Raw genomic sequence first — 230686 nt, forward strand, 5'->3', positions numbered from 1 at the left:
GAGATACCGAGATACCTACGTTAATTGCTGGACGAACCCCAGAGTTAAACAAATCTCCATCAAGGAAAATTTGACCATCTGTAATCGAAATTACGTTTGTTGGGATATATGCAGAAACGTCACCAGCTTGTGTTTCGATAATTGGTAGCGCAGTTAATGAACCACCACCTTTAACGATACCTTTTAATGAATCTGGTAAGTCGTTCATGTTTTTTGCAATTCCATCATCAGCGATTACTTTACAAGCGCGCTCTAATAAACGAGAGTGCAAGAAGAAAACGTCACCTGGATATGCCTCACGTCCTGGAGGTCTTCTTAACAAAAGAGATACCTCACGGTAAGCAACAGCTTGTTTAGATAAATCATCATAAACAATCAAAGCTGGACGACCAGAATCTCTAAAGTACTCACCAATTGCAGCACCTGCAAAAGGAGCATAAACTTGCATTGGAGCAGGATCAGATGCATTTGCTGCAACGATCACTGTATACGCCATAGCACCTTTTTCTTCCAACATTTTAGCAATTCCTGCTACAGTAGAAGCTTTTTGTCCGATAGCTACGTAGATACAAAATACAGGTTTTCCTGCTTCGTAAAATTCTTTTTGATTTAAGATAGTGTCAATACAAACAGTTGATTTACCTGTTTGACGGTCACCAATAACCAACTCACGTTGACCTCTACCTACTGGGATCATAGCATCAACTGCTTTTACACCTGTTTGTAATGGCTCAGTAACTGGTTGACGGAAGATAACTCCAGGAGCTTTTCTTTCCAAAGGCATTTCGTATAAGTCTCCACCGATTGGTCCTTTTCCATCAATAGGAAAACCAAGTGTGTTTACTACACGTCCTACCATTTGTTCTCCTACTTTAAGAGAAGCGATACGTTGTGTTCTTTTTGCTACTGAACCTTCTTTGATACCAGTTGATGGTCCTAAAAGTACCACACCAACGTTATCTTCTTCAAGATTCAATACAATAGCCTCAAGGCCATTTTCAAATTCAACTAACTCACCGTATTGAACATTTGAAAGCCCGTAAATACGAGCAATACCATCTCCAACTTGAAGTACGGTTCCTACTTCCTCTAGCGTTGCGCCAGATTCAAAACCTTCTACTTGCTTTCTTAATATTGCTGAAATTTCAGCAGGTTTGATTTCCGCCATCTTAATTTATAATTTAGACACTTAAATGTGCAATAAAACTAGTTACTTAATTCTCTTTTTAATACTTGTAATCTGTTTGCAACCGAAGCATTATACTGTTGGTCACCTATTCTCAAAATAAATCCTCCAAGAATAGCAGGATCTACAATACTCTTAATTGTAATTTTTTTGTTCGAAAGCGTTGCAATCTTAGCCAAAACTGTAGCCTCTAATGCTGCGTCCATAGGAATTGCAGTAGTAACATGTGCTACCTCAACTCCAGATTCTTCATCAAACAAAAGACTATATTGTTGTGCAATGCCTTCCAATATTTCAAACCTTTTGTTTTCGAATAACAAATGAAACAAACCTTTGGTTACTCCATTTGCAGTTGCAAAAACTTCCAAAAGTACTGATTCTTTAACCTCAACATTGATAGTAGGGTTTTGAATAAATGAATTCAATTCTGCATTTCCACCAACTGTTGTTGCTATCGTTTGCATGTCTTGATTCACAACATTGGCTCTACCTTTTGAGTTTGCTAAGTCTAGAATTGCTTTTGCATAACGAATTGCTGCTCTTGTACTTGCCATAATGATTAGTTTATCTTAACGTCACCTAACATTTTCTCAATCAATTTTGTTTGAGCGTCTTTGTTAGACAATTCTTCTTTCAATAATTTTTCAGCGATACTCAATGATAAGGTTGAAACTTGTAATTTCAATTCTGCCATAGCTGCATTTTTTTCACTGTTGATAGCTGCTTTAGCTTGCTCGATCATTTTTTGACCTTGCTCTTGTGCTTCAGTTTTTGCATCTGCTACCATTTTTTCTTTCATTTCGCGAGCTTCTTTTAGCATGTTGTCACGCTCAGCTCTTGCTTCTTGCAATATACGTTGGTTATCAGCCTGTAAATTTTGCATTTCTTGTCTTGCATTCTCAGCAGAAAGTAAAGCATTTTTAATTCCTTCTTCTCTATCATTAACTGCATCAAGAATTGGTTTCCACGCGAATTTTTTTAACAAAAGTATTAATCCAACAAATATTAGTATTTGCCAAAAAAACAAACCAAACTCAAACTGATTTATTAACTTTTCCATTGTATATAAGTATAAATTTTATCTTTTTATTTTGTAACAAATTGCAAACTGCAATGTATAATGTTTTAATTTTAAAAACAATAGTTACAACCAACCGTTGCAACTATTGTTTTTTCTGTTTTAATTATGATGCGAACAACGCAGCAAAACCAATACCCTCAATAAGTGCAGCTGCGATAAGCATAGCTGTTTGGATCTTTCCTGAAGCTTCTGGTTGACGAGCAATAGCGTCCATTGCTGAACTACCAATTTTACCAATACCTAAACCTGCTCCAATAACGATTAACCCAGCTCCAATAATTTGTGGAATTTCCATGATATATATATTAAAAATTAAACATTCAAATTGATTAACGATTTAAGACAAACGATTTTTGATTTTTGAATACAACTGCACTCCAAATCTAGAATCACAAATCTGCAATCTAGTGCGCTTCTTCATGGTGATGCTCTTCTACCGCTGAACCGAAGTAAAGTGCAGATAACATCGTGAAGATATATGCTTGTAAAAAGGCAACTAAAATTTCAAGAATAGAAAGTAAGAATGACAATCCGAATGACAAACTACTTCCGATCCAACTTTTGAAAATAAACATCAAACCAATGATACTCATCAATACAATATGTCCAGCAAAAATGTTGGCATACAAACGTATCATTAAAGAGAATGGTTTAATAAATATCCCTAACAACTCAATTGGCGCTAAGATGATACGCATTAATTTTGGTACACCTGGCATCCAGAAAATGTGACCCCAATAGTTTTTGTTAGCTGTTAAGTTGGTAATCAAGAACGTTAAAAACGCTAATGAAAATGTAATTGTTAAGTTACCCGTTGCATTGATCCCTAGTGGTGTCAATCCAAAAATATTTAAGAACAATACAAAGAAAAATATGGTCAATAAATAACTCATGTAGTTTTTGTATTTTTTCTCTCCAATGTTTGGTATCGCGATCTCATCACGTACATACAATACAATTGGCTCAAAAATACGTCCTGGTCCAGAAGCAATTCCTTTATTTTTAGCATACGATCTAGCCAAACTTGTAAACAAGAAAAACATCAATAATGCTGCTCCAATGATTGAAACTACTGTTTTTGTGATCGAAAAGTCGATTGGACGAAAGTTTGAAGGAAAACCAGTTTCTTCATTTTCAGTAATAGTTCCCGCAGCGTCTGTTCTGTAGATTTTACCATCATGATGATTGACAACATAATATTTTCCATCAGATTCTGCTACTTCTTTACCGTGGTGAAATTTTGCAGAAGAAAATACGTGTAAACCTTCATCCAATAAAATTACTGGCAAAGGCAAACTCCAATGTTCTCCAGTTTCATCATCTTGTGTGAACGAAAAATCGTGAGAATCTAAAACGTGGTGACCCACAAAAGCTTTAATTTTAGACTTTACATCCGTCGGTTCAGCGTGACCGCCCTCATGATGTGCTTCAGCTACTACCGCATGAGCGTTCTCTACATTAACTTTTGCAGAATCAATCTCTTGATTTGCGAAACTCACTAAGGGAAGACATGCTAGAAATGTTGTTACTACTAATCTAAGCGGCCTGTTTAAAATCACCATAATTACAAAAATATGTTATATTTACGTTTCTAAAATTTGGTGCAAAGGTACATTTTTTATTAATACTCAAAAGCATAACAAAAATATTTTTTAAAATACCTTTAACAATTATTCATTTTTAATCCTTTTTATTTAATAATCTAATAGTTAGCACCGTCTCTATGACTAGAAAAACAACAAAGAGACCAAAAAAATTAATCCTCTCTGTTGTGTTACTGCATGAAGCACAATTTATAATCGGCTTTGCGAGCAGGTAACACGGAAGAATTTTGATACTTGTACCCAAAAGAAAACTCATACCTACGTTGTCAAAACTTTCTACTTTTACTCTTAATAAAATCATAAAAAGCAGGACTGAATATCCCACAAAAAACAAGTATAAAACCGTTAAACTGTACTGAAATGTTCCTTGATTAATTTTTAAAATAAAAAAAAGGAATTGATGTAAAATATAAACCAATCCCGAAATTTTAAGCAAATCGATGACCGATTTGTATTTTTGTAGCATCATAAAATAAATATTGTTCTTTACCTGAAAATTACCTTGGCAATTATTTCTCTTTATTTATTTCGTTGACTTGTCTAATGACATTGTACAAGGCCAAAACTACGCCTACCATTACCAATATCTTGCTGTAATATACCTTAGAGCTCGGGTAATTATCGTCTAACCAAGACCCCAAATAGGAGAACAAAAAAATAATCACTCCCATTTGAATCGGAATGTTTATGAGCGCCAACCACTTGGTCGAATTACTTTTTTGAGGTTTCTTTTCCATCTGTAATCATACTTATTGCAGCTTGATCTTTCATGACGCAAGTTGCACTGAAATCTGCGCCTGGCTCCACCGCTAGTTTTCCAACACTTACTTCACCATGAATACTTGCTTTGGATTTGACATTCAGAATTTCTATCACTTCAATTTTTCCATGAAACGATCCTTCGATATCGGCACTATTGCAAATTACATCTCCTATAACTTTTCCGGTTGGACCAATTACGAGCTTTCCTGTAGATTCAAAATTGCCTTCAAGCGAACCATCTAACCGAAAATCGGCCTCAGAGATAATGTCTCCTTTGATGATCGTTCCTTCGACAATTCTGTTGGTTTTCCCTAAAGCATCCGAAAAGGATTTTGATTTTTTATCAAACATATATTATTGTTTTTTTAGTGCTTCGTATGCCTCCAAATTCTTTTTAATTTGAATAACACTATAATTTTCAGTAGACACAATTAGCGGACTGTCTTCAATTTTATAACTCTTATTTTGTTTCAATAGCGTTGTGATACTATTGGCGTATACCTCTGAAGTTGCTCCTTGAACTACAAAAAAGCGTTGATTTGTTTTATAATTTTCGATTCGAAAACTCAATTGATGCTGCTGTTCTTCATCAATAAACTTCTTCATTTTGGCTTCCATGCTTTTTACTTTGGCATCGTCAAAATTTTCAATTTTATAAATAATTTTCCAACTTTTTGAAGGTGCCGCACTAAAGTTCATATTCTCCAATGCCGGTATTTGAGTCTTCAAAATACTCATTGCTTTTTTGCCTTCCTCTGTATTTGGATAATTATCCGCAACATACTGAATTGCTTTTTTGTACGGCACCAAACCTTGCGCTTTTCCAATTGCATTGGCGCGTAGTAACTCAAATTTTGATACAATTTCGTCTCCAGCATATTGGTTAATCAACAAATCGGTTTTGGTGAGTACCTCATCAAATTTTTCTTCATCATACAAGGCATACGTTTGGTCGTACACACCCTCAGGAGAATCTTTGGCTTCTTGAATTTTTGAATTGCTAATGATTTGTGCATACCTAGAATCCGGAAACTGAGACACAATGGCTTTTTTCACTTCTAAAGCTCTAGAACTGTCTGTTATTTGATAAATTTTGTACAAATTATACAGCGCCGGCAATACTATTTTCTCTTCTGGTTGCTGACGTAGCAATTGCTCCAGTTTATTCGAAGCCAAATTGTATTCTTTAAATTTTTCTTTATAAATCACACCCAATTGATAGTAAGCAAAGTTGCGTTCTTTGTTGAGACTGTCTCTTTCTTTTGGGTCTGTGGGAATCTGGTTGATATAAAAATCGGTAGCATACGCTGGATTTTCGTCTGCTTCTGCCTTAGCTTTTGCAGCATCATCCTGTTGATCATTTGCATTTGAGTTGGCTACAGCAGCAGAAGCTCCAGAAACCATCCTCCAGTTGACACCTGGAGTTCGAGCGCCCCAATTTTTTTTGAACTGAACTTTTCCAAAGGCCACGGTAGTGGGATTATAAAAATAAAACAAAGGCGATTGCGAACTACTTGCTCCAATTGAAGGTGGCAAAATAGCCATGTTGGGCTTTGCAATTCCGGTATTTGGGTTTGCAACAGCGTCATCATTATTGGTTGCTTTGCTGTTATTTTCAATGTTCTTTTGAATTTGCAACTGCTTTTCGAGTAAAATTCTTTTTTTCTCGTCTTGCTTTTTTAGCTCTGTGATATAGTTCTCATAATAGGCAATACGCTCTGGACCCGACATATCGATCACCTTAATAATACTATCGTTTTTGACTGCCACAGCTTCGTTCAAGATCACTTCATCAAGATTTTTACGCACTTTGGACAGGTGAATAAATTCTCGAGTTTTGTCATTTAACTTCGTTAACGTACTATCATAATACTTAGCTGCTATAGGATATTTGGCATCTCTAAAGTATCTGTTGGCAATGTTTCTATAATTTGAAGCCACCAAATACTCATCACCTTTCGTGCTTTTTAATGAGGCATTGTAATATTTCTTTGCCTTAGCATCATTATTTTGCTTGTCGTAAAAAAGTCCGAATTGATGATTTAACACATCTAGAAAAGGACGGTTTTCGCGATCTTTTAGTAATTTATTAAATGTTTCAACAAATTGTAGGGTATCACCGTTTTTAAAATCAAAAAGTTGTGCTTTTTTTGCTTGCGCCTGAATCACGTACTTGCGTTCTGCTTTACGGTTCATTTCGATTATTGATTCATAACTTTCTAAGGCTTTCTCAGGGCTATTTAATTCTTCATAAAGTTGCCCAAGAATAAAACGGTAGCGCGCTTTTTGTTTGTTTTTTGTCGAAAATTTCTCTGCCAAAACCAATTTTGTTACCGCACTATCTTTTTCTTCCAAGTTCAAATAGGCTTCAGACAGTAAAGCATTCGCGTCTGATTTAATTTGTTTTTTGAGTTTTTCTCCTCCCAACAATCGTTTCATATTGTCTACCACCACAGCATCATTGCCTAAGCGCATGTTGGTTTTTTCACGCCAAATTTTAGCTTCGTAAATACGACTACTACTTGGATATTTGTACAAAATGTAATTGAAGGCATCCAGGGCAGGAATAAAACGCTGATCGTAGTAGCGCGCTTTCCCTAGAAGTAAATAAGCTTCATCGGTTTGAAAATTTCTTTCGGTACCGTCAATATTCATCGAATGTTTTTGAATTGCCTTTGTAGCTTTGGTTTCGGCAACATCAAAATCGGTATTTTTTTGTTTTTTGTCACCTACCAGATCTTCATTGAACTGCATTTTTTCGATAGGCAAAAGTTTCCAAAAGTTATCTTGATCATTTGCATTGATTCCTGCTACGCCTTTGTCAAGACCAATTTGTCCGTTGTACAAAATATTGTATTTGGTACTCAAGGCATGTGAATTTCTAGACAAAAAGCTATCTCTTTTGGTAGAACATGCTCCCAAAAAAATAACAAGTCCTAGCGAAATAGAAGAATTAACTATATTGGTTTTCAATTGAATGTATTTTTTATCATTTAACTTCTAAAATACTTTTTTAGTATAATGACTGGTAAAAATACGCTTCTTTTTGATATATAGAAATTTAAAGCGCTAAAATCACTTTTTGTGCTAGTAAGAATTTTGGGGTTTTCAGAATATTGATGATTATAAAAATTTTAGGATACGGCAGGATTGTCTTTATAATATTGATATTCTGGATAGGTTTTTATTAAATATTTTTCTGTTCTCGAAGGGATAAAAAACAGACTGCAATAACCTAAAAAGCAATAGGCAACTAAAATGGACTTAATCCAAATAAGTAAAAATCATTTTCGATTAAGAAATCAAAATGATTGTTTATTGAAATTATTACATTGATTGAGAGAATATGAACAGAATTTATATAACCATTTTGGATGAAAATTTCTTCCAGAAGCCATCTTCTTTTTCCACTTTCTTTGGTTCGTTTTAACATTATACTATTCGAAAACAATACATACATCCATGAGCAAGTAACTGTTAAATACAAAAGCAAAAAAAACCAAGATCCAAACCAGACCTTCTTAGCAATCGTAAATAACAATATAATGAGAATAATCGCCAGCAATATTCTTCGGCCAAAGAAAACCTCCTTAAAACTAGTCCACAGCATGTGATAGTATTTTTGAATCATCACTTTCTTTCTACTTTCTATCACGTCAGAAAAGCCGAAAACGCCAAATTTTTTAAATTCTATTTCGAGTACTTCGTCAAAACTTAGTGTAGCATTTACTTCCCAATTTTTTTCAATAGCGTGTGCAAGATGATCTACTAATTCTATTTGCAAATCATGCCACTCTACATAATGTGTACGAGTAAACAAAAACAATTTTTCAATTTGTTGTTTGGATAATGTCATTGTAAAATAGTTAATGAAGTTAAAACAGAACTTTATTGATGAGAATTAAAACTGTAAAGGTTTATTTTAAATTCATCTGAGACAATTCGCGTGTTTGCTTCACAAACTTTAGGTGTTGAAAACCCATATTTATGTACAAACAGGTCATAGTAAAAAATGTAACTGGATAAAAATAGAATAGAATTTGAGCATCAGCAATTGAACTTACTTTTTTAAAACTATAAATCCCGATAATCATAAGGGTCAAATTTATGATCTGATAAAAACTCGTTAAATTAAAAATAAAGCTGTAGGTCGAAACTGTTTTAGTTTTTTTAATTTGAAATTTAATGTAGAAAAGCAGTAGTAAAATTACTGCACAAAAACTTTGCAAAACTAAGTTCATGGTCGAAAGCATTGCTATTGAATCACCAATTTTAATTTTCACAGCAAATAGAGCCATGATTAAGCCGCAACTTATAGCTATTAAAAACAGTCTTTTGTTTAAACGAACACACTTTTGCAAAGCTATTTTGGGTATCGAAAGGTTTAGCTTTAACAACCACGAGCTTTTTGGTCGTAACATATCTTCCCATCTTGAGAATACATTTTTCAGATTTTCATCGAATGATTGTCAATTTTCGTCCATTTCTATTTCGATCTCCGTCGCTATATGGTCTGTTAGCTCCATTTTTAAATCCTCAAAAGGAAGACCGTTTAAAACTAAAATCGCATCAATTTGCTCAATTTGTTGTTTGGATAATGTCATTGTAAAGTATTTTAAAATTCTAAATTGGGCTTTAGGTTTACAAGTGATTGCATATTTCGAATAAAATCTTCTAATTCGGCCAATCGGTTTACGGTTTCTTGGGTTCCAACTTCGGTAAGTTTATAATATTTACGCATTCGATTATCCACTTTTTTAATTTCGACCTCCAATATTCCCTCTCCTTCCAACTTATGAAGCGCAGGATACAAGGCACCTTCGGTGATATTGAGTTCGCCGGCAGTAATTGCTTTTACCTTTTGCGTAATCTCATATCCATACATCTTTCCGTTTTCCTCTAGCAACTTCATTATGATGGTAGTAAGACTGCCTTTGTATAATTGTGAATTCTTCATAACTACTTTTTCTGTTCGTACAAATATACATAAGATTCTTATACATAACATTCTTATGTGTGTAAAGTTTCAAAAACTTTGATTTAAGAAAACTATTCACTTTACTATATTTGTAAAAAATTAAAATCTATGTCTTCATTTTTAAAATTAATTATAAAAGAAGTAAAGCGTGAAACGGCCAATGCAGTTTCGATTCTTTTTAATGTACCCGAAGAATTAAAAGCAGAATACCGTTTTGTGGCTGGTCAATATGTGAACCTAAAATTAACGCTAGACGGAAAAGAAATTCGTAGAGCCTACTCAATTTGTTCTTCACCAGAAAGTGGTGAGTTACGCATTGCAGTAAAAGCAGTAAAAGAAGGTGTGTTTTCGCAATTTGCAAACAATCAACTTAAAGCCGGTGACGTGATCGAAGTAGGCAAACCAGAAGGTAAATTTATATTGGAACCTAGCGCTGATGCTCAAAAAAATTACATCGCTTTTGCATCTGGTAGTGGAATAACACCTGTGATTTCGATCATAAAATCGGTATTGAAAAGCGAGCCAAAAAGCTCATTTGTATTGGTTTACGGAAATAAATCACCTGAAGAAACTATATTTCAGCAAGAATTACACGATTTGCATTTGCAATACGTAAGCCGTTTTATAGTAGACAATGTATATAGTCAAATAAATGTGGACAACGCACAGTTTGGGCGTGTAGACAAATCGGTGATTAATTATGTATTGAATACCAAACACAAAGAAATTGAATTTGATCAATTCTTTTTGTGCGGACCAGAGGAGATGATAAACACTGCTTGTGCGGTTTTGAAAGAGAAAAACGTAAGTGAATCGGCTATACATTTTGAACTTTTCACCTCATCATCACAAGAGATCGAAATTAAAGAATCACTTAGCGGTCATTCTAAAATTACCGTTTTGGTAGATGATGAAGAAACTAGTTTTGAAATGTCACAAAAGCAAACCATTTTGGAAGCGGCATTGAAAAAAGGAATCGATGCTCCCTATTCTTGCCAAGGTGGAATATGCAGTAGTTGCCTTGCGAGAGTAACAGTTGGAACTGCCGAAATGTCTAAAAACTCTATTTTATCTGATAAAGAAATCGCAGATGGTTTGATCTTAACTTGTCAAGCGCACCCAACATCACAGACGATTTATATTGATTATGATGACGTATAGTCCCCCTAACCCCAAAAGGGTGAATTTGGAATAATGATAAATAAAACCGAAATATTTAAAAATGCTACTGAACTTCTGGATGAACCAGAAGTTCGAGCACTTTTGGAGTATTGCGAAAGTCTTGAGGATGAATTGGTTGATTTTAAATTCGAAAAATCAAATAACAAAGAATTGATCTTACTCGACATGATCAAAGAAGTGGTAAAAGGCTGCTCTGCTCTGGAAAAAGAACAAATGGAGCACGATCGTTTTGGTTATGATTCTCCTAATTACCAAGACACCATTACCCACCTAAAAAGATACATACACGAAATTTGTCGCATTAATAAAATTTGGCTTTAATGAGGCAAAGTCACCAATTTCGATTACTTAAATCGCCTCAAATAATTTGCCTGGCAAAGGTCTAATCACCCCTTTGAGTTCCATATTGAGCAACAAACCGGAAATTCTATAAATCGGAAATTCACATTCTAAGGCTATAATGTCCATTAATTCTTTACCGGTTTTTAGAAGATAATCGTATATTTTTTGTTCGTCAGGCTCTAATTCTACAAAAAGCTGTTTTTGAACCGGTTTTGCCATGGCCTGAATATCCCAATTTAGAATATAAATCAAATCGGCTGCAGAGGTGAGCACGTGAGCTTTTTGAGATTTGATCAAATTATTACAGCCCTGACTGTACTTATCGGTTACACGACCTGGTACAGCAAAAACATCTCTGTTATAATCGTTTGCCATGTTGGCGGTAATCAATGATCCGCCGCGATCTGCAGATTCTATTACAATGGTCGCTTCGGTCATACCTGCGACAATACGGTTGCGACGTACAAAATTCTCTTTATCAGGATTGGTGGTACTCCAAAATTCACTCATAAAACCACCGTTTTCTTCCATCCTTGCAACATACTTTTTATGCGGTTTAGGATAAATTTGGTTGAGTCCATGGGCAACAACACCAATAGTTTGCAAATTGTACTCCATTGCCAATTGGTGGGCTACAATATCAACACCATAAGCAAAACCACTCACAATTACAGGGTTAAGCGGCGCTAAATCTTCGATCAATTTTCTGCAAAATTCGGTTCCATACGAGGTAATTTGTCTCGTACCTACAATACTAATTAATTTGCGGTTGTTCCAATCAATGTTTCCAGAACTAAAAAGCAGTACAGGACCATCAAAACAATGTTTCAATCGGTCTGGGTAATTAGCATCCTGAAAATAATGTGTTTTGATGCCATTGGTTTCAATAAACTGCATTTCTTTGGTGGCTTTTTCAAAAACCGTTTTATCTTGCATATTTTTGAGCAACGCAGTCCCTACTCCATCAATTGAAGCAAGTTGTTGGGGCTTAGTTTTGAAAACTTCTTCGGCAGTGCCGTAGTTGGCAAGGAGCTTTTTGGCCATAATATCGCCAACACCGTCTACTCTTTGCAGTGCCAATAGGTAAAATAATTCTTGTTCTGTCATGCTAATGAATTGTGGCTGAAAAGTATAAAAATTTTATGGTATTTGTTAATAAAAATTGTGAATAAAATTTTGATAACTATTTTCATTACTTAACTTTGCCAATATGAATATCGAACTTTACATCGCCCAGCTTTTATACCGTTACCAGTGCGTTACCGTTCCTGGTTTTGGTGCTTTTTTGACCGAAATTCAATCTGCTCAGTGGATTGAGGAAAGTCATTCGTTTTCTCCACCAAAAAAATCAGTTTCTTTTAATACCAACATTCGAACAAATGATGGCTTACTAGCAAACCATATTGCCAATGCAGAGAAAACATCGTATAGCTACGCGGTGAGTGCGATTCAGCATGCTGTTTTGAATTGGAAAAACAATTTGGAGCAAAATGGAAAAATCATTCTTGACGAAATTGGTTCAATCCAATTGAACAGTGAAGGTAGTCTAGTTTTCAAACCTTTGGAGCAAAACAACTTCTTGACAAGTGCTTTTGGACTTTCTTCATTCATTTCTCCAGCAATTACGAGAGAAATTGAAGCGCATATTGAACCTGTTGAAGAAAAAGAAGTAATCGTTTTTGAGCCAGAAACAACAAATAGTCGTTCGTACTTGAAGTATGCCGCTATCTTTGTTCTTGGATTGGGATTGGCCGGTACAATTGCTTATCCTATGTATCAAAATGAGATGAATACGCAACAAACTTTGGTTGAAAAAGCGGTTCAAAAACAAGTAGAATCAAAAATTCAAGAAGCTACATTTTTTATCAAAAACCCGCTGCCTGCAGTAACTCTTTCGATAAAAGAAAATAAACCCGAAGTAGTAAAAATGTCCTACCATGTTATGGCAGGAGCGTTTAGAGACGAAAACAATGCCAACAAAATTCTGAAAAAATTACTAAACGCAGGTTTTGATGCGAAAAGGATTCCGTTGAACAAAAGCAATTTGTATCCAGTAATTTACGGTAGCTACAAAACTTTTTCGGAAGCAGAAAAAGCGAAAAAAGTAATTAATGATAAAGACAATCCAGATGCCTGGATTTTGATTGAATCACTATAAATCAATCGTCTACCCTATATAAAAAAACCTCCAAAGTATGTTTGGAGGTTTTTTTTGTGCCTTATTTAGTAAAGTCTGCTTTGGATAGTTGATTACCAAATTTAATATTTGTCCAATTGACCAAAATCCATGGATCATTAGTTTCTATAGCCTCCCAATTCGAACCTTTGTATTTTCGTTTGGTCGGAATCAATATACCGTCCACCTCTTCGTATTCCAATTTCATTAGTAAAGGATCTGTTTTACCAAAATCGACAACCGTAAACAAAAATTGATCTACTAAATTTGTAGACCTATTGATGTACAATTGGTAAATATCTTTTGGCTTATTGTCTTTTGAATCGAAAGTAATTTTGACCACACTATAATCGTTGCCATTGATTGCTTTATCACCTAGGTATTCATAATTGATTCCTGGATCTAATACTTTTTGCATCATAGCAAACCAATAAAAATTGGTGGCACGACTGAAAATAGCTCTTTTTACAATAGCAGGATCGGTCAAAACAACACCATTGTGCTTGATCCAATAGTCTGATCCATCGTACCCTTGCTCAATGGTACCTGCAAGATCAGGCAATGTGCGCTCGTGTTGTTGCATGTGTCCGTATGATAATTCGCCGTTAAAAATATATTTCTCTGTTGAAACATCTTTTTTACCGTCTGCTGTTTGATACGTATAAGTGTACACAACATCCTTTTTTTGTTGCAACTTATTGTAGTTACCCACTTTTTGCACCATATTGTAAACCAACTCATGGCCTCTGTTTTGAAAATTGGGAACCTTAACGGCTGCGACATTTACTTGTTGCTTATCGGCAACGGATTTCAGGTTGTTGCACCCACTCAAAACAACCAAACAAAACATACTAATACCTAACGTATTCTTCATAATAAATATAATTGAAACTATTTAAAGTCGAAAACCGACCTTCTTCCTATTGAGAATTCTGCAATGTTTAGCATTCGAATTCTCAAAAAACAGCATTTTTGCTAACCTAATCAATATTTTACTTTCGATAAAGCCCTTTAACAGAAAATTATATTTCAACAATTTATTCGCAAATTTCATCAAAATGGGCCTTTAAACCTTTTAGCAGGCTGTGTTATTTTCGAACAAAAACATTTAATCTATGTAATCCTCCTGTTTGTAGATACAAAAAGCGACATCGTCTATTTGAGTTTTTTAAACACTGCTTTGCTTATACCTTTACCTCAATGATTACAAATACTAACATTAAAAACATAAACAATATGAAAACTATTTATAAAACATTTGCAATACTTGCCATTTGTACCTTAACCGGAATTACTACAGTAAACGCACAGAACAAAAATTCAAAAAAGGTAGTGTCTAAAAAAGTGTCTATCCAACGTGTACCAGCCTCAAAAGTAACGTACAAAACACCTAAAAGTAAAGTAGCTACTGTGCGCACCCTATCCAACAAATCAACTATTAAATATAACGGTCAAAATTACTATTATTCCAATAACAAATACTACTCCTACTCACAGGGTCACTACGTAAACATTATGCCCAAAGTAGGTTTTAGAATAGCTGTTTTGCCACAAAACTATAACCGAATCCAATTTCAAAACCGCATTTATTTTCAATCTCAAGGAATGTTTTATATTCAAAGCGGATCTGATTATGAAGTGGTTAATCCAGAAATAGGGACGGTAATTTATGAACTTCCATCCGATTATGAGAAAGTTACAATCGACGGTCAAAGCTATTATGAATACGGAAATATATTATACGAAAAAATCCAAGATAACGGTACAAGAGCGTATGAAGTAGTAGGCTTTATCGACGCAAATTAAAATATACTACGTATTTTATTTTATTAATTCAGAGTGCAAAAATCCCCCTTATTGATGGTCAATAAGGGGGATTTTTATTTTCTGATTTCAAATAGTTTCTACTGTTTTAGTACGAGCCAAGAATTAGCACTGTTTTTAAAGGCGTGAAGAGACAAAACTGTTCAAGACAACAATAGTGTTGCTAAAATGCTTTTTTGATCGAATGACGCTTGTTTTTTTGGTGTTCTTTGATGTTGTTTTTCTCAAATTTTTGATTGAACAAGTCTAAGGTTTCTTCCCCGCCAAGTCCAACGCTTTCAAGGTAGAACGTACTTTTTCTGGATCAACCGAAATAGACCTTTGCTCTATAGCCTTCAAGAAAGCAATGCCTTACTTTTTTACTTTTTCCAGCAAATCTGGTAGTGCATCCCAGTCGTTTGTAATTCTTGGTTCTTCTTTTTTTTAATATAAAACAAATATTGATAAAATTCTAGTTTCGTTTTAACCCAACATCCACTTGATAAGCTTCAATTTAAAATCGGTATAAGGTGCATATTTGACATTTGGCTCCAACCAAGTGGGCTTGTCCAAAATACTTTTATAATGCGAAAAGGCATCAAAGCCATACTTGCCATGATAACTACCCATGCCGCTGAAACCCACACCTCCAAAAGGCATATTGCTGTTGGACAAATGCATGATACTATCGTTTACGGCCCCACCTCCAAACGAAACTTCGCTTAAAATTTTGTCAATCTGGGTTCGGTCTTTGCCATAAATATAGCAAGATAACGGCTTCGGACGGTCTTTGACAGCTGCAATGGCTTGATCGAGATTTGTAAAAGAAAGCACTGGCAAAATTGGCCCAAAAATTTCATCTTCCATCACTGGGTCTTCGAAATTGACGTTTTGTAGAATTGTTGGATGAATAAGTCGTTTGGCTGCATCCATTTCGCCACCAAAATACAATTTTTCACGATCGATTAATTTGGCTAAACGATCAAAGTTTTTGTCGTTTACAATCTGCACATAATTTTCGGTGAGACCATTCTTTAAGTCATAGAATTCGGTTATCGTGGCGGCAAGGGTTTTTAAAAATTCCTCTTCGATTTTCTTTTCAACCAAAATGTAATCGGGTGCTACACAGGTTTGACCTGCGTTAAAGAACTTGGCCCAAACGATCCTTTTTGCGGTCGTTTTCAAATCAGCATCCGCCAGAACAAAAGTCGGACTCTTCCCTCCTAGCTCAAGTGTTACGGGTGTGAGCAGTTTTGCAGCCGCTTGGTATATAATGCGTCCTACGGGAATACTACCCGTAAAAAATATTTTATCAAATCGGTGGTTTAACAATTCTGTGGTGGTTTCGACGCCACCTTCGACTACGTATAAAAATTTCGAAGGAAAATTTTCGTTTATTATTTTAGCCATCACTGCAGCCGTGCGCGACGGGAGTTCGCTAGGCTTGATCATGACCGTATTCCCAGCTGCAATGGCCGTGATTGCCGGTAACAGCGATAATTGGTACGGATAATTCCAAGCACCGATCACCAAGGTAACGCCAAGCGGTTCGGGAATGATATAGGATTTGGCCGGAAAATTTGCCATTCCTGTGGCTACTCGCCTGCGCTTGCTCCAACTTTTGATATTTTTAATAAAGATGTTAATTTCATGGTACAACAACGAAAACTCAGCCGAATAGGTATCAAATTTTGATTTCCCAAAGTCTTCGTAGATGGCGGTGTACATTTCGTCTTCGTGCGCTATGAGGACAGATTTTATTTTTTGCAATTGCTCAATTCGGAAGCTGACTTCTTTGGTTTGGTTCGAATTGAAAAACTCAAGTTGTTGGGTATAAATATTTTTGATTTCCATAGTACTGTAATTCAAATTTTATAATGATATGCGTTGCAAATACTGCAATTGATGGTTTAATTATTGATCCAGAAGAATAACTACTCGCCTAACCTACTTGGCTTTCGAACCAGCGTTTTGATTCTATTTTAACAAAGTAAAACCTTTTGCAGGATCAATGCGCAACCCTTAACACAACTTTAAAGCCATTTGCAAAGCAAAACAGATCAAAACATCTACAAATATCCCGAAAATAATTTTGACTTCTAAAAACGCTTGCTTTTTAGGCATTCGCTTCGGGCGGGCTCCCGAAAAGCGCCGGCACTGCACATTAAGAGCTCAAACAATTGCTCTTATCCCTAATGCTGGTTTTGGGGAATTATTGGGCGTTTTCGTTTAAAATTTTGGATTGCATTGTGAGGATTGAGATTCCATTTCCCTAAAGAAATAAATGCCGTAAATAAACGTGTTACAGAAATTAAGACTTGTGGTAAAATAAAATAGGTGCTTTCTGCAAACAAGCAGAAGGTGTAGTACAGTTAATCGTAATGGTGTCTACATTTCAAAATTTGAATTTCATCATTGATAAATCTATAAATTAATCTATGTTCATCATCAATTCTTCTCGACCAAAATCCAGCATATTTGTGTTTCAAAGTTTCTGGTTTTCCAATTCCCTCAAAAGGATTTCTGGAAATATCTTTGAGCAGATCATTTATTTTTTTTACTTTCTTCTTGTCTATTTTTTGCCAATACAAATAATCTTCCCAAGATTCATCAACAAATACATATTTCATTTAGTCTTCAATTAAGTCTTTAGAAATTGTGTTTCCATTCTTAAATTTATCAATTGCAGCATCTAACCTTCGTTCGTTCATTCTGCTTGATAACTCATAATTTGTTGCCATAAGCGAGTTATATTCTTCAAGTGAAATAACAACAATCCCCGAATCTTTCCCACGATTTATAATTAGAGTTTCAAAGTTTATTGCTACTCTATCAAAGTAAGATTTGATATCCTTTCTGAAATCTGAAATATTTGTGACTACCATAATTTACGTATATTGTACAAAGTTATGTACAATATTTTTATTTTACACCCTTTTTGTCAAAATATTGAAACGAAGGTCTCAACTGGCGCTTGACTGCGTCGAGTGTCAATTTTAATTTTGAAAAAAAATTTTAGCGTTTTTAACGCAATACCTTCTCACACAAAAATATTTTCAGATGAAGTACAAATTAGTACTGACTAATAATATAAACTTCTTCTTTTTACAATATCCGCGCTGTAAACGCTAGGATTGTTGGTTTATTGAAAGTAGGTATTCGTTGCAAACGAGCAGCAGCTGGGGGGTCGCAGTAATAGTAACTAAATATCTTTGCTATGCAGATAATTTTAACCAATCCAACAGCTCAAGCAGGAAAACAATTGTATAAGCTTGTGATGACATTTTATAGTCGATAAGTTAGTCTGCAAAATTATATGTCTGCATTTAATCATAACTATTATTATAATCTAAAACAGCCTCTTTAATTGATAACTCTATTTCTCTAATATTATCAGCTTTCAAAGAAAAATCTCCTCCATCAAATGCTCTTAATTTTTTATAATACATTTCCATTTTGCTTCGAAATGAATCATTAGTTTTTTTGCTTCTTAATTCAAATACCCAATCAATTAGGTCATCTACTTTCTTTTTATTACTGTCATATAAAGCTTGTCTTCTATTTATAGCTGCTCTCATCATGTTTAAATCATTGGTAGATAGTGGCACAAAGTTAGACTGAACATTAGCTGGAATAGGTTTTTCATAACGACTAGTTTGTGCGTTAATACTATTACTTAGCGGGAAAAATATAAAAATTGCAATTATATGAGGTATTTTCATTTTTATTGGAGTTATTTGATTTGTTGAAATTTATATTTAGTTAAATTTTTTTTTAACGTCTTAAAACCTTTTTATTTTCATATGTTTTAAATTCAGGAATTAAAACGTCTAAATTCATATTTTTTAATAATAGAAGCATTTGAAAAATATTGTCTTTAGAGCTAAAGTCTATTAATTTCAATGTTTTCGTTTGCGTAGAAGTTAAATTAAATTCTGTTCTAATATTTTTTCCAGAAGCATTAATACCTAAATTAATTGCAATTTTTTTTGAGTCAGTAAAAAAAAGTTTGCTTTATTCTTGTGTCCGTGTTGTTCAGTTATGTATTCGATATTTAAGAAATTTGTATCCCAATCTGTTGGTGGTTTTTGTAGGTCGTATCGTTATAAAGTAATCTCTAATTCTTTAGTCATTTCTTGTAATTTTTTCACTTTTTTTTTAAGCTAGCCACTAACGTTGTTGTATAAGCTTTGTTGAGTTGTTTAAGCAGTGAATTTAATAAATAAAACATGAACGGCGAAATTCCGGAGGAATTTCCCAAGTGAGCTAAAACCAGCAATAAAGTTTATATGGTGTTGGCTGTAGTTTTTTTTATGTCGAATGTAATATTAAATAATCAATTATTTTGACTGAAAAAGAATCTAACTGAGTGAAACCAGAATTTTCTAAAAACCAATGATTTTTATTCCAAATTCCTAACTTTAAATTTAATCTGTAGTTTATATATTGACTTTTCGCTACAATACTAGTATCTCCAGAAATGAAAACCTCGATAGTTGTTTTATCTCTAAAAATTAAGAATCGTTCTTTATCAAGTTCCTTGAGCTTAATGTTTTTTTCTGTTTCTAAATGTAAATTTATTTTCGTAATATTTTTATTTAATTCAAATATTATTTTTTGAAAATCTTTTTCAGTCCTAGGTCTTAATTCAGGAGAACCAATTTTTATTTTAAATGGTCTTTTGTTTTTAACATATTTAAGAATTAATGGTATTTTGATATAATTATCATTTATTCTGTTTGCAAACATTATTAAATAGTATGGTATAAATATGATTAAATCTCTTAAAATGTTTATAGGAGTTAAAACATAATTTAATTTGTGTTTTTTTAAAATATCTACAAGATGTTTTCTAGTTGCACTTTTATATAAAGTTGTACTTGGAGTCAATAAATTATTTTCAATACTTTCCCTTGATTTGTCGTAATTTATTGCTGTGAATAATGTGTATTTATCTTTTTTTGGAATTATTTCATCACGTTTGTTATATAGATAAAGCTTATCTATAAATATCCATTTTGATTTAGGATTTAACTGATAGTAAAATTCAAGATAGTACGTGTTTGCGTCATAAAAATCAAATTTTGATTGTAATATTTGGTCAGATAGTATTAATGTTACTGATTTATTAGAGTTAGGAAGAATGTTGATAGAGTTGAAAATTATTCTTTCTTGATTGTCTATACTTTGGATTTTTTGAGGTATTGTATCTATAAATTCTGAGGAATAAAAAATTGTTTTTTTAGAATTAATTTGGTCATTTCTATATATTCTTACTGCAAAATCATTAATTATTCCATACCTTTTTCGATGATTAGCTATTTCAATATTACATATTATAGAACTTAAGAAAGTTTCTCCCTTTTCGGTGTTTTCTGTTTCTGAAACGACTTTTGTTCCAACAAAAATTGTAGGTTTAAATCGAATTAAGTAATTATCCATAAATGACACGATACCTAAAAATCCACCAATAATTGATAGTGTTTTAATGATATTGTCGGCTGTAAACAGTGCATTTATAAATACTATTTCGGTCATCTTTTAGTTTGAGTGGTAAATTACAGCTAACGTCAGTCTGTGAAAAAACTTCCGTTTATTTCCCCAAATATAAGTAAACAATTAATGTAAGCGAAAGAAAAGTTGTATATTTAAGTCAACTGATAAAAAATAGCAAATAAGGAAACCATACCCCCCTCCTAGCCCCGATTAAAGTGAAAATCCTTTTGTGGTGACGAAAGGAACCATAAAAGATTGTAACGGAAAGCGGGAACCATACTTCCTGAAAAAGCTATTATTTCCGCTCCAAAAAAAGCAGCTAATTCCAACTTGCATTGAACATTGTCAATTCTTCCGAACTGAAATTGTTACCTACTTAAATTTAATGGGAAAAATATCTAAAAATTGCAACGGATGCACATCTGATCGCTTTATAACCAATCAACAATACTCTTTAAAAAAGCTTCCTGCTGATCAACAAACAAATAATGTGAGCAATTATCTAACAATACAAATTGTTTGCTACCAACGATTCTGCTCATTTTCTTCATTTGTGCCTGGCCAAAAATGCTATCCTGCTTTCCGTAAATGCCGCACACTTTGATTTGAGTTCTTAATTTTTTTAATATCGCTTTTGTTTTGATGTTTTTGAGAGCTTCGTTTTGATAAAATAGGATTGGAGCATTTTGATTTCTTATATTATTATCCAACACTTCATTTTGATAGGTTTGTCGCAAATCTTCAGCCTTTTTAGTGGGATTAGGCATCTCAAAGAAGTCGTTTTCATACGCTAGGTCAAAGCATTTTTTTCTGTATGCTGCCGAATTTTTGTCTGTGTTTTTTAAAACTGCTATTTCTTCTAATTTTAAAGTATCTCTATTACTCTGATAGATTTTGCTAACCGATTTAATAATGTTATCGTAAGTTGCTTGTTGATCAAACAAACCTCCTGCGAGAATTAAACAGCTTACCATTTTGGGTTGCTTTTCGGCGAAAAGTGTAGCTACCAAACCACCAAAACTGTGTGCAATAAGGGCGGCTTTTTCAATTTTGTGCTTTTTGTAGATGGAAACTAAATCTTTTCTGCTCTCCTCATACGTATAGGTGGCCGTAGGATCACCCGACCGACCTTCTCCTCTTCTATCATAAACTATGACGTAAAATCCTTTTTCGGCAAGGTTTTGGGCCGTGGTAAACTCAAAAAGCGTTGCGTTTCCGCTTGGTCCTCCGTGAATAAAAATAACTGCTTTGTCTTCTCTGCTTCCAAATGCTTTGGAATAAAGGGTTTCTGGTTGGCCCTTTGCTATAAACGAAAGTAAAAAGCAAAACATCAGTACTGTGTTTTTCATCTATAACTACTATTTAAATTTTATATAACTTGGTTACCTTATTTTTGAAATAATATTCAACTGCATCAACATTACCGTTTTCTATTATTTCTCTTTTTTTATGATCAATAATAAAACTTACTTTGGTTATCCAGGTACTGGAGATATTTGAAAAATTAGATACTATTTCTTTATCATCCGACTCTATTTCTATTTCATATTCTGCTGTTAGCAACAGTAATTTGATTCCGTCAAAAGTTTTTAAATCGGAATGCCCCAAAATTATTGCATTCAGGAGCAAAAAGCCATTCAATTCTTGAAAACTGACCCAAAACTGACCTTCTGTTGATTCTGCAATTTTAGTTCCCGAAATGTTTTTGATTTTTTCTTCGGTATTGGTATCAATATGCAGGCGCTCCATTGCTCTCATGTTCCCGAATGCTGCCAAAATTTCGTCCTTAACTTTAAATAAATCCATGATTCTTAGTCTTTATTTTTTTTATAAACCCTAATTCGTAATGGTAATTGATATTTTAGCCCCTTATAAGTTCAGAGTGATATTCTAAATTTCAAATAGTACATTTGAGATATGAAATACAAGAAATGGAGTTTAGAAGAGAAGTTGGAAATTTTATCTTCTTGCGAAGATTTAGGCGTTGTAGAAACCTGTCGTAAATACAGTGTTAGTACAGGAAGTTTGTATAGTTGGAAGAAGAAGCATGAAAAACAAGGAGAGGCAGGCTTAAAAGTTACTTATGACGATCGTAGCAAAGAGTTAAAGCAAGCAGAGGAAGAGAACAGAATTCTACGTAAATTATTAGCTAATAAAGAAATTGAACTAGAAATTGGACGTGAACTTTTAAAAAAAAAGTTTGGGACGTCCGATCCAAGAAAGATTTAGTTGATAGTATCTGTAGCAAACATAAAATCAGTAAAAGCAAAGTCATTTGTATGTTAGGTATGAATCAAAGCAGCTATTACCGAAGGCCAAGTCTTGGCAAAAAAGGTAATAAGCCTAGTGTCTTTACTTATAATAAGTTCAAGGGAATGGTGAGTCAAGAAACTGTTATAGCATCGGTTAAAGAGATTTTAAGCCATGAGTTTATAGACTGCGGATACCGCTTAATGACTTCTTACTTACATCGAGATGGATATAAGATTAATCACAAAAAGCTTTACCGAATTATGAAAGAAGAAGGCTTGTTAAAACTCGAAAATAGGATAAACAGGAGTGGTTCTGGGCGTAAGTTTGTAAAATATAGAAAGGTTATTACTGTTAGGCCGTTTCAGTGTATAGAAATGGATATTAAGATGGTTTGGATTCCTAGTGTAGGTAAAAATGCCTACTTACTATCAATCATAGACGTTCATACCCGTAGAATTTTAAAAGATTACTTCTCTTTTTCAATAAAACAGAACAAAGTAATAACATTCCTTTCTGATTTATTTTTAGAATACCAATACCCTGAAAACGTTGTTATTAGAAGTGATAATGGTAGTCAATTTATTGCCAAAAGTGTTCGTGAATACCTAGGTATAATAGGTGTTCAGCAGGAATTTACACATGTAGCCACACCTGAAGAAAATGCACATATTGAAGCTTATCATGGAATCCTAAAAAAAGAAGTGTTCCAAAGGGTTGATTATAGAACTTTTGGAGAAATTGAACAGATATTAAAAAGGTATGTGATTTTCTATAACAATAATAGGCTGCATGGGCTATTAGGACGTATTACACCAATGGAAAAATGGAACCAAGATAAAGATCTAATTTTATTGGAAAAATTAACCGCATAATTAATAATCGAAATTTAGAATAATACTCTTGTTTTATAGGGGTCAAAACAATTGATTTATATCATTAAAAAATGATCCATTCTATTTTGATAAATATACAAACTATTACATATAAAAATTCCGCAAAGTCAGGAGACATTTGCGGAGCTTTTCGTAGGAACTATTTTTATTATTGAGGCAATAGTAGCTATAGTTCTCAGCGGTGGGTGTTATAGTTGAATTAAAACAGAAAATAGCAGAACAGTACCAAACTTTATAGTTTGCACTGAACTGCTATTTTTTTGTCTACATTGTTTACAAAGGTTATTTTTTCTTTATGCCTTTATAAATTTAATAGTATTTCCGTTTTTGAATTTTAAGAAATATATTCCACTAGTAAGATTATGAATCTCAATTTTATTATTTTCGAGAACAATTCCACTTTTTACTACTTGACCTAAAGTATTGTATATTTCGTAATTCTCTATTTCGTTTAATCCAATTATTTCAATAAAATCATTAGATGGGTTAGGGAAAACTTTAATTCCAGCTTGAGTTAAATTATATTCATTGGTTGATAATGTATATGATTGCAACCCTATGATTGTATTTAATGCTGGTTCCGTCCAACATACACCTTTGAAAAGCAATGTGTTTTTAGGTTTTATTGTCCATTCAGATTCAATGAAAGTAGAATTAGGGCTAACGTTATTGTTTCTTTTGACATATGAATTTTTAAAATTCCAAGTTTTTAACTCTCCATTTTGTCCATCAATACCATAAATATCTATAACTTGGTCACTTTTTGAAGAATCAACTAATCTTATTTTTTCGCCACCTTCTACACTAGATATTAATGAACCAAAAGTTGTATTTGAAGCTGTTCTAATCCCTGGAAAATTATTATCAAAAGCTGTAATATCGTTAACTAAATAAAGAAATGTATCTGTATATTCTCCAACTCCAATATTGTTGTTAATAACCCAAAAATCTGCAGATGCAAATTGATATTGTATTTTTAAGTTTGTTACATCAACGGTACCGTCAACATATAACTCAATTACTTGTGGTGCTGTTGATCCCGTTGGACAATTACCTACAACTAGTCCTGTTATTCTAACACTCTGAGAATAAGAACTTATACTACATAATAAAATAATTAAACTGCTAAGTAATGTTTTTTTCATAATTATAAATTTTAATTTTATTTTAAATAGTTTACAAATATAGTTATAAATCTTACTTAAACGGTCAACTACTTCCTTTTTTTAAGAAGTTACTTATGTAGCGAAATATCATTTTAAGCTTTTGCTTACTTATCACTTTAGATGGATACAAGATTGTAATCACTAAGTTTCCAGGTTAACGAAAACGTGATGCGCAACAGTAATTCCCTAAACTCCGACTATACCAAAACAGCTGGTAAGCATTCGTGATTATCTATTGCTGGTATCTAATTTTTTCAGCTACTATTTTGTGGTTACAAAGTGGTTTAAAACGTTGAAATTTTGATCGAATGTAAATAGTTACACTTGATTATGAATATATAAGCAAGGAACTTATGCATTGATGTTCAAGAAAACGTGCAAAAACCAGCCTAATTTAAGGCTCAAAAAAAAAGAGGACGCTTTGTCCTCTTAATCCCGAAGCGTCGGGGACTAAACTTGTTTATCGATATCCCCATAGTGGCGGAAGTAGAGCGGTGAGCGTATCCTTAGCGATAGCCGCATGGCTCAACCGCGGTTTCATTAGTACGTATGTTCGCTATAGCTCGAATATTGGCTTTTCAAAACCGACGAAATTTTAGCTGTTATGGGCTACCTTTGTTATATAACTAAGTTTGATCTGTAAATTGTTTTAAAGCAAATAATTTTTAAATAACTTGTTTATTTCTATAACTGTAAAATTTGACTCATTTAATTCTATACCATATTCAAATTTTTTAAAATTTTCTAACTGTGAATAAATACTACATTTCCACGCTTCAGGATTTATTGCAATTATTTTTCTTTCTAATTCCTTTCCGCCACCTTGTTTGTGATATTCACTTAAATTTTTCGGTAAATTAAGTTTTCTTCTTTCATCATCTTCCCTAAAAGATATATTAATATTATCTATAGTTTTGTGTTTTTCTTCATTGTGTGAACATTCTAAATAAAATGCGCCTTTCTCTGAAAAATCATTTTTTTTATATTTTATTGAATTTTCCGAAATAAATTTCTTGAATTCATTTCTTGCTATTTCAAATGCAGATTCTAATGTTATTATTTCCATTTAATTATATTATTGACTTTAGCATTTTTTTTTTAGGGTTGCCACTACCGTGTATATAGACGAAACAAACCTTCATCTATACACCCAAAATTAGGTAGCTTTACGAATGTATCATTTCGTTTTGTTACTTTCTCCAAATATATTATTTTTTTCTTACAAAAATCTAACACATACTGGCCTTAGACCTTTTCAATACTTCTCAACTGATAAAAAATAGCAAATAAGGAAACCATACTCCCTTCCTAGCCCCGATTGCCCCGAAGTGTCGGGATGAATCCTTTTATGGTGACGAAAGGAACCATAAAAGATTGTAGCGGAAAGCGGGAACTATACTTCCTGAAAAAGCTATTATTTCCGCTCCAAAAAAAGCAGTTAATTCAAACTCGCCTTGAACATTTTCAATTCTTCCCAACTGAATTTGTCACCCATTTTTTCTTTCATTGGATTCAGGGATTCTTCTTGGTAGAATTGGAAAGCGGCTGTTAATTCTGTGATTTTATTGGCGGGTAGTATGTCTGTGATGGCGACTCTTTTGGCTTGAATTAATTTGACCAAATGGCTCTCAATAGTTTGATCGGTTAATTTTCGCAAAATAGCGATTTCGGCAATTGAATTTTTGGCTTGCCAGAGTTCGAAAGTTTCGTCTACGGTGGATTTTTTAGGTCCTTTTTTGTCGGTTTTTTGTTTGGCGGCATAACGATCTACATCGGCTTCGTCTTCAATCAAAGTTACATGGGTTTCTTTGAACTGGTTTTGAATGGCGTTGGTTTTTCGAGACAAATAATTCCTGATGTCGCTGGAAGTTAGTTTTTCTTTGGAGATGCTCTCGCCGGCAACTACGGTTTCGATTAACAACTTGGCTTTCATCAATAGCAATACCGATTTGGACTGAAAATCTTCTAGCACTTTGAGTTCTTCGTAGCGGGTTTTGGCTTTTTGCAAGCGTTTTACTTCTTCGATTTTCCAAAGGATTTCGAAAACCAATTCGTCCAGAGCGGGCAGGAAATAATTAAAAGCGGCTTCGATACGTTGTGAAACGTGAAGTAAGTCGACGGTTTCTTGCCTGAAAATGTTGTTGAGCTGTACAATGAACTTCTGAGCTGATACATACAGCCCGTCCATCATTACAAAATATTTGTTGGCCCATACCGCATGCGCCGATTTGGCTGGCGCTTCGGGATCTTCATTGTAACTGTATTTGTGAGTGCGCCATTCTTGCGCCAATTCTTGCCAATCAAAACTGTTTATGAGGTAGTTATGAATGAAATTTTTGGTTTCGAAATGGAGCGAATTTTTTAAAGTCTCGTCTGTGGCTTTGTTTTGGGCGTATTCCATGACTTCTTCGTCATTGGAAATGCCGTTCATACGCAGCGGAGAAAGCAAAATAAGCCCTTCTAACGAGCGCAAACGCGATAATGCCACATAGGCTTGCCCAGGCATAAAAACTTGTGAAACATCGATCGCAGCTTTATCAAATGTTAGTCCTTGGCTTTTGTGTACCGTAATCGCCCAAGCCAACTTGAGTGGATATTGTACAAAAGTCCCCAAAATCTCTTCTTGAATCTCTTTGGTCAACGGATCAACAGTGTATCGAATGTTTTGCCACTCGTATTTGTCTACTTCGATGGTTTTATTTTCTTCGGGAAAATGTACTCGCACTTCTTTGGTCGAAAGGGATTTGATTACTCCCATTTTTCCGTTGAAATAATGTTTGTCTGCAGATAAATCATTTTTGACAAACATGACTTGTGCGCCCAATTTTAGACCCAATTCTTTTTCAAGCGGATACATTTTTTCTGGAAAGTCATCGGCAATATCAGGTTTGTAGCTAACCAAACTTCCCTCCAAATCAGCCAAGGCTTGGGCATTCATCGTATCGGCTTTGGCATTGTGGGTGGTCAGCGTGATATACCCTTTGTTTGCTTTTAGATCAAAATTGGGTTGCACGTATTGGTTTAACGCCTGCACATCTGCAGCGGTAATGGTATTGTTTCGTAAATTGTTGAGTACGGATATAAATTTGTCATCGCTTTGACGGAAAATCTTGGATAACTCAATATACAAGGGCGGACTTTGCTGTACGGCATGGGAATGGAAAAAGAATTTGCCTCGGTAATATTGACGCAAAGTACTCCACTCCTCGTCACGAATCACGGGTGGCAATTGCAGCAAATCTCCAATATATAAGACTTGTACTCCGCCAAAAGGTGTCGATTTTTTGCGTACGGTTTGCATCATAAAATCTATAGCATCCAATAAATCGGCACGCAACATACTCACCTCGTCTATCACGAGCAATTCCATGTTGTGAATCACGGCTTTTTTGGTTGCGTTCATCTTGAAATGACGTCGCAAGGTATCTTTTGACTCAAATTTGGTACGTTCATTGAACTGCGAAGGCACATTGAACGCCGGAATAAAACCACCAAATGGCAATTGAAACATGGAGTGAATGGTTACCCCACCCGCATTAAGCGCCGCAATACCCGTAGGTGCGACCACAACGGTATTTTTGTGGGTAGATTCAATGATTTGACGCAGTAGTGTCGTTTTCCCTGTCCCTGCTTTTCCGGTCAAGAAAATAGACCGTTGGGTTTGGTTAATAAATTGCAAGGTATAAGTTGCGGCTTCGGTTAGGGTTTGCATGGCGTATAGATAAAATTGAGGTAGTAAATTTACGTTTTTTTGGGTATAAAAAACATGTAGAAAAGAATTGAAAAAAGAATCTTGACTGCATCCAATTTTAATGTCATTAAGTTACAATGTATAGTGTCTTCTTTTCACGCAGATTTAGCAGATTTTTTCACTTTACTATCGGCTAAAATCTGTGAAATCTGCGTGCCATAATTTTTATATTTATAATCATAATTACAAAATCAAAAAAAAAAGAATCTCGACTGCATCCAATTTTAATGTCATTAACTTAAGATGTATACCGCCCCCTTTTCACGCAGATTTAACACATTTAGCAGATTTTTTCAGTTTTTGATTAGCTACAATCTGTGAAATCTGCATGCTAAAACTTTAATATTTACAACCTTAATAACTTTCTGCACAACTTGACATAAAAAAACCTCCATTCTGGCTCAGAATGAAGGTCTTTTATATTGTTTTCGAAAAGAATTACTTTTTAGTTTCTTCTTCTACTTTTTCTTCTTTTTTGTCTTTAGAAGCATATTTGTCATTCAATTCTTTGATGATCGTTTTTGTGATATCAAATTTATCTTCTGCGTACAATACAGATGCTACATCACCTGTACCGTAGATGTATGCGTAACCGTTCTTTTTACCATAGTCTTTGATGAATTTTTTCACACCCGTAACAAGTGTATCCATCTCTGCACCACTAGCCTGTTGCAATTGTTGAGACAAAGCTTGTTGCGCATAACCCAACTGTTGTTCTCTTTTTTGCAATTCAGCTGCTTTTTTCTGTGCCCACTCTTGACCGTTTGCTTGTGCTTGTTTTTGAAAGTTGGCAGCATCTTGTTTGAAACGATTAATTTCAGCTTCCAACTGTCTTCCTTTTTCTTCTGACTGTGCTTTGTATTTTGCTTCAAGGTCTTTTGCCTCTGTGTATTCTTTCATCAATTCTGAAGTATCAACATAAGCAGTTTTCACTTCTTTCACTTCAGCTTGCTTTTGACATGATATAATCGAAATTGCCATTGCAGCAATTATTAAAACTTTTTTATTCATTTTTTTTGTATTACTATTTTTTAATTCTTGAGTTGATACTTTCATTTTGGTTTTTTGTAATTGTTGTGATTGGAACAAAAATATAAAAAATTTGTTTGAAACCTAAAAATGTTTGAAAATAGTCTCCTTTTCGCACTATTAGATTTCTTTATCATTGTTAATAAAAACATCATTTAAAGCTATAAAAAATGACTTTTATAGCTTCGATTTAAGCGATTTTCGAAAAATTCGATACATAATGCACCTTTCCGCAATAAATCGAGCCGTAAAACCTACTTAAAATGATTTTTACTTGTTTTTCAGCACATAAGTATGTGATGAGTACTCCATATCGCGCTTTGCCTTGGCATTGGATTGCAAACCGATAAAAAATGCTTTAACGAAATTCATTTTCCCTGTTTTGTATTTTTCAGAAAGTAAACTAACGTAAAAAGAATCAAATTTCATGGGTAGTACTTTTTTAAGTTCCATCCCCTCTTTTTCGAAAAGTTTCTGAATTGCTTTTTTAGAAAAATGCCAAAAGTGAATCGGCACATCATAAGCAGCCCAAAATTCTTTGTAATGTCTTGCATCGAATGATTTAAAATTCGGAACTGCAATAATCAAAGAGCCCGAAGGTTTTAATAAACGTTTCAATTCCTTAACCTGAAAATCCAAATCAGGAACGTGTTCCAAAACATGCCACATCGTAATCACGTCAAAAGAATGATCTTGCAGTTCTAAAGTTGCATTTACAAATTCAATTCCTTTTGATAATGCTATGTTCTTGGCTCTATCACTTGGCTCTACTCCTATTGCTTTCCATCCGTTCTCTTTGGTCACGTTCAAGAAATCACCAGTACCTGAACCAATATCAAGAATACTCCCTTTTGAAGGCTGCAACTCATTAATTAGATTCAGTTTGTTTTTTAAAGCAATTCCTTTTACAAAATGATATGCTTTCTCGAATAGTGATCTTTTGTTATCAGTATGCGAAATATAATCTTCACTCTCATAATATTTACCAAGAACCTCTAAACTCGGTTGCGGATGAGTAACGAGCATATCCAAAGACTCGTCGTGATAAAGATCAAAAACCTCTTTGGAAACCGAATGGTCTTTTACAGTAAGAAAATGTTTTTTATTTGAAATATTCATTTTTTAGTTTAGTATTCAGTCTCGGTTTTCAGTCTTCATTATATTTAGATTGAAAATCGAACTTCACAGTTTAATTAATTTATAAAAACTCTTTTGGTAGTGATAGCAGGACTTACGGCCGTAGTTTCACGTGGAACAATGTTTGGTATTCTTTTGCAGTATTCTTTTGCAGTATTCAGTATTCAGTCGCAGTTGTCAGTCGCAGTTGTCAGTCGCAGTTGTCAGTCGCAGTATTCAGTTACAGTTGCAGTTGTCAGGCACAGTATCCAGTATCAGTATATCATCTGAGTGTAATATTAAAACCCTCTGCTTCCAGCATAAGCTTACACATTCGAAACATTTAAACTAATTACAAAGTAAACTCAATAATTGAAGCCTAATACTCAAAACTGAGACTGAGACCGAAGACTGAGACCGAAGACTGAGACCGAAGACTGAGACTGAAGACTGAGACTGAAGACTGAGACTGAAGACTGAAACCGAAGACTGAAACCGAAGACTGAGACTAAAGGAGACTGAGATTCAAAACTGAGACTGAGACCGAAGACTGAGACTGAAATCACCTTCCCATATACACTAACAAAACAGAAATATCACTTGGCGATACTCCACTTATACGTGAGGCTTGCGAAATGGTTACTGGCTTTATTTTACCCAATTTTTGTTTAGCTTCGATAGACATTGATTTAATTTTGGTATAATCAAAGTCTTCCGGAATTTTGACATCTTCCAAACGAGTTAGCTTATCGGCATTGTTTCGTTCCTTTTCAATATAACCTGAATACTTTACTTGAATCTTTGCTTGCTCCAAAATTTCTTGGTCGACATCATTATTTTCAATGTACTCTTTCACTTTATCAAACTTCTTCATATCTGATAAATCAATTTGAGGTCGTGAGAAAATCTTAAACATTTTATCTCCTTGCGAAATCGTAGCAGTTTCTTTTTCGATTAAAATTGGATTGGCCTCTCCTACCGATACACTTGTATCTTTGAAAAAATTAACCATTTTTTCCGATTCGTTGAACTTATGTTCCATGCGACGCAAACGAGCTTCGGATGCTAAACCAATTGCATTTGACATTGGTGTCAATCTGAAATCGGCATTATCTTGTCGCAAAAGTGTTCTGTATTCCGCACGTGAAGTAAACATTCTGTATGGCTCTTCCGTTCCTTTGGTAATCAAATCATCGATCAAAACACCGATATAAGCTTCATCACGTTTCAAAATCAACGGCGCTTTTTCATGCACTTTTAAATGCGCATTGATACCCGCCATCAATCCTTGAGAAGCTGCTTCTTCATATCCTGTTGTTCCATTAATTTGTCCAGCAAAATACAAACCAGAAACCAATTTAGTTTCGAGTGTATGCTTTAATTGTGTTGGAGGAAAGTAATCGTATTCGATTGCGTATCCTGGACGAAAGAACTTCACATTCTCAAAACCGACAACAGAGCGCAATGCTTTGAACTGAATATCTTCTGGCAAGGAAGTTGAAAAACCATTTACATAATACTCACAAGTTTTCCACCCTTCCGGTTCGATAAACAATTGGTGACGTTCTTTATCAGCAAAACGATTTATTTTATCTTCAATCGAAGGACAATATCTTGGTCCTAAACTTTTGATTCGACCGTTGAACATTGGCGAACGATCAAAACCTTCTCTCAATATGTCGTGCACCTCCAAAGAAGTGTACGTCATATGACAAGACCTTTGATGAATCAAAGGTGAGGTTTCATCGGAATACGAAAATTTATCTGGTTTCGCATCTCCTTTTTCTTCGTTCATTTTCGAAAAATCCAACGAGCGACCATCCACACGCGGAGGCGTTCCTGTCTTCATTCGGCCAGCTTCAAAACCAGCATTCACCAAATCTTCGGTAATTCCGTAAGCTGCACTCTCCCCTGCTCGACCTCCTCCAAATTGTTTTTCTCCAATATGAATCAAACCATTCAAAAAAGTACCATTGGTCAAAACCACCGATTTGGATCGAATCTCGACTCCAAGCGAAGTTTTGATTCCTTTGATTTGACCATTTTCGATAATCAAACCTTTTACCATTTCCTGGTAAAAATCTAAATTTGGTGTTCCTTCCAACATCATTCTCCACTCTTCTGCAAAACGCATTCGGTCTGATTGAACTCTCGGAGACCACATTGCTGGACCTTTTGATTTGTTCAACATCTTGAACTGAATAGCAGTCTTGTCAGACACGATTCCAGAATACCCACCCAACGCATCGATCTCCCGAACGATCTGTCCTTTGGCAATTCCACCCATCGCAGGGTTGCAAGACATCTGTGCGATGTTCTGCAAACTCATGGTCACAAGCAAGGTTTTCGAACCCAAATTTGCAGCTGCCGCTGCCGCCTCTGAACCAGCGTGACCGGCACCAACTACAATTACATCATATTCTTCTTGAAACATTTTTTTTATTTTTGATTTAGGATTCAGGAATAAGGATTACATCCATATTCTTAAATCTATTTATATTGTTCCACGTGAAACACTGGATTAGGGATTAATGATTTTTTGATTTAGGATTAAAAATATATATAAACGTTCCACGTGGAACATCGCAACAAATATCCTTCTACGAATTTTAAATCAAGAAATCTCTATTCCTTAATGACTAATGTTTCACGTGGAACATCTTCATTTTTTCTTCTTCCTTTGAACGCATTAAAGCCTCGTCTTTCTCACCTTTGTCTTTGTACCCGCAGTAATGTAAAATACCATGAACCAACACACGCTTCAATTCTTCATCAAAAGAAACCTCAAAGTCTTTAGCATTATCAATTACACGTTCAATCGATACATATACATCTCCATGTAATTCATTACCCATCGAATAATCAAAGCTAATAATATCTGTAAGCGTATCGTGATTGAGGTACTCCAAGTTTATCTTGTGCAAGTACTCGTCATCACAAAATATATAATTGATTTCACCTTCTTTTTTACTTTCAGAAACTATAACAGCAGACAACCAAGTCTCATATGCTTCTTCGTTTTCTAAAACAAATTCCTTTTCGTAATTAAAACTAATCATCTTTTATTAAAATATTCTTGAACTTTCTGTTCAAAATTAGAGCGCAAAGGTAACGATTGTCTGTTTAAAATTTCAATACTGTTCAAATATTCTAGTAGCTCATTTGGTAGCGCATTAGAACGATTTTGAAACTCCTTTTTACCTGATTCAGACTGACGTTTATTATCTTGGTTTTGCTCTTGAATAGCCGTCTCCAATTTCAATAATTCTTGCTTAACATTTAAGATCCTTTGCAATACTTCATTATTAAATCCCTTGTTTAATAATTGTTTTTCGATTTGCTTCATTTGATCAAGAGCACTGTTACCACGATTGCCTAAACCCTTTTTATTTAATTCGTTTTCTAACGATTCACGCAGTTCTCGTTGTTCTTTATAAATCTCCATTATCTCTTTTGCATTTCCTTCGCCGTCTTCACCAGATTGTCCATCTTTCCCACTGCCAGCTTCACCCGCTTTTCCTTCCTTTCCGTCTTTACCTTTACCAGATTCACTACCCGATTTCATACCATCTTTCATCTTGTCCCCTAAACCTTTTTGCTTTTTAATTATATCGGCTAACTGCATCCCCATCCCTTCACCTTGACCTGGTTTGGGTTTACCTCCAGCTTTACCAGATAGTGACATTTGCATATTAGATAGAATTTCGCTTAGAAAATCACCCAACACATTGGCGGAAGTGATAGCGTAGTGTTGATATGAAACTCCCTTAGAAATTTGAGAGTTAGTAAAACTATCCAGCGATTTATCCATATTGTACTGCACAGCTCCTACTTCCTTAGTGATTTGCTCTGCTATTTTTGGATTACGTAAGGACATAGCAAACAAACTATCATCAACATGTTTAAACTGCACCTTCAAATTTTGCTGTAACTTAATATTACGATTTAATGATGGAGCACCTGAATTCACAGTTCGAAATTGGCGCATTAAATCTTCCTCAGAATTGGAGAAGGCAAGCAAATTATCCAACACTTGACGTAGCATTTTCACATCTTCCTCCAACTGTTCTTTCTCACTATCTCCTACACTTTGTTTCCTTTTTTGAGAAAGTGATTTAATTTTCTGAGCAGCCGATTTTTGTTTTGGCTTAGCCTTAGCAGTATTGTTATTATCCAATTCCTCCTTGGCTTTGTCCATATCATCAGCAATACTCTTTTCTAACTCCTCCTCTTTTGGGAGGTCCAAACTAGATTTTAATTCTTTATTTTCTTTATCCAAGGATTTTAAATCCTCTTTAATTTTGTTGAATTCCTCTTTGATTTTATCTTGCTTAGTCGATGCATCCTTACTAGCATCTTCCGCCAACTTATCTTGTTTGTCCGCAAGTGAATTTAATTTTTCAGCTAGTTGTTCCGCTTTTTTCTCTACATAATACTTCTTAGTTAGCTCCACCAATTGCTCTAAACTCTTGGTTTGATTTTTACTGTTTTGTTTGAACTTATCTAACTTCTGTAATAAGTCATCATTTTTTATTTTCTCATTTAATTCTTTTAGTTCTTTCAAAAGCTTTTCGTTTTTATCTAAATCTTTTTTAGTTTCTTCTAAACGTTTTTGCAATTCCTCCTTAAATTCATCTTTTTGTTTAGGATTAGTTTGATCTAGATTCTCCTTCATCTTATCAGTAAATTGTTTCATCAACTTATCTTGCTTCTTTTGACGTTGAATAAAATCATTTACGTTTTGCTGTTCTTTAAAATCAAAATTATTTTTCTCTTTACCCAATTGTTGCAACTTATCCATTACGGAAAATTGTTTCGTCTGCTCTTTCAATGACTTTTGCAAACCATCAATATTTTGAGATTGCTCTAGTAAATCTTGATCTGCTTTTTCTACATCAGTTGCTATTCGATTAGAAAAAACTGTAGATTTAGAACTTTTAAAATGATGTAAAATATCATTGTCATACACTTCAAAATAGTAATCATAGTCCACCCCTTTTTGTACAGGCAGGTTTGCCGGAAAAGCAAATACAAATTGATCTACTGTTTTTCCTTTCAATGCAATTGTTCCACGTTTGGCAGTGCGTTCTTGCCCGTGTACATAATACACGACTTCTAATTTATGCAAACCAATATCATCTGCAATTTGACCCAAAACATATTGCTGCTTCATCTTCAAACTATCAGGAGCAACGCCTACATTGATAGAAGGAAACTGATCTTTGACGGTTTGAAGTTGATAATGCAAATTTTCAAAGTTTTTAATCGCATTATTAGAAGTAATAATTTGATATTCTGTACTTTGACTGATTATTTTGCTAAAATTAAAGGAATTATCCGTTTTATTGAAAACAGAAGCTTTATTATCTTCTACGAAATCTACTTTTTGGGTGGCTATAGTACTTAACTTCCAACTTACACGTGTACCTTCAGGCAGGATAGCATTACCTGAACCCTCAATAATTTCGGGTTGCCTGTTAAGATAAGAGGGGAAATTTAATTGCATAACAAAATTAGAGATGGCCGGTACTTGAACAACTTTCACAACATAATCAGGAGAACTGATCCCGTTGGCCTCCACGTGAAACAAAACAGAGTTGGTAGGTTTGCTCAAAGTATATTGAAAAATACCTGACTTAATGGATTCTAAAAAATAACTTTCGTCACCGATATGAATACTCGCATTCTCGGGAACTACATTACCAACTGTTTTAACTTGAAATACAAAATCTTTTGATTGTTCCGTAACCATGTTCTTATTCAAAACGACAAATTCGAAAGGTGCCGGTGGACTGAATTTTTGATTGTAGTGCACTACCCTATTTAGACTTTGAGAAAAGATTTCATTATTTCCAGAAAAATAAAAGACTCCAAATATTACCACTGGAACCAATGCTAGAGGTAAAAACTTCTTATTCGAATTAAAATTAATAGCATTACCAAACGGAATTGGTTGCAATACATTTGCTTTTTGCTGAATAGATGCTACCACTAACTCTGAATCAGAATTGGACATTGCACCATCAGCAAGTTGCAAAAAATTTGTCAATTGATCTTTTACCTCTGCAAAATGATCACCAATAATTACTGAGGCTGTTTTATAATCTATTCCTTTTTGCAATTTAAAAAGTTTGAAAAGCGGAAATAAAATGAAACGTAACAATAAAAACCCTTCTACAAAAACAAATATCCAAAACAATAGCGTTCTAGCAGCCGGACCCAACCACAAGAAGTACTCCACAAAAAGCGTAAATATCAAGTATAGCAACCCTAAGCCTACAAAAAGTAAACTACCACGAATGAGTTCATTGGTGTAGAATTTTCGAATAAAAGCTTCTAACTTTTGATATATGAAATGTGATGCCTCCAAGATAATAAGGGTCTAAAGTTTGTAACCAATAAAAGTAATAATTTAAACGGTATTAGAAATGTTAAGAAACAGCTATTTTTCAAAGCAATAGCGATAAACAAAAATTGAATTAATCCGTTTAACTAATTGAAATCGTATCTTTGCACAAAATTTAAACAAATGTCAAAGCAAGTTAGAGTGCGATTTGCACCAAGTCCAACAGGACCATTACATATTGGCGGCGTAAGAACCGCACTATTTAATTATTTATTTGCAAAGAAAAACGGTGGTACTTTCTTTTTAAGAATTGAAGATACCGATCAAAACCGTTTTGTACCAGGTGCCGAAGAATATATCATGGAAGCACTTGAATGGTTAGGAATTACACCTGATGAAACTATTGGGAAAAATGAAAAGTTTGGACCTTATAAACAAAGCGAAAGAAAGCATTTGTACCAACAATACGCAGATCAGTTAATTCAATCAGGATGGGCTTATTACGCTTTTGATACTGCAGAATCACTTGACGCACATAGAAAACAACATGAAGAGCAAGGCAAAACCTTTATCTACAACCACCATAATAGAGAAAAATTAGATACATCATTGGTTTTATCAACAGAAGAAACTAAGGCACGTATAGCAGCAGGTGCTGCTTATGTTATTCGTTTTAAAACTCCGGTAAACGAAACCTTGCATTTAGAGGACATCATTCGTGGTGAAGTAAAATTTGATACAAACTTACTTGATGATAAAGTTTTATTTAAGAGTGACGGTATGCCAACCTATCATTTGGCAAACATTGTTGATGACCACTTGATGGAAACATCACATGTAATACGCGGTGAGGAATGGTTACCGTCTATGCCACTTCACGTGTTATTGTACAGAGCTTTTGGTTGGGATGCACCAGAATTTGCCCATTTACCATTAATTCTAAAACCAGTTGGTAACGGAAAATTATCAAAAAGAGATGGCGATAAACTAGGATTTCCTGTTTTCCCATTGGAATGGACAGACGCTTCAAGCATGACACAATCGTCAGGATATAGAGAAAAAGGATTTTTCCCAGAAGCTGTTGTTAACTTCTTGGCGCTATTGGGATGGAATGATGGTACAGATAAAGAACTATATTCACTTGAAGAATTGGTTGCAGCATTTGATTTGAAACGTGTACATAAAGCAGGTGCAAAATTTGATCCTGAAAAAAATAAATGGTTCAACCACCAATATTTAGTACAAGCGGATGATGAAAAACTTGCAGCCGACTACGCTCCTATTTTGGCAGAAAATGGATTTACTCCTTCGATCGAAAAAATAACGAAAATTGTTTCTTTGATCAAAGAGCGTGCACATTTTGTATCTGAGTTTTGGGAAATGAGTGATTTCTTTTTTGTGGCACCGTCTGAATACGATGCTAAAGCTAGCAAAAACTGGAAAGAAGAAACACCAGCCTTGATGCAACAATTGATTACTATTTTGGCAGCTATCGAAGATTTTACATCTGTGAATATTGAAACCATCGTAAAAGAATGGATGACCACTAATGAAATTGGAATGGGTAAAGTTATGCAACCTTTCCGATTAAGTTTGGTTGGTGCTCTCAAAGGTCCTCACCTATTTGATATCGTAGAAGTAATTGGAAAAGAAGAAACGATTGCAAGAATCAATACAGCGATTACTAAAGTGTAATATTGCCATACTATAAAAAAAGGGATCCTATCACATTACGATAGGATCCCTTTTTTTATTACACGTAAATGAATGCTTTAAAAATATATAATCATATTTCCGTTCCACATACTCACGTTGCCTTTGAAGTTACTAACAGTTGTATTCGAATTAAGATTACTAAAAATATTTGTTAATCCATATTGATAGGCAGCTCTAAAACGGATGTGCTTCCCTCCTGCTGTTACACCAATTGTGGGATAAAAATTGATTTTTGAAATGTCAACAATATCTTTTGCTAACAAGGTCGTACCCGTTATTAGATTATTTTCTTGATTGGCATTGAGGCTTAATTTTCCATTGGCTTGTATAATCGGTCCAAACTCAACACTTAGATGATTTTCTAGAATGACATAGCTAGCTTGCAAAGACAATTGCGCACCTGGCATTTTGTATTTAACATTTTCGTCAATAATTCCGATCTTTTTAGTGGCCACAGAAAAGGCGCTTTCGCTAAACTGAATACTGTATACCATATCCCAATTGTTGTAGAAATTGCCACGGATAGACAAACCCCCATTCCAACCTAACTCAGGCATGGTTTTGAAATTGTTTGTGTTCACCGTAGATTGGTTCACACCCACCGTTATCCCAATTCGATTTGAATCTCTATAACCATATTGTGCATAACTACCAATAGTAATCATTAGTAGGAAAGCATTAAAAATTGATTTTTTCATACCTAATTGGAATTATAATAATCTAACAACGCAAACCTAAAGTATTTTTAGTAATTTAGAAGAATTATCAACCATAAAAAACAAAAAATGGGCACTACATTAGTTATATTATTAGTTATTGCATTATTTGTACTCTTCTCCTCCTTCTTCACTGTGAGGCAACAAACAGCCGTAATTATCGAACGATTCGGTAAATTTCAAAGCATTAGACAATCAGGACTACAATTAAAAATTCCGGTTATTGATCGCGTTGCAGGACGAGTGAATTTAAAAATCCAACAATTGGATGTTATTATCGAAACCAAAACAAAAGACAACGTATTTGTGAAACTAAAAGTGTCTGTTCAATTTATGGTTGTCAAAGAAACAGTTTATGATGCTTTTTATAAATTAGAATATCCACACGATCAAATTACCTCCTACGTTTTTGACGTTGTGCGCGCCGAGGTTCCTAAATTAAAATTGGATGATGTCTTTGAACGAAAAGACGATATCGCAATTGCTGTAAAAAGAGAATTAAACGAAGCTATGACCACTTATGGTTATACTATCATAAATACATTGGTTACGGATATTGATCCAGACATTCAAGTTAAAAATGCAATGAACAGAATCAATGCTGCCGATAGAGAAAAAACAGTAGCAGAATTTGAAGCAGAAGCATCACGAATTAGAATCGTTGCCAAAGCCAAAGCAGAAGCAGAAAGTAAAAGATTGCAAGGACAAGGTATTGCTGACCAAAGGAGAGAAATTGCTAGAGGTTTAGTCGAAAGTGTTGATGTGTTGAACAGAGTTGGTATCAATTCTCAAGAAGCATCAGCTTTGATAGTTGTAACACAACACTATGACACATTACAAGCAATTGGTGCCGATAGCAACTCAAACTTGATCTTATTGCCTAACTCGCCTCAAGCAGGAAGCGAAATGCTCAACAACATGGTAGCCTCTTTTAGCGCTTCAAACCAAGTTGGTGAAATGATGAAAAAGGGTAACAAGAAAAAAAGAAAAGAAGAAGATGATTATAAAACTCCAGAATATCTTGAACCACCAACGGATGAAGAACAAGAAGATTAATGATTAGCGCACCCTACTCCATAAAAAAAGAAGCCTATTGGCTTCTTTTTTTGTTCATCATCCATTTTATAATCAATGGAACTGCTAACTTGTAATAATTGCTATATGAGCCCGTAAACGCTCCCGTAAAGCCATCAAAAATATTTCTTGTGATTCCTGATGGTGTAAACTGTTGTTTCGTCTTCTGAACTCCTAAAATAATCTTTTGATAATTAATTTGCTTCTCAATATCTAGAATTTCAAGATCTGCTTCTATTTGTTCGAATGAACTATATATTTTCTTCTCCATAATTTAACTATTAAAAAACAACGAAGAACATTTTCTTAACAATGGTCCTTCGATTAATCTTCTTTTAAATGCAAACAATAGCAATGTAACCAATACATACAATCCAGCTACAGCCGTAAAACCTAAGGCATAGCTATCAAGATACGTACTCAATACAAAGGCTAGACCTAAAGATCCAAAAAACATAAACATCAAAAATGAAATGGCCACCAAAGTAAATTTCATAATAGAAATACTTGATCTCATAATTATCTTGAAAACCTTAAGCTTATAAAAAGCTACACTGTGATCCGCGTAATTTTTGGCCTGCCCTTTTATATATTCTGCATTATCTTTTAACTCTTCAAAAGCCATATAATGTTTTTTTAATTTTTTAAAACTTCAATTTATTTTTGAAGCTTTGCATTTTTATCCTTCAATTCTGATAATTTAATTTCAAGAAATGAAATTACATCTTCAGTTTTGTAGCTCATGTTCGAAAGTAAATCTTCGTAACTTCCTTCTAGGTCTACTTTTTTACTTGAAATTTTTGTTTTAACTTCCTCAGAAAGTTTATCAAATTTTTTCTTTAGATCTTTTTCTGCATCCTTGTAACCATCTTTGATTTTAACTCTTGTTTTTGATCCTTTGTCTGGAGCAAATAAGATTCCTACTCCTGCTCCTATGGCAGCACCTGCAGCTAGTGCTAAAATTGTTTTTCCTGAATTATTAGACATAATGTTGTTATTTTTTAGATTTGACATAAAGATAGCATTTAAAAGCCTTCAAAGCAAGTATATGCCATAGAATAAACAATGATTTAACAAATAAAACCTGAACCTAAGTATTTCCGTTTGGCTTGTAAAGCCTTTCTCAAATATAAATGGAACAATTCATTGTTGTAAAACGTTTTTTAAATAAAACCATAACATAGAAAATAAAACAATTCTTAAACGATTCAATATTTTTTAATTCGAAAAATAGAAAGTACTTACTATTTATATTTTCGAAAAAATTTAAAAATGACAATCTTATTATTCGAAAAAAAAATGTCCGTCAATTTGCCTCAATCTTAACGACCAATTGACCATTATTTGCAAAAAGTCAAAAACAGATATTTCAATTCAAAAAATGAAGTCGAAAATGGAAAAATGGAGTCGAAAATAAAAATAAAGCCTTTTAAAGAATTAAAAATAAAAAAACATACAAGTAGCTCGGATAATTTTTAAATTAAATTAAAATTAAGCTATTAAAGTTATTTTTAATAATAATTATCTATTGAAAAATAAATAATTATCGAAAAATTAAATCATAAAAAAAAGCACTTAAAAAAGTGCTTTCTATAATTATAATTTATTCAATAATTTTTCCATATATTCTTTTTCCCGCTCGGTGGTACTTTTTGATGGATTGGCTTCCAACTTCAAAATTTCGTCTTTAAAGCTATTTACAAAATTAGGATCAAAGTCCAAATCGTATACATTCAAAATAGCTCTTAAACGAACAAACGAAGATTCACTACGGAGCGACATCGTAATTAATTTTGAAAGATCTTCAGTATCATAATCAGAAATCTTCAAAGAAGAATATTTCAAAATCAAATTGGCAAACAATAAAGAACTCTTATTATTGTTTATATTTTTTCGAAAAGAATTCTGCAACAAGCTGTAATTTGAAATTCCGCTTAAGGTCTCCCCTATTGCTTTTCTTATCACGATTCGCTCTTCTCTACTTCCAACTTTGAAAAATTTATTAATATCCTTCAAAGAATTGTTGATACTATTGGTTTCTTTTTTACCTTTTTCTTCCCAAGCATCTTTTAATCCAACGGTCTTATTGATTACTATTTTTTCAGGAGTTGAGTCCTTATCTACAGCAAAATAACCTAAACGTTGAAACTGAAACTGATCACCAACTTGCGCTGTAGCCAAACTTGGCTCTAGGAAAGCAGTTGAAACAGTCAAGGAACTCTCGTTCATAAAATCAAGAAAGTTTTTCTCCTTGTGACTATCCGGAGCTTCATCAATAAACAAACGATCGTACAAACGTACCTCTGCCTCAATAGCATGCGCTATAGAAACCCAGTGCAAAGTACCTGCTACCTTGCGTTGTGAAGCTTCACTACCGCTTCCGCTACGGCTATCTTCATCATAACTTACTTGAATTTCTGTTATATTTCCGTCTGCATCTTTGGTAACCGATTCTCCTTTAATAATATAACCGTTCTTCAAACGGACTTCATTTCCTAAACTTAATCTGAAATATTTAGGTGGCGCTACCTCTAAGAAATCTTCTCTTTCGATATAGATTTCTCTAGAAAAAGGTACTTTTCTAAAACCTGCACTTTCATCTTCTTGGTTATTTTCAGCATCCAACAACTCTTCTTTTCCTTCAGGATAATTGGTAATAACTACTTTTACAGGATCTAAAACCGCCATCACACGAGGTGCAACTTTATTTAAATCATCTCGCAAACAAAACTCAAGTAAAGAATAATCAATTATATTTTCACGTTTTGCAACACCTATAGTTTCACAAAACTTACGTATTGCATTTGGGGTATACCCTCTTCTACGTAACCCAGAAATGGTAGGCATTCTAGGATCATCCCAACCATTAACAATTTTATCTTGAACCAATTGCAAAAGTTTCCTTTTACTCATTACAGTATAATTCAGGTTCAAACGTGCAAACTCATATTGATGTGGACGCACTTTGTTATCATCATAAATTTGATCCAAAAACCAATTGTATAGTTCTCTATGCATCACAAATTCAAGTGTACAAATCGAATGTGATACTTGCTCGATATAATCACTTTCACCATGAGCAAAATCATACATTGGATAAATCTTCCAATTATCACCTGTACGGTGATGATGACGATGTAACACTCTATAAATTAAAGGATCACGCATCAACATATTGGTAGATGTCATATCAATTTTGGCACGTAAAACATGACTTCCTTCTGGATAATCACCGTTTTTCATTCCTTCAAACAAACTTAAATTTTCTTCAACAGACCTATTTCTATACGGTCCATCAACTCCTGGTTGGGTTGGCGTTCCTTTTTGAGCGGCCATATCTTCAGAGGATTGACTATCAATATAAGCCTTTCCATCCTTAATCATTTTGACTGCCCAGTCATACAAATGCTGAAAATAATCGGAAGCATAACGCTCCTCGGCCCACTGAAATCCTAACCATTGCAAATCTTCTTTGATAGCATCTACATACTCTTGCTCTTCTTTGGCAGGATTGGTATCATCAAATCTTAAATTTACTGGTGCATTGTACTTTAACCCTAAACCAAATTGCAAACAAATAGATTTTGCGTGACCTATATGCAAGTATCCATTAGGTTCTGGAGGGAAACGGAAGCGTAATTTGTCTTGTGGAAAACCATTTTCTAGGTTTTCTTCAATGATTTGTTCTATAAAATGCAGTGATTTATCTTCGGTAGCCATTATTTTGTTTTATTTTTGTAAAGATAAAAAAAGCTACTTCAAAATGGTTTAAAGTTCAAAATTTGTCACCACTAATTTTTAGGAAAAACTATAAATTCAATACAACAATGGGTATCATTAAATTAAAAAATATAAGAACATTCTCTTTTCACGGTTGTTTGGTCGAAGAATCAAAAATAGGCTCAGATTATAGTGTTGATCTAGAAATTAAAACAGATTTAACTACCTCTTGCCTATCAGATGATTTGAAAGATACTGTTGATTATGTGCATTTGAACAAAATTGTGGAAGAAGAAATGGCGATTCGTTCGGAATTGTTGGAACATGTAGCACAAAGAATCATCGTTAGAACTTTTGCTGAATTACCACAAGTTTCGAAAGTTATCGTGGGTGTATCCAAACTAAATCCTCCTATTGGTGGTGATGTTGAGTCGGTTACGATTCAATTAAAAGAATATAGAAAAAAATAAGATTGACATTTACAAAAAGTAGTTTTAAAAATAGTAGTAAATTATAAATTTTATAAAGAGTTTATCTTTAAACAGTTATAATACAAAAAGTAAATTATATTGATAAAACTTCAATTTTATTTTAAATTTTTAAACTTTTTGAGTACTTTTGTCACCCGCTTAACAACGGCGTCGTGGCCGAGCGGCTAGGCTGGGCTCTGCAAAAGCTCCTACTCCGGTTCGAATCCGGACGATGCCTCAAAAACCTTCAAGGAAACTTGAAGGTTTTTTTTTTGCTTATACTTCCCAAAAACTTCTATAACCGGTTCTCCCGAAGCGTCGGGACGGACGATGCCTCAAAAACCTTCAAGGAAAGAGGAGGTTTTTTTGTTTAAATTCCAAAAAGCTACTAATAACGGTTCTCCCGAAGCATCGGGAAAGACGATGCCTCAAAAACCTTCAAGGAGACTTAGAGGTTTTTTTTTTGATTTTAATTCCCAAAAACTTCTATAACCGGTTCTCTCGATGCGTTGGAACGGACGATGCCTCAAAAGAGATACAGAAATGTATCTCTTTTTTTTTACTTTTATTTGAAAAAACATCTATAAACGGTTCTCCCGAAGCCTCGGGACGGACGATGCCTCAAAAACCTTCAAGGAAACTTGAAGGTTTTTGAGGCTACTGATTTTTATAAATAAGTTATAATTCTGGATCAACTAAGTATCGGGACGCACAATAACTCACTAACCTTACACTAATCTTCCAGGTTTTTTATTATCCATTTAGAAATCTTCAAATCTAGACTCGATATAAGCGTAACATGACAACTGAAGACCTAAGTTTCATTACTTTTTTTATCATAGTAATTGCCAGCAAAACAACATTAAACCATAATTATTAATGGTACTGCATTATAGTCGTTTTTAAAAAAAGGTTTTGGTAAACATTGTATTGTGTGAGGGATAGAAATAAAAAGCCCACAAACAAGTGCAGCGTTAGCGTAACTTGTTGAGGACTTGTAATGTATAGCCCGACCGGCTTTTTTTGCCGGGCACGCCCAAAATGTTATTTTAAACGAAAATGAGACTGTATAACCAATTTTTGATAGCCACATACAGGCATAAAAAAACGCCCTAGTTAGGACGTTTAGTTGTATTCTTATTTTCTATCTTCTGGAAGGCTTTTTTGACCATCTCCTTCTCATTTGGAAAGAAACCTTGTGACATGAGCACTAATCCAAAAATCATTAGTACAATACTAATACCTTGTTTTATCTTCAAGATATTACTTGGTATCATCTTGGATTTTAATTGCTTAGCGAGAACAATCTTTATAGAATCGATAATCAAATAGGTGACGATTACCGTTATAAAAAAAGTCATCATTCTTGATGGTTGCATTTCTAATTTTGGTCCAACAGAAATGATAATTGCCAACCAAAAACCTAAAACACCAATGTTAATTATATTTAGAATAAAACCTTTAAAAAACAGACTTAGATAATTTTTTCGAATAATTTCATTGTCAATTTCTTTGGTATTTACTCGTTTTTCTTTGCGTAAATTTAGTAACGAAATGATACCGTAAGCAAACATAATAATTCCACCAAAAATAAAAAGGGAGGGTTTATCTTCTAAGCTTTTGATCATTCTATAACTCCCTAAATAGGCAATTGTTATAAAAATAATGTCTGCTAGAACTACTCCTAAATCAAACACTAGAGCTGCTCTAAAACCTTTTACAATACTAGTTTCTAGTAAAATAAAGAAAACAGGCCCAATCATAAAACTTAAAAAAATACCCCAAGGAATACCTGCTAGAATATCGTTAATCATCAAAATTTATACTTTAATATTACCTCAAAAAAGATGCAATTTAATTTTTTTCTTCAATTTTACCACCAAGAACAGTCGCTTTATTTACTTGCTTTGGTTTCCCGTAGATGTAAATGTTTCCACCAGCTCTTACTTTGGCATCTACCAATGTAGTCGCATACACCTCGGCAGTACCTCCTGCAGAGACAGTTACCGTTGTTTGCGACGTACGCAAATCTATCGCACTAAGATTACCACCTGTTCCAATAGCAACATCTTGATTGTTGGCCTCACCAGATAAGTTAACAATACCACCTGTAACGGCTTTTACATTTACTTTTTCAGCATCCAACTCTACTTCGATCTGTGCTCCTTCACGAGCACTTACGTTCATGATTGTAGCTTTAAAAACAGCATCGCTGGACACAAATGATCCTTCGCTTGCGCTAATGTCATCTATGTTTTTGTAATACAACTGAATCATGATATCATTACCTGACATCAATTTTGGAAACGGCATTCTTACTTTCAAAACACCATTGTTATTCACTGTTTCCACTTCTGAAGCGCGCGTTCCTTTGATCACAATCTTATTTTCAGATCCTGGAATAAGCTTCACATTCAGTTTGTCAAAAATACTTATGGCATTAAAATCGCCTAAATTTTTTGTTACCTGTGCCATAGTGATTTGCGAACAAATCACTAGAGCAATCATCAATACTTTTTTCATCTTGTTATTTTTTAGTTGTTTTCATTTCTACGCACATAATTAAAGTCCAATTGTTTTTTAACCAAATCGGCATTTTTAACTGTAACATAGATCTCGTCACCTAATTGCAATAACTGTTCCGAAGTCGCGCCAACCATGGCATATTGTTTTTCATCAAAGGTATAATAATCGTCTTTAAGATCTCTTATTCGAACCATACCTTCGCATTTATTTTCAATGATTTCGACATAAATCCCCCACTCTGTCACACCAGAAATAACACCCAAAAACTCTTGATCTTGATGATCTTGCATGTATTTTACCTGCATGTATTTGATCGAATCACGTTCGGCATTGGTAGCCAAACCTTCCATAGTGGAGCAATGTAAACATTTGGTTTCATACAATTCTTCGTCTGCAGATTTAGCTCCGTCTAAGTAAAATTGTAATAAACGATGTACCATTACATCAGGATAACGACGAATTGGTGAAGTAAAATGGGAGTAATAATCGAATGCTAAACCGTAATGTCCAATATTATCTGTTGAATATTTAGCTTTACTCATAGAGCGAATAGCCAAGGTATCAATTAAATTTTGCTCTTTTTTTCCGTTTACATCTGCCATCAACTGGTTCAATGCTTTGGAAACATCTCCTTGTTTGAAATCTATTTTATAACCAAATTTAGCAATCACTGCTTGCATAGCAAACAATTTATCTTCGTTTGGTTCATCGTGAATTCTATAAATAAAAGTTTTCTTTTGTTTACCAATGTATTCTGCTACTTTCTTATTGGCCAATAGCATGAACTCTTCAATCAGATGATTGGCATCTTTAGAAACTTTAAAATAAACACCTTCTGGTTCACCGTTCTCATCTAGATTGAATTTCACTTCGACCTTATCAAAGGAGATGGCTCCATCGTTCATTCTTTTTCTACGGAAGATCTTGGCTAGTTCATCCAATTTAAGCGTCGCTGCAACGATTTCTGGAGAAACTTGATAAGAAGTACCCGTGATCGAAATATCTTCGGGAATGGTATCGTCTTTGGTCTCTATGATGTACTGCGCTTCTTCGTAAGCAAAACGTTGATCAGAATATATCACGGTACGACCAAACCATTGGTTTACAACTTCGCATTTTTCACTGATTTCGAACACGGCCGAAAAAGTATATTTCTCTTCTTGCGGACGCAAAGAACAAGCAAAATTTGATAGTACTTCTGGTAACATAGGTACTACCCTATCTACCAAATACACAGAGGTTGCACGTTGATAGGCTTCGTCATCAAGAATAGTTCCTTCTTCAAGATAATACGAAACATCGGCAATGTGAATACCAATTTCATAATTACCATTTTCTAATTTTTTGAAAGATAATGCATCATCAAAATCTTTTGCATCTTTTGGATCAATGGTAAAAGTTAGCGTATCACGCATGTCTCTACGATTGGCTATTTCTTCTGGAGTAATAGAAGTATCTATTTTTTGTGCAAACGTCTCAATTTCTATCGGAAACTCAGATGGCAAACCATATTCTGCTAAAATTGCATGAATCTCTGTATCGTGTTCTCCTGGTTTCCCAAGTACTTTTGACACTACTCCAAAAGGACTATCAGCTTTTCTAGGCCAATCTTCAATATGAACCAATACTACGTCACCCTGCTCTGCTTCTCCTATTTTGTCTTTCGGGATAAAGATATCCGTGTACATTTTTGGATTGGCAGTAGAGACAAATGCAAAGTTTTTTTGAATGTCAATAACCCCAACAAAATCTGTTTTGGCTCTTTCTACTATTTCAACAACTTCACCCTCAGGACGTTTACCGCGTCTACGATTGTATACGTACACTTTTACGATGTCTTTGTCCAAGGCATGATTTAGATTGTTGGTCGGAATAAATACATCTTCGCCAAAATCTGGACAAACAAAATAAGCCGTTTTACGACTGGTCATGTCTATCTTACCTTCGTAGTATTCTTTACTTTCTGTTTTTATCAAATACTTACCAGGTTCGGTTTCCACAATTTTTTTATCTGCCGTTAATAACTTCAAATCTTTAATGATTTGGTTACGACTTTGTGTATCATCAAGTTCCAACTTAGCAGCTATTTGCTTATAAGTGAACTCTTTATTAGCACTATTGGATAGTATTTTTATAATTTTATCAGAGAAATCTAGTTGTTTCTGTGTAGGTTTCTTTAATCTTTTTCCCATAATTAATATCTTAAAGTTCGAAATTACAAAATTGTTAACAGTTAACATATGATTCAACTAAGTTTTAAATAAATAATAACGTACTACTGCTATTTTAAACCCATTCTATTTTGAACTATCTTTATATCAAACAGTAACCTATGGAATCATTTGTCACGCTAGCTGTATTTGACTATACCCATCAAATCGAGATCATTAAACATCGTTTGAATATTGAAGGTTTTCAGTATTTTTTTCAAAACGAAATCATGTCTTCGTTTGCACCAATGTATTCAACAGCTTTGGGCGGAATCAAATTGAAAGTTCATCCAAACGATTTTGAAAACATTAAATCAATTCTTCAAGAAATGAAGTATGAAAACAATTTGAGAATCGTTTAATTTTTTCAAAGTTGTCAACATATATATAATACAACAAAAAGAAAATTTAAATTTAAATAATTTATTGTTTGTTATTATAGCTTGTTAATAGTGGCAATAAAATTATGAAAAAGGAGATTGTATATTAGTTTAAGTGTGTTTTCAAGAGTTATTAACAGGTAATACAATAGGTAAAGGTTTTATTTTCAGTAGTTTTTTAATTTTAATTAACAACGGTTGATAAACTAAAAGTATTTAAAATTGTAAATAAGTATTTTAAAAATTTCTGTTGATAAATACAAAAGGAGTATTAATAACTTTTCTAAAAATTTACTAAACTTTTCTAGGTTTTTAATTTCCCATTTTGGATTACATTTTTAATTGATATGACCAAAATTTAGTTCTTATTTTCTTTCTGAACTTATTAACATTTAGTATTAACATAGCGTTAACTGAATATCAAGGAATTAAGATGGGTTATTAACAATGGATTTTAAATACTAATTTTTTGATAATTATCCATTGATAATCAGTTATTTATGAGTTATTGATAATTGTTCATAACTCATAATTCGTTGAAAATTAATAGATTGTAGTGCAGTTGGAGTAAAGTGCTATTTTTCGAAAAAGAAACAACTTAGTACAATAGGTATAATAAAGATTGTTTTGGTAAATTTGCAAAACACAACTTAATAATTAAAATAATGAAAATTTCGATAGGAAACGATCACGCTGGTCCAGAGTACAAAAAAGCAATTGTAAAAATGCTTGAAGCAAAAGGATACGAAGTAACAAATTATGGAACAGATTCTTTTGACTCTGTAGATTATCCAGATTTTGGACATCCTGTAGCTACAGATGTTGAAACAGGAAAAGCTGATTTTGGAATTGTTATTTGCGGAAGCGGAAATGGAATTGCAATGACAGTGAACAAACATGCAGGTGTAAGAGCTGGTTTGTGTTGGACTAAAGAAATTGCTTATTTAACACGTTTACATAATGATGCCAATATTGTGAGTATTCCAGCTCGATATACTTCAATTGAACAAGCTGTAGAAATTGTAGATACATTCTTGAACACTGCTTTTGAAGGTGGAAGACATCAAAATAGAGTGAATAAAATTGCTTGTTCATAATGTAGGTTTACTAGACTAAAAAATAATAATTTTCAAGTATAATAAAAAGCAGGTATTTTATAAAAATATCTGCTTTTTTTTGTTAATTTTAGATCTTTTTCTTAAGTATTAAAAGCTAACTATCTGTAAATCATGAAGGAACTAGTCAAACACTATGTAGGTAAAGGTCTTGTTGCTATATTTCCTGAAAAGGCAAAAAACCTGAGTATTAAAGGCATGACGATTCAGCTACATCTTCCAGTTGCTGATCGCTTAATGCGCAATTATATATTTGATAAGGCTAAAAAAGAAAATAATTTTGAAGCACTGTCTAATTACCATAAAGATTTTTGGAGTAATAAGGGTGAAGATTATTTTTTAAGTGGTTTCAATACAGATGTTTTAGAAAGTTTTTTTAAACCTAAGTGTTCTTTTCTAATAGATTCATTAGAAGAGCAAATATTAGAACAAAATGAAAATTATAATTTATTTATTGAAATTGGAACTGGTGATGGAACTATACTAAAATACATAAAGGATAGATCGACTGCAATTGATAAGTTTATTGGAATTGATTTAAGTAAATCTCAAACTGAAGCGAATCGTCAGAGATACCAAAATGAAGATAAATTAGAATTTCACGCTGCTGATGGAGTAGAATGGATTAAAAAGAATGGTACCAACAAAATGGTTGTTATGACTTCTAGGGGTGTTTTGGAATACTTTACCCAAGCTAAATTACAAGAACTTTTTACAATTTTAAGTCAGTTCGAAAAGGTATATTTTATCGCCATCGAGCCGACGGATGTTGATCATGATTACAGCAAAAATCCTGATTCAAAAATTTTCGGTTTCGAAAATTCCTTCTCTCACAATTATATTAAATTGTTTACTAACGCTGGATTTGAAATATGGCATCAGTCAAAATCTGTAGATTGGAATCCAAGTTCATATATGAATTTTATAGGGGCTAAAAAATAAATTAAATCTTAAAATTGAGCCGTAAATACATTTTTATACTTCATGTATTAACGGTTTTTTTATTTTCTATTGACTGAATTAACGTTAATTCAGTCAGTCAACTGACGGTATTAATGTAAATTGAGTCAGTTGACTGACGGTATTTACATTTTTTACAGTATATTTTTAATAGTGTATGCTTTAATTATAGTATTTGAGATATGCCATTAAAATTATAATTTGCAAAATGACTATTCCCCAAAACTTTAGTAAATAACTTCTCTTTGCTGTTTTATGCCTAAAAATTTGCATTGCTACTCCAGAACTAATCGTTCCACCAATCAATACAAATAAAAGAAGTGTTCGTTCAGGGAGGGCACTGAAAAAGTCTTTCTAATAAATTGACACATAAAAAGGAGTAGATATCTATGGATTTCTACTCCTTTTTTCTTATATTTAAATCTAATTATAAGTGTTTTTTAGATGTTAGTACAACAACAAACAATACAATTCAGCGAGTATTCTTCGTTGTATGATTTAATAGTTCCAAAAGAAAATCTATTAAGAAAAATTAATGATTTGATTGATTTTTCATTCATTTACGATGAGTTGTTAAATAAGTACTGTCCCAATAATGGGCGAATGGCAGAAAGTCCCGTTCGTATGTTTAAGTATTTACTACTTAAAACAATCTATACTGTTTCCGATATTGATGTCGTGGAGCGTTCTCAATACGATATGTCCTTCAAATATTTTTTGGATATGAATCCAGAAGACGATGTTATCAATCCGAGTTCGTTAACAAAATTTAGAAAACTACGTCTAAAGGATACCGACCTATTAAATCTGTTGATAAACAAAACAGTCACCATTGCTATCGAAAAAGGTATTATTCGTTCGAAGTCTATCATCGTTGATGCCACACATACTTTATCAAGATCCAATCCATTTTTAGCCATCGATGTATTGAGAGAACGTTCCAAGCTACTGCGAAAAACAGTATACAGCTTTGAGCAGGAATTCAAAGAACATATGCCTGAAAAAAATACAGACAATGACTTAGAGAAGGAACTTGCTTATTGTAAAGAGTTGGAAAAACGCATTGAAAATGAGCCGTCAATAAGTTCGATTCCAGCTGTGAAAGAGAAATTAAATCTACTCAAAGAAACTGTAGAAGACACTCAAGAAAATTTTACCTTATCAAAAGATGCAGATGCTAAAACGGGTCATAAATCTGCTGATAGTTCTTTCTTTGGATATAAGACTCACTTAGCTATGACCGAGGAGCGCATCATTACAGCGGCTGTAGTCACATCAGGTGAAAAAGGGGATGGACCAGAATTACCTAGACTTTTAGCGATTAGTCAAAAAAACGGAATTGATGTTGATACTATTATTGGGGATGGAGCTTATACAGGAAAAGAAAATCTCAAACTCACAAGGGAGCAAAATATTAAAGTGGTAGCCAGACTAAATGTTACAATAGCACAAGGAGCTAGAAAAGACGAAGATAAATTTGACTATAATAAAGATGCCGATAGATTTGTTTGCACTGCTGGTCATATGGCCATACGAAAGGCTCGCCAAGGTAAAAAAAATGTTGGAACCAATCAAATACAAACCTACTATTTTGATGTGGAAAAATGTAAGACCTGCTCTTTAAAAGAGGGTTGTTATAAAGAAGGATCCAAGACAAAAACATATTCGGTGTCGATAAAATCGGACTTACACCAAGAACAAATCAGCTTTCAAGAAACTGACTATTACAAAGAAAAAGCAAAACATCGATATAAAATAGAAGCGAAAAATAGTGAGTTGAAAAATGTACATGGTTATGATAGAGCAATATCATATGGCATTACCAATATGCAAATGCAAGGTGCAATAGCAATTTTCGCAGTCAACTTAAAAAGAATACTCAAATTAATGTAGAAAAATGAAAGCTACTGCTGCATTACTCAAAATGACTCTAGCTAAACTCAAAATAGCCTTATTGAACCAACATTAAAAATCAAGATTAAAAAGGAAAACGCTTGCAACGGATTATATAACTCCTGTTACAAGCGTTTTTTTATTGTCTAAAAAACGATGATAATCAAAATATGCGATGTTTTTCAGTGCCCTCCGTTCAGGAATACGTCTTTTTTGTTTTTTGGCTAGATTTTTATCGTAGCCAATTAATATAAAAGCAATTGCATTAATAATTAAAAATAGGTAGAATAAAAATGTCATTTAACTTAATTTAAGTTTCAAAGATATTAGATTATGTCTTATGAAAAAATCAAAGATGTAAATAATGCGAGATTTTACAAGAATCTCGTATTATTTACATAAATTAGCAAAAAATAGAGTTGTATGATAGAGTCACCACCTGAATATAAATATGATGAAAAAACTTTTTTATTGTATAATCAATTGCGTGAAAATGGGGAGTTGAAGGAAATAAATGATGCATATTTATTCTGGGATAAAATAAAATATAAAGCTAAAATTGCTAGTCCGCAAGAATATTGGAGTGCAATAAAGATGGCTAGAATTCTAAATTCACAAAATGTCACTTTCGGAAAGTACAGTTTTCAATTTAGTTCAACTGATTTTATTCTGCAATTATTACATTATTGTGATTTGAATATTGGAGGAAATTTAGGAAGTAATGTTGGTATTGCTGAGACTGACAAGAAAATGTTTATGATTAGTTCCATCATGGAAGAAGCTATTTCAAGTAGTCAAATGGAGGGGGCAAACACGACTCGAAAAAAAGCTAAAGAAATGATTCAAAAAGAGTTGAAGCCAAAAAGTAAGTCTGAACAAATGATTATGAACAATTTTGTCACCATGAAATATATTGTGCAAAATAAATCGGATGATTTAACCCCAGACAAGTTACTTTACATTCATAATTTGATTTCAAATGATACGTTAGATAACAAAGATGAAGAAGGTGTTTTTAGAGAAAATGACGAGATTTATGTGGTCAATTATTCTAATAGTGAAGTTGTTCATACACCACCCAATCATCAAGAAATAGAAGTATTAATAAACGAATTATGTGACTTTTTTAATAATGATCAAAAAATATTTATACATCCCATAATAAAAGGAATCATTATACATTTTATGATAGGATGGATTCATCCTTTTAGTGATGGTAATGGACGAACTGCTAGGGCTCTTTTTTATTGGTATATGCTTAAAAATGGTTATTGGTTAACGGAATATCTTGCTATTTCCACAATTATAAAGGATACTAAAAATCAATATGAAAAAGCTTTTATATATACTGAAATTGATCAAAATGATATGACCTATTTTATAACTTATCATTTAAAAACGATGGAAAAAGCCTTTATTAGTTTGAAAGAATACATTGGTAGAAAACAAAAAGAAGTCATACAAGCTGCAAAGTTTATTAAGATACCAAATGTAAATGACAGGCAAGCGCAAATTTTAAAAATTATAAGTGAGGATGAAGATAGAGTTTTAAGCAGTAAAGAGATAGAAAATAGATTTAGTATTTCAAATTTCACCGCTAGGGCTGATTTAAATAATCTACAAAGCTTAGGTTTTTTAGAAAAAATTCAAGTTAACAAAATAAAACATAATTTTGTTAGATCTAAAGATTTTACTAAAATTATAAAATCGTATAAGTTGTAAATAATACGATATTTTACGAGAATCTCGTATTATTTACTTAAAATTTAATTAATGACCAACATACAATACATATCTAAATCGGTTGCTACAGCAGCAATCAATATTCAAAAAACTGTTCAATTATTACAAGAAGATTGTACTATTCCGTTTATTTCTAGGTATCGAAAAGATACTACCGGAAATCTGGACGAAGTACAAATCGAAAATATTGCCAAGCTTCAAAAAGAGTACGAAGTTGTCGTGAAACGTAAAGAAGCTATCTTGAAATCCATAATGGAGCAAGGTGCAATGAACGAAACTTTGTTTGCTAAAATTGATAAAAGTTTTGATTTACAAGAGCTAGAAGATTTCTATTTACCCTATAAAAAGAAGAAAAAAACAAAAGCCGATGTCGCTCGTGAAAACGGATTAGAACCTTTGGCTAAAATTATCATGGCTCAAAATAACGATGACGTTGATTTTCTTTCGACTAAATATCTAAACGAAAATGTGATCAACGAAGACGCTGCTTTGCAAGGAGCACGCGATATTGTAGCCGAATGGATTAACGAAAATATTTATGTTCGAAAGCAATTACGTCGCTTATACGAGCGTAAAGCAACGATTACAACCAAGGTTGTCAAAAGCAAAAAAGATGACGAAGCTGCTCAAAAGTTTAACCAATATTTTGAGTGGTCAGAGCCGTTGACCAAAGCGCCTTCGCACCGATTAATGGCTATGTTGCGTGCCGAAAATGAGGGATTCATCAAGTTTAAAGTCGAAGTAGACATTGATGATGCTTATAATATTATTGATGAAGTGATTTTGAAAGGTCAAAGCGCGAGTACGCCACATGTACAATTAGCCATTGAAGACAGTTATAAACGATTACTAAATCCAGCAATATCTAACGAAGCTTTGCAAGAAGCAAAGGCCAAGGCAGATGCCAATTCGATTCAGGTTTTTGCTAATAATTTAGGGCAGTTACTTTTGGCGCCACCATTGGGAGAAAAACGTATTTTGGCTATCGATCCAGGATTTAGAAGCGGTTGTAAAGTAGTCTGTTTGGACGAAAAAGGAGATTTATTATACAACGAAAATATTTATCCGCACGCGCCACAGAATGAAACAGCCATGGCGATGAAAAAGATAAAATCGATGGTGAATGCCTATAAAATTGATGCCATCTCGATAGGAAACGGAACCGCATCTCGTGAAACCGAATTTTTCATCAAGAAAATTGCTTTTGATAAGCCGGTGCAAGTTTTTATCGTTTCTGAGGCGGGAGCATCGGTATATTCGGCATCTAAAATTGCTCGTGAAGAATTTCCAGATTATGATGTGACCGTTCGTGGTTCGGTTTCGATTGGAAGACGGCTTTCAGACCCATTGGCGGAGTTGGTAAAAATCGACCCAAAAGCCATTGGAGTAGGGCAGTACCAACATGATGTGGACCAAAATAAACTAAAAGAAGAATTGGATAACACCGTAATTCGTTGCGTGAACTCGGTTGGAATCAATATTAATACGGCAAGTAAACATTTACTAAGCTATGTGAGTGGAATAGGAGAGAAGCTGGCCGAAAATATTGTCACTTATCGTTCTGAAAATGGTCCTTTCGAAAATAGAAAACAATTGAAAAAAGTGCCTCGCTTAGGTGAAAAAGCATACCAGCAAGGAGTCGCTTTTATCCGAATTTCGAATGCCAAAAACCCGTTGGATAACTCGGCAGTGCATCCGGAAGCCTATTCGATTGTAGAAAAAATGGCCAAAGATTTGAAACTAACTGTTAATGATTTAATTGCTAATAAAGAAAAGACAGCTTTAATAAAACCAGAGAAGTACATCACTCCAGAAATTGGTTTACTTACTCTAAAAGACATTATTAAAGAATTAGAAAAACCCGGATTAGACCCAAGAAAAGCCGCAAAAGTATTCGAATTTGACCCGAATGTAAAAACCATCAAAGACGTAAAATCAGGAATGATTTTACCTGGAATTGTGAATAACATCACCAACTTTGGTTGTTTTGTTGACATCGGAGTCAAAGAAAGTGGTTTGGTACACATCTCTCAACTCAAAGCAGGCTTTGTAAGCGACGTAAATGAAGTAGTGAAGTTACACCAACATGTAACCGTAAAAGTAACCGAAGTGGATGAGGATCGAAAGAGAATTCAGTTGACGATGGTGATTTAATAATTGAGTCACCACAAGTAAAAAAAAAACCATCTTTAGCAAAGATGGTTTTTACATTTAAAATTATTGCTTTACAAAAACAACATTATCAATGTCAGTACAATACCTGCTGCTGTAAAATACATTCCTTTTTTGAAAATGGTAGTTTTTGGTGTAAACATCCAGAAGGTTGAAATCACAAAAAAGAATAAGGATACTCCAAAGAAGATGTTTAAAAAGAACAAAGGATCACCAGTTTTTGCTTTGTGCAAATGGTTCATTTTTTCGATTATAAAAGGTTGGCTTGTGGTTTTGTAATCGGCAGCTCCTGTTTTTTTATTGTAGGTTCCTTCTTTGAAAAAAACGATATCTCCTTCTTCACGTTCTGCTTTGAATTTTTTAAGATGCAATTCTTTTCCTAGATCTTCCTCATTCAAATTGAGAGCTATGGTTTTGACAATATTCTTTTCTTGTTTTAGAAAATCAGTATCTCTAAAAATTAAAATAATTCCGCTCAAGGCATAAACTGCCATTATTCCTGCAAGGAAAAACCCCAAATAACGGTGAATGATACGCATTAAATTACTTGATTTCTTCTTCTTTGTCATTACCTTTTAGTTTTTAAATTTTATATTATTGCTTTTTTTAAAGCGCAAACATACGTAATTAAGATTAATTCTAAATAAGGTTTTTAATAATTTTTATTTTTTTGTTGGTTGATGGTAATCAGTACAAACAGCTGCTTACATAGTTTATCTCGCTGAAAGCGTTTCAGCGACTATGAATAACGTATGTAGAGACTCTTTTTGAGTGACAAATAGTGTGTTGTAAATGGTATGACTTGTTAAACTATCGCTTAGTTTTCCAGATAAAGCCATCCAAAAGGTAGTGCGTGAACTGCGGCACCGTTAACAAAGGAACTATTATAAAGTACCAATTGGAAAAGTCCTGCTTTGTTCCCGAAAATTGTTCATTCCAGACCATGAATTCCCATAGGTATTCTTCGGAAAAAGCTATTATAACTAAAATGAATAGAAAAATAAAAACACCTTGAAAGTTCTTCAAAAAATGCATCCAGCCCAAATCTGAGGTTGGTTTTTTCTCAATTTCGTTAAAGTAGATCAATGCGATGTACGGAATTCCGTGAGAAACAACGTTGAGTAAAGTAAAAACCAAATCGTTGTTAAAATATACGATTCCAAAATACCAAGAGAGAATTGTACCTAAGATAATAGCGTTTTTTGGTATGTTGAACGATTTGGTTTTTAGGGTTAAATAAATTGTTCGAAGAATATAAAATAGCAGGATTCCACCATAAATGCACCCTAGAATTTGAAGTAAAAAAGGACTTTCAAATTGGAAAAATTCGTTTGCCACAAACCAGTTGAACTTTCGCGTAGGCGATAAAAACCAAAATAACATGGGATAAACCGTCGCAGTATAAATAATTAAATTATCGATCCAAGCCCACTTTTTTGGCTCGTTGCGAGCATATAATCGCATGAAACCATATTGTTGTCGAATGAAATGAAAAACGGCGATATACGCTAAAACGGACCAAAAAACGGCACTCCCAAATGAAAACAAAAGCATACCAATAACAAGGCAAACAATAGGCAATCCTATTAAAAGTTTTCTTCTTTTTTGAAATTCTGATGCTACAAAGTAGGTTTTAAACAAGGTTGCGTACACGTGCGCGACATCAATAAAAACAATTAGAAAAAGCCAAGTATAAAAAGAATATTGTTCTTCAATAACCTTTAGTTGATTTTGAAACAAAAACACCATTGCTACCACCAAAAAGGAGGGAAGCAAGATAAAAACACTATCGGTTTTGGCTTTATGAATCCATGGTTGTTCCATCAATCATTTGGTTTACGGCGTTAATTCCTTGGTGAAAAGCTTCTTCAAAAACTGAAATTCCGGCCAAGTCGGTATGAGCAAAGTAGATTTTATTGTCGATGGGTTTGGCTGCTTCTTTTTTGGCTTGTCCATAAATAAAACCAGGAACAGGACTTACCATTCCGTGACCTAAAAGGTGAATTTCGATACTTTCGGTGTCTTCTTCAATCGTAGGATGGGCAATTTTTAGATCATTAAAGACCACTTGTTTCCAATGTTCTTTTGGTTTTTTGTATAAGTATCGTCTTGTCTTTTTTAAATCAGAAGACGAAAAACTATAGTAATACGTAATCACTTTTTTATCCTGTATTTGTTGCAAGGACTGGTGCTGGTCATACACATAACCCAAGCCTTTTGAACCATAAATAACATTGTCCCAACAAAGCGGAAAACTATTATTATCAACAAGGTCAGACACAACTATAGTCGCCAACATCCAAGGCGTATAATGAAATTGTTTGGCCAAATTTTTTCTGTTTTCTAAAAGGTATTGATTGACAAATTGTGGAGTTGCAAGCACAATTTTATCGGCAGTAATGGTAGTTGAAGTTTTGGTTTTATTGTCAAAAACAGTGGCAACAGCTTTGTTTCCGTCAATTTTGATGTTGTACACCAAATGATTTTTCAACGATTTTCCAACTACATACTTCTGTAAATGCTGAGCCAATCTCGCATTTCCTTCAGGCCAAGTAAGCACGGTATCGCCTTTGTTTGGACTTGAATTTTGCTTTCGACCTGCAAAATAATGGATTCCGGCGTAGGCAGAAACATAGTCAATGCCCAATCCAAAATCATCTTTGCAACAGTAATCAATATAATCAAATAGCGGTTTTGAAGTAAAATTATTCGAAACAAACCATTGCTGCATTGTAACCGAATCCAATGCTTTCACCATTTCATTTGTCGCTGATTGTGATAACGGAATCATAAACCAAAACTTTCCGTCGGGGTCTTTTTTTATTCGAAAATCAGCCATTAATTTGAAAAAACGATTTAGTTCTTCATCTTCTACAACTGAATTCCCTTGTTTTGGAACCAATCCTTCTTGCCAAATGTTTTTGTAAAATAAGCGTTCATCTGGTGCAAAAGTGAGCTGGGTTTCGTCAAATTGTGGTAAGCCGTTGGCATCATAACCTAAGATAATTTTCTCTTCGGTAAGAAATTGCAATAATTCTTTGTCTTCCAAATTTGGCAAAGGCAAGTAATGCGCGCCCAATGGATATTTAGAGTATTTATTTTCACCATTTGATGAATTTCCACCCAGATGGTCTTCCAATTCGACTATTAAAAAATCGGTTATTCCTTTTTTTGTCAATTGTCTGGCAGCGCTTAAACCCGAAATTCCACCACCTACAATCAAATACGGAATCGAAATTTCCTTGGTTGGTTTCGGGAAATTTTGAACTCGCAATTGGTGTCCCAAAATATGATTAGTACCCGATAAACGAATCAACAAAGTGATGGCTTTTTCTTTGCAAGCATCCAAAAACGGAATAATTAGCAAAGAAGCAGCTATCGATTTGAAGAATGTTCTTCTCGAATTATTGTAATTTTCCCCATTCTTCATCAAAATAGCGTACTAGGATTTGGTTGTCTAATCGGTTGATTTCGATATTTTTCGAAAGCATATCTTCGGAAAAATAATTGAATTTTTCGAACTGATAATTGTAAAATCGAAGGCTATCTACCTTTCGATTCACAGTATTAAAGGTACTTCCAAAACCGTTGATAGCTATGGTATACCCCCATTCTCCAAACGAAGGTACGTAGGCATGATATGCATCGACTTGCGGAAAAACCTGCATTACAGTCTTGTTGATACACCAAAACGATTTAGGTGCAAAGTAAGGCGAAGTCGTTTGTATCACAACAACAGCATCTGGATTCAATGATTTTTGAACCGTTGCATAAAAGTTAAGCGAGTACAACTTTCCCAAACTATAATTGGACGGATCAGGAAAGTCAATAATCACCACATCAAATTTTTCGGTGCAATTTTTTGCCCAGATGTAGGCATCTTTGTTGTAAACGGTAACTTTTGGGTTGTTGAGGGAATTTTGATTAAAACCCGTCAAAATCGTGTTGGTTTTGAACATTTTGGTCATGCCTTCGTCAAGATCGACTAGTGTTATTTTTTTAACCTCTTTGTATTTTAAAATTTCTCTAGCAGCAAGACCGTCACCACCGCCTAGAATAAGTACATTATCTACTTTTTTGGCCATGGACATAGCAGGATGAACCAAAGCTTCGTGATAGCGGTATTCGTCAGCAGAACTAAATTGTAAATTGTTGTTCAAATACAAGCGATAATCGCTTTTATTGTGCGTCAATACAATGCGTTGATAAGCAGTTGTGTTGGTATAAATGATGTTTTCTCCATACAATTTGCCTTCAGAATAGGCCAAAATTTTATCCGAGAATATAAAAACCGTTAGTAAAATCAAGAACGAAACAATGGCTTTACTCTTTAAGAAATAAACCTTTTTCAGTTCTTTTTTTAACAAAAAACACAAGGCAATGGCAATCGAAATATTGATCATTCCGAAGAATAGCGAAGTGCCCATAATCCCTAATTTGGGAACTAAAAACAACGGAAAAAGAACTGATGCCAATAAAGCACCAATGTAATCGAAGGTAAAAACATTCGAAACCAAATCTCTAAATTCAACTTTGTCCTTTAGAATATTCATCAACAACGGAATCTCTAAACCTACCAAACAACCGGTTACAAAAACCAAGAAATAGAGCAGGAGCTGAAAAGAATACACACTTTCGAATAATAAAAATAAAACCACCGAACTTAGTCCACCAATCAAACCGACCAGTATTTCGATTTCGACAAAAGTATTGAGTAGGTTCTTGGTCAGGAATTTCGAAAAATAGGAACCCACTCCCATCGAAAACAAATAGACTCCAATGATAAATGAAAATTGTTTGACCGAATCACCCAATAAATAACTCGCCAAAGTACCCGCAACAAGTTCATACACAAGTCCGCAGGTGGCAATGGTAAATACCGCAAATAGCAGTAAATATTCGAATTTCAGAAAATTTTTACCCATGAATAGCGGCACTAATAATCATTGAAATTCCAATGATAAAGGCAGCAAAAACAATTGCTAGCGCGACATTATTGTTTTTCGAAATTTCGTTCCAAGTATTCTCTGGAGTAAGTTTTTCGATAATTAAATAGGCAATCAAAAGAATTACGATTCCTAAAAGTGAGAAAACAATAGAAGCTAGAACGGGTTTCATTGTTATTATTTCCATGATGTTGCGGTTTTAATTATTTATGATAAAAATGGTTGATAGAACTACGGTTTCCTTGAGTAGGTCTATAATTTTCGGTTGTTTCACAGTCGCATATTTGATTTCCATTTGTGTTATAGTACATGTAAACACCATAAAAGCACAAGCCAATAAGTAGCGAAAGGTAATTTGTTTTAATAAAATCGGTTATTCTTCCCATCGTTTGTTTTCAAAATTTTGGTTGAGGTAATACATTCCAATTACAAATACGATCATAAAAATAAAAGTCATGTAGACATTTCTATACGATGGTTTTGCCCATGTGGCCGTTATTTGTAGTTTTTGATTTTTTGAATCAAAGTATGCCTTCATGGGAGTAATTGCCAAATGGTATTTTCCGGCGGCTACACCACAAATATTAAATTCATTTGTTGCAGTTCCTTCGGTCCAGTTTTCGCCATCAGTATAACCATGATAGTATTCAATATCTTTGTTGGCATAGGTTTCTTCGCCAGTAATTTCATTAATCAAAGCCAGTTGAACATTGGCCCAAGAGTTATCTACATCGGCATGTACACGTATGGACATGGGAGCCGAACTACCTTGTAAAGTAAAGGCAGGAGTAGTATAGTCTCTGTTTATATATTGATCAAAAATTATTTCGGTATTGAGTACATTTTGTTCCGTACGGCCCAAGTTCATATACCAGTGGCTCAGTAAAATAATCATAGCTACTGAGGCGCAGATCAATCCCAAATTGCGAATATTGAATAGAAAAGGCTGTACTTGACCAATTCCCGTTTTTTTATCTATATCAGTTGTATTAAATGCTTTTTTGATCGCACTTCTAGAAATATGTTTTCCATAAAAGCAGGTTTGCTCTTTGCCTAATTTTTCGAAAGAAAGCATTAGGGGTGGATTTATATATTCGATAATTTCGAATTTTGAGTAAATATCAAAGTCAAAAAATCCTTGAGCGGCAACTAGTGTTGGGTAACAATAATTGTAGCGGTCGTAAATTATATCTTGATATTCCACTGTTTTCGGGTGATTGCCAACTTTTTTATCAAAATCAATTTGGTTCAAAAGTATCCAATGCCCGTTTGATTCCGATAGATATAAGTACTCTCCTTTTTTACTTTCAAGAATGTATTCTGTCCACTCGTATCCGTTGCTTGATTTTATTAGTAGGCCAGTAACTTGATATTCGATACCATCAAAATTTGCCTTTGAACCTACTTTAAATTGGTATTCATAGTAGTAAGGTTTTGATTTGTTAAAGTATTTTAATCCTTCGCCGCGGGCGTTCTTATACGTGTACACGCAATGCGGACATGCGAAAGATTCGACCTCAAAAAGAACCTCTAATGTTGTTGTGTTATTGCAATTAAAGCAAGTTACTTTCATATCTTATCTGTTAATTTCAAAATCTTTAAGTACCACTGCTTCAAAATAAGTAATATAATCTGCCGTAATATCCTTTACTTTTTGTGTGTTGTCCTGCAAGTAATTACACAAATACACATCCAAGGTCAGTTGTTGAAATTCGGGCCAAGTATGAATACAAATATGAGATTCCTTCAAGCAAATGGCAATGGTAAAACTATCATTATCAAAATCATGAACACTGATGCCTACTTTTTCCAGTTCGTATTTCAATAACAATCCTTCAGAAAAAGTGATGAAATCTTGGCTTGAAGTAAGTGTATCTAATTTTGCTACCTCAAGGGTAACCAATTTGTGTAAACCAGGCGAATACGGTATTTGATTCATTTATAAAGTTATAACAGCAAAAATATTTTGGGTACTAAAATACTGTATTTTTTGAGAATGCAAGGAGTAATTATTAAATTTTACAATCAAGTGTTGTAAACTATCAAGGACGGTAGCAAGAACTAAACACCATTTGGGTAAATTCGTGTAATTGTATTTTTTGAATATCTAAGGTTTGTGAAAATTCGTGAAATTTGTGTTCCAAAAACATATTTTTTAACTTTTAAATATCCGTCTCGCCATATTAGTCTTTGATTTTAAGCACAAAAAAAATCCCAAAACTCAATTTTTCAATTAAATTTTGGGATTCAAACAAGAAACAAAATTTCTTATTTAGTCTCTTTCTCGCTATCGTCTTTTTTTTCAGTAACGGCATCATCTTTAGAGGCGTTCTTAAATTCTTTGAGACCACTACCTAAACCTTTCATTAATTCTGGAATTTTTTTACCTCCAAAAAGTAACAATACAACCGCCAATATAACTAGGATTTCTGTAACTCCAAATCTTCCCATGATCGAATAATTTATGCCGAAGCCTATTTTTAATAAAATGTAGGGACAAAGGTATATAGAATTCTGCAATTCAAACTCACTAAATCCGAATATTTTGCAACGTTCAAAGTTAAAACTTTATTAAAACACAACATATAAAATGCTCAAAACCATTCAAATTTATAATCAGGGCATGCCAGCGGTACCGCAATGGGCTCATTTTGTTTGCGCTCATAAATCCCCTCGCGGTACTGCTGTCGGGCCCCCAACGCTTAGTGGCATGCTACTTCGGTAGCTTATTCCTATCCCTCATGCGCGCAAACTCGAGCTAAAAAACAGTTGAGATTTGAGATTGTAGATTAACGTCCCGAAGCGTCGGGATTGATTTTTTATTTTGTGCAAGTAAATAAAAACGTGCTTATTTTCAGCGTTTTAGCGAATAATAAATTGAATATTGGGATTGATTTTGTCTAAGTAAAAAATATTTCATTTGTTTTTAGCGTTCTCTCACATCTGAAATCGTTAACCAGTCCCGACGCTTCGGGACGTTAATATTTTTTCATTTCACAGCATGTTTATTCAATTATCTCTTTAATGGTTATAAAAACAACAATCATTTTCGAACCCCCGTTTGGTTTACATTAATTATTATATTTGTGAGATATAGAAAATACAATGTCCAAGAAAAGAATAAAACGCAAAAAACTTCACAAAAAACTATTCACCAAAAATCGACTGTTGATTTTGAATGAAGATACTTTTGAGGAATTATTTTCAGTTCGGTTAACCTTAATGAATGTTTTTGTTGTGGCTACCCTTGGAGCCATTGTACTTATTTCGATCACCACCGTAATCATTGCGTTCACACCATTGAGAGAATACATACCCGGTTACTCGTCCTCAAAACTAAAAAGAGACGCTACCGAATTGGCATTAAAATCAGATTCTTTGACTCTAGCCTTAAAGAAAAACGAAGCCTACATTCAATCCATTCAAAAAGTGCTCAACGGAGAATTAGAATACGCCAAGTTCAACAAAGATTCTATCATGAATATTGAAGAACCTGTGCCGCAACAAAATCTCAATGCCACAGAAGAAGAAATAGAACTAAGAAACGAAGTGGCAGAACAGGAAAAAAAAGCAGCCCAACAGTCCAAATTAAAAGGACAAAGTACCAAAAAACAAAAATAGCATGTTTATAAAATCAATTGCAGCCAAGATATTTGCCAAAAAAGTGGTCCAAAAAACGCAAGCTTGGGCAAATAATCCTGTGGCAACGCAACAAGCTGTTTTTAACTCTTTGATTAAAACAGCCCAAAATACTGAGTTTGGCAAAAACCACCATTTTGACACCATCAAAACCTATCAAGATTTTGCCACAAACGTACCTATCCGTGATTACGAAGATTTAAAACCGTATGTTGAAAAAGTAGTCAAAGGACAAGAAAATATACTGTGGCCAGGCAAACCTTTGTATTTTGCCAAAACCTCTGGAACCACTTCGGGAGCCAAATACATTCCGCTCACCAAAGAATCAATGCCGTACCATATCGAAGCAGCTCGAAATGCCATCTTGCATTACATACACGAAACAGGCAAAGCCGATTTTGTATCGGGTAAGATGATTTTCTTGCAAGGTAGCCCAATCATGGAGGAAAAGTACGGAATACAGTTTGGGAGACTTTCGGGTATTGTAGCGCATTTTGTTCCCAAATACCTCCAAAAAAACCGCATGCCGTCTTGGGAAACCAACTGCATGGAAGATTGGGAAGCTAAGATTGATGCGATCGTCGAAGAAACCTTCAATGAGAATATGACGGTGATTTCCGGAATTCCGTCTTGGGTACAAATGTATTTCGAAAAACTGCATCAAAAAGGAGGGAAGCCTGTGGGAGATATTTTCAAAAACTTCAATCTCTTTATTTACGGTGGTGTCAATTACGAACCCTACCGAGCAAAGTTCGAAAATTTGATAGGTCGAAAAGTACCAAGTATCGAATTATTCCCTGCATCAGAAGGATTTTTTGCCTACCAAGATTCTCAAACAGAAAAAGGGATGTTACTGCTCTTGAATGCAGGAATGTTTTATGAATTTATAAAAAGTGACGAATTTCATTCGGACAAACCTAAACGGTACACGATTGGCGAAGTTGAATTGGGTGTCAATTATGTATTAATCATTTCGACCAATGCCGGTCTCTGGGGGTACAATATTGGTGATACAGTCCAGTTCACTTCCTTAAAACCGTATAGAGTAATAGTTTCGGGTCGAATAAAACATTATATTTCTGCTTTTGGAGAACATGTCATTGGCAAAGAAGTAGAGTCGGCATTGCAAGAAGCGATGGAGGGAACAAGCATTCGAGTAAATGAATTTACCGTGGCACCGCAAATTAACCCTACAAATGGGTTGCCGTATCACGAATGGTTTATAGAATTTGATACAGAAGCGTCAGGAGAACCCACCAATTGGACTACCTTTGCACTCGCAATTGACAACGCCATGCGAAAACAAAATAGCTACTATGATGATTTAATAGTGGGTAATATTTTGCAAACAGCCGTAATTACCAAAGTAGCCAAAAATGGTTTCCAAGAGTATATGAAGTCAATTGGTAAATTGGGCGGACAAAATAAAGTGCCAAGATTGGCCAACGATAGAAAAATAGTTGATTTATTAACAACAATAAAATAGACCTAATAATAAGGTCATCATCATAACTGGTGATTTACAAACCATTTCTACTCTTTTCAAGATCAGAAATAATCTGTAATAGTCAGTTTGTAAAATTGAAAATATGAAAGAAACAAAAAATTTAACCATTACACGAGCGCAGGAATCATCTGCTGCCATTGAAAAATTGTATGTAACAATCCGTCACTTGTTTAACCGTGGTTTCTACAAGCCAATGGGAGTATCTGGAGACAGCCTTAGAGAGGCGTTGTTAACACTTAGACCTGAAATTTATGGTCATATTGCAGACGAAAAGGTAGAATTAAAAGGACTATTGTACGTTATTGAACGTTTACCAATTGGTCTTGAAGAATGTCGTTTTATCAATTTAACGTCTCACGAAGGCTATGATAAATCACACTTCAAAGCAATTGTTCCTCCAAAAAGAAGACGTAATTGCTACCGTATTGATGATGATTTGATGCATATCGAAATCACAAGAGGTCGATCTGATATTTATGATATCTTGACTCACCTTACTTTTATTTTTATTGAATCACATAAAATAAGTCAACGCGTAATGCTTGATGATTCTGGCGAGCTTTCTAGAGACTGGATCAAACTTGAGCAGGCTGTTACTCAAAAGAAAAAATTGACATTGATCGAAAGAGAAAAAACAATTTCTCACGTATCTAATATTTTAGGAAGAACCTTCGAAGACATCAGCGATATCTATGATGATTTTGGAAACGAAGGAACACCTGATCGTTTTTTACAAATCATTTACTGGATCGGAAAATTAGCGATTGAAGAAGTGATGGAAAACAAAAAAAGAACAATCACCTTCAGTCCGATTTTGAGAGAGCGTTTGGGGCACCACATACACGGTGACATCTGGGCTACGCACATAAAGGATGTTTTGAAAGAAAACAAACTTCTAGAAAGACCAATTCATGTCATTAGTGCCAATATGCACTCGGTGATGAACTCTATTTTTGCCACTCCTGCCTTGAAATCAAAATTCAAAGGAATGAGTGATTTTGGAATCTATGAAGAATTGAGTAAATCAGAAGCCAAAGAGTTAAGAGCCAAAGTGGAAGATATTGCCATCAAAAACGGAATGATATCCTTACCTGACACTTCAGGAACCAACATTGATGTGCAAATTTTTGACACAGCCAAGATCAATTGGGACCTTACTTCATTTCCTAAATCAAAATTAGCAGATGAAAAACCGGTATTGATCGTTATGGATTATGCGTTTGGAGAACAAGCCTATGAAACCATTGACGAATTATTGAAACCATACAACAAGGAGACTTTCTTAAATGTAGAATCGGTTTCGATCATGGGTAAAGCAGGTATTCTTGAAGGAGGAAAAGGTGATATCATGATTCCAAATGCACATATCAACGAAGGTACAGCAGATAATTATTACTTTGAAAATGAACTTACAGGTGATATGTTTGAGGGTAATGATATTCAAGTATTCTCTGGACCAATGGTAACCGTTCTTGGAACGTCATTACAAAATAGAGATTTATTAAAGTTCTTTCATGATTCTACTTGGGGTGTGATTGGTCTAGAAATGGAAGGATCTTACTATCAAAAAGCCATTCAATCGGCATCAAAAATTAGAAAGAGTATCCCAAAAGATGTAAAAGTTCGTTACGCCTACTACGCATCTGATAATCCACTAGAAACAGGAAGCACTTTGGCCTCTGGAGGACTTGGAACTACTGGGGTAAAACCAACTTATTTGATTACAATTAAAATTTTGGAACAGATCTTAGGTCTATAATTCAATTTTTAGTCTTTATTTGTAGTCGTATAATAAAATTTTGTACGATATTGTCTGTTACTATAACATTCATTTAGACCAAAAAATTGATAGCATAAAGCATGAAGTACACTCGTATAGGAAGATATTCAAAATACATTAGACCTATTAGCATTCTTATTGATTTGCTAATTATTATCACTTTGACACATCTATTGTTTCATGAAGCCTCTTTCAATACGGGTCGCTATGCTGGCTTTCTCCTTCTCAGCTGGAGCATAGTTGCCTTTATTGTAGATTTTTATCAAGTCTACCGTTTTACTACACAAATCGAAATTTTTTCTAAGATCACCAAGCAGCTAACTGTTTTTGCTCTTCTTGCAGTGGCTTATTTTCCGTTTTCAGGTGAAGATGGGTTTAATAAATGGCTTATTATTAAGTTTTTTGTCTTGTGCACACTTTCGGTCGCATTGGCCAAATTTGTACTTTTTTATCTCTTGAGAGAGTACCGCCTTATCACGGGTAGTAATTACAGGAGCACCATAATCATAGGCTATTCTGATGAAGCTTTGCAACTCAAAAAACTGTTTGAAACCAAAGTCGATTATGGCTACCATTTTCTTGGCTTTTTTTCGGATAAGAAAGAAAATGAAGAAATCATTGGTAAATATGAAGACGTGCAAGACTATGTATTAAAAAAAAATGTAGACGAAGTATATTGCTCCTTAAGTGATTTATCGAATACTAAAATTAAAAATCTTGTTGACTTCATGTATGAAAACAATAGAAACTTGAAGTTCATACCAGATACCAAAGACATTTTTAGCAAGAATCTAAAAATGGATTATTATGAACTTTTTCCGGTTTTGTCCCTTTCAAAAAGTGCTTTAAACGAACCCGAAATTCAGTTTACAAAACGTTTTTTTGATGTTCTTTTTGCACTATTAGTCATTGTATTCGTCTTATCATGGCTTGTTCCCATAATCGGACTCTTAATTAAATTAGAATCAAAAGGACCTATTTTCTTTATACAAGGAAGACCCGGAATTAATCAAGAAGAATTTTTATGCTATAAATTTCGTTCCATGGTTTTGAACCAAAGCACAGAGCATGAAACGATAAAAGACGATCCTAGAATCACCAAACTAGGTCAGTTTATGCGTAAAACAAGTATCGATGAGATGCCTCAATTTTTTAATGTGCTCTTGGGTGATATGTCAATTGTGGGACCTAGACCGCAATTGTGGGTACATAATAACGCTTACCGAGACAAAATCAAGAAATACTTTGTGCGCCATAGCGTGAAACCTGGGATTACAGGACTGGCTCAAATAAGTGGGTATAGAGGCGAAATAAATAACGAACGTGATATGGAAAACCGTGTCAAGTATGATGTTTTTTATATCGAAAATTGGTCATTCTATTTGGATTTAAAAATCATCTTCCAAACCATTATTGATATTTTTAAAGGAGACGAAAAAGCATTTTAATATGGAAAACGCGTTAGTATCCATCTTGATTCCTACCTATAATTCGGCTTTGTTTATCAAAGATGCCGTGCAATCCATTCGAGAACAAACCTACACCAATTGGGAAATCATCATTGTTGATGATGCCTCTACAGATCAAACATTGGACATACTCAAATCTATAGCCGCTATAGATACTCGAGTGCAATGGACGCAGTTAGCACAAAATTCAGGAACAGGTGTTGCTCGAAATACCGCTTTGAAACAAGCCAAGGGCAGATATATCGCTTTTCTGGATGCAGACGATTTATGGAAACCCGAAAAATTACAAACACAGCTTGATTTCATGAAGTCTCATGCGGTTCCGTTTACTTTTTCATCCTACGATTGCATGAATGAAAAGGGTAAATTATTAAACGTAAGGGTCGTTCCTCCACAAAATTTATCCTACCGTCAATTGTTTTTTTGCAATTACGTAGGCAATCTCACAGGCATATACGACAGTCATTTTTTTGGAAAAGTTTCTATTTTACCCAATAGAAAAAGACAAGATTGGATGCATTGGCTCACCATTCTTAAAAAGATAAAAAGTGCAAAGGCAGTACCAGAAAGCTTGGCGATCTATAGAATCAGGCAAAACTCTATTTCGGCATCAAAGTTAGATTTGGTCAAGCATAATTTTGGAGTTTACAAGCAATTCCATGGTTTGAGTTGGATTTCTGCTTTGGCTTGTATGAGCGTGTTTTTATGTACACAATTGTTCATAAAACCATTTTACATTAAGAAAGTGGCAAAAGTGAACTAAATTGTTTTAGCTTCCCTCTGTTGGATCGCTCCAGGATTTCTTTTCGAATAAAAACAAAATGCAGGTTCGGTTCCAAATACAAGTCAATTGCTTTTTGAATCGTCAAAATTTGAGCTGCAGTTAGTTCGGTGTTGCTTACATATTCTATTTCGAATTGGTCAATTTCAGTCTGTTTGATTACAAATTCCTTTACATTTCCGTCGTCTTCAATAATACTTTTGGTCACATAATAAAACACCAATCCGCCTGCTTTTTTACCCGTTGGAAACTGAACAATGTCGTTGGTTCGACCCAAAAGTTGTTTTAAGATCGGTTTTGAAGGAGTGCTTTTTTCGTCGAATGTGCCAATATCTCCAATATCATATCGAATGAAAGGATGTGCTTTATTGAACAATGACGTAATCACCACGCGACCCGATTGCCCATAAGGAAGAGATTTGTTTTGGTCGTCTAGTATCTCTACAAAAAGCGTTTCGGTATTGATCTGCCATTCGCCCTGATTATTTTCAAAAGCTATCAAATCAAGTTCTGATGCTCCATATTCATTAACAACGGGGATTCCAAATTGGGTCTCTAGTAGTTTTTTATCTTTTTCGAAAAGCATTTCTGAGGTCACTACGCAAACTTTCAAAGTTGGACAGATCGTTTTTAAAACAATATTTTTATGCTGCAAATATTTAGCAAAGAGCACAATGGCGCTCGTGTAACCATTTATGTAATCAAAAGGATTATTTTTAAATTTAAGTATAAACTCTTCAAACTTTTGATCAGACAAATCAAAGACTGAAAATCGGTAGCGGTTGCTCAAAAAATCCTTCAATCGCTCTTTATTTCGACTGACAAAATCCTTCGGAATGCCATAAAAACGAGCTTGATATGCCGTGTTGAGGTCAATACCATGCCAGCCAAAGCGCAGGTAGTTAGACGCCCATGTGAGCGCATGACTGTATTTGTCTTTTGCAAAAATAAAGGGGGTTCCGCTAGAGCCAGAGGTTTTGTTGGTGTAGACATTCTTTACAGTAAAGCCTTCTGATAACCTACTTTTTAATGTAGCTTGGAGGTTTGTTTTGTTCAAAACAGGCAATTGATCCCAATCTTGACTCTTTCGTTCGCCCACTAAATTTTTATAGAAAGGGTTGTTTTTCAAGTGAAAGGCAACTATTTCCTTTTTTTTATTTTCGATAAAAGCCTCTTTTTCTTTTTCAGACAAGTTGGCAATTGTGTTCAAGTCTGTTTTCGCTTTCATAATCGGAAAGCCATTGAGTTGAAGCGATAAATCGAAAACTGAAAACATGTTTTTTTTATCAAAAATAGGGCTAAACGTTCTCATTAACAACTAATTTATGGACGTGTTTTACTGGACAATCGCACTTGATGTTTTTGGACACGAATTACGCAGATTTTCACAAATTACTAAAACGTAAAAATTAATTTTACACTAATTTTTTTGTAGGTTGATGATTCGTGCAATTTTACATCATCCAAATTCGTGTATTTCGTGTAATTCGTGGCTGCCTTTTCCTTTTTAAATTAACGTGTTTGCCCTGACATGCTTTATTGTTTATCTATTTATTTTGGATTTAATAAACATTATAATTGGTATTAGATTTAAAACCAATTATTTTTGCAACATCATTTTCGAAAATGAAATAATTTACTAAAAAACTATAACGATGAATATTTTACTATTAGGTTCTGGAGGAAGAGAACATGCTTTTGCTTGGAAAATGATTCAAAGTCCGCTTTGTGACACGCTTTTTGTAGCACCAGGAAATGCAGGAACGGCTTCTATAGCAACAAATGTAGCGATAAGTCCAACAGATTTTGAAGCGGTTAAAGCTTTGGTTTTGGACAAAAAAATTGAAATGGTTGTAGTTGGTCCAGAGGATCCATTAGTAAAAGGTATTTTTGATTTTTTTAAAAATGATACTGATTTAAAGGATATTCCAGTAATTGGACCATCAAAACTAGGAGCTACCTTGGAAGGAAGTAAAGAGTTTGCCAAAGAATTTTTGGTAAAACACAACATTCCAACAGCTGCTTATGACAGTTTTACTGCTGAAACAGTAGAACAAGGTTGTGCATTTTTGGCAACATTAAAAGCACCTTTTGTATTGAAAGCAGATGGACTAGCCGCTGGAAAAGGAGTGTTGATTATTCATGATCTTGCCGAAGCACAAGAGGAATTACGAAATATGCTCGTAGGTCAAAAATTTGGTGCTGCAAGTTCAAAAGTGGTGATCGAAGAATTTTTGGACGGTATTGAATTAAGTTGTTTTGTACTGACAGATGGTAAAAGTTACAAAATTCTGCCAACAGCCAAAGATTATAAGCGAATTGGTGAAGGCGATACAGGTTTGAATACAGGTGGTATGGGAGCTGTTTCTCCAGTATCCTATGTTGATGATGTTTTGATGGAAAAAATTGAAACACGCATCGTTAAACCAACTATCGAAGGTTTTCAAAAAGACGGAATTGAATACAAAGGTTTTGTTTTTATTGGTTTGATCAACGTCAACAATGAGCCAATCGTGATTGAGTACAACGTACGTATGGGTGATCCTGAAACTGAAGTTGTGGTACCACGTTTAAAAACTGATTTGGTTGAATTGTTTGTTGCTGTAGCTAATGAAAAATTAGACGAAATAGAACTTGAAGTTGACGAAAGAAGCGCAACTACAGTAATGCTGGTTTCTGGTGGTTACCCTGAAGAGTTTGAAAAAGGAAAAGTAATTACTGGATTAGAAAACATCACCGATTCAATTGTTTTTCATGCCGGAACCAAATTAGAAGGTGATGCGGTAGTGACCAATGGAGGCCGTGTTATTGCAGTAACATCTTATGGTGACAATTTTCAAGAAGCATTGAAAAAATCGTATGCCAATGTAGATAAAATTCAATTCGAGAAAAAGAATTTTAGAAGAGACATCGGAAACGATCTATTATAAAAAGGATAAAAAAAATCCTCAATCTGTAAAGATTGAGGATTTTGTTTTTTTATTTCAAGAATGAATGTGCAGTAGTATCTTGATTTTCGGTTCCTGCTTCATCAAAAATTCTTAATTGTTTGATCCAGTAAACCATTGCAGCAGCACAAATTGCCATAAAAACCCAGTTAATAAGATTTGCACCAAACCAAGTTCTAAGTTCTAGAGAACGTAAAAAATCAAGCGGAGCAAACAAGATGTTAACAAATAGGTATTGAATTCCTTCGAAAAATGCTTTCATATCGTTAAAATTATATTGTTTTGTATATTAATTCGGTTGTAAATACCTTTTTTAAAGAATCTTTTTGAACTTGACCCTTTCCTTTTTAAACAAGTATTATATTTACAGTCACAAAAGTATAAAATATCCTTATGATAACAAGCGTTTTTAGAAAATCTACACCATTAAATTTCACATTGATAGTAATTTTGATACTAGTATTCTTTTCTATCTATCAAATAAGAGATGTTTCTTGGGTTAATTCTACTCCCTTAATTATTAAAAAGGTCGGAATATTAGCGGTTGTGATTGGATCTGTATTCATGACCAACTTCATTTGTAAGAAGAATGACTTGAGCAAAGACAGTAGTTATCCGGTTTTGTTCTACCTACTTTTTTTTCTGTTCTTTCCGTCTTTGTGGGATAATTTTAATTTAGTATTGGCCAATCTTTTCGTTTTGTTGGCTTTGAGAAGGTTGATATCACTTCATTCTTTGAAAGCTTCGAAAGAAAAAATATTCGATGCTTCGTTATGGATCTTTGTAGCTGCTTTATTTCAGTTTTGGTGTATTTTATACTTGGCGTTGGTATTTATTTCGATCATGTTTCACGTAGCACGTGATTACAGAAACTGGTTATTACCTTTTATTGCCATGTTTGCCTCTATAATTTTATTCTTTGTATTCGCAATTTTGTCTGATTTGGATGTTGCAGCTTATATTGATAAGAGTGTTGCTACTAGTTTTTCTATCGATTATTTTACCAATAATTATCAAAATGCGGCCTTATCTATTTATGCTACTGTAGCCATGTTCTTCGTTATCTCGGTTGTAACTACCTTCTCGTCAAAACCGAGTAGTACCCATGCAACCTACAAAAAAGTAATTGCTTCCTTTTTTATTGCAGTCGTTATTTTTGTGATAGCACCCAATAAGAGTAATGATTTGCTAATTTTTACAATGGCACCATTGACAATGATGGCGACCAATCACATCGAAATTCCGCAGTTAAAAATAAAGCAAGAACTTGTTTTGGGTGTATTCATTGCGTGTAGCTTGTTTGCTTTTTTCTCTCAATTATAATTTAGAACCGTACGCAAGATCACCTGCATCACCTAGACCAGGAACAATATAAAAGTGATCATTCAGTTTTTCGTCAATCGCTGCAATCCAAAGGTGGCAATTTTCCGGAAGTTCTTTTTCTAACAAAGCAATCCCTTCTGGAGCTGCAATAACTACGGCAAGATGAATTTCTTGTGGATAGCCTTTTTCGATCAATTTATTAAAAACAGCAACAATTGATTGTCCCGTTGCCAACATTGGGTCGACTAGCAACACGTATTTTGACGAGATTGAGGCCATAGCTTCATATTCCACTTTAATTTCGAATGCATCTCCACCATCAATAGTATAACGGCCAGCCGAGATAAAACCATTGTCTGCTTCGTCAAAAATATTCAAGATACCTTGATGAAAAGGCAATCCTGCTCTTAATATAGAGGCAACTACGATTGGATGTTTAATTTCGGTAGTGTCCTTAGTTCCTAGCGGTGTAGTTACTGCTACCGATTTGTATTCTAGTTCTTTACTGATTTCGTAGGCCATAATTTCACCAATACGTTCAATATTACGTCTAAAACGCAAGCGATCTTTTTGCACATTAACGTTTCTTATTTGTGCTAAAAAATGATTTAAGACGGTATTGTTCTCAGATAAATGGTGAATTTTCATAGGTAAGAATGGCTTTATAATTTTCGAAATAGAAAAACGAAATGTAATTTTTTTATAAAAGTATAAAAAGTATCTTTGTGACCATTAAATTTTAAAGATATGTTTTCAAAACTAGCTTATTCCGTTTTCGAACAAAGTATAAAAGATTATCATGAATTTGATAATGTTGACCAACCTATAAACAATCCTTTTCCAAAAGATCAATTTGAGCATTTGCTTTATTTGAAAAACTGGATTGATACCGTGCAGTGGCATTATGAGGATATTATACGCGATCCAAATATTGACCCAGTAGCAGCTTTGACTTTAAAGCGCAAAATTGATGCATCAAATCAAGAACGTACCGATATGGTAGAATATATCGACGGTTACTTTTTGCAAAAATACAGCAAAGTAGAAGCAAAAGTAGGTGCCAAAATCAACTCAGAAAGTCCAGCTTGGGCATTTGATAGATTGTCAATTCTTGCCTTGAAGATTTATCATATGCACGAGGAGGCTACACGTACAGAGGCTACGCAGGAGCATAGAGATAAATGTCAAGAAAAATTAAATATTTTATTGGAGCAAAGAACAGATCTATCTACAGCAATTGAAGATTTGTTGACAGATATTGAAAGTGGCGAAAAATTCATGAAAGTGTACAAACAAATGAAAATGTACAACGATGATGAATTGAACCCAATTTTGTACCAAGGAAAGAAGTAATTTGAGACAGAAATTGTCACAAAAACCACAACATATAGCCGTCATGAGACTATCCGCAATGGGAGATGTCGCCATGACGGTTCCTGTTTTACGCGCTTTGGTAACTCAATATCCCGAAGTAAAACTGACCGTAGTTTCACGTCCATTTTTTAAACCTTTCTTTGATGGAATTCCGAATCTTACTTTTTTTGCTTTCGACGAAAAAGAAAAGCACAAAGGTCTATTTGGATTAGTTAGATTGTATCGGGAATTAAATGCGTTGCAAATTGATGCTTTTGCCGATTTGCACAATGTCTTGCGATCAAAGGTAGTGCGTACGTTATTCGGTTTAAGCGGGAAAAAAGTCGCTGCAGTAAACAAAGGTCGTGACGGAAAAAAAGCGCTTACTCGAGCAGAGAACAAGGTTTTTGAGCCTCTACCAACGATGTTCGAAAACCATCAACAAGTTTTTGAAAAATTAGGTTTTGCTATTGATCTCACACAACCAAAATCCCCCAAAAAAGCGATTTTAAGCGCCGATTTATTAAAAACGACACAAGGTGCTGAAAACTTAATCGGAATCGCTCCTTTTGCACAATACGCAGCTAAGGTCTATCCTCTAGACTTGATGCAACAAGTAATTAATCAATTGGCAGAAGATCCTAAAAAAACCATTCTCCTTTTTGGTGGTGGGAAGAAAGAAATCGAAATTTTAGCAACTTTTGCAAAAGAGAAAACGAACGTCATTAACATAGCGGGTCAATTCAAATTCCAGGAAGAATTACAATTAATCAGTAATCTTGATCTGATGCTTTCTATGGATTCTGGCAACGCACACATAGCAGCAATGTTAGGCGTGAAGGTAGTTACACTTTGGGGCGCAACCCATCCTTATGCAGGTTTTGTACCCTTTAATCAGCCGTTGACTAATTCTTTAATTCCTGATCGAAAGCAATATCCATTGTTACCAACCTCTGTTTATGGCAATAAAATAGTAGTAGGTTATGAAGATGCTATGCGAACTATTGCTGTAGAAACAGTTGTGGACACGATACAAAAGCAATTACTAGTGACAAAGTAGCTATGATGCGGTTGTTACAAAAGTTTATCGACTGTAAAAGAGTAGGATAGTGAATTAATTATTAAATTTGAATAAAATAGTTTCTTATGGCAATTATAACCCAATTTTCAGATTTAGATCTAACCAAGGAATATACTTATTCTGATTATTTGCTGTGGCAATTTTCAGAAAGAGTTGAGTTGATTAGAGGATTTATTAAGAAAATGAGTCCTGCTCCGAGTAGAAATCATCAAACTATTTCTCAAAATTTAAATTGGAAGATTTATGGTTTTTTTCAAAATCATCCCTGCAGTGTATATGTAGCTCCATTTGATGTTCGTCTGCCAATACAATCGGCAAAAAAAGATACTACTATTGTCCAACCCGATTTATGCATCATTTGCGAGGAGAGTAAATTGGATGATAGAGGTTGTAATGGTGCTCCCGATTTAATTGTAGAGATTTTATCCCCAAATAACAGCAAACACGATTTACACACCAAATTTAATTTATACCAAGAAAGCGGTGTAAAAGAATATTGGCTCGTTGAACCTGAAGAACGTATGGTATTGGTTTACACATTGAAAAATGGCGAATACATTGGACTAAAACCATTTACAGAAGGAGAACTTATAAAAAGCCCTTTGTTTCCTGATATGAATATTGCTGTTGAGGAAGTATTTTATAAAGCATAATAAAAATTGATTAAATAGAAAAAGCTAGAATTGACATTCAATTCTAGCTTTTTCTATTTAATCAATAATGGAATTTATTGCACTTTAAAGCCTAATTTTGCTCTAACTTTATTCAAAATCCCAGTAGCAATTACAGAAGCTTTGTCAGCACCTTTTTGCAATAAAGCATCTACTTCGTCTAGGTTATTCATATAGTAGGTATATTTCTCTCTTTCTGTTTTAAAAGTTGCTACAATCAATTCAAACAAGGCTTGTTTGGCGTGACCATAGCCATAATTACCAGCTAAGTAATTTGCTTTCATTGTTGCAATTTGTTCTGTGTTAGCAAGCAGCGAATAAATAGCAAAACAATTGCAAGTATCTGGATTTTTAGGGTCTTCAAGTGGAGTGCTATCTGTTTCTATAGACATCACTTGTTTGCGAAGTGCTTTATCGTCCAAGAAAATATTAATGATGTTATTGGCAGATTTGCTCATTTTTCCTCCATTTGTTCCAGGTATAAGCATGCCATCTTCTTGAATTTTACCTTCTGGCAATACAAACGTTTCACCCATTTGGTGATTAAAACGAGACGCTACATCACGAGTAATTTCAAGGTGTTGCATTTGGTCTTTACCTACTGGCACTATTTCGGCATCGTACAATAAAATGTCAGCAGCCATAAGCATCGGGTAGCTAAACAATCCCGCGTTTACATCTTCCAAACGGTCGGCTTTATCTTTAAAAGAATGCGCCAATGTCAATCGTTGAAACGGAAAAAAGCAACTTAAATACCAAGTTAATTCCGCTGTTTGTGGCACGTCTGACTGTCTGTAAAAAGTAACTTTTTCAACATCTAATCCGCAGGCCAACCAAGCCGCAGCAGTGCTGTAGGTATTGTTGCTCAACGTTTCGCCATCTTTTATTTGAGTAATCGAATGCAAATCGGCGATAAACAAAAAGGATTCATTTTCTGGTTTTTTTGATAATTCAATTGCAGGAATAATTGCCCCTAGTAAATTGCCTAAATGTGGTGTTCCGGTGCTTTGTACACCCGTAAGTATTTTTGCCATTATTTTATTTTCTATATCGAATGATTTGTAACAAGTAATGCGCCACCAAAAATGAAGACAGGAGTAAAACTATAAAAGTTGTACATCCAATGGCATGCATGCTTTACAAATAAAACGCTAATTGATTTTTTTAAATTCTAATTGTCCCCAAATTTAATTGTTTTTGGTAAAACTAACGTACTATTCCTTATTTTTGAACCTATGAAAGGTATAAAAATTATTTTTTGGGCACTTTGGAGAGTTTGGTTTTACGTAGTCATGGCCATTCCTATTATTGTGATGTTCCCTTTTTTGGTGCTATCCATCCTTTCAGAAAAGGGGTATCCCTACTTTTTTAAAATGGCTCGAATATGGTCCAAATTTATCTTGATCGGAATGGGTTTTTATTATCAAGTCAAAAAAGAGTACCAACTGGATCCTAAAAAAAGCTACATGATTGTTGCCAATCATACCTCTATGACCGATATTATGTTGATGCTGGCCGTGATCAAAAACCCTTTTGTATTTGTCGGAAAAGCAGAGTTAGCAAAGATTCCGCTTTTTGGATTTTTCTACAAACGCACTTGTATATTGGTAGATAGAAATAGTTCGAAAAGTAAAAACGAAGTCTTCACCCAGGCACAAATGAGGTTGAGTAGGGGATTGAGTGTTTGCATTTTTCCTGAAGGCGGTGTACCAAATGACGAATCAATTGTACTCGACGTATTCAAAGATGGTGCATTCCGATTGGCACTAGAACACCAAATTCCGATTCTACCTATCACTTTTGCCGACAATAAAAAACGATTCTCCTATACTTTTTTTAGTGGAAGCCCAGGGATTATGCGTGCCAAAATACACACACCTATAGCAACCGAAGGCAAAACGCTTTTGGATCGCAAAGCATTGCGCGAAGAGACTTGGCAAGTAATTCACAACCAGCTTTTGGTCTTTAATACTAAAACTGATAACTCACCCCAGAGTATAAACCTAGAAAAACCGGTTTAAAATCATTCGAATTAGACGAAAAAGTATTCCATTGGTATTTAACCATGGGTTCAAAATGAAACTGCAGTGACGGTACGATTTGATATTTGAAACCTACACCAAAATTGGAACTCAAATGAATTTTATTCAAATTATTGGCTTCACCCTGGATTGCATTTGTGGCATTGGACTGGAGCAAAATTTTGTTTTCACTCAAAAATAAGGTACTGAACCCTCCAATTAAACTCAGTCCAAATTTTTTGTTCAAAAGAGCGTATGAAACCTCCATTGGCAACTCAAAGTAACCCATTTTTTGATTAATGGAACCTTCTATTGATTTTTGTGTTACCGTATTGGCATTATTTTGAGTATCGTTGGCAGCACTTTGAACCTCAAAAGCAGTATCAGATTTAAAAACAACGCTAGACAAACCACTGCTAACCACATTTGGTGAATAGCGTATGCCGCTGGTAGAATAATCCAAAGCAAGTTTGTTTATTCCTGATCGAATGCTCAATTTTGGTGTCACCGCATAGCGTACTCCTAGTCCAAAACTCAAATTGGTATTGGCCGTTTTATCATTTTCTGACAATTGTTTGTCAATGGGCGAACCACCTGTGCTCGTTTGCAGGTAGACAGGAGCGACTGTAGGCACAATTTTCCATTTGCCTTTGTTGGCGTCTACTATTGCTTTATTTTTTTTATTTTTCTGCTCCAAAATGGCATCGAGTAGGTTGGGTTCTTTCTCTGCTATTTGTGTTGTTTTTAAGTTTGTACCTACAGCAGTTTTTTGATTTTCAGTGGACTGTTTTTTAATTTGTGCGGCTGTATTATTCCATTTATTAGTGTTGTTATTGTCTGGTAGGCTTGCAACTTGATTGTTTGTAGTTACTACTTGTGATGTTTTATTTGTATTCACTTTCGAATCTAATGCATCAACTATCATTTCTTTTTTCTTATTCGAAAATGATATAGCTTCAGGCGTGCTTGCAGTTGTTTGCTGAGTACTTTTCTTTTTATTATTCGAAAATGAAAGCACTAGATTTTCTTGAACAGCTGGTTGTGGAACATGTTTCTTTTTAGTATTCGAAAGTGAAATAGCTTCAGACACGTTATTTGAAGTTTGTTGCGTATTTTCTTTTTTCTTATTCGAAGACGAAACAACTTCAGACGCGTTGATTGATGATTGTTCAGTATTTTTCTTTTTATTATTCGAAAAAGATGAAGCTATATTCTCCTGCACTGTCTGCATTTTCTTTTTCGAAATTGAATCTTTTTCAAGCGGTATGTGCTTTTGCAGCACAACAGTTTTAGGAATAGCCATAGCATCATCATTGGATATTTTTATGACGAATAAACCAAGAATAACTGCCACAGCAACACCAGAATACCACCACCACAACGGAATGATACGACGCTTTTTCTTGTCGTCCTCCAAGGCCGCAGCGATGTTTTGCCAAACGGGTCCATCAGGCATTGCTTCAAAATCTTTTAATTGTTCTTGAAACAGTCGGTCTATATTTTTTTTCTCTTTCATTGTGCCGATGATTCTTTGGGGTGGCTATTTCGGTTCTCTATTTTTTCTTTTAAAAGATGGCGTGCTCTGTGCAAGTTTGATTTTGTAGTACCTGTAGATATGGAGAGCATCTCACTGATTTCTTGGTGTGAGTATCCATCTAATACATACAGGCTAAAAACAATGCGGTATTGATGCGGTAATTCTTGAATTATACCAAGCAAATATTCCAATGGCGGCGCATTAGTTTCGAGGTCTACTTCAACGGCTGCAATGTTGTCATCTAGGACTTCTAGGTAATGTACGCCTTTGTATTTTTGCAAAGAGTTGTTGATTATGATGCGTTTGCACCAACCTTCAAAAGATCCTTTGCCGGAGTATTGTTCTATTTTTCGAAAAATAATCAAAAAACCATCTTGTAGATTGTCTTGTGCGTCTGCGTAGTTACTGGCATATTTCAAGCAAACCCCAAAGAGCTTTTTCACGAACAAATTGTAGATTTGTTCCTGTGCCTTGGGGTTGTTCTTTTTGCATTCTTTAATAAGTTCTTCTACTATCACAGAAAGTTTTGTTTGTTATTCTGTTACTTGGATTTCGACACTTTCAAATTTATTAGTTCCGTCGGTATTTTTGCCTTTATAAAATTTAAAGATATACGAACCTAGTTCGGTTGGCAAAAAAGTAAAAGATAAATCAGACAACGGTGGTACTTCAGTAGTGCAAACTTCATTATCTTTTACTGCCGTTTGTACCGCAATTGTTCTGGTTTTATCTTCTTTATTGTAAACAATTCCTTGATATATGTGGCAAGAAGTAGGTTTTTGATATTTTAGTTTGATAGTATCTGTTTTACCTAATTTCAAAACAGTGGGTAACACATAACTGTCTACAGGTAACGCATGAAAAGTGTAAGTATCTGTTGGTCCATTGTCGGTTGTACAACTAATGATACTGCTAACCAAAACGAGTAGTAATAAGATTTTTTTCATTTTTATAAATTTTTAAGGTTACTAAAATCTTTTATACCTTGAAGAGTGCAGCATCAATAAAAGGTTGCGTGCTTTTTTGAAAATAATAGTTATAAAGATAAAAAAAATGCCCGAACGTGAATTCGGGCATTGATTGTAATTATTAAAACAAAAGACTAACTTTCGTTTGCCAATTCTTTAATTCTAGCTTTAATTTTTTCTTCTAATTCATCGGCTAATTCCGGATTGTCTTTTATCAGACCTTTTACAGCATCACGACCTTGGTCTAATTTGGTTTCACCGTAACTGAACCAAGAACCTGCTTTTTTGATGATTTCAAACTCAACAGCTAAATCTAATTTAACTAATCCAATTAGGCACACCTACATGTGTTTGAACCCATTTTCCATTTTTCTTTTTATAAATTATAATTCTTGTAGAAATTTCATAAGTTGGAAATACATTTCCATGGGAAAAAGTAAAAATGAGATAATCCTTGTTTTGATAATATATAGGCTCCGAAATATAAAAATCTTCGAACTTATACCCATACTCATTTAAACCAAAAAAGTGCTTTTTTTCATAAGCTGGTGTTCCAAAATCTAATTCTTCAAAAATGAAATTTTTATAATTAAAATTTTCTGCAACCCAGCAACATTCTCCTCCTCTAAATGTAGCATTTTCTATTTCTGTTACCGAGTTTTTGCTATATTTTTTTCTTGCTATTTCCCACTCTGCTTCTTTATAAAATGTTTTATCTTCATAAGTTTTTTTGCTGTCAATTGAATCCAAAACATAAATATCATTTAGCCTAAGAATCTTTAAGGTCATATTAGTATTGATTTTTTTGCTATGAATCATAATTTTTTTAGAACGATCTTTAATTTTTGTTTCTAAAAAATCACTGACTACTTCATGTTTTTCTCTGAGTGTGTCATTAATTTTACTGATTGGATTACTAGATACAACTATACTTTTGTTAGATCTAGATGCACAACCTGCCATAAGGATTGCAATAATGATTATAAAATTTGTATGTTTCATTTATTATATATTTAATTGTTATGTTCTCATCAGAATGGCTATAATTATTGTCGAATTTGACTAAAATGAAATAATAGGTATCCCATTTTATTTAATTGCACTGTTTTCCAATTGCATTATATTCTTGATTTTGTTCTGCTCCAATTCTAGCGGTTATTCTGGTGTTGTCTATCATATGCCTTCTTGAGATTTTTTCTTCTAATTCATCCGCCAATTCAGGATTGTCTTTGATTAAGCTTTTCACAGCATCACGACCTTGACCCAATTTGGTATCTCCGTAACTGAACCATGATCCCGCTTTTTTCACGATTTCGAATGCAACTGCTAAGTCCATGATTTCACCAGTTTTAGAAACTCCTTCACCGTACATAATAACAAACACAAGTAAAATATAATTCAATCTAATTTTTGTCTCATCGAGCGCAGTCGAGATGCAATAGTGGTTCTCGACTGCGCTCGAACTGACAATAGGACTGTTTGATAAATAGTATTGGTATAATATCAAATTCTGCCGTCTTGAAAGGTGGTGCAACTTTATTTTTTACGATTTTAACTTTCGTTCTGTTTCCCAAAACGTTGTCACCATCTTTAATTTGAGTAGAACGACGGATATCCAAACGAACCGAAGCATAAAACTTCAAGGCGTTACCACCTTACTATTTTTAAAATACCATATGTTGTAGGATGAATTAATTTTCACATCCAAATACTTTACAAAAATCCATCTCATTTTTAATATATATAATTGATGAACTAATATGTTTTGTATCTTCTTCGATGGGTAGGCCAAAATATTTTCGAAATTCTATTATGTCATCTAATGAAATAGCGATAATTTTTTTGTCAATATCCGAGATATTACTATAATTAAAGTTTTCAATTCCAATTAGATATACATCGGTATATTCTTGCTTATGATGGTATGCTTTAGAAATTTTATTTTCATACTCGACAATCAAATTTTTATTTACCACCATAGTTACGAAAGGGCGCCCAGAACTATAGCTTGAATTAACAAATTTAAAAGTCGCATAATTTTTGCCATCAACCTTTTTGTTGTAATCAGATATTTTGACATAAACATTTTGTGAACTACATAAATGAAATGTTAAAAACATAAAAACAAGTATAATTTTTTTCATATTTTGAGTAATAGATTAATAATCAATTCCTTGTATTGGTAGTTGTCATTTTATTTAAAAGTATAATTGTTTATTATTCAACACTCCCATCCGAATAATCAGCTCGAATTTGCCATTTGCCATTAACTTTTTTCATTAATGCGGTATAGTTATTAATTGAATGAAAAACACCTAAAAGCCTTAATCTAAAAGAAATAAAAGCAGTATCACTATTTAGTATCAATGGTTTTGTGACATGTAAAATAAGTTTTTCGGGTAAATTTATATACTTTCTTGTATTTATAATATTTCTTAGAGTGTCATTTTTCATTATAGTAACTTTAAAGTTTCTTATGTCAGAACTTGTCCAATGACACTCATTTTTATCCTTATATGTATTCTTTAATTCTTTAATTTGTATCGTATCAAGAATCCATCCAAGCCTTTCATTATCATCGGCAGTTGCCTTATTTCCATAACTATGGAAATCTTTATAGGCATATTCATAAACCAATAAGTTTTCAATGACATTACCAGCCTCTTCGATTAATATAATCTCATAATTTTTGTAATTTTTATATCTTTCAGAGGCTAATTCGAAATCTAAAAAATCATTTACAATGTTGCTTTCCTCTCGATCTAAGGTGTCAATTATTGGTTTTAATTGTGTTAATAACTGAATTTCTTTGTTTTCTATAATATCTTTTTTGGATGAACAAGCAACAAATGTGACAACAGATAATAATAAAATTGAATTTTTCATGATTATTATGTTTTTAATTACAAGGGTTACCAACTGGACTTTGTTCATTTGGAGTGCCTGCCCCAATTACTGTTTTATTTTGTTCACAAGCGGTTCTATTTAAAATTCTCTCTCTGTTCGGGTTACCTATTGGAAATGTTGTTTTAAAAATAGGAATGCCACTTAAACCTATGCAAGCTAAATCATTATATGTTTGTTGACGGCTTCTACTCGCTGCAAGTGGTATCCCAGGTTGAAATTCTTCTAATGCTGATGCAATAGCATTTACATATTTATTAGCCATATCTTCGTACTGTACAATATCTGCATTTTTTACATCATTGATTTTACTTACATAAATCATTTGGAAAATCTCAAATAAAAATTAAATTTTGTCCTGACTAATTTTGGAACAAAATACGACATTAAATTTCAACCTTTACTTAAGTCTCTGCTTATTTGACTTGTAGCATGTTGATGTAATAGTCAAAAAAAATGCCCGAACGTGAATTCGGGCATTTATAGTACACTTTAAAACGAAGGCTTAACTTTCGTTTGCTAATTCTTTGATTCTTGTTTTGATTTTTTCTTCTAGTTCATCCGCCAATTCAGGATTGTCTTTGATTAAGCTTTTCACAGCATCACGACCTTGACCCAATTTGGTGTCTCCGTAGCTGAACCATGATCCCGCTTTTTTCACGATTTCGAATTCAACTGCTAAGTCTAAAATTTCACCTGTTTTTGAAACTCCTTCACCGTACATAATATCAAATTCTGCCGTTTTGAAAGGTGGTGCAACTTTATTTTTTACGATTTTAACTTTCGTTCTGTTTCCAAGAACGTTGTCGCCATCTTTAATTTGAGTCGAACGACGAATATCCAAACGTACCGAAGCATAAAACTTCAAGGCATTACCACCCGTAGTTGTTTCTGGATTTCCAAACATTACTCCAATTTTCTCTCTCAACTGGTTGATGAAGAAAACAGTACAGTTTGTTTTACTAATTGTTCCTGTTAATTTACGTAAAGCTTGAGACATCAAACGAGCATGTAATCCCATTTTTGAATCTCCCATTTCACCTTCAATCTCACTCTTTGGTGTCAAAGCAGCAACCGAGTCAATAACCACGATATCAATTGCTCCAGAACGAATTAAGTTCTCGGCAATTTCAAGGGCTTGCTCCCCGTTATCAGGTTGTGAGATGATTAAATTCTCAATATCAACGCCTAATTTTTCTGCATATCCTCTATCAAAAGCGTGCTCAGCATCAATAAAAGCAGCGATTCCGCCTGCTTTTTGAGCTTCAGCAATCGCGTGAAGTGTCAAAGTTGTTTTACCAGAAGATTCTGGACCATAAATTTCAATGATACGACCTCTTGGGTAACCGCCTACTCCTAAGGCTAAATCGATACCCAAAGAACCTGAAGAAATGGTTTCGACTTCCACAATTGCTTTGTCCCCCATCTTCATCACCGTACCTTTTCCGTAGGTTTTGTCTAATTTATCAAGCGTTAATTGCAACGCTTTTAATTTGGCTTCTTTCTCTGAACTCATCGTCTCTTTTACCTTTTCTTTCATTAATTTGTGTTGTTTTTGCACTCTAATAAACTGACAATAAGGGTGATTGTAATGTCAATTTGGTTTTTATTTGTATCTAAAGTTCCGTAAAAATACTTCTTTTTTTGGTCTAAAAATTCAGTTTTAAGAATAAATTTTGTCTTTTTTTTTAAAATTTATTTCTGTTGCAATATTCTTAAATCGTTTGTTTAATCTATATGATTCGAGCAGGATTTTGCGTGAGGGATTGTAGCTGCATCCTTTGTGGTTGCGACAGCAAACCATAAAGATATAGTGAAAAGCCCGACCCGTCCCGAAGCTTCGGGATTTTACGGGTCACGCCCAAATTTTAATTATTTAGAATAGTCTATACAAACAACGCTTTTAACTCGGTTGCATCATGTGCTTTCATTTTTCCGGCTAATAATAAACTTAACTGTTTGCGTCTAAGTGCTCCGTCAAAACGCTCTTGCTCCAATTCGGTTTCGGGAATTATGGCTGGAACGATCACTGGTTTCCCTACTTCGTTTACAGCTACAAAAGTGTAGATTGCTTCGTTAGCTTTGGTTTTTTCGCCAGAGTTACGGTCTTCTACCCAAACATCAATGTAAACTTCCATTGAACTATTAAAGGCTCTTGAAACTTTGGCTTCTATGGTAACAACACTACCTAACAATATAGCTTTGGTAAAGGCAACGTGATTTACAGAGGCGGTTACGGCTATGTTGCGTGAGTGACGTTGTGCAGATATACTTGCTGCGCGGTCCATGCGGGACAAAAGTTCGCCTCCAAAAAGGTTATTGATGTGGTTGGTTTCGCTTGGTAGTACCAAATCGGTTAGGACTGTTAAAGATTCTGAAGGTGATTTTGGATTCATATTGTGGTATTGAAAAAATACTTGTTCAAAAGAGACAAGTTTATGTTTTTATAAATTATTAATTAAGCCAATAAACGGCCATAACAGCAGGAATGAAGTAGATCACAATATTGCGGGCACCATCATAATCTCGTGCCAATCGTTGACCGACTAACATAATGAGTAGGGTTACTGCAGAAAGTACTGCACCGTAATAACCAAATACTCTACCGTCACTGATTACCAATTCGATACAACCTACAAAGCACAAAATAGTCGTAATGAGTTCCATGACGATTAAAAGTACCAAAGAGGGCTTAACGTAGTTTTTGATCATTGTTTCGGCAAAATGTTCTTGCAACCAGGCGAGATTGTCTTTCCAGTAAAAAAGTTTTTCGTAGCTGGATTGCAAATAGGTTATTCCGAAAAAGATAAGAATTAATAACGAAGCTGGGTTATTCATGGTGGTTATTTTTTATGAATGAGTCGGGTTAGTTTTATAGACAAATCGGTCAAAATTATTTTGGCATTTCCATTGCGTTCAATATGATACATGGCTTGACTGATCTCTTCATAAATTTCGCCAATATTGTTTCCGTTTACAAAAGGAGCAAATTTTGCTAATTGAAACTTAGGAACTTTTGGTTCGAAATAGACTAAGCTTGGTGCTTCGTAATTGAGCATCAAGGCTTGACGAAATATTTCGATACAAAAATCTAAGAATTTTTTTTGACTCTCTCTACCCAATGCAGCAATTTTTTCGCTCCATGTGATGAGGTCATGAATTGCCGAAGCATCTTTTTTTGCTTGAAAAGCAGCACGCACCCACGTGACAAACCACTCCTCAAAAGGATGTTCTTCGCTATCATCATGCAACAAATGCAGTGCTTTATTGAAGTTTCCTTGCGCTTGGTGCGCTAGCTTCATGGCTAGTTTTTCCTCAACTTGCTCTTGTGCGACTAATGCTTCTGCTATTACAGACTGGCTTAATCCATTAAAATGTAGTATTTGACAACGAGAACGTATGGTTTGGATAATATCCTCTTCGTTTTCTGTGATCAGTAAAAAGATTGTTTTCTCGGGTGGTTCTTCCAGCAGCTTCAATAATTTATTGGATGCGGCTGTATTCAATTTATCGGCCATCCAGACAATCATGATTTTGTATCCGCCTTCGTAAGATTTTAAGGCTAATGATTTTAAAATCTCTTGGGCATCATCTACACGTATCTCTCCTTGTTTGTTTTTGACACCAAGAATTTCGTACCAATCAAACAAGCCTCCATAAGGTTGATCGAGTATAAATTTGCGCCAATCGACAATAAAGTCAATGCTTTTTGGTTTTGCTTTGACCTCGTCTGTGGTTACTGTAGGATATACAAAATGCAAATCGGGATGGGCTATTTTGTCAAATTTTAGGTTGCAGGCAGTGTTTTCGCCGGTGTTCTCACCATCTTGATTTTGACACAAAATGTACTGTGCATAGGCTATAGCGGTGATCAATGTTCCGCTCCCTTCTGGGCCTACAAATAGTTGCGCATGCGGAATGCGTCCTGAACTAGCGCTCTGTGTGAGGTGGTTCTTGATGTGTTCTTGTCCTAATATATGTGAAAATAGCATAAAGCAAAGATAGCAGAAAATGGGATAGTCAAAAACTTTGAGAAACAAAGTTTAATGTGCGCTTTTGATGGTTTTGGAGTTCTGAATTAAAAAACATTTAATCGCTATTTTGTATAATTCATAAATTAGGGAGGCTATTCATAAAAAAATAATACGAATTACATCGTTTTCGTTCTAGAAAAGGGCTTTTTTTTAGAATAATGAAATATTATACTAGTCGAAAAGTTCTATATTTGTTGCTCTTTGAATTAATAAACTTAAAACAAATCTAATGAAGACTTTAAACGACTTTGATTTTAAAAATAAAAAAGCAATAATTCGTGTTGATTTCAACGTGCCTTTGGACGAAAATTTCAACATCACAGATACTACACGTATCGTATCTGCAAAACCTACTATCGATGCTATTTTGGCACAAGGTGGAAGCGTTATTTTGATGTCTCACTTAGGTAGACCAAAAGGTGCAGAGGATAAATATTCTTTGAAACACATTTTAAAATCAACTTCTGAAATTCTTGGGGTACCAGTAAAATTTGCTGCTAACTGCATAGGTGAAGAAGCTACAACTGCTGCTGCCGCTTTGCAACCAGGAGAGGTTTTATTACTAGAGAATTTACGTTTTCATGCTGAAGAAGAAGCTGGAGATGTTGCTTTTGCTAAAGAATTGGCTTCATTAGGAGATATTTATGTAAACGATGCATTTGGTACTGCTCACAGAGCTCATGCATCGACTACGATTATCGCTCAGTTTTTTCCAACAGCAAAATGCTTCGGAACTTTATTGGCTAAAGAAATCGAAAGCATTGATAAAGTATTAAACAATAGCCAAAGACCAGTATTAGCAATTCTTGGAGGATCGAAAGTTTCTTCGAAAATTACAGTTATCGAAAACATTTTGGACAAAGTGGATCACATGATTCTTGGTGGTGGAATGACTTTTACTTTCGTGAAAGCGCTAGGAGGAAAAGTAGGAAACTCTATTTGTGAAGATGACAAAATGGAATTGGCTTTGGAAATTTTGCGTTTAGCGAAAGAAAAAGGAGTTCAAATTCATATTCCAGTTGATGTAGTTGCTGCAGATGATTTCTCAAATACAGCAAACACTCAAATCGTTGACGTAAGAGAAATTCCTGATGGATGGGAAGGTCTTGATGCAGGTCCACAATCTTTGGCAAACTTTGAAAAAGTAATCATGGAATGTAAAACAATTCTTTGGAATGGTCCATTAGGAGTTTTCGAAATGGAATCGTTTGCAAAAGGAACAATTGCATTGGGTGAATATATTGCTGCTTCAACAGCAAACGGTGCTTTCTCACTTGTTGGTGGTGGAGACTCTGTTGCAGCCGTAAAACAATTCGGTTTTGAAGACAAAATGAGTTACGTTTCTACCGGTGGTGGAGCGATGCTAGAAATGCTTGAAGGTAAGGTGCTACCTGGTATTGCAGCAATTTTAGACTAAAAAAAATATATTTAACAATATTTTTAGTTTTTATCAGTTAATAGGTAGTATGTTTGTATTTGCTAATTTCTTAACAAGTTATCAACAAGCATATTAACCTGCAGAATATGACTAGAAAATATATCACAATATCACTTTCATTATTACTATCGATTCCTTTGTTTTCGCAAGAAGTTGCTGAGAGCAAAGGAATTGTTGGTTTAGAAAAAAAAGTGACCTACTTGGATTCTATAAAGAATTCATTTGTAAAAGACGATTTGGCTGCCTGTGTGGACAATCTTTGGTTGAAAGAACTAGATGACATGGATCTTTATGATGAGATGACGACTGATATCGCCTCAATTGATTCAAGCATAAAAGTAGATTATGAGTTGCCTACTGAATTACTAAAATCGCGGTTGGAGGCCATGAATGCAAAATCTCCTTTTAGAATTCAATACAATGAAAATCTCGAAAACGTCATCAAGTCTTTCTTAAAATACCGCAGAAAATCATATGAACGCTTAATGGCAGTTTCTGAATATTACTTCCCTTTATTCGAAGAGACTTTTGCTAAAAATAACGTACCCTTAGAAATTAAATATCTAGCGATTGTAGAATCAGCCTTAAATCCAAAAGCAGTTTCGAAAATGGGAGCTACAGGTTTGTGGCAATTCATGTACCAAACCGGTAAACAATATGACCTAAAAATTGACTCTTACGTAGACGAGCGCAGTGACCCATACAAGGCTACGCAAGCAGCGGCACAATACATGAGCAACATGCATGCTATTTTTGGCGATTGGGAATTGGTGCTAGCATCTTATAACTCTGGACCAGGAAATGTAACCAAAGCGATCCGTCGTTCTGGTGGAAAACAAAGTTTTTGGGATATTCGTAATTACTTACCAAAAGAAACGCAAGGTTATGTGCCTGCTTTTTTAGCGACGATGTATATATATGAGTACCATAAAGAACATGGTATAAAACCAAACCGTGCCATCTTGCAACATTTTGCAACAGATACGGTGATGATCAAAAAGGAAATGTCTTTCAAACAAATTTCTGATTTATTGGATATGCCCGTAGCGCAATTGGAATTATTGAATCCGTCATATAAGTTGAACACGATTCCGGTATACAGTGATGCAGCACACTTTTTGAAACTTCCAAAAGATAAGATTGCAATCTTTACCTCAAACGAAGATAAAATCTATGCCTATGTACAACATGAGGCTGATTATAAAAATGGGGTTTTTCAAAATACTAGATCGATTGCTTTAAAGTCGGTTATAGATTCGGATACCTTAAAACTCAATGCATCAAATACTCAATATTACAAAGTGAAGCAAGGGGACAACCTGAACGCAATTGCTAGTAAGTATGATGTAAGTGTAGAGGCTATCATGAAATGGAATAACTTGAACAATAGTAATATTGCTTATGGAGATAATTTGAAAATAGGTGTAGCTGATACTGCAGTAAAAGCAACTCCACGCAAAACTATTACAACAGCTGTTGCGGTTCAAAAAAGTGCTGTAGCAGATACAAAATCTGAAATAGCGTCCAATGAAGAGGAAGCTACTACTGAAGAAGCTCGTTTTCATATCGTTCAAAAGGGTGAAAATCTAAACTCTATTGCTAGAACACATAATGTATCTGTAGCCGATTTGACTGCTTGGAATGATTTAAGTACTTCTACACTAGCTTTGGGTGCAAAATTAAAAATCAATACTGCAACACCTGTTGAAGAGGTAGCAGTTGTTACTGCGCCAGTAATTTTGAAAAACATTCAATACGTGGTGCAAAAAGGGGATAACCTTGGTACAATTGCAAAGAAATTTGGTACTTCATTAACGGAGTTGAAGCAATGGAATAGATTGTCGTCAAATGCTGTTACTTTGGGTAAAGCATTGATTGTTGCCAAAAATGAACCTGCTATTACAACTAATTATGCTAGCGTGAATTCATTCAAAAAAACAGATAGTTTTGCAAACAAAGCAGCTAAAGATTATTTTGTACAAGCTGGTGATACATTATATAGCATAGCTAGAAAGTCTGGTGTAACCATCGCCGACTTGAAAAAATGGAACGATATTAGCAATGAAGGTATTAAACCTGGAATGAAATTGAAAATAAACGGATAAATACAATAATCTTATATAAATTTGGGTTTTATTATAATTAGACAATTATGAATAAGGCCCATTTTTTATTTCTACTACTTTCCATTACGTTATTTTCGTGTAAAAACGAAGAAGTCGCGCCCATCCGAACCACTACGGGAAAAATCAATAGCATCTCTGTTGTCGTAGACGATCAATTATGGAACGGCGAAATAGGGGATAGTATTCGAAATAAATTTGCTTCGCCGGTACTTGGCCTACCGCAAGAAGAACCACTCTTTAATATCAACCAATATTCATCCAAATTACTAGAAGGATTTATAACCGATAGCCGCAATATTATTGTGGTTAAAAAGGAAGATGTTAATAAATTTGAAATCATCACCGATCAATATGCATCTCCTCAAAATGTGTTTCATATTTCGGGTAGAACTGCTGCTGATATTTTGTCTATCCTCGAAAAACAAAGTCCGTCAATAGTCGCTACGATTCGTCAAACTGAAATTGAAGAAAGTCAAAAAGAGATTGGGAAGGAAGTTATCAACCCTAAAATCATTGAAAATAAGTTTCATATCGACATTAACATTCCTGCAGACTACAAATACATGTTGCATGAACATAGTTTTTTATGGTTAAAAAAAGAAATTGTAAGTGGTAGTAGTAGTTTATTAATTTATCAAGTGCCTTTGTACGATGTTGTGAACAAGAACAATATGATTACCAACATCATTAGTATGCGCGACTCGATTGGTAAGCTGTACATACATGGCAAAGAACCTGATACAGATATGATTACTGAAGAAGCGTACTCACCTTACTTTTTCAAAATCAGACTAGCCGGAAAGACAGCTTATGAAATGAGAGGTACTTGGGAGCTTAAAAATGACTTCATGACGGGACCATTTATCAACTATTTAATTATTGATGACGAATACAGTCGAGCCTTGGTATTAGAGGGTTTTTGCTATTCTCCTTCGAAAGAAAAAAGAGACGTCATGCACGAACTTGAAGCCATAATTAAATCGGTTTCGATTATTAAAAGGCGAAATTAAATTTTAGTAATCAAGAATTCTACTCTTCGGTCCATTTCGTCTCCTTGGCCTAGTGGAAATTGGTTGCCTACTCCTTTGTAAGACATTCGTAAACTATTAATACGTTTAGAAATTAGATATTTAAAAACTGTTTTAGCTCTGTTTATAGATAGTTTTCGTTCGTTTGTTTCTCGATCATAGGCATCTTTAAAGCTGCTGGGTGTGCAACATACGTGACCTCGAATCTCAAACTCTAGCTTTTTGTTTTTATCTAATGTGAGAACGATCTTATCCAATTCTTTGATGGAAGATTTGGTGAGTTTGCTACTACCCAATTCAAATAAGATGTTTTCAAGGTAAATGCGATCACCCACTTGGTGTTGCTCTTGTAAGGAAGAATAAATACCTTTACCAAAACTGTTTTTAGGCACAATCAATAAATCAACTCGGCGATTTTCAGATCTGGTTTTCTTTAGGTCTTCAACGGTATCTTTACTGATTAAGACGCGCCCTTTGCCTTCGATAATTAGGATTTTATTTTTACTAAAACCGTTTGTAGTCAAAATGTTTTGAACGGTTTCTACCCTCTTTTGAGAGAGTTTATAGTTGTAATCATTGGTGCCACGGTCATCACAATAACCATAAATTTGTATGGATTCTATCTTTGAGCTGTCAGTTGCTTTTACAAAATCAAGTATAATCAATGCTTGTTCACGATCTATATCATATTTATCAAATTTGAAATAAACTGTCTCTACCTTTTTTCCTTGTCCAGAAAGAAGTGTTGCGGCAGATAGAAACAATATGATATAGAATTTTGCCATTTATTGTTTTAGAATTTTTTGATATTCCGCCGTATTATTAAGTATTGCCACTGATTTTTGAATCTCAGCACTGTTTTTTAAATAATAAAGATAAAGACCTTCTTGATATTGGTATCTCTTTATGATCTCGTCCAAAAGCAGGTTTTTGATTTCGACCTTGTTTTTGTCCAATAGCTCTTCTTCTGTTTTTTGAATGGTTCTAAGCAATTGTTCGTATTCAGTTTGAATGGCAGCGTCAATGTTTTCTTTTTTGGCAATTGCCATTGTATTTTTCAAGGACAGCTCTGTTTGTGTGTCCAGGGCAATTTTTTGCGACTTCAAATAACTTTTAAAATCTTGATAATTTGCATCTGAAAAGGAGGTGGCTTGTGCGCCCAAATTTGGATTTTTAAAGTAGTATGTGGTTGCGTAGTTAAAGATAGCTTCGTTTTTTTGTAAAGCTTCGGCAATGGCACTTGTTTTGGTGTCTGCTAGTTCTACATCGGGCAAGATACCACCACCATCGTAGACCGTTCTTCCTTTTCGAGTTTTAAAAGCGTTATAGTTTTTCTCTTCGGTACGTGTAGCTACGCCTTTTACGTCCTTGTGTGCGTAGTCAAGCGCTTGTATGCATCGGCCTGACGGCGTGTAGTAGCGTGAGATGGTGACCTTAAGTTGGGTGTTGTAGGTCAAATCTACAGGACGTTGCACTAATCCTTTCCCAAAACTGCGACTCCCCACAATAACGGCTCTGTCCAAATCTTGCAAAGCGCCCGAAACAATTTCTGAGGCTGAGGCACTGCGTCCGTTTACAATAATTACTAATGGGATTGCGGTATCTACGGGTTCAAAACCAGTTTTGTATGTGTTATTGTATTTGTCTATTTTTGATTTTGTAGTAACGATAATTTCGTTTTTGGGTACAAATAAGTTGCAAATATTAACAGCTTCATTCAGTAAGCCACCTGGATTGCCTCTTAGGTCTAAAACAATTCGTTCTGCTCCTTGCTTTTTTAATTCGATTAAGGCCTCTTTGGTTTCGTTAGAGGCTTTTTTATTAAAATGAGCCAAAACGATATAACCAGTCTTATCATCAATTTTTGCAAAATAAGGAACCGATTTTATTTCTACCTCGTCAAGTACTATTTGTCCGCCGGTTGTTTTTCCTTGTCGAATGTATTGTATGTCAACTTTGGTGTTTTTGGCACCTTTGAGTAGTTGTGAAGCGTCATCTTTAAAATCGCTTAATAGTACGTCTCCAATCTTAAATATCTCGTCACCGGCCTTTAATCCTGCTTTGTCAGCCGGAAAGTTCTTGTACACTTCTCTAATAATTAATTTCCCATCTCTACGGGTAATCATTGCGCCTATGCCAGTATACTCGCCTGTGTTGTTAATTTTGAAACGAAGAACATCCTTTTCGTTAAAATAAACGGTATAGGGATCTAAACTTGCCAACATGGATTTGATTGCTTTGTCCATCAAATCACCAGGATTGGTTTCGTCAACATAATTGGTGTTTAGCTCCTTGAATAGTGTTGTGAAGATTTCTATTTGTTTTGCAATTTCAAAAAAATTGTCTTTGAAACTAGTACCAACAAATAAAAATGCAGCGGCAACTACGGGAATGATTACTTTTTTCTGGAAAAGGGATTTCATCTTCTTCGTTTTGATTATAGGAATAGGGAGCGTTAAAAATACGAAAAAAGGATTGTTATTCGGCCTTTTTTATTTCTAACAAAAATTTCTCAAACAATTGAATCGTTTTGGTGTTTATTTCTTCAAACGACAAACGGTCTTTGGTTTGATAAAATAACATGAAAGAGTAGGGTTGGTCAAGGTTGTCCAACAGTAAATGCTTGTTGAGACGATACGTTTCTCGTACTAATCTTTTAAAGTAATTGCGGTCAACAGCTTTTTTGAAATTTCGTTTGGATACTGATACACCTATTTGCGTAGTTTGATCCTCACCAACTGCACCAGCAAAATAAACCAATCGCAACGGATATTTGGACACAGATTTACCATCAGAAAACAATAATCCGATTTTGATTTTACTTTTAAGTTTGGCCGCTTTGGGGTAATTAAAGTTCATGGTGTTGTTGAAAAAAAGCTACTATTTGAGCAAGCAAAGGTACAATTAAAGCGTAAATCTAATATTGTTTAGGAATTAAATACCGCTAAAAATTTATTTGTTACTTTTGCAGCTAATTTTTGAAGCATGCAAAAGATACTATCCTATCCCATTTCGGTAATTTATTACTTATTATTTGGACTTGTATTACTAATATTTCATCCTATCCAATGGATATGTTTTCGCTTTTTTGGGTATAATGCTCATAAAATAAGTGTTGATTATTTGAACTTTTTTCTATTAAAATGTACTAACTTAGTGGGAACTACGTATACAATAGAGAATAAAGAGCGAATTCCTGATGGAGTACCCTTGATTTTTGTCGCAAATCATCAAAGTATGTACGATATTATAGCAATGATTTGGTTTTTGAGACGTTTTCATTGTAAATTTGTCAGTAAGAAAGAATTAGGATCGGGTATCCCAAGTGTTTCATTTAATTTAAGACACGGTGGTTCTGTGCTTATAGATCGAAAAGATCCAAAGCAGGCAATCCCTATTATTAAAGAACTTTCTCATTACATTGAAAAAAACAATCGTACGGCGGTAATTTTTCCTGAAGGAACAAGAAGCAAAACTGGGAAACCTAAAGAATTTGCTCAAAGTGGTTTAAAAATATTATGCAAGCACGCACCATCTGCCTATGTGGTGCCTATTACGATTAATAACTCTTGGAAAATGGTTCGTTTTGGTTTTTTTCCGGTAGGTTTAGGCAATAGTTTGCGTTTCACTATTCATACGCCATTAAAAGTAAGCGAATATACTTTTGAAGAAATTATGGAGAAAACAGAAAACGCAGTAGTAAAGGAAATACAATTTTAAAATAGTATAAAATGTCAATAAAGAATATTAGATTAGAAGTGATGCAGTTTTTAGAAAAAAGAGTTGACAGTTTTGTTGACCAATATCTAATTCCTGTTGAAGAAATTTGGCAGCCATCTGATTTTTTACCCAATCCAGAAAGTGATAACTTTCTTGAAGAGGTAAAAGAGTTACGTGAAATCTCAAAAGATTTACCGTATGACTTTTGGGTTGCTATGGTAGGAGATATGATCACTGAAGAAGCTTTGCCAACCTATGAAAACTGGTTGATGGAAGTAGAAGGGGTAGATAACTTAGAACGTAATAGCTGGGCCAAATGGGTACGCCAATGGACTGGTGAAGAAAATCGTCATGGTGATTTGTTGAACAAGTATATTTATCTTTCAGGTCGTGTGAACATGCGCGAGGTAGAGATGACTACACAACACTTAATTAACGACGGATTTGATATCGGTACCGGTAGAGATCCTTATAAGAACTTTGTGTACACTAGTTTTCAAGAACTAGCTACTTATGTTTCTCACAACAGAGTATCACAACTTGCAAAAGGTTATGGTGACAAAAAGTTAGCCAAAATGTGTAAAATGATTGCTGGAGACGAGATGCGTCACCACCATGCTTACAGCCATTTTGTTAGTGAAATCTTCAAGGTGGATCCTAGCGAGATGATGTTGGCTTTTCAATACATGATGAAAGCTAAGATTGTTATGCCAGCTCATTTTTTGAGAGAGTCAGGTCAAAAAATTGGTTCTGCTTTTGAGCAATTTTCAGATTCTGCACAACGTATTGGGGTTTATACCGCAAACGACTACGTAGATATCATGCAAAAATTGATCGTGAAATGGGAGATAGATAAAATTGGTGGATTGACGGATGAGGCTGAAAAAGCACGTGATTACTTGATGAAATTGCCAGGAAGAATGGCTAAAATTTCAGAGAGAATCGTAATTCCTGCTGAATCTCACATTTTTAAATGGGTAGAGCCAGCTAGATTATAAATGGCTTTTTAGTCTTTTTTATTCGAAAGACTTATAAATAGAATTCTAATAAAAAGTGTTGATTTTTGAAGTTGAAATACTTTTAATCTCAACACTTTTTCTGTAAAATAAATTGATAATGACTCAAAAGGATTTAGTACCAAACACGATTGCTTTCGTAAAAGAAAAATTAGAAAATGCCGAAGGTGGTCACGATTGGTTTCATATCGAAAGGGTGTACAAAAATGCACTATTAATTGCCAACGATGTTGATTGTGATCTAGTTGTTGTCAAGTTAGGTGCTTTGTTGCACGATATTGCAGACAGTAAATTTACGGGTGGTGATGAAACCATAGGTCCAAAAATTGCGAGATTATTTCTAGAATCGCAAGAAGTTCCAGAACCAACTATCGAACATGTAGTGAACATCATTAATAATATTTCGTTCAAAGGCGGAAATTTTAAAAAAGATTTTAGTTCGAAAGAATTGGATGTTGTTCAAGATGCTGATCGTTTGGATGCTCTTGGTGCCATCGGAATCGCAAGAGCGTTCAATTATGGAGGATTTAAAAACAGAGCCATGTACGACCCTGCTATTGATCCAAATATGAACATGAGCAAAGAGGAGTATAAAAAAAGTACTGCACCAACTTTAAATCATTTTTACGAAAAATTATTGCTTTTAAAAGATACTATGAATACAGCCTCGGGTACGGCCATTGCTGCCGAGAGACATCGTTACATGGAAGGTTTTCTAGCTCAGTTCTATGCCGAGTGGGAGGGAGAATTGTAATAATTAGTAAATGTATTTGTATAAAAATAAATAAGCCCGCTATCACTAGCGGGCTTATTTATTTTTTATAAGGTAGAAAAAGCAAATGATGTTTTGCTTTTAAATGTTTCTCCCACCTTTAATAAAGTGGTTGGAAACGATGGTTGGTTTGGAGAATCGGGATAATGTTGTGTTTCAAAGCAAAATCCGCTTCTACGATTATATGTTTTTCCATCTCTACTAGGCATTTCTCCGTTAATGTAGTTTCCTGTATAAAGTTGCATACCGGGTTCTGTAGTAGTAAGTACGAGTTTACGTCCGCTTGTGTGATCATATGCCGACGCAACCACGCGAAACCCTTTGTCTTGGTGGTTCAAAACCCAGCAGTGGTCATAACCAGCACCTTTTTGTATTTGGTCATGTTCTGCATCTATTTCAGCCGCTATTGTTTTTGATGTTCTAAAGTCGAAAGGAGTATTGCTAACATCTTCCAAAGTTCCTATTGGAATAGCTGTTTCATCAATAGCTACAAAAGTATCGGCATCAATAGTTATTTCGTGATCCAAAATTGGTTTAGAAAAATCAGCTGACAAATTAAAATACGTATGTTGCGTTAGATTTATAATTGTAGTTTGATCTGTAGTTGCTTCATAGGCTACTTCGAGTGCATTTTCTTCCGTCAAAGTGTAGGTTACAAAAACAGTTAAATTTCCAGGAAAACCTTCTTCCATGTGTTTGCTAAAGTATTTTAGCTTCAAAACAGTGCCTTCTTCCTCTTTTGTTGCAGATACAACTGTCCAAACGGCTTTGTGAAATCCTTCTGGACCACCGTGCAAAGCATTTGGGCCATTGTTGGCATCGAGTTGATATACATGACCATCAATAGCAAATGTTGCATTGGCAATGCGGTTTCCAAAGCGTCCAATCAAGGCACCAAAATAATGTGGATCCTGGGTGTAAGGTTCGAATGAATCAAAACCAATGACAACATCTTCAAATACACCTCCTTTATTGGGGACCTTAACAGAGCTGATGATACCACCATAAGTGATGATTTCTACAGCCATTCCGTTTTTGTTTTGTAATTTATAACGATCTACTTGTTCTCCTTTGGGAGTGATTCCGAATGCTGATTTTTCTATTGACACTTGAAGGGTTTTTAGTGAGGTTGGTTATTGTTTTTTATTATTTTCGAAAATAAGAAGAAATTATATAATTCCTTTCTCTTTCATTTCGATAACGACATCTGAAGCATTTTTGAATGTTGGTGCTTGTTCTACAATTGTTCCTACTCTTTTTTTGTTGAGTTTAAAGGTTAAGTCGTTTTCAGTTGTAAACAATAACGCCTTCAAAAACGGATTGTTCATATACGGTGCCAAAACAGCAAAAGTATCTTCAAGAGTATGTAAGCTTTCGATTTCTTCTGTTTTATAGCGTGCTATGACCGACATTTTGAACCCTATTTCTCCTTCAAGAACAGGTCGAACGTAAATATTTTTTAGTTCGGTATCGCCAATGGTTTTTGCCAAAGTTAGTTTTGCATAGGTTCCGTCGTGAATACTTTCAGTTACTTTGTTCCAAAACTCTGCAAATAATGGGTTGAATGACATAATGTTATTTTTGTAATTTAAATTATTCGCCAGTAAATTGTGCTTTTCTTTTTTCTAAAAAAGCAGCACTTCCTTCTTTAAAATCTTTAGTTCCAAAGGATTGTCCGAAATACTTAATTTCGGTATCAAAACCATTTTCGCCATCTCTATAATTTGCATTAATAGCATGAATGGCTTTGCTGATGGCAAGAGGAGCATTTTTTACTATTTTTAAAGCAATACTTTCGCAAAAAGAGAGTAGTTCAGTTTGTGCTACCACATGATTTACCAATCCAATATTTAGTGCTTCTTCAGCGGTAATCATTCCAGCGGTAAGGATCATCTCCATCGCGCGGCCTTTTCCTACCAATTGTGGCAAGCGTTGTGTCCCTCCGTATCCAGGAATTAAACCCAAGGTAACTTCGGGTAATCCCATTTTTGCATTGTCTGAGGCTACACGTATGTGGCATGCCATCGCTAACTCTAGTCCGCCACCAAGGGCAAAACCATTGACTGCTGCAATCACAGGTTTGGATAGGTTTTGTACAAAATCAAATAAAATCTCTTGACCGTGAGCGGCAAGTGTTGCGCCTTGTTCTGCCGAGAAATCTGCAAATTCTGAAATATCTGCTCCAGCAACAAAAGCTTTTTCACCACTTCCAGTAAGAATGATAACGCGTACTTGAGGATTTTTATCTAAAGATTTGAACGCTTCATGAAGCTCAGAAATAGTTTCTTTGTTAAGGGCATTTAATTTGGTAGGGCGATTAATAGTAATGGTTGCTATATTCTCTTCAATACTACTAATGATTGTGTTGTAGTCCATGATAATTTTTTTAAGAATTAATAATGGGTAGGGAAACGGTAAACAATGTTCCTTGTCCATAGGTTGACTCAAAGATAATTGTTCCTTTGTAATTTTCTATTATGTTTTTGATAATACTCAGTCCAAGACCCATTCCGCTGCTTTTGGTGGTAAATTTAGGTTCAAAGATACGACTGCTATCTTCGGGTTTGATTCCGATTCCACAATCTTGTACGGTAATCAATACTTGATCGTTTTCTCTTCTTATTCCAACAGTTACCGTTTTGTTTTCTTGTTCATTGGGTATGGATTGAATAGCATTTTTGACCAAATTGGTGATAATTCGTATCAGTTGAGTACGGTCAATTTTGGATATAATCTCAGGAGATTCTGCATTGAAAACGATATGGTCTTCGTTAAAAATATCCAAAGTAAGTTCGACTACATCAACCACATTGAGTGTTTCATTTTGTTGTGCAGGCATCGAAGCAAAATTTGAAAATGCCGACGCGACCGCACTCATAGTATCGATTTGCTGAATTAACGTATCTGAGTAATCCTTCATTTTCTGGTAAATTTCAGGATCGTTGGGGTTAAACTTTCGTTCAAAACTTTGAACAGTTAATCGCATAGGTGTCAAAGGATTCTTAATCTCGTGTGCGACTTGTTTGGCCATTTCTCGCCAAGCTTCTTCTCTTTCGCTCTGAGCCAGTTTTACAGCACTTATTTCGAGTTCATCAACCATTCGATTATAAGCGGCAATCAAGGAATTAATTTCTTTACTAGAAGCCTCTAAAACAATTTTTTTGTTTTTTTGATTCAAGGTTGTCTCATACATTTTATCTGAAATCGTTTTAAGGGATTTCGTAATATAGGATGATAAAAAATAAGCCAGTGCAAAGGCGACAATCAGCATGAAGGAGTATACTTGCCCCAAACGAATCAAGAAGCTATTGAGTTCTTTGTCATAGTAACCATCATCCTCAATGTAGGGAAGATTTAGGATTCCGAGTGGTTTAAATTTATCGTCTTTAATTTGTGTGTAAGACGAGCGATTTTTTGCTCCATTCACTGTTTTGATATCTACATATCGCTTTTCGATCGAGGACCGAACCAATTTTAAAATATATTTCGGAATAGGTATTGCCGATTTATCTACAGAAAAGGTTTCTTTCGAACTCTTTAAAAGTCGTCCGTTTAAACTATAAATGTTGATTTCAATGTTGTGGATGTGGGCTAATTCGTGAATTTTATCTTTGAAAATTAGCTCTAAATTATCAGTTGTAAGAGGGTAGGTTGTGGTTGCTAATAAATAGTTTATGTGTTCTCGTACTGCATTTTCCTTGCGCTCTAGGCGTTCCTGATGGTATTCTTTTGCTTCGTTTTTAAATTGAATGATCGAAATTGAAGCTAGCAATACAGAGGCAACAATGATTACAACGATCATCGAAAGGAATATCCTAATGCGCAGCGAGAGCATTGCTATTTTGAAGTTTTTGAACATAGGTTAGCCCTAGCCCCAAAGGGGAAATTATAAGTGGTTACTATTTATTATTTTCTTTGCCATTTTCTCCACCTTCTTGAGTTGGAGCGTTTTTTTCTCGAATTCTTTTATAAAATTTGAAACCAAGCATTAATAGACCCGTAAAAACAATAATCCCGACTACGCCGTAAATCCAATTGATAGCACTTTTTAAAACGACCAAAAACACTACAGAAAAAAGAATCAAGGTTGCTCCCTCATTCCAAATTCGCATGTAGTTGGTTGTATAGCGCACATCATCATTTTGTAATTGCTTAAATATTTGATGGCATTTTGCTTGGTACAAATACAACACAAAAACAAAGCCAAGTTTTACGTGCATCCAAGGCATTTGTAGCCATGCGTTGCCCATGGGCGTAAATAGCAACATCCAAAATGCAAAAATACTAGCCAATATAGTACTTGGCCAAGTAATGATATACCACAATCGATAAGCCATTATTTTAAATTGCTTCTGTAAAATTTCTTTCTCAGGTGAGGGTTTATCAGCCGCTTCAATTTGGTAAACAAATAAACGGACAATGTAAAATAAACCGACAAACCAAGAGACCACAAAAATGATGTGTAATGCTTTTAATGAGTTGTAATATTCCATTGAAAAAAGTTAAAAGTTTGAAGTTTCAAGTTAGACCTAAGTTTATCCTGAAACTTCAATAAACATTAGTGCTTTGCAAAATCATTTATCCAGTTTCCTACGGTTTGACACCATTCGTCACTATCGTTTAAACAAGGTACAGCAAAAAACTCTTCACCACCGTGTTCTTTGAATTCATGATTGGCTTCCATGGCAATTTCTTCCAATGTTTCAAGGCAATCCGATACAAATGCAGGTGTTACTACAGCTAGCTTTTTAATTCCTTTTTCGGGCATTTTGTTAACTTCAACGTCAGTGTAAGGTGTAAGCCATTTGTCACCAGCTAAACGCGATTGGAATGTTTGACTGTATTTCCCCTCTGGTATGCCCAATAATTTAACGACTTGCTTTGTAGTTTCATAACATTGATGACGGTAACAAAATTCATGCGCAGGTGATGGCGTGTTGCAACAAGACCCATCTATTTTACAATGTGATTTTGTGATATCTGTTTTACGAATGTGACGTTCCGGAATTCCGTGGTAGGAGAACAATAAATGATCATATTCGAAATTTGCCAAATGTCCTTTGATAGAATCTGCTAGGTTTTGAATGTAATCTGGTTTGTTGTAAAAAGCAGGTACATGTGTAAACTTCATATTTGGGAAATGCTTTTTGCGCAATTCTTCTGCTAGTTCAACAATTGTCGTTGTAGACGCCATTGCATGTTGAGGGTACAAAGGAAAAAGCATCACTTCGTCAACACCTTGATTGTGCAATTCTTGCAAACCTGATAATAAGGAAGGGTTACCATAACGCATGGCCAATGAAACCGGTATCTTGACAAGTTGTTTTACTTTTGCATGCATTCTTTTAGATATCACTACCAATGGTGATCCTTCATCCCACCAGATTTTAGCATAAGCAGCAGCAGATTTTTTAGGTCTTGTTTGTAAAATTATACCACGTACAAGTAATGCACGCAACAAAAATGGAACGTCAATAACGTATTTATCCATTAAAAATTCATCCAAATATGGTTTTACATCTTTTGGCGTTGGACTTTCTGGAGATCCTAAATTCACTAATAATACACCTTTCATATTTACTACTTTTTATGTTTTAATCATGTCGCTGTTTAATTGACATTCGTCTAATGACTTGTTTTTATTTTGTTTCGGTCACAAAAATACTGTAACAACTTTATAGCTAACGCGCAATTAACTCATTTTTATTTATTGTTTAATATCAAAAATTGATACTGTGGCTTTCCGGGTTTATTGATTTTAAATTTGGTCTAGAAATTTTCTACTTTCTATTTTTTCTTTTGCTTCAAGCAATAGCGAATGTAGTTTTCTTTCTAACTCTTTTTTTGGCGGAAGTTCTGTCCAATATTCAGATACCATAATTCCGTCTTTATGCATTTCTAATAATTCTATTTGCTCTTGACTTTTGCCAGCACACAAGATGAGTCCGATTGGATTATTCTCCCCTTCTTGTTTATCATATTTTGCCAACCACTTTAGATACAATTCCATTTGACCTTTATGACTTGGTTGAAAATCTCCAAGTTTTAATTCTATTGCCACCAACCGTTTCAATTTTCGATGGTAAAAAAGTAAATCCAAATAGAAATCTTTTCCGTCAAGGATAATGCGTTTTTGCCTTTCGATAAAAGAAAAACCGACACCAAGTTCTAAGATAAATTTTTCTAAATCCCTAATTATTGCGCTCTCCAAATCATTTTCTAAAAATCCGTCTTTTAGACCTAAAAAATCTAGAAAATAAGGGTCTTTGAAGGTGTTTTGGATTTCAGTAATGTCTGCATGTGCTTGGCTATTTGCGATTTCATTTCGTTCAAAAGCTTTACGGCCTATTTGGTGTTGTAATTCACGTTTGCTCCATTTTGCTTCTATAGTCTTTTGGGTATAAAACGCCTTCGCTTCATCTGATTTTACATTAAAAAGAGCAATAAAGTGAGTCCAACTCAATTGTGTCACCAGTGGTGTCACAATTTGAAAATCGGGAAATTCCTGAGCGAATTGCATCATTCTTCGGATGTTTCGCAAAGTAAAACTTTTACCAAATTTTTCTTCTAACTGTTGTGCCAAAACAGGAATAATTTGTTTTCCGTATTCGGCACGTTCATTATTCAATACATGATCCGTTATCTTTTTACCTACATGCCAATAAGTAAGTGTCAAAACACTATTTACTTGTGCTACGGCTTGTTGCTTGCCCTGCTCTATAATTTGGGCAAGATCTTTAAAAAGAATATTTTCTATTTTTTGGCTCATCTGATAGCGGTGCTTAAAACTAGTTAAACATTCAAATTCAAGTTCATTAAATATTTTTTGGGTGTAGTTCCAAATTTCTTTTTAAATGCGGCAATAAAATGACTTCCGGTGCTGTAACCAATTTTCAAACCTACTTCATTAACGTTATAAGACCCGCTGTCGAGTAATTTTCGAGCAAAATCCATTTTATAGTCAAATAGAAACCCGTAGACGGTATCACCATAAATTTGTTTAAAGCCCATTTTGAGTTTTTTCAAATTCAAACCAATTTGATCGGACAGTTCTTGTAATCCAGGTGGTTCAGCCATGTTGGCTATGATTATTTCTTTGGCTTTTCTGATTTTAATCACATTGTCTTCGTCTGTTAAAAACGGACATTGTTCTGCATTTGGGTCTTCAGTGCGGTTGAAATACAAGCTCAATAGTTCGTATCCTTTACCTTTGTAGTACAAGTTTTTGATCGAAGGGTGTAAGTTATAATGAAACAACTGACTCAAAACAATAGCCATTGATGGACTTATATTTCCTTCGTTATAATATTTTTTATCTTTATTGTCTCCACTTAAAAAGGTGATATAATCTGCTTCAGATGAAAATAAAGCATGAAATTTTTTAATCGATACAATTAAGGATATCGCCCAAGAGTTTGGTGCCAATTCAAGATTGATTGGTAATTCTTTTTGGGGATTATAAAGCAATAATGATTTTTCCTCCTTTAATTCGAGTACATAACTACCTTGATTGAACAAAAATTTAGCATTCCCTTTCAATCCAAAGTGAAACTGAATCATTCCACTCTCTATCTCATGTTGTGCCAAGAAGTTTTCGGCCCCATCATTTTGGAAACGAATAAGGAAAAAATCATTCTCAATCTTTACTATTTCTTGTGAACCCATAGCGACATTTTTTTAGTATAAAGATGATAAATATCAAGTCTTATTATTTAGAACAAATCTAAATAGACAGTATGTAATCACTTGATTTTAGTACAAAAATAGAAATAATTCTAAAAAAATAACGGATTAATGTCAAAAAAACATGTAGCGACACAAAAAGAACTTCTAGCGTTATTTTTTACAGCGCTATAGTGATAATTTTGCTCAACTTTCTTGAAAAGTGTTATTATGGAAAACAACAACACATCAAAACATCAGTACTTTTACGCTGTTGGATTGAGCTATAAAAAGGCCGATGCCGAGACTAGAGGAAAATTTAGTTTGGATTCTGCTGCAAAAACGAGACTATTAGAACAAGCAAAAATTGAAGGCATCGAGAGCTTGGTGGTTACTTCAACCTGCAATCGTACAGAGATTTACGGTTTTGCAGAGCATCCTTTTCAATTAATTAAGTTGATCTGCGAAAACAGTTTAGGTAGTGTTGAAGAATTTCAGCGTGTTGGTTTTGTTTACAAAAATAGCGAGGCAATTAGCCATATATTCAAAGTTGGAACAGGATTAGATAGTCAAATCTTAGGAGATTTTGAAATAATTTCGCAAATAAAAACGAGTTTCACACACTCAAAATCCTTAGGACTTGTAAACACGTTCATGGAGCGTTTGGTTAATGCTGTCATCCAAGCAAGTAAAAAAATCAAAACGGATACCGAAATTAGTTCTGGTGCTACATCTGTTGCTTTTGCTGCCGTACAGTATATTTTCAAAAATGTAGAAGATATAGGAAACAAAAACATTTTGTTATTTGGAACCGGAAAAATTGGTCGTAATACCTGCGAGAATTTGGTTAAACATACCAAGAACGAACATATTACTTTGATCAATAGGACCAAAGATAAAGCCGAAAGATTGGCTGGAAAATTAAATTTGATTGTCAAAGATTATTCAGAGCTACATTTAGAATTGCAACGTGCAGATGTTTTGGTAGTTGCCACTGGGGCTCAAAACCCAACGGTAGACAAAGCCATTTTAAACTTAAAAAAGCCATTGTTGATCCTAGACTTGTCCATTCCAAAAAATGTTCATGAAGACGTAGAAGATCTAGAAGGTGTTACTTTGATTCACATGGATTATTTGTCACAATTGACCGATGAGACTTTAGAAAATAGAAAAAAACACATTCCGGATGCTGAGGCTATTATCGAAGAAATAAAAGAAGAATTTATTACTTGGACCAAAGGACGTAAATTTGCACCAACAATTAATGCCTTAAAAGCCAAATTGAATGATATTAAAAAAGCCGAATTGAACTTCCAGAGTAAAAAAATTGCTGGATTCAATGAAGAGCAAGCTGAAATTATCAGTGCTAGAATCATTCAAAAAATAACTACTCAATTTGCAAATCACTTGAAAGACGAGAACACAATGGTGGATGAAAGCATCCAGTGGATCGAAAAAGTGTTCAAGATTGAAGCAATGGCAAAGTAAACTGTAGTTTCTACTTCATAAACATTCAGTACTTTAGCAAATAGTAAAAATAATAAGGGTAAGTAGTTTATCTTTTGTAAAACACAAAAATGGCAGAAAAAACAATACGTATAGGTACTCGTGATAGCGAACTAGCTTTATGGCAAGCGCATACAGTGGAGAAAAAACTGAATGATTTGGGTTATAAAACCAAAATTGTAGCTGTAAAATCTACAGGAGATGTTGTCTTAGACAAACCACTATACGAACTTGGAATCACCGGAATTTTTACAAAAACGCTAGATATAGCCATGATTAATGGTGAGGTAGATATCGCTGTGCATTCTATGAAAGATGTGCCTACGGCTTTACCAATTGGTATTGTGCAAGCTGCTGTATTGGAGCGAGCTAATACTGTCGATGTACTTGCCTACAAAGGAAACTTGGATTTCTTGGAAGGAAATGGAACAATTGCCACCGGAAGTTTACGTCGCCAAGCACAATGGCTCAACAAATACCCTACACATACAGTCGTTGATTTGAGGGGAAATGTCAATTTGCGTATGCAAAAATTGGCTGATAACGATTGGAACGGTGCTGTGTTTGCTGCTGCAGGTCTAGAACGTATCAATCTTGCCGCAGAAAACCTAGTTGCAATTGATTGGATGATTCCTGCTCCTGCACAAGGCGCTATGCTCGTAGTGGCCATGGGAAATGATAATTATACACTAGATGCTCTATCGCATTTAAATGATATCGAAACTGAAATTTGTACCTATATTGAACGTCAATTTTTAAAAACATTAGAAGGTGGCTGTACAGCTCCAATTGGAGCTTTGGCAAGGTATAATGATGAAGAGGACACGATTCATTTTCAAGGCGTATTATTTTCGCTTGACGGAAAACAAAAATTAGAAGTCGATAAAATAGTGCCTATCGAAGAATGGAAAAAACTAGGTTACTTCTCTGCTCAAGAAATTTTGAATAGTGGCGGAGCACAATTGATGGCAGAAATAAAAAATAAATTGAAAAAATAATGAGTCAAATAAGTATTTTATCCACCAAAACGTTGTCTGATCAACAAAGACAAGTATTTATTGATGCTGATTTTGATCTATTGGAACAGGATTTCATCGAAGTAAAAAACAACCAATTTCAATTAGACAAATTCAATACCAATTTGATCTTTAGCAGTCAAAATGCAGTGTTGAGTCTAATGGAGCAAACAGGTTGGGAAGTTTTGAAAACTAAAACTGTATTTTGTGTTGGAATCAAAACCAAAGATTTATTAGAACAAAATGGTTTTACGGTAAGCGTGTATATGGATTATGCAGCGGAATTGGCCGAGATAATTACCTTGATTTACCATAGTGAAACCTATACTTTTTTGAGTGGAAACTTGCGTAAAGAGACCTTACCACAAGCTTTAAAAGATGCTGGAATTACATTCAATGAGATTGAAGTTTATGAAACCAAATTAGCTCCTTTTAAAATATCTGATCAAGAGAATTTTGACGGAATTATGTTTTTTAGCCCTTCTGCTGTCGAAAGTTATTTATCGAATAATAAAATTAAGAAGGAAATTTGCTTTTGTGTTGGCAATACAACCGCAGCGGCACTAGAAGAAAAGAAAGTAAAACAAATTATAATAGCAGAAATACCAACAATAGAGGATACTATCATTGCCGTATTAGAGCATTATAATCCTGAAATCATAGAGCCAGAAGCTCAAAATTAAAGTCCCCCCAACCCCCGAAGCGGGAACTTAGAAAAGGGAAACTACATAAATAAAAATTCAGAAACTTTAAACAAGTTTAAAACTAGATAAAAAAATGAACGATAAAGATTTGCAAATTCCCGCTTCGGGAGTTCAGGGGATTAAAAATGATTTATTTTTAAGAGCATTAAAAGGAGAAACAGTACAACGTCCGCCAGTATGGATGATGCGTCAAGCGGGTAGGTATTTACCAGAATTTATCGCTTTGCGTGATAAATATGATTTTTTCACCCGTTGTCAAACTCCAGAATTGGCTGCCGAAATCACGGTGCAACCTATTCGTAGAATCGCTCCAGATGCTGCGATTTTGTTCTCAGATATCTTGGTGATACCACAAGCAATGGGGATTGATGTAGAGATGAAACCAAATTTTGGTCCGTATTTGCCACATCCAATTCGTACGATTCAAGATGTTGAGAACGTAATTGTTCCTGATGTTCACGAAACGTTAGGATACGTTTTTGATGCTATTAAATTAACTAAGGAAATGTTGAATGATGAGGTGCCATTAATTGGTTTCGCAGGTTCGCCTTGGACAATTATGTGCTACGCGGTAGAAGGACAAGGATCAAAAAGCTTTGATAAAGCTAAAGGATTCTGTTTTCAATATCCAGAAGCGGCACATGTTTTATTACAAAAAATCACAGATACCACTATTTTATACCTAAAAGAAAAAGTAAAAGCGGGAGTAAATGCCGTTCAGATCTTTGACTCGTGGGGCGGAATGTTGTCTCAAGTTGACTATCAAGAATTTTCATGGAAATACATCAACCAAATTGTTGAAGCACTTGCTGACGATGCTCCGGTTATTGTTTTTGGAAAAGGATGTTGGTTTGCTCTTGGCGAAATGGGAAAAAGCCGTGCTTCTGCATTAGGAGTAGACTGGACTTGCTCGCCTAGAAACGCAAGATACCTTTCTGGTGGAAACATTACTTTGCAAGGAAATTTCGATCCATCACGATTGTTATCGCCAATTCCGGTGATTAAGAAAATGGTTCACGAAATGATTGACGAATTCGGAAAAGACAAATACATCGTGAACTTAGGTCATGGTATTTTACCAAATATTCCTGTAGATCACGCCAAGGCGTTTATTGATGCAGTGAAAGAATACGGACAGTAGGTTTTTATAGTCTCAGTTTTTAGTCTTCAGTCTCAGTTTACAGTCTCAGTCTCAATTTGCGACTATTAGTACTCAGTTTCAGTTTACAGTCTCAGTATTCAACTTTGGCTGTTCAGTGAGTTGTAAGTAGAAAATACAAATCCAAATGTAGCTCCATACAGAAAATTAGTTACCGTTAACTGCGGACCGCGACTGCCAACTGTTCACTGAGACTGAAAACCTAAAACTCAAAATAATGCTAAATAAAGGAGTAAGAGATGAGAAGAAATTAAAGGCAGACAAGATGTTAAATACCTTGCTTGCCTATGTTTTTGCTCCGAAGATTTGGAATATGGAGGACACAAGTTTAATCGATAATCAATTGACGGATTTTGATTTAACAACTGTTATTCTGGATCAAGTTGAAGAAAAAGATTTGATAAAAGTGTTAGATAAACACGAAATGGATTGGGAGCAAAGAGAAAAGTTTGCTGATTTTTTGATAACTTATTCTGTAGGCAACCAATTTGATTACAAAGCTAAAGCATTAGCTATTTATGAGCAAATTCAAGTAGATAGTAAAATCTTTTCTTTTGGGATTTCTGCCAAGATTGCTAACCTTAAAAAATTGATGTAGGGATAACTTAGAATTAATGTTAGAATAACTTTTTATATTTTATAGGTTGTAATTTAGTTAAGTATAACTAATTGTAAACTATTTAATTAGATAAAATGAAAAAGATTCTAACACTTGCCTTTTTGAGTATCATTATAGGCTCCTGCAAAAAAGAAAATAATGCGGTTCAAAATAAGAATGTTTCTGAGGTAAAAGAAAACGCTGCTGGTAGTAGTGAAGCTTCCAAAGAAACACTTTTTGTAGATTCATTCGATTGGTCCAAAATTCCAGAATCGTCAGCAGCTATTGGAGTTTTTCCTTATATAACAGCGCCAGAAGGTTTTATTATTAAAGAAGAGGGAAGCACTGAGGTTGCCAAAAACGGAATGACAAATTTTTTCGATTTCAATAAATTGTTTATCTATGACGGCAATTCTTTTTTTAGAGCTGAAGGTAAAAAAGCTAGTTTGTATTTGATCATGAAAGATGATCATGCCGAATTTAATCAATTAAAATTTGATAAAAGCGTTGATAATTATCTAAAAAAAATTGGAGCAGTTTTATTATTTGGCGGTCAAATTCCTGTAGATAAGTTAGATGTGCTACAGCAAACAGAAGAAAAAGCAGCATACAAATACATTCAAAGTGCCGGAAGTCCTTATGATAATTCAGTTCGGAATTATGCTTTGAATCATAAAAACGGAAAAATATTCATTCAGTTGGGTTCTAATTCTGCTCATTCTGAAATAGGAGTTATTGAATTAGAAGGTTTTAAGCAAACAATTAAAGCACCAACTGCTTCAGAGATGCAACAAGAAATTGACTCGAAAGGAAAAGCAGTTTTGAATATTAATTTTGATATTGACAAAGCAACTTTGCAAGATGATGGACAAAAAGTAGTAGATGAAATTTTTGCTTTATTGTCTAAAAACAAAACATTAAAACTCTCCATTGAGGGACATACCGATAACAGTGGAAGTATAGAACATAATAAAAAATTGTCTGCAGATAGAGCCAATACAGTTATGTATGCTCTTGCAGCCAAAGGAATCGATATAAAAAGGTTAAAAGCAAGTGGATTTGGTTCTGAAAAGCCAATCGCACCTAATAATTCAGAAGAAAACAATGCTAAAAATCGCAGAGTCGAATTAGTGAAGTTTTAAAATAAAAAATTATAATGAAAGAGCAGTTTTTCGGATACATACAAAACTTACAAGACCAAATCGTAGCTGGACTAGAAGCTGTTGATGGTCAAGCCAAATTCAAAGAAGACTTATGGGATCGTCCAGAAGGTGGAGGAGGTCGCACACGTGTAATCGAGAACGGAAAAGTTTTTGAAAAAGGCGGTGTTAATATTTCTGCTGTTCATGGGAAATTGCCAGAAGCGATGCAAAAAATGTTTGGTGTAGGCGAAGCAGATTTCTTTGCTTGCGGACTAAGCTTGGTTTTGCACCCAAAGAGTCCGATGGTGCCTACGGTACACGCAAACTGGCGTTATTTCGAAATGTACGATACTTCGACAGAGCTCAGTACAGGTCCAAGAAAAGTGATTCAGCAATGGTTTGGTGGTGGACAAGATTTAACGCCTTACTATTTATTCGAAGAAGATGCAAAACATTTTCATGAAACATGTAAGACGGCTTGTGATAAACACAATCCAGATTTTTATCCAAAATATAAAAAACAGTGTGATGCCTATTTCTGGAATGCCCATCGTCATGAAGCGCGCGGAATTGGAGGATTGTTTTTTGATTATTGCAAAGCTACTGATGATATGAAGATGGAAGATTGGTTCAGCTTTGTGTCTGAAGTTGGGAATAGTTTCTTGCAAGCTTATGTTCCAATTGTAGAAAAAAGAAAAGATTTGGAGTATTCTCCAGCCCAAAAAACATGGCAAGAAATTCGTCGTGGTCGTTATGTGGAGTTCAATTTGGTTCACGATAAAGGAACATTATTTGGTTTAAAAACCAATGGAAGAATTGAATCAATTTTGATGAGTTTGCCACCGCACGTGCAATGGGTGTATGACCATCATCCAGAAGATGGCAGTGAGGAAGAAAAACTAATCAAAGTGTTAGAATATCCGAAAGAATGGGTTTAAATTAGCGTGTAACTATTTATTATACCTAAACATTATTAAGATGGATAGAAAAGAGAAATATTCAGCACAGTTAGAGAGAATGAAATCTGGTAAAGGATTTATTGCCGCATTAGATCAAAGCGGTGGAAGTACGCCAAAAGCACTTGCTCAATATGGCGTTGAAGAAAGTAGTTTTGCCAATGATGAGGAAATGTATTTGCTCGTTCATGAAATGAGAACCCGTATTATTAAAAGCCCAAAGTTTAATAGGTCATTCATAATTGGTGCAATATTGTTTGAAAACACAATGGACCGTAAAATTGACGGGGAATGGACTGCAGATTATCTTTGGAATAAAAAAGGGATCGTACCATTTTTAAAAGTTGATAAAGGCCTATCCGAACTAAAGGACGGTGTTCAAATAATGAACCCCATCACAAATCTAGACGCTTTACTAAGTCGTGCTGTGGAAAGAAACATTTTTGGGACTAAGATGCGCTCTTTAATTAAGGAGGCAAACAGTGAAGGAATTCGCAATGTTGTAAAGCAGCAATTTCTAATCGCCCATCAAATTTTTGAACAGGGTTTGGTACCTATTATTGAACCAGAAATTGATATTAATAGTACTGATAAAGCAAAGTCTGAAGAGATATTAAATGCCGAATTAAAACAGCATCTTGACGCGTTAGATGAGTCCGTCAAAGTAATTCTGAAATTGACTCTTCCTGAGACTGATAACTTTTATGCCGACTTACAATCTCATCCAAATGTTGTTCGTGTAGTTGCATTGTCAGGAGGCTATTCGAAAGATGAAGCAAATAGAAAATTAGCTGCTAATAACGGGTTAATCGCAAGTTTTTCCAGAGCATTAGTTGAGGGTGTAACCTTTAATCAATCTGATGATGATTTCAATCTGGTGATCGATAAAAGTATCAATGAAATTTATAAAGCATCAATTACATAATACAAGCTCTGACTAGTTTTTAGGACTAGTTGAATTTGTGTTTCCATTAAAAAGAGACAGAAAATAACGAACAAATGAATCTAATTGTTCATTAGTTTTCGAGACGAATTTAAGTCCGTCAAATTGTTCAAAGTTTTAGTGAATGCAGCGTAGCGGTTTTTATTTTATAATTTCGCAAAATGGATCTGATAACGCAACCTTTTTTTTAATTAGCATCTTAATATGAATAATTAACTTAAGATGTTATCTAAAATTAAGAATCATGAAAAAAGCAATATTTTTTATCTTGGTGGTTGGCTTGTTCTCTTGTACTAATAATGACGAATCGAAAATCGATGAATATGTCGAATCGAATTATTATGAAGTAAATAAAAATGAGACTTTCGATGTTCCATTGATTTCTAACGCGACAACTGGTTACTCCTGGAAATGGGTAGATAACCAAACCGATAAGTCGGTACAGTTGATAACTAACACCTATATCCCGACAAAAAGTGGCGCCGAAGTCATTGGGGGTGGTGGATATGAAATTTGGAAATTTAAAGCAATAAAAGCCGGTACCTATATATTAAAGTTCGAATATTGCCCATCTTGGGATTTAAATTCGTCTGTTGAAACCAGAAATATTACTATAAAAATTAATTAAAAAATATATGTTCCCATTACAAAGAGGTAGAAGATTAAGAACAAGTGAATCTATTCGTTCATTAGTTCGTGAGACGACATTAAGTCCGTCAGATTTTATGTTTCCCATGTTTATTGCAGAGGGAGAAAACGTACAAGTAGAAATTGCTTCTATGCCAGGAATCTTTCGTCGTTCGATAGATTTAACGGTAAAAGAGGTTATAGAATTATATGAATTGGGTATTCGCGCTGTAAATATTTATGTAAAGGTCAGCGAAGATTTAAAGGACAATACAGGAAAAGAAGCTTGGAATGAAAACGGATTGATGCAAGACGCCATTCGCGCTATTAAAACGGCATGTCCAGAGATGGTAGTGATGCCTGATGTAGCTTTAGACCCTTATTCTATTTATGGACATGACGGTATCATTGCAAACGGTGATGTCGATAACGAATCGACAAACGAAGCCTTAGTGAAAATGGCAGTTTCACATGCACAAGCAGGAGCCGATTTTGTAGCACCAAGTGATATGATGGACGGACGCGTATTGCGTTTGCGCCAAGGTCTTGATGCTGCAGGTTTTCATAATGTGGGGATCATGAGTTATTCAGCGAAGTACGCTTCTGCATTTTATGGACCTTTTCGCGATGCATTAGATAGTGCGCCAAGGGAAGCTGATGTCGAAGTGCCAAAAGACAAGAAAACGTATCAAATGGATTATGCCAACCGCATAGAAGCTATCAAAGAAGCACTTTGGGATGTGGAAGAAGGTGCCGATATGGTAATGGTGAAACCGGGAATTGCCTATCTAGACATCGTTCGCGAGGTTAAAAATGCAGTAAATGTTCCGGTAACGGTTTATCATGTTTCTGGTGAATATGCTATGATCAAAGCAGCAGCCGAAAAAGGGTGGTTAGATCATGACAAAATTATGATGGAGCAATTAATGTGCATCAAGAGAGCAGGAGCAAGTTTGATTTCGACTTATTTTGCAAAAGAGGCAGCTATTCTTTTGAGAAAATAATTTTTTGTTACTGTAGATTTGACTTATAATTTCATTTTCGAAATAAAAAAAGGCGAGGTGCATTTTGTATTATTTTCGAAAAGAAAAAGTTAAAAGAATCATCAACTTGCAGATAAATATAAAAAAAGAGGTTTGGATGATATTTATCAGCCTAAGTCTTGTTTTTTGTAAGTAAATTTGAGAGAATAAATTCAATTATCATGAAAAAAGTAATAATTATAGGAATGGTCTTTTTGGCCATGGCATGTAAAAAGAAAGACGAAGAATCTTTTGGAAAACAAGAGCCGGAGCAAACTACAGAAGCATCTTCTGAAGGAATGCCAGCAGAGACTCAAACACCAGAGCAACTAGGTGAAACACTTTTCAATGGAAAAGGGACTTGTGCAACTTGTCATAAAATAGATTCTAAGTTAATTGGGCCAAGTGTTCAAGATATTGCCAAGATATATAAGGAGAAAGGTGGTAATATCATTTCGTTTTTAAGAGACGATGCAAAACCACTAGTTGATCCAAGTCAGTATGAGGTTATGAAAGCAAATTTTACTATTACAAAAGCGATGAGCGATGAAGAGTTAAAAGGACTCGAAGCGTATATTTATAGTAAGTAATTTAAAATTAAGAATATAAAAAGGAGTGTAGTTGTACTATTGCACTCCTTTTTTTGTACGCCTATTTTGCTGTATGAATAGCAATTAGTAGTAAAAAGTCTCATATTATCTATCATTTGGCAGTTTGAATTTTAATTACGCAATTATTTTACCATTTTATTAACAAGTATGTTGTTTTTTATATACTTTAGTGCTCAGTTGTAAATACCTATTACTGATTGCAGTAGCAACTTATTTTTAAAAACAAATTTAATTCATATGTAGGCGGTCGTTATTTGCGGTCTACACGCTTCATGAAATTATTATTATTTTAAAAATAAGCTTTGCGGATGAGAATACTTTTCCTAGCTCTACTTTTGGGCTTTCCTTCATTATTTCTATTTTCTCAAAATAAAACGCAAATCTCAGGAATTGTTGTCGATGCCAAGTCTGCACAGCCACTTCCGTCAGTGGTGGTGACCTTGCAAAATACCGTTTGGATGCAGTTAACAAGTAGCGATGGAACTTTTTCATTGGATATACCCGATGCGGGTGAGTACCTATTATTGGCGCACAGCCAAGGGTACAAAGATATATTGTTGTCTGTTGTAGTAGCTGAGGGCAAAAATCTAAAACTAGGGACACTAGCACTTGAAGAAGATATTATTACCGATCAGCAGAGCAATACCATTCGGCTTTTGGACGAAGAGGTACAAGATGACAATGGAAGTTCTGAGAACACATCAGTTTTATTACAGTCAACCAAAGATGCTTTTCAACAAGCAGCGGCTTTCAATTGGGGAGCGGCGCGCTTCAGGATGCGTGGTTTGGATAGTGAACAGGCTACAACTTTGATTAATGGTGTTCGAATGAACAAAGTATACGATGGTAGACCGCAATGGGGTAACTGGGGCGGACTAAATGATGTGACTCGAAACCAAGAGTTTACAGTAGGCACAACGGCTTCCGATTATAGTTTCGGTGGTGTTTTGGGCACGCAAGAGATTACAACTCGAGCATCAATTTTTAGAAAAGGGACTCGAATTACCTTTTCGAGCACCAATACCAATTACAGTTGGCGCACCATTGTTACCCATGCATCAGGATTAGGAACAAAGGGATGGGCTTATGTAATTTCGGCTGGTAAGAGATGGGCGGACGAAGGGTATTTTAACGGTACAACCTATGACGGTAATTCTGTTTTTGTAGGTATCGAAAAGAAGATTAGCGACAAGCATTCGATCAATTTTTCTGGTTTTTATACTCCCAATTCAAGAGGTAAAAACTCGCCCAATACCAATGAAGTTCTCGATTTAACTTCATCCAAATACAATTCATATTGGGGTTTTCAAAATGGAAAACAACGCAATGCTCGCGTAAAAACTGTAGAAGAACCAATCTTTATGTTGAACCACTATTTTAGCATCAATGACCACACCAATTTACAAACTTCAGTAATGTATCAAACAGGTAAGGTGAGCAATAGTAATATTGACTACCAAAATGCAAACAGTCCCGATCCGTCTTATTTTCGTAATCTTCCAAGTTATTATTTGTCTTTGTACGGTGCAGATCAAGGCGAAAACTCGGGAGCTTTTACTCCTGATCTTGACAACGCAGACAAAAGTCGATTACAATTTCTAAGCAATGCTCAAATTAATTGGGAGGGTTTGTATCGTGCCAATCAACAACCAGTTTTAGATAGTAACGGAAAAATAACAGCCTATACACCCGCTCAGAGTCATTATGTATTGTATGAGGACCGTACAGATGATCAAACTATTACAGCCAACAGCCTGTTTGATACGCAGATTAATGCTAATGTAATGATGAATGCAGGTGGTTCTTTTTCGAAATTAAAATCGCATAATTATCAAAAGTTGATTGACTTATTAGGTGGTGCGTATTTTGAGGATTTCGATCCCTATTACAAAGGTAGCCGGGCACAACCTGATTTGAATAATCCAAATCGAAAAGTGATGGAAGGTGAGGCTTACGGATATAATTTTAACTACCTAACGCAAACTTTTGATGCTTTTACACAGTTCAAATTTATGTATAAAACAACAGATTTTTACTTGGCTCAATCCTTCACTTCTACTAGTTACCAAAGAGAAGGATTATATAAAAATGGAATTTATGAAAATAGTTCACTTGGGAAGAGTGAGGAACTTAAATTTGAAAATTTTGGTTTCAAGGGAGGTATGATTTTTAAGTTATCGGGCAAACAATCAGTAACAGTCAATGCGGCACATATGACCAAGGCACCTAATTTGAAGAGTAGTTTTCCTAACGCTCGTATAAGCAACGCAATCGTACCTGCGCTACAGAGTGAAGTCTTGAATAGTTGGGATGTGAGTTACTTTTTTAGATCTCCAAAACTACAAACTAGGCTCACAGCCTATAATGTATCACAACAAAATGCTACACAAACGTCGTTTTTTTATGCTGAAGGAATTTTTGACAACGGTGCAGGATACACGGCAACAAATGCTTTTGTTGGTCAAACGTTGTCTCGCTTAAATAAAAGCAATAGAGGGATAGAATGGAGTTTGGCTTATGCCATAAGTTCAACGTTCAAAACCACTTTTGCTGTTGCTTACGGTGAATATCTTTATGCAAATAACCCAAATGTAACCATTAGCAATGATGCGTTGGCAACGGTAACCAATCCCAATACAATTGTAGATTTTGGTACGGCTTTGCTCAAGAATTATAAGCAAGCAGGTATGCCGCAGCAGGCTTATAGTTTTGGATTGGAATATCGTGATCCACATTATTGGTGGTTGGCCTCCAACATAAATTACCTTGACGGACGCTATGTTGATGTTTCGCCAATTGCTAGAACAAGTCATTTTTATACCAATCCTGCCAGTGGTTTTGTATTTCCAGAGGCTACAGAGGAGCGCGCCAAAATACTTTTGGAACAAGAAAAATTACAGCCAGTAGCCTTACTTAATTTTATTGGGGGCAAATCGTGGCACATTCAAAAAAAGTATTTGGGTTTGTTTTTTAGTATAAATAATGTGTTAGATACCACTTATAAAACTGGCGGATATGAGCAAGCTCGTAATGCTAATTTTCGTCAGCGCAACCAAGATCTAGCGAGTAATTCGCCCTCATTTGCAAACAAATATTTTCAAGGATACGGTCGTACGTATTATGTTAATCTCAATTTTAGTTTATAGTAAATTTAAGCTTATGAAATCATTTTTCTCTTTTTCAATAGTTGCAATTCTTTTGCTTGTCTCTTGCTCTTCTACAGATGTTGCGGTGCCAGATTTGGTCTGTAATCAACCTGATTTTGTAACTAATAAAACCGTCCTAGAAGTAACTAATAATGCCAGTTCTTTAGTGAGTAAATATGGGTATGATGATGTAATTGAGGCTTACGTAATATCTACCGATGAGTATGGAAATTTTTTCAAAACCATGTCATTGCAAACTTTGGCTACAGCCACAATCCCTGCTGTAGGCTTTAGCGTTCCCGTAGATGCTAGTAATTTATATGTGGATTATCGTCTAGGGAATAAAGTGTATCTAAAACTCAAAAATCAATATACCGATATTTACTTTGGAGGGTTGAGAATAGGAGGGATTTATGCCAATGCTCAGAATGAAGCATCAGTTGGTCGACTATCACAAAATGATTATAAAAACGTATTGTTCCCATCTTGCACCACTTTGACGGATAGTCAATTGATCAAGAAAATGACCATTCCAGAATTACTCAAAGATAGCAATATCAATACTTTGGTCGAAATAGACGATGTTCAATTTGCAGAAACAGCCATTGGTCGTCACTATTTTGAAGAAGCCAATAATGTCGGAGGAGGAACAAATTGGTATGTTGTTGATAAGAACGGAAACCGAGTGTATGTACGCACGAGTAGTTATGCGCGTTTTGCTGCAAGTTTTGTTCCTACTACAAAGGTCAATATTCGTGGTATATTAACTAAGTTTGGTGTTGATTACCAACTGGCTGTTCGATCAGAAAGTGATATCGAACCGACTACGGCTCGCGGTATTCCATTTTTTACCGAAAATTTTCAGGCAGCTGTAGACAAAAGTAATCTAAGCTTACCGGGTTGGGCAAACCTTGTGCAAGCAGGATCATTATTTTGGAAAGGAGCTGTTTATAATGGTAATGGTTGTGCCGAGTTTTTGATAAGTGGTACCAAAGTCAATTCGAATATTGCTTGGTTGGTTTCACCAAAAATCGATATGGATGTTTACAAAAACGAAGTGATGACTTTTAGGAGTGCGCAACACCACCTCGATGTAGATTCGCCTTTGAATACACTGGAACTCTATGTGTCTAAAAACTTTGATGGGTTGGATGTTACCAAAGCAACTTGGGTCAAAATTCCTTTTAATGTGCCACAGCAAACTACACCTTGGTACCAATTTATAGGATCGGGTGGTGTGGATCTTTCAACTTATACAGGAAAAATCAATATCGCATTCAAGTATATTGGTTCAGGAAAAAATACAGCTTTGGATGGTGCTTTTCAAGTGGATGATGTGCAGATTTATGGTGAAAAGTAGCGGAGATTGGTTTAATAAATTATGATTTATTTACAAATTTATAACTAGTTAAATGCTTTACATTTGCACAAAATTTGAACTATGAAAAAGTACCTTGTCAAAGGACTGAAAATTACGGGTATAACAATTTTGACTGTATTGGCATTGATGTTTATTTTGCCTAAATTATTTCCTGAATTCGTTACCAATCAAATTAAGGTGTTTGCCAATAAAAATATTGATGGTGAATTGACTTTTAATGAGTCAAATTTGTCATTTTTCGACCATTTTCCTTCCTTGACGCTTACCTTAAATGAATTTAAACTAAAAGGAGCTGCACCATACAAAAAAGAGACTTTGATATCTGCTCAAGAAATGGCATTCGGGATTAATATTCCTCGCTTGATTTTTAGTAAAAAAGTCAAAATTGATCAAATATTTGTTTCGAATGCTTTTTTTAATATCAAAGTCAATGAGCAAGGGCAAGCCAATTATAATGTGTATAAGTCAGACGATAAAGCTACTGCGGATACTGAAAGTTCGGATACCTCGATAAAATTAGAAAAAATAGACATCAAAAACACAAAGGTGGTTTATGATGATTTGTCGACCAAAATACTCATGGAAGCCCGTGGTTTTAACTATGTTGGTAAAGGTGACTTAGAAAAATCTGTTTTTGATTTGATCACCGAAGCCAAAATTAATTCATTTGACTTTACCTTCGGTGGTGAGCAGTACTTGAAGAACAAACAAGTTAATGCCAATTTGATTACTAAAGTTAACACCAACTCACTTGCATTTGAATTCAAACAAAATGATTTGAGGATCAATAAGCTACCGGTTGATTTTAAAGGAACGTTTAATTTTGTCAAAGACGGTTACGCAATGAACTTTGTTATAAAATCGGTAGATAGTAACTTATATGATTTTTTCACAGCACTACCGCCCCAATTTACACAATGGTTGTCTAAGACTAAAATTGAAGGTAAGACGGATGTTTTATTGACCTTGAAGGGTGATTATATCGAGTCGCAAAACAAGAAACCCGATCTAGGTTTTAATATGAAAATCCGAAAAGGAATGATAGCCTATGATAAGGTTCCTGTGGCGGCGTCAAATTTATTTTTGAATTTTGATACCAAGCTTCCTTCATTAGATACACAAAAACTGAGTGTCAAAATAGATTCTATATATTTCAATCTTGGTAAAGAATATCTAAACGGGATTGTAGCTATAAAAGGACTAGAAAAACCTCTGATTGCTGCTCGACTGCGTGCCAATATGGATTTAGAAAAAATGAATCGTGCCTTCGGAATTTCGACTATAAATCTCAAAGGAGTTTTGAATGCCGACATTACTGCCAATGGTGTCTATGATATCGCTGGTAAAACCTTACCCAAAACGAAGGGTTTTATCAACTTGAAAAACGGAATGCTCAAAACGCCTTATTATCCAAACCCGATTGCGGATATTAATTTGGATCTGAAAATGGATAATCCAGAAGGAACAACCAAGGACCTTTCGATACAAATGAAACCAGCTTCTTTTATTTTCGAAGGTAAACCAGTCAAAGTTGAAGGGATATTTGCCAACTTAGACGATATCCATTATGACTTGAAGATGAATGGCGAATTGGATTTAGGTAAAATCTATCAGGTTTTTTCGCAAAAAGGGTTGGATGTAAAAGGGTATATTAAAGCTAATCTTGCCTTGAAAGGATCGCAGAGTGATGCTACAAATGGCAATTATTCGAAATTAAAAAATAGCGGTACCTTATTATTACGCAATATTACCACACATTCCCAGTATTTGCCAAAAGCATTTGTAATTAATGAAGGTATTTTTACCTTTAAACAAGATCAGTTGCATTTTAAGAATTTTACAGCTTCGTACGGGAAATCAGATTTTGTAATGAACGGAAATGTGAGCAATGCTATCAATTTCGTTTTATCTGATAAGGCTGTGTTAAAAGGAAATTTTGATATAAAAAGTAATAATCTATATGTGGATGAATTCATGTATGCAAGCCCAGATCCAGAACCTATTGAAGGTCATACTACTACAACAGTAGCGAGCTCAGGAGTGATTGTGGTGCCGCCAAATTTCAATTTACAACTTTCGGCACGTTCAAAAAAGGTGTATTGGCAAGAACTGACCTTGTCCGATTTAGTTGGTAATCTTAAAGTAAATAAAGGGAAATTAAACCTTTCAAACTCGGGATTCAACATTATTGGTAGCCCAGTAAAAATGGATGTGGTTTATAATAATGAAACCTTGCAGAGAGCTTTTTTTGATTTTAAAATAAAAGCCGATGATTTTGATATAAAACGTGCTTATGATGAGATCGAAATGTTCCGAAATATGGCATCTGCAGCCAAAAGTGCGCAAGGAATTGTATCTTTGGATTATGCCGTAAAAGGAAAATTAAATCAAGACATGAAACCAATTTATCCATCCTTGTCTGGTGGAGGTATACTTTCGGTAAAGGATGTGAAAATGAAAGGTTTCAAAATGTTTAATAATGTGAGTAAATCGACTAATTTTGAAAGCATCAAGAATCCAGATGTTACAAAAGTAGATATTAACACGACGATTAAAAATAATATTATAACTATTGATCGATTTAAATTTAAATTTGCAGGTTTCAGACCAAGAATCGAAGGAACCTCAAGTTTTGACGGACAATTAAATATCAAAATGCGTTTGGGTTTACCTCCGTTGGGAATAATCGGAATACCGTTGACAGTAACTGGAACGCAAGAGAATCCAAAAGTAAAACTCGGTAAAAAGTCCGAAGAAATTGAAGAACAAGAATATATTGAAACCCCTTTTAAATAAAAATTAGTATGAAGTATTACGCAGTAGCAGCACTAGCATTAGCAATATCAGTAAGTTCTTGCAAAAAGAACGATCAAGAAGAACAAAATCAGCAACAAGTTGAAGTAGTAGATAACGGTGCGAAGAATGAGCAAGAAATTAAAGATTACTTGGCAAAAAACAATCTAAAGGCCGAAAAAACAGATTCAGGTTTGTATTATATCGTTACAGAGCAAGGTACAGGAGCAACTCCTACGGCAGAATCTAGTGTTACGGTTGCCTACAAAGGATATTTTACAGATGGAAAAGTATTTGATGAAAGCGGTGCAGAAGGAATATCTTTTGGACTAAATCAAGTAATTCCAGGATGGACAGAAGGTATTCAGAAATTCAAAGTAGGCGGAAAAGGAGTTTTGTTAATTCCATCAAGTATTGGATATGGTGATGAAACTAAGGGACCAATCCCTGGTGGATCTGTTCTTTTGTTTGATATTAATTTGATTGCGGCTCAATAATTCTAGAACGTAATATAGGTCAAATTTTAAAGTTCAGGTCATTTGCTTTTATAATGAATTTTGGCATCAATCGGTTCGAAGATAGAGACGATAGGTATAATTGGTGTAATTTTTGTAGTCATTGATACTTGTGGCAATTGCTGTAATTCGTGTCAAATTTTTTTAGGAATTTGACAGCGAATGCCATGTTTTAAATTATCTTAAATCCAATTCTTATTTTACAAATCGTTAAATTTGTACCTTATTCAATATTATGATAGAAAAAGAAGTAATAAATTTTGAGAGAACAGCCATTGTTGGTATTGTGACTCAAAATCAAAGCGAAGAAAAACTTAATGAATATCTAGACGAATTAGAGTTTTTGACTTTTACAGCTGGCGGAGAGGTGATAAAACGCTTTTCTCAAAAGATGGAACGTCCTAACCCTAAAACTTTCGTTGGAACAGGAAAGTTAGAAGAAATTCATTTGTTTGTAAAAGAAAACGGAATCTCGACTTTAATTTTTGATGATGAACTTTCGCCTTCGCAACAAAAAAATATATCCAAGATAATCGAAGAATGTAAAATTCTAGATCGTACACACCTTATCCTTGATATTTTTGCACAACGTGCCGAAACATCCTATGCAAGAACACAAGTTGAGCTAGCGCAAAATATTTATATGTTGCCTAGATTATCTGGATTGTGGACGCACTTGGAACGTCAAAAAGGAGGTATTGGAATGCGTGGACCTGGAGAGACTGAAATCGAAACAGACAGACGTATTGTACGAGATCGAATTGCGCTTTTGAAAGATAAAATCAAGGCCATTGACAAACAAATGGGAACACAACGAGGTAATCGTGGAGCCATGGTGCGTGTTGCCTTGGTGGGATATACCAATGTAGGGAAATCTACTTTGATGAACGCTGTTGGTAAAAGTGACGTTTTTGTCGAAAACAAACTTTTTGCCACCTTGGATACTACAGTTCGTAAAGTGGTGATCAAAAACCTACCTTTCTTACTTTCAGACACGGTTGGTTTCATTCGTAAATTACCAACAATGTTGGTTGACTCTTTCAAAAGTACGTTGGATGAGGTTCGCGAAGCCGATTTGTTATTGCATGTTGTAGATATTTCACATCCTGAGTTTGAGGATCATATCGCCTCTGTAAATCAGACTTTGTTGGATATCAAAGCCAATGACAAACCTGTAATCATGGTTTTCAATAAAATTGACGCTTACGACCATTTGACTATTGATGACGATGATTTAATTACCGAAAAAACACCAAGACATTACACCTTAGAAGAGTGGAAGTCTACTTGGATGAGTCGTGTTGGTGAGGAAAATGCTTTGTTTATCTCGGCCACCAACAAAGAGAACTTTGAAGAATTTAGAGAACGCGTATACGAGGCGGTGCGACATATACATGTAACGCGCTTTCCGTACAACAAGTTTTTATATCCAGATTATAAAGACGCTATCGAGAAAGAAGAAGAAGACGAACAAGAATAATAAGCATAAAAAAAGACCTTTAGAAATTAATCTAAAGGTCTTTTTTTTATCCTATTAATCGAAGTTTAGAAACCGTAGTTCAATCCTAATCCAAGTACTTGACGGGTTTGAAACCCTGCAAAAGCATTGTCATCATAGATGGTTTGGTAAGCTAAATTGGTCGATAAGAATTTGTTGATCTTCATATTGATATTCAAAGTATAGTCAATATCAACATTTCCTGGTTTGTCTAAATAGTTAGAATATAAATTCAAAATATTCTCAACGGTTACGTTTTCAGCAATTTTGAATTTGTAGTATCCATTGATTGCAGCTCCAAATTCGTAACGTGTAGTTTCTCCTTGTTCCACTCCAAATGATGATCCTAAAAGCGTAAATTGACGATCAACAACAATTAATTTTGAAGTTAAAGGAGCAATATTTACTTTCAAGTTATCGCTTTTTTTCCATAACATACCTGGTCCAAATTGAAAGTATGCTGGAGAAAAGAAATGTGATGTTCTAATTCCGCTTGCAGCATCAACTCCTGCGTCAAACTGTGTTTTGAAATTTAAGAAAGCAGAGTAGTACCAATATCCAGCAGCTTTTTTACCTAATAATGAGTTGAAAACCAATCTATCATCAGATTTTTGCAATTGTTGACCTTTGATTTTTGTCAAACCATAACCTGCTATTACTTTATTATCCCAGTTCCAGCTGTCTTTTTTATAGTTGAAATCGTAGTTTAATCCGATAGTTCCAGAAACGTTACTTTGTCCACCTGCTGTCCAATTGGTAAAAGTTGCTTGATTGGCCAAAAAGCTAAAAGTTCCTTTTTTTACCCAACCGTTTGGCTTGTCTTCTTTTAATTTTGCAGCAGCTGCTTCTTCGTTCTTTTTAAGTAATTCTTTCTCATTTGCTTGTGAGAAAGCTGTAGTAATAGAAAGTGCTAATACAGCAGTAAGTAAAATCTTTTTCATCTGTGTCTTTGTTATGATTTTTTGAGTGCAAAGGTAGTAATACATTCGACATACACAAAAAACGAATAAAATGAGACAAATCAGGAGAAATTTAAGATATAATTATCTTTTCTTGAAAAGAGGTACTGCAGAACAAGCTTCGCCGTACATGATGCTACGTGCGTAGGGTTGCAAGTAGTGTGCCGCAAGAACGTAAGCCCGAGTAGGTACGGGTTTTTTTGAACAGCCTTTTATTATCACTGCTTTATTTTCAAAAGTCGAATAATCAACTTTTGGCAACAACTCTTCATATAATGAAGCATTCAAATCATCAATACTACCATCAACTATTTTTGTGGCAAAAGGCGCTAGCTGAATCGCAACCAAAATCGATGCCCACGCAGGTACAATTGCGTCTGTACTGCAATGAATAGCGACTAATTGGTCTTGGTATTGCGACCAATCATGATTTTTCAAGCTTTCTCTAAAGTCTTTTTCTCGCAATAAAAAACCTTCCAAAAGCCATTGAGCAATATCAAGTTGTACTCGTTGCCCTTTTGGATAGTAGTCCTCTAAATCAAATACCTCGAGTTTACTTTCAGCAACTTTGTTGATTATTTCGTCCATTTTTTCAGTATTCATTATACGGTTTTCAGTATTCAGTCACAATATTCGGGCTCTTAAGCAGTTGAAAACTGTGACTGCAAACTGCAAACTCGTTCTTATAGCATTCCTAATTCTAATTTTGCTTCTTCGCTCATTAAGTCTTTGCTCCATGGTGGATCAAAAGTAATTTCAACTTCGGCATCTTTAATGTGCTCAATTGATTTTACTTTGTCTTCAACTTCTCTAGGCAAACTCTCTGCAACTGGGCAGTTTGGAGAGGTTAGAGTCATTAGGATTTTTACTTCGAAATCGGTGTTTACCATTACATCGTATATTAATCCCAATTCGTAAATATCTACAGGAATCTCTGGATCATAGATGGTTTTTAATTTTTTTACGATCGCTTCTCCTAATTCGTTGGTGTCTATTTGTTGTTCCATTTTTATTTATTTTATTTTTGAATTACATGGGTCCTTTTTTTTTACCATATAAGTCATTTAAGTTTTTTGTTTAAGGTTGCTCTAATTTAATTTCTAATCGAATTGGATCGTTTATTAAGTTCATATAAGAAAGTACTCGTACTTTCTATTGCTTTTTATTTATTTGACTTATTGTGGTTTTTACCATGTAAGTCATTTAAGTTTTATTTTGTTAGTCTTTCAGTTTACTATAAATTTCATTGACCAAGGTTTTTTGACCTTCGTAGTAAATATTTTTTACATTAAAATTTATGAGCAAACCAATTGGTGCGCGTAATAAGTTCATATAAGAAAGCACTTGTGCTTCATAGATTGGGCTAAATTCAGTTACTGATTTTAGTTCGACAACTAAAGCCTTTTCTATTAATAAATCACATCTAAGTTTAGAATCTAATTCGCAGCCTTTATAAATTAAAGGAATTGATAATTCTGAGACAAAATTTATTTGACGTAATTCTAATTCCTTTTTTAAGCACTGATGATAAACACATTCCAATAGGCCTGGGCCTATACTTTTATGAACTTCAATTGCTGCTCCATTTACCTGATATACTAAATCTTTTAGGTAACTTTTTGTTAAGTTCATAATTTGTAGTTTTTTAATCTAATAAAGATAATTTATGTTTATTAAACTTGAAAAACTTATATGGCTTATATGGTAAAAAAATTACTTTTTAGCGTCAAATGCCAATGCATACATTTTTATATTCTTAATCATCGATACCAATCCGTTGGCACGTGTTGGAGAAAGGTGCTCTTTCAGTCCGATTTCGTCAATAAAACCCATGTCGGCATTGATGATGTCAATAGCAGATTGATTAGAGAACGTACGAATCAAAATCGCAATAATTCCTTTAGTCAAAATCGCATCACTGTCTGCGGTAAAGACTACTTTGTCCTCATTTTGTTCTCCTTGTAACCAAACTTTTGATTGGCAACCTTTGATCAAGTTGTTATCTGTTTTGTATTCTTCTTCAATAAGAGGTAATTTTTTCCCAAGTTCGATGATGTATTCATAACGTTCCATCCAATCATCAAACATTGAAAATTCATCTACGATCTCGTCTTGTATATCTTTAATTTTCATTGTTTTGTTTTGCAAATGAATTAATCTTTAGTACTATTTTTTCTATTTCGGCTGGCGGAAAACCATGGTCAAAACTAGCCGATTGATAGGTTTTATCTTTATAGGTAATCTTCAAATTTGCAATCGCGGCACCGTCATAAAACCGTTTTTCGGTGGGTGCTTTCAAGTTTTTAAGATCCTCAAAATCTATGTCTTCAAGTAGTGCAGCAAGTTGAGCTGAATCTTCTTTGCTTAAGACAATCGTTGTAGGTTTCTCTTTTCCTGATCGCTCGTGTGATACGCTAGCAGTATTGTCTTTTATTTCTATTTTTTGATAAAAACCTCTTGTGTTTGCCACATATTCAATGATGGCGGCCTTCATGTCTTTTTTTTCAGAAGTTTGGCAACCTTTGGTCATCAAAAAACTGAAGAGTAAAATTGCAAATGTTTTCATATTTATAGGTCGTTACGACAGCATCATTTGGGCCTTTTTAACGGCGGTTACCAAACTGTCAATTTCTTCTTTTGTATTATAAAACGCAAACGAAGCACGTATAGTACCTGGAATATCGTAGAAGCTCATGATGGGTTGCGCGCAATGGTGACCTGTACGCACTGCGATACCTAGTTTGTCAATAATCGTCCCAATATCATAAGGGTGAATGCCTTCGATATTAAAAGAGATTACAGAAGTTTTATTTTTCGAAGTACCAAAAATACGTAAGCCTTCAATTTCTAATAACTTCTCAGTACCATATGCTAATAACTCTAATTCTTGCTGTTGAATATTCTCAAAACCAACTTCGTTCATATAATCAATAGCAGTTCCTAGAACAATTCCGCCGGCAATATTGGGCGTTCCTGCTTCAAATTTATGCGGCAATTCGGCATAAGTAGTTTTTTCGAAAGAGACTTCTTTGATCATTTCGCCACCACCTTGATACGGAGGTAATTTGTTTAACCATTCTTCTTTTCCGTATAAAATACCTGTTCCCGTAGGCCCACATATTTTGTGACCAGAGAAGACATAAAAATCACAATCTAGTGCTTGAACATCTGGTTTCAAATGCGGTACTGCTTGTGCCCCATCAATTAAAATGGCTGCACCTACGGCATGCGCTTTTTCGATCATATAAGCAATTGGGTTGATGGTTCCCAAGGCATTCGAAATATGATTAACAGTGACAATTTTGGTTTTATCCGACAGTAAGGCATCGTATTCACTCATAATGAGCTCACCTTCCTGATTCATCGGAATGACCTTTAAAGTCGCGCCAGTTTTTTCGCATAGCATCTGCCAAGGCACAATGTTGCTATGGTGTTCAAGTGCTGATACAAGTACTTCGTCTCCTGGTTTTAAAATCGCGGCAAACCCGTTGGTCACCAAATTAATTCCAAACGTAGTACCTGATGTAAAAAGTACTTCATGACTGTGTTTGGCATTAATGTGAGCTTGCACCTTTGCACGTGATTCCTCATACGCGTCCGTCGCAAGTTGGCTCAGGGTGTGTACGCCACGATGAATGTTGGCATTAATTTCTTGATAATAGGTTGCTATTGCATCAATTACCACTTGTGGTTTTTGAGACGTAGCACCGTTATCGAAGTATACTAGAGGTTTACCGTTTACTTTTTGAGAAAGAATCGGAAAATCGGATCTTATTTTTTGAATGTCTAACATAGTTATTTAGAAAAAATCTAAATACAAAAGTACTAATTCTAAATCGGATTTGGTAGCAATTGGTAAATTTTTAGGATTTGTTAACGGCAAATTATAGCCAAGTAGAAGGCTTAGATTTTATCGTCAACGATACTGTTTTTGAACATAGCGTTATCTTTAGTGCTAGAAAAGTAGAATCTACCTTTTTTATTAATTAAATTGCAGTTTTAAATTTCTCGAACATGAAAAAAACGCTTTCGATTGTTGCTGTTGTAGTTATTTTGGTAATTGGTTATTTGGGCTGGTCCACTTATCCTAAGCTTGATTTGATCTCTGGATTTGCTGCCAAAAGTGTGGCTTCGGGTCATTTTATCGATCAGCGTCCTTTAAGTGTCATTGCCGCACAAGACAATGACATTAAATTGGTAGACTGGGCAACCAACACGATCAATGAGGCGGGGAAATTGGCAACCGCATCGGTCAACGGACTAAAAGAACGCAAAGCAATCTATCGTGAGGGTATTGGTGCTACTTTGATCAATGACGATTTTGATGAGACACAGCCTTATTTGGTGCCCAAGAGATTAAAAAGCAAGATAGGTTTGTATCCTTATGGGAATGTTAAACCACCAGATACTGTATTTTCTAATGTGAATTACAAATCCTTAAATGCAGCAGTTGCGAATGCTTTTGATGTTTCGAATGAAAAAATTAAGCGCTCACGTGCCGTTGTTGTCATTTATAAAGATCGAATAATTGCCGAAAAATATGCTCCGGGTTTTAATGAAAGAAGTAAAATATTGGGATGGTCAATGACCAAAAGTATCACAGGTGCTCTTTTTGGTGTTTTGGCACAACAAGGGAAATATGATATATACAAACCAGCTCCGATTGAAGAGTGGCAGAAAGACGATCGCAAAAAGATAACGACCAATGATTTGCTCCACATGAATTCTGGTTTGGAATGGCTTGAAGAATATACCAGCATTTGTGATGCTACCAAAATGCTTTTTCAGGCGGAAGATATGGGGAGTGTGCAGTTAGGAAAGCCAGTTGCTTTCCAACCCAATACACATTGGAATTACTCGTCGGGGACAACGAATTTATTGTCTAAGATTTTGCGAGGACAGTTTAAGACCCACCAAGAATATTTGGATTTTTGGTACACAAATTTGATTGATAAAATTGGTATGCGTTCGATGATTATCGAAACAGATATGACAGGAAATTATGTAGGCTCCTCGTATGGATGGGCGACTGCGCGTGATTGGGGAAAATTTGGTTTGCTTTATCTGCATCAAGGAAATTGGAATGGCGAACAAATACTATCACCAGAATGGGTAAAGTACACGAGAACACCCACGGCGACTTCAAACGGTCGTTATGGAGCACAATTTTGGCTAAATGCTGGAGGTTATTTTCCAGATGTGCCGAGAGATATGTACTATTGCAGTGGTTTTCAAGGTCAAATGGTGGCTATAATTCCTTCTCGTGACATGGTGATCGTACACATGGGGCTAAAAGGGAATGAAAACGGTTTTGACTTTAACGGATTTTTGAAAGAAGTACTTGCAGCTGTGAAATAGTACTTATGAAAATATATATGGTTAATAGCCCTGATGGCAGCGGCATCCTTTTTTGTGGTTCTTTTTTTGAACCACAAAAAAGATACAGCGGACAGCAGGAGAAGACTTGATCTGGAAAGGGATCGTGTGCTCCAAAAACTTTCAAACTATTTTTAGAATTCGATTCTTCTTTTTTCGGTGTTGCTTTTTATCGCAGCTTCGATAATTTTCATAACGTTGATACCTTCTTGAGCGGTAACGGGCTCGATGCTGTTGGTGATAATTGATTGATACATGCCATCAAAATAATCGTAATAATTACCTTGTAGTGTTGGAATATTTTTTCGAATGATTTCCCCATCAATTTCGGTGTGCAGTATTCCTTTAAGGTTAGCGTCTTCGGTTCCCCAAGTGGTCAAATTTGGTTTTTTACTGATTTTCAATTCGTCTTCTTGTAGATCGCCACGAGCTTTAAAAAAGGAACCTTTTCTACCTTGTAAAACATAAGACGGAATCATTTCGCGATTGAAGAAGCCGGCTTTCAACCGAACTCTAAAATCGTGGTAAAACAAGCAAATGTCCAGTGAATCATCAATAAGTGATTGCTCTCGTGTGATGCGTATGTCTGCATGTACGGCTTGGGGAAAACCAAACAAAAACAAAGCTTGATCAATTAAATGTGGGCCAAGATCTTTCAAAATTCCGGAGCCGTCGTTCACAGATTCTTTATGTGCTTTCTGACTCAATGTAGGTGTGTAGCGGTCAAAATGAAATTCGGCATCCACCAATTCACCAAGAACGCCATCATCTCTGATTTTTTTGACGGTTTTGAAATCACTATCCCATCTTCGATTTTGAAAAACAGAAAGTTTCAGTCCTTTTTCTATGGCCAAAGCTTTCAGCTCTTCTGCTTCGGCAACCGTTGTAGTAAATGCTTTTTCGACAATGGCATGCTTTCCTGCTTGCAAAACTTTTTTGGCGTACTCAAAATGGCTATCGATTGGCGTGTTTACAACGATAAGTTCGGCATCACTTGCAAGCACATCTTCAAGAGTTGGATAGCTTATGACCTCAGGATAGTCGGCTTGGATAAGTTTTTTGGAGCGTTCCCATGCGCCCAAAAGTTTAAAACCAGGATGTAGTTCAAGAAATGGCGCATGAAAAACTTTACCAGACATTCCGTAGGATAGTAGCGCTGTTTTTATAGTTCGCATGGTTTATTATTTTAATTGAGCACGTTCATATTGTTTTGGCCATTTGATTGTGTCGTCTAGATCGCGAGCAAATTGGAGCGGTAAGTTTGGATTTCTGAGTGATTCACGAGCAAACATTACTAAATCTGCATTTTGATCAGCCAATATTTCTTCTGCTTGTTGCGCTTCGGTAATTAATCCCACAGCACTTGTTAACATACCAGTTTCTTTTTTGATTTTTTCGGCAAAAGGTACTTGGTAGTTTGGCGCTACAGGTATTTGTTGGTAAGGTACCAATGCTCCCGTAGATACATCAATAAGATCCACACCTTTATCTTTTAAAACTTGACTCAAACGTACGGAATCTTCTAATGTCCATCCGCCTTCGGCCCAGTCGGTTGCAGATATGCGAACAAAAATGGGTAAGTCTGCTGGCCATTCAGTTTGCACAGCAGCCAACGTTTCAAGCGTAAAACGAATGCGGTTTTCAAATGATCCACCGTACTCATCTGTTCTCAAATTTGATAAAGGAGACAAAAATTGATGTAGCAGGTAGCCGTGCGCGGCATGAAGTTCAAGAACTTCGTATCCTGCTGCTAATGCTCTTTTGGTTGCCGATTTAAACGCTTGAACGATAGTGTCTATTTGTGCTTTGTCAAGTGCTACGGGTGCTGTTTCTTTGTCTGAAAAGGCAATTGCTGATGGTCCAACTGTTGTCCAGCCACCATCAGACGGTGCTAGTTGTTGGTGACCCAACCACGGTGCGGCATGACTTGCTTTGCGACCTGCGTGTGCCAACTGGATACCAGGTACGCAGTCTTGTGATCGGATGAAGTCTGTGATTTCTTTCAGTTTTTCGATCTGAGCATCGTTCCACAAACCTAAATCTTCGGGAGAAATACGACCCTCGGGTAAAACTGAGGTAGCTTCTTGAATAATAAGTCCGGCACCACCGCTAGCACGACTGCCCAAGTGTACAAGATGCCAGTTGTTGGCAAACCCATCAATGGCAGAATACTGGCACATAGGCGAGATAACTATGCGGTTTTTTAAAGTGACTTTTTTGATTTCTATAGGTGAAAATAATATTGACATAATAAGGATGTTAACTGTTAATTCTATTTTGTGTTTGTTATGCAATTGCATTAGATAGGTAAAATTAAGCCATCTTCTTTAAATGAATCTTAAATTAAACGGCAATTAACAAACATTTAAAAGGTTATGCTGTATTATTGTAAAATAAATATAATAGAAAAGCTTACTTTTGTGAGTTGAAAAAAGAATTAAAATTTTAAAATGGAATTATTTATCAAGCTTTCTCAATTTTTATTGAGTCTATCATTACTTATTATCCTTCACGAATTAGGACATTTTATCCCCGCTAAGTTATTCAAAACCAGAGTCGAAAAATTTTATTTATTTTTTGATGTGAAATATTCACTATTGAAGAAAAAAATAGGAGAAACAGAATATGGTATCGGATGGTTACCATTGGGAGGTTATGTAAAAATCTCAGGAATGATTGACGAGAGTATGGACAAGGAACAAATGGCATTGCCACCACAGCCTTGGGAATTTCGTTCAAAACCAGCATGGCAACGTTTGATCATTATGTTGGGTGGTGTTACTGTAAATTTCATTTTAGCTTTTGTAATCTATATTGGTATGGCATTCACTTATGGTGATACCTATATCGCAATGGAAGATTTGCAAGATGGTTTATTGATCGAAAATCCAGTTTTGGATAAAATCGGTATTAAAACAGGTGATAAAATCTTGGCAGTAGATGGTGAGAAAATTGCAAAATTTGATACAGACATTATCATGAAAGTGATTCTGGCAAAAAAGGTTTTGATCGAAAGAAATGGTGCCGAAGCGACAGTTACGATGCCTAAAGATCTTGTGGATCAATTGTCAAAAGTAGAAAAAGGTAGTTTGATCTCTATACGTATGCCGTTTGTAATTGGTGCTGTTGCTGCAGAATCGAGAAACACCGCTTTACAACCCAAGGATTTAATCTTGTCTTTGAATGGTCAGAAAATCAAATATTTTGACGAAGCTAAAACTATTTTGGAAGCCAATAAAAGCAAATCGATTGCTGCAGTTGTTTTGCGCGATCAAAAAGAGGTACCTGTTTCATTGCAAATTAATGCAGAAGGAAAACTTGGGGTGCAGCTTGGAGGTTTAGGAATGGACTCTTTGGAGAAATTAGGTTATTACAAAATACGCAAACAAGAATTCACATTCTTTGAAGCGATTCCAGTTGGAATCGAAAAAGGGAAAGATCAGTTGATCGGTTACGGAAAACAATTAAAGATGATCTTCAACCCAGATACGGGTGCTTACAAACAAGTAGGTGGTTTTAAAGCAATATTTGATATTTTTCCGAGTACATGGAGCTGGGAGGTTTTTTGGAGACTGACTGCTTTGTTATCAATTATGCTTGGAGTTATGAACTTATTACCTATTCCGGCCTTAGATGGTGGGCATGTTATGTTTTTACTTTATGAAATTGTAAGTGGTAAAAAACCATCAGATAAATTCTTAGAAAATGCACAAATGGTTGGTTTTGTTTTACTTATCTCATTGCTTTTATTTGCTAACGGAAATGATATTTATAAGGCTATAATTGGCAAGTAAAAAAAAGTAAATTTTTTTTATTTTTTGCTTGCAAATATTAAATTTAGCTCTATCTTTGCAACCGCTTAGACAAACAAATACAACGTTCTTACTAAGTGCATTAATATACCTGTACGCAATACAATATACAGTTTCCTTCTTAGCTCAGTTGGTTAGAGCATCTGACTGTTAATCAGAGGGTCCTTGGTTCGAGCCCAAGAGAGGGAGCTACAAAAAATCCAGTTTCTGAAACTGGATTTTTTAATTTTTATGGAGACGTATATCTCCTTTGTTGTACATATATAGTTTCCTTCTTAGCTCAGTTGGTTAGAGCATCTGACTGTTAATCAGAGGGTCCTTGGTTCGAGCCCAAGAGAGGGAGCAAAAAAAATCCAGTTTTACGACTGGATTTTTTGTTTTTAATTCAAATTGGTTTTTTTTCTCAGTGGTATATCTCTTAGCTCAGTTGGTTAAAACATCTGACTGTTAATCAGAGTCCCGATAGCTATCGGGATTGGTTCGAGCCCAAGAGAGGGAGCAAAAAAAATCCAGTTTTACGACTGGATTTTTTGTTTTTAATTCAAATTGGTTTTTTTTCTCAGTGGTATATCTCTTAGCTCAGTTGGTTAGAGCATCTGACTGTTAATGATCCCGATTGCTATCGGGGCGAATAGCTATCGGGATTGGTTCGAGCCCAAGAGAGGGAGCAAAAAAAATCCAGTTTTACGACTGGATTTTTTGTTTTTAATTCAAATTGGTTTTTTTTTCTCAGTAGTATATCTCTTGGCTCAGTTGGTTAGAGTATCTGATTGTTAATCATCCCGATTGCTATCGGGGCGAATAGCTATCGGGATTGGTTCGAGCCCAAGAGAGGGAGCAAATTAGAAAAGCCTGACAGTGATGTTGGGCTTTTTGCATTTCTAAAAAGATATTTATGAATATAGTCTACATTCTTTTTTCAGAAAAACTAAATAAGTTCTATACTGGGTTTACGGAGAATCTACAGGAAAGATTGCTATTTCATCAAAATGCTGAATCTAGGAAGTTCACTTATAATGCAGATGATTGGTCTGTGTTCTTAACAATTGAATGTGTTTCAAAATCACAAGGTTTAAAGATTGAAGCTCAGATAAAATCAATGAAAAGTCAGGTTTACATTCGAAATTTAAAACTATATCCTGAAATGATTGAAAAACTACATCAAAAATATTCTGACTGTTAGTCATCCTGATTGCTATCGGGGCGAATAGCTATCGGGATTGGTTCGAGCCCAAGAGAGGGAGCAAAAAAAATCCAGTTTTACGACTGGATTTTTTGTTTTAATTCAAATTGGTTTTTTTTTCTCAGTGGTATATCTCTTAGCTCAGTTGGTTAGAGCATCTGACTGTTAGTCATCCCGATTACTATCGGGGCGAATAGCTATCGGGATTGGTTCGAGCCCAATGTCATTAAGTTAAGGTTTTACATAGCTGATTAATAGTTATTTAATTGGTTTTAAAATATCAATTCTATAGTATTTTTCGTATATTTATACTGTAAAATATATAGTTTTGAATATGCCAAAGAACTCAATTGCGATAGTTGAAATACTAAAAGAAGTGATATTTAGTGATAAAATAAGAATTGAATTTAAAATGAATGATAAAGATTTTAGTCGAAAACGTAAACAGCCTTTTGGAGAAGTTTTACTTTTCATGTTCAATTTGTTGAGAAAAAGTTTGGCAATAGAAATTGATAGTTTTATAAATCATCTTAATTCAAAACTCGAATCCAAGCCTATTAAAAATTTCACTAAAAGTGCTTTTGTTCAGAAAAGACAAAAGATAAATCCAGCGGTTTTTAAATATTTATCGAGAGTAATTATGGAAAACACTTATGTTGAAAGAAATATAAATGTCCAACTATTTTATGGTTATAGACTCCTTGCAGTTGATGGTTCTATGATTACTCTACCCTATACAGAGAATTTAAAAAATGTATTTGGAGTATCAAAAAACAACACTAAAACAGTTCTAGTGCAAGGAAGAGCTTCTGTTTTGTATGACGTACTGAATCGTCTCGCATTGGATTCTTCGTTGAATAATTCAGCATTGGGAGAAAGACAATTGGCATTGAAACATTCCGATTATTGGGCCAAGAACGATTTGATTATATATGATAGAGGCTACGTGGGTTATGATTTTCAGTATGAACATTTTAAAAAGAATATAGATTATTTAATCAGAACAAGTCTTACCCATAGTGACCTAATAAAAGATTTTGTAAAAACCAAGAAACAATCAGCCATAGTTGATTTATTTCCAAATCAAAAACACGCTATAGTTGATAAGCAATACACAAAAGAGACATCGCTAAAAGTTCGATTAATTAGAATCGTTTTGTCTAATGGAGAAATTGAAGTTTTGATGACATCTTTATTGGATAGTCAAATTTTTCCAGCCAGTATATTTAAAGAATTATACTTTTTGAGATGGGGGATTGAAACATTTTACGACGAGTTGAAAAACAAACTCAAATTGGAATACTTCACGGGTTATTCCAAAGCAAGTATAGAACAGGACTTTTTCTGCACGATATTCATAAGTAATTTGCAATCGACCATTGTAAATGACTTACAAGATGACTTAAAATTAAAGAACAAAAACACAAAACTGGATTACAAGATCAACACAAACTTGTCTTACGGTTTTTTAAAAAATAGAATACTAGAGTTGCTTTTTAAAGAAGCTCCTTTAGATGAAGTATTCGAAGAATTAGAAAATCTATTTCTTAAAAATACAGTTCCAATTAGATTAAATCGGAATAACAAACGAAAAGTAGGTAAATATCTCAATCGAAAAAGACCTTTAGTACTTAAAAATCAGAAAGATGCAATATGAAAATTGCTTAACTTAATGACATTGGGTTCGAGCCCAAGAGAGGGAGCAAATTAGAAAAGCCTGACAGTGATGGAGGGCACTGAAAAACATCGCATATTTTGATTATCATCGTTTTTTAGACAATAAAAAAACGCTTGTAACAGGAGTTATATAATCCGTTGCAAGCGTTTTCCTTTTTAATCTTGATTTTTAATGTTGGTTCAATAAGGCTATTTTGAGTTTAGCTAGAGTCATTTTGAGTAATGCAGCAGTAGCTTTCATTTTTCTACATTAATTTGAGTATTCTTTTTAAGTTGACTGCGAAAATTGCTATTGCACCTTGCATTTGCATATTGGTAATGCCATATGATATTGCTCTATCATAACCATGTACATTTTTCAACTCACTATTTTTCGCTTCTATTTTATATCGATGTTTTGCTTTTTCTTTGTAATAGTCAGTTTCTTGAAAGCTGATTTGTTCTTGGTGTAAGTCCGATTTTATCGACACCGAATATGTTTTTGTCTTGGATCCTTCTTTATAACAACCCTCTTTTAAAGAGCAGGTCTTACATTTTTCCACATCAAAATAGTAGGTTTGTATTTGATTGGTTCCAACATTTTTTTTACCTTGGCGAGCCTTTCGTATGGCCATATGACCAGCAGTGCAAACAAATCTATCGGCATCTTTATTATAGTCAAATTTATCTTCGTCTTTTCTAGCTCCTTGTGCTATTGTAACATTTAGTCTGGCTACCACTTTAATATTTTGCTCCCTTGTGAGTTTGAGATTTTCTTTTCCTGTATAAGCTCCATCCCCAATAATAGTATCAACATCAATTCCGTTTTTTTGACTAATCGCTAAAAGTCTAGGTAATTCTGGTCCATCCCCTTTTTCACCTGATGTGACTACAGCCGCTGTAATGATGCGCTCCTCGGTCATAGCTAAGTGAGTCTTATATCCAAAGAAAGAACTATCAGCAGATTTATGACCCGTTTTAGCATCTGCATCTTTTGATAAGGTAAAATTTTCTTGAGTGTCTTCTACAGTTTCTTTGAGTAGATTTAATTTCTCTTTCACAGCTGGAATCGAACTTATTGACGGCTCATTTTCAATGCGTTTTTCCAACTCTTTACAATAAGCAAGTTCCTTCTCTAAGTCATTGTCTGTATTTTTTTCAGGCATATGTTCTTTGAATTCCTGCTCAAAGCTGTATACTGTTTTTCGCAGTAGCTTGGAACGTTCTCTCAATACATCGATGGCTAAAAATGGATTGGATCTTGATAAAGTATGTGTGGCATCAACGATGATAGACTTCGAACGAATAATACCTTTTTCGATAGCAATGGTGACTGTTTTGTTTATCAACAGATTTAATAGGTCGGTATCCTTTAAACGTAGTTTTCTAAATTTTGTTAACGAACTCGGATTGATAACATCGTCTTCTGGATTCATATCCAAAAAATATTTGAAGGACATATCGTATTGAGAACGCTCCACGACATCAATATCGGAAACAGTATAGATTGTTTTAAGTAGTAAATACTTAAACATACGAACGGGACTTTCTGCCATTCGCCCATTATTGGGACAGTACTTATTTAACAACTCATCGTAAATGAATGAAAAATCAATCAAATCATTAATTTTTCTTAATAGATTTTCTTTTGGAACTATTAAATCATACAACGAAGAATACTCGCTGAATTGTATTGTTTGTTGTTGTACTAACATCTAAAAAACACTTATAATTAGATTTAAATATAAGAAAAAAGGAGTAGAAATCCATAGATATCTACTCCTTTTTATGTGTCAATTTATTAGAAAGACTTTTTCAGTGCCCTCCAGTGATGTCGGGCTTTTTGCATCTGTAAAAAAATATTTATGAATATAGTCTACATTCTTTTTTCAGAAAAACTAAATAAGTTTTATACTGGGTTCACGGAGAATCTACAGGAAAGATTGTTATTTCATCAAAATGCTGAATCTAGGAAGTTCACTTATAATGCAGATGATTGGTCTGTGTTCTTAACCATTGAATGTGTCTCAAAATCACAAGGTTTAAAGATTGAAGCTCACATAAAATCAATGAAAAGTCAGGTTTACATTCGAAATTTAAAACTATACCCTGAAATGATTGAAAAACTACAAAAAAAATATTCTGACTTTCAGTCTTAACGAAAAAAGCCATTCAATTTCTTGAATGGCTTTTTTCGTTATAATCAGTTATAAATGTAATTTAGAATTTCGGTTTTACTGGTGCAGCACAATCCATTTTTTGTCACTGTTTAGTTGAAAAGTACCTAGGTGCTCTTTATTCCACTCCGTAGGTCCAATTAGTGATAAAAAATTGACACCCTTATCATCTCTGTATAAATGATAAATTTCGCCTACAATCGGTTCAAACGAAAATTTTGCATTATAAACCAATTCGTTCCATTCATACTCCTCGATTAGTTTTTGATATTGCATTTTGAGTTCGGCAAATTTGCTTTCAAATTCTTTATTTACATTGCTCACACCTCTGCTCTTCCACGACACAATATCATCTACCCTTATCACAGGCGCACCTACATTGGTTGCGTACGGTAGTAGATTAGCGTTATATCCTTCCTCGTCTGAAAACACAATGTTATCGGGTTTTTTACTTTCCATGGTAATTATTTTATAAAACTGCGCTACTTGATCACCTTCAAAAAATTTGTATTGTACAGATGAAAAGCAAAATCTTAGTTTTTTGTTTATTGTTTTTACCACAAAGTTAAACAAAAAAGAGAATCATCCGCATGTTGACACCATATTTCAGTTTTTTATGATATAAATTTAAGCTTTTTCCAAAAATAACCCCACAACAATCCTATTGTTAGAACTGTTGTGGGGCCGTAGATTGAAAAATTCTGCTTATACCAATTTCTTCAAGCGCATCATAATTCCTATGTGCATCCCTTCGTGAAAAACATTGAAACTAAAAGCATCAGCAATATCTTTGATCACAAAACCCGTTGAGGTTGGATATTCATCATAGTTAGCAAACAATCCGTTAGCAAAGTCTATTTCAGTTTGTGCAAGTGTGCTGGTAAGCAAACTTTTAATTTCAGCAACCTCTTCGGCCGTAGCAGGAGCAGTAACTTCAGTCCCTTTTTTATATCGTTCTACCAACGCATCAGAAACCAATATTGGTACGCCAGCAAATTTATAAACCAACAATTGTTGTGTAACCACCATGTGTGCAATATTCCAAATTAAATTATTGCGATATCCGTCTGGAATCGCGTTTAATTGCTCCAGCGTAAAATGATCCATAAACTGTCCGGCTAAATTTCGTTGTATTTTAGAAACTTCAAATATTGATTCCATCTTTTTAATTTTTTGCTAAAAATACACAATTTGCGCCTGAAATAAAGTTACTTTGCATCTAGAAATTATACCATCATGAACAAAATATACTATTTAGCTAGTTGCGACACTTGTAGAAAAATCATCAAAGCCCTACCAAAAAACCTTGAATTGGCTTACCATGACATCAAACAAGATCCAATAACCGAGGTAGAGTTAGAGCAATTGCACCAATTAGCAGGCAGCTACGAAGCCCTTTTTAGTAAAAAAGCAGTTTTATACAAAACTTTAAACCTAAAGGACAAAACCCTAACCGAAGAAGATTATAAAAAGTACCTCTTAGAACATTATACCTTTTTGAGTCGTCCGGTTTTTGTCATCGGTGACGAAATTTTCATAGGCAACACGCAACCAAACATCCTGAAATTGCACAAAAAATTAGGATTAGTATAGTCAAGCATTATCTTTATTAGGGCGTGTCAGCAGTAAAAAAAGGGGCTTTATCTTGCATGCGCTCATAAAGCCCCTTTTCCTACTGCTGTCAGGCTATCCATGCTACTTCGGTAGCTTATTCCTATCCTTCACGCGAAACTTCAATCGTGAGAAATATTTTTGATTTAAAATCAACGATTAACGATTTCAGATTTTACAGGATTAACAAAACGATTTCGGTAAAGAACATCGTTAATCAAAAATCTAAAATCATTTTTTCCTCCAACACTTATATGAGCTTACATATTTATATGTTTTTAACTTTTATGTACTTTAGCATAGGAAAAACTTATATGGCTTATATGGTGAAAAAATGCTGGGCACAGTTTCTAAATAACATTTAAAGTTATTTTCGATTAAAGACCAACAATTAACGATTTCAGATTTGTTGGAAACAGAAAAACGATTATCGTACACAACATCGTTAATCAAAAATCGTTAATCAAAAATCTTAAATTTCCTTTTTTTCCAATGCTTATATGTTCTTTCATTTCTTATCTGTTTTAAAAATTCAGCGCTAGTGCAATAAACAATACTTAAATGGTTAATAAACTCCCCGTTTCCTCTCAGAATCTCTTGATAACCATTCAAAAAAACTTTTTCCGTATATTTGACCATTCTTAGAAAATAGTATGATACAATCAATGACGGGTTTTGGTAAAGCAACTTTGCAATTACCAACCAAAAAAGTTACCGTAGAGGTAAAATCACTTAATAGCAAAGGCCTAGACCTAAACACTCGAATGCCTTCTTTATATCGCGAAATGGAATTGGGCCTTCGTACCCAACTAGCGACAAAACTGGAAAGAGGAAAAGTAGATTTTTCTATTTTTATCGAAAGTACTGCTGAACAAACATCGACTAAAGTTAACGTACCAATTGTAAAAGCTTATATCGGTCAATTACGTGAAGTATATCCTGAGGCTGACGAAACCGAATTGATGAAGATGGCTGTGCGCATGCCTGACACCATGAAAACGGAAAGAGAAGAAATTGACCCAACCGAATGGTCGAAAATTCAGGTTGTCATTGAAGAGGCAGTTCAAAATATTTTGAATTTCCGACAAGATGAAGGAATGTCATTAGAAAGAGAATTTCAATTGCGAATTGGAAACATTCGTCAGTATATGGAAGAGGCGCTAGCGTTGGAGCCAGAAAGAGTACAAGCGATCAAAGACCGTTTACAAACTGCTATTGCAGAACTAAAAGTGAATGTAGACGAAAATCGTTTTGAACAAGAACTTATTTATTACCTAGAGAAACTAGATATTACTGAAGAAAAGGTTCGTTTGACCAACCACTTGGATTATTTTTTAGAAACTATTAAAGGAACTGAAGCCAATGGTAGAAAACTAGGTTTCATTACCCAAGAAATGGGAAGAGAAATCAATACCATGGGGTCTAAATCCAACCACGCACAAATGCAAAAGTTGGTCGTACAGATGAAAGACGAATTGGAAAAAATTAAAGAACAGGTATTAAACGTATTGTAATCCTCAAAAATGCCGAAAGCAAATTTGGAGGAGAATAAACTGAATTATTTTTTTAACACAAATACATGTCTCTCGTTTGGGGAGGCTAGAAGGGACTATGAAAACAGGAAAATTGATCGTATTCTCAGCACCATCAGGGTCTGGAAAAACCACTATTGTTAGACATTTATTAAAACAAGAGGAACTAAATCTTGAATTTTCGATCTCAGCAGCCACACGTGAAGCACGCGGGGAAGAGGTGAGCGGAAAAGATTATTATTTCATGTCTCTAGACCAGTTCAAAACCCATATCAAAGGTGAGGACTTTGTAGAATGGGAAGAGGTATACCGCGATAATTTTTACGGAACCTTAAAAAGTGAAGTTGAGCGTATCTGGGCATTAGGAAAAAACGTGATTTTTGATATAGATGTTGCGGGCGGATTAAGAATTAAATCTAAATTTCCTGAAGAAACGCTTGCTGTTTTTGTAAAACCACCAAGTGTTGACGAATTGAAACGAAGACTTAAAGAACGCTCTACCGAAAGTGATGACAAAATCAATATGCGTATCGCCAAAGCACACGTAGAGCTTGCCACGGCACCACAATTTGATGTCGTAATCAAAAATTATGATTTAAGCGAAGCCTTAATTGAGGCACATCAATTGGTAAAAGATTTTATTTCAAAATAAACATCAAACTTGCTAGGAGCTACCTTTTTGAAGGTTTTAGTGCTTTTTCATAGAGTTGTTTTTTAACTTTGGATGGTGGTTTTGTTATATTTCGATTCAAAATAAGGTGAAACTAGCCATGTTATTCGCAAAAACGTTACATAAAAAATTTCGTAATCGCTTTTTAACAGATGATTTTTTATAAGTTTGATATTAATGAGTTGTTGATCTCAGAAAAGTCAACTGTCAGAAAACCTAAAATTATATTTTAAGTAAATTTGCACACAACTTTAGAGTAGTTTAAAACTTGCCTCAGAACACTGTAATCTTAACCAAAAGTAAATCACAATGAAAATAGGACTTTATTTCGGAACCTTCAATCCCATTCACGCAGGACATTTGATCATTGCCAACCACATGGTAGAGCATACAGATTTGGATCAAGTATGGATGGTAGTTACGCCACACAATCCTTTAAAGAAAAAATCTTCGTTGCTTGACGATTACCACCGTTTACACATGGTGCATTTGGCAACCGAAAATTATCCAAAATTAAAAGCTTCAGATATTGAGTTCAAACTTCCACAGCCCAATTATACTACACATACATTAACGTACCTAGAGGAGAAGTATGCAAACTATGAGTTTGCACTAATCATGGGTGAAGACAATCTTAACTCTTTGCATAAGTGGAAAAATTATGAAGTAATTCTTAAAAATTACTCTTTATACGTTTACCCTAGATTAGAAACCAAAGACGTGGTTGCAGATGGTGTGGTAAATGGTACTGATAAGTTTGACTATAAAAATAACCCGAAAATTAAAATGATTGACGCTCCGGTTGTAGAGATTTCTTCAACTTTTATTCGAGAAAACATCAAAAGCAATAAAAACGTTCAACCACTTTTATCTCCAAAAGTTTGGGAGTACATTGATCATAATCTGTTTTATAAAAAGTAGGTAGTTTTGTAGTTCGAACTATTTTTTGTACGTTTAACGTAGTTGTTTCCAAAAACAGTACCCATTTCATGTGAAATTTTGATCTGCTAGGAGCTTTATGTGATCTTCAATTAAGAGCATTAAGAGCATTAATAGCGGTGACTTTATTTTATGCTATTCAATCTTACTTTTATAAAAGTGTTAGATTATAGTTAAGGATTTGAGGGACAACGAAACTTATAGATATTTCGCTATGGAACTTTTACAATACGACGACATGAAAAAAACTTGGCACGAACTCGCCAAGTATACAGACGAAGAAATGGATTCTGATTTTAAATTGGAACTATATCGCAAACTACAAAACATTTTTCACGTAGGAGATTTTTACTATTACATTATAAACTTTGGAACTGTTCAAGTAGAATGGATAAGTACTGATGTTACACGTGTATTGGGTGTAGCGCATAAAGAAGATTTTAATTTAGAATTCCTTTTCGAAAATATCCATCCAGATGACAAAGATCGTTTTGTAACCTATGAACGAAAAGCAATCAGCTTTTTTAATGATTTAGAACCATCAAAGGTTTTGAATTATAAATTAAGTTATGATTATCGCGTACAAAAAGCAGATGGGACTTATATCTGGATATTGATGCAATGTGTTCCTATTCAAAGCAATGATGAAGGAGATTTGATTCGTGTTCTAGACATCCATACAGATATTTCACACCTCAAAACAGACAACCAACCTTCGGGATTGTCATTTTTAGGTTTAAACGGCGAACCCTCTTTTATCAATGTTTCTGTTGAAGATACTTTTTTTCAAGTCTCAAAACAACTGTTCACACCACGTGAAAAAGAAGTTATCAAACTCACCATAGAGGGGAACAAAAGTCCAAAAGTTGCGGATATATTAATGATTTCGATTCATACGGTACACACGCACCGTAAAAACATTATGAAGAAATCTAATTGTAAAAACTGGGTCGAATTTTCGTCTAAGGCAATTGCAAACGGATGGGTGTAGCCACAAAATAAGTATTTGTCAAAGTTTATGCTCTTAGTTTGCTACTATTTGCTGCACCGTTGCTGTGATTTCATCCAATAAGCCATCAAAATTGTTGTTCTTTCTGCTCATAACATAAACAGGAGTTTCTGGCATTTTTTGGCTGTCCCATAATAATTGAACCTTTTTCTCTTCCAAATACGATTTTGCATTGCAACTCCAAGTAATTCCTACGCCACTGTTCTTAGCCAACGATGCAACCATTTCAGACTCTGACGGAATAATGTAATTTGCAATAATGGTAGGTCTCTTTTTATCGAAAACATACAACCAAAAAAGCTTTACATGCGGGATGCGTGCATCATAGGTGAACCAGCGTTGCTCGTTTAGCCATGCTTCTATAGCATTATCATCTTTATTATGTATGTGTTTTTGAATGATTGTGAGGTCAATGTCGTTTGAGGCGATAATCACAGGTTTTATAGTACCTGCTAGTTGGTGGATGGTATCAAAGGTGTCCACTTTTTTGGTCATAATAGCAAAGTCTATTTTTTTTGAATTTACCAATTCAAATAGCGTGTCGTCCTCTTCAAAATGGAAATCAATATAGTCAAATTGTTGAATTAATGCGCTACCTATACTGTTGTAAAGGTGTTTTGATATCCCGAGGGATATCAAACGTATAGCATTAAAGGCTTTCGATCTAAAATTGTTTTCTACATTTTCTAATCGATCCAAGGCTTCAATGATAAGATTATTGAGCATGTTGGCATACTCTGTAGGATCAACCCCTTTCGATTTACGATTAAATAATTTGTAACCAACATGCGCTTCTAGCATGCCAATTTGCTGGCTAACTGCTGGTTGACTGATAAACAGTTCTTTGGCTGCCAAAGAGAAGTTTCTGTTTTTATAAACCGACTTAAATGTACGGTACCATTCTAAATTGACCATGATATAAATTTACTTATCACAAACATAATTTAAATTATTTTAACTAATAACACAAATTGCGTAAATTTGTATCATCAATTAGAAACAAGTGTCAAAAAAGCGAAAGTTTGGTCGCGCACACTGAGGAAGCTTTTACTTGTTTTTATTGATGATTGAAAACAATTACAGAATAAATAAAATGAAAAAAATAAAATTAGTTGCCATCGTTTTAGTAATGGCAAGTTCATTAAGTCTAACTGCTCAAAAAGCAAAAAATAAAAACATGAAAAAAGTATTATTCGTTTTAACTAGTCATTCAGATTTAGGAAACACAGGAGAAAAAACAGGATTTTGGGTTGAAGAGTTTGCAGCACCGTATTATGAATTAGCAGACAAAGGAGTAGAAATTGAAATCGCTACACCATTAGGAGGTCAACCACCAATTGATCCAAAAAGTGCTGATGCATCATTTGCTACAGAAGACACAAAAAGATTTGACAAAGACACTGCATTGCAAACTAAATTAAGCAAAACGCATAAATTGGCAGATGTAAAAGAGTCTGATTATGACGCAGTATTTTATCCAGGTGGTCACGGTCCATTATGGGATTTAGCTACAGATAAAAATTCAAGCGCATTAATTGAATCTTTCTACACAAATAATAAACCAGTTGCATTTGTATGTCACTCACCAGCAGTGTTGAAAGATGTAAAAGTAAAGGGTGAATTTTTGGTGAAAGGTAAAAAAGTTACTGGTTTCTCAAACACGGAAGAAGCTGCTGTTGGATTGACAGATGTGGTTCCTTTTTTATTAGAAGATGCTTTACAAGCAAATGGAGCAACTTATTCTAAAGGTGAAGATTGGAATCCTTATGCTGTTGTAGACGGTTTATTAATCACAGGTCAAAACCCAGCTTCGTCAAAATTAGTTGCTGAGAAATTATTAGACCAATTAAACGCAAAAAAATAAGATGTTAAATTTTCAATATTACAATCCTACCAATTATGTTTTTGGTAAGGGACAAATAGAACAGTTAACAAAACTAGTTCCTGCTGGAGCAAAAGTAATGTTGGCGTATGGTGGAGGAAGTATCTTTAAGAACGGAATTCATCAGCAAGTTACTGAGGCTTTGAAAGGTTTCGAAATTGTTGAGTTTAGTGGTATTGAACCAAACCCACATTTTGAAACATTGATGAAAGCTGTTGCAATCATCAAAGAGCAAAAAATAGATTTTATTCTTGCAGTAGGTGGTGGATCTGTGATTGACGGTGTCAAATTTATTTCTGGTGCTGTTAACTATGAAGGAGATCCTGCTGAGATTTTAAGAAAAAGAATCTTAATTACTGATGTTAGCAAAGTGATACCGTTTGGAACGGTATTGACATTGCCGGCTACAGGAAGTGAAATGAACTCTGGTGCAGTGGTTACTATCGCCGAAACACAAGAAAAATTGGCTTTTGGCGGTAGTGCCTTGTTTCCTAAGTTTTCTATCTGTGATCCTACCGTAATTGAGTCTTTACCAAAAAGACAATTGCAAAATGGAGTGGTAGATGCTTACACGCACGTATTGGAGCAGTACCTTACCTATGTACACGAAGGGTTTTTACAAGATCGTATTGCTGAAGGAATTTTGCATACTTTGATCGAAATAGGACCAAAAGTAGTAGACAACCCAAGTGATTATGCTTTGGCATCTAACTTTATGTGGTCTTGTACAATGGCATTGAACGGCTTAATTCAAAAAGGGGTTCCAAATGACTGGGCTACGCACATGATCGGACACGAGTTGACGGCTATGTATGGTATTGATCATGCAAGAACGTTGGCAGTTGTAGGTCCGAACTTGTATCGTGCTTTGTTTGATACTAAGAAAGATAAATTGGCTCAGTATGGTCGTCGTATCTTTAATCTAAATGGTACAGATGAAGAAGTTGCTCACGAAGCAATAGAGCAAACAGTTGCATTTTTCCATACTATGGGAATGCAAACTAAGCTTTCTGATTATGTGAAAGATTATGATCATACAGCTACAACAATTGCAAAAAGATTTGAGGATAGAGGATGGCTTGGCTTAGGCGAAAGACAAAATGTAACCTTAGAAAAAGTAAAAGAAATTGTTGAAATGAGTTACTAATTCAAAATACCGAGCAATCGGATGAGTAAAAGGCGTTTTGGTGTATCCAAAGCGCCTTTCTTATTTTTTGCAAATTTAGCAAAACATTCATTATTACTATTTTAAGAAGATTTCAGGGTGTTTATTTTGTCAAACTAAAAGTATAAAAGCGTTTTTTTATCAAATTCTAAAAAAAAGATGTAAAAAACCAGTTAGAAAGTCTGGTTTTTTTTTCTGGTTTGCCAATTTTAAGTACTTTTGATGAATATATTATTTGAAGATGAGCGAAATTAAAAAGTTTGCAGTTATAGGTGGCGGTAGCTGGGCTACTGCAATTACCAAAATGCTATGTAACAATGTAACCGAGTTGACTTGGTACATGCGCAATGAAGGAGCAATAGAACATATAAAGGAGTTCAAACACAATCCGAACTATTTGAGTTCTGTGGAGTTTGATACCAAAAAACTAATATTGACAAGCGATATCAATGAAGCGGTAAATAATGCCGACTATATTATATTTGCTATACCATCTGCTTTTTTGGATGCTGAGTTGAAAAACTTGACGGCTTCACTTGAAAACAAAGTTATTTTCTCAGCAATAAAAGGAATTGTGCCAGAGACGAGTTTGATAGTTGGAGAACATTTTCACTATACCTACGATATTCCTTATTACAATATTGGTGTGATTACGGGACCTTGCCATGCAGAAGAAGTAGCTTTGGAACGTTTGTCTTATTTGACGATTGCTTGTGGTGATCCTGCAAAAGCAAAAATTGTTGCCAAGAATTTATCTAGCAACTACATAAAAACCAAAATAACAGATGATATTATTGGTACCGAATATGCAGCCATGCTTAAGAATATCTACGCCATTGCGGCAGGTATTGCACATGGTTTGGGTTATGGTGATAATTTTCAATCGGTTTTGATGAGTAATGGTATTCGCGAAATGAAGAAATTTATTCGAAAAGTCCATAAAATGAAGCGTAACATTAATGACTCTGCTTATCTAGGCGATTTGTTGGTTACGGGTTACTCTGTTTTTTCGAGAAATAGAATGTTCGGAAATATGATTGGAAAAGGATACACGGTCAAAAGTGCCATGATGGAAATGAGTATGGTCTCTGAAGGATATTATGCTACCAAAAGTGCTTACAAGCTTAACCAAACGTACGGTGCAAAAACTCCAATTATTGATGCTGTTTATGCTATTTTGTATGAGGGTCAAAATGCAAAGAAAACATTCAAAGCGTTGACTGATAAGTTGGATTAGGTTCAAATTTATACTACATATGGGGTTGCTTTCATTTATTTGGAAGTAACCCTTTTTTTTATTTTTAAAGTACTGTATTGTAGTTGTTTAAGTTTTTATTTGCTTTTGGTTTAGAAAAAAATAACGGGAAATTTACATCATAATTTATTGTTTTTCAGTAAAAAGGGTGTATATTACAAAAAACGGATTATAAATCAATTTAATTATTTTAAACAAAAAACATGGAGAATATGGAAGGTACAATTACTACGGCAACTGCAGAAACATCGAATTTACTAGATAAAATATCAATAGAAAATTTACTAGGAATAGTTGAAAAATATGGGTTTCCTGTTTTGTATGCGATACTTATCTATTTAATTGGTTCGTGGGTAATCAAGCGTATTACTAAGGTTTTAAAAAATGTAATGGCTAAGAATGATTATGACGAATCTCTTCAGGTATTCTTATTTAATCTTGTTACTTGGGCTTTAAAAATATTTTTAATCATTACGGTTATTTCTACACTAGGAGTAGAGACAACAAGTTTGGCGGCGGTGATCGCTGCTGCAGGTTTGGCAATAGGTTTGGCTTTGCAAGGATCGCTATCTAATTTTGCGGGTGGAGTTTTAATCATCATATTCAAACCTTATAAAATTGGAGATTTAATTGAGGCTCAAGGGGTTTTAGGTGTGGTGAAACAAATTGAAATTTTTACAACAAAATTGGTTACACCTCAAAATAAGTTAGCTATCGTTCCTAATGGAGCTATGGCAAATGGAAATGTTATCAATTATACAGCCGAAGGAAAAATGAGAGTAGACTTAACCATAGGCGTAGGTTATGGAGAGGACATTAAAAAAACAAAAGAAGTGCTACTAGCAGTTTTAACCTCAAATCCAAAAGTTTTGAAGGAGCCAGCTCCATCTGTTAATGTGTCTGAGTTGGCTGATAGTTCAATAAATTTTGCTGTGAGACCATTTGCTACTCCCGAAGATTACTGGGATGTGTACTTTGCTACTCTTGAAAATTGTAAAATTGCTCTTGATAAAGAAGGAATTGAAATTCCATATCCACATCGTGTAAATATAAGTAAACAAGCGTAGTGCTAGGTTTTGTTAACGATACAAATAAAAGCTATCTTTTTAATGAGATAGCTTTTTTGTTTTATAGAGTAGCAACGCAATTAGTTCAAGTAGGTTTCTTTTTTGTCAGTATTAGTATACTGTTCTTTTTGTCAAAAGTTTAAACTAAGTTAATTTTTTTGCTTATCGTATATTTACGGTTATCTTTAAACTTTTTACAATTAAATTACATTTTGATGGAGCCGTTATACGATGCAATTATTTCTTTAAAACAAATTAGTACGCTTTCTAAGCATGAACAGTTGGTACAAGGAATTGTAGAATGCATTGAGAACGAAACTTTGGTTGTGGGTGATCAATTGCCTTCGATCAATCAAATGGTCGAGAATATTGGCTATGCTAGAAAAACCATCGTTAAGGCTTATGAAGAACTTAAAGATCGTGGTCTTGTTGAATCGGTAAAAATAAAAGGCTATTTTATTCTCAGCACAAAAACAGATGTAGTTTTAAAGGTGGCTTTACTTTTGTATTCTTTTCATCGATTTCAAGAAGAGTTTTATAATACTTTTCGAAAAGAATTAGGAGACCGTTACCAAATTGATATCTATGTACACCATAATAACTTGGAGGCATTCGAAAATATAATTTCAAGTATCTATGGAAAATATGGAGCTTATGTAGTAGCTCCAATCGAAAACCCTCTTGTTCGTCCCTTATTAGAAACTATCGAGCCGAGTAAGTTATTGATCGTCGATCGTTATTTGGACCTTGGCTATAATTACTCGTATATAGCACAAGAATTCGAGCATTCTACGCATGATCGTTTGACTGAGATCTTGGATGTGATTAAAAAGTATGACAAAATTATTTTATATTTTCGAAAAGATGTCGATTATCCAATTGGCGTATTAAATGGTTTTCAACGTTTTGTTGAGGAAAACGAACTTATAGGTGAAATAGAAAAAAATTACCAACCCAATTCAGTTCAAAAAGGTGTCTTGTATTTCTTTATCGACGACACTGATTTGTGGGAGCTGTTTAGAGACAGTCTCAAAATGGGATTGGTGATAGGTAAAGATATAGGGTTGTTATCTCATAACGATCATATCATTAAAGAAATCATGTCGGGGGGTATTGCTACCATTTCTACAGATTTTAATGAGATGGCTGTCAAAGCCGCTAACTTTGTTAAAAACGGACAATTGATTCATGAAATTGTACCATCCTATTTTATCCCTCGTAACTCTTTATAATTTAACGGTTTATTTAAACATTTTTTAAAACGAAAAGCATTTTTAGGCTTTTTGTTGTCCTGCTTTTGGTGTCTTTTTTAAAAATAGTAAGATAAAACTTTTTAAAATATTCTTAAAAATATTAAAACTTCAAATTTATTTTTCTATAATACTTTTGATCTTGTCAGTAAACATATGCGTTTTCTGTTTATTTAAAGCTATTTCAATACATATACCATAAAAATAAGCTATTATTATTTTGATATTAAAAAAAATAGCATAGATTTGTATTTGTAGCATAGACTATCATAGTGTATTGATTCAATCAAGTAATTATGTTAAATCTATCAAACTATCCAATACAAAAAAACAACCAATTTAAAACTTATGAAAAAACAAACACTAAAAAAATTGATGGGTTTTGCGATTATGCTTTGCAGCTTTAGTCTCTTTGCACAGACAATTAAAGTTACGGGTGTAGTCACAGAAGACGGGATGCCTGTTCCGGGTATCAATGTAGCAATCAAGGGTGAGGCAAAAGGCACCACTACAGATTTTGACGGTAAATATGCTATTGGAGGTGTTTCTTCAAAAGCAGTATTAGTATTTAGTTATTTAGGTTTAAAAACACAAGAAGTTGCCGTTAACGGAAGAGCGGTTGTAGATGTAGCAATGCTTGCTGACTCACAAACCTTAGACGAGGTAGTAGTTGTAGGTTACGGTACCTCTAGCAAAAGAGAACTTACAGGATCTGTAGCTTCTATTAGTTCAAAAGAGTTAACCAAATCGGTTGCAAGTAATCCTACTACTTTATTACAAGGTAAAATGTCGGGTATTCAGGTAGAAAGCTCAGGTGGACAACCAGGTGGTAGTGCCAACGTATTCATTCGTGGAGTAAACTCTTTGAGTAATGCTAGTCCTTTATATATAGTAGATGGTGTTATTGTACAAAACATGGATTATGTAAATCCAAGTGATATCCTTGATATTTCGGTTTTGAAAGATGCTGCGACTGCTGCTATTTATGGTGCTAGAGCTGCCAATGGAGTAATTTTGATTAAAACCAATCATGGTAGAAAAAACCAAGAGATGGAAGTAAGGTATAATGCTCGTATTGGTTTTGATACACCAAGTAAATATTTAGATTTTCTTGATGGTGAACAATACACATCTTATTTGAACCAACGTTTTGCAAATGACGGAAGTGCAGAGAGAGTAACTTATAATGGTGTAAGTACCGATTGGCAAAAGAAAAATTTAAAATCGGGATTGATTCAAGATCATGGTTTGTCGCTACAAGGTGGAGGTGAAACTGCTTCTTATTTTGCATCGGTTAATTATTTCAAACAAGATGGTATCTTGATTGGATCTGGATTTAAAAGATTAAATGCAAGATTGAATAGTGAGTATAATTTTAGAAAATTAAAGATCACACAAACATTAGGTATTACTGAAGCTACTATTCAAGAAAATAACTGGTATGGTTTTGATGGAACAACTTCTCCAACAGTTGCCCTTAGTAATGCTGCAAACGCAGGTGGTTACGAAGCGCCATCAACAGCGATTCAAGGTCCTGGTGGGGTTAACCAATTTGCATTGGCTAGCTTAGAAGAAAATTCAAAGAAAACTAGAACATTATTTGGTGGCCTTAAATTTGACTATAAAATTACAGACAATTTAAGTGCAGGAATTAACTTTGGTTTGGATTACAAAAACCTAAATTCTTTTCAATTTACACCTACCTACTTCATGAGTACAGTAGATGCAGTACGTAACGTTAATGATAAAAATGATTTAACTGAGTACAACAAAACAACTGTAAACTTATTAGTTGAGCCAACATTATCATATGATACAAAATTTGGTAAAAATAAAATAGCAGCGGTTGCGGGTTATACTTATTATAAAGAAAACCAACAAAGTAGTGGTATTTATGGTCAAGGTACACCGTCAAACAGTATTAAAGTAGTTGGTGCATTGCCATCAAACAGCCAATTGATTTTGTTGGGTGAAAATAATACGGCAGGTTTGATCTCTTATTTTGGTCGTTTGAACTACAATTATGATGATCGTTATTTATTATCTGGAACGATTAGACGTGATGCTTCTTCTCGTTTTGCAGCGGACAATCAATCAGGTTATTTTCCATCTATCTCTGGAGCGTGGAATATTAGTAAAGAATCTTTCTGGAAATCAGATGTGATTGATTATTTCAAATTGAGAACATCTTACGGAGTTTTAGGATCTTATCCTGATACCTTCTACCCAACACAAGCGGTATATCTTGCAAACCAATCAAACACTTCGTTTGGAGGAGCAAATGCTACTGGTTTGGCTCAAACAACTTTGGCAGATCCAAATTTATCTTGGGAAACTACAAAAACATTTGACATCGGGGTTGATTTAACTTTCTTGAATAACAAAATGAATTTTACAGCTGATTATTATTCGAAAAACATCAATGATGTATTGGTTGCAATCAACATTCCTTCTACAGCAGGTGTAAGTTTGCCAGTAACAAGAAACGCAGGTACTTTGGTAAACAAAGGATTTGAATTTGATATGAGTTACCAAAAGACTGACGGTGATTTTCATTACAAAGTGGGTACAAACTTCTCCTTTAATTTGGTTGCAAAAGCAGGAAATGTTCCAGCTCCAATCTTAGGGCCATCAATTGATGAGGATTTAAGAGTTGTAAACCGTACTGTAGCAGGACAGCCTATTGGATCATTCTACGGATATAAAGTAGAAGACAAAGTAAATCCATTAACGGGAGATTTTGTTAGAGTAGATGTTAATAAAGACGGTGTAATCGACGAAAAAGATATTACAAACATTGGTAATCCTACTCCAGATTTCACTTATGGTTTAACTTTTAGTGGTGATTACAAAAATTTTGATTTCAGTTTAGCTTTCACAGGTGTACAAGGAAACGAAATTTATAATGTTGGTAAATATTACAATATGTTATGGCAAGATGGAGGTAAATTCACATCAGTGTTGAACTCTTGGACGCCAACAAATACAGATACTAATATCCCAAAAGCATCTATTACTGATGCAGCAGGTAACAAAGAACCTTCTTCATTTTTTGTTGAAGATGGATCTTACTTAAGATTGAAAAACATTGAGATTGGATACAACTTGCCTATCAAAACTTTAGGTATGGATGCTTTCAAAAGCTTGAGAGTTTCTTTCAATGTTCAAAACGCATTTGTGATTACAAAATACAGCGGATATGATCCAGATGTAGCTTCTACAAATGGTGGTAGAGCAAACCTTAATGCGGGTGTACCAGGTGTAAGACCTACAGTAAACCCATTGTTGGGTAGAGGATTGGATGCAAGAACGTATCCTAACGCACGTACTTTTATGCTTGGATTACAAGCTACTTTTTAATCTAAAAAATAGTAAAATGAAAAAATTTATATATACAAAATCAATCGTCTTGGCCACATTGGGTGTAGCGGCATTGTCTAGCTCATGTACCAAAGATTTATTAAGCCAACAAAATGACAATGCTACTTCTACAGCCAACTTTGGTTCATCTGTAGAGCAAGTGGAGTCGGCAGTAAACGGAGCTTTTCACCCAATTACAGGAACTTTTTTCTGGGGGCGTATCGTGCATTCAGGTGCGATCCTAAGATCAGATGAGTTCAATGTTTTTCCTTTTGGAAGTAATACTGCAATGTCTACTTTCTTAGGTAAACCTGGAGATCGTTGGGCTACAGAGCCTTGGCAAGAACTTTACAAATCTATTGCTCGTTGTAACAATGTGATCAATAACGTAAACAAAGCAGGAATTGACAATGACGAAGTTAGAAATAGCTTGGTAGGTCAAGCCTATTTCTTGAGAGCTTTTGATTACTGGTATTTAGTAAACCTTTATGGTAATGTGCCTTTGGTGCTAGAGGTACCAGATTTAAATAACTTATTGGTGAAACAAGCAGAAAAACAAGCCGTTTGGGATCAAATTGTTGCCGATTTGGCAAAAGCAGAAACAATGCTTCCAGAAAAATGGACAGGTGCAAACTTAGGAAGACCAACTTCTGGTGCTGCAACTGCCTTGAAAGGGAAAAGTTATTTATACCAAAAGAAATGGAAATTGGCTCATGAAACATTCATCAAATTAGTAGGTAAATATTCGTTACTACCTGCAGCACAATTTGGAGATAACTTTACTGAGACTAATGAAAACAATGCAGAATCAGTATTTGAATTGCAATTTTTAGGACAACAAACATTTGTGTGGGGTTCTGATATACCTGGAACTGGGACTATGGGGAATTTTCATATCGATTATGCTCCACCAGCCAAAACGCCAGACAAAGGACATGTCGTAAATCCTTGGTTGAAAACTTTATTTGAAGCGAACGGAGATACTTTTAGAAGAAACCAAACGCTTGCTTACAACTATGTAGGTGCTACAGGATACGGTGGAACACCTTATTTAACAGACTTTGTCGAAGATATCAAAATTGCAAATGCTGCTGGAGTTGAGCCTATTTTCTCAAAAAAATATGCGGGTATGGACATTGGTGTAAGAAGCCAAGTTGATTTCTTAGGTACAAATGTTGGGACTAACTGGAGAATAATTCGTTATTCGGATGTGTTGTTAATGCTTGCTGAAGCTCTAAACGAAGATGATAAAACATCTCAAGCTGGACCATATGTAGATATGGTTCGTCAACGTGCTGGATCTGGACTTGCGGCTCTTTTGCCAACAGTAAAAGCAGATAAAGTGTTGTTGAGAAATGCAATTATAAACGAAAGAGCAATGGAACTAGCAGGTGAAGGACACCGTTTCTTCGACCTTGTACGTTGGGGACTTGCAGACAAATATTTAGGAGCGTCTTCTGCTCATGGAAAAAATCCAAAATCGTTAAGTGGCGGAATATTCAAAACAGGAAAAGACGAACTGGTTTGGATTCCAAATACTGAAATCGATTCAAACCCGAATTTGAAACAAAATCCGGGATATTAAGAAGTAATTAGGTTGTCGTAGTTTATGTGGGGCCATGCGTAGTTGCTTGGCTCCTTTAAACTAATAAAAAAGGAGTTTCAGGAAGACTTTTGTCTTTTTATCAATATTTAAAAATTTTAATCAATGGATCTAATAGTATTAGAAAATAGAGGAAATCTAGATGTTTCTATCAATTCCATTTTCAATCACAACGGAGTACAAATTTTTGATGTAAGCATCAAATCTGATGAGGCCATTGTGCCAAGTCCAGTAACTATACAATGGAAAATCCCAGCTCACAATATAAAAGGAGTTTGGAAACCAACAACAGATTTTGAAAAACGTATTCAAGCCGACTGGGAATTAGAACATTTGGAATCTCGTATTTCTATTGATGCTCCAATTATCAGTTTATTTGGTAATGATGATACCAATGTGCATACTTTTGCTTGTTCAAATGCTATCAATAAATTAGAATTAAACGCTAGAATCAGGGAAGAAGATGATAGTTTTTATTGCCACATTACATTCCTTTCTGAGCGCTTGTCGCCTGTGAAGGAGTTTAATGCACAAATAAGAATTGACTCTGCTCCCAAACATTTTTCAACTGCGTTGAATGAAGTTGCCGCTTGGTGGGAAACATTTGATAATTTAAAACCAGCATTCGTTCCACAAATTGCAAAGACACCTTTGTATTCTACTTGGTATAATTTTCATCAAAATTTGGAGGTTGAAAAATTATTGGCTGAATGTAGAATAGCTTATAGTTTAGGATATAAAGTGATTATCATTGATGACGGTTGGCAGACTAATGATACCAACAGAGGATATGATTACACAGGAGATTGGACACCAGACCGTATTTCAAAAACCAAAGAGTTTGTAGATGCTGTTCACGAAATCGGAATGAAAGTTGGGTTTTGGTATTCTGTTCCTTTTTGTGGTGTAAAATCAAGAGCTTACAAGGTTTTCGAAAATAAAATGTTGACCAAAACCCATCGTTGGGCACCAGTATTTGACCCTCGTTTTCCAGAGGTAAGGGAATATTTGATCAATATTTATAAAAATGCATTGCAAGAATGGGGTCTTGACGGTTTCAAATTGGACTTTATTGATGACTTTAGATTGTATGACGAAACAGTTCTTACAGATGCTGATGGTCGTGATTATAGTTCTATAAATGAGGCAGTTGATCGTTTGTTGTCTGATGTAATGACAGAATTAAAAGCAATCAATCCTGATATTTTTATCGAATTTAGACAAAGATATACAGGTCCTGCAATGCGTAAATTTGGTAACATGATGCGTGCCTTTGACTGTCCTGGTGACGGAACGATGAACAGAATTCGTATTGCCGATATCAGAATGTTATGTGGTGATACTGCTGTACACGCAGATATGTTGACATGGCATAAAGACGAAAAAGTAGAAGTTGCTGCTTTACAAGTGGTGAATACATTGTTTGGAGTGCCACAATTATCTGTAATGTTACAAGATATGCCTCAGGATCATATTGACATGATTCAGTTTTATACTAAATATTGGAATGACAATGCAAATGTATTGATGCAAGGAAAATTTGTTCCTTCAAAACCGTTGGCAAACTATCCAATTCAAGAAGTTGTAAAGGGAGACCATCAAATCATTGGTTTATATGATGAATATGTGGTAAGTTTAACAAATACTAAAAACAAATTTGACATCATCAACGGTCAATTGGCGACTTCGGTTGTTCTTGATGTAGCGGCTGATTTTGGAATCTATGATTGTAAAGTCTACGATTGTATGGGAGTTGTTTTTGCCGAAAAAGAAATTTCGCTTAACCAAGGATTATACAAAATAGAAGTGCCAGCTTGCGGATTAATTCAACTTACTCTAAAAAACTAGATTATGGACATGCTAACCATTATTTCATTTGTTGGTTTTACAATATTTGTAGCCGTTGTGTCATGGTATGCCACACGCAATACAGATGAATCTTCGTCCGAAGGATATTTCCTTGGAGGTCGAAGCCTTGGTGCAGTAACCATTGCAGGTTCTTTATTATTAACCAATCTTTCGGCAGAACAAATCGTTGGGTTAAACGGGCAAGCTTTTACCGAAGGAATCTTGGTTATGGCATGGGAAACCTTGGCGGCAATCGCCATGATTGTAACTGCTATATTCTTGGTGCCAAAGTATATGTCTCGAGGGGTTACAACTATTCCGGAGTTTATAGAATACCGTTTTGACCATCAAACCAAAGCTATTATTTCAGGTTTGTTTCTTACGGGCTATGTGGTGGTAATTATTCCATCGGTTTTGTATTCTGGGTCGTTGGCCTTTAGTACTATGTTCGATCTTCCTGCTGTTTTGGGTATTTCGCATACAGCATCAATATGGTTGTGTGTTTGGAGTATTGGTCTTATCGGAATGATTTATGCCGTTTTTGGTGGATTGAAAGCCGTAGCAGTTTCCGATTTAATTAACGCTATTGGTTTATTGATTGGAGGAATTTTAATTCCAGTCTTCGGATTAATGGCTATTGGCGAAGGAAGCGTAATGACGGGTATTAGTACTTTATACACAGAGAATCCTGAGAAATTCAACGTAGTAGGTGAGGTAGATAATTCTATTCCGTTTGGAACAATTTTTACCGGAATGATGTTGGTACAAATGTTTTATTGGGGAACCAACCAAGCAATACTACAACGTGTCTTTGCTGCTAGAAACTTAAAAGAAGGACAAAAAGGAATGATCTTGGCCGCTTTGGTGAAGTTTTTAATTCCGCTTATTGTGGTACTTCCTGGGGTTATTGCTTATCATTTGTTTCAAGGTAATTTATCCAATCCAGATCAAGCCTATCCTACTTTGGTACGTACGGTTTTGCCAGCGACTTTCATGGGCTTTTTTGCCGCTGTGTTGTTTGGTGCTGTATTGAGTTCGTTCAACAGTATCCTTAATAGTAGTGCAACCTTGTTTGGTTTTGATTTATACAAACAATATTTTAATAAAACAGCTACTGAGCATCAGATTGTAAAAGCGAGTAAGATCTTTGGATTGGTTCTAGGACTTTTAGGAATGTCGGTTGCGCCCTTAATTGCAAATGCTCCAAACGGATTGTTTGCTTGGTTGCAAGAAGCAAATGGATGTTATAGTATTCCGATTCTAACAGTTGTAATCATTGGTTTTTTTACCAAAAGAGTTCCTGCTCTTGCGGCAAAAATCGGAATTGCATCAGGTGTGATTTTGTATTCGATCAGTCAATTTATCGTTAAACCTTATTTTGTTGATAGTGCAATGGCCAAAGCTGCTGCGGACGGAATTACAAATGCAAAAGCATTAAGTGTGATTCAAGCAGAAGCGTATCCGCACTTTCTACACGTAATGGCGATATTGTTTGTATTGAATATCGGAATCATGTTATTGGTTGGAAAAATGTATCCTATGGCGCATGATCACGTTGTGAGATCAAATGATAAGGTAGATATCACACCATGGAAACATGCTGTAGTGACTGGAATATTGATTACAATTTTAGTTCTTAGTACGTATTTTATTTTTTAGTTAATTATAATTTGAAATTGCAAAGGTGAGGTTGATACTGGTTTGCGTGAGGGATAGTAGTAAAAATCCTTTTTTGGGGTTTTTTCTGACCCAAAAAAGATTGAAACAAATAGCCCGACCAGTAGTTTTTACGGAGGGTCACGCCCAAAGTATGAATAACTAAGTTGAATACACCCAATAGGAACAGGTAAAATGATTTTGAAATGAAAAAGAATCTCTTAACAATAGTGTTTGGTTTGCTGTCTTCATTGACTTTGACTTTTTGTTCAAAGGACAATGAGGCGACAAAGATTTTTACCAAATTGGAAGCTGCTGATACCGGAATCGAGTTTAGCAACAACCTTGTGGAGAATGATTCACTGAATTATTTTACCTATTCTTATTTATACATGGGTGGTGGTGTTGCCGTGGGTGACATTAATAATGATGGATTACAAGATATTTATTTTACAGGAAATCAAGTTTCGAATAAATTATATTTGAACAAAGGGAACCTAAAATTTGAAGATATTACTGCCAAAGCAGGAGTGTCTGGAGACAAAAGATGGTACACTGGAGTTACGATGGCCGATGTAAACAACGATGGTTTCTTGGATATTTATTGCTCAGTAAGTGGAAAATTTGGTTCGAAAGAAAACCAATTATTCATCAACAAAGGCAACGGAACATTTGAAGAAAAAGCGGCTGCGTATGGATTGAATGATATAGGAAGTAGCGTGCAGTCGACCTTTTTTGATTATGACAAAGATGGTGATCTAGATTTGTTTGTGGCCAATTATCCGCCAACGCCTTTTAATGCTGCCGTATCTTCGTACGTGTACATGATGGAAGGATTGAAGGATGAAGAGTCAGGGCATTTGTACCGCAATGATGGCGACATCTTTACCGATGTGACCAAAGAGGCAGGTGTTCGAAAGTTTAGTTTATCACTTAGTGCAACTATTGGAGATTTGAACAATGACTCCTGGCCAGATATTTATGTGTCAAGTGATTTTTGTGCGCCAGATTATATGTACATCAACAATCAAGATGGTACGTTTAGAGAAGTAGTTAAAGATGCAACTTCCAACACGGCTTTTTACGGAATGGGAGTAGATATTGCCGATTTTAACAACGACGGAAACTTGGATATTTTTCAGGTAGACATGGATGCTAAGTCCAACAGACGTAAAAAGGCCAATATGGCGAGTATGAATCCGATGCTTTTTTGGGATACTGTAAATGCTGGTTTTCATTACCAATACATGCAAAATTGTATGCAAGTGAACTCAGGTGTAATGACAGATGGGATTCCGCATTTTTCAAATGTATCGCGCATTACAGGAACTTCTTCTACCGATTGGAGTTGGGGACCGCTTTTTGCCGATTTTGATAATGATGGTTTGAAAGATTTATTCATAACCAATGGATCAAGAAGAGAAGTAAACAACAATGATTATTTCAATCATTTAAAAGATGAAAATATAACCCCAGAAAGTTATTTGGAGCGAAGCCTTAAAATTCCTTCTGAAAAAATAGATAATTTTATTTTTAAGAACAAAGGGAATTTAGATTTCGAACAAGCAAATAAAATTTGGGGAATTGAATACAAAGGTTTTTCGAATGGTGTAGCCTATGCCGATTTGGACAACGATGGAGATTTAGAAATTATAACCAATAATATTGATGACAAGGCTTCAGTTTTTGAAAACACAAGTGCTTCGATCAACAATCATATTACGGTTCAGTTTAATGGTGATGTTAAAAACAAATTTGGATTAGGCGCACGTGTATATGTGACTACACCTGAATTTACGCAGATGCAAGAGCTTACGCTCACACGAGGATTTCAATCGTCTGTAGCACCAGAATTGCATTTTGGATTGCATAAAAACAAAAAAATAACCGAACTAAAAGTTGTTTGGCCTGATGGGAAAACGCAAATTTTGAAAGAGGTTGCGGTCAATCAAAAATTGATTTTAAAGTATTTAGATGCCGTTGTGGCTAATAAAGTGGCAACTGCAAAAGTAAATACCCTTTTTGGACCTGCTCCAAAAGGAATGTTTCCAGATTTCATGGTGGTCGAAAATAGTTTTGATGATTTTAATTTTCAAGTATTACTACCGCATAAAATGTCCGCTTTGGGTCCAGCAATTGCTGTTGGAGATTTGAATGGTGATGGATTGGAAGATTATTTTGTTGGTGGTTCTTTTAATACTGTAGGACAGTTGTTTTTTCAGACCCAAAGCGGCTTTATAAAGCAAAACACCGCTGCTTTTGAAGCTGATAAATTATCAGAAGACACAGGTGCTTTAATTTTTGATGCAGATAATGATGGTGACAATGATTTGTATGTGGTAAGCGGTGGTTACGAGTTTGCACCCAATTCGCCCTACTTGCAAGATCGCTTGTACGTGAACAATGGGAAAGGTCTTTTTTCGAAAGCAAAAAGCAACGCCATACCAAGCATGATCACAAGTGGATCCAAAGCCTATGCAGCCGATTTTGACAAAGATGGTAAACAAGATCTTTTGGTACTTGGTCGTCAAGTGCCGGGCAGTTATCCAGCAGCAGCAGACAGTTATATTTTGATGAACAAAAGCACCAAAGACAATATCAAGTTTGTCAACGAAACGGCTTCAAAAGCCAAAGAGTTAACCAAATTAGGAATGGCAACTAGTGCTGTAATCACCGATTACAACAATGATGGTTGGATGGATTTTATTGTAGTGGGCGAGTGGATGCCGATTCGTGTTTTCGAAAATACTAAAACAGGTTTCAAAGAAGTTTCAAAAAATTTGGGCTTGACCAAAGATACCGCTGGATGGTGGTGGAGCATTAGTCAAGGTGACTTTGACAACGACGGCGATATGGATTATGTTTTGGGTAACAACGGTCTCAATTACAAGTACAAAGCATCAGACAAAGAAACATTTGATATCTATTCGTCTGACTTTGATCAAAATAAGAAAAGTGATATTGTATTGAGTTATTACAACGAAGGAAAGCAATATCCTGTGCGAGGTCGAGGTTGCTCATCGCAACAAATTCCAGGTATTAAAGAGAAGTTCAAGAATTATGAAAGTTTCTCTGAGGCAACTCTTGAAGATGTGTATAGCAAGAAATCATTGGACAAAGCGTTGCATTATCAAGTGAAATCGTTTGCAAGTGTGTACCTAGAAAATAAAAACGGAAAGTTTGTTATCCATCATTTGCCAATAGAAGCGCAAGTATCTGGAATTAACAAAATCTTGGTCAAAGATTATGACAAAGACGGCTTTTTGGATATTTTAGTTGCCGGAAATTTATTCATGTCGGAGGTAGAAACACCAAGAAACGACGCAGGACACGGACTGTTTTTGAAAGGAAATAACAAAGGGAAGTTCAAACCCTACACGCCATTACAAAGTGGTTTCTTCACGCCAGGAGATGTAAAAGATATGGCATTGATTACCGTAAAAGGCAAGTCATATGTTATCACAGCAAAGAATAATGATAAACTACAATTTACAGCATTAAACAAATAAGAGCAGTTATTTAAAAATATTTAAGATGGTTTTTTAGTTGAGAAAGTAAAACTTAGATTCGTTCGGTTTTACTTTTTTTTTGGTCAAAATCCAAAGTTTTTTGCTATTGTAGAAAGTTGAATCTATAAAAAAAGGCTATCTCGAAATTTTCAAGACAGCCTTTTTTATATATTTTTAAACGAATAATTACCTCACAATCACACCATCAATAAACAAAATCGGAACTTCTTCAACATCTGTTGCGTTGATAGAATTTGCTTTGAAGATGAATTTTTTGTCATAGAGTTTGTTGTCCATAAAGTAGGTCAACATAAACTCGTTATTGAGTGTTAATACATCGTCTTGTACCATTTCGACTTTCACCACAGAAACTGCAGGAACATGAGGAAAAGCATGTCTTAATAGTGATGTTTTCTTCATTTCGCCATCAATAGTTCCAAAAGCTTTAGATACGACCATTACGCTGTCAATATCAAAATCGCTATCGTTCACCACATAGATGTACCACATTTTGGCCATAAAATCGTCACTCCATTCCTGGACTGCCGCCATAAATACATTTTCAACTTCGGGTACGGTAATATCAGCTTTCATAGTGGTTGTATTATGGAATAACTATTTTTGAGTTCAGCGATACAGCTGAAATCAATCCCTACATGTCGGGAATTTAGTCTTAAATCTTTTAAATATTTGCTTTAAACTGCTCCAAGAAACGAACATCGTTTTCATAAAACATTCTAATATCACCAATTTGGTACAACAACATTGCGATACGCTCTACACCCATTCCAAAGGCAAAACCGTTGTATTCATCAGGGTTGATGCCACAGTTTTTAAGAACATTAGGGTCTACCATTCCGCAACCACCAATTTCCAACCAACCCGTTCCTTTAGTGATACGGTAATCGGTTTCGGTTTTTAAGCCCCAATAAATATCAATTTCGGCACTTGGTTCTGTAAATGGAAAATAAGACGGACGTAAACGGATTTTTGACTTCCCGAACATCTCTTTGGTAAAATATAAAAGTGTTTGTTTCAAATCGGCAAACGAAACATCTTTGTCAATATACAAACCTTCCACTTGGTGAAAAATACAGTGCGAACGCGCTGATACCGCTTCGTTTCTGAAAACTCTCCCGGGAGAAATCGTTCTAATCGGCGGTTTGTTTTCTTCCATGTAACGCACCTGTACAGATGATGTATGTGTACGCAACAAAATATCAGGATTGGTTTGGATAAAAAACGTATCCTGCATATCACGAGCCGGATGGTATTCTGGCAAGTTCAAGGCAGTAAAATTATGCCAATCATCCTCAATTTCTGGACCTTCAGAAACGTTGAATCCAACCGTTGAGAAAATATCGATAATTTGGTTTTTCACAATCGAAATCGGATGACGAGAACCTATGATAACAGGCTCTGCCGTACGAGTCAAATCGCCGTAAATCCCCTTAGCTTCCTCTTTGCTCTCCAAAGATTCTTGAATGCTTTTTACTTTTTCTTCCGCAGTAGTTTTTAGCAAGTTAATCACCTGACCAAATTCCTTTTTTTGATCGTTAGGTACATTTTTAAATTCCGCAAAAAGCTCTTTCAAAAGGCCTTTGCTTCCAATAAATTTGATACGAAACGCTTCTAATTCTGCTGGATTTTGTGTTGAAAAAGCGTTAGCCTCGCCAATATATTCTTTTATCTTGTCTATCATTTTCATTCAATAATTGAGTGGGCAAAAATAAGTAAAAGTTTTCAGTTTTCAGTCTCAGATTACAGTAGATTTCATCTGATAAGGGAGACTGCTACTGTAAACTAAGCTATAAGTTCCTTTTCCAAGAAATAATTCACAATCGCTTCTTTCATCAAAACCGATTGTTCACCCGCTTTCAAAGGAGGTAATTCCTCTTTTACTCTAAAATGCGGCCATCCTTCTTCGTCAAAATAATCAAATTCATAGTATCCATAAGGCTCTAACAAGCGACAAATAGCAATATGCATTAAGTTCAGTTTTTCGTCTTTTTTGAATTCACGGTGCAATTTCCCTAGCTCTTGCACGCCAATTAAATAAATTATGGCATCCAAATCCAAGTCTTCCCCTTGCGAGAATTGGTCCGAAAGTATCGTTACAAGCTGTTCCCAGCGTTCTTTAAGTTGTGTGTCTCTTGACATTTTTGTAAGTTATGAGTAATGCCACATGAGTTATTAATTCAGTCAGGCATAAAATTATTTTAGCAAAGATAAGAACTAAACCAGCATTCATTTTATAATCGAAAGTTTATTTTCTGGGCGTGCCACCACCAAACAAAGGGGCTTACTTCAGTTTGCGCTTAAGTAGCCCCTTTGTCTGGAGCTGTCGGGCTTTCCGCGCTACTTCGGTAGCGAGCTGCAATCCCTCACGCAAAACGCACAAAAGGTATTATATTTGCGTTTTATTGTAAACACAGACAAAATGAGTTTTTTAGATATTGTTTTAGGCGGATTGCTATTGTACGGTTTAATCAAAGGAATCAAAAACGGACTGTTTACCGAGTTGGCTTCTTTTTTGTCCTTGATAGTGGGGATTTATTTGGCCATTAAGTTTTCGTCAGTAGTGAGTGAAGTGGTTGGTCAAGTAGTTTCTTGGTCACCAAAAACCGTTGCTATAACTGCCTTTGCATTAACTTTTATTGCAGTGGTATTAGGAATTATGCTATTAGCTAAAGTTTTTACCGAAATGATGAGTTTTGCTTATTTAGGTTGGGTTAACCGCTTAGCAGGTGGTTTTTTTAGCATCCTGAAAATGGTTCTGATTTTAAGTGTGGTTTTCAATCTTTTCCAGAAAATCAATTTCAATAACTGGTTGGTCAAAGAAGAAACTTTTAACCAATCCATGTTTTACAATCCTATTCAAAAAGTATCGCAACTGGTTTTCCCAAAACTAGAAACTTGGTATGAAGATTTTAAGACTAAAACCGTGAAGAGTCAAGAGGCGAAGGTGTAGTTGGATTTGTAGTCAAGTAGTTACTGTACAGTAGACAAAGGCTAGCGCGAGCATCTTGCTCGTGCGCGCAAAGTAATTCCATCTAGTTTTTGGCTATTTTTAATTGGATGATGCTGAGATTTAGATTGTGTTCATGAGCGGGACGCTTGCGCCAGCTTGGGCCCACAAAGAAATTCTATCTAGTTTTTGGCTATTTTTAAATGGATTATGCTGAGATTTTGATTGTGTTCACGAGCGGGACGCTCGCCCCAGCATGGGGAAGGTGTAGTTGGATTTGTAGTCAAGTATTTCAGGACAAGACAAAAGGCTAGCGCAAGCATCTTGCTCGTGCCCATAAAGATTTTCAATCTAGTTTTGGCTATTTTTAATTGGATTATGCTGTGATTTAGATTGTGCTCAAGAGCGGGATGCGTGCGCCAGAATGGGGGTAGTTCTTTTCATTCGTCAGGTACGTGTCGAGCTTGATTAATTATTATTTTAATTCTATTTGGAAACTCTTCAAGATTAAATTTTTCAATAATGATATCTTTTACTCTTTCTACTTGCCAATGAGTTTCTACAATAATTCCGAGTAGGTGTTCAATTGAATAGTCAACTCTTATGTCATTTATAACTTTATTATATTCTTTTTTTTGCGCAATATCATCTCCAACTAAAAAATATGGAATATATTCCTCTCTTACTATTTTTCTCCATTCTCGCTCCATTCCATATGGATAGTTTTTAGCTCTTAAGATTTTATTACGGACAAGAATTCCATCATAGTTTTTTGAGTGAGCAAAAATCTTTATTTGCTGTTTAGTCAAAAGACTTTTGTGATCAGTCATATAGCCATTTAAAGCATTTTCTAAATTATCTTTAGATGTTGTAGTTATATTTTTGAAATTATTAATAATATCATTAGTCAAATCCGACTTTCTTTCCAAATATAGAACAGGATTAAAGTCGTTTTCTTCTCCCCATTTTTTATTCAAAATTATCCCCAATGTACCGTATGATTTTTGATAAGCAATTGCAAAGTCAGGGGTGACATTTGAAGTACTAATCATAGGAAAGCAGGCTTCTTTGTTTTCCGTGTCATTGGTTATGTTTTCGACACAATAACTTGGTTTTAGTCCTTGAATTAATATTAATTCAAGGGTTTCCCAATTTTGAGTCATATGTATTAAAGGGAAAGAATCTCTTTCACCAGGTTCATAATATCTATTCGTATCGACCCAATAATTCATGTTTTCCTCATATTAATATTCATTTTCCGTGCATTGTTAGAATTACAGCTCACTAGTAAATATACGCAAGTTTGTGCGTTTTAGTAGTTTAAAATAAATAATGGTTAGGTAAAATCTTTCTTTGAATAATCACAAAATCGTTTCAAAAAATCAACACAATCCCACTTCTCCGCGTGAGGGATTGAAGTGGAAATCCTTTTTTGTCCGCCGCGGCGGACAAAAAAGATTGCAACGTAAAGCCCGACCCGCAATCCCTACCTTTCGGGATTGCGGGTCACGCCCAAATACTTTTTATTTTACTTCTTTGATGTTGTTGCTTTGTAGCCAACCTTCGGTGCCATCTGTCAGCTGAATTTTTTTCCAGTTGGAAACGGTTTCTAGGACGTAGACTTTGGTTCCTTCGTGGAGTACGAGGGTGGTGGTGCTTGCTTTTTGTGGTTCGCTGTATACCTCCGCAATGTCGGCAAAAATGATGGCTGGTTTTTCGTTATCAAAATGACTTTTTTCGAATAATGCTGCCGCCACACTGACCACAACACAGAGTAAGAAAACAAACATTCCGTAGAAAAAGGCTCTTTTGGTAAGCGTTAATTGGGAGAAATAGTAGCCCAAAAAGCACAACAAAAAGAAGAAGGCAAAGCTCACGCCCATCCAAGCCCAGGTGTTGAAATGGTAAATACCTGTGAAATCACGTAGCATTTTGGCAAAACCTACTTTGGGAACGACTTTGATTTCGTCAATGGTTTTCTTTTGGGCAAATTTCAAGTTATTGGTAATATCGGCATCATCGGGATTGAGTACCAGTGCTTTTTCGTAATTGTAAATCGCGGGTGCTACTTGGTTCAATTTGTAATAGCAATTTCCCAAGTTATAATACAGTTCTGCCGATTGTTGGTTGCCTTTTAAAACACTTTCATAAGCGGCAGCGGCTTCTTTGTACTTTCCTTTTTGATACAAGTCATTGCCTTTGTCGAAATTACTTTGCGCAAAGAATAATTGACTGATGAATAAGAGGAGTAGGGATAAATAATTTTTCATAGATAGAAGTTTAACCACTAAGACCACAAGGGAAGCACAGAGCTCACGACCTAGGTTCTATTCTTAGTTTTATATTTCAGTTGCTATTATTTTATAATTTGTTTAAAAACACTGTGCACTTAGTGCTTTCTTCGTGCACTTTGTATTTAGACTTTTCTGCTCATTTGTTTTTCGAGTACGGAGATAATCATTACCGCCTTGTCAAAATCTTCCTGAATGGTAGCGCTTGATGCTGGTGCGTAACGTGCAAACTCGCAGTTCTCGGTCAGGTTGATGAAGTCGGCTACAACGGTTGGTTCGGCACCTTTGTTCAATAACAGTTCTTGAATATTTTCTTTACTCATTTCGGAGGTTTCGATATGCAATTTGGCTTTCAAGAAATTGTGCATGGCTTTTTCTAGCGCCACGTAAAACGGTTCTTTGTTGGCCAGTTGTTTTTTGGCTTCAGATAAATATTTCTTGGCCAGTTTGTTGTTGGCTTTGATTCGGTTTCCAAAAACGTCACTGTCAATGGCTTCTTTTTTCTTTTTGGCCAAGATAATGATTGGCAACAATAGGAATGGCGCAAATAAAAGACCGTAGAACAAATTAGATCCCAAGAAATTGTCTTCGTTTATTGCTGTCAACTCTGTTTTTGTTTTCACATACTTAAACTGACTTTGGGCAATTACCTTTTGTTTGTTGCCACCAATAGAATCTGCTCTAGTGTCTGTTGGACCTTCGAGGACGTCAATCATAATTTCGGGAGAACTGATTGTTTTGTAGCTTTTGGAGCCCAAATCAAAATAGCTAAACTGAATTGGTTTGACTGGATAACTACCTTTGTATTGTGGTACAATGGTGTAACTGTCAGAGATGCTACCGGTCATGCCTGAAAGTGGTGTTTCTACATTATCTGTGTGTACGGCATCGTACATTTCGAGTGCGTTAGGTACAACTGGCTTTGGTAAGGTAAATAATTTTAAATTTCCTTTTCCGGATACGCTTACAAGTAAATCTAAGCTTTCGCCGTTTTTCAGACTTGTTTTAGAAGAGGTTACTTTGAAATCAAATTTACCTACAGCTCCTGAAAAGTCAGCTGGTTTTCCTGCTTCGGGTAATGCCTTTACATTGATAGTTTTGCTACCTGCAGAGACGCGTTTGTTTCCATCAGTAACTTGCATGCGGCCATAAATATCATATCGATTGGTTGGCAACTGTACATCGATGTCTAAGGATAGGGGTTCGATATCTAGTTTTCCTGATTTTTGAGGATATAGAACAGTTTTTCGCAATACTACGTAGCGGTACTTTTGACCTTTGAACTGTCCTTCTTCTGCTACTAATTTTTTGATGTCAATATTTTGACTCCAAAAATCGTTGTATTTTGGTTTGTTCAACTCTCTCCAATTTGTTATTCCGATGTTATAACTGAAATAGAGTTTGTAAACTACCGTAATGGGTTCGTTGATATATGGGTTTCCGTTTGAAATATCGGCTACCAAATAGATGTTATTGTCTGCAGAGACTGCTGGTTGATTTGGGTCGCCATATTGTTGCTGTTGCCCTTGCTGTGGTTGTTGAACAGCATCTGTAACATTAATTTTTACATTGGATGTTTTGTAAACTTTACCATCGTACTCAATAGTGGCCGACTTGATAACTATATTTCCCTTGTGATTGGGAACCAAATAATAAGAGTACATTTTTTCGAAAGAGCTTCGACCATTTACCCATGACTGACTCACTTGTTGGCTTGGGCCGGCAATAACTCTAAACCCATCAAAGTTGGGTTCGCTGAAATTATCACCATCAAAATTCATGTAGAAATCGATGCGCAGTCTCTCGTTTATTCCAAGCGTGTTTTTGCTTACCCTAGCCTCAAACTGAATTTGTGCCATGACTGCTTGCGAAATTAAAAACACTACTAATATTAATCGTTTCATTTTACTATTTAATCGTTTATGCTTTTTTTTTAAGGAAAGACTTTTTGAAGAGCACTTCGACAAGCTCAGTGTGACAAATTTTAGTTTAAAATCGAATTAAGATGTCGGTAAACAAAGTCAATAAAGTTCTAGTATTGTTTTTTGACATTTGAACTTTGACATTTGATTTTGCTCTCTACCAATCTTTATCTGTGTCAACTGGTTTCCCTTTGACTTTGTTGGCATTGACTTTACCTTGAATTTTTTTCTCCTCGTTGTTTACTGCATCAAGTAGGTTTTCAAGTCTTTGTTTGGATATTCCCCCAGGATTTGGTTTTGGTTGACCATCATCTTTTGGATTGTCACCTTTGTTTGGATCTTTTTTGTCCTTATCACCATCCTTTTTATCCTTGTCTTTGTCGCCTTTATCGTCTTTCTTATCTTTATCCTTATCCTTATTTTTGTCCTTATCCTTATCCTTGTCCTTATCCTTGTCCTTGTCTTTGTTTTTATCTTTATTATCGTTTTTAGGAGGATTTTCTTTTAGCATTTTCTTAGCCAAGGCATAGTTGTAACGGGTTTCGTCATCGGCAGGATTGTTACGTAAGGCGTTTTTGTAGGCTTCTACCGCTTGCGTATAATCTTTCTCTTTCATGAACACATTTCCAAGGTTATGAAAGGCTTTGTGTTTTTGGCTTCTAGTTTTTGCTTTTTCTATGGCAGTTGCAAAAGCAAATTTTGATTCGGCAGCTTGATTTTGTCTGTAAATTGCATTCCCTAAGTTGTAGTTTGCTGCAGCTTTATTATTTGACTTAGCACCCGAAATTCTATAATCTGCTTCAGCATCTACAAATTTGCTAGCAGCGTATTCTTCATTTCCTTGTGGTAGGGCATCATCTTTTTGTTGGGCATGTCCTGCTAGCCCCAAAAATGGGAACAGCGCTAAACCTATTTTATAAATTACTTTCATTTTTTACTATTTTATGACCCGCTTTGGGGTTTATGGGGTTTCATTAAATAAATTCAACTTCTTCACCCAACTTGTTTTTCTTTCTAACAAGAAGATATCTGCAAACAATAATAGAAAAGCAAAACCTAAAAACCATTGAAATTGCGATTGAAAATCGGCCATTTGTGTGGCTTCAAATTCGGTTTTCTGAATGTTGTCTAAGGTGTTTTTGATGTATTCCATCACTTCCTTAGTATTATTTCCATTGATGTAACCACCTTTAGTTGCTTTTGCAATCGTTTCAAGACTAGCTTGATTTAATTTGGTTACAACGACTTCTCCATTTTTATCTCTTTGGTAGCTTTCGACCACACCATTTTTTTTCAATGGAATTGTAGCTCCTTTTTCAGTACCAACTCCAATTGTGATGATGCGCATGCCTTGTTTGTTTGCTTCTTCGGCTGCTGCCAAAGCACCATCAGAATGGTCTTCACCATCTGAAATCAAAATTAACAGCTTGCTGGTTTTACTTTTGTCATCAAAATAAGTGGCTGATAATTTTATTGCTTCATCTAGGGATGTTCCTTTGGACGAAACCATATCTGGGCTCATACTTTGCAAGAACATTTTGGCAACGCTATAATCTGTGGTAATTGGTAAAACAGGAAAAGCACTACCGGCATACGCCACGATTCCGATTCGGTCATTGCCTAAACGACTGATGATTTGCGAAACTAGTTGCTTGCTTTTTTCTAGTCTACTTGGAGCAATATCTTCTGCAAGCATACTTTTTGAAACGTCCATTGCAAAAACGATATCGATTCCTTCTCGCTTTACAGTTTCCATCTTAGTTCCGATTTTCGGGTTTACCAAACCAAATATCAGGCCTAGTAATGCCAATAACATCACAATTAATTTTAGAACAGGTTTAAAAACCGAACGTTCAGGGCTCAATTGATTGATGGCATCGATGGATCCAAATTCTTTTTGCTTTTTCTTTTTCCAATACATATTGAAAAAGAAAACGGCTACCAATAATGGCAACAAGAAAAGTAAGTATAAATAATTGCGTTCGTCTAATTCCATTTTTTTTAATTCTCTGTTCCCAGGTTTCAGTCTCAGTCTCAGTGTTCAGTCTCGGTTTGCGTACAGGTACTGAACACTGAGACTATCAACTGTATACTTAAATAAAGCTTCTATACACTGTGTTTCTTAATCCAACTTCTATCAACAACAACAATCCTGCAAAAAGAACAAAGCCTCTAAATTTTTCGTCATAATCATAGAACTTCAATTCTTCGATTTCTGTAGTTTCGAGTTTGTTTATTTCGTTATAAATTTCGGCTAATTTGTCGTTGCTCGTTGCTCTAAAGTATTTACCATCCGTCTTTTTGGCGATAGACTGCATAAGTTTCTCATCAATTTCGACCTTCATTCTTTGAAACAAAATTTCTCCGTTTGGCGCTTGTGCATACGGGAACTCGGCCATTCCGTTGGTTCCAATTCCAATTGTGTACACTTTTATTCCGTATTGTTTGGCGATGTCTGCTGCGGTTTCTGGTTCGATAAAACCGGCATTGTTTACCCCATCAGTCAATAAAATAATCACTTTGCTTTTGGCTTTACTATCCTTCAAACGGTTTACGGCAGTTGCCAATCCCATTCCGATTCCGGTACCGTCTTGCAAAACTTGATCGTATTTAATGCTTTTTATCGCTTCGAGTACAACAGCCTTATCACTTGTAACAGGCGTTTTGGTATAGGCCTCAGAAGCATAAACTACTAATCCAATTCGGTCGTTTGGTCTTTCAGAGGCGAAGTTTGCGGCAACTTCTTTCAAACCTTCCATACGGTTAGGTTTTAAATCTTTGGCCAACATACTACCCGAAACATCGACTGCCATGACAATATCAATTCCTTTGGTTGTTTTTGTCTTATTACTAATATCGACTGTTCTTGGTCGTGCGAGCGCTATGATCAAAGAGCATAAAGCGACAATGCGTAAAACTCCCAAATAGGGTTTGAATTTTACTAAGAATGAAGTTGAGGCTTTAAATCCTTTGGTCGAACTAATTTTTAAGGTCGGTGTTTGGTGTTTTCTTTTCCAAAATAACCAAGCTATAGCAAATGGAATTAGAAGAAACAACCAAAAAAATTGGGGGTTTAAGAATGTTATCTGTTCCATTAGTTTTTAAGTTGTTTTAATTCTACAGAGCTCAATACTCGGTTTACAATATCGTTGGCATAATGATCACCCTCTTCATGTAAAATCAAGATTTGTTGCAATCCGCCATCTTGACCAAAGAGTAGTATTTCATAAAATATTTTTTGACTCGTATTGGTTAGCCCATTTAGTTTTACAAAAGTTCCGTAGGCTTTCACTCCTTTCACTCCTTCTGGAGTTTCGAAGTCTTCCTGTTTCACGATCATATTTTGTGCTCCTTGTGATTCGATAGATTGAACGGTAACCTCGACTGCTTTGTTCAGATCGGTTTGCGTATCTTGTTTGTATTTCATGGTAGAAACCATCAAGTAAAAATCACCTACAAAACTACCATACGCAAAAGACTGCATTTCTTTGACCAAAGCTAGACCTTCTTTTGGTAACGACTTTTTCAAATCAATTCGCTTTAAAACCTTTGGAGTTTCAATTATAACAGAAGGATTTCCGTATTCGCTTTTGATCCATTCACCTTCTAGTAATTCTTTAGTTTCATGACCAAGAATAGTGTCTTTTACATTTTCGAAACCTCTAGTAACAATAAAGAATGCTAGGACTGCGGTAATTACAAACCCTACTGCTGCAATGGCAATTTGAATACGTTTTTTGCGTTGTTTTGCCAATTGAATTTGCACCTGTTTTTGACGTTGCATCTCATTAAGAAGTTGTTCCTCTTCTGCAGGTACATCAACGGGTATAGCGCTATCGAGCACTACAATTGCTTTTTGAATTTTATTACGATCCTCTGTAATTTCAAATTCCATTGGTTTTGATTTGGCAAACTTTACCAAATCGGCTTGTTTTAAAACGCGCTCTAAATTATCAATGGTTTCTTGAGTAATCTTCATTTTCTTCTTCATTGATGCAGCTTTCAAGCCAGTAATCAATTCAGAGGTAGTGCTTTCCATGGCCGGAATTTCGATTGCTTCTTCGATATAATTTCGAGCAATATCGGTCAATTCACTATAGTATTCTTTGATTTCGCCTTTTTGCCATAACTCTTTTTGCTCCAAAGAGTTCATTAAGATAGTAGCTCTTTCAATAGGTGTTTTATAAACTTCTTCTTCAATTTTTTTCTTTTGGTACTTTTTTGTGTACCAATATACTGCCGCAGCAATACCTACCAAAAGTAGAAAACCCAAAAGCCATTTCCACCAATTACCAATAGGATTATCCACAGCAACAACATCTTTGATGTCGTACATTTTTTGTTTAAGAGTGTCAACTTGTACCGGTGCTACTTCGACTGCTATTGAGTCAGTCAAAAAAGCTTTGTTGTTTATAATGACTTTGATACTCGGAATCACATAGCGTCCTGAATCAAATTGTGTCAGGCCGTATCTTTTAATTAATTCGTATCGGTCATTATTTTTTACCGTATCAATCGGATAGGAGCGAATCACTTCGAGCGCACCAAAATTCTTTACATTAGGAAATTTAACTTTCGATAATGTATCAACAGAAGTTTTTAGAGTCAGTTTGAACTCAGCTCCAATCTTATTTTTGGTAGTATCTATGCTTGTTTCAACACGTTTTTGTTGTCCAAAAACGAAGGCTGAAAAAAGAAGTAGAGATATGTAGAATGCGTTTTTCATTTATTTTTTCAACTTTTATAAGTTTTGGCTCCTCCCTTTTGGGGAGGTTGGGAGGGGATTTTATCTCGACTTAAAATACCCCAACAATTTCGTTACATAACTTTCGTCAACTCTAGTATTCACAACACCTGATCCCGATTTTCTGAACGTGTCTTTAAAGTAGTTCAATTGTTCTTGATAATGCTTTTCATAACCCATTCGAACTGCTTTTGAGCTCGTATCGACTAGTATTGTCTCACCAGTTTCTGCATCAGTCATTTCGACCATTCCTAAATTTGGCATTTTTTCTTCTCGAGGGTCATATACACGTATGCCTGTGATGTCGTGTTTTTTTCCGGCTATTTTTAAGGTATGTTCATAGTCAGAAACCATAAAATCAGACATCAAGAAAACGATTGCTTTCTTCTTCTGTGTACTTGATAAAAATTTTAAAGCTTGTGCCAAATCTGTCTTCTGACTTTTTGGCTCAAATTCGATTAATTCACGTATGATACGCAATACGTGCGAGCGTCCTTTTTTTGGCGGAATGTACAATTCGATTTGATCAGAGAACAATATCAGTCCAATTTTGTCGTTATTTTGAGTAGCAGAGAAAGCCATTGTTGCCGAAATCTCCGTAATAATATCTTTCTTAAATGCTTTGGTAGAACCAAAACCTTCAGAGCCAGAGATATCCACCATTAACATCATGGTTAATTCTCTTTCTTCTTCAAAAACCTTGACGTGCGCCTCGTTGTATCGTGCAGTTACATTCCAGTCAATAGCACGTATATCGTCGCCATATTGGTATTGTCGTACTTCACTAAAAGTCATACCACGTCCTTTAAAAGACGTATGATATTCACCCGAAAAGATATGATCACTCAATCTTCGGGTCTTGATTTCTATTTTTCGTACTTTTTTTAAAAGGTCTTTTGTATCCATTTTTCCCCACCTAGCCTCCCCGAAGGGGAGGAATTATTGCCGACAAAATTTATTTGCTAATTTAACACTCCAACAAAGCCCCTCCTTTGGAGGGGTTGGGGAGGATTAAGGTACTTCTACTTCGTTTATAATTTTGTTGATGATGTCAACTGAAGTTATGTTTTCTGCTTCTGCTTCGTAAGTGATTCCAATTCTGTGGCGTAGTACATCATGTACAATAGCACGCACATCTTCAGGAATTACATATCCACGACGTTTGATAAAAGCATAACATTTTGCTGCATTAGCCAAGTTAATACTTCCACGAGGTGAAGATCCAAAACTAATTAGCGGTTTTAATTCGGCTAACTTGTATTTTTCTGGGTATCTCGTAGCAAAAACGATGTCAAGAATGTATTTCTCGATTTTTTCATCCATGTATACTTCGCGAACTGCTTCTTGAGCGCGCAAAATTTGTTCTACAGAGACTACTGCGTTTACTTTTTCGTATGAACCTTTAAGGTTTTGGCGAATTACCAAGCGCTCTTCGTCCATTTTTGGGTAATCAATTACCGTTTTTAGCATAAAACGATCGACTTGTGCTTCAGGTAATTGGTAAGTACCTTCTTGTTCCACCGGGTTTTGAGTTGCCAAAACCAAGAATGGTCTTTCTAGCTTGAAAGTAGTATCACCAATAGTTACTTGTTTCTCTTGCATCGCCTCTAACAAAGCAGATTGTACTTTGGCAGGAGCACGGTTAATCTCATCTGCAAGCACGAAGTTGGCAAAAATTGGCCCTTTTTTTATCGAAAATTCATTTGATTTAATGTTGTAAATCATAGTACCAACAACGTCGGCAGGTAATAAATCTGGAGTAAACTGGATTCTACTGAACGAACCTTGGATGGCTTGTGATAGTGTGTTGATTGCTAGTGTTTTTGCCAAACCAGGAACCCCTTCCAAAAGGATGTGTCCTTGTCCCAAAAGACCAATAAGCAAACGTTCTACCATGTGCTTTTGTCCCACAATCACTTTGTTCATCTCCATTGTAAGAAGGTCTATAAAAGCACTTTCTCTTTCAATTTTTTCATTGATCGCTCTAATGTCTAAAGTCGCAGTATTTTCTTCCATTATCATTTTATTTAAAACCGTATGATTAGCCCAATTGTTTTGGTAGTGCAAATTGAATTTTTTTTTAGAGGAAAGATGTTAATAAATGGTTAAAACTTCTGTGAATCCTCCAAATTTAAGGTCGAATTGTGATACAATTTTCATATTTTTAAGATCTTGAATTTAATTCGAGATAAATTACAAAATCAATATTTTTAGGACCTTAAAGTAACAAATGAATAAAACAGTTTTAATAACAGGAGCGACTAGTGGCATCGGTAAGGCAACTGCCACAGTATTAGCGCAGCAGCAGTATAAAGTAATTATTTGTGGTCGAAGAATGGAGTTGCTTCAGGAGTTGTATGAGGAACTTTCGAAACAGACCGAAGTACATATATTGTGTTTTGATGTAAGTGATAAGGTGGCTGTTTTTGATCAGATTCAAAGTTTACCAGAAGCTTTTTCGAAAATTGATATTTTGATCAATAATGCAGGTAATGCACATGGACTTGATCCTATTCAGACAGGAAGTATCGATGATTGGGACCTGATGATTGATAGCAACCTAAAGGGACTTTTGTATGTCTCGAAAGCAATTATCCCACAAATGGTGGAGCGAAAGTCTGGTCATATTATCAACATTGGTTCTACTGCAGCCAAAGAAGTGTATCCAAATGGGAATGTGTATTGCGCTACCAAACATGCGGTTGATGCACTTAATCAAGCCATGCGCATGGATTTGAATCCGTTTAATATTAGGGTAGGAGCAATTCATCCAGGAATGGTTGAAACCACTTTTAGTGCCGTTCGTTTTAAAGGTGACGAGGATCGTGCTGCCAATGTTTACAAAGGTTTTGATCCGCTTCAAGCGGCTGATATTGCTGATATTATTCAGTTTGTCATTTCGAGACCTTATCATGTGAACATTGCCGACTTGGTCGTAATGAGTACTGCGCAAGCAAGTTCTACTATTGTGAATAGAAAAGGGTGATTTTTGATTTTGTAGCGATCTTTTAAAAATTAACGATTGGTGATTAACGTCCCTAAGCGTCGGGAACGATTTTTGATTTTGTTGGAACTTATATAGGATTAACGAACTTAGATTCTTGAAGCTTGACATTTGCTTTTTGAAATTCCTACATACCACTATTTACAGCAATAAACCAGATTATCAAATGATTAATAAAAGGCTCTTGATCAAAAACTTACTTGCTCACAATGATGAGAGCAGTTTCTATGACAAAAAGCGCCAATTAAATCTTCATACTCGTGAGGGCAAAGCCAAATTTTTGAAACATATTTGTGCTTTGTCCAATTCGAATCCTGCTAACAACTCTTATATCGTAGTTGGGGTAGAAGATGCTGAAAACGAAATTGTAGGTGATGACTTTTTTGATGATAGTCGGATTCAAAATCTTGTAAATGCCTATCTCGAGCATCCGCCAAAGATTCAATATGAAAATGTTCCTTTCCCGAATTTACCCAAAGATAAGGTGGTAGGACTTGTGACTATTAAACCCAAAAAGAATGTTTCATCCTTCAAGAAAGGAATTTATACCATTGCAGTTGGCAGTGTTTTTATTCGAATAGGAAGCAATACCACACCCACAGAAGAGAAGGTTGAAAAGAATTTTCAAAATACGGAGACCGTCATCGGCATCGAAAATCAATCACGAAATAATATACAGCATACTCTTGATGGAGTTTTCGACTTTATCAATAGTCGTCACAAGGATATGTCGCCTAAGTACAAAGTCTTCAAAGAACTGTTTGTCATTTGTTGGGCAGGCGTGCCTAAGGTAGTGCGCAACGTGGTTTACCTATCACGTGTAGATATCGAGTTGATTAATGAGCAAATTAAATTGTTCTATTCTGCTCAAGATGTCGTCACAATTACCTTTGACGAGCACTCGTTTACAATTATCGAATACATTCCGTTGGGGTTAAACGATCAAACGAGTTACTATCCTTTGGAGCAACAAAAAATCTATTTTTATGAAAATGGATATTACAAAATAGAAAGTGAAATGCTGTTTCACCCTCCAGAATTCAACAAAAAGATGTTGTTTCATATTTACAACGCGAATATTGCTTTACTCAGTAAATTAGAAAAAAGGACGATACTAAGCATTCGAGAAAAAAAGGATTTAGAAAATTTACCTTCTACTTTTATGATCTGTTACCTCAATGGTTTTGACGAGGCAAAAGATCGCTTGATTGCCGCCAAACTATTATTAAAACCTTTCCCGAAAATATATTTGTCGTTTAAAGAAGCTTTGCGAGTTTTACGAAAAATGAAGTACAATATAAAGGAATAAAAAAGTAGGTAGCCACAGATCCCAATGTGTTTTCTGTGGCTACCAGTTTTCCAGTTCAAGTGGATTTATTTTTCTAATTCGAATATCATTGCAGTTTGCGGCGCTACCGTGATTTCGTTTTCTACATTGAAAACGGTACCCGTGAGGATTTCTTTTCCGTTTTTAAAACCGAGAATGTTTTCATGGAAGCGATCTGTTTTTATTTTTTTCGAAAGTAAATTGTTGTTCACTATAACCATCACCGTTTTTTTGTTGGTGTATCGAAAGTAAACATACACATTATCAATCGGAAGGTAATGAGTCGTTTTACCGAAATGTACCGCTTCGTTGGTTTTGCGCCATTGAAATAATTTCGAACTAAAATCAAAAAACAGTTGCTGTTCTTGCGTTCGTCCTGTTTGTGTGAAAGCATTGTTGGTGTCAGTTTGCCATCCACCCGGAAAATCTTGTCGAATAGCACCATCTCCTTTGCTTTTGTCTCCCGCCATACCAACTTCAGAACCGTAATAAAGCTGCGGTATTCCGCGTACTGTTGCCAAAATACTCATCGCCATGGCATATTTTTTAAAGTCTTTTTTATAGATTTCGTTAAAGCGCTCGGTATCGTGATTTTCAACAAAAGTAAGTAGGTTGTTGGGATTAGGGTACAAAAAGTCGTTGGCAAAATTCTCATACAACTTAATCAATCCATTGTTCCAGCTTGCTTCATTTTCATCAAAAACCTTGGCTGCTGCATCCATAAACGTGAAGTCCATAACGCTTGGCAAATAGGAATTGTAGTTTTGAATCGCAGCAATTTTACTGTCTTTTTGCCAATAGGCCATTTGTGCTTGGTCTTGCATCCAAACTTCACCGACAATATTAAAGTTGGGATATTCATCTGTAATCGCTTTGGTCCATTTTGCAATGCTTTTTTTGTCATTGTACGAATAGGTATCTACTCGAAAACCATCCAAGTTGGCCGACTCAATCCACCAAATTGCGTTTTGTGTCAAATAGGTCAGCACCAAAGGATGCGACTGATTCAGATCGGGCATCGATTGTACAAACCAACCATCGGCACAGAGTCGAGCATCAATTTTGGACGCATTGGGGTCGAACTGTGTCGTCATGCGGTAATTGGTTTGCGCATAGCCCGGAAATTGATGAATCCAATTGTAGGTTGGCAAATCTTTAATCATCCAATGTTCGGCACCCCAATGGTTGGTCACATAATCCATGACCAATTTCATGTCTTTTTTGTGTAACTCATTTGACAGCCTTAAATAGTCATCATTGGTCCCATAACGTGGGTCAATTTGGTACACATCCGATTGTCCGTAGCCGTGATACGATCCTCTCGGGTCATTGTCTACGCACAACGGCGTGCACCAAACTGTCGTGGCTCCCAGTTCTTGGATATAATTTAAATGCTGAATAATTCCTTCGATATCTCCTCCATGTCTGCCGTTTTCGGCTGTTCTATTGGCTTTTTCGGTTACCGATTTGTCGTTGTCATTCTTTGGATTTCCATTTGCAAAGCGATCTGGCATCAATAGGTACATTACATCTGCACTCGAATAGCTTTCGCGTAAAGCGGAATTTGCTCTACGTCCTTTCAAAAGATAGTGTTGTGTGAACTGCTTCTTTTTATTTTTCGAAAAAGAAAAAACAATCTCTTGCGGCAAAAGACCTTTTGTGTCAATGGTCACAAAGAGATAATTTGGATTTTCAGTTTTTGAGACCTCCAGAATCGGAATTCCAGTAGGAGCAGTTACCTCATTTTCTGCGATATTTGGACCGTAAAACACAATTTGCAGTGAGCTGTTTTTCATTCCTGCATACCAGTAAGGCGGTTCTATTTTTTGAACCTGAGCCTGTGTGGCAAAAAATAAGAAGGAGATCAATAGCAGTAAATAGTTTTTCTTTAAGGTGTTCAAAATGTTGTTTTTTAGTTTTTTATCAGTTTAACGATACTTGTCTGCCCTAATGAATTGCTCGTTTTTACCAAATAGATTCCTGATCTAAGGGTAGCAATCGAAAACTCATGTTGTGACTCGAATGTACCTTCAAATAGTAATACTCTTTTACCCGTTAGATCATACACTTCTACAAAATTTACAGCTTTGTTCAATTTGAAAGTGGCATGAGCGGGGTTGGGGTAAACACTCAAATCATTGTCTGAAACGAAATTTGGATTGCTTAATGGGCTAGCATTTTTGTTCCCGAATACTTTGAACTGACCTGCGGCAATCGTGATCGGTCCAGAAGTATTTGTTACATTGATTGTGGTGTTGTCCATCAAATTGTACCAAGTTCCCGCATACGGAAAGTTAGCAGTAATGTTTTGAGAACTTACATCAAAATTGGCTAAGATAACCACGTCTTTAAGCTGTGTAGCCATCAAATTGGGATTGGTGATTTTAATATTTTGAGTTAAAGACGCACTGTTGCTAATGGTTGCTGTACCTAAAAAAACAGGTTCGGTTGTTTTTAAAGCAATCATTTTTGCCCAATCGTTATAAATAGTAACTCTTGAATTTGTTGTTAACCAATTATTTATCCATTGTGGCTGTGGTTTGTTGTCTAGTTTACAATCGCCAGCAGTTGTATCTGAGGCAGTATTGACTGTACCATTATTACAAGAAAAAATAGAATTCTCCATTCCTAATTCGCCAAAATGCCAAATCATTTTTGGTCCCGGTACTAAAAGTGAAACTGCTCCAATTGCCGACATTCTAGACAATGCAATATCTAAATTTTTGACATTGTGTGTTGCACTAGCACTGTTTCCATATTGCAGGTTTTTATACATTAAACGTTCTTCATCATGACTCTCAGCATACCCCATTAATCGATTGGCCGTAAAGCCGCGACTACTGCTCGTAATTCCGGAGATGTTGCCAGGATAACCCATAGAAAGTTCGTTGTAATTGTCGGTCATTTTACCCCACATCATAATTCCCTTGCTTGGTGACTCATTGATTTTGTAGTTGGCCCACTGTTGCTCCTCTAGATTTGTACCCAAATGCTCAAAAATAGTATAATGTGTAGGGTCTAAGCTCCACGAATAATCTGCATATTTTTTTAATACATCTACACGGTCTTGTTGGTAGGCATTGGTGCAGGCTTCGTCACCAGCAGTACAATTTTGTGTAAACCCCTTGGTTAAATCCCAACGGAAGCCATCAATTTTATATTCCTGAATCCATTGTTTGATAACTCTCTCGACATAATATTGGGTTTTGGTAGACTGATGTTTAAAGTCTTCTCCCACACTGTAACTGTGTTTGGCAACAGTATTAAAAAACGGATTTTCGGTTGTTGGTGATCCCCAACCGTCGCCATCAGGATCGTTCATCCACATGCGCACCATCGGGTTGCGACCAAAAGCGTGGTTCAAAGCCACATCAAGAATAACTGCGATTCCGTTTTGATGGCATAAATCGATAAATTCTTTGAACTTGTTGGCTGTACCATAATATTTGTCCAATGCCATGTGGAAGGAGGTGTTGTAACCCCAGCTTTCGTTACCTTCAAATTCCATAACAGGTAATAATTCGATTGCATTGATTTTTAAATTCTTAAAGTAATCCATCTTATTAATCAAGTCTTGAAAATTTCGATTCGAATCAAAATCACGCACCAAAACTTCATAAACGATTAGGTTTTCTTTTTGAGGTTTTACAAAATTGGTGGTAGCCGTGCTCCAAGCGTATGCTGTTTGTCCCGTTTGCAAAACCGTTACTTCACGCTCTTGCCCTTGTGGATAAGCGGGCAGGTTTGGGTATGAAGCAGCAGGAATGCTTGGGTCATCAAACGGCGATAGTACTAAGGTAGAATAAGGATCGGCGGTCTTGACCATTGCTGGTGAATTGGCTATAGGTGTTGTTTCGCCTACCCAATATTGATAGGTATAGGCTGTACCCGAAGTTAATCCTGATACTGTTATCCAAAATTTACCCGTGGTAGGATCTTTCTTCATGGCATAAGCAGCAGTTGGTTGGTAGTTGTTGAAACTTCCTGCAACGTATACAAAATCTTTTAAAGGAGCATCCAAGACCAACGTGGCTTGCGTAGCATTTGTGTTCGAATAATTTATTCCGTCTTCCAGACCAGCCGGCATGGTTTCGCTACTAGCTCCAGGGTTTACAATAGTTGCAAATTTTTTGGTAATAGTCGTGCTCCCATTCGAAACAACTAATTCATAATTTTGATTAGAAAGCAAATTGCTGTGGGTGTAACTGTAATTTGTAGTCGCTGTATTAGAATGGATGGTTGCTCCATTTGATTTTAAAACATAACTAGAATTTCCGCCTGTGTTGGATGCCGAAATAGTAAAGTTGCTTCCAGAATTGATTATGGTTGTGCTGTTTTCTGCGGGAGTGTTTAAGGTCAGTTGAAAAGCACCGACATTAAAAAAAGTATCTGCAGTTTGTTGGTTTCCGGCGCTATTGCGAATTACGACACAAATGGCTGTTATGGTGCTTGTTGCAGGAACTCCAAATGAGGTGTATAAATCGGGAGCAAGATCTAGTTTGTAGTTTGTGCCAGAAACTAGTGTTAGTGCTGGTTGTGTGCTGTTGTTTCCCCAGCTTCCTTTTACGTTTTGCCATGGCGCTCCATTGACCGTTAAGCCAATATGAGCATATAATGTTCCCGTATCTGTGGCCAAAGGTGTGCCTGCTTTATTAAAATTTAAAGTAACCGCTGTGTTCGCGAGAGCAGGAGAGGGCGTAGTGGTAAATTGTGCCCAACCCAAGGTACTGCATAAAAACAAAATTGATATAAGTATAGTATTCTTCATGGTTTTTTGGTTTTAAAAGAAAGGGCTATCCAATAGTAGATAGCCCTTAAATAGTTGTACTAATTGATTATTCTTGGTTAGGGAACATCATATAACTGCCATCTAAATCATTAAATAAGACTTTGTATTTTGAACGTGCTACTGGAATATCACCTCCGCTAGCGCCTTGCGTAGGGAAAGCTGCAAAGGCTGTATCGCCACCCCAACTTTTGTCCCAAGCATTGTTGGCTCTAAATTTTCCTTTACCATCAAATAGTGTGATGGTTAAGGTCCATAAGTGCGTATCAAAAGTAGATTTGACCATCGGTGTGTCATCTCCAGACCATCCTGCATCTGTTCCTGTTCTTGATGAACCTATGAAACCAATACGAGTATAGCTTGTTGCTGCGGTTGCATTGTACGGCACCAAAGTATATTTTAAGGTTTCAGTATTCATGGTAAAAGTGTAATATCCTGCAGTTGCAATTTCAAAACTTGCTGGATCTGGATCGGCATCTTTGGCTCTAGACACGATTGTACCCGCATCACCTTTACCATACATTGGCGCCCATTGTCCCAAAGTAGAAATTAGTTTGAAATAACCCGCTTTGAAATAACCTGTGAATCTGTATTCTTTTGGGTTTGTTCCTCCTCTAAAAAGTACTTGATTTTTATTGTTATTATCCCAACCAGCCACTGTAGCGTCTCCAACCAAATACCAATCTGTAAATGGGTAAGCGATTAATCCTGAATACGTATTGATGCTAATGGTAATCACTTTTGCCGATTCGGTAGGAACTCCACCAGAAACCGTAGCCATTACTTTGACATCAAATTGTTTTGGTGTGCCAGGTACAGCGCCCAATTCAATTGCTGCTTGGTTCAATGCTTTTACGGATACCGATGCTTGGGTAACGCTACTTGTTTTTACTAGTGTTTGTGCTTTGGTAAAATCTCCACCAGAAACATCCATCATCAAAGAATATTGAACCACCACTGATTCTGTATATTGAGCGGCAGTCCATACAAAACGGTCGGCATCGCTGCTTGCATTCACTTCTTTCAGAACATATTGTTTGGCTGTTGTTGGTGCAGTCATTTCAGGTGTTGCAATTTTGGAAACAACTGGTCGGTTTTCAACATCGTCAGCAGTACATGATACCGCTAGTACGCTTATAAAAGCGAACAAAAATTGGTTAATTTTTTTCATTTTATGGTTTTTTAAAAGTGGTTAGTTTAGTATCCAGGATTTTGTTTCAACGTAGGGTTTGCTTGGATTGTTTTGGCAGGAATTGGCATTAAATCTCTAAAGCTTGCTGTCGCAGCACCATTTTGAGTGCCACCTTTCCATTCCCAAATTTTGTCTCCACCGGTGAATTTTCCAAAACGAATCAAATCAGTTCTACGGTGACATTCCCAGAATAGTTCACGTCCTCTTTCGTCCAAAATAAAATTAAGCGTTAGATTTGCCGTTGTTACAGGACTAGCATTTGCTCTCGTTCTCAGTTTATTGATGTAGCCTAGCGCCGTAGTCATGTCTGTACCTGCCGCGCCACGTACTGCACATTCTGCATACATTAAATACACATCTGATAGGCGGAACATAGGAAAGTCAGTATCAGGAATATCATTACGCTGTGCTGCAGTTCCATCAGAGTTAACATTAGTGTACTTTGTAACTGCGTAACCATTTGTAAAGGTTCCAACATTGGCAATACTTAATGTTTGACCATTAGTATAGAAAGTTCCTCTTTTGTCTGCAGTAGCAGTAGCATCAGGAAACAAAGCAACAAACTCTTTGCGAGTTCTGATTCCTTGCCATCCACCATTCATTCCTTGAGCAGCAGCATCCATAGACCCACCGATAGACGCATGAAGAATAAAACTCATACCTCCACCTGTTGCACGAATTGCATTTCCGTCACTTACTACAGGAAAAATCACTTCACTTTGTGAACCGTTACGATTGTTGTCTGCAGAGAATAAAAATTTGTAAGGTACGTTTGCAAACGTATAACCAGAGGTTGCAATAATGTCTGAGCTTAGTTTTGCTGCATCATTAAATCTCTCAGTTCCGGTATAAACTTTAGCATTCAAATATATTTTTGCTAATAAAAATTTAGCAGCCGTTTTATCAATTCGTCCGTATTCGTTTGTTTTTGTTGCGACCAAGCTATTGTCAAGGTCTTTCAATTCACTTTCGATAAAAGCAAAAACTTCAGCTCTTGATTTTTGCTCTGGATAAAAGAAACCTACTGGATCTTTTTCTGTTGTAATTGGCACATTACCAAACAAGTCCATCAAGTTCACATAAGAGAAAGCTCTTAAAAAACGTGCTTCGGCTCTAAAGTTGGCGATTTGCGCTTTTAGATTTGCATCTACACCACGAGAGGTCAATTTATCATCAGACGTTTGTCTCAAAAATTCGTTAGCCAAACTTATTTCGTAAAAAGCTCTAGAGTATGTTCCGTACAAAAACTCATTGGCAGGTGCCCAAGTTTGCGTGTTTAAGGTTGGTAAAGTTCCATCAGCCCAAGCAATGATAGCTTCGTCTGTAGTGAATTCTTGCATTACAAAAAGCAAACGCAAGTAACTACTAAAGTCGCCACCAATACCAGCAATATCCGGTTTGTTGTCTCCGTCATTTCCTCCTACATACAATCCAGAATATAATTTGGCTAGCACTTGTTTGTAAGATGCAGGATCTTGAAAAAAGGTTTCTGACAGAAATTCATCGTCATCTTTTGGAGTCACGTCTAGGTCGCTCGTACAAGAGCTAAGTGTCAAATTCAATCCCAAAATCATTAGGAAGAAATAAGATATATATTTAAATGATGTTTTCATCTTTTGTGTTTTTTAAATTAATGGTTTCAACCTGATGTATCTAGAAATTTGCATTTACTCCAAACAAGAATGTTCTTGCTCTTGGGTATACATTTCCGTCAATTCCGCTAAAACGTTCTGGATCAATTCCGTTGTATTTGGTCAAAGTCAATACATTTTGAACGCCCAAGGTAAATCGCAACGTAGCCACTTTCAACAATGATTTGTCAAAGGTGTAGCCAACTGTTACATTGTCTAGTTTGATAAAAGAAGCATCTTTTACAAAATAATTAGATAAGTAACGTTGTGTTCCATTGTCTTCAGCAGTAAATCTGGTGTTGAGGTAGTCTGAGCTTACGTTTGATAAATCAGTATCTCTTCTTAAACCAGCAAGTAGGTATCCTTTGTCTGAACTCACATTATCAAAAATATAGTTCCCCATACTCGCTCTCCAGTTCATTGTGAAATCAAATTTTTTGTAATTCACAGTAGAGAACAATCCAAAAGTATAATCGGGTGCTGCTTTGTGAAATTTGTAACGATCCCCATCATCAATTTTTCCGTCTTGGTTACGATCTACATACGCCCCTTGAATAGGTCTTTTGTTGGCATCATACAATTGTTCGAAAACAAAGAAAGAGTTTGGAGACGATCCTACAGAGTTAATCTGGATTTTGTTTCCTTGTCCACCCGAGATGTCTCCTACAGCATATCCTGTAAATCCAGGAACAGTTGCTCCCAAATCGGTGATCTTCTGGTTGATGTAGGTTGTGTTGAAAGCTACATTCCAACGTAGGTTATCAGTTTTAACGATATCTGATTCGATACTAAATTCAAGTCCTTTTGTGCTTAAACTACCAATGTTGTTGAAACCTTGATTTCTTAAATTTGCTCCATCAGGAACAAGAACGTCTGCTAGTAAGTCGCTTGATTTTTTATCGAAATAGTTAATAGATCCCGTAATTCGGTTGTTGAAGAAACCATAATCCAAACCTACGTTCATCTCTGATAATTCTTCCCATTTGATGTTTTGGTTGTATCCTTCAGGACGAGCAGTTGCATAAACCGTGTTTCCAAAAACATATTGTGTATTAATCGACCCAAGTGTTACTCTTCTTAAATAATCATACGATGCAGAGATATCTTGTTGACCAGTGGTACCATATCCTACTCTCAATTTCAAGCCAGAAACAGTATTGTTGTCTTTCAAGAAAGATTCTTCAGCAATATTCCATGCAAAAGCAGCTCCAGCAAAGTTACCCCATCTGTTTTCTTTCGAGAAACGAGAAGTACCATCTCTTCTATAATTTAAAGTCAATAAATATCGGCTTTCATATCCTAAATTTAAACGACCAAAAAACGATTGTAAATTAATGTCTGGGTCTGTAGTAACATCTTCATTTGGTGTAGGCTGTCTTGTTTCTCCAGACTCATATTTCACCTTTTGAAACAATTGGTAGTTGTATCCTGCTGTAGCATCAACATTCAATCCCCCAACCTTTTTGGTATAATTCAAATAGGTATTCAAGTTTTTATTTTGAAGCGCATCAGTATAGTTCGAATAATTTCCTACGTTGGTCCAGTTTCCTGAGCTAAAAGCAGCAGCTTGGTATCCGTTAGCACTTAAATTGCTTACTTGAGTATATCCATTGCTATCAAATCTATCAATTCCTGCTTCGGCTACCACTCTCATATCTTCAAAGAAATGTAGTTTGTAATCCAAACGCACATTACCCCATTTTCTAGTAGAGGTAGATCTGCTTTCGTTTTGATTCAATCTAGCTACCGGATTTTTAGCTGGTAACAAAGCTAGGTTTCCGTTAGGCTCCAACCATTCAAAGTATCCTCCGTAACGCGAACCTGCTTGGTAAACGGATTGTGTTGGATCAAATCCAATAGCACTACCAATTACAGCGTTTTCGTCTTGAAAACGATTTTTACCAAAAGATAAATTTCCGCTGATGTCAATTTTTAAGTGGTTGTCAAACAAAACAGGATTAATAGCTATCGATGTCGTTGTTCTTTCAAAACTTGTATTTTTCAAGATACCAGGATTGTCTACATTACCCACAGACAAACGTACAGGTACTTTGTCAAACAAGGCGCCACTTACAGATATGTTGTTGTTTACAGTCAAAGCAGTTCTGAAAATTTCATCTTGCCAGTTGGTATTTGCAGTCCCTAGTAATGCTTTTTGAGCAGCTGATCCTTTGTCGTTTACCAAAGCTCTATATTGGTCTGCACTCAAAACATCAACCGTATTAGCAACCGTGTTCACACCCACTTGGGAGCTGAAGTTTACTTTTATACGACCTTTTGTACCTTTCTTGGTAGTAATCACAATTACTCCATTGGCAGCGCGAGAACCATAAATTGCGGCAGCAGATGCATCTTTCAAAACGGTAAAAGATTCAATATCGTTTGGGTCAATAGTGGATAAGATACTTGTTGATCCAGATGGTACTGCGTTACTCAATGGTAATCCGTCCAAGATAATTAAGGGATCGTTGGATGCATTTAATGATGATCCTCCACGTATACGTATATCTGCCTTGGCACCTGGCGCTCCTCCACCGGTTACGTTCACACCTGATATACGACCGCTTATCAAACTTTCTGGTGTTACGTTTTGACCTTTGTTAAAGTCTTTGGCTGCGATTTGAGATACAGATCCTGTTGCGTCTTTTTTCTTCACGGTACCGTATCCAACTTGAACAACGACCTCTTTAAGTTCGTTCGAGTTTTCGATCAAAACAATTTTTGAACTCTGTGCAGCTGGTACTTCTTTGGTTTCAAAACCGACAAAAGACACCGCGATAATAGCTGATTTGCCACTTACTGGCAACGTAAATTTTCCGTTAACATCTGTAATAGTTCCAATACTTGTGCCTTTGATAGCGACACTAGCCCCTATTAAGGTTTCTCCTTTTTGATCCATGACAACTCCCGTGACTGTCTTTGATGCAATTTGGGCAATTGTACTTGGCATAATAAATAGTATGCTGCATAAAAGAAGAATGCAATGCAAACTTTTTTTCATTTGTACCATAATTTCTGGTTTTTTTTGGTTTGTTAAAGTTTAGTTTTTTGGGAAATCAGTTTAGTTTTTTCTAACTGTGGTTTCAACTATATCGATTTCTTAAAGTAAAGATATTTTGCTTATAGCCTGACTATAGTTGTAACAATTAAAAAGTAGTTGATTTTGTTCTTTTTCGAAAATAAAATACTGATTTATAGTGTTTTACCTATTTCGTTAGATGAAAAATAGTAGTGGTTGTGTAGGTTTAAAAGCCAATATTTCACTACTATTTTTCGAATAAAGAACTGCAATCCTATCAAAAAAACAATTTTTAAGACTGCTACATCAATTTAAACATTTCTCCCTAAATAATTTAGTTTCTGTGTATTTATTTTTGTTCCATAATGCTAATGGCGTATCCACCTGCAGGAACTGAAATTTGATTCAGTTTTGATTTGCTAGTCACTTTCATTTTCTTGATCGTGTACGCCTGCGGATTGGTTTTGTAGTTGGCATCCTTTGCATCTGCGTATAGCGTTGCGATGTATTTTTTGCCTTTTTCTAAGAAATCAAAATTGATGGTAGAAGTACGTGTTGTATTTCCATTTACATTCCCTACAAACCAATTGTTGGTTCCTTTTGCTTTTCGAGCAACAGTTAAGTAATCTCCAGGTTCTGCCTCTAGATATTTACTGTCATCCCAATCTACAGCCACATCTTTGATGAATTGAAATGCATCTGGAAAGCGGTTGTAGTTCTCAGGTGTATCAGCTGCCATTTGCAACGGGCTGTACATGGTTACATACAAGGCTAATTGGTTGGCAATTGTACTGTTTACATGAGAATTGTTTTCTGGATTCATTTTACTCAAATCCATTTCAAAAATTCCGGGTGTGTAATCCATAGGACCTCCAATCAAACGGGTGAAGGGTAGTATAGTGACGTGATTCGGATTGTTACCGCCAAAGCTTTGGTACTCCGTCCCACGTGCCGATTCGTTCCCGATTAGATTAGGATACGTTCTAGCAATCCCAGTTGGTCGGACAGCTTCGTGCGCATTGACCATAATTTTGTATTCTGCTGCTTTTTCTATAGCGTATTGGTAATGGTTGATGATCCATTGGCTGTAATGTTTCTCACCTCTCGGCAACATGTTTCCAACATAACCACTTTTCACAGCGTCATACCCATTGTCTTTCATGAATTGGTAGGCTTTGTCCATGTGACGTTCATAATTGCGCACTGATCCTGAAGTTTCATGGTGCATAATCATCTTGATTCCTTTTTCTTTTGCGTAAGCATGAATTCCTTTCAAATCAAAATCTGGGTAAGGGGTTACAAAGTCAAAAACATAATCTTTGGAGTTACCAAACCAATCTTCCCATCCTGTATTCCATCCTTCAACAAGTACAGCATCAAAACCATTTTTGGCCGCAAAATCAATATATTTCTTAACGTTGGTAGTGGTTGCTCCGTGTGTTCCGTTTGGTTTTGCTGTAGAATAATCTGTTTTTCCAAGTTCAACCGAGGTGAAATCATTAGTATAAGACCATGAACTTTTTCCGGTAATCATTTCCCACCAAACACCAATGTATTTTACAGGTTTGATCCATGAAGTGTCCTCAATTTTACTAGGGTCATTTAGGTTCAATGTCATTTTTGAAGCCAAGATTTCACGTGCGTCATCGCTCACCATGATCGTACGCCAAGGTGATGTTCCAGGCGCTTGAATGTACCCTTTGTCTCCGTTTGCATCGGGTGTTAACCAAGATTCAAAAATCATGTTTTTGTCATCTAGATTCAAATGCATACAGGAGTAGTTTATAAGAGCAGCTTCGTGCAAATTGATGTACAATCCATCGGCAGTTTTCATCATCAAAGAGGTTTGTACTCCTGTTGGTGAAAATGATTTTTGTGATACATTCTCTGTCGTAGCCGTTTTCATCAAACCGCGTATCTCAGACATTTTTGATGTAGTATAGTCGTATTCTTGTGTTTCGTAATCACCTGGAATCCAAAATGTTTTGTGATCTCCAGCCATAGCAAATTGCGTATGCTCTTCTTTGATAACGAAGTAGGTTAGGTTTTTCTGCGAAGGAAATTCATATCGAAAACCAAGACCTTCGTTGAATAAACGAAAACGAATAATTAATTTTCTATCAGTAGTATTCTGATTTAAAGTAACAGCCAGTTCGTTATAATTGTTTTGAATGCTGCTTACTTCTCCCCAAACCGGTGCCCAATTTTCATTGAATGTTGCTGTTTTGGTGTCGATAATCTTAAAATCATTTAGTAATGATTTGGTATCGTTTTTCAGCTCCAATCCTAAGGTACTGGTTTTTATTACCGCTTTGTTTTTATAGTTTAAAGCATAGGTTGGTGTTCCATCCTTTTGCAAGGAAAACTCCATTTGAAGTTTTGAATTGGGGGATTTTAATTGTTGCCCAATTGCCAGAGGAAAAAAGGCAAGGCAAACTAATGTGGTTACTAGAAATTGCTTCATTATGGTTTAGTTAATGTATTTGTAAATTGCTTTAGAAATCTTTAATAACCCAAAATTAAGATGATTTAGCCTTGACTAAATTCAATATTCCAAAATGGTAGTAAATGTAGTGAGCGACTCTTTGTAAAGCCTTGCTAATAAAGGATTTTTTATTTTTGTTAACACAAAAAAAGTAGTGACTCTGTAGCAAAAAAACACCTTTTTTATGTCAAAAAACAGCATAAAAGAGGTGTCTAGGTATGATTTTAAAAATTATTTATTGGTGCCAATGCGCATTACGTTGGCCTCAAATTCGTCTCTTGGTCCAGCGGCTTTGTTACGCAATTTGGTGCGATAATTATAAATGGTAGATAAGGAATAGCGAAGAAATTCAGATATTTTCACACTATCTGAAATCCCTAAACGTATCAAAGCAAAGATGCGAAGTTCCGTATTCATCAGTTCACCCGATTTTAATTTGATATCATCTTTGTCGGTTAACAATCGGCTGAAATCTTCAATAAAGTTAGGGAAGAGTAGCAAGAATGTTTTGTCAAAATTATTATAGAAATCTTTCAATTCTTCATCAATAAATTCTTTGGATTTGATGGCACGTACTAGTTCCTCTTTTTTACCACTAGTGACAATTACGTTCAATTTTCTACGATAACCATCAAGTTTACTAATGTATACCGAACATTGATCCATGTAACGACCAATATAAATTTCCTTTACCAAATTGGCTTCTTTCAAAGTGGTATTGGTTTCATTCAGTTTTTCGTTAAAAACTTTTAACTCTTCATTTAGTGCTAGTGATTGCTTGTTGGCAATGCTAATTTCTCTTTTCGCTTTGGCTAATTTTTTCATTTGTTTGAAAAGTAAAAACAAAATCACTAGCAATATCAAAGACAAGACTGTTGCACTGACCAAAAAGTAAACCAATTGGTTGTGGTTGGTCTCGTTTTGCTTCTCGTAGGCTTTATTAATGATGGGCATCATTTTCGAAATCTCATACGTACGCAAGCGAGCATTGCAAAATAGCGCATCCTCGAGCGAGCGCTTTATGTAGGTGTAGGAGCGATCAATGTCTCCTTCCTGGTATAATAGGAAAGCCAATGCACGTAACGAAATGTATTCTTTTTTCTCTAGCCTCAAATCAGATATAGCCGATTTGATGAGCCATTCTTTTTCGAGTTCAAACTCTTTTTTTTGATGGTACGTTTGAGAGATCAAATAAGCAACAACGGCTTGGTCGGTATCTGAATCCTTTAATTTAGGATAATAATTCAGTAATAAATCTAGGTTTTCTTGGTATTTTCCGCTTTCCAGTAATTGGTTTGAAGTAGTAAATAAATGTGATTTTGATTGCGTGGGATAGAATTTTAAAATAGAATCGCTATATTTTTTTCGAAGAGAAATATAGTTGCTTTTTTCTTCCGCCGATGCAGCATAATTAGACATCGAAAGATATAAGGAGCTGCTTACCCCAAAATAATTTCCCTTTTTCTCGGGAGTGGCTTGGATGTCAATTTTATTTAAAATTTCGGTAGCTTCCTTGTACATGCCCAAGGTTTCCATGATGGAGGCTAAGTTGAGCTTGGCGTTATTGGTTTTTTTAATATCGTCTAATTGGTGTGCGATTTTTAGGCTTTTTCGAGCATAACTTAGCGCCGAATCTGATTGATACCATCTGTATTTACCATATAGCTTATCATAAATCTCATATTTTTGAGTGGTGCTAGAGGTATATTTTAAAAGGTCGTTCAGTTTGTCAATCTCCGCTTCTTTTTTAGTTTTGTATTGTTGGTTGTTAGCAATGGTGCGGTCCAACTCAGTAAGAAGTGAGTTAATGTCTGTTTGAGAATAGATACATACTGGAAAAATAAGTAGTACCAAAAACGTCCAAAATTTATGCATTGTAGGCTATTTTAATTAAGGCTAATTTAATTAAAATTTAACATTTTCGCATAAAAAGGGTATTTAAATAAAGAAATATTTATCTAAAACGGAAGTAATATTCGAAAGCTCAGAGATAGATTAGTGCTTGATAGGTTGAGTGATAAGATGGCAAAGGTACCCAAAAGCAAATACGGATAGAAAAAGTCCCAATCGAAATTCACCAGAATATTGACTAAATTTATGGATTGGTTTTAAAATAACATTCAATAAGGTTAAGATAAAATAGATACTCATCAAAAGACTAAAATAAAGGGCTGCTTTTTTCATAATCAACATGTTATGGATTCGTAATCAGTATTGTTGGGTACAAAGGTAGCCGTAATTTTAACAGTTGTCAATCACTAAAAGTGGGTATATTATACGGTTGTTTGAATTATTGCTAAAACTGCAATTTTTCGCTATTATTTTTTTTAAATCTGTAGGTGAGGTAGGTAAAAAATAACAATAGTATCGATTGACCTGCCAAAAAACCATATCCATACTGATTTAATTTGTCAATATGATACAGAAAAATATTAGAAATTGTGAAAACGAGATACAAGCTGATGAACAAGCTAAGGTAAAATGCTATTTTTTTCATAGAATAAAAAGGCGGGAGTTTGCGCTCCCGCCAAGTCTTAAATTATTTGGTAACTGTAGTAGTAGTTGGTGTGTAAATGCTGAAAGTAAGGGCAGCAATTAATCCGTTAACAAATGATTGTCTTGTAAATACAGTATAATCTTCTGCTCCTGCAGCCATTGCTTTTGAGTCAGATACTCCAACTGGCGCAAGTCCAGCAATTACATAATGATTCCATTGTGATACTGCAGTAGATCCTTGAGCTCCTTTACCAACAACGCTAGTATATGAATAACAAGAAGTTAACATTACTGATGCAGCAAAAGCTACAGACAAAACTTTGATAGTTTGTTTCATTTTTTTGATTTTATATATAATTAAGTACTCAATGTGAGTCGATTTAAGATAGATTTGGGGCAAAATCTTTAGTTTACTTTTAATTGTAAAGCATCAAAATTATTAGATTTTATGCCGACCAATCCATAGATAGTTTCTCCCTTTTTAATGGTTTTACCAATGATATTGTAATTTTCTAATTCGCGCTTAAATTTTCCATTAGCTGTAGAAGCGGTAATAAGATTCCCTAATGTTAAACCAGGACCAATGATTAATCCAATTGGAAAGGAATTATTGTTCACTTGTTGACCGTAGCCGTTTGACTTTGTGGTGTACAGTTGCATTGGTGATAAAAGCAAGTACAGTAAATGTGATGCCGGACTTTGTTTCATTAGCTTAAAAACATACTCATTATCTGTAATGTTACAAATAGTGCCGTTATCATAACTCAAACGAATGTTGTTATCAAATACAAAGTCTTGATTGGATTTATTGGTTATTTTTAAGGCTACAAGTTTAAGGCCGCTCTTTTTTTCTTTTCGAAAATATTTTTTATCTAATAAACCGTATTTATATTCAAGGGTAATGTCATTTGCAGTGCTTTGTGAATTGTAAGCAAGAGTTTCGGGTACAATTTTTTTGTAACCCGATGCACAACTGCTGAAAACAAAGGGCATAATTGCTAAAAGGATGCTAATCTTCTGTATTCTAATCACTTTTGATCTATTTAGATTATGTTTTATTTAATCAGAAAATAAGAGTTAATTATTTATTGATATGAGGCAAAGATATCTTTCGAAAATGATTAATGCAATCACTAAAAGTGGGTATATTTAGCTTTATTTTTATCTAAAGTATAGGCTTTGAAAATGCCATTACGTTTTACCTTAGAATCAAATCGCATAATTTTTAAGTAAAAAAATCATAAAATAAGGTAGACATGCGGTCAGTTTTATTATTTTTATAAAAATGAAAGTAAAAAGACTTTCTAATTAGTAGTTAAAGATAGATGAGAACATTAGTTATAGGAGATATTCATGGAGGTCTGCGTGCCCTCCACCAAGTTATTGAAAGAGCAGGGGTAACTCCCGACGATACCCTAATCTTTTTGGGTGATTATGTGGATGGTTGGAGTCAATCGCCACAGGTTATAAATTATTTAATCGAATTAAAAACAACTAACAATTGTGTTTTTATTCGAGGAAATCATGATGAGCTTTTGCTGCACTGGTTGAAGGACGGCAAAGATAATGTACTTTGGTTTGAACATGGAGGTGAGGCTACTTTGACAGCGTACGAGTCTGTAGACAAGATGACCAAGCAGTTGCATGTCAACTTTTTACTGTCTTTGGACGATTATTATTTAGACGAAAAAAACAGACTCTTTTTGCATGCCGGCTTTACCAACATGAACGGTGTACAGTATGAATATTTTCCGAAACTGTTTTATTGGGATCGCACCTTATGGGAGACTGCATTGGCACTTGACACTAGCATTAAACCGAATGATTTGCTATACCCAAAACGTCTTACATTGTATGACGAAATCTATATAGGTCACACGCCTGTAACGCGTATAAACGAGACTGTGCCTGTGCAACGTGCCTGTGTATGGAATGTTGATACGGGCGCTGCATTCAAAGGTCCGCTTACGATTCTGGATGTGGATTCCAAAGAATTTTGGCAATCTGAACCTGTACATCAATTATATTTTGACGAAAAAGGAAGAAATTAAAATTATAACGTAAATTTGCGGCTATTATAAATTAATAAAAATAATATGAAAAAGATTTTTACATTGATTTTAGTTTCTGCTGCATTATTTGTTAATGCACAAGCTTTCAAAGGAAAAGGAGATACTAAATTTGATATTGGAGCAAATATTCAAGACGGTGGTTCTGGGATTCGCGTTGCCGCTGACTTTGGTGTTGCCGAAAACATTTCGTTTGGAGTTGTATCATCTTATTTGCTTGGAGTGTCTAAGATCGATGGTATAAAGCCAGATTTTGGAGATCGATTTGATATTAAAGGTCGCTTTGATGCACATTTAGGTCCTATTTTAACTTTAGGTCAAAACGTTGATATTTATCCAGGTTTGGATTTGAGTTTGAGAAATTTTGGTGCTCACCTTGGAGGGCGTTACTTCTTTTCTGAAGGTATTGGGGTTTTTAGCGAAATTGGATTTCCTATCGCTAAATACGATCCAACAACTACAGACAATTTCCAAAACCTAAACAATCAATTTGTTTTTAATATTGGGGTGTCATTTAACTTGTAAAAGATAAATTAAATTTAAAAAGGCAATTGAATCACTTCAATTGCCTTTTTTTATGCTTTAATCCAAATCAAATTTTATGCCTTGTGCTAGCGGTAAACTCGTACTGTAATTGATGGTATTGGTTTGTCGTCTCATATAAACCTTCCAAGCATCAGATCCAGATTCTCTTCCACCACCTGTTTCTTTTTCACCACCAAAAGCGCCACCGATTTCGGCTCCCGAAGTACCAATATTTACATTAGCTATACCACAATCTGATCCAGAAGCAGATAGAAATAATTCGGCTTCACGCAGATTATTAGTCATAATAGCAGATGATAAACCTTGTGCTACACTGTTTTGCAAAGCGATAGCGTCAGTAACATCACCACTATATTTTATTAAATACAGTATAGGTGCAAAGGTTTCTTTTTGTACAATAGCAAAATGATTTTCGACCTCTGCAATGGCAGGTTGTACATAACAACCACTTTCACATCCATCTCCTTCGAGAATGCCTCCATGAACTACTAAGTTTCCGCCTTCAGCAACCACTTTCTCTAACGTATCCAGGTAATTCGCAACAGATTCTTTGTCGATAATCGGTCCTACATGATTATTTTCGTCCAAAGGATTTCCTATTCTTAGTTGTTTGTACGCAGTGACTAATGCTTGCTTCACTTTATCGTACATGCTTTCATGAATAATGAGGCGACGGGTCGAGGTACATCTTTGTCCTGCTGTTCCAACAGCGCCAAATACGGCTCCTATAATTGTCATTTTCAAATCGGCATCAGGTGTTACAATAATGGCATTGTTTCCACCCAATTCTAGTAATGACCTTCCCAATCTTCCCGCTACTTTTTGCGCTACTATTTTTCCCATTCGAGTAGAACCTGTTGCAGATAGTAACGGAATCCTAACATCTCCAGACATCATTTCGCCCACTTTATAATCTCCATTAATCAAGCAAGAAATACCTTCTGGTAGATCGTTTTCCTGAATTACTTCTCTAATGATATTTTGACAAGCGATGCCGCACAAAGGTGTTTTTTCTGAGGGTTTCCAAACGCAAACATCACCCGAGATCCATGCTAAAGCTGTATTCCAAGCCCAAACTGCAACAGGAAAATTGAATGCAGATATAATTCCAACCACTCCCAACGGATGATATTGCTCATACATACGGTGGCTCGGGCGCTCAGAGTGCATCGTGAGTCCATGCAATTGACGGGACAAACCCACTGCAAAATCACATATATCAATCATCTCTTGTACTTCGCCATAACCTTCTTGCAAAGATTTACCCATTTCATAGGATACTAATTTACCAAGTGCTTCTTTGTTCTTCCTTAATTTATCACCAAACAAACGCACCATTTCTCCACGTTTTGGGGCAGGGACGGTTTTGAATGTCTCAAAAGCTGTTGTTGCTGTGAGCATTACTTGTTCGTAATCAGCTGCAGATGTGCTGTACACTTTTGCAATCAATTGTCCATTTACAGGGGAGTAACTGTCAAATAGTTCGCCTGTAGAAAAACGTTCAATTCCTGTTGAGGTTCCTAGATTTACTGGTTTTATCCCCAATTGAAAAAGTACTTGTTGTATATCGAAGGTATTTTTGTCTGATGCCATAATCGAATTTTTAATTTAAAATGTTCGTGTTTTGCTAAGGTACTAAAAAGGATTTGGTTCGAAAAACAAGAAGTCAAGCCTAATGGAATTCACATTTATAGTTCTTATGTCATTAATTACTGGAAATGCAACAAATTGCCAAACATTTATATTAAGCTATTGAATTATTTCTCGATTTCAGTAATTATTGTAAGTTGCTGATTATTTAGTTTCTCGAATTAAATAAATATAAACCGGAAAGTGGTCACTATAACCTACTTCGGTAGCAGAGTGTCTTTTAGGATAGCCTTTGTACGGACCAGAGTTTTGTATCAAAAAAGGTTTGTTGTAAATACCTGCTTTCCAAAACTGAAATTGTTTGAATTTGTCTTGAATTAAAGATTGAGTCACCATAATTTGGTCAAATATATCCCAAGAATCCCTGAAAGCTATCGTGCCAAAGCCTTTGTTGGACATGGACTCAAAGGGGTTAAAGATGCCAAGTGGAGGTACATCTGCTTTGACGGCCTTTGTATTTAGTATTTTTTTTAGACTGCTGTTGAAAGGGCCATCGTTCAAATCGCCCAACGTAATCACCTTGGCATTTGGGTTGATGTTTTGTAACGAATCTATTATTTTTCGGTTCAAAGCTGCTGCAGCCTCGCGCAAGGGACTTGATTTTTTTTCTCCGCCTGATCGTGATGGCCAGTGGTTTACAATTATATGAACTTCTTCATTTTCAAGAAAACCGGTGACCAATAGTTGATCACGAGTAAAAATGCGGTGGTTGTCCTGACTGGCTTCGGGTGCATCTTCATCTTCTTGTTTACTTATTTCTTTTGCTGCTGTCACCTTCTCTTTGCTGTACAGAATTAGCGGAATGTTGGTGTAGGACGTTGGTTTGAAATATTTTTTTTGGTACAATAGCGCCACATCAATCCCTCGTTTATCTGGTGAATCGTAGTGAATGATGCCGTATTCTTTTCCGCTGATGAATGGTTGTTGAATCAAATCTTCTAATACTGCTCGATTTTCAATTTCAGAACAAGCAATCAATGTTGGTGAGTTGGTATTTTCGGTTGTGCCAATCTCAGCCAAAACCTGCGATAGATTGTGTAATTTTTTAAAGTATTTTTTTGAATCCCAATGTTGGAAGCCTTTTGGTGTCCATTCATCATCATTGGTTACTGGATTGTTAATGGTGTCAAATAAGTTTTCGAAATTGTAAAAGGCAACTGTATGTATGGCGTATTTTTTGGGTTGTGCGGTACAAATCGTTAGTCCACAACTTATAAGTAGTAGTAAGGTTTTCATTGCAAGGGGATTAGTGTAGTAAAAATACAAATTCAGTTAAGAAAACAATTGATATTTTCAAAAAAACGTATCTTTGTTTGTGTACTGTTTCTAAGACGTAACGGTACTTTATCTTTATTTTCTATGATGATTATTTTTTCTTTTTCGAAAGCAATAGTGCAAAGGTGCAGCTTTGTACTTTTATTTTTTATACTCTTTATTTTTAATGGCCAATCTCAAACTACTATGATTACACCTGCTTATTTACAAAAAGGCGATACGATTGCAATTGTATCCACTGCCCGAAAAAACACTGTTGACAACTTAAAGCCTACTATAAACTTGTTGCACAGTTGGGGACTTGAGGTAGTGATTGGTAAAACAATTGGTTTGGAACAAAACCAGTTGGCAGGTAGTGATGAAGAACGTGCAGCAGATTTTCAAGTACAAATGGACAACCCAAATATAAAAGCTATTTGGTGTGTTCGTGGCGGATATGGTACCGTACGTATGGTTGATTTGTTGGACTTTTCGACCTTTAAACAAAACCCAAAATGGATTATCGGGTTTAGTGATGTAACTGTTTTACACAATCATTTGAACACCATGGGTTACAAATCTATTCATGGGATTATGCCTATAAGCGTGCCTAGAGCGACTCAACAAGCAATTGAGAGTTTGCATACTGCATTATTCGGTCAAAAATTGTCTTACGAAATTGCTTCAGACCCTATGAATAGAATGGGATCAGCATCGGGAGAATTAGTAGGAGGGAACCTTTCTATATTGTATAGCTTATTTGGCTCCCCATCGGCGATTAATTGTAGAGATAAAATTTTATTTATCGAAGATTTAGACGAATACCTTTACCACGTAGACCGTATGATGATGAACCTTAAACGAAACGGTTGTTTAGAAAGTATTAAAGGAATCGTTGTTGGGGCCATGAGTAGTATGAAGGATAATGATATTCCTTGGGGTAAAAATGCTTTGGAGATCATTCAAGATGTTACTAAGAAATATGATATTCCGGTGATTTATAATTTCCCTGCGGGTCACATCCATGACAATCGCACCTTAATTATGGGAAATACGGTTACAATTGAGGTCACTGCTTCAAAATCAACTTTGGTTTTCGAATAGATAACAAAAAAATCGTACTTAGGTTTTTTACTTAGTTTTTTTTATAAATCTAAAATTAATGTAACGATGGCGGCACATAATGAACTAGGTCGATTAGGAGAAGAAATGGCTGCAGATTTCTTAAAAGAGAACGGATATGTCATTTTGGACACCAATTGGCGTTTTCAAAAAGCCGAAATTGACATTGTTTGTACCCAAAATAACCTCCTAGTTGTAGTAGAAGTTAAAACCAGAACTTCAGTCGAAATTGGTTTACCAATTGATGCAGTTAACAACAAGAAAATTAGACTACTTACACGGGCTATCGACGAATACGTATGCGCTAAAAATCTCGATGTTGAGGTGCGTTTTGATGTGATTTCAATTCATAAAGAAGGTAATTCCTTTGTGATAGAACACATTACGGACGCTTTTTATCATTTTTAATTGAAAATTTATCGTGTTATATTTGTAACAAATTGTTTTTTATTTATCTTTGCATAAGTTTTTAACACAAAGGGTAAAAAACAAACGCTAAAATCTAAGTATAAATACTTATATCAATTATGAAAACTGTATCGTCAATCGTAGAGAATTACATCAAGACAAAGCCTTTTTTATTGAACGCTTTATCTCTAGGGATTATTAACTTGACTTCATTGTCTAGAAATATCATGTCTGAGTTAGAAAGTGAATTTGGTAAAGAAGTAAAACAAGGGGCAGTTGTTATGTCACTTAAACGATTAACAGAAGAGTTAGACTTCCGACTCAATCATAAGATTAACAAAGTAATTAAAAATATTGGCGAAATCACCGTGCGTTCTGGCCTTACAGATTATGCTTTTGCAGTTTCTGATACCGTCTTAAATAAGCAAGCGGAATTAATCTCAGATATTAATGCTTTTCCAGATGTTTTTTATACGTCGTCTAGAGGTGTTAATGAGATCAATATTGTTGTAAGCAGTACTGTTAATGCCTTGGTTGACAAACATTTTGTTAACGAAAAACTGATTCAAAAACTAGATAATTTAGCCTCGATCACCGTAAAATTACCGAAAGAAAATATTGTAATTCCAGGAATTTATTATTTTATCTTTCAGCGTCTAGCTTGGGAAGGAATCATTATAAACGAAGTTATTTCGACCTCAAACGAATTTACAATTTTGGTTAGTGAAGAGCAAGTAGATGTTGCCTTCAAAGTAATCAAAGACTTGAAAACCTAGACAATATACGCTATACTAAAAACGGCTAGTTGATTCCCCAATCAAATAGCCGTTTTTTTATACCTAAAAAATAGATTTACTGTTGCTGAATATGCTGCTGACGTGCTTGCTCAATATATTCCAGTTGTTTTTTTACCTCTTCAGGAATTTCTTCCAACAAAACATCATTAAATTCTTCAAAATGTCTTCCGTCCTCGTAACCAATGGAAACAAAAACAGATAAGGACTGAATGGCAACCCCTTTAAAAGTTCCTTTTACAGGAGTACAATCACTAAAGTTTAAACCAACCGATAGTTTGACATGGTTGTCCATGGTCCAAATGTTATTGGTCGGGTCAATACCTAACCAGCCTTGGGTAGGCGAGTAAATTTCCACCCAAGCATGCGTTGCACCTTCTCCACGTAGTCCTGCTTTATTGGGGCAAATGTAGCCGCTCACATAACGTGCGGGTATACCGATGGTGCGCATGAATTGTAACAAAACATGAGCAAAATCTTGACAAACTCCTTCTCTAGTGGCTAGGATTTCGTCCAGGGTAGTGTTTATTGTAGTGATTCCTTTTGAATACTTAAAGCGGTTATAGATGTAAGCACTACATTCTTGTGCCAGCGTAATAATCGATTTGTTGTCGATTCCGATTTCGTTTAAAATTTCATCGATTTTATTTTGTGCTGTTAGTACTTCAGGATACGAATATCGAAGCAATAAAATGCTTTTTTGTTTTTCTTTTTCTAAATCTTCAAGAGTATCATAATCGATTTCTGGTATTTTGAGTGAGTGATTCACACGTACTACCATTCTACTTTCGATTACCATTTCAGAATGGGTTTCGATCGTACTAAAATTTCCAACTCTATTTCCGAAATTATCAGTAGAAACAGCTACTTCGGGATTGTTGGTTATCAAGAGCTGAAATTGCAATACATCTTGGTTGGGAAAATTGTAAGGGTACAAACGAATTTCGTTAATACTCTCTTTTATAGGCCAAGTATATTGGTATTTGGTGATGTGTACGATTTTGAATACTGCCATTTTTTAAGTGGGTGGATTCAATTAACAAATGCAACCTTATGCACATTGTTTAAGTTTTTGCTCAAAAATTTCATTTGGACTTTTAAAACCAAATCTTTTTCTGGGTCTGTTATTTAATTTATTTGTTACTCTTAAAACCTCTTCTTCTGTTATTAAATCAAAGTTATATTTTTTTGGAAAATATTGTCTTACTAAACCATTTAAATTTTCATTAGCACCTCTTTCCCAACTACAATATGGGTTGGCAAAGAAGTATGAGATTTCTAATATTTCAGATACTTTTTTATGGTTAGCGAACTCTTTCCCATTATCAGATGTAATGGTGTGCAAAATGGGCTTCCAATCCATTAATAATTCAATTAATTTCTCCTGAATTTCTTGTGATTCCTTACTGTTTATTTTAGCCATTTTAAGCACACCTGATGCTCTGTCATTTATTGTTAACAAAGCTCCTTTGTGATTTTACCTATTACCAAATCAATTTCTAAATCCCCAATTCTTTGCTTTTCTTCTACAACCAACGGCCTGTTTTCAATACCAACTCTATCTTTAATAATACCTCTTGAGCCTTTTAAAGCCCCTCTTTTAGCATATCGCTTTCCTTTTGTGCGTAGGTGCTTATAATGTTGTCCGCCTTTCTTTTTGTCGCTCCAAATGAATTGATAAATTGTTTCAATCGAAACACATTCAAAGTTTTTATCACTGCAATATCCTACTATTTGTTCAGGACTGAAATCTTCTTCTAAAAGATGAATAACACGTGCTTTTATCTGTTCAGTAAAGCGTATTTTCTTAGCTTTTTCATGCTGTCGAATACTGGCCTTACTTTGGGCTAATTTAGCTTTATAAACATTATTTCTTTGATCGGAATTTCTGGATAGCTCTCTTGAAATTACAGATTTATCTCTACCTATAAACCCTCCAATTTTACTCATTGAAAATCCTTGTGAACGAAGTGTAGCAATTTCGTATCTTTGTTCAATCGTTAAATGTGACATCTTTTTTTTGTGCTTAGTAACCCAAAAATAAGAGAAATTTTTTTCGTAGCCTACTGATAAGTCTTGAAGATCTAGATCTTCAAGACTTATCAGTAGGCTTTATTTAAACAAATAAGGAGTGTTGCATTTATCACTTGAATCTAAGGTGTAAGAAAAGAATAATTTCGAAAAATCAGCTGAAAAAATATACAATTGAGAAATAGTATCCTCAAGAAGGCTCTCTAGTTGTTCGTTGGTCATGTGGTGATAATCTGTAAATTCGACAGCACTTTTTAACCTTCCAAAATGGTTTCGCATGGTTCTAGCTTCGCTTAGGTGATTGTCTTTAAACAAACTATTTAAGTGAATTTCGATTAAACCTAGAGTGTAAATCAGGGAGTGAGCAAAATCCTTATTAAAGATTACTTGCTGAACAACCTTTCGATTATGAGGAATATTGCTATAACTCTTCATGTATAATTCGTATCCCGACAAGGATAACAACAGTTTACGCCAATACAGTAAATCTTCGGTTCCATCAAGATCAAATGCAATTGGTCTGTAATACGCTTGTGTAAATGTCAAGGTTTGTAAACAGCGCTCAAGGTTTTTTCCAAGACTTGAAAAATTCCATCCAATACCACGTGGCATAGTAACATGTATGATTCCGTTATACATCAAAAAATCCTTATTCATTTTTGATAAAATTTCCATTGCTTCTGCAGTTTCAAGTCTGTCTGGCAATTCGCAATCATTAATATAATGGTACATCGAGTTGATGTGTTCCCATAATTCTTTGGTGATTTTATCTTGTGCACCTCGAGCATTCTCGCGGGATCTTGTGATGAGGCTTTTTACTGAATTGTTATTGTTTGCATCGCAAATGATGTATTTAAGAACATAGTTACTATCAAATTGAACTTTTTCAATTTCTTCAGCAGACAAGTCGGTGTAATATTGTAAAAGGGGTTTGTAGCCTTGATAGTCATTGGTTTCTTGGTCAAAAGACATGTTGTACAACGTATTCAGGGTGAGTAACATTCCGTGAGTACGTTCCATATATCTACTAAGCCAATAGATTCCATCTGCCACGCGGCTAAGCATATTTACTTCCATAATTATATTGTTTAGTTTTTTAGTGCTTCTTTACTAGTTATTTCATAATCCAGGTATCCTTACTTCCTCCACCTTGCGATGAATTAACGACCAAAGAACCTTCGGTCAAGGCGACGCGTGTGAGTCCGCCAGGTACGATTTCGATACCTTTGGGACCGCATAATGCATAGGGGCGCAAATCTACGTGACGTAGTTTGAGTTCGCCATCTATAAAACAAGGAACAGTGCTAAGTTGTATAATAGGTTGTGCGATAAAGTTTCTTGGATTGGCGGCTATTGCAATCTTTGCGGTATCCAATTCTTCTTGGGTCGCTTTATTTCCCATTACCATTCCGTAACCACCACTTTGATTGGTTTCCTTGATTACCATATTCTCCATGTTAGCAAAAACGTGTTCGCGTTCGTCTTTGTTTTCCATTTGATACGTTGGTACATTTTTTAAAATGGGTTCCTCGTTCATGTAATATTTAATCATGTCGGGTACATAAGCATACACTGCTTTGTCATCGGCAACTCCGTTCCCTACGGCATTAACTAAGGCTACGTTCCCTAGTTTGTAAGCACTTATTAATCCAGGAACACCAAGAGTACTATCTGGTTTGAAGACTAATGGATCTAGATATTCATCATCCAATCGTCTGTATATTACGTCTACTTGTTGTAGTCCAGATGTAGTTTTCATGTAGACTTTATTATTGTTTACAATAAGGTCTCGGCCTTCTACAAGAGGTACTCCCATTTGTCTGGCAAGAAAAGTATGTTCGTAATAAGCAGAATTGTAAACTCCTGGCGTAAGCAACACAACATTTGGGTTGGGAATTGCTCTGGGTGATAATGAAATGAGGATGTTATGAAAAATCATCGGATAATTGGCAACCATGCTCACATTGTTGCTTTTGAACATTTCGGGGAAAACTCTTTTTGTGATTTCTCTGTTTTCAAGCATATAGCTCACACCACTAGGACACCTAAGGTTATCTTCAAGCACATAAAACTCTCCCTCAGCACCACGTATAAGGTCAATACCTGCAATGTGTACATGGATGTTATGAGGCAGTTTGATACCATGAACTTCTGGAAGATAATGGGGGCAAGATGCTATCAAGGCAGCTGGGACAATACCGTCTTTAATAATATTTTGGTCATTATAAACGTCTTCCAAAAACAAATTTAGAGCCTTCAATCGTTGTGCAATACCTGTTTCTATTTCTAACCAGTCTTTTTGAGTAATAATTCTGGGTATAATATCAAATGGGAAAATTCGCTCAATCCCCTCGTTGTCATCACTGTAAACGGTAAAGGTGATTCCTTGGTTCATGAAAATATCCGAAGCTTGCTTTTGCTTTTGATTTAGTTTAGCGAGATTTAAACTTTCTAATGTTTGCAGTACTTGACGATACGGTTCCCTCACTCCATCTTTAGAAAACATCTCATCCCATCCTTTAGGGTTTAATTCTGGTGTTAATTTTATCATTCCCGGTATTATTAAAAGTTTAATAAATAGTTACTATTTGTTGTTAAGTTGCAGTCTATGGACTAAAATAGGTAATTATATCTTCAAAAAACATCATTTTATTGTATTATTGTCAAAGCTTTTAAGATTAATATGCTTTTGATTATTATTATAGTTTTTTTTATCGAATAGTATTTTTCTCCTCTGCTTTTTTAAAAAATCAGCAGTGCATATTTTTGTAGAAATCAGTAAAATCACAAATAATTGGTTAACCAGTTAACTGAAATGAGTGATTTATTTGGTATATTTGCTAAAGTCGATTGCTACAGCGTAGTGATTCTTTCTTTTCTTTTCGAAATAAAAAAAAATAATTATGAGTGAATTTTCAACGTTTTATGCTTTTAATCCCGCTACCAACGAACCACTAGAAGGTGCGTTTTCGACCACTACAAATGCAGAGTTAGAAACCGTAGTGCAGCAAGCGGTAACAGCTTTTGATAATTATAGAAAGAAAGATAAAAATCAAATAGCCGATTTTTTAGAACAAGTTGGAAAAGAAATAATAAACCTAGGAGATGATTTGCTTACCCGCTGTCATCTTGAAACCGCTTTACCTATGGCGCGCTTGCAAGGGGAGCGTGGAAGAACAGTTGGGCAGTTGCAATTGTTTGCCAATTTTGTGCGCGAAGGTTCATGGGTTGAAGCCAAAATTGACACGGCACAGCCAGATAGGAGTCCGATGCCAAAGTCGGATATCCGTCAAATGTTGGTGCCCTTAGGACCTGTTGCCGTATTTGGTGCAAGTAATTTTCCGTTGGCTTTTAGTGTAGCTGGTGGCGATACAGCATCGGCATTGGCTTCGGGTTGCCCTGTAATTTTCAAGGCACATCCAGCACATCCTGGCACTTCAGCTTTGGTGGCTGCTGCTTTCGAAAAAGCAATCGAAATTTGTGGTATGCCAAAAGGAACCTTTAGTATGGTTCAAGGAAACACCAATGCCTTAGGCGGTGCACTAGTTTCTCATCCTTCGATAAAAGCAGTTGGATTTACGGGTTCGTTTGCAGGAGGAAAAGCGCTCTTTGATTTGGCTAATGCAAGACCAGAGCCGATTCCTGTTTTTGCAGAAATGGGTAGTACTAATCCCTTATTTGTTTTACCAGAAATTCTAAAAGAAAAAGCAACAGCAATAGCAGCAGGTATGGCTACCTCTATTGCACAAGGTGTGGGTCAATTTTGTACCAATCCAGGTTTGGCTTTTATTCAAAAATCGGATCAAGCAGAGGTTTTTTCTCAGCAATTAATACAAAACATATCTCAAACCCCAGCCGGAATTATGTTGACAGCCGGAATAGGGAAAGCCTATCGAGAAACTATTTCCATTACGCAAGAAATTGATAATGTGGCTACAATGGCAACAGGTGAGAGTAGTGATGCTGCCAATGCAGGAGTTGCAAAAGTGTTCAAAGCTTCGGTTGCGACCTATTTTAAAACGCCACAATTGGCTGAGGAGAATTTTGGCCCTTCACAGGTTTTAATTGAAGCCGATACTAAAGAAGAACTATTGCTAGCGGCGCAAAATTTACAAGGTCATTTAACGGCAACCGTTCATGGAACGGCAGCCGATTTAGAAAATTACAAAGAATTATTACAAATATTAGAATTAAAGGTAGGGCGAATAGTAATCAATGGTTATCCTACAGGCGTTGAGGTATGTCACGCAATGGTACATGGTGGACCATATCCTGCAACCACAGCGCCGCATTCAACCTCGGTAGGTACACAAGCAATCAAACGATTTGTGCGTCCGGTTTGCTATCAAGATTATCCGGCGTTTTTATTACCTGATGCTTTAAAAGATGAGAACCCTTTTGGAATCATGCGTTTTGTTGACGGTATGTATTCAACCGCTTCCATCGTGTAGTAATTGCAAATAAATAATAAAGCCACCAATTAACTATAATTGTTCCGAGTATATGGAAACGATTATTGTTAATTGGGGGCTCTTTTTTTTATAATAGCCCAATTAAAGCGAGAGATCGCTTTTTAAGGCTAATGGACTTACATTGGTTCAGGAAAGAAGTTTACTATTTGGTTTGCTTTGATTTCCATTCTTCATAGTCAAACAATGTTTGCTCATGTGTTGCGGGATACAATCCTATGATGGGCCTTCCCTCAGCTACTTTTTCTAAAACAAAATTTTCAAACATCGTCATTTCCATGCATTCGGCAGCAACTTCGTCTACAATATGAGCAGGAATCACCATGACACCATCATCATCACCAACAAGAACATCACCCGGAAAAACAGCTACGTCTCCACAGGCTATTGGAATATTAATGTCTAAAGCCTCATGTAATGTGAGGTTGGTGGGTGCAGAGGGGCGACTGTGATATGCCGAAAAAGGTAAGTTGGCAATAGAAGCCGAATCTCTAAAACCACCATCAGTTACAATTCCGGCTGCTCCTCTAACCATCAATCGTGAGACTAATATGTCTCCTGCAGATGCTGCGCGGGCATCTTTGCGACTGTCAATTACAAGCACACTTCCTTCTGGACAGGTTTCTACCGCTACACGTTGCGGGTGATCTGCATTTCTAAAAACAGTGATTGGATTACGATCCTCACGAGCAGGTATGTATCGTAACGTGAATGCTTCGCCCACCATTGTTGGTTTTCCCAATTGCAAAGGCTTAACATCTTGTATAAATTGATTTTTAAATCCTTTTTTATAAAGACATGTAGCGATAGTTGGGGTACTTATAGTTTTTAATTTTTCTCTTGTTTCAGTAGAAAGTTTTGTCATTTTATATTTTTTTAGAAAGAAATCGTATTGTAATCAATAAATTATGCATATATTTGGAAACCCAAACTGGTAAACCAATTTATATTTTGTAAAGATATGTTTTTTAAAAGTACATATTTGATTGTATTAAGAAACAAACTGCTTTATAAAAATAAGAAATAAAAATAAAATAAGTCAATATAATTATGAAGAAGGTCATTTTCTTAGGAGTACTATTTTTATTGTTTTCTTTCCGATCCATCGATTCGGGTAAAAATATCACTGTATCCAATCAACAAGAATTGAATGCGGCGATTAAAGAAGCGAGCGCTGGAGATCAAATTATCATGGCAAATGGAATTTGGAAGGACATTCAAATTAAATTTACAGGAAAAGGAACCCAAGCGGCTCCAATTGTATTGAAAGCAGAAACTCCAGGAAAGGTTTTTATCGAAGGAGTCTCAGATTTAAAAATAGGAGGTACCTATCTTGAAGTTAGTGGTCTTTTCTTTAGAAATGGTTACACGCCTTCAAGTACTGTAATTGACTTTCATATTGATAAAAAGAGTATTGCCAACCATTGCAAAGTAACCCAATGTGTCATTGAAGATTTTACACAACTCAACCGTGTTCATGATGATCACTGGATTGAATTTTGGGGTAGATACAATGAATTAGATCACAATTATATTACTGGTAAGTCCAATCAAGGTCCTACTATCATGGTGGTTTTAAAAGGGAATGAACATATAAACAACCATCATAAAATTACAAACAATCATTTTGGTCCCCGTCCAAGAAAAGGTGGTCCGCATGGAGAAACGATTCAGATAGGAGATAGTGGTACTTCAATGTCGCCTTCTTATACGTTGGTTGCTCACAATTTATTCGAAAGATGTGATGGTGAAGTCGAAATTATTTCGAACAAATCAAACAACAATGAATATAGAAACAATATTTTCTACAAATCTGAAGGATCTTTGGTATTGCGTCACGGAAACTACTGCACCATTGATGGCAATATCTTTATAGGAGATGAGAACTCAGATTTTATGGGAGGTGTTCGTGTAGTTAATACAGGACATTGGATAACCAATAATTATTTCTACAAAATCAAAGGAGCAGAATTTCGTAGTGCATTAGCAGTAATGAATGGAGTGCCAAAAGCACCACAAAATCGTTACAATCAAGTAACTGATGTTGTTATTGCATACAATTCGTTTGTTGATTGTATTACGCCATGGCAGTTTAGCGTAGGTGCCAATATGGATAAGAGTGATGTTTTGCCTGCAACAGAAATTCGTTCGGCAAGACCAGATCGCACAATAGTTGCCAATAACAGCATCTACAATCAAGTGCCAAATGATTTTCCGGTGAAAGCCTATGATAAGGTTGACGGAGTTTTGTTCAAAAATAATATATTGAACAGCCCAAATAACAGTGATGTAAAAGACAACGGTATTCAAACAGCCGCTTTTGGTGTAAACAAAGTATCAGATTGGTTGTATGTACCCACAGAGAATAAAACAGATGTTTATCAAGGATTTGATTTTGAAACTATTTCAACAGATTTATTTGGTAGCGATAGAACAGCAACAAATGCTGTAGGAGCGATGGTTTTGCCAGTGGATAAAAACAAGGGTACAATTATAACTAAGGACTATGGTACCAATTGGTTCGCAACAGATAAAAAAATGACGGCTCCAAAAACCGTAAAAGTGAGCACTGCTCAAGAACTGATCGCTGCAATTGACAAAGTAGAGGCTGGATCTATTATCGAATTAAAAAAAGGAGTCTATAACCTTACCGAATCTTTGGTGATTAATAAAGCAATCACAATCAAAGGTAAAAACAAAAATAGTAAAGCAACTCTTGTGTACACGGGTGCTGCAAAAAGTCCTGCTTTTTTGATGGAACCAAAAGGAAACTTAGCTGTTGAGAATTTGATTCTAAAAGGAAGTAAAGAGCAATATGCTTTTGCAACGCTAGAGAAAAACATGAAGAGTGCTTATAATTTAAAAATGAACACCATTGAAGTTTCTGACTTCGAAACTATTCTTAATGCCTACAAAGATGCTTTTGCAGATACAATTGCGATTGACAACTCCGTTTTTAAAAATTGCAATAGAGGAATTAGATTAGCAGATGAGAATGAAGATTTAGGGGAATACAACGCAGAATTTGTGTACATCAAAAACTCAAAGTTTGATGCAATTCAGTCAAGTGTTTTGGATTATTACCGTGGTGGTTATGATGAATCTACCATTGGAGGAAATTTAGTTTTTCAAAATAATACAGTTACCAATTCGGGTAAACAAGAAGCGAGTGGTATTTTGGTTAAAACGCGCGGAATTGTAAACGTGGTTTTTGCTAACAATACATTCACCAACAACCCTATCGCTGCGATAGCAGTATTATGGGGTGAAAAAGGGCAAGCGCCCAAAGACAACATGATCAAAAATTCAGGTGAGATTAAAATCGAACAAAACCTGAAACAAAAGATGATGTACTAACATTGAGATTTAATTGTTTTTTTTAATATTTTTTTTTTGGTTACAAAGGGAAATTCTGGTGGTTCGGAAATTTCCCTTTGTTTTTTTTATGCCTTTTCGAAAAGAACAAGCAAAATGATTATCCTTTAGTTTTTCTTTTTAAAGGATTAAAAGAAGATTTTCTGATAATGAGATTGGTTTTGATTTCAATCGTTTTGTAATTCACCGGTGCGTCTGTATTCATTTCTTCGATTAAGTATTTTACTGCAACCTCACCAATACGATTTCCAGGTTGGGCAATGCTAGATAATTGTGGTTTTATGATGGTCGAAAATATGGAGTTACTAAAACCTACTACAGCAATTTCTTCAGGAATTTTTACTTTGTTTTTCTTCAATTCCTTGATAGCTCCAATTCCGGCTTCATCAATTATGGTAAAAATAGCGTCGGGTTTGTTCTGCAAACTCAGTAATATTTTAGTTTGTCGTTGCCCTTCTTCAATCGATAAATCTTCAGAACTCATAATAATAGCATCGTCAACTTCTAATTTGTACTTGCGTAATGCTTTTAAGTACCCAAGATAGCGTCTTTCAGAAACATTGGAACTGTCAGATTCTTTGATGATAGCTATTCTTTTTTTTCCAATCGTGATCAAATGTTCGACTGCTTGAAAAGCGGCATCTTCATCGTCAATAATGATTTGTGTGCAAGGAACTTTATCCGAAATTCGATCAAAAAGGATTAACGGAATGTGTTTCATCATGTCCAAAATCTCGTCTACATTTTTTGTTTTTTTTGTTAAAGAAAGTAAAACGCCGTCTACGCCAAACTGAATCATAGTTTCGAGTAGTTCTGCTTGCTTTTTTTCACTATTAAAAGACTCGCAGATAATAACTTTGTAACCGGCAAGCTCAGAGGCAGAGATGATTCCTCGTAATAAGGTAGCAGTAAAGCGGTGTTCGATATTGGGAATAATGACACCAATAATGTTGGTTTTATGAGAACGAAACCCCTTTGCAAATAGGTTAGGCACGTATTTGACCTTATTAGCATATGCTTTGACACGTTCTTTAGTTTCTTCACTAATGTCAGAATGATCATTTAAGGCACGAGATACCGTGGATATTGATAATTCTAAATCTAAAGCCAGTTTTTTTAGGGTTATGATATTTTTTTTACTCATTTTTTACCGATTTGATAAGCAAAGGTATAAAAAAAAATGCTATTGCGAACGTTTGCGGAAACGTTTGCGTTAATTTTTCGTTAATTTGTAGCATCAAATTGTCGTGTTACTTTATAATTTAGCCTTAACAAAAAAACCACATAAATTAATTTAATCAACCAAATTATGAAAAACTATATCAAAGTATTTTTACTGCTTGTAGGAACGGTTACCTATTCGCAGACGACCGTTAAAGGAACGGTAAAGGATGAACAGAGTAATCCAATTCCACAAGTGAATGTTGTTATTCTAGGTTCGAATGTTGGAGTGACAACCGATTTCGACGGGAATTATGTTTTAACTACTAAGTTAACCGGGGCACAAAAAATTAAAGTGGCTACTATTGGTTTTAAAGATCAAATCCAAGCTATAAAATTAGGAGATAGTGAAATAACTTTAAATTTCACCTTAAAAGAAAGTATGGAAATGCTTGACGAGGTAGTATTAACTGGTACATCAGTAAAGCGTTCTCAAAAAGAGACACCTGTTTCTGTAACTTCCTTTAGTGCTAAGGATTTGACAAAGCTTAATACAAGCAGCCAGGCAAATATATTGAGAAGTGTACCAGGGATTACCACAGAAAATGGTGGTGGAGAGGTAGGTTCGAATGTATTTGTGAGAGGTTTACCTTCTGGAGGTCAATTTCAATTTAATCCTATCCAAATAGATGGTATGCCAGTATTATCTACATTCGGATTGAATTCATCTGCTCATGATGTTTACTTTAGAACCGATATCGGAATGAAAAGTTTAGAGTTTATTCGTGGTGGATCGTCAGTATTATATGGTGCAGGTTCTGTAGCGGGTATTATTAACTACACAAGTGAAACAGGTTCTACAAAACCTAAAAATATTTTTAAAACAGAAGTAGGAACAAATTCTAGATACAAAGCAGATTTCTTATCTAGTGGTCAATTAGGAGGAAAAGATTCTGATATGTTTTATGCAATCACAGGTTTTTACCGTTATGACGAAGGACCAATCAAAACTGGTTTGCCTACAGAAGGTTACCAATTGCGTGGTAATTTGAAAAAAGTTACAGATAAAACTACAATCACATTTTCTGGACAAGTAATTGATGATAAAGTACAATTCTTTTTGCCTTACCCATTACAAGGGGGAAGTAGAGAGAGACCTATTGGAAATGATGGTAAAGAAATTGTGACTTTGCAAACTGCTGCAGCTTCAAATATCTCATATGCTACTCCTGATGGAATTTTCAAAACTAATATTAGAGATGGTGTTGCTACAAAAGGAGGTTATTTTATGACGAATTTTGTTCACGATTTTTCAGATAACTTCTCTATTGATGCTAAAGTTAGAAAATCGAACTACAAACACCAATTTAACTTATTCTTAGATGGAAGTGGATTAACTGGGCCTAAAGTTGTTGAAACTCAAGCCGAGTACAAAGCAGCAAGAGGTATTGTAGCGGGTAATTTTACAAATCAAAACGGTGCAGCTTTACCAGCAAATGCACTTTTATTCGAAAACAGAATATTAGATAGAGTTCGTCCATTAGATGAATTGGTATCTGAGATCAAATTGATTAACAAAATGGGAGTGCATACGGTAACAGCTGGTACCTTTATGTCTAGAGCTTCTGCAGGAGACATGAATGTTACTTCTAGTTATTTAAGTGAATATAGCAACAGTCCAGGTTTGGTTAACCTTTCTGGATATACTGTAGATGGTGTTACTAATAGAGGTGCAGGATATTCTAACAAAAATGTTACAAGTAATAAATTAGCTTTCTTCTTGACAGATCAAATTAAATTAGAGAAATGGAATTTTGATATTGGAATCAGACATGAAACAGCTTCTGGAACTATTCAAAACGAAAAAACAGCTTCTTTTAAAATGAGCACTTTCGCAGGAAATTCTAAGATTGAAAATGTAACTTGGGGTACTGGAGCATATGAAACAGCTAAAGTTTCAACAGATGATTATGCAGTTTCATTGGCGGCATTGTACAAAGTTAGTACAAGTACAAGTGTATATGGTAACTTTTCAAAAGGATATTTCTTCCCTGAATTGCGTTCTGTAAAAATAAATGCTAATGGAGGTCATTCTACTTATTCTCCTGAAAAAATTATTCAATCTGAAGTTGGTGTTAAATACGGTAAAGGAAATTTTTCTGGAACAGCTGCGATTTTCTCTCTTAACTTATCTGATAGAAGAAACATTGCCTTCTTAAATGATGGTGTTGGTGGATTTACTGAAAAAGTAGATTTACAAGATACAAAATCAGCAGGTATTGAAACTACTTGGAACTGGAGATTTGTAGATGGATTTGCCTTCAACGGAACATTTACATACCAAAAACATGAGTTAACAAAATCAGAGAACAACCCAGCATTTGTAGGGAATAAATTGGCAAGACAACCAAACGTTATGACAAAATTAGGTTTGTCTTATGACAAATCAAACTTCGATGCAAATTTTGACTTTAACTACGCAGGTGACAAATACACTAATGATGCTAATACAGTTTTATTAAAAGGTTTTGGAATTGTTGATTTAAGTTTAGGATACACATTCAACATAGGTAAAGACAACGAAACATTACGTATAGGTGCACAATCTTTCAACTTGTTTAACTCTGCAGGAGTTACAGAAGGATCTCCAAGATTAGGTGATAACCAAACAGATGAGCAATTCTTCGTAGGAAGACCTATTATTCCTAGAACTGCTTTGATGAACTTAACGTTCAATTTCTAATACATTAATTACAATAAAAAGGGTGCTTTTGCATACTGTGATAGCACCCTTTTTTTTAAAAAATCTGATTATGGCTACTGATTTAACAAAAGAAGCACAACAAATATTAAATGAAAATTTCCAAGCGGGAGGATATACTATTCCGTGTAAAGGGTTGTACCCTTTTCAATGGAAATGGGATTCTGGGTTTATTGCCCTTGGATTTGCTCATTATGATATGGAAAAAGCAAAGGCCGAGATGAAAACACTTCTTGATGCACAATGGGACAATGGATTTATTCCACATATCGTTTTTCATCAAAAGTCGGATACTTATTTTCCTGGACCAGATTTCCACCAAGCCGAGTTGCATCCTTTGTCCAACAAAGACTATCCTTCAACAGGAATGACGCAACCACCTGTTTTGGGCTTTACATTAGAAAAAATGTATCAAATAGCACAAAACAAAGAGGATGTTTTACAGTTTATTATAGAAAATATTGGAAAAGTATACGACAATCACAACTATTTCTATAGTAAAAGAGATCCTCAAAATGAAGGCTTGGTGTACATCTACCATAACTGGGAGTCGGGAACAGATAATTCGCCACTTTGGGATGATATTTGGGCAACAATGGATCCGCCAACGTATACCTTTGAACGAAAAGACACAAAGTTAATTGACCCTTCGGAGCGACCTTCAAACAGAGAATACGACCATTATTTGTACATTATAGACATTGCAAAAGAGCACAACTATGATGACCAAAAAATTGCCGAACTGTCTCCGTTTTTAGTACAAGATCCGCTTTTCAATGCGATGTTGATTAAGTCCAATCAAGCAATGATTGATTTGTACAAAATAATTGGAGGGAACGAAGACAAAATTGCACAATTAGAAAAATGGCAAGCAAAAAGTAAAGCCTCTTTTAATTCGAAATTGTATGATGAGGAGCTAGGTGCCTATATTCATTATGATTTGAGAAATGAAAAACCAATTCGTTTTGTGAGTTCTTCTTCTTTTTCACCTTTATTTGCTGGGGTACCAACTATTAAGCAAGCCGCAACGCTTGTCAATACAATGATGACCAAGTTTGGTGGAGATGATATGTACTTGTGTGCATCTTTTGATCCTACAAATGAGCGTTTCAATCCAAAAAAATATTGGAGAGGTCCTGTTTGGATCAACCTGAACTGGATGTTGTATTATGGTTTAAAGGATTATGGTTATGATGAAATTGCCGATAGAGTAAAATCGGATAGTTTTGAATTGTTAGAAAAAGTGGGTTTTTATGAGTATTTTAATCCCGTGAAAGCAGCTTATGATACAGAGACCAAAGGGTACGGTGGAGGAAATTTCTCTTGGAGTGCTGCTTTGTACTTGGATTTGATGAATCAATAATTAGTAAAAAAATAGTTAATTATGAACTGGATAGACTATATAGTGGTTATCGTTTACCTAATTGCCTTTCTAGGATTAGGAGTTTTTTTTAAGGAAAATAATGATGCAAAGGATTATTTCTTAGGAGGTAAGCAAATGGGTTGGTTTCCCTTAAGTTTATCTGCCATGGCAACCCAACTCTCTGCCATCAGTTTCATTTCTGCTCCTGCCTTTGTTGGTTTGGCACAAGGGGGCGGAATGAAGTGGTTGACTTTTGAGTTGGCAGTGCCACTGGCAATGATCGGAATTATATTAATTATTGTTCCCCCCTTATATCGCGCCAATATTGTAAGTATTTATGAATTTATCGAAAGACGTTTTTCTACCTCTACACGTATTGTATTGAGTGTTGTTTTTCAAATAAGTCGTTCATTGTCTACAGGAGTTGGGGTATACACCATTGCTATTATCTTGCAGTCGGTTTTAAATATTAGTTTTCATTACACCATTATTTTAATTACCATTATTACCATTGTATACTCATACATGGGCGGCATGAAGGCAGTTGTATGGGGTGATGCGATCCAAATGGTAATCTTATTTGGTGGTTTGTTAATCTGTATCTATTTTGGTTGGGATTTGTTAAAAGCCAATCCAGATTTCACAGGATTTGATAGTCAACGTTTACAAGTTATCGATGTTCCTAATCTAGGATTTGATGGTGGAACTTACGGGTTGCTACCTATGGTTTTGGGTGGTTTGTTCTTGTATCTTTCTTATTATGGTACCGATCAAACACAAGCGCAACGTTTAATATCTGCAAAAGATGAGGATGCTGCCAAAAAAATATTATTGACCAATGGATTACTTCGTTTTCCGGTAGTATTAACCTACTGTATAATGGGATTGATTATTGGAGCTTTGGTAAACTTGACTCCAGATTTCATGAATGAAATTGCAGCAGTTACCAAACAACATTATCCTGAAGAGTTTTTGAAAAACGGAATCAAACCTGATTTGATGTTGCCTGTTTTTATTATGAAATATTTGCCTCACGGTTTAATTGGTATTTTGATCGTCGGAATCCTTTCTGCGGCAATGTCATCTGTGAGTGCTACAATTCACTCGCTAGGAGCAGTAACTGTTGAAGATTTGTTTAATAGAGGAAAAGTAAAGTTGAGTCAAGCTCGCTACATGAAACTATCTAAACTAGCAATTGTTTTTTGGGGATTTGTTTGTATCGCATCTGCGTATCTTTTTGGAAACAATGGCGGTACTGTGATTGAATTGATCAATATGATTTCGTCACAATTTTATGGTCCTATCTTGGCGACTTTTATTATCGCTATTTTGGTAAAAAGAGTGAACTACATTGGAATGAATGTTGGTATCGTAGGTGGAGTTTTGATAAACGTTATGATCAAATATTTCTTTGAAGATATCTTTTGGATTTGGTTTAATCTTACTGGTTTTGTTTTGACTTTTGTATTGGCTTTAGTTGTGAGTGCATTGTATAAAACAGATAAAAATGAAGATATTAATATTGAATTTAAAGTAAAAAGAGAAGATATATTTACAAAAGAGGTTTACATTTTGGTGGTTTTCTTTATAGCTATTTTAGGCCTTAGTTGGAGTCTACCTGCTATTCTTGCAAGTGTACATTAGTAGTACTTTGTGCGTTGCACGCCCAAAATAATAGTTTTAATTTAAAAAAAAGTAGCGCTGATGAAAATAGTGATAGCACCAGATAAGTTTAAAGGTTCGTTGTCTGCAATGGAAGTTTGCAATGCCATCGAAGCAGGGATTCATAAATATGATGCAACTATTGAAACGATCAAACATCCGTTGGCAGATGGAGGTGAAGGAACCTTGACTATTTTGCAGAATTATTTTGAGTTAAAAACAGCAGCCGTTGTAGTGAAAGATCCTTTGTTTCGCACCACAACAGCTACTTATAAATACAATGATCATACGGCATTTATTGAAATGGCAAATGCATCGGGCTTACTGCTTGTAGATGCATTGGATAGAGATTGCAGCAATTCGACCTCATTTGGTACAGGACAACTCGTCTTGGATGCGGTGAATAAAGGTTTTCGAAAAATAATATTATTTATTGGCGGTTCGGCTACCAATGATGGTGGCATTGGAATGGCAACCGCATTGGGTTTTGGTTTTTTTTCGAAAGAAGGCCAAACTGTTGCACCAGTGGGTAAAGAATTGATCAATATTGATAAAATCACAACAGACAAAGTGATCGAAGTCTTAAAGTCGGTTCATTTTACGGTAGTTTGTGATGTAAAAAATCCCTTGTACGGTAGCAATGGCGCTGCGCAGGTGTATGCTGCGCAAAAAGGAGCTTCACTAACAGATATTGAGCAACTTGATTTGGGATTGCAAAACTTTAGTGTTCAGGTCGAAAAATATTTGGGACAAAATGTAGCAACATTAGAAGGGGCTGGAGCTGCTGGAGGAATGGGTGCTGGAGCAGTTTGTTTTTTAAATGCTAAAATGCAGTTAGGAATAGATTTTGTAATGGAGCAAACAGGTTTTGATGTAGTAATCCAAAATAACATAGATCTAATAATTACTGGTGAAGGAAGTGTAGACAAACAAACCATTGAAGGTAAAGTAATCAAGGGAATTAGTGAGAGAGCACGTCAAAATAAAATTCCGTTTGCAATAGTTGCTGGAATTGTGAAAGATATGGACTTAATTACTGATAATTTGAAGCCAGAAAGTATACAGTCAATAATGGATTTGGGAGTGACGGTAGAAGATGCTATGCAAAATGCAGCAGTACATTTAACCGAAATGACATATCAAATGATAGAAAGTAATAGAGCAAATTGATACAAATAGTAAGGATTTGAAGTCCTAGCAAAAGCATAAAAAAAGCAGAAACACAGTGTGTTTCTGCTTTCGTCGTTTAGTAGTAGTCGTTAGAAAAATAGGCTATTGGTTTACCAAATCATCTTTTGTACTGTTAATTGTTAAAGCTGGTTTTTTCATAAATAGGCTTTTTAACGTTAAAATTTGTTAACTGTTTAACATTTAGGCTTATATTCGCAGAACGACTTTGGTGCAATCTACAGCGCTTTTTATTTGTGACCTATATGAAAAATGTTTTTTTATGTATTTTATCGATATTATTTATGCAATTTGTTTTAGGGCAAAAGGCAGAGACAGATACCTATGTGGTCGATACTTTGCAAATAGATACTTATCTTAAAAAAGCATCAAGCTTACCAATAGAACAAAAAGCAGAAGCCGTAAAATTATTTAATAAAGCATCTTTTATTGCGATTGATAGAAAGTTAGAGGAGCAAGTCGCAAAGGTTTACTTTAAAGGTGGGATGTTTTTTTACGAGCGATATGATAATTTTGAGGCAATAAAATATTTTAATAAAGCTTTGCCGATTTATGAAAATTTACAAATGCCCAAGGCGTTAAGTGAAATAAATTTTTACTTAGGTGAATCTTATTTGAGTGTAGGATCAGATGACGTAGCATTTAAGTATTACATACGTGCACTGCGTTTGTTTGAAGATAGTGGTAATAAATTGCGAATGGCTGACTGCTATAACGGAATCGGTACAATCTACGGTAATAAAAATCCTCGAGTTGCGATCAAGTATATTAAAAAGACTTTTCCGATTTTTATGGAAGCCAAAAATTATAACGGTATAGCTATAAGTTATATCAATATGGCTAATACCATCGCTAATCAAGGAAAATTTGAACAGGCTATTGTGTTTTATTCCAAGTCTTTGACGGCTGTAAAAAAAACAAATAATCGCTACAACCTAGCAATTAACTACAATAACATTGGTGACTGTTATAATAATCTGAAGCAGTATAATAAGGCAATCTCTTACTTTAATCACTCTTTGGCACTAGCCAAGGGCCTAAAGAGCGATGACTTTAACTCATTAATTAAATATAATATTGCCGAGGCTAAGTTAAATTTGGGACTGTATGATGAAGCCATCGATTATGTCAGCAGTAGCTTAGAATTGACCAAGACTACCCATAATATTGAAATTGAAACCAGTAGTTTACTTTTAGCTTCAAAAGCTTATGAGAAAATGGGTAAGCAGAGTTTGGCACTACAGTTCAAAAATGACTACATTGACATTAAACAAAGAACCCTTAAAGATACCGAAAAAAAGAAAATACAACTTTTTCAGAGTGTTCTTGAACTTGAAAAATCACAATTTCAAGTTAGTGAACTGGAGGTTAAAAATGAAAACAATCAATTAAAATTACAATCAAAAAGAGATATTACTTACTTTCTTGTTTTTTTATTACTCGCTCTGGTAGTCTTTGTTGTCGTTTTAAAATTTCAGCAAAAAGCAAAACGTGAATTCAATCGTCAATTAATTTTGAAATCTAAAGAAATTAGTGAGATGAAGGATAGAATTCAAATTCAAAATGATTACTTAAGCGACTTAAATACAACTAAGAATAAGCTCTTCAAAATTATTGCGCATGATTTGAAAAATCCTTTGAGCTCTATCGAAGGCTTTACCGACTTAATGATCCACGATGATGGTGATTACGACGAAGAAGAGAGTAAAATGTACCTCAAGGTTATTCAAGAGTCTGCAACCAAAGCATCGGTGATTTTAAATGATGTTTTGCAATGGGCCGTAAACCAAGAGAATCCTGTTAAAAATAAAAAAGTTGATTTGTTTAAAGTAGTGACTGAGGAATTAAAACTGCTCGAAATACAAGCACTGCAAAAGGAAATTATACTTGAAAATAAGATTGATCCTAGTTTGAAATTTATCACTGATAAAAATAAATTGGCAACTATAATTCGCAATTTAATTTCGAATGCAATTAAATTTACACCCGAGAAAGGAACTGTGACAGCCATAAGTGAGTTAATAGACAAAAAGATTTGCATCACGATTAGGGATACAGGGATTGGTATGGCTCCAAATATACTCGAAAAAATATTTGTTGTAGATTATCGAAAATCAAGGCCAGGGACTAATAGTGAAGGAGGAACGGGTCTAGGTTTGATTTTATGCAAAGATTTTGTAGAGAAATTGGGCGGAACTATTACTGTAAATTCAGAGGTAGGAGTAGGTTCATCATTTAGTTTTACATTGCCGTATTGCACAGAAGAATGTATGGATCAGCCAGAAATAGCTGTTGAAGAGTTAGTATAATATTTCAAATTTTTTTTAAATGACTACAATTGAAGGTATTTCTCAAATTATACGTTGGGGAATCATAGGCTGTGGTAATGTCACCGAAGTAAAAAGCGGACCTGCTTACCAAAAAACGCCCGGTTTTGAATTGCTCGCTGTCATGCGTAGAGATGGAGCTAAAGCAGCAGATTATGCACATAGGCATGGAGTTCAAAAGCATTATGCAAATGCAGAAGAATTAATTAATGATCCAGAGATAGATGCAATCTATATTGCTACGCCACCAGATTCTCATAAATTTTATAGTTTAAAAGTAGCTGCAGCAGGTAAAATTTGTTGTATCGAGAAACCTATGGCGCCAAATTATGAGGATTGCGTCGAAATTTATAATGCTTTTGAGGAACAAAAAATCCCGTTATTTGTGGCTTATTACCGCCGCTCATTACCTCGTTTTACCCAAATTAAAAAATGGCTCGATGCCAATTCTATTGGTGATCTAAGACATATAAATTGGCATTTAAGCAAGAAAACATCCGAACAAGATCTTTCAGGAGAATACAATTGGAGAACGGATTCGAAGGTAGCGATTGGTGGCTATTTTGATGATTTGGCCAGTCACGGTATGGATTTATTCAATTATCTATTGGGAGATATAAAACAAGTTTCTGGGTTTGCTAATAATCAACAAGGATTATACTCCGCTTATGATGCTATTGTGGCATCGTGGATGCATGAGTCTGGTGTAACGGGTACAGGAAGCTGGAATTTTGGGTGTGCTACACGAGAAGATAAAGTACAAATAATAGGAAGTAAGGGTAAAATTGAATTTGCAGTTTTTGAATAAGTTCCCCTATTTTTGACGAATGAAAACGGAATGGTAGAGCTATTTATCGAACATCCTGAAAATGTACAGTTATATCACGTACAAAACATGAAAGAGCATTTAGCAGATAATATGGAACATCCATCTACAGGGAAATCAGCACTACATACAAGCTGGGTATTAGAACAAATTGTTAAAGAATAAGAAAGGTGTAAGTTGTAATTTTACAAAATGTTAACTTTTAACTAGTTGTTATTGAGCTGGTTAATTTGTAATTTAGCATAAGTTAATACATCATATGCTTTCTCTTTTTTTAAGATGTTTGAGAAAGTAAAAAATCCCAATTCTGATATTTTAGAATTGGGATTTTAATTTATATTCCTACTTTTATTGAAGGTAATAGATGTAGCCAAAATTGAGCCATACTAGCCAATCATTAGCCTTGTTTTCTTTATAAATATCTGGATTTGGGTTTAGACCATCGACCCAATTCGAAAAGAAATACTGAAATCGTAAATCGATCATTAAATCACGCAAAGGACTTAGCTTATATCGAGTACCAACACTTGAAACTACAGACCAAACGGTATTACTTTCTGTAGAAAACCCAAAAGGACGATTGCCTGAAGGAGTAAGGTATTTTGGAAAAGTAGTTAAAGGAGATCCTAATGGACCAAGAGATGAATGTGCTTCAGCATTGTAATAGCTAAACTGTGCTCCCAAACTCACAAAGGGTCCTAGACTACCCGTTCTTGATGTAAAATCGCGAATACTCAACGGAAAATATTCGAGCTGCATACCAATATTTGTCAGTTGCGTGCTTCCCTTCATCGCTCGTAGTTGGTCAGCACCTAGACCTGTGCGCTCTGGCTTGACCCATTCTCCTGCATGTTCCAAGTTTGTTTTATTATAAGACAACTCTGTTCGCAGTTTAAAATGGTCGTTGAAGTAGGTGTCAGGAGTGTAGCAATTACAATCGGCTTCGTATGAAAAGTTTAGGTAATGGATAATCCCTATACCAAAACCAGAATTTTCTAGATTAGTTTTAAGGTCATAGCGTTCACCGTAATCAGATTGAAATGCAATGGGGCCTGCAATAATTCCGATTTCATGTGAAAACCCAAATTGCGCTTGTGCTGCGTTCGAGCAGGCAAATAGAGCAAATAATGGGATAATAAAGCATTTGAACATATTAAGTAGGTTTTGCATGTCAAGACAAAGATATAAAATACTAGTTACCGAGGCCTATCAAATGAGAAATAACCGAAAGATTATCAGTATACTAATGATTGAAAATTCACTAGTATAACAATTTAATAGAATTTAGTTAAATTTTAAGGTTACTTTTTAATTGGGATTTGTTAAAAAATGTATATTTGCCTTAGCACGAAATCGATTTCTTAAATGTGCTTAAAATGTAAATGTATGTCAAAAAATATTGAAAATTTTATAGCGGAGGTTACTCGTAAAAATCCAAATGAACCAGAATTTTTGCAAGCTGTTGTTGAGGTAGCAGAGACTGTAATGCCGTTTATTGAACAAAATGAAAAATACCAAAATAAAATGCTATTGGAGCGCATGGTCGAATCTGATAGGATTATCATCTTTAGAGTTGCTTGGACAGATGACAAAGGTCAAACACAAGTAAACAGAGGATTCCGTATTCAAATGAATTCAGCAATCGGACCTTATAAAGGAGGTCTTCGTTTCCATCCATCAGTAAATCTTAGTATTTTAAAATTTTTAGCTTTCGAACAAACCTTTAAAAATAGCCTTACTACATTGCCAATGGGTGGTGGAAAAGGTGGAGCTGATTTTGACCCTAAAGGTAAATCAGATAATGAAGTAATGCGTTTTTGCCAAAGTTTTATGACCGAATTGTCTAAACATATCGGTGCGAATACTGATGTTCCTGCAGGAGATATTGGAGTTGGTGGTAGAGAGATAGGGTACTTGTTTGGTCAATATAAACGACTAAGAAATGAATTTACAGGAGTACTTACTGGTAAAGGTATGTCTTATGGAGGTTCATTAATTCGCCCAGAAGCAACTGGTTATGGTGCTGTTTATTTCACACAAAGTATGTTGGCTACCAAAGGAGATGATTTGTCTGGTAAGATTGTTGCTATTTCTGG

200 protein-coding genes, 3 tRNA genes and 4 pseudogenes (2 of these 207 running past the window's edge) are annotated in these 230686 nt (G+C 35.2%); 89 read left to right on the forward strand and 118 right to left on the reverse strand.

The window, feature by feature from the left end; translation table 11 throughout:
- The 11 genes from atpA to FFWV33_RS04335 form a co-directional block, all read right to left on the reverse strand.
- A protein-coding gene (gene atpA / locus FFWV33_RS04280) for a F0F1 ATP synthase subunit alpha (RefSeq protein ID WP_108739770.1) crosses the window boundary here: on the reverse strand, nt 1–1168 show its 5' portion. Its footprint begins 410 nt before the window's first position; 1168 of the gene's 1578 nt are visible here — the first part of the coding sequence; it begins with the start codon at nt 1166–1168; its stop codon lies off the left edge, out of view.
- A 38-nt stretch (nt 1169–1206) separates the two neighbouring features.
- Nucleotides 1207–1740 carry an ATP synthase F1 subunit delta gene (gene atpH / locus FFWV33_RS04285; protein WP_108739771.1) on the reverse strand — a complete coding sequence of 178 codons (534 nt, stop codon included), beginning with the start codon at nt 1738–1740 and terminating at the stop codon, nt 1207–1209.
- 5 nt (nt 1741–1745) lie between these two features.
- Nucleotides 1746–2246 carry a F0F1 ATP synthase subunit B gene (locus FFWV33_RS04290; RefSeq protein WP_108739772.1) on the reverse strand — a complete coding sequence of 167 codons (501 nt, stop codon included), beginning with the start codon at nt 2244–2246 and terminating at the stop codon, nt 1746–1748.
- Between the two features lie 124 nt (nt 2247–2370).
- Nucleotides 2371–2562: an ATP synthase F0 subunit C gene (atpE, locus tag FFWV33_RS04295; RefSeq protein ID WP_170111537.1), complete on the reverse strand. Its 192-nt coding sequence runs from the start codon at nt 2560–2562 to the stop codon at nt 2371–2373.
- A gap of 109 nt (nt 2563–2671) precedes the next feature.
- Nucleotides 2672–3829 (reverse strand): F0F1 ATP synthase subunit A, encoded by a 1158-nt coding sequence (gene atpB / locus FFWV33_RS04300; protein WP_108739774.1) that lies wholly within the window; start codon nt 3827–3829, stop codon nt 2672–2674.
- Nucleotides 3830–4380: 551 nt separating this feature from the next.
- Complete coding sequence (locus tag FFWV33_RS04310) at nt 4381–4608, reverse strand: AtpZ/AtpI family protein (protein ID WP_108739776.1); 228 nt, start codon at nt 4606–4608, stop codon at nt 4381–4383.
- Entirely contained in the window at nt 4583–4984 is a 402-nt protein-coding gene (locus tag FFWV33_RS04315) for a bactofilin family protein (protein ID WP_108739777.1), read from the reverse strand. Before FFWV33_RS04315 ends, FFWV33_RS04310 begins: the two co-directional genes overlap by 26 nt.
- A 3-nt stretch (nt 4985–4987) precedes the next feature.
- Nucleotides 4988–7606 carry a type IX secretion system periplasmic lipoprotein PorW/SprE gene (gene porW, locus FFWV33_RS04320; protein ID WP_108739778.1) on the reverse strand — a complete coding sequence of 873 codons (2619 nt, stop codon included), beginning with the start codon at nt 7604–7606 and terminating at the stop codon, nt 4988–4990.
- A gap of 280 nt (nt 7607–7886) precedes the next feature.
- Nucleotides 7887–8489, reverse strand: a complete 603-nt coding sequence (locus FFWV33_RS04325; protein WP_108739779.1) for a hypothetical protein — start codon at nt 8487–8489, stop codon at nt 7887–7889.
- Between the two features lie 613 nt (nt 8490–9102).
- A complete protein-coding gene (locus tag FFWV33_RS19650) occupies nt 9103–9237 on the reverse strand; it encodes a hypothetical protein (RefSeq protein WP_281261792.1) in 135 nt (44 codons plus the stop codon).
- 11 nt (nt 9238–9248) lie between these two features.
- Nucleotides 9249–9590 (reverse strand): PadR family transcriptional regulator, encoded by a 342-nt coding sequence (locus tag FFWV33_RS04335; protein ID WP_108739781.1) that lies wholly within the window; start codon nt 9588–9590, stop codon nt 9249–9251.
- Between the two features lie 129 nt (nt 9591–9719).
- Here FFWV33_RS04335 and FFWV33_RS04340 point away from each other — a divergent pair, with 129 nt between their 5' ends.
- Entirely contained in the window at nt 9720–10772 is a 1053-nt protein-coding gene (locus FFWV33_RS04340) for a ferredoxin--NADP reductase (protein ID WP_108739782.1), read from the forward strand.
- Nucleotides 10773–10805: 33 nt separating this feature from the next.
- Complete coding sequence (locus FFWV33_RS04345; RefSeq protein ID WP_108739783.1) at nt 10806–11114, forward strand: hypothetical protein; 309 nt, start codon at nt 10806–10808, stop codon at nt 11112–11114.
- Nucleotides 11115–11141: 27 nt separating this feature from the next.
- Here the strand turns inward: FFWV33_RS04345 and dprA are convergent, their stop codons facing one another.
- The gene (dprA, locus tag FFWV33_RS04350; RefSeq protein WP_108739784.1) at nt 11142–12242 is read right to left on the reverse strand and encodes a DNA-processing protein DprA; all 1101 of its coding nucleotides are present in this window, start codon (nt 12240–12242) and stop codon (nt 11142–11144) included.
- A gap of 103 nt (nt 12243–12345) precedes the next feature.
- Between dprA and FFWV33_RS04355 the strand changes: the two genes are divergently transcribed.
- Nucleotides 12346–13293, forward strand: a complete 948-nt coding sequence (locus tag FFWV33_RS04355) for an HU domain-containing protein (protein WP_108739785.1) — start codon at nt 12346–12348, stop codon at nt 13291–13293.
- A gap of 61 nt (nt 13294–13354) precedes the next feature.
- On the opposite strand, the gene FFWV33_RS04360 is transcribed toward FFWV33_RS04355, so the two are convergent.
- Entirely contained in the window at nt 13355–14185 is an 831-nt protein-coding gene (locus FFWV33_RS04360) for a DUF6503 family protein (RefSeq protein WP_211316285.1), read from the reverse strand.
- A 362-nt stretch (nt 14186–14547) separates the two neighbouring features.
- On the opposite strand from FFWV33_RS04360, the gene FFWV33_RS04365 reads away from it, so the two are divergent.
- A complete protein-coding gene (locus FFWV33_RS04365; RefSeq protein WP_108742450.1) occupies nt 14548–15117 on the forward strand; it encodes a DUF6515 family protein in 570 nt (189 codons plus the stop codon).
- A gap of 480 nt (nt 15118–15597) precedes the next feature.
- Here FFWV33_RS04365 and FFWV33_RS04370 read toward each other — a convergent pair whose 3' ends face one another.
- The 7 genes from FFWV33_RS04370 to FFWV33_RS04400 all read right to left on the reverse strand — a co-directional run bounded on the left by FFWV33_RS04370 (nt 15598) and on the right by FFWV33_RS04400 (nt 22416).
- On the reverse strand, nt 15598–16968 hold the full coding sequence (locus FFWV33_RS04370) for an aldehyde dehydrogenase (protein ID WP_108739786.1): 1371 nt from the start codon (nt 16966–16968) through the stop codon (nt 15598–15600).
- Nucleotides 16969–17486: 518 nt separating this feature from the next.
- Complete coding sequence (locus tag FFWV33_RS04375; protein WP_108739787.1) at nt 17487–17744, reverse strand: Txe/YoeB family addiction module toxin; 258 nt, start codon at nt 17742–17744, stop codon at nt 17487–17489.
- Nucleotides 17745–17999, reverse strand: a complete 255-nt coding sequence (locus FFWV33_RS04380; RefSeq protein WP_108739788.1) for a type II toxin-antitoxin system Phd/YefM family antitoxin — start codon at nt 17997–17999, stop codon at nt 17745–17747. It abuts the gene before it with no gap.
- 441 nt (nt 18000–18440) lie between these two features.
- Nucleotides 18441–18836, reverse strand: a complete 396-nt coding sequence (locus FFWV33_RS04385; protein WP_108739789.1) for a hypothetical protein — start codon at nt 18834–18836, stop codon at nt 18441–18443.
- Nucleotides 18837–19425: 589 nt separating this feature from the next.
- Nucleotides 19426–20652, reverse strand: coding sequence for a hypothetical protein (locus FFWV33_RS04390; RefSeq protein ID WP_108739790.1), 1227 nt, complete (start codon nt 20650–20652; stop codon nt 19426–19428).
- Between the two features lie 389 nt (nt 20653–21041).
- A complete protein-coding gene (locus FFWV33_RS04395) occupies nt 21042–21959 on the reverse strand; it encodes an alpha/beta fold hydrolase (protein ID WP_108739791.1) in 918 nt (305 codons plus the stop codon).
- Nucleotides 21960–21972: 13 nt separating this feature from the next.
- Complete coding sequence (locus FFWV33_RS04400; RefSeq protein WP_108739792.1) at nt 21973–22416, reverse strand: hypothetical protein; 444 nt, start codon at nt 22414–22416, stop codon at nt 21973–21975.
- Between the two features lie 111 nt (nt 22417–22527).
- On the opposite strand from FFWV33_RS04400, the gene FFWV33_RS04405 reads away from it, so the two are divergent.
- On the forward strand, nt 22528–22839 hold the full coding sequence (locus tag FFWV33_RS04405; RefSeq protein WP_108739487.1) for a transposase: 312 nt from the start codon (nt 22528–22530) through the stop codon (nt 22837–22839).
- A gap of 50 nt (nt 22840–22889) precedes the next feature.
- A complete protein-coding gene (locus tag FFWV33_RS04410; RefSeq protein WP_245891521.1) occupies nt 22890–23735 on the forward strand; it encodes an IS3 family transposase in 846 nt (281 codons plus the stop codon).
- 314 nt (nt 23736–24049) lie between these two features.
- Here FFWV33_RS04410 and FFWV33_RS04415 read toward each other — a convergent pair whose 3' ends face one another.
- The 8 genes from FFWV33_RS04415 to FFWV33_RS04450 all read right to left on the reverse strand — a co-directional run bounded on the left by FFWV33_RS04415 (nt 24050) and on the right by FFWV33_RS04450 (nt 37188).
- Nucleotides 24050–24901, reverse strand: a complete 852-nt coding sequence (locus tag FFWV33_RS04415; RefSeq protein ID WP_108739793.1) for a T9SS type A sorting domain-containing protein — start codon at nt 24899–24901, stop codon at nt 24050–24052.
- Between the two features lie 670 nt (nt 24902–25571).
- The gene (locus tag FFWV33_RS04420; RefSeq protein ID WP_108739794.1) at nt 25572–25988 is read right to left on the reverse strand and encodes a hypothetical protein; all 417 of its coding nucleotides are present in this window, start codon (nt 25986–25988) and stop codon (nt 25572–25574) included.
- 372 nt (nt 25989–26360) lie between these two features.
- Nucleotides 26361–28634 carry a helix-turn-helix domain-containing protein gene (locus FFWV33_RS04425; RefSeq protein WP_108739795.1) on the reverse strand — a complete coding sequence of 758 codons (2274 nt, stop codon included), beginning with the start codon at nt 28632–28634 and terminating at the stop codon, nt 26361–26363.
- 477 nt (nt 28635–29111) lie between these two features.
- The gene (locus FFWV33_RS04430) at nt 29112–29729 is read right to left on the reverse strand and encodes an OmpH/Skp family outer membrane protein (protein WP_245891654.1); all 618 of its coding nucleotides are present in this window, start codon (nt 29727–29729) and stop codon (nt 29112–29114) included.
- 243 nt (nt 29730–29972) lie between these two features.
- Nucleotides 29973–30821, reverse strand: a complete 849-nt coding sequence (locus FFWV33_RS04435; protein ID WP_108739796.1) for a class I SAM-dependent methyltransferase — start codon at nt 30819–30821, stop codon at nt 29973–29975.
- Nucleotides 30822–31380: 559 nt separating this feature from the next.
- Nucleotides 31381–33252 carry a tRNA uridine-5-carboxymethylaminomethyl(34) synthesis enzyme MnmG gene (gene mnmG, locus FFWV33_RS04440; protein WP_108739797.1) on the reverse strand — a complete coding sequence of 624 codons (1872 nt, stop codon included), beginning with the start codon at nt 33250–33252 and terminating at the stop codon, nt 31381–31383.
- Nucleotides 33253–33457: 205 nt separating this feature from the next.
- A complete protein-coding gene (gene ybeY, locus FFWV33_RS04445) occupies nt 33458–33877 on the reverse strand; it encodes an rRNA maturation RNase YbeY (RefSeq protein ID WP_108739798.1) in 420 nt (139 codons plus the stop codon).
- Entirely contained in the window at nt 33874–37188 is a 3315-nt protein-coding gene (locus FFWV33_RS04450) for a hypothetical protein (protein WP_108739799.1), read from the reverse strand. Before FFWV33_RS04450 ends, ybeY begins: the two co-directional genes overlap by 4 nt.
- A 159-nt stretch (nt 37189–37347) precedes the next feature.
- On the opposite strand from FFWV33_RS04450, the gene gltX reads away from it, so the two are divergent.
- Nucleotides 37348–38859 (forward strand): glutamate--tRNA ligase, encoded by a 1512-nt coding sequence (gene gltX / locus FFWV33_RS04455; RefSeq protein WP_108739800.1) that lies wholly within the window; start codon nt 37348–37350, stop codon nt 38857–38859.
- A gap of 77 nt (nt 38860–38936) precedes the next feature.
- On the opposite strand, the gene FFWV33_RS04460 is transcribed toward gltX, so the two are convergent.
- Entirely contained in the window at nt 38937–39578 is a 642-nt protein-coding gene (locus tag FFWV33_RS04460) for an outer membrane beta-barrel protein (RefSeq protein WP_108739801.1), read from the reverse strand.
- A gap of 87 nt (nt 39579–39665) precedes the next feature.
- Between FFWV33_RS04460 and FFWV33_RS04465 the strand changes: the two genes are divergently transcribed.
- Nucleotides 39666–40652: an SPFH domain-containing protein gene (locus FFWV33_RS04465; RefSeq protein ID WP_108739802.1), complete on the forward strand. Its 987-nt coding sequence runs from the start codon at nt 39666–39668 to the stop codon at nt 40650–40652.
- A 34-nt stretch (nt 40653–40686) separates the two neighbouring features.
- On the opposite strand, the gene FFWV33_RS04470 is transcribed toward FFWV33_RS04465, so the two are convergent.
- The 4 genes from FFWV33_RS04470 to FFWV33_RS04485 all read right to left on the reverse strand — a co-directional run bounded on the left by FFWV33_RS04470 (nt 40687) and on the right by FFWV33_RS04485 (nt 44390).
- On the reverse strand, nt 40687–40941 hold the full coding sequence (locus tag FFWV33_RS04470) for a DUF6327 family protein (protein WP_108739803.1): 255 nt from the start codon (nt 40939–40941) through the stop codon (nt 40687–40689).
- 3 nt (nt 40942–40944) lie between these two features.
- Nucleotides 40945–41295: a competence protein gene (locus FFWV33_RS04475; protein WP_108739804.1), complete on the reverse strand. Its 351-nt coding sequence runs from the start codon at nt 41293–41295 to the stop codon at nt 40945–40947.
- A 32-nt stretch (nt 41296–41327) separates the two neighbouring features.
- Complete coding sequence (locus tag FFWV33_RS04480) at nt 41328–41657, reverse strand: YtxH domain-containing protein (RefSeq protein ID WP_108742452.1); 330 nt, start codon at nt 41655–41657, stop codon at nt 41328–41330.
- Between the two features lie 609 nt (nt 41658–42266).
- Nucleotides 42267–44390, reverse strand: coding sequence for a glutamine--tRNA ligase/YqeY domain fusion protein (locus FFWV33_RS04485; protein ID WP_108739805.1), 2124 nt, complete (start codon nt 44388–44390; stop codon nt 42267–42269).
- Nucleotides 44391–44497: 107 nt separating this feature from the next.
- Here FFWV33_RS04485 and folB point away from each other — a divergent pair, with 107 nt between their 5' ends.
- Nucleotides 44498–44860 (forward strand): dihydroneopterin aldolase, encoded by a 363-nt coding sequence (gene folB / locus FFWV33_RS04490; RefSeq protein ID WP_108739806.1) that lies wholly within the window; start codon nt 44498–44500, stop codon nt 44858–44860.
- 167 nt (nt 44861–45027) lie between these two features.
- Nucleotides 45028–45098 (forward strand) — tRNA-Cys (locus FFWV33_RS19295).
- 874 nt (nt 45099–45972) lie between these two features.
- On the opposite strand, the gene FFWV33_RS04495 is transcribed toward FFWV33_RS19295, so the two are convergent.
- The 3 genes from FFWV33_RS04495 to rnr are packed head-to-tail and all read right to left on the reverse strand — an operon-like array spanning nt 45973 to nt 49578.
- Nucleotides 45973–46674 carry a LysE family translocator gene (locus FFWV33_RS04495; RefSeq protein WP_108739807.1) on the reverse strand — a complete coding sequence of 234 codons (702 nt, stop codon included), beginning with the start codon at nt 46672–46674 and terminating at the stop codon, nt 45973–45975.
- 40 nt (nt 46675–46714) lie between these two features.
- On the reverse strand, nt 46715–47383 hold the full coding sequence (locus tag FFWV33_RS04500) for a head GIN domain-containing protein (protein WP_108739808.1): 669 nt from the start codon (nt 47381–47383) through the stop codon (nt 46715–46717).
- Between the two features lie 11 nt (nt 47384–47394).
- Nucleotides 47395–49578 (reverse strand): ribonuclease R, encoded by a 2184-nt coding sequence (gene rnr, locus FFWV33_RS04505; protein WP_108739809.1) that lies wholly within the window; start codon nt 49576–49578, stop codon nt 47395–47397.
- 140 nt (nt 49579–49718) lie between these two features.
- On the opposite strand from rnr, the gene FFWV33_RS04510 reads away from it, so the two are divergent.
- The 3 genes from FFWV33_RS04510 (at nt 49719) to FFWV33_RS04520 (ending at nt 52033) form a co-directional block, all read left to right on the forward strand.
- Nucleotides 49719–49958 (forward strand): hypothetical protein, encoded by a 240-nt coding sequence (locus FFWV33_RS04510; RefSeq protein WP_108739810.1) that lies wholly within the window; start codon nt 49719–49721, stop codon nt 49956–49958.
- A 683-nt stretch (nt 49959–50641) separates the two neighbouring features.
- Nucleotides 50642–51073, forward strand: coding sequence for a ribose 5-phosphate isomerase B (rpiB, locus tag FFWV33_RS04515; RefSeq protein ID WP_108739811.1), 432 nt, complete (start codon nt 50642–50644; stop codon nt 51071–51073).
- A 132-nt stretch (nt 51074–51205) separates the two neighbouring features.
- Entirely contained in the window at nt 51206–52033 is an 828-nt protein-coding gene (locus FFWV33_RS04520; protein ID WP_108739812.1) for a class I SAM-dependent methyltransferase, read from the forward strand.
- A gap of 180 nt (nt 52034–52213) precedes the next feature.
- Here FFWV33_RS04520 and FFWV33_RS19735 read toward each other — a convergent pair whose 3' ends face one another.
- Nucleotides 52214–52357 (reverse strand): DUF1294 domain-containing protein, encoded by a 144-nt coding sequence (locus tag FFWV33_RS19735; protein ID WP_108739813.1) that lies wholly within the window; start codon nt 52355–52357, stop codon nt 52214–52216.
- A 138-nt stretch (nt 52358–52495) separates the two neighbouring features.
- Between FFWV33_RS19735 and FFWV33_RS04530 the strand changes: the two genes are divergently transcribed.
- A complete protein-coding gene (locus tag FFWV33_RS04530; RefSeq protein ID WP_108739214.1) occupies nt 52496–53944 on the forward strand; it encodes an IS1182 family transposase in 1449 nt (482 codons plus the stop codon).
- Between the two features lie 111 nt (nt 53945–54055).
- Here the strand turns inward: FFWV33_RS04530 and FFWV33_RS04535 are convergent, their stop codons facing one another.
- Complete coding sequence (locus tag FFWV33_RS04535; RefSeq protein WP_108739814.1) at nt 54056–54244, reverse strand: DUF1294 domain-containing protein; 189 nt, start codon at nt 54242–54244, stop codon at nt 54056–54058.
- Nucleotides 54245–54367: 123 nt separating this feature from the next.
- Here FFWV33_RS04535 and FFWV33_RS04540 point away from each other — a divergent pair, with 123 nt between their 5' ends.
- Nucleotides 54368–55666, forward strand: a complete 1299-nt coding sequence (locus FFWV33_RS04540) for a Fic family protein (protein ID WP_108739815.1) — start codon at nt 54368–54370, stop codon at nt 55664–55666.
- A gap of 51 nt (nt 55667–55717) precedes the next feature.
- Nucleotides 55718–57841: a Tex family protein gene (locus FFWV33_RS04545; RefSeq protein ID WP_108739816.1), complete on the forward strand. Its 2124-nt coding sequence runs from the start codon at nt 55718–55720 to the stop codon at nt 57839–57841.
- A gap of 71 nt (nt 57842–57912) precedes the next feature.
- On the opposite strand, the gene FFWV33_RS04550 is transcribed toward FFWV33_RS04545, so the two are convergent.
- The 8 genes from FFWV33_RS04550 to tatA all read right to left on the reverse strand — a co-directional run bounded on the left by FFWV33_RS04550 (nt 57913) and on the right by tatA (nt 65256).
- Nucleotides 57913–58428 (reverse strand): PepSY-associated TM helix domain-containing protein, encoded by a 516-nt coding sequence (locus tag FFWV33_RS04550; protein WP_108739817.1) that lies wholly within the window; start codon nt 58426–58428, stop codon nt 57913–57915.
- A gap of 241 nt (nt 58429–58669) precedes the next feature.
- Nucleotides 58670–59683: a hypothetical protein gene (locus FFWV33_RS04555; RefSeq protein WP_108739818.1), complete on the reverse strand. Its 1014-nt coding sequence runs from the start codon at nt 59681–59683 to the stop codon at nt 58670–58672.
- Entirely contained in the window at nt 59661–61289 is a 1629-nt protein-coding gene (locus FFWV33_RS04560) for an FAD-dependent oxidoreductase (protein ID WP_108739819.1), read from the reverse strand. The genes FFWV33_RS04555 and FFWV33_RS04560 overlap by 23 nt, the downstream gene beginning before the upstream one ends.
- A complete protein-coding gene (locus tag FFWV33_RS04565; RefSeq protein WP_108739820.1) occupies nt 61264–62784 on the reverse strand; it encodes a polyamine aminopropyltransferase in 1521 nt (506 codons plus the stop codon). Before FFWV33_RS04565 ends, FFWV33_RS04560 begins: the two co-directional genes overlap by 26 nt.
- Nucleotides 62777–62992: a DUF350 domain-containing protein gene (locus FFWV33_RS04570; protein ID WP_108739821.1), complete on the reverse strand. Its 216-nt coding sequence runs from the start codon at nt 62990–62992 to the stop codon at nt 62777–62779. Before FFWV33_RS04570 ends, FFWV33_RS04565 begins: the two co-directional genes overlap by 8 nt.
- Before the next feature lie 186 nt (nt 62993–63178).
- Entirely contained in the window at nt 63179–64378 is a 1200-nt protein-coding gene (locus tag FFWV33_RS04580; RefSeq protein WP_108739823.1) for a DUF4178 domain-containing protein, read from the reverse strand.
- Nucleotides 64379–64381: 3 nt separating this feature from the next.
- On the reverse strand, nt 64382–64744 hold the full coding sequence (locus FFWV33_RS04585; protein WP_108739824.1) for an S-adenosylmethionine decarboxylase family protein: 363 nt from the start codon (nt 64742–64744) through the stop codon (nt 64382–64384).
- A gap of 329 nt (nt 64745–65073) precedes the next feature.
- Entirely contained in the window at nt 65074–65256 is a 183-nt protein-coding gene (gene tatA / locus FFWV33_RS04590) for a twin-arginine translocase TatA/TatE family subunit (RefSeq protein WP_108739825.1), read from the reverse strand.
- Between the two features lie 654 nt (nt 65257–65910).
- Between tatA and FFWV33_RS04595 the strand changes: the two genes are divergently transcribed.
- The 5 genes from FFWV33_RS04595 to FFWV33_RS04615 all read left to right on the forward strand — a co-directional run bounded on the left by FFWV33_RS04595 (nt 65911) and on the right by FFWV33_RS04615 (nt 71963).
- The gene (locus FFWV33_RS04595) at nt 65911–66426 is read left to right on the forward strand and encodes a 6TM ABC transporter family protein (RefSeq protein WP_108739826.1); all 516 of its coding nucleotides are present in this window, start codon (nt 65911–65913) and stop codon (nt 66424–66426) included.
- A gap of 1 nt (nt 66427) precedes the next feature.
- The gene (locus tag FFWV33_RS04600; protein ID WP_108739827.1) at nt 66428–67930 is read left to right on the forward strand and encodes a GH3 auxin-responsive promoter family protein; all 1503 of its coding nucleotides are present in this window, start codon (nt 66428–66430) and stop codon (nt 67928–67930) included.
- 103 nt (nt 67931–68033) lie between these two features.
- On the forward strand, nt 68034–69710 hold the full coding sequence (locus FFWV33_RS04605) for a DUF6909 family protein (RefSeq protein ID WP_108739828.1): 1677 nt from the start codon (nt 68034–68036) through the stop codon (nt 69708–69710).
- Between the two features lie 101 nt (nt 69711–69811).
- Nucleotides 69812–71179: an undecaprenyl-phosphate glucose phosphotransferase gene (locus FFWV33_RS04610; RefSeq protein ID WP_108739829.1), complete on the forward strand. Its 1368-nt coding sequence runs from the start codon at nt 69812–69814 to the stop codon at nt 71177–71179.
- Nucleotide 71180: 1 nt separating this feature from the next.
- Nucleotides 71181–71963 carry a glycosyltransferase family 2 protein gene (locus FFWV33_RS04615; protein ID WP_108739830.1) on the forward strand — a complete coding sequence of 261 codons (783 nt, stop codon included), beginning with the start codon at nt 71181–71183 and terminating at the stop codon, nt 71961–71963.
- Here the strand turns inward: FFWV33_RS04615 and FFWV33_RS04620 are convergent.
- Nucleotides 71938–73257, reverse strand: coding sequence for a phenylacetate--CoA ligase family protein (locus FFWV33_RS04620; RefSeq protein WP_108742453.1), 1320 nt, complete (start codon nt 73255–73257; stop codon nt 71938–71940). The two genes, FFWV33_RS04615 and FFWV33_RS04620, sit on opposite strands and share 26 nt — an antisense overlap.
- A 379-nt stretch (nt 73258–73636) precedes the next feature.
- On the opposite strand from FFWV33_RS04620, the gene purD reads away from it, so the two are divergent.
- On the forward strand, nt 73637–74911 hold the full coding sequence (gene purD, locus FFWV33_RS04625) for a phosphoribosylamine--glycine ligase (protein ID WP_108739831.1): 1275 nt from the start codon (nt 73637–73639) through the stop codon (nt 74909–74911).
- Nucleotides 74912–74960: 49 nt separating this feature from the next.
- Here purD and FFWV33_RS04630 read toward each other — a convergent pair whose 3' ends face one another.
- Nucleotides 74961–75191, reverse strand: coding sequence for a DUF6341 family protein (locus tag FFWV33_RS04630; protein WP_108739832.1), 231 nt, complete (start codon nt 75189–75191; stop codon nt 74961–74963).
- A gap of 131 nt (nt 75192–75322) precedes the next feature.
- Here FFWV33_RS04630 and FFWV33_RS04635 point away from each other — a divergent pair, with 131 nt between their 5' ends.
- Nucleotides 75323–76252: a DUF6427 family protein gene (locus FFWV33_RS04635; protein WP_108739833.1), complete on the forward strand. Its 930-nt coding sequence runs from the start codon at nt 75323–75325 to the stop codon at nt 76250–76252.
- On the opposite strand, the gene upp is transcribed toward FFWV33_RS04635, so the two are convergent.
- Entirely contained in the window at nt 76247–76900 is a 654-nt protein-coding gene (upp, locus tag FFWV33_RS04640; protein WP_108739834.1) for a uracil phosphoribosyltransferase, read from the reverse strand. The genes FFWV33_RS04635 and upp overlap by 6 nt on opposite strands.
- A 99-nt stretch (nt 76901–76999) precedes the next feature.
- Between upp and FFWV33_RS04645 the strand changes: the two genes are divergently transcribed.
- From FFWV33_RS04645 to FFWV33_RS04655, 3 genes are all read left to right on the forward strand, one after another.
- Complete coding sequence (locus FFWV33_RS04645; protein WP_108739835.1) at nt 77000–77605, forward strand: DUF4254 domain-containing protein; 606 nt, start codon at nt 77000–77002, stop codon at nt 77603–77605.
- A gap of 43 nt (nt 77606–77648) precedes the next feature.
- Nucleotides 77649–78665, forward strand: a complete 1017-nt coding sequence (locus FFWV33_RS04650) for a glycosyltransferase family 9 protein (protein WP_108742454.1) — start codon at nt 77649–77651, stop codon at nt 78663–78665.
- An 86-nt stretch (nt 78666–78751) separates the two neighbouring features.
- A complete protein-coding gene (locus tag FFWV33_RS04655; RefSeq protein WP_108739836.1) occupies nt 78752–79339 on the forward strand; it encodes a Uma2 family endonuclease in 588 nt (195 codons plus the stop codon).
- A 74-nt stretch (nt 79340–79413) separates the two neighbouring features.
- Here FFWV33_RS04655 and trpS read toward each other — a convergent pair whose 3' ends face one another.
- Nucleotides 79414–80391 (reverse strand): tryptophan--tRNA ligase, encoded by a 978-nt coding sequence (gene trpS, locus FFWV33_RS04660; protein ID WP_108739837.1) that lies wholly within the window; start codon nt 80389–80391, stop codon nt 79414–79416.
- A 201-nt stretch (nt 80392–80592) separates the two neighbouring features.
- On the opposite strand from trpS, the gene FFWV33_RS04665 reads away from it, so the two are divergent.
- Entirely contained in the window at nt 80593–81378 is a 786-nt protein-coding gene (locus FFWV33_RS04665) for a lysophospholipid acyltransferase family protein (RefSeq protein WP_108739838.1), read from the forward strand.
- On the opposite strand, the gene FFWV33_RS04670 is transcribed toward FFWV33_RS04665, so the two are convergent.
- The 14 genes and pseudogenes from FFWV33_RS04670 to FFWV33_RS04735 all read right to left on the reverse strand — a co-directional run bounded on the left by FFWV33_RS04670 (nt 81329) and on the right by FFWV33_RS04735 (nt 90779).
- Nucleotides 81329–82894, reverse strand: a complete 1566-nt coding sequence (locus FFWV33_RS04670) for a hypothetical protein (protein ID WP_108739839.1) — start codon at nt 82892–82894, stop codon at nt 81329–81331. The two genes, FFWV33_RS04665 and FFWV33_RS04670, sit on opposite strands and share 50 nt — an antisense overlap.
- Nucleotides 82891–83433, reverse strand: a complete 543-nt coding sequence (locus tag FFWV33_RS04675; protein ID WP_108739840.1) for an RNA polymerase sigma factor — start codon at nt 83431–83433, stop codon at nt 82891–82893. Before FFWV33_RS04675 ends, FFWV33_RS04670 begins: the two co-directional genes overlap by 4 nt.
- Before the next feature lie 15 nt (nt 83434–83448).
- Nucleotides 83449–83862, reverse strand: coding sequence for a hypothetical protein (locus FFWV33_RS04680; protein ID WP_108739841.1), 414 nt, complete (start codon nt 83860–83862; stop codon nt 83449–83451).
- A 155-nt stretch (nt 83863–84017) separates the two neighbouring features.
- A pseudogene (locus FFWV33_RS04685) lies at nt 84018–84200 on the reverse strand (recombinase RecA); the annotation flags it as partial.
- Between the two features lies 1 nt (nt 84201).
- Entirely contained in the window at nt 84202–84885 is a 684-nt protein-coding gene (locus tag FFWV33_RS04690) for a hypothetical protein (protein ID WP_159085975.1), read from the reverse strand.
- A 187-nt stretch (nt 84886–85072) separates the two neighbouring features.
- Nucleotides 85073–85258: pseudogene (locus FFWV33_RS04695) on the reverse strand (recombinase RecA); the annotation flags it as partial.
- A gap of 127 nt (nt 85259–85385) precedes the next feature.
- Nucleotides 85386–85538 (reverse strand): annotated as a pseudogene (locus FFWV33_RS04700) (recombinase RecA); the annotation flags it as partial.
- Nucleotides 85539–85574: 36 nt separating this feature from the next.
- Nucleotides 85575–86027, reverse strand: a complete 453-nt coding sequence (locus tag FFWV33_RS04705) for a hypothetical protein (protein WP_108739843.1) — start codon at nt 86025–86027, stop codon at nt 85575–85577.
- Between the two features lie 73 nt (nt 86028–86100).
- Nucleotides 86101–86769, reverse strand: coding sequence for a hypothetical protein (locus tag FFWV33_RS04710; RefSeq protein WP_108739844.1), 669 nt, complete (start codon nt 86767–86769; stop codon nt 86101–86103).
- A 13-nt stretch (nt 86770–86782) separates the two neighbouring features.
- Entirely contained in the window at nt 86783–87112 is a 330-nt protein-coding gene (locus FFWV33_RS04715) for a hypothetical protein (protein WP_108739845.1), read from the reverse strand.
- A 180-nt stretch (nt 87113–87292) separates the two neighbouring features.
- Complete coding sequence (gene recA, locus FFWV33_RS04720; RefSeq protein ID WP_108742455.1) at nt 87293–88303, reverse strand: recombinase RecA; 1011 nt, start codon at nt 88301–88303, stop codon at nt 87293–87295.
- 370 nt (nt 88304–88673) lie between these two features.
- Nucleotides 88674–89183, reverse strand: a complete 510-nt coding sequence (locus tag FFWV33_RS04725; RefSeq protein ID WP_108739846.1) for an acyl-CoA thioesterase — start codon at nt 89181–89183, stop codon at nt 88674–88676.
- A 58-nt stretch (nt 89184–89241) separates the two neighbouring features.
- A complete protein-coding gene (locus FFWV33_RS04730; protein WP_108739847.1) occupies nt 89242–89625 on the reverse strand; it encodes a DoxX family protein in 384 nt (127 codons plus the stop codon).
- Between the two features lie 5 nt (nt 89626–89630).
- Nucleotides 89631–90779 (reverse strand): DNA polymerase III subunit, encoded by a 1149-nt coding sequence (locus FFWV33_RS04735; protein ID WP_108739848.1) that lies wholly within the window; start codon nt 90777–90779, stop codon nt 89631–89633.
- A gap of 271 nt (nt 90780–91050) precedes the next feature.
- On the opposite strand from FFWV33_RS04735, the gene FFWV33_RS04740 reads away from it, so the two are divergent.
- The 3 genes from FFWV33_RS04740 (at nt 91051) to FFWV33_RS04750 (ending at nt 95395) form a co-directional block, all read left to right on the forward strand.
- A complete protein-coding gene (locus FFWV33_RS04740) occupies nt 91051–92238 on the forward strand; it encodes a phosphoglycerate kinase (RefSeq protein WP_108739849.1) in 1188 nt (395 codons plus the stop codon).
- A gap of 107 nt (nt 92239–92345) precedes the next feature.
- Nucleotides 92346–94364, forward strand: coding sequence for a LysM peptidoglycan-binding domain-containing protein (locus tag FFWV33_RS04745; protein WP_108739850.1), 2019 nt, complete (start codon nt 92346–92348; stop codon nt 94362–94364).
- 47 nt (nt 94365–94411) lie between these two features.
- Complete coding sequence (locus tag FFWV33_RS04750) at nt 94412–95395, forward strand: DUF4837 family protein (protein ID WP_108739851.1); 984 nt, start codon at nt 94412–94414, stop codon at nt 95393–95395.
- Here the strand turns inward: FFWV33_RS04750 and FFWV33_RS04755 are convergent.
- Genes FFWV33_RS04755 through rnpA form a run of 3 tightly spaced genes read right to left on the reverse strand, consistent with a single transcriptional unit; the run spans nt 95392 to nt 98272 of the window.
- Nucleotides 95392–96198 (reverse strand): OmpA family protein, encoded by an 807-nt coding sequence (locus tag FFWV33_RS04755; protein WP_108739852.1) that lies wholly within the window; start codon nt 96196–96198, stop codon nt 95392–95394. The two genes, FFWV33_RS04750 and FFWV33_RS04755, sit on opposite strands and share 4 nt — an antisense overlap.
- The gene (locus FFWV33_RS04760; RefSeq protein ID WP_108739853.1) at nt 96199–97836 is read right to left on the reverse strand and encodes a S41 family peptidase; all 1638 of its coding nucleotides are present in this window, start codon (nt 97834–97836) and stop codon (nt 96199–96201) included.
- Between the two features lie 55 nt (nt 97837–97891).
- The gene (gene rnpA, locus FFWV33_RS04765) at nt 97892–98272 is read right to left on the reverse strand and encodes a ribonuclease P protein component (protein WP_108739854.1); all 381 of its coding nucleotides are present in this window, start codon (nt 98270–98272) and stop codon (nt 97892–97894) included.
- 126 nt (nt 98273–98398) lie between these two features.
- Between rnpA and FFWV33_RS04770 the strand changes: the two genes are divergently transcribed.
- From FFWV33_RS04770 to FFWV33_RS04780, 3 genes are all read left to right on the forward strand, one after another.
- A complete protein-coding gene (locus FFWV33_RS04770; protein ID WP_108739855.1) occupies nt 98399–99133 on the forward strand; it encodes a lysophospholipid acyltransferase family protein in 735 nt (244 codons plus the stop codon).
- An 11-nt stretch (nt 99134–99144) separates the two neighbouring features.
- Nucleotides 99145–100131: an acyl-ACP desaturase gene (locus FFWV33_RS04775; RefSeq protein ID WP_108739856.1), complete on the forward strand. Its 987-nt coding sequence runs from the start codon at nt 99145–99147 to the stop codon at nt 100129–100131.
- A 118-nt stretch (nt 100132–100249) separates the two neighbouring features.
- The gene (locus tag FFWV33_RS04780) at nt 100250–100903 is read left to right on the forward strand and encodes an HD domain-containing protein (protein ID WP_108739857.1); all 654 of its coding nucleotides are present in this window, start codon (nt 100250–100252) and stop codon (nt 100901–100903) included.
- A gap of 65 nt (nt 100904–100968) precedes the next feature.
- Here the strand turns inward: FFWV33_RS04780 and FFWV33_RS04785 are convergent, their stop codons facing one another.
- From FFWV33_RS04785 to FFWV33_RS04820, 8 genes are all read right to left on the reverse strand, one after another.
- The gene (locus FFWV33_RS04785; RefSeq protein WP_245891657.1) at nt 100969–102030 is read right to left on the reverse strand and encodes an aldose epimerase family protein; all 1062 of its coding nucleotides are present in this window, start codon (nt 102028–102030) and stop codon (nt 100969–100971) included.
- Between the two features lie 60 nt (nt 102031–102090).
- Nucleotides 102091–102492 carry a hypothetical protein gene (locus FFWV33_RS04790; RefSeq protein ID WP_108739858.1) on the reverse strand — a complete coding sequence of 134 codons (402 nt, stop codon included), beginning with the start codon at nt 102490–102492 and terminating at the stop codon, nt 102091–102093.
- Nucleotides 102493–102514: 22 nt separating this feature from the next.
- Entirely contained in the window at nt 102515–103297 is a 783-nt protein-coding gene (locus FFWV33_RS04795) for an enoyl-CoA hydratase/isomerase family protein (protein ID WP_108739859.1), read from the reverse strand.
- Nucleotides 103298–103307: 10 nt separating this feature from the next.
- A complete protein-coding gene (locus FFWV33_RS04800) occupies nt 103308–104780 on the reverse strand; it encodes an ATP-binding protein (protein ID WP_245891659.1) in 1473 nt (490 codons plus the stop codon).
- Between the two features lie 40 nt (nt 104781–104820).
- Nucleotides 104821–105414, reverse strand: coding sequence for a CopD family protein (locus FFWV33_RS04805; RefSeq protein WP_108739861.1), 594 nt, complete (start codon nt 105412–105414; stop codon nt 104821–104823).
- Between the two features lie 65 nt (nt 105415–105479).
- Complete coding sequence (hemH, locus tag FFWV33_RS04810; protein WP_108739862.1) at nt 105480–106496, reverse strand: ferrochelatase; 1017 nt, start codon at nt 106494–106496, stop codon at nt 105480–105482.
- A gap of 183 nt (nt 106497–106679) precedes the next feature.
- Nucleotides 106680–107690 (reverse strand): PDDEXK nuclease domain-containing protein, encoded by a 1011-nt coding sequence (locus FFWV33_RS04815; protein WP_108739863.1) that lies wholly within the window; start codon nt 107688–107690, stop codon nt 106680–106682.
- Between the two features lie 23 nt (nt 107691–107713).
- Nucleotides 107714–108586 (reverse strand): AraC family transcriptional regulator, encoded by an 873-nt coding sequence (locus tag FFWV33_RS04820; protein WP_108739864.1) that lies wholly within the window; start codon nt 108584–108586, stop codon nt 107714–107716.
- A 228-nt stretch (nt 108587–108814) separates the two neighbouring features.
- On the opposite strand from FFWV33_RS04820, the gene hemA reads away from it, so the two are divergent.
- The 16 genes from hemA (at nt 108815) to hflX (ending at nt 128182) form a co-directional block, all read left to right on the forward strand.
- Nucleotides 108815–110071, forward strand: coding sequence for a glutamyl-tRNA reductase (hemA, locus tag FFWV33_RS04825; protein ID WP_108739865.1), 1257 nt, complete (start codon nt 108815–108817; stop codon nt 110069–110071).
- A gap of 89 nt (nt 110072–110160) precedes the next feature.
- Entirely contained in the window at nt 110161–111087 is a 927-nt protein-coding gene (gene hemC, locus FFWV33_RS04830) for a hydroxymethylbilane synthase (protein WP_108739866.1), read from the forward strand.
- The gene (locus tag FFWV33_RS04835; RefSeq protein WP_108739867.1) at nt 111087–111788 is read left to right on the forward strand and encodes a uroporphyrinogen-III synthase; all 702 of its coding nucleotides are present in this window, start codon (nt 111087–111089) and stop codon (nt 111786–111788) included. The genes hemC and FFWV33_RS04835 overlap by 1 nt, the downstream gene beginning before the upstream one ends.
- A 94-nt stretch (nt 111789–111882) precedes the next feature.
- The gene (gene hemE / locus FFWV33_RS04840) at nt 111883–112950 is read left to right on the forward strand and encodes a uroporphyrinogen decarboxylase (RefSeq protein WP_108739868.1); all 1068 of its coding nucleotides are present in this window, start codon (nt 111883–111885) and stop codon (nt 112948–112950) included.
- A gap of 235 nt (nt 112951–113185) precedes the next feature.
- The gene (locus tag FFWV33_RS04845) at nt 113186–113566 is read left to right on the forward strand and encodes a hypothetical protein (protein WP_108739869.1); all 381 of its coding nucleotides are present in this window, start codon (nt 113186–113188) and stop codon (nt 113564–113566) included.
- Between the two features lie 95 nt (nt 113567–113661).
- Nucleotides 113662–114708 carry an OmpA family protein gene (locus FFWV33_RS04850; protein WP_108739870.1) on the forward strand — a complete coding sequence of 349 codons (1047 nt, stop codon included), beginning with the start codon at nt 113662–113664 and terminating at the stop codon, nt 114706–114708.
- Nucleotides 114709–114722: 14 nt separating this feature from the next.
- The gene (gene hemF / locus FFWV33_RS04855; RefSeq protein WP_108739871.1) at nt 114723–115646 is read left to right on the forward strand and encodes an oxygen-dependent coproporphyrinogen oxidase; all 924 of its coding nucleotides are present in this window, start codon (nt 114723–114725) and stop codon (nt 115644–115646) included.
- A gap of 40 nt (nt 115647–115686) precedes the next feature.
- Nucleotides 115687–116589, forward strand: coding sequence for a fructose bisphosphate aldolase (locus FFWV33_RS04860; RefSeq protein ID WP_108739872.1), 903 nt, complete (start codon nt 115687–115689; stop codon nt 116587–116589).
- A gap of 262 nt (nt 116590–116851) precedes the next feature.
- Nucleotides 116852–117235 (forward strand): protease inhibitor I42 family protein, encoded by a 384-nt coding sequence (locus FFWV33_RS04865; RefSeq protein WP_108739873.1) that lies wholly within the window; start codon nt 116852–116854, stop codon nt 117233–117235.
- Between the two features lie 7 nt (nt 117236–117242).
- Nucleotides 117243–118238, forward strand: coding sequence for a porphobilinogen synthase (gene hemB, locus FFWV33_RS04870; RefSeq protein ID WP_108739874.1), 996 nt, complete (start codon nt 117243–117245; stop codon nt 118236–118238).
- Between the two features lie 200 nt (nt 118239–118438).
- Nucleotides 118439–118846, forward strand: a complete 408-nt coding sequence (locus tag FFWV33_RS04875) for a c-type cytochrome (protein WP_108739875.1) — start codon at nt 118439–118441, stop codon at nt 118844–118846.
- A gap of 329 nt (nt 118847–119175) precedes the next feature.
- Nucleotides 119176–122013: a carboxypeptidase-like regulatory domain-containing protein gene (locus FFWV33_RS04880; protein WP_108739876.1), complete on the forward strand. Its 2838-nt coding sequence runs from the start codon at nt 119176–119178 to the stop codon at nt 122011–122013.
- Nucleotides 122014–122026: 13 nt separating this feature from the next.
- Nucleotides 122027–123373: a DUF5689 domain-containing protein gene (locus FFWV33_RS04885; protein WP_108742456.1), complete on the forward strand. Its 1347-nt coding sequence runs from the start codon at nt 122027–122029 to the stop codon at nt 123371–123373.
- 81 nt (nt 123374–123454) lie between these two features.
- Nucleotides 123455–126190 carry an AsmA family protein gene (locus FFWV33_RS04890; RefSeq protein ID WP_108739877.1) on the forward strand — a complete coding sequence of 912 codons (2736 nt, stop codon included), beginning with the start codon at nt 123455–123457 and terminating at the stop codon, nt 126188–126190.
- Nucleotides 126191–126198: 8 nt separating this feature from the next.
- Complete coding sequence (locus FFWV33_RS04895; protein WP_108739878.1) at nt 126199–126684, forward strand: FKBP-type peptidyl-prolyl cis-trans isomerase; 486 nt, start codon at nt 126199–126201, stop codon at nt 126682–126684.
- A 253-nt stretch (nt 126685–126937) separates the two neighbouring features.
- The gene (gene hflX / locus FFWV33_RS04900) at nt 126938–128182 is read left to right on the forward strand and encodes a GTPase HflX (protein WP_108739879.1); all 1245 of its coding nucleotides are present in this window, start codon (nt 126938–126940) and stop codon (nt 128180–128182) included.
- Between the two features lie 65 nt (nt 128183–128247).
- On the opposite strand, the gene FFWV33_RS04905 is transcribed toward hflX, so the two are convergent.
- From FFWV33_RS04905 to FFWV33_RS04935, 7 genes are all read right to left on the reverse strand, one after another.
- Nucleotides 128248–129141 (reverse strand): DUF3078 domain-containing protein, encoded by an 894-nt coding sequence (locus FFWV33_RS04905; RefSeq protein WP_108739880.1) that lies wholly within the window; start codon nt 129139–129141, stop codon nt 128248–128250.
- A 102-nt stretch (nt 129142–129243) separates the two neighbouring features.
- Nucleotides 129244–129747: a DUF2480 family protein gene (locus FFWV33_RS04910; protein ID WP_108742457.1), complete on the reverse strand. Its 504-nt coding sequence runs from the start codon at nt 129745–129747 to the stop codon at nt 129244–129246.
- Between the two features lie 95 nt (nt 129748–129842).
- Nucleotides 129843–130166, reverse strand: a complete 324-nt coding sequence (locus tag FFWV33_RS04915; protein WP_108739881.1) for an SUF system Fe-S cluster assembly protein — start codon at nt 130164–130166, stop codon at nt 129843–129845.
- 211 nt (nt 130167–130377) lie between these two features.
- The gene (locus FFWV33_RS04920) at nt 130378–130791 is read right to left on the reverse strand and encodes a GxxExxY protein (RefSeq protein WP_108739882.1); all 414 of its coding nucleotides are present in this window, start codon (nt 130789–130791) and stop codon (nt 130378–130380) included.
- A gap of 81 nt (nt 130792–130872) precedes the next feature.
- Nucleotides 130873–131292 carry a SufE family protein gene (locus FFWV33_RS04925; RefSeq protein WP_108739883.1) on the reverse strand — a complete coding sequence of 140 codons (420 nt, stop codon included), beginning with the start codon at nt 131290–131292 and terminating at the stop codon, nt 130873–130875.
- Nucleotides 131282–131725, reverse strand: a complete 444-nt coding sequence (locus tag FFWV33_RS04930) for a hypothetical protein (RefSeq protein WP_108739884.1) — start codon at nt 131723–131725, stop codon at nt 131282–131284. The genes FFWV33_RS04925 and FFWV33_RS04930 overlap by 11 nt, the downstream gene beginning before the upstream one ends.
- A gap of 12 nt (nt 131726–131737) precedes the next feature.
- Complete coding sequence (locus FFWV33_RS04935; protein ID WP_108739885.1) at nt 131738–132952, reverse strand: aminotransferase class V-fold PLP-dependent enzyme; 1215 nt, start codon at nt 132950–132952, stop codon at nt 131738–131740.
- Nucleotides 132953–133173: 221 nt separating this feature from the next.
- Here FFWV33_RS04935 and FFWV33_RS04940 point away from each other — a divergent pair, with 221 nt between their 5' ends.
- On the forward strand, nt 133174–134517 hold the full coding sequence (locus FFWV33_RS04940) for a serine hydrolase domain-containing protein (protein WP_108739886.1): 1344 nt from the start codon (nt 133174–133176) through the stop codon (nt 134515–134517).
- A 152-nt stretch (nt 134518–134669) separates the two neighbouring features.
- Here the strand turns inward: FFWV33_RS04940 and FFWV33_RS04945 are convergent, their stop codons facing one another.
- Nucleotides 134670–135710, reverse strand: coding sequence for a Gfo/Idh/MocA family oxidoreductase (locus tag FFWV33_RS04945; RefSeq protein ID WP_108739887.1), 1041 nt, complete (start codon nt 135708–135710; stop codon nt 134670–134672).
- A gap of 6 nt (nt 135711–135716) precedes the next feature.
- Nucleotides 135717–136784: an NADH:flavin oxidoreductase/NADH oxidase gene (locus tag FFWV33_RS04950; RefSeq protein ID WP_108742458.1), complete on the reverse strand. Its 1068-nt coding sequence runs from the start codon at nt 136782–136784 to the stop codon at nt 135717–135719.
- Between the two features lie 201 nt (nt 136785–136985).
- On the opposite strand from FFWV33_RS04950, the gene rseP reads away from it, so the two are divergent.
- The 5 genes from rseP to FFWV33_RS04980 all read left to right on the forward strand — a co-directional run bounded on the left by rseP (nt 136986) and on the right by FFWV33_RS04980 (nt 141187).
- Nucleotides 136986–138329, forward strand: a complete 1344-nt coding sequence (gene rseP, locus FFWV33_RS04955; RefSeq protein WP_108739888.1) for an RIP metalloprotease RseP — start codon at nt 136986–136988, stop codon at nt 138327–138329.
- A 133-nt stretch (nt 138330–138462) separates the two neighbouring features.
- Nucleotides 138463–138536, forward strand: a tRNA-Asn gene (locus tag FFWV33_RS04960).
- 80 nt (nt 138537–138616) lie between these two features.
- Nucleotides 138617–138690: transfer RNA gene (locus tag FFWV33_RS04965), tRNA-Asn, on the forward strand.
- Between the two features lie 552 nt (nt 138691–139242).
- Nucleotides 139243–139530, forward strand: coding sequence for a GIY-YIG nuclease family protein (locus tag FFWV33_RS04975; protein WP_108739889.1), 288 nt, complete (start codon nt 139243–139245; stop codon nt 139528–139530).
- A gap of 334 nt (nt 139531–139864) precedes the next feature.
- Nucleotides 139865–141187: an IS4 family transposase gene (locus FFWV33_RS04980; protein ID WP_108739890.1), complete on the forward strand. Its 1323-nt coding sequence runs from the start codon at nt 139865–139867 to the stop codon at nt 141185–141187.
- A gap of 265 nt (nt 141188–141452) precedes the next feature.
- Here FFWV33_RS04980 and FFWV33_RS04985 read toward each other — a convergent pair whose 3' ends face one another.
- Entirely contained in the window at nt 141453–142901 is a 1449-nt protein-coding gene (locus FFWV33_RS04985; protein ID WP_108739214.1) for an IS1182 family transposase, read from the reverse strand.
- Between the two features lie 150 nt (nt 142902–143051).
- Between FFWV33_RS04985 and FFWV33_RS04990 the strand changes: the two genes are divergently transcribed.
- Nucleotides 143052–143345: a GIY-YIG nuclease family protein gene (locus FFWV33_RS04990; RefSeq protein WP_108739891.1), complete on the forward strand. Its 294-nt coding sequence runs from the start codon at nt 143052–143054 to the stop codon at nt 143343–143345.
- A 75-nt stretch (nt 143346–143420) separates the two neighbouring features.
- Here FFWV33_RS04990 and FFWV33_RS04995 read toward each other — a convergent pair whose 3' ends face one another.
- Together FFWV33_RS04995 and FFWV33_RS05000 are read right to left on the reverse strand one after the other, a co-directional pair.
- Nucleotides 143421–143822: a DUF2452 domain-containing protein gene (locus FFWV33_RS04995; protein WP_108742459.1), complete on the reverse strand. Its 402-nt coding sequence runs from the start codon at nt 143820–143822 to the stop codon at nt 143421–143423.
- A gap of 246 nt (nt 143823–144068) precedes the next feature.
- Nucleotides 144069–144524 carry a DinB family protein gene (locus FFWV33_RS05000; protein ID WP_245891661.1) on the reverse strand — a complete coding sequence of 152 codons (456 nt, stop codon included), beginning with the start codon at nt 144522–144524 and terminating at the stop codon, nt 144069–144071.
- A 75-nt stretch (nt 144525–144599) separates the two neighbouring features.
- Here FFWV33_RS05000 and FFWV33_RS05005 point away from each other — a divergent pair, with 75 nt between their 5' ends.
- The 5 genes from FFWV33_RS05005 to FFWV33_RS05030 all read left to right on the forward strand — a co-directional run bounded on the left by FFWV33_RS05005 (nt 144600) and on the right by FFWV33_RS05030 (nt 149106).
- Nucleotides 144600–144956, forward strand: a complete 357-nt coding sequence (locus FFWV33_RS05005; protein WP_108739892.1) for an arsenate reductase family protein — start codon at nt 144600–144602, stop codon at nt 144954–144956.
- Between the two features lie 671 nt (nt 144957–145627).
- Nucleotides 145628–146488 (forward strand): YicC/YloC family endoribonuclease, encoded by an 861-nt coding sequence (locus tag FFWV33_RS05015; protein ID WP_108739894.1) that lies wholly within the window; start codon nt 145628–145630, stop codon nt 146486–146488.
- Nucleotides 146489–146585: 97 nt separating this feature from the next.
- Nucleotides 146586–147158, forward strand: coding sequence for a guanylate kinase (gmk, locus tag FFWV33_RS05020; protein WP_108739895.1), 573 nt, complete (start codon nt 146586–146588; stop codon nt 147156–147158).
- Between the two features lie 327 nt (nt 147159–147485).
- Nucleotides 147486–148097 carry a nicotinate (nicotinamide) nucleotide adenylyltransferase gene (nadD, locus tag FFWV33_RS05025; protein WP_108739896.1) on the forward strand — a complete coding sequence of 204 codons (612 nt, stop codon included), beginning with the start codon at nt 147486–147488 and terminating at the stop codon, nt 148095–148097.
- A 232-nt stretch (nt 148098–148329) separates the two neighbouring features.
- Complete coding sequence (locus tag FFWV33_RS05030) at nt 148330–149106, forward strand: LuxR C-terminal-related transcriptional regulator (RefSeq protein ID WP_108739897.1); 777 nt, start codon at nt 148330–148332, stop codon at nt 149104–149106.
- A gap of 33 nt (nt 149107–149139) precedes the next feature.
- Here the strand turns inward: FFWV33_RS05030 and FFWV33_RS05035 are convergent, their stop codons facing one another.
- A complete protein-coding gene (locus tag FFWV33_RS05035) occupies nt 149140–150039 on the reverse strand; it encodes a LysR family transcriptional regulator (protein ID WP_108739898.1) in 900 nt (299 codons plus the stop codon).
- Nucleotides 150040–150217: 178 nt separating this feature from the next.
- Here FFWV33_RS05035 and FFWV33_RS05040 point away from each other — a divergent pair, with 178 nt between their 5' ends.
- From FFWV33_RS05040 to FFWV33_RS05085, 10 genes are all read left to right on the forward strand, one after another.
- Entirely contained in the window at nt 150218–150988 is a 771-nt protein-coding gene (locus FFWV33_RS05040) for a type 1 glutamine amidotransferase domain-containing protein (RefSeq protein WP_170111538.1), read from the forward strand.
- A 1-nt stretch (nt 150989) separates the two neighbouring features.
- Nucleotides 150990–152153, forward strand: a complete 1164-nt coding sequence (locus tag FFWV33_RS05045) for an iron-containing alcohol dehydrogenase (protein ID WP_108739899.1) — start codon at nt 150990–150992, stop codon at nt 152151–152153.
- Between the two features lie 259 nt (nt 152154–152412).
- On the forward strand, nt 152413–153408 hold the full coding sequence (locus tag FFWV33_RS05050) for an NAD(P)H-dependent glycerol-3-phosphate dehydrogenase (protein ID WP_108739900.1): 996 nt from the start codon (nt 152413–152415) through the stop codon (nt 153406–153408).
- Between the two features lie 230 nt (nt 153409–153638).
- The gene (locus FFWV33_RS05055; RefSeq protein WP_108739901.1) at nt 153639–154493 is read left to right on the forward strand and encodes a mechanosensitive ion channel family protein; all 855 of its coding nucleotides are present in this window, start codon (nt 153639–153641) and stop codon (nt 154491–154493) included.
- Between the two features lie 215 nt (nt 154494–154708).
- The gene (locus FFWV33_RS05060; protein WP_108739902.1) at nt 154709–155725 is read left to right on the forward strand and encodes a GntR family transcriptional regulator; all 1017 of its coding nucleotides are present in this window, start codon (nt 154709–154711) and stop codon (nt 155723–155725) included.
- A gap of 366 nt (nt 155726–156091) precedes the next feature.
- Nucleotides 156092–159103 (forward strand): SusC/RagA family TonB-linked outer membrane protein, encoded by a 3012-nt coding sequence (locus FFWV33_RS05065; RefSeq protein WP_108739903.1) that lies wholly within the window; start codon nt 156092–156094, stop codon nt 159101–159103.
- Nucleotides 159104–159119: 16 nt separating this feature from the next.
- Complete coding sequence (locus tag FFWV33_RS05070) at nt 159120–160688, forward strand: RagB/SusD family nutrient uptake outer membrane protein (RefSeq protein WP_108739904.1); 1569 nt, start codon at nt 159120–159122, stop codon at nt 160686–160688.
- A 123-nt stretch (nt 160689–160811) separates the two neighbouring features.
- Nucleotides 160812–162554, forward strand: a complete 1743-nt coding sequence (locus tag FFWV33_RS05075; protein ID WP_108739905.1) for a glycoside hydrolase family 36 protein — start codon at nt 160812–160814, stop codon at nt 162552–162554.
- Nucleotides 162555–162563: 9 nt separating this feature from the next.
- A complete protein-coding gene (locus FFWV33_RS05080) occupies nt 162564–164213 on the forward strand; it encodes a solute:sodium symporter family transporter (RefSeq protein WP_170111558.1) in 1650 nt (549 codons plus the stop codon).
- 203 nt (nt 164214–164416) lie between these two features.
- Nucleotides 164417–167719, forward strand: coding sequence for a VCBS repeat-containing protein (locus FFWV33_RS05085; RefSeq protein WP_108739907.1), 3303 nt, complete (start codon nt 164417–164419; stop codon nt 167717–167719).
- A gap of 186 nt (nt 167720–167905) precedes the next feature.
- Here FFWV33_RS05085 and FFWV33_RS05090 read toward each other — a convergent pair whose 3' ends face one another.
- From FFWV33_RS05090 to FFWV33_RS05100, 3 genes are all read right to left on the reverse strand, one after another.
- The gene (locus FFWV33_RS05090; protein WP_108739908.1) at nt 167906–168313 is read right to left on the reverse strand and encodes a hypothetical protein; all 408 of its coding nucleotides are present in this window, start codon (nt 168311–168313) and stop codon (nt 167906–167908) included.
- Nucleotides 168314–168401: 88 nt separating this feature from the next.
- Nucleotides 168402–169421, reverse strand: coding sequence for a phenylalanine--tRNA ligase subunit alpha (pheS, locus tag FFWV33_RS05095; RefSeq protein WP_108742461.1), 1020 nt, complete (start codon nt 169419–169421; stop codon nt 168402–168404).
- A 101-nt stretch (nt 169422–169522) separates the two neighbouring features.
- On the reverse strand, nt 169523–169879 hold the full coding sequence (locus tag FFWV33_RS05100) for a hypothetical protein (RefSeq protein WP_108739909.1): 357 nt from the start codon (nt 169877–169879) through the stop codon (nt 169523–169525).
- Nucleotides 169880–170159: 280 nt separating this feature from the next.
- On the opposite strand from FFWV33_RS05100, the gene FFWV33_RS05105 reads away from it, so the two are divergent.
- Nucleotides 170160–170690 (forward strand): CvpA family protein, encoded by a 531-nt coding sequence (locus tag FFWV33_RS05105; protein ID WP_108739910.1) that lies wholly within the window; start codon nt 170160–170162, stop codon nt 170688–170690.
- A gap of 437 nt (nt 170691–171127) precedes the next feature.
- On the opposite strand, the gene FFWV33_RS05110 is transcribed toward FFWV33_RS05105, so the two are convergent.
- The 9 genes from FFWV33_RS05110 to FFWV33_RS05150 form a co-directional block, all read right to left on the reverse strand.
- Nucleotides 171128–171919, reverse strand: coding sequence for an abortive infection system antitoxin AbiGi family protein (locus tag FFWV33_RS05110; RefSeq protein ID WP_108739911.1), 792 nt, complete (start codon nt 171917–171919; stop codon nt 171128–171130).
- Between the two features lie 291 nt (nt 171920–172210).
- Complete coding sequence (locus tag FFWV33_RS05115) at nt 172211–172957, reverse strand: tetratricopeptide repeat protein (RefSeq protein ID WP_108739912.1); 747 nt, start codon at nt 172955–172957, stop codon at nt 172211–172213.
- A gap of 146 nt (nt 172958–173103) precedes the next feature.
- Nucleotides 173104–174882 (reverse strand): BatD family protein, encoded by a 1779-nt coding sequence (locus FFWV33_RS05120; protein WP_108739913.1) that lies wholly within the window; start codon nt 174880–174882, stop codon nt 173104–173106.
- Nucleotides 174883–175057: 175 nt separating this feature from the next.
- Nucleotides 175058–175831 carry a tetratricopeptide repeat protein gene (locus tag FFWV33_RS05125; protein WP_108739914.1) on the reverse strand — a complete coding sequence of 258 codons (774 nt, stop codon included), beginning with the start codon at nt 175829–175831 and terminating at the stop codon, nt 175058–175060.
- 30 nt (nt 175832–175861) lie between these two features.
- The gene (locus FFWV33_RS05130) at nt 175862–176896 is read right to left on the reverse strand and encodes a VWA domain-containing protein (RefSeq protein ID WP_108739915.1); all 1035 of its coding nucleotides are present in this window, start codon (nt 176894–176896) and stop codon (nt 175862–175864) included.
- A 97-nt stretch (nt 176897–176993) separates the two neighbouring features.
- Nucleotides 176994–177995 (reverse strand): vWA domain-containing protein, encoded by a 1002-nt coding sequence (locus FFWV33_RS05135; protein ID WP_108739916.1) that lies wholly within the window; start codon nt 177993–177995, stop codon nt 176994–176996.
- Nucleotides 177995–179626: a hypothetical protein gene (locus FFWV33_RS05140; protein ID WP_108739917.1), complete on the reverse strand. Its 1632-nt coding sequence runs from the start codon at nt 179624–179626 to the stop codon at nt 177995–177997. The genes FFWV33_RS05135 and FFWV33_RS05140 overlap by 1 nt, the downstream gene beginning before the upstream one ends.
- A gap of 60 nt (nt 179627–179686) precedes the next feature.
- Complete coding sequence (locus tag FFWV33_RS05145; RefSeq protein ID WP_108739918.1) at nt 179687–180550, reverse strand: DUF58 domain-containing protein; 864 nt, start codon at nt 180548–180550, stop codon at nt 179687–179689.
- A 105-nt stretch (nt 180551–180655) separates the two neighbouring features.
- A complete protein-coding gene (locus tag FFWV33_RS05150) occupies nt 180656–181660 on the reverse strand; it encodes an AAA family ATPase (protein WP_108739919.1) in 1005 nt (334 codons plus the stop codon).
- A 214-nt stretch (nt 181661–181874) separates the two neighbouring features.
- Between FFWV33_RS05150 and FFWV33_RS05155 the strand changes: the two genes are divergently transcribed.
- Together FFWV33_RS05155 and FFWV33_RS05160 are read left to right on the forward strand one after the other, a co-directional pair.
- Nucleotides 181875–182630 (forward strand): SDR family NAD(P)-dependent oxidoreductase, encoded by a 756-nt coding sequence (locus tag FFWV33_RS05155; protein ID WP_108739920.1) that lies wholly within the window; start codon nt 181875–181877, stop codon nt 182628–182630.
- A 184-nt stretch (nt 182631–182814) separates the two neighbouring features.
- Nucleotides 182815–183957 carry an ATP-binding protein gene (locus FFWV33_RS05160; RefSeq protein WP_108739921.1) on the forward strand — a complete coding sequence of 381 codons (1143 nt, stop codon included), beginning with the start codon at nt 182815–182817 and terminating at the stop codon, nt 183955–183957.
- A gap of 65 nt (nt 183958–184022) precedes the next feature.
- On the opposite strand, the gene FFWV33_RS05165 is transcribed toward FFWV33_RS05160, so the two are convergent.
- The 9 genes from FFWV33_RS05165 to FFWV33_RS05215 all read right to left on the reverse strand — a co-directional run bounded on the left by FFWV33_RS05165 (nt 184023) and on the right by FFWV33_RS05215 (nt 200616).
- On the reverse strand, nt 184023–185876 hold the full coding sequence (locus FFWV33_RS05165) for a glycoside hydrolase family 13 protein (RefSeq protein ID WP_245891663.1): 1854 nt from the start codon (nt 185874–185876) through the stop codon (nt 184023–184025).
- Nucleotides 185877–185887: 11 nt separating this feature from the next.
- Complete coding sequence (locus tag FFWV33_RS05170) at nt 185888–188743, reverse strand: alpha-amylase family glycosyl hydrolase (RefSeq protein ID WP_108739923.1); 2856 nt, start codon at nt 188741–188743, stop codon at nt 185888–185890.
- Nucleotides 188744–188810: 67 nt separating this feature from the next.
- The gene (locus tag FFWV33_RS05175; protein ID WP_108739924.1) at nt 188811–189932 is read right to left on the reverse strand and encodes a SusE domain-containing protein; all 1122 of its coding nucleotides are present in this window, start codon (nt 189930–189932) and stop codon (nt 188811–188813) included.
- A gap of 26 nt (nt 189933–189958) precedes the next feature.
- The gene (locus tag FFWV33_RS05180; protein ID WP_108739925.1) at nt 189959–191566 is read right to left on the reverse strand and encodes a RagB/SusD family nutrient uptake outer membrane protein; all 1608 of its coding nucleotides are present in this window, start codon (nt 191564–191566) and stop codon (nt 189959–189961) included.
- Between the two features lie 40 nt (nt 191567–191606).
- Nucleotides 191607–194594 (reverse strand): SusC/RagA family TonB-linked outer membrane protein, encoded by a 2988-nt coding sequence (locus FFWV33_RS05185; RefSeq protein WP_245891665.1) that lies wholly within the window; start codon nt 194592–194594, stop codon nt 191607–191609.
- Between the two features lie 358 nt (nt 194595–194952).
- Entirely contained in the window at nt 194953–197067 is a 2115-nt protein-coding gene (locus FFWV33_RS05190) for a glycoside hydrolase family 97 protein (protein WP_108739926.1), read from the reverse strand.
- Nucleotides 197068–197319: 252 nt separating this feature from the next.
- Entirely contained in the window at nt 197320–198963 is a 1644-nt protein-coding gene (locus FFWV33_RS05195) for a DUF6377 domain-containing protein (RefSeq protein WP_108739927.1), read from the reverse strand.
- 664 nt (nt 198964–199627) lie between these two features.
- The gene (locus FFWV33_RS05210; protein ID WP_108739930.1) at nt 199628–199921 is read right to left on the reverse strand and encodes a Bor family protein; all 294 of its coding nucleotides are present in this window, start codon (nt 199919–199921) and stop codon (nt 199628–199630) included.
- A 68-nt stretch (nt 199922–199989) separates the two neighbouring features.
- On the reverse strand, nt 199990–200616 hold the full coding sequence (locus tag FFWV33_RS05215) for a hypothetical protein (RefSeq protein ID WP_245891666.1): 627 nt from the start codon (nt 200614–200616) through the stop codon (nt 199990–199992).
- Between the two features lie 293 nt (nt 200617–200909).
- On the opposite strand from FFWV33_RS05215, the gene FFWV33_RS05220 reads away from it, so the two are divergent.
- Nucleotides 200910–201635 carry a metallophosphoesterase family protein gene (locus tag FFWV33_RS05220; protein WP_108739931.1) on the forward strand — a complete coding sequence of 242 codons (726 nt, stop codon included), beginning with the start codon at nt 200910–200912 and terminating at the stop codon, nt 201633–201635.
- A 45-nt stretch (nt 201636–201680) separates the two neighbouring features.
- Nucleotides 201681–202178 (forward strand): DUF6646 family protein, encoded by a 498-nt coding sequence (locus tag FFWV33_RS05225; protein WP_108739932.1) that lies wholly within the window; start codon nt 201681–201683, stop codon nt 202176–202178.
- Between the two features lie 57 nt (nt 202179–202235).
- Here FFWV33_RS05225 and amaB read toward each other — a convergent pair whose 3' ends face one another.
- Together amaB and FFWV33_RS05235 are read right to left on the reverse strand one after the other, a co-directional pair.
- Nucleotides 202236–203792 carry an L-piperidine-6-carboxylate dehydrogenase gene (gene amaB, locus FFWV33_RS05230; RefSeq protein ID WP_108739933.1) on the reverse strand — a complete coding sequence of 519 codons (1557 nt, stop codon included), beginning with the start codon at nt 203790–203792 and terminating at the stop codon, nt 202236–202238.
- A gap of 201 nt (nt 203793–203993) precedes the next feature.
- Nucleotides 203994–205085 (reverse strand): endonuclease/exonuclease/phosphatase family protein, encoded by a 1092-nt coding sequence (locus tag FFWV33_RS05235; protein ID WP_108739934.1) that lies wholly within the window; start codon nt 205083–205085, stop codon nt 203994–203996.
- 225 nt (nt 205086–205310) lie between these two features.
- Between FFWV33_RS05235 and FFWV33_RS05240 the strand changes: the two genes are divergently transcribed.
- The 3 genes from FFWV33_RS05240 to FFWV33_RS05250 all read left to right on the forward strand — a co-directional run bounded on the left by FFWV33_RS05240 (nt 205311) and on the right by FFWV33_RS05250 (nt 207409).
- Nucleotides 205311–206207, forward strand: a complete 897-nt coding sequence (locus FFWV33_RS05240; RefSeq protein ID WP_108739935.1) for a S66 peptidase family protein — start codon at nt 205311–205313, stop codon at nt 206205–206207.
- Nucleotides 206208–206273: 66 nt separating this feature from the next.
- Nucleotides 206274–206633, forward strand: coding sequence for a YraN family protein (locus FFWV33_RS05245; RefSeq protein ID WP_108739936.1), 360 nt, complete (start codon nt 206274–206276; stop codon nt 206631–206633).
- 119 nt (nt 206634–206752) lie between these two features.
- A complete protein-coding gene (locus FFWV33_RS05250) occupies nt 206753–207409 on the forward strand; it encodes an aspartate kinase (RefSeq protein WP_108739937.1) in 657 nt (218 codons plus the stop codon).
- Between the two features lie 76 nt (nt 207410–207485).
- On the opposite strand, the gene FFWV33_RS05255 is transcribed toward FFWV33_RS05250, so the two are convergent.
- The 4 genes and pseudogenes from FFWV33_RS05255 to FFWV33_RS05270 form a co-directional block, all read right to left on the reverse strand.
- A complete protein-coding gene (locus FFWV33_RS05255; RefSeq protein WP_108739938.1) occupies nt 207486–208442 on the reverse strand; it encodes a transglutaminase family protein in 957 nt (318 codons plus the stop codon).
- Between the two features lie 36 nt (nt 208443–208478).
- Nucleotides 208479–209440: pseudogene (locus FFWV33_RS19740) on the reverse strand (IS30 family transposase).
- Between the two features lie 99 nt (nt 209441–209539).
- Nucleotides 209540–210535 (reverse strand): alpha-E domain-containing protein, encoded by a 996-nt coding sequence (locus FFWV33_RS05265; protein WP_108739939.1) that lies wholly within the window; start codon nt 210533–210535, stop codon nt 209540–209542.
- Nucleotides 210536–210572: 37 nt separating this feature from the next.
- Complete coding sequence (locus FFWV33_RS05270) at nt 210573–212009, reverse strand: circularly permuted type 2 ATP-grasp protein (protein WP_108739940.1); 1437 nt, start codon at nt 212007–212009, stop codon at nt 210573–210575.
- Between the two features lie 352 nt (nt 212010–212361).
- On the opposite strand from FFWV33_RS05270, the gene FFWV33_RS05275 reads away from it, so the two are divergent.
- Nucleotides 212362–213909, forward strand: coding sequence for an aldehyde dehydrogenase (NADP(+)) (locus FFWV33_RS05275; protein WP_108739941.1), 1548 nt, complete (start codon nt 212362–212364; stop codon nt 213907–213909).
- Between the two features lie 163 nt (nt 213910–214072).
- On the opposite strand, the gene FFWV33_RS05280 is transcribed toward FFWV33_RS05275, so the two are convergent.
- A complete protein-coding gene (locus FFWV33_RS05280) occupies nt 214073–214792 on the reverse strand; it encodes a ribonuclease activity regulator RraA (protein WP_108739942.1) in 720 nt (239 codons plus the stop codon).
- A 185-nt stretch (nt 214793–214977) separates the two neighbouring features.
- Between FFWV33_RS05280 and FFWV33_RS05285 the strand changes: the two genes are divergently transcribed.
- Entirely contained in the window at nt 214978–217284 is a 2307-nt protein-coding gene (locus tag FFWV33_RS05285; protein ID WP_108739943.1) for a chondroitinase-B domain-containing protein, read from the forward strand.
- Between the two features lie 118 nt (nt 217285–217402).
- Here FFWV33_RS05285 and FFWV33_RS05290 read toward each other — a convergent pair whose 3' ends face one another.
- Nucleotides 217403–218446: a LacI family DNA-binding transcriptional regulator gene (locus tag FFWV33_RS05290; RefSeq protein WP_108739944.1), complete on the reverse strand. Its 1044-nt coding sequence runs from the start codon at nt 218444–218446 to the stop codon at nt 217403–217405.
- A 165-nt stretch (nt 218447–218611) separates the two neighbouring features.
- Here FFWV33_RS05290 and FFWV33_RS05295 point away from each other — a divergent pair, with 165 nt between their 5' ends.
- The 7 genes from FFWV33_RS05295 to FFWV33_RS19710 all read left to right on the forward strand — a co-directional run bounded on the left by FFWV33_RS05295 (nt 218612) and on the right by FFWV33_RS19710 (nt 228755).
- Nucleotides 218612–221206: a TonB-dependent receptor gene (locus FFWV33_RS05295; RefSeq protein WP_108739945.1), complete on the forward strand. Its 2595-nt coding sequence runs from the start codon at nt 218612–218614 to the stop codon at nt 221204–221206.
- A 70-nt stretch (nt 221207–221276) separates the two neighbouring features.
- Nucleotides 221277–222587: an amylo-alpha-1,6-glucosidase gene (locus FFWV33_RS05300; RefSeq protein WP_108739946.1), complete on the forward strand. Its 1311-nt coding sequence runs from the start codon at nt 221277–221279 to the stop codon at nt 222585–222587.
- Between the two features lie 21 nt (nt 222588–222608).
- Entirely contained in the window at nt 222609–224231 is a 1623-nt protein-coding gene (locus tag FFWV33_RS05305) for a sodium:solute symporter family transporter (protein WP_108739947.1), read from the forward strand.
- 60 nt (nt 224232–224291) lie between these two features.
- Entirely contained in the window at nt 224292–225419 is a 1128-nt protein-coding gene (locus tag FFWV33_RS05310) for a glycerate kinase (RefSeq protein ID WP_108739948.1), read from the forward strand.
- A 302-nt stretch (nt 225420–225721) separates the two neighbouring features.
- Nucleotides 225722–227746: an ATP-binding protein gene (locus FFWV33_RS05315; protein WP_159085976.1), complete on the forward strand. Its 2025-nt coding sequence runs from the start codon at nt 225722–225724 to the stop codon at nt 227744–227746.
- 19 nt (nt 227747–227765) lie between these two features.
- Nucleotides 227766–228572: a Gfo/Idh/MocA family protein gene (locus FFWV33_RS05320; RefSeq protein WP_342748670.1), complete on the forward strand. Its 807-nt coding sequence runs from the start codon at nt 227766–227768 to the stop codon at nt 228570–228572.
- A gap of 12 nt (nt 228573–228584) precedes the next feature.
- Nucleotides 228585–228755 carry a hypothetical protein gene (locus tag FFWV33_RS19710; protein ID WP_342748671.1) on the forward strand — a complete coding sequence of 57 codons (171 nt, stop codon included), beginning with the start codon at nt 228585–228587 and terminating at the stop codon, nt 228753–228755.
- 183 nt (nt 228756–228938) lie between these two features.
- Here FFWV33_RS19710 and FFWV33_RS05325 read toward each other — a convergent pair whose 3' ends face one another.
- The gene (locus FFWV33_RS05325) at nt 228939–229742 is read right to left on the reverse strand and encodes a THC0290_0291 family protein (protein WP_108739950.1); all 804 of its coding nucleotides are present in this window, start codon (nt 229740–229742) and stop codon (nt 228939–228941) included.
- A gap of 234 nt (nt 229743–229976) precedes the next feature.
- On the opposite strand from FFWV33_RS05325, the gene gdhA reads away from it, so the two are divergent.
- Nucleotides 229977–230686: the 5' portion of an NADP-specific glutamate dehydrogenase gene (gene gdhA / locus FFWV33_RS05330; protein WP_108739951.1), read on the forward strand. 634 nt of this gene lie beyond the right edge of the window; 710 of the gene's 1344 nt are visible here — the first part of the coding sequence; the start codon lies at nt 229977–229979; its stop codon lies beyond the right edge, outside the window.

The sequence above is a fragment of the Flavobacterium faecale genome, from assembly GCF_003076455.1.
Taxonomy (GTDB): domain Bacteria; phylum Bacteroidota; class Bacteroidia; order Flavobacteriales; family Flavobacteriaceae; genus Flavobacterium; species Flavobacterium faecale.

What these genes read in the sequence shown, in the direction of transcription:
- FFWV33_RS05015 (WP_108739894.1), top strand. Translation starts at nt 145,628, where the DNA reads ATGATACAATCAATGACGGGTTTTGGTAAAGCAACTTTGCAATTACCA.
- FFWV33_RS04465 (WP_108739802.1), top strand. Translation starts at nt 39,666, where the DNA reads ATGGGCACTACATTAGTTATATTATTAGTTATTGCATTATTTGTACTC.
- FFWV33_RS05110 (WP_108739911.1), bottom strand. Translation starts at nt 171,919, where the DNA reads ATGAATTATTGGGTCGATACGAATAGATATTATGAACCTGGTGAAAGA.
- FFWV33_RS04665 (WP_108739838.1), top strand. Translation starts at nt 80,593, where the DNA reads ATGAAAGGTATAAAAATTATTTTTTGGGCACTTTGGAGAGTTTGGTTT.
- FFWV33_RS05255 (WP_108739938.1), bottom strand. Translation starts at nt 208,442, where the DNA reads ATGGCAGTATTCAAAATCGTACACATCACCAAATACCAATATACTTGG.
- FFWV33_RS04565 (WP_108739820.1), bottom strand. Translation starts at nt 62,784, where the DNA reads ATGGGTAAAAATTTTCTGAAATTCGAATATTTACTGCTATTTGCGGTA.
- FFWV33_RS04755 (WP_108739852.1), bottom strand. Translation starts at nt 96,198, where the DNA reads ATGGCAAAATTCTATATCATATTGTTTCTATCTGCCGCAACACTTCTT.
- FFWV33_RS04750 (WP_108739851.1), top strand. Translation starts at nt 94,412, where the DNA reads ATGAATAAGGCCCATTTTTTATTTCTACTACTTTCCATTACGTTATTT.
- FFWV33_RS05100 (WP_108739909.1), bottom strand. Translation starts at nt 169,879, where the DNA reads ATGTCAAGAGACACACAACTTAAAGAACGCTGGGAACAGCTTGTAACG.
- FFWV33_RS05265 (WP_108739939.1), bottom strand. Translation starts at nt 210,535, where the DNA reads ATGGAAGTAAATATGCTTAGCCGCGTGGCAGATGGAATCTATTGGCTT.
- FFWV33_RS04530 (WP_108739214.1), top strand. Translation starts at nt 52,496, where the DNA reads ATGTTAGTACAACAACAAACAATACAATTCAGCGAGTATTCTTCGTTG.
- FFWV33_RS04335 (WP_108739781.1), bottom strand. Translation starts at nt 9,590, where the DNA reads ATGAAGAATTCACAATTATACAAAGGCAGTCTTACTACCATCATAATG.
- FFWV33_RS04950 (WP_108742458.1), bottom strand. Translation starts at nt 136,784, where the DNA reads ATGTCAATATTATTTTCACCTATAGAAATCAAAAAAGTCACTTTAAAA.
- FFWV33_RS04370 (WP_108739786.1), bottom strand. Translation starts at nt 16,968, where the DNA reads ATGGAAATCAAAAATATTTATACCCAACAACTTGAGTTTTTCAATTCG.
- FFWV33_RS05290 (WP_108739944.1), bottom strand. Translation starts at nt 218,446, where the DNA reads ATGAGTAAAAAAAATATCATAACCCTAAAAAAACTGGCTTTAGATTTA.
- FFWV33_RS04535 (WP_108739814.1), bottom strand. Translation starts at nt 54,244, where the DNA reads ATGACATTTTTATTCTACCTATTTTTAATTATTAATGCAATTGCTTTT.
- FFWV33_RS04820 (WP_108739864.1), bottom strand. Translation starts at nt 108,586, where the DNA reads ATGGGTTCACAAGAAATAGTAAAGATTGAGAATGATTTTTTCCTTATT.
- recA (WP_108742455.1), bottom strand. Translation starts at nt 88,303, where the DNA reads ATGAGTTCAGAGAAAGAAGCCAAATTAAAAGCGTTGCAATTAACGCTT.
- FFWV33_RS05190 (WP_108739926.1), bottom strand. Translation starts at nt 197,067, where the DNA reads ATGAAGCAATTTCTAGTAACCACATTAGTTTGCCTTGCCTTTTTTCCT.
- hflX (WP_108739879.1), top strand. Translation starts at nt 126,938, where the DNA reads ATGATAGAAAAAGAAGTAATAAATTTTGAGAGAACAGCCATTGTTGGT.
- FFWV33_RS05285 (WP_108739943.1), top strand. Translation starts at nt 214,978, where the DNA reads ATGAAGAAGGTCATTTTCTTAGGAGTACTATTTTTATTGTTTTCTTTC.
- FFWV33_RS04985 (WP_108739214.1), bottom strand. Translation starts at nt 142,901, where the DNA reads ATGTTAGTACAACAACAAACAATACAATTCAGCGAGTATTCTTCGTTG.
- FFWV33_RS04705 (WP_108739843.1), bottom strand. Translation starts at nt 86,027, where the DNA reads ATGAAAAAAATTATACTTGTTTTTATGTTTTTAACATTTCATTTATGT.
- FFWV33_RS04340 (WP_108739782.1), top strand. Translation starts at nt 9,720, where the DNA reads ATGTCTTCATTTTTAAAATTAATTATAAAAGAAGTAAAGCGTGAAACG.
- FFWV33_RS04570 (WP_108739821.1), bottom strand. Translation starts at nt 62,992, where the DNA reads ATGGAAATAATAACAATGAAACCCGTTCTAGCTTCTATTGTTTTCTCA.
- FFWV33_RS04385 (WP_108739789.1), bottom strand. Translation starts at nt 18,836, where the DNA reads ATGAAAATACCTCATATAATTGCAATTTTTATATTTTTCCCGCTAAGT.
- FFWV33_RS05005 (WP_108739892.1), top strand. Translation starts at nt 144,600, where the DNA reads ATGAACAAAATATACTATTTAGCTAGTTGCGACACTTGTAGAAAAATC.
- nadD (WP_108739896.1), top strand. Translation starts at nt 147,486, where the DNA reads ATGAAAATAGGACTTTATTTCGGAACCTTCAATCCCATTCACGCAGGA.
- FFWV33_RS04360 (WP_211316285.1), bottom strand. Translation starts at nt 14,185, where the DNA reads ATGAAGAATACGTTAGGTATTAGTATGTTTTGTTTGGTTGTTTTGAGT.
- FFWV33_RS04710 (WP_108739844.1), bottom strand. Translation starts at nt 86,769, where the DNA reads ATGAAAAATTCAATTTTATTATTATCTGTTGTCACATTTGTTGCTTGT.
- FFWV33_RS04345 (WP_108739783.1), top strand. Translation starts at nt 10,806, where the DNA reads ATGATAAATAAAACCGAAATATTTAAAAATGCTACTGAACTTCTGGAT.
- hemA (WP_108739865.1), top strand. Translation starts at nt 108,815, where the DNA reads ATGGAAAACAACAACACATCAAAACATCAGTACTTTTACGCTGTTGGA.
- FFWV33_RS04510 (WP_108739810.1), top strand. Translation starts at nt 49,719, where the DNA reads ATGGAATCATTTGTCACGCTAGCTGTATTTGACTATACCCATCAAATC.
- FFWV33_RS05295 (WP_108739945.1), top strand. Translation starts at nt 218,612, where the DNA reads ATGAAAAACTATATCAAAGTATTTTTACTGCTTGTAGGAACGGTTACC.
- FFWV33_RS04925 (WP_108739883.1), bottom strand. Translation starts at nt 131,292, where the DNA reads ATGAAAATTAAAGATATACAAGACGAGATCGTAGATGAATTTTCAATG.
- FFWV33_RS04770 (WP_108739855.1), top strand. Translation starts at nt 98,399, where the DNA reads ATGCAAAAGATACTATCCTATCCCATTTCGGTAATTTATTACTTATTA.
- purD (WP_108739831.1), top strand. Translation starts at nt 73,637, where the DNA reads ATGAATATTTTACTATTAGGTTCTGGAGGAAGAGAACATGCTTTTGCT.
- FFWV33_RS04775 (WP_108739856.1), top strand. Translation starts at nt 99,145, where the DNA reads ATGTCAATAAAGAATATTAGATTAGAAGTGATGCAGTTTTTAGAAAAA.
- FFWV33_RS04800 (WP_245891659.1), bottom strand. Translation starts at nt 104,780, where the DNA reads ATGTTCAAAAACTTCAAAATAGCAATGCTCTCGCTGCGCATTAGGATA.
- FFWV33_RS04430 (WP_245891654.1), bottom strand. Translation starts at nt 29,729, where the DNA reads ATGAAAGTATCAACTCAAGAATTAAAAAATAGTAATACAAAAAAAATG.
- FFWV33_RS04375 (WP_108739787.1), bottom strand. Translation starts at nt 17,744, where the DNA reads ATGAAATATGTATTTGTTGATGAATCTTGGGAAGATTATTTGTATTGG.
- pheS (WP_108742461.1), bottom strand. Translation starts at nt 169,421, where the DNA reads ATGATAGACAAGATAAAAGAATATATTGGCGAGGCTAACGCTTTTTCA.
- FFWV33_RS04995 (WP_108742459.1), bottom strand. Translation starts at nt 143,822, where the DNA reads ATGGAAAGTAAAAAACCCGATAACATTGTGTTTTCAGACGAGGAAGGA.
- FFWV33_RS04845 (WP_108739869.1), top strand. Translation starts at nt 113,186, where the DNA reads ATGCTAAATAAAGGAGTAAGAGATGAGAAGAAATTAAAGGCAGACAAG.
- FFWV33_RS04650 (WP_108742454.1), top strand. Translation starts at nt 77,649, where the DNA reads ATGAGACTATCCGCAATGGGAGATGTCGCCATGACGGTTCCTGTTTTA.
- FFWV33_RS05225 (WP_108739932.1), top strand. Translation starts at nt 201,681, where the DNA reads ATGAAAAAGATTTTTACATTGATTTTAGTTTCTGCTGCATTATTTGTT.
- rnpA (WP_108739854.1), bottom strand. Translation starts at nt 98,272, where the DNA reads ATGAACTTTAATTACCCCAAAGCGGCCAAACTTAAAAGTAAAATCAAA.
- FFWV33_RS04380 (WP_108739788.1), bottom strand. Translation starts at nt 17,999, where the DNA reads ATGGTAGTCACAAATATTTCAGATTTCAGAAAGGATATCAAATCTTAC.
- rnr (WP_108739809.1), bottom strand. Translation starts at nt 49,578, where the DNA reads ATGGGAAAAAGATTAAAGAAACCTACACAGAAACAACTAGATTTCTCT.
- FFWV33_RS04480 (WP_108742452.1), bottom strand. Translation starts at nt 41,657, where the DNA reads ATGTCTAATAATTCAGGAAAAACAATTTTAGCACTAGCTGCAGGTGCT.
- dprA (WP_108739784.1), bottom strand. Translation starts at nt 12,242, where the DNA reads ATGACAGAACAAGAATTATTTTACCTATTGGCACTGCAAAGAGTAGAC.
- hemH (WP_108739862.1), bottom strand. Translation starts at nt 106,496, where the DNA reads ATGAAAGGTGTATTATTAGTGAATTTAGGATCTCCAGAAAGTCCAACG.
- FFWV33_RS04920 (WP_108739882.1), bottom strand. Translation starts at nt 130,791, where the DNA reads ATGAACTTAACAAAAAGTTACCTAAAAGATTTAGTATATCAGGTAAAT.
- FFWV33_RS05105 (WP_108739910.1), top strand. Translation starts at nt 170,160, where the DNA reads ATGAGTTTTTTAGATATTGTTTTAGGCGGATTGCTATTGTACGGTTTA.
- FFWV33_RS04595 (WP_108739826.1), top strand. Translation starts at nt 65,911, where the DNA reads ATGTCCAAGAAAAGAATAAAACGCAAAAAACTTCACAAAAAACTATTC.
- FFWV33_RS05315 (WP_159085976.1), top strand. Translation starts at nt 225,722, where the DNA reads ATGCAATTTGTTTTAGGGCAAAAGGCAGAGACAGATACCTATGTGGTC.
- folB (WP_108739806.1), top strand. Translation starts at nt 44,498, where the DNA reads ATGGGTATCATTAAATTAAAAAATATAAGAACATTCTCTTTTCACGGT.
- FFWV33_RS04545 (WP_108739816.1), top strand. Translation starts at nt 55,718, where the DNA reads ATGACCAACATACAATACATATCTAAATCGGTTGCTACAGCAGCAATC.
- FFWV33_RS04690 (WP_159085975.1), bottom strand. Translation starts at nt 84,885, where the DNA reads ATGAAACATACAAATTTTATAATCATTATTGCAATCCTTATGGCAGGT.
- FFWV33_RS05235 (WP_108739934.1), bottom strand. Translation starts at nt 205,085, where the DNA reads ATGAAAACCTTACTACTACTTATAAGTTGTGGACTAACGATTTGTACC.
- FFWV33_RS04670 (WP_108739839.1), bottom strand. Translation starts at nt 82,894, where the DNA reads ATGAAAGAGAAAAAAAATATAGACCGACTGTTTCAAGAACAATTAAAA.
- hemF (WP_108739871.1), top strand. Translation starts at nt 114,723, where the DNA reads ATGAAAGAGCAGTTTTTCGGATACATACAAAACTTACAAGACCAAATC.
- FFWV33_RS04850 (WP_108739870.1), top strand. Translation starts at nt 113,662, where the DNA reads ATGAAAAAGATTCTAACACTTGCCTTTTTGAGTATCATTATAGGCTCC.
- FFWV33_RS05065 (WP_108739903.1), top strand. Translation starts at nt 156,092, where the DNA reads ATGAAAAAACAAACACTAAAAAAATTGATGGGTTTTGCGATTATGCTT.
- FFWV33_RS04580 (WP_108739823.1), bottom strand. Translation starts at nt 64,378, where the DNA reads ATGAAAGTAACTTGCTTTAATTGCAATAACACAACAACATTAGAGGTT.
- FFWV33_RS04485 (WP_108739805.1), bottom strand. Translation starts at nt 44,390, where the DNA reads ATGGCTACCGAAGATAAATCACTGCATTTTATAGAACAAATCATTGAA.
- FFWV33_RS05210 (WP_108739930.1), bottom strand. Translation starts at nt 199,921, where the DNA reads ATGAAACAAACTATCAAAGTTTTGTCTGTAGCTTTTGCTGCATCAGTA.
- FFWV33_RS05130 (WP_108739915.1), bottom strand. Translation starts at nt 176,896, where the DNA reads ATGGAATTAGACGAACGCAATTATTTATACTTACTTTTCTTGTTGCCA.
- FFWV33_RS05080 (WP_170111558.1), top strand. Translation starts at nt 162,564, where the DNA reads ATGCTAACCATTATTTCATTTGTTGGTTTTACAATATTTGTAGCCGTT.
- FFWV33_RS04560 (WP_108739819.1), bottom strand. Translation starts at nt 61,289, where the DNA reads ATGAAGAATGGGGAAAATTACAATAATTCGAGAAGAACATTCTTCAAA.
- FFWV33_RS05325 (WP_108739950.1), bottom strand. Translation starts at nt 229,742, where the DNA reads ATGTTCAAATGCTTTATTATCCCATTATTTGCTCTATTTGCCTGCTCG.
- FFWV33_RS04390 (WP_108739790.1), bottom strand. Translation starts at nt 20,652, where the DNA reads ATGACCGAAATAGTATTTATAAATGCACTGTTTACAGCCGACAATATC.
- FFWV33_RS05035 (WP_108739898.1), bottom strand. Translation starts at nt 150,039, where the DNA reads ATGGTCAATTTAGAATGGTACCGTACATTTAAGTCGGTTTATAAAAAC.
- FFWV33_RS04880 (WP_108739876.1), top strand. Translation starts at nt 119,176, where the DNA reads ATGAGAATACTTTTCCTAGCTCTACTTTTGGGCTTTCCTTCATTATTT.
- FFWV33_RS04760 (WP_108739853.1), bottom strand. Translation starts at nt 97,836, where the DNA reads ATGAAATCCCTTTTCCAGAAAAAAGTAATCATTCCCGTAGTTGCCGCT.
- FFWV33_RS04400 (WP_108739792.1), bottom strand. Translation starts at nt 22,416, where the DNA reads ATGGATTTATTTAAAGTTAAGGACGAAATTTTGGCAGCATTCGGGAAC.
- FFWV33_RS05040 (WP_170111538.1), top strand. Translation starts at nt 150,218, where the DNA reads ATGAAAAAAATAAAATTAGTTGCCATCGTTTTAGTAATGGCAAGTTCA.
- FFWV33_RS04620 (WP_108742453.1), bottom strand. Translation starts at nt 73,257, where the DNA reads ATGTTTTCAGTTTTCGATTTATCGCTTCAACTCAATGGCTTTCCGATT.
- FFWV33_RS04655 (WP_108739836.1), top strand. Translation starts at nt 78,752, where the DNA reads ATGGCAATTATAACCCAATTTTCAGATTTAGATCTAACCAAGGAATAT.
- FFWV33_RS05195 (WP_108739927.1), bottom strand. Translation starts at nt 198,963, where the DNA reads ATGCATAAATTTTGGACGTTTTTGGTACTACTTATTTTTCCAGTATGT.
- hemB (WP_108739874.1), top strand. Translation starts at nt 117,243, where the DNA reads ATGTTCCCATTACAAAGAGGTAGAAGATTAAGAACAAGTGAATCTATT.
- FFWV33_RS04420 (WP_108739794.1), bottom strand. Translation starts at nt 25,988, where the DNA reads ATGGAAATAATAACATTAGAATCTGCATTTGAAATAGCAAGAAATGAA.
- FFWV33_RS04935 (WP_108739885.1), bottom strand. Translation starts at nt 132,952, where the DNA reads ATGTTAGACATTCAAAAAATAAGATCCGATTTTCCGATTCTTTCTCAA.
- FFWV33_RS04885 (WP_108742456.1), top strand. Translation starts at nt 122,027, where the DNA reads ATGAAATCATTTTTCTCTTTTTCAATAGTTGCAATTCTTTTGCTTGTC.
- FFWV33_RS04415 (WP_108739793.1), bottom strand. Translation starts at nt 24,901, where the DNA reads ATGAAAAAAACATTACTTAGCAGTTTAATTATTTTATTATGTAGTATA.
- FFWV33_RS05140 (WP_108739917.1), bottom strand. Translation starts at nt 179,626, where the DNA reads ATGAAAAACGCATTCTACATATCTCTACTTCTTTTTTCAGCCTTCGTT.
- atpE (WP_170111537.1), bottom strand. Translation starts at nt 2,562, where the DNA reads ATGGAAATTCCACAAATTATTGGAGCTGGGTTAATCGTTATTGGAGCA.
- FFWV33_RS04680 (WP_108739841.1), bottom strand. Translation starts at nt 83,862, where the DNA reads ATGAAAAAAATCTTATTACTACTCGTTTTGGTTAGCAGTATCATTAGT.
- FFWV33_RS05180 (WP_108739925.1), bottom strand. Translation starts at nt 191,566, where the DNA reads ATGAAAACATCATTTAAATATATATCTTATTTCTTCCTAATGATTTTG.
- FFWV33_RS05155 (WP_108739920.1), top strand. Translation starts at nt 181,875, where the DNA reads ATGAATAAAACAGTTTTAATAACAGGAGCGACTAGTGGCATCGGTAAG.
- FFWV33_RS04865 (WP_108739873.1), top strand. Translation starts at nt 116,852, where the DNA reads ATGAAAAAAGCAATATTTTTTATCTTGGTGGTTGGCTTGTTCTCTTGT.
- FFWV33_RS05310 (WP_108739948.1), top strand. Translation starts at nt 224,292, where the DNA reads ATGAAAATAGTGATAGCACCAGATAAGTTTAAAGGTTCGTTGTCTGCA.
- FFWV33_RS05245 (WP_108739936.1), top strand. Translation starts at nt 206,274, where the DNA reads ATGGCGGCACATAATGAACTAGGTCGATTAGGAGAAGAAATGGCTGCA.
- FFWV33_RS04605 (WP_108739828.1), top strand. Translation starts at nt 68,034, where the DNA reads ATGAAAGAAACAAAAAATTTAACCATTACACGAGCGCAGGAATCATCT.
- FFWV33_RS04895 (WP_108739878.1), top strand. Translation starts at nt 126,199, where the DNA reads ATGAAGTATTACGCAGTAGCAGCACTAGCATTAGCAATATCAGTAAGT.
- FFWV33_RS04835 (WP_108739867.1), top strand. Translation starts at nt 111,087, where the DNA reads ATGAGTCAAATAAGTATTTTATCCACCAAAACGTTGTCTGATCAACAA.
- FFWV33_RS04860 (WP_108739872.1), top strand. Translation starts at nt 115,687, where the DNA reads ATGGATAGAAAAGAGAAATATTCAGCACAGTTAGAGAGAATGAAATCT.
- FFWV33_RS19650 (WP_281261792.1), bottom strand. Translation starts at nt 9,237, where the DNA reads ATGACATTATCCAAACAACAAATTGAGCAAATTGATGCGATTTTAGTT.
- FFWV33_RS04395 (WP_108739791.1), bottom strand. Translation starts at nt 21,959, where the DNA reads ATGAAAAACACAGTACTGATGTTTTGCTTTTTACTTTCGTTTATAGCA.
- FFWV33_RS04435 (WP_108739796.1), bottom strand. Translation starts at nt 30,821, where the DNA reads ATGAATATTTCAAATAAAAAACATTTTCTTACTGTAAAAGACCATTCG.
- FFWV33_RS05000 (WP_245891661.1), bottom strand. Translation starts at nt 144,524, where the DNA reads ATGGAATCAATATTTGAAGTTTCTAAAATACAACGAAATTTAGCCGGA.
- hemC (WP_108739866.1), top strand. Translation starts at nt 110,161, where the DNA reads ATGGCAGAAAAAACAATACGTATAGGTACTCGTGATAGCGAACTAGCT.
- FFWV33_RS04930 (WP_108739884.1), bottom strand. Translation starts at nt 131,725, where the DNA reads ATGAAAACATTTGCAATTTTACTCTTCAGTTTTTTGATGACCAAAGGT.
- FFWV33_RS05305 (WP_108739947.1), top strand. Translation starts at nt 222,609, where the DNA reads ATGAACTGGATAGACTATATAGTGGTTATCGTTTACCTAATTGCCTTT.
- trpS (WP_108739837.1), bottom strand. Translation starts at nt 80,391, where the DNA reads ATGGCAAAAATACTTACGGGTGTACAAAGCACCGGAACACCACATTTA.
- ybeY (WP_108739798.1), bottom strand. Translation starts at nt 33,877, where the DNA reads ATGATTAGTTTTAATTACGAAAAGGAATTTGTTTTAGAAAACGAAGAA.
- FFWV33_RS05125 (WP_108739914.1), bottom strand. Translation starts at nt 175,831, where the DNA reads ATGAAAGTAATTTATAAAATAGGTTTAGCGCTGTTCCCATTTTTGGGG.
- FFWV33_RS04365 (WP_108742450.1), top strand. Translation starts at nt 14,548, where the DNA reads ATGAAAACTATTTATAAAACATTTGCAATACTTGCCATTTGTACCTTA.
- FFWV33_RS05120 (WP_108739913.1), bottom strand. Translation starts at nt 174,882, where the DNA reads ATGAAACGATTAATATTAGTAGTGTTTTTAATTTCGCAAGCAGTCATG.
- hemE (WP_108739868.1), top strand. Translation starts at nt 111,883, where the DNA reads ATGAACGATAAAGATTTGCAAATTCCCGCTTCGGGAGTTCAGGGGATT.
- FFWV33_RS04405 (WP_108739487.1), top strand. Translation starts at nt 22,528, where the DNA reads ATGAAATACAAGAAATGGAGTTTAGAAGAGAAGTTGGAAATTTTATCT.
- FFWV33_RS05085 (WP_108739907.1), top strand. Translation starts at nt 164,417, where the DNA reads ATGAAAAAGAATCTCTTAACAATAGTGTTTGGTTTGCTGTCTTCATTG.
- FFWV33_RS05135 (WP_108739916.1), bottom strand. Translation starts at nt 177,995, where the DNA reads ATGGAACAGATAACATTCTTAAACCCCCAATTTTTTTGGTTGTTTCTT.
- FFWV33_RS05055 (WP_108739901.1), top strand. Translation starts at nt 153,639, where the DNA reads ATGGAAGGTACAATTACTACGGCAACTGCAGAAACATCGAATTTACTA.
- gltX (WP_108739800.1), top strand. Translation starts at nt 37,348, where the DNA reads ATGTCAAAGCAAGTTAGAGTGCGATTTGCACCAAGTCCAACAGGACCA.
- FFWV33_RS05250 (WP_108739937.1), top strand. Translation starts at nt 206,753, where the DNA reads ATGAAAACTGTATCGTCAATCGTAGAGAATTACATCAAGACAAAGCCT.
- FFWV33_RS05090 (WP_108739908.1), bottom strand. Translation starts at nt 168,313, where the DNA reads ATGAAAGCTGATATTACCGTACCCGAAGTTGAAAATGTATTTATGGCG.
- FFWV33_RS04815 (WP_108739863.1), bottom strand. Translation starts at nt 107,690, where the DNA reads ATGAGCCAAAAAATAGAAAATATTCTTTTTAAAGATCTTGCCCAAATT.
- FFWV33_RS04630 (WP_108739832.1), bottom strand. Translation starts at nt 75,191, where the DNA reads ATGAAAGCATTTTTCGAAGGAATTCAATACCTATTTGTTAACATCTTG.
- FFWV33_RS05050 (WP_108739900.1), top strand. Translation starts at nt 152,413, where the DNA reads ATGAGCGAAATTAAAAAGTTTGCAGTTATAGGTGGCGGTAGCTGGGCT.
- FFWV33_RS04610 (WP_108739829.1), top strand. Translation starts at nt 69,812, where the DNA reads ATGAAGTACACTCGTATAGGAAGATATTCAAAATACATTAGACCTATT.
- FFWV33_RS04585 (WP_108739824.1), bottom strand. Translation starts at nt 64,744, where the DNA reads ATGAATCAAATACCGTATTCGCCTGGTTTACACAAATTGGTTACCCTT.
- FFWV33_RS05320 (WP_342748670.1), top strand. Translation starts at nt 227,766, where the DNA reads ATGACTACAATTGAAGGTATTTCTCAAATTATACGTTGGGGAATCATA.
- FFWV33_RS04990 (WP_108739891.1), top strand. Translation starts at nt 143,052, where the DNA reads ATGAATATAGTCTACATTCTTTTTTCAGAAAAACTAAATAAGTTTTAT.
- FFWV33_RS04975 (WP_108739889.1), top strand. Translation starts at nt 139,243, where the DNA reads ATGAATATAGTCTACATTCTTTTTTCAGAAAAACTAAATAAGTTCTAT.
- FFWV33_RS04555 (WP_108739818.1), bottom strand. Translation starts at nt 59,683, where the DNA reads ATGGAACAACCATGGATTCATAAAGCCAAAACCGATAGTGTTTTTATC.
- FFWV33_RS04290 (WP_108739772.1), bottom strand. Translation starts at nt 2,246, where the DNA reads ATGGAAAAGTTAATAAATCAGTTTGAGTTTGGTTTGTTTTTTTGGCAA.
- FFWV33_RS05300 (WP_108739946.1), top strand. Translation starts at nt 221,277, where the DNA reads ATGGCTACTGATTTAACAAAAGAAGCACAACAAATATTAAATGAAAAT.
- FFWV33_RS04745 (WP_108739850.1), top strand. Translation starts at nt 92,346, where the DNA reads ATGACTAGAAAATATATCACAATATCACTTTCATTATTACTATCGATT.
- FFWV33_RS04520 (WP_108739812.1), top strand. Translation starts at nt 51,206, where the DNA reads ATGAAGGAACTAGTCAAACACTATGTAGGTAAAGGTCTTGTTGCTATA.
- FFWV33_RS05160 (WP_108739921.1), top strand. Translation starts at nt 182,815, where the DNA reads ATGATTAATAAAAGGCTCTTGATCAAAAACTTACTTGCTCACAATGAT.
- FFWV33_RS04615 (WP_108739830.1), top strand. Translation starts at nt 71,181, where the DNA reads ATGGAAAACGCGTTAGTATCCATCTTGATTCCTACCTATAATTCGGCT.
- FFWV33_RS04315 (WP_108739777.1), bottom strand. Translation starts at nt 4,984, where the DNA reads ATGTTTGATAAAAAATCAAAATCCTTTTCGGATGCTTTAGGGAAAACC.
- FFWV33_RS04410 (WP_245891521.1), top strand. Translation starts at nt 22,890, where the DNA reads ATGTTAGGTATGAATCAAAGCAGCTATTACCGAAGGCCAAGTCTTGGC.
- FFWV33_RS04635 (WP_108739833.1), top strand. Translation starts at nt 75,323, where the DNA reads ATGATAACAAGCGTTTTTAGAAAATCTACACCATTAAATTTCACATTG.
- FFWV33_RS05220 (WP_108739931.1), top strand. Translation starts at nt 200,910, where the DNA reads ATGAGAACATTAGTTATAGGAGATATTCATGGAGGTCTGCGTGCCCTC.
- atpB (WP_108739774.1), bottom strand. Translation starts at nt 3,829, where the DNA reads ATGGTGATTTTAAACAGGCCGCTTAGATTAGTAGTAACAACATTTCTA.
- rseP (WP_108739888.1), top strand. Translation starts at nt 136,986, where the DNA reads ATGGAATTATTTATCAAGCTTTCTCAATTTTTATTGAGTCTATCATTA.
- FFWV33_RS04915 (WP_108739881.1), bottom strand. Translation starts at nt 130,166, where the DNA reads ATGGAACAACAAATAGACACCAACGAATTAGGAGAAGCGATCGTAAAA.
- FFWV33_RS04495 (WP_108739807.1), bottom strand. Translation starts at nt 46,674, where the DNA reads ATGATTAACGATATTCTAGCAGGTATTCCTTGGGGTATTTTTTTAAGT.
- FFWV33_RS04730 (WP_108739847.1), bottom strand. Translation starts at nt 89,625, where the DNA reads ATGAATAACCCAGCTTCGTTATTAATTCTTATCTTTTTCGGAATAACC.
- amaB (WP_108739933.1), bottom strand. Translation starts at nt 203,792, where the DNA reads ATGGCATCAGACAAAAATACCTTCGATATACAACAAGTACTTTTTCAA.
- FFWV33_RS04905 (WP_108739880.1), bottom strand. Translation starts at nt 129,141, where the DNA reads ATGAAAAAGATTTTACTTACTGCTGTATTAGCACTTTCTATTACTACA.
- FFWV33_RS04945 (WP_108739887.1), bottom strand. Translation starts at nt 135,710, where the DNA reads ATGCGAACTATAAAAACAGCGCTACTATCCTACGGAATGTCTGGTAAA.
- FFWV33_RS05270 (WP_108739940.1), bottom strand. Translation starts at nt 212,009, where the DNA reads ATGATAAAATTAACACCAGAATTAAACCCTAAAGGATGGGATGAGATG.
- FFWV33_RS05280 (WP_108739942.1), bottom strand. Translation starts at nt 214,792, where the DNA reads ATGACAAAACTTTCTACTGAAACAAGAGAAAAATTAAAAACTATAAGT.
- FFWV33_RS05275 (WP_108739941.1), top strand. Translation starts at nt 212,362, where the DNA reads ATGAGTGAATTTTCAACGTTTTATGCTTTTAATCCCGCTACCAACGAA.
- FFWV33_RS04645 (WP_108739835.1), top strand. Translation starts at nt 77,000, where the DNA reads ATGTTTTCAAAACTAGCTTATTCCGTTTTCGAACAAAGTATAAAAGAT.
- FFWV33_RS05075 (WP_108739905.1), top strand. Translation starts at nt 160,812, where the DNA reads ATGGATCTAATAGTATTAGAAAATAGAGGAAATCTAGATGTTTCTATC.
- FFWV33_RS04325 (WP_108739779.1), bottom strand. Translation starts at nt 8,489, where the DNA reads ATGACATTATCCAAACAACAAATTGAAAAATTGTTTTTGTTTACTCGT.
- gmk (WP_108739895.1), top strand. Translation starts at nt 146,586, where the DNA reads ATGAAAACAGGAAAATTGATCGTATTCTCAGCACCATCAGGGTCTGGA.
- tatA (WP_108739825.1), bottom strand. Translation starts at nt 65,256, where the DNA reads ATGGGAAGATTTGGAGTTACAGAAATCCTAGTTATATTGGCGGTTGTA.
- mnmG (WP_108739797.1), bottom strand. Translation starts at nt 33,252, where the DNA reads ATGTTTCAAGAAGAATATGATGTAATTGTAGTTGGTGCCGGTCACGCT.
- FFWV33_RS04780 (WP_108739857.1), top strand. Translation starts at nt 100,250, where the DNA reads ATGACTCAAAAGGATTTAGTACCAAACACGATTGCTTTCGTAAAAGAA.
- rpiB (WP_108739811.1), top strand. Translation starts at nt 50,642, where the DNA reads ATGAAAATTTCGATAGGAAACGATCACGCTGGTCCAGAGTACAAAAAA.
- FFWV33_RS04890 (WP_108739877.1), top strand. Translation starts at nt 123,455, where the DNA reads ATGAAAAAGTACCTTGTCAAAGGACTGAAAATTACGGGTATAACAATT.
- FFWV33_RS05115 (WP_108739912.1), bottom strand. Translation starts at nt 172,957, where the DNA reads ATGAAAAATTATTTATCCCTACTCCTCTTATTCATCAGTCAATTATTC.
- FFWV33_RS05170 (WP_108739923.1), bottom strand. Translation starts at nt 188,743, where the DNA reads ATGAAGAATACTATACTTATATCAATTTTGTTTTTATGCAGTACCTTG.
- FFWV33_RS04425 (WP_108739795.1), bottom strand. Translation starts at nt 28,634, where the DNA reads ATGCAAACCCTAACCGAAGCCGCAACTTATACCTTGCAATTTATTAAC.
- FFWV33_RS04875 (WP_108739875.1), top strand. Translation starts at nt 118,439, where the DNA reads ATGAAAAAAGTAATAATTATAGGAATGGTCTTTTTGGCCATGGCATGT.
- FFWV33_RS05070 (WP_108739904.1), top strand. Translation starts at nt 159,120, where the DNA reads ATGAAAAAATTTATATATACAAAATCAATCGTCTTGGCCACATTGGGT.
- FFWV33_RS04715 (WP_108739845.1), bottom strand. Translation starts at nt 87,112, where the DNA reads ATGATTTATGTAAGTAAAATCAATGATGTAAAAAATGCAGATATTGTA.
- atpH (WP_108739771.1), bottom strand. Translation starts at nt 1,740, where the DNA reads ATGGCAAGTACAAGAGCAGCAATTCGTTATGCAAAAGCAATTCTAGAC.
- FFWV33_RS04550 (WP_108739817.1), bottom strand. Translation starts at nt 58,428, where the DNA reads ATGACAAAGAAGAAGAAATCAAGTAATTTAATGCGTATCATTCACCGT.
- FFWV33_RS04980 (WP_108739890.1), top strand. Translation starts at nt 139,865, where the DNA reads ATGCCAAAGAACTCAATTGCGATAGTTGAAATACTAAAAGAAGTGATA.
- FFWV33_RS04470 (WP_108739803.1), bottom strand. Translation starts at nt 40,941, where the DNA reads ATGGAGAAGAAAATATATAGTTCATTCGAACAAATAGAAGCAGATCTT.
- upp (WP_108739834.1), bottom strand. Translation starts at nt 76,900, where the DNA reads ATGAAAATTCACCATTTATCTGAGAACAATACCGTCTTAAATCATTTT.
- FFWV33_RS04355 (WP_108739785.1), top strand. Translation starts at nt 12,346, where the DNA reads ATGAATATCGAACTTTACATCGCCCAGCTTTTATACCGTTACCAGTGC.
- FFWV33_RS04460 (WP_108739801.1), bottom strand. Translation starts at nt 39,578, where the DNA reads ATGAAAAAATCAATTTTTAATGCTTTCCTACTAATGATTACTATTGGT.
- FFWV33_RS04735 (WP_108739848.1), bottom strand. Translation starts at nt 90,779, where the DNA reads ATGCTATTTTCACATATATTAGGACAAGAACACATCAAGAACCACCTC.
- FFWV33_RS05030 (WP_108739897.1), top strand. Translation starts at nt 148,330, where the DNA reads ATGGAACTTTTACAATACGACGACATGAAAAAAACTTGGCACGAACTC.
- FFWV33_RS04790 (WP_108739858.1), bottom strand. Translation starts at nt 102,492, where the DNA reads ATGTCATTCAACCCATTATTTGCAGAGTTTTGGAACAAAGTAACTGAA.
- FFWV33_RS05145 (WP_108739918.1), bottom strand. Translation starts at nt 180,550, where the DNA reads ATGGATACAAAAGACCTTTTAAAAAAAGTACGAAAAATAGAAATCAAG.
- FFWV33_RS05060 (WP_108739902.1), top strand. Translation starts at nt 154,709, where the DNA reads ATGGAGCCGTTATACGATGCAATTATTTCTTTAAAACAAATTAGTACG.
- FFWV33_RS04740 (WP_108739849.1), top strand. Translation starts at nt 91,051, where the DNA reads ATGAAGACTTTAAACGACTTTGATTTTAAAAATAAAAAAGCAATAATT.
- FFWV33_RS05175 (WP_108739924.1), bottom strand. Translation starts at nt 189,932, where the DNA reads ATGAAAAAAATTAACCAATTTTTGTTCGCTTTTATAAGCGTACTAGCG.
- FFWV33_RS05045 (WP_108739899.1), top strand. Translation starts at nt 150,990, where the DNA reads ATGTTAAATTTTCAATATTACAATCCTACCAATTATGTTTTTGGTAAG.
- FFWV33_RS05150 (WP_108739919.1), bottom strand. Translation starts at nt 181,660, where the DNA reads ATGGAAGAAAATACTGCGACTTTAGACATTAGAGCGATCAATGAAAAA.
- FFWV33_RS04910 (WP_108742457.1), bottom strand. Translation starts at nt 129,747, where the DNA reads ATGGACGAAATAATCAACAAAGTTGCTGAAAGTAAACTCGAGGTATTT.
- FFWV33_RS04725 (WP_108739846.1), bottom strand. Translation starts at nt 89,183, where the DNA reads ATGAATCCAAAATCACCTTCAGAATCTTTAACAGTCCTAACCGATTTG.
- FFWV33_RS04500 (WP_108739808.1), bottom strand. Translation starts at nt 47,383, where the DNA reads ATGAAAAAAGTATTGATGATTGCTCTAGTGATTTGTTCGCAAATCACT.
- FFWV33_RS04805 (WP_108739861.1), bottom strand. Translation starts at nt 105,414, where the DNA reads ATGGAATATTACAACTCATTAAAAGCATTACACATCATTTTTGTGGTC.
- FFWV33_RS05185 (WP_245891665.1), bottom strand. Translation starts at nt 194,594, where the DNA reads ATGGTACAAATGAAAAAAAGTTTGCATTGCATTCTTCTTTTATGCAGC.
- FFWV33_RS04540 (WP_108739815.1), top strand. Translation starts at nt 54,368, where the DNA reads ATGATAGAGTCACCACCTGAATATAAATATGATGAAAAAACTTTTTTA.
- FFWV33_RS04795 (WP_108739859.1), bottom strand. Translation starts at nt 103,297, where the DNA reads ATGGACTACAACACAATCATTAGTAGTATTGAAGAGAATATAGCAACC.
- FFWV33_RS04310 (WP_108739776.1), bottom strand. Translation starts at nt 4,608, where the DNA reads ATGGAAAAGAAACCTCAAAAAAGTAATTCGACCAAGTGGTTGGCGCTC.
- FFWV33_RS04940 (WP_108739886.1), top strand. Translation starts at nt 133,174, where the DNA reads ATGAAAAAAACGCTTTCGATTGTTGCTGTTGTAGTTATTTTGGTAATT.
- FFWV33_RS04475 (WP_108739804.1), bottom strand. Translation starts at nt 41,295, where the DNA reads ATGGCTTTTGAAGAGTTAAAAGATAATGCAGAATATATAAAAGGGCAG.
- FFWV33_RS04600 (WP_108739827.1), top strand. Translation starts at nt 66,428, where the DNA reads ATGTTTATAAAATCAATTGCAGCCAAGATATTTGCCAAAAAAGTGGTC.
- FFWV33_RS05240 (WP_108739935.1), top strand. Translation starts at nt 205,311, where the DNA reads ATGATTACACCTGCTTATTTACAAAAAGGCGATACGATTGCAATTGTA.